Genomic DNA, 227311 nt, shown 5'->3' with positions numbered 1-227311 from the left:
GCGGCCAGCTCCTGGCCGTTGATCCCAGCGTCCCGCTGTATCTCGCGGAGCTGAGCGGCGAGGGCCTGCCGGGCGTACTGGACGCTTGACGATGATGTGGCAGCCACGGTGAGAGCAGATCAGCGCGGTCGGTAGTCCTCGTGCGGTACGGCCCGGTCCCACACCGCCTCGAACGCGGAGCCGCACAGGTCGGCCAGCGCCGGATCGGTCAGGTACTCGCGGCCGTCCTGGTCCAACTGGCCCTCTCCGGTGAAGTGGTGGAGCAACACCGTCTCACCGTCGAACACCCAGAAGTCCGTACCCGGCAGGGCCAGGCCCACCGTGTTCCGCCTCGGCAGCCACCGGACCTGCTCGCCAGCCGCCACATTGGCGAACGTGCCGTCGTACTCGTACCGGACGTAATCGCTGATCGGCTCGGACACGATCCGGGCCCGTCGGACCACGACACCCCGGCCGACCGCTTCGGCCACTACGTCGTGCCACGAGTTCCACCAGGTGGCACGGTCGGCCTGGTCCAGCCGCTTGCCCCCCTTCCAGGCGATGAACTCCGGGTCATCCAGCATGTATGCGTCGCGCATCTCAAGGTGGACGGCGGTCCGCTGGGCCTGCGCAAGTGCGTTACGCGCCGGGGGTTGCACTTTCTGACACTCCGTGAGGTTGGTTGAGGTACTGGGCGACGATCGGGGCAAGGAACTGGATCATGACTTCTGGTAGCCGAATCATGGTCTCGTGGTCCGGGATGTCCGTCGAGTGCCCGGGAATCGACCCGACGATCTGGGCTGCGCGGATCGTCTCCGCGTCGGCCTTGTAGGACTGAATGATCAGGTCGCCGGTCGCCGCGTCGCGCCAGATCGTCGGCGACTCGTCGGTAGGGGTGTTGGGGATGATGCCCACAAACTCTAGATCCACGTCGGCCTCCACTGCCTAGCTGATTCCACGTGGTTCCAAGGATGCTGGGCGAGCGTGTCCCTGTCAGGCGCATCAAGTTCTGATGAGCTGTCAGCAAGTGGCGCCAATGAATTCGACGGCCCGTCAGGGTCACGCAGGGTCTACGGCCGGCGGAGCGGAGAGTGACGGGGCTGGAACGAGAGAAAGGCCCAGCTCTGCCTCCGGGGCGGGGCAGGGCGGGGCCTTGGGGCGCTCGTGGGTTCGGGGCTGCGGCAGTCGGGTCAGCGCCGTCCCCAGTGGCGGGCCAGAGCGGCGTCGCGGGCGCTGTGGCCGCGCAGTGCGGCGTCGGGCGGAGGGGGCGCAGGATGCGGTCGGCGGCGGTGCGATGGCGTTCGGCTTGGGCGATGGCGGGGTGGATGACCTTGACTCCGGCGCGCATGCCGCCGTCGATCATTCGGCCGTCGCGGCGCACCTGGTCTTCGAGTGCTTCGACTTCGGCGAGCAGGGCGGCGGCGTTGTCGAGCAGGACGAAGTCGGCGGGGTCCAGGACTTGGCCCGGGACGGGCTCCCCGCCGTCGGGGTGCGGTAGGTCTTCCGTGAACTGGCTCACCAGCCGGGCCCGGATGCGCTCTTGCCGCATCCCTCGGGGTCGACCGGCCGGGGGCGTTGCGGCCGGGTGGTCGGCCATTGGCTGCTCCAGGGGTTTTCGGTACGGGCCGCGGATGTCCGCAGCCCAGTGTTTGCAAGGGTTTTGGGGTTGAAAGTGGTCCGGTTCCCTGGTCGCATCGGACCTGAGCTGCCATGACACCCCGGAGGGGAGAACGGCGCGAGGGGAGTCACCCCCCGGGGTCCAGTGACCAGCACCACAGGTCGAAGCGCACCGAATCTGGCATTCAACCTCACTGAGATCATTGCGACTTGGAATTCTTGTCGGCCAACTCCATTTGCCGAAGCTGACGTTGGGTAGATCTAAGGAGTTCGTCCGTGATCATCATGTCCGGCGCTTGCGAGTGTGGGTCTGCTCTGCGGCGCGGGCGAGCTGGGTGATCTCCCAGACGTAGTGTTGGCCTCGGTTGACGTCCAGGGAGTCCTTCAGGCCGTGGTGGGTGGCGTTGCGGCGGTTCTCGGCCGGTAGGACGACGTCCAAGTGCCAGGGGTTCACGCAGGTCCGTACGCCGCAGCGGTGGTCGACCTCCATGCCGGGCGGGATGGGGTCGCGCCAGACATGGACGGCCACCCGATGGGCGAACCACTTGCGACTGTGGCGCGGGCCCTTGTAGGTCATCCGGCCGTAACCGTCGCGGTCCTTCATCCCCTGCCACAACCAGCAGCCCGGCCCGTCGGCCTCCAGGTCGGTGTTCAGGTCGGCGCTGTCCAGGACGCGACGGGCGGCGTGGGCACCGAGGTCCGCGCCTACGGTACGGCGGCGGTCGTCTCCCCGCTCGGCCGAGTTCCCCGGACCGTTCCCGCGCACTGTTCCCGCGCACGGCTGCCGCGCACGGGAACAGTCCGGCACCCCGGAGATGTTTCACCGGTGTGACTGTTCAAGGTGCAACCAGTGTGGCGGGGCCCGTCCGCGAGGTGGACGTGCTGGTGATCGGCGCGGGGCAGGCCGGCCTGTCGGCGGCCTACCACCTGCGGCGGCGCGGCTTCGCGCCGTACACCGGCTTCGTGGTGCTGGACGCCGACGACGCCCCGGGCGGCGCCTGGGCGCACCGCTCGCCCTCGCTGACGATGGCGACCGTGCACGGCTTCCACGACCTGCCGGACTTCGAACTCCCGGCCACCGGCCCGGCCGAGCAGGCCCGGGTCGCGGTGCCGGGGTACTTCGCCGCGTACGAGGCGAAGCACGCGCTGCCGGTACTGCGGCCGGCGCGGGTGCGGGCGGTGCACGACCGGCCGGACGGGCGGCTACGGGTGGAGACGGACGCGGGCGACTGGATCGCCCGGGCGCTGCTGAACGCCACCGGCACCTGGACGCGGCCGTTCCTGCCGCGCTACCCGGGCAGTTTCACGGGGCGTCAGCTGCACTACGCGGACTACCGGGGCCCGGCGGAGTTCGCGGGGCAGCGGGTGGTGGTGGTCGGCGGCGGGGCGTCGGCGGTGCAGGTGCTGTCGGAGGTCGGGGCGGTGGCGGAGACGATCTGGGTGACGCGGACCCCGCCGGTGGTCCACCAGGGGCCGTTCACGCCGGAGTTCGGGCGCGAGGTGGTTGCCAGGGTGGAGGAGCGGGTCCGGGCGGGGCTGCCGGTGCGCAGCGTGGTCTCGGTGACGGGCCTGGGCCCGAGCGTGGCCTACCGGCGGGCCGAGGAGCTGGGGGTGCTGCACCGCCGGCCGATGTTCGACCGGCTGACCGAGCACGGGGTGGCCTGGGGCGACCAGGAGTCGGCGGTGGACGCGATCATCTGGGCGACCGGTTTCCGGGCCGAGTTGACGCACCTGGCGCCGCTGGGCCTGCGCACGGCGGGCGGCGGCATCCGGATGGACGGCACCCGGGTCGCCGACGATCCGCGCGTCCACCTGCTGGGCTACGGGCCGTCGGCGTCCACGGTGGGCGCGAACCGAGCGGGCCGCACGGCGGTCAACGAGGTGGTGGCGCTGCTGGGCGCGCCCGAGACGGCGGTCGGCGTCCACGGGGCGTGACGGTCCGCGAGGCGTGACGGTCCGCGAGGCGTGACGATTCACGCGACCCGACGGTCCGTCAGGAGCCGGGTTCCGGCTCCAGCGCGGCCGTGAAGCGGGATGCCAGCACGGCGACGGCGTCCCGCAGTTCGGGCCCGCCCTCGACCCGGAACGGGAACGGGACGGCGGCCAGCCACTCCCCCGCGTACATCGTGGGGTTGCGGGTGCTGCCGGTCAACGTGCAGCCCCCGCCCGCCGGTTCGAGGCGGCCCATCGCGGCGCCGACCCACGGGGCGACCTGCTCGTAGGGGGCGTCGAAGACCACCCGGGTCTCGAACGCCCAACCGGTGCCGAGGTGTTGTTCGAGCAGCGCGACGGGGTCGAGGTCCTCGGGCATCCGGAACGGGGTGGCGGTGGGCACGGCGGCGCGCACCCGGTCGATCCGGTAGGTGCGGACGGCGTCGGAGCGGTGGGAGTGGCAGAGCAGGTACCAGCGGGCCCGGCGGACCACCACCGCCCACGGGTCGACCTCGGCCCGCCACTCGCTGCCGCCACTGCCACCGCTGCGGTAGTCGATCAGCACCCGGCGGCGGGCGGCGATCGCCTCGACCAGGGCGGCGGCGACGGCGGGGTCGGGGTGGGTCGGGTACGGGTCGGGCGCGGCGGCGGCGTACTCGCGCAGCACGGCGGCCTGCCGGGCGATCGGCTCGGGCAGCGCCCGGACCACCTTGCCGAGGGCGGCGCCGACCTGGTCGTCGGGGTCGGTGGCGGCGGGGCGGCCGTCGAGCACGGCCATCACCAGGCCGAGCGCCTCGTCCTGGGTGAAGGAGACCGGCGGGAGCCGCGTCCCGCGCCCGAGCCGGTAGCCGCCGTAGGGGCCGCGCTCGGACTCCACCGGCACCCCGGCCTCGCGCAGGATCGCCACGTAGCGGCGGGCGGCCCGGTCGGTGACGCCGAGGCGTTCGGCGAGCTGCTCGGAGGTGGTGCCGGGCCGGTCGCGGAGGATCTCCAGGGCGCGCAGCGCGCGGGCGGTGGGGCTGGTTCCGGTGGACACGCCGACCAGCCTAGGAGCCCGCCGGTCCCGGGCTCCCGCGGCACCCGGTGCGGGCCTGTGCGGACCCGGGCGAGTCCGTGCGGAATTCAGGAAGCAGATCGTCCGGAACCGTTCCTAGCATGGGTGGCGACCTGCTGGAACGGGCCGCGGCGACGACGCCCGCGTGCCCCGTACGGAACGGAGCCCCTCATGGACGTGCTGCTGATCGGCGGCCTGTGGTTGGACGGTTCGGCCTGGGACGCGGTGCTGCCCGCGCTGGAGGAGCTGGGCCACCGCCCGGTCCCGCTGACGCTGCCGGGGCAGGGCGACGGCCGGTCCGCCGCCACGCTGGACGAGCAGGTGGCGGCGGTGGTCGCGGCCGTGGACGCGGCGGACGGCGCGCCGCTGGTGGTCGCGCACTCGGCGGCCTGCACGCTCGGCTGGCAGGCCGTGGACGCCCGTCCGGAGCGGGTGGCGGGCCTGGTCCTGGTGGACGGGTTCCCGGAGGCGGACGGGGAGTTGTACGCGGGCGCGTTCCCGGTCGTGGACGGCGTGGTGCCGTTCCCGGGCTGGGAGCCGTTCGAGGGTCCGAGCATCTCGGACCTGGACGCCGGGCTGCGGGACCGGATCGCGGCGGCGGCCGTGACCGTCCCCGAGCAGGTCGCCCGGGGCACGGTGCGGCTGTCCGACGAGCGCCGCCACCAGGTCCCGGTGACGATGCTCTGCGCCGAGGCCCCGCCCGAGCAGGTGCGGGAGTGGATCGCGCAGGGCGCGGCCCCGGAGGTGTCCCGGATGGAGCGGATCGCGCTCGTGCCGCTGGACTCCGGGCACTGGCCGATGTTCAGCCGCCCCGTCGAGCTGGCCGAGGCCGTCGACCGCGCGGACCGGCGGAGTTGACCCGCCCGGAGGCGGCGCCCGTGCCCGTCACCGTCCCGCTGGACGCCTCGACCTGGCCGCTGTTCGCCGAGCTGGCGGAGCGCGACAACGGTGTGTACGGCGGCTGTTGGTGCACCGCCTACCACGGGGACTGCCGGCCGCCGGGCCTGGACCGGCGGGCCTTCAAGGAGCAACTGGTGCGCACCGGCCGGGCGCACGCCGCGCTGGTGCTCGACGGGGACGGCGCCGCCCGGGGGTGGTGCCAGTTCGGCAGCGCCGAGGAGCTGCCGAACATCAAGCACGGCCGCGTCTACCGGCAGGAGCCGCCGCCGCGCCCGGACTGGCGGATCACCTGCGTGTACGTCGAGCCCCGGCAGCGCGGCCGCGGGTTCGCCCGGGCCGCGCTGGCGGGGGCGCTCGACCTGCTCGCCGGGGCGGGCGGCGGCCTGGTGGAGGCGCTCCCGGAGACCGTGGACGGGCGGACGGCGCAGGGCCGGTTCCTGTTCAGCGGGACGGTCGAGCTGTTCGAGGAGCACGGGTTCGCCCGGGTCCGGCAGGTCGGCAAGCACGCCTGGATCGTGCACCGGCGGCTGCCGCCGTCCCGCTGACCCCGTCCCGGCCCGCCCCGCCGCCCCTGTTCCGCTCCGCTCTGGCCCGGCCCGGCCCGCTACCGGTCGTAGTCGACGGTGACCCGGTCGGAGACCGGGCGGGCCTGGCAGGTGAGGACGTAGCCGGCCTCGATCTCGGACTCCTCCAGCGCGAAGTTGCGCCGCATCTCGACCTTGCCGTCGCAGACCAGCGCCCGGCAGGTGCCGCAGACCCCGCCCTTGCAGGCGAACGGCAGGTCGGGGCGGGCCCGCTGGGCGCCGTCCAGGATGGAGCGGTCGCGCGGCAGGGCGAGGGTGCTGGAGCGGCCGTCGAGCACCACGGTGACCTCGCTGGCGGCGGCGTCCGGCTCGGGTTCGGGGTGCCGTTCCTCGGGGCGCTCGTCCTCGGCGTGGAACAGCTCCTGGTGCACCCGCCCGGCGGGGACGCCGAGTTCGGCCAGCAGCTCGCGGGCCCCGGTGACCAGGCCGAACGGGCCGCACAGCCACCAGTGGTCGACGGCGGGGACGTCGACCAGGGCGGCCAGCAGGGCGCGCACCCGGTCGGGGTCGAGCCGGCCGCTGAGCAGTTCGGCGTCCCGGCTCTCCCGGGAGAGCACGTGCACCAGTTGGAAGCGGCCGAGGTGGCGGTCCTTCAGGTCGGCCAGCTCGTCGGCGAACATCACGGTGTCGCTGCGCCGGTTGCCGTACAGCAGGGTGACCCGGGAGTCCGGGTTCCCGGCCAGCACGGAGGCGGCGATCGACAGCATCGGGGTGATGCCGGAGCCGGCCGCGATCAGCACGTGCTCGGCGGGCTCGGCCGGATCGGCGGTGAACAGGCCGCCGGGGGGCAGCACTTCGACGCTCTCGCCGATCCCGGCCTCGTTCACCAGCCAGTGCGAGAACAGGCCGCCGGGCACCTCGCGGACGGCGATCCGCAGCGGGCCGCCGACCGGCGAGCAGAGCGAGTAGGAGCGGCGCTCGTCGGCGCCGTCGACGACCCGGCGCATGGTGAGGGTCTGGCCGGGGCGGAACGCGAACTCCCCGGCCAGTTCGGCGGGAACGTCGAAGGTCACCGCGACGGCGTCCTCGCAGAGCCGTTCCAGGGCGCCGATCGGCAGCGGGTGGAACCGCGGGCGGCGGACGGCCATCAGATCTCCTTGATCCGGTCGAAGGGTTCGCGGCAACTGCGGCACCGCCACAGCGACTTGCAGGCGGTGGAGCCGAACCGGGACAGCTCCTCGGTGTCGGTGGAGCCGCACTGCGGGCAGGTCACGGTCCGCCGGGTGGGGCCGAGGTGCAGCAGCCCGCCGGGGGCGGACCGGGCTCCGGGGGCCGGCGGGGCGATGCCCGCCTCGGCGAGCTTGCGGCGGCCCTCGGGGGTGATCCGGTCGCTGGACCACGGCGGGTCGATCCGCAGCCGCACCTCGACCCGGGCGAACCCGGCGGCGCGCAGCCGGCGGGCCACGTCGGAGGCCATCTCGGCGATCGCGGGGCAGCCCGAGTAGGTGGGCGTCAGCCAGGCCGTGACGGCGCCGTCCTCCTCCTCGACCCCGGCCAGCACGCCGAGGTCGGCCAGCGTCAGCATGGGCAGTTCGGGGTCGGGGACGGCGGCCGCGACCTCCCGGGCCCGCTCCAGGGTGCTCACCACGTCGCCCCCGGGTGCGCCCGGGCCAGCACCTGGAGTTCGGCCAGCAGCGGGCCGAGCGCCTCGGTGTGGACGCCGTGCCGGCCGGCCCGGCCGTTGACGTAGGCCCGCCCGGCGACCTCGGGGACGGGCAGCGTGGCCTCCGTCAACACCCTTTCCAGGCTGGCCAGGACGGGGGCGCGCAGCTCCGACGGGTCGACGCCGAGCCGGAGTTCGACCTCGTGCGGGGTGAACAGCTCCTCCAGCCAGGGCCAGAGGCCGTCCAGGGCGTCGCGCATCCGGCCGTGCGAGTGCGCGGTGCCGTCGCCGAGCCGGACCGTCCAGGACTCGGCGTACTCGCGGTGGTACGCCAACTCCTTGACGCCGAGGGCCGCGACGGCCGCCAGCACCGGGTCGGCGTGGCCGGCCAGTCGGCGGTACAGCTCCTCGCGGGCGGTGGCGAACAGCAGCAGCCGGACCACGCACTGCGCGAAGTCGCCGTTCTCCAGCTCGACCAGCCGGACGTTGCGGTACGCCGACTCCTCGCGCCAGTAGGCGAGTTCGTCCTCGTTGCGGCCGGTGCCGTCCAGCTGGCCGGAGCGGGTGAGCAGGCGGCGGGCCTGGCCGAGCAGGTCGAGGCCGAGGTTGGCGAGCGCCACCTCTTCCTCCAACTCCGGTGCCCGGGTGACCCATTGGATCAGCCGCTGGGCCAGCACCAGGGCGTCGTCGCCGAGCATCAGGCAGTACGCGGCGAGGTCGGCCGGGTCGATCCCGGCCGGCGGGGCGGCGTCCACGCCCAGCAGCGGGTCGGCGAAGCCCGTGCCGTACGCCCAGCGGGCCTCGCCGTCCGGCTCCGGGCCCGCCTCGGCCAGCGAGAGGTACACGTGGTCGTCGCTCATGTCGTCTTCCCTGCTCGGTGGTTGGCGGTCGGTCGGCTGCCCGGTCGGCCGGTCTGACGGTCCGTCAGATGTGCGGGACGTCCTCGGGGATCGGGTAGAAGGTGGGATGCCGGTACACCTTGTCGCCGCTCGGCTCGAAGAACGGGTCCTGCTCGTCCGGGCTGGAGGCGGTGATCGCGTCCGAGCGGACCACCCACAGGCTGACGCCCTCGTTGCGCCGGGTGTAGACGTCCCGGGCGGCGAGCAGCGCCATCCGGTCGTCGGCGGCGTGCAGCGACCCCACGTGCACGTGGTTCAGGCCGCGCCGGGGCCGGACGAACACCTCGTACAGCGGCCAGGCCGCGCGTTCCCCGCTCATGCCGAACTCCCTTCCCGCGCCGCCCGCTTGGCGGCGTACGCGGACGCCGCCTCGCGCACCCAGGCGCCGTTCTCGTGGGCCTCGCGGCGGCGCTCGACGCGCTGCGCGTTGCACGGCCCCTGGCCCTTGATCACCTGCTGCAGCTCCGACCAGTCCGGCTCGCCGAAGTCCCAGCCGCCGCGCTCCTCGTTCCACGCCAGCGCCGGGTCCGGCAGCGTCACGCCGAGGTGCTGGGCCTGCGGGACGGTCATGTCGACGAAGCGCTGCCGGAGTTCGTCGTTGCTGTGCCGCTTGATCCGCCAGGCCATCGAGCGCTCACTGTTCGGCGAGGCCCCGTCCGGCGGGCCGAACATCATCAGCGACGGCCACCACCAGCGGTCCACCGCGTCCTGCACCATGGCGCGCTGCGCGTCCGTGCCCGCCATCAGCGTCATCAGCAGCTCGTAGCCCTGCCGCTGGTGGAAGGACTCCTCCTTGCAGATCCGCACCATCGCCCGGGCGTACGGCCCGTAGCTGCACCGGCACAGCGGCACCTGGTTGCAGATCGCGGCGCCGTCCACCAGCCAGCCGATCACGCCGACGTCGGCGAAGGTCAGCGTCGGGTAGTTGAAGATCGAGGAGTACTTCTGCCGGCCGTCGATCAGCTTCTCGGTCAGCTCGGCGCGGTCCACCCCGAGGGTCTCCGCCGCCGCGTACAGGTACAGCCCGTGCCCGGCCTCGTCCTGCGCCTTCGCCAGCAGGATCGCCTTGCGGCGCAGCGAGGGGGCCCTGGTCAGCCAGTTGCCCTCCGGCTGCATGCCGATGATCTCCGAGTGGGCGTGCTGCGCGATCTGCCGCACCAGTGTGGCCCGGTAGGCCTCGGGCATCCAGTCCCGGGGCTCCACCCGCTGCTCCGCCGCGATCACCGCGTCGAACCGCTCCTGCGTCTCCATCGCCCACCTCCCGACTGACCGTTCGGTCGGGTCCATTCTGTACACAGCGGCCCGGCAGTGGCAAGGAGCCCGGCAGCGACGGAACCGAACGGGCGGACCCGCCGGACAGGCCGCACCGACCGGCGGAACCGCAGGAGAAGGAGAAGAAGCGACGGAAGGGCCCGCCCGACCGGCGGAACCGGGGACGGGCGGCCGCAGGCAGCGCACCGGAAGGCATGCCCCTGCGGCAGCGCGGCGGAGGGCCCGGCCCGCCCGGCGGGGACGGGGAGGGGTCCGTCGGGGCCGCCGGGCGGGGTGGTGGGTGGAGCGGGGTCGGGTGGGGGCGTGGGTGGAGCGGGGTCGGGTGGGGGCGTGGGTGGAGCGGGGTCGGGTGGGGGCGTGGGTGGAGCGGGATCGGGTGGGGTCAGCGGTCGCGGAGCCTGGGGAGGGGGACGGCCAGGAGGGCGGCCAGCAGGGCGATGCGGGGGCCGAGTTGGTCGACCCGGAGGTGTTCGTGGCGGGCGTGCGGGCCGGCGCCGACCGCGCCGAGGCCGTCCAGGGTGGGCAGGCCCCTGGCACCGGCCAGGTTGGTGTCGCCCGCCCCACCGGCCGGCGCCCCGTCCAGGTGCTGGCCGAGCGCGGCGGCCAGCGAACGGACGTGCCGGAGCAGCGGGTTGCCGGTGCGCTCGGGCCAGGCGGGGCGGCTGGAGAGCACTTCGGTGCGGACGTCCGCTCCCGGCCGGTTCGCGGTCAGGTGGGCGAGCGTGTCGAGGGTGCGGCGCTGCGCCTCGGTGGTGGCGAAGCGCAGCCCGAGTTCGGCCTCGGCCCGGCCGGCGATGACGTTGGCGCGGGTGCCGCCGTCGATCCGTCCGGTGTTGAGTTCGGTGCCCGGCTGGTGGGCCAGTCCGCGCACGGTGATCAGCTGGTCGACCAGTTCGTCGATCGCGGAGACGCCGTCGGCCGCGTCGTTGCCGGCGTGCGCCTCGCGGCCGGTGACGGTGAGCCGGACCCGGGTGGAGCCCCGACGGGCGGTCTTCAGCCGGCCGTCGGGGTGCCCGGGTTCGAGCCCGAGGACGGCGGCGGCGCCGCGCAGGTGCCGTTCGACCTGGCGGCGGCCGTCGGGGCTGCCGATCTCCTCGTCGGAGACCACGATCATCCGGACCGGCCGGTGCGGGCGCTGCCCGAGGTCGGCGAGCAGCGCGAACGCGCCCTCCAGCAGGGCGAGTCCGCCCTTCATGTCGAGGATGCCGGGGCCGCTGAGCCGGCCGTCGCGCTCCTCGACCGGCCAGTCGGCGAGGGTGCCGACCGGCCACACGGTGTCGTGGTGGCCGACCACCAGCAGGTGCGGCAGTTCCTCGTGCCGGCCGGGCCAGTCGAGCACCAGGTGGTCGCCGTGCTCGCAGCGCTCCCGGACGGCGGTGGCCCCGGTGGCGGCGTAGCCGGCGGCGAGTTCTTCGGCGAGGGCGTTCAGCCGGGGCGCGTCGCCGGACGGGGATTCGATCCCGGCGAGGTCCGCGCAGCGCTTGCGAACGGCCGCGGCGAGGGTCCTGGCCCGCGAGGTGAGGGTCCGCGGGAGGCCCGGCAGGGCGGCGGTGGGGGCCGGGTCGGGTGTTCCGGCGGTGACGGCGGTGACGGCGGTCGCCGTGGCGCTTGCCGTGGCGCTTGCCGTGGCGCTTGCCGTGCCGGTGGCTGCGGCGGCCACCGGTGGTGCGGTGGCGGGCAGTTCGGCCGGGGGCGGAGCGGTGGTGACGCCCGGCACGGCGGTCGCGGTGCGGGTCTCGGCGCGGGGCGCGGTCCGGGTCTCGGTCCGGGTCTCGGTGCGCGCGACGGCTCCGGCGTGCTGTGCCTCGGGGGCTTCGACGGGGCGCGGCTCGGGGGCCACGGTATGGGGACTCACCGTTCACCTCCGGCGGGATGCGACGCACTGGGAGGTATCGGCGGGGCCACGCGCGGCGTCGGGCTCGGTCGCGGCGTACGGTGCGACCTGGGGCTGGGCAACACTGCGTCCTCCTCGCTCGGTCCGCGGCTCCGGCTCGGCCCGGGGCCCGGGGACGTCGGTCTCCGGTTCTCGGCGCGGACGGGCACCGTGAACAGGGGACCGATGAGCGAGCCTAGAAGATCGGTTCGTCTCCCTGCGAGGTGGCCTGCCGCTCCGCGCGTCGCACCCGGTCCGGAGGGTGTGCGCCCGGCGGACGTCGTTCCTCCGGGGGGCGCGCACGGGCCGGGCCCGGCGTGGCGAGCGGGACGCGGTCTTCCGAGCGCGTCCGTCTCCCACCTTGGACCCCCGCAGGCGGTTCGGCAGCGCGAACCGCCCACGATCGAGCGAACCCCATCCGATGGATGACACCGAATCAGCCTTTGGTACCAGTCGGGAAATCGGTTGGCACACCGTCCGACCGGGCTGGGATGATCGTCCGCACTGCTCGCGTCCGCCTCGATTACCACCGGGAGCCTCCGATGTCCGCCCGCCGTCCCGTCCCCCCGCCCGTGCTGCGCAGCCTGCGCGGCCTGGCCCTGGGCGACGCGTTCGGGGATCGCTGGTTCCACCCGCCGGTGGACGAGTCCTCGGCCGCGGTGGCGGCCCGGCTGGTCCGGCCCGGCCCCTGGCACTGGACGGACGACACCGCCATGGCGCTGGTCCTGACCGGGCACCTGGCGGCCCGGGGCGAGGTCGAACCGGCCGCGCTGGCCCGCGAGTTCGCCGCCGAGTACACCGCCGTCCCGCACCGCAAGTACGGGCCGTCGATGCACCGGGTGCTGCGCGCCGTGCAGGAGGGCGCCGACCACGTCGCCGTCACCTCGGCGCTGTTCGGCGGCCAGGGCTCGCACGGCAACGGCGCGGCGATGCGGGTCGCGCCGCTGGGCGTCTGGTTCGCGGACGACCTCGCGGCGGTCGCCGAGCAGGCCCGGCTCCAGGCCGGTGCGACGCACGCGCACCCGGAGGCGGCGGCGGGCGCGGTCGCCGTCGCGCTGGCCGCGGCGCTCGCGGCCCGGGGGCGCGGGTCGGCCGCGCCCGGGCGGGCCGAGTTCCTGCGGGAGGTCGCGGAACTGCTGCCGGACAGCGACGTCCGCTCCGGCCTGCGGGTCGCCGCCCGGCTCCCGGCGGGCACCTCGGTGCGGCACGCCGCGACGGTGCTCGGCTCCGGGTACCAGGTCTCCGCGCAGGACACCGTGCCGTTCGCGCTCTGGTCCGCGGCCGGCCACCCCGACGACCTGGTCGAGGCGCTCTGGCAGACCCTGCTCGGCTGGGGCGACATGGACACCACCTGCGCGATCGCCGCCGGGGTGGTCGCCGCCCGCACCGGCCTGGCCGGCGTCCCCACGGGCTGGCTCGACGCGCAGGAGCCGCTGCCCGACCTCGGGTGACCGCAGGTCCCGTGCGCGGACGTGCCGGAGGGCCGGGAACCCCGAGCGGGTTCCCGGCCCTCCGCCGTTCCGGCGGCCCCGGCGCGGGGCGCTCTCTGCCGCAGAGTGCTCCGCTGCGGGGCGCTCGGTTGCCGGGCGCCCGGTTGCCGGGTGCTCGGTTGCCGGGTGCTCGGTTGCGGGGTGCTCAGTTGCGCTTGCCGAAGACCAGCCGGTAGGCGACCAGCAGGACCAGCGCGCCCGCGATCGCCGAGATCCAGGTCGGGAGGTCGAAGAAGTGCACGCTGACGGACTTGTGCAGGATCTTCGAGGAGAGCCAGCCGCCGATGAAGGAGCCGGCGATGCCGATGAGAGTGGTGACGATGAAGCCGCCCGGGTCCTTGCCGGGCAGCAGAAGCTTCGCGATGGCTCCGGCGAGAAGCCCGAGGATGATCCAGCTGACGATTCCCATACCGTCCTCCTGCCCTGCGGCCCGTCGGGCAATCCCGGTGGCCCGTTGCCGGGAACGACGCGGCGCCGCGACCGTCCGGTTCCGGCCGCCGGCCGACCCGCCGCCCGGGCCGCGGGGGCGGGCCGCCGGCCGGGGTCACCTGGTACCGGGTGTGCCGGTCGGGGCGGGCGGGGCGGGGCAGTCGACCGAACCGGGCTTGACCGCGATGGTGAGGCCCGGAGTGCTGAGCAGACCGGGCAGTTGGAGGTCGTGGACGGTCGCGGTGACCTGGTCGAACTTGGCGTAACCCGCCTGGATGCCGAAGCGGTGCTGCGGGCTGTTCAGCGGGTTGGGCAGGTAGCCCCCGGCGCCGTCGCCGACGGTGGTGGTGTCGGGGCCGTTGATGTTGAGGTCGACCAGGCCGTCCATGTCGAGCACGCCCGTCGCGCTGCGCAGGTCGAGCACGGTGTTCTGGGTGGCGATCTCCCAGCTGCCGGGGTTGCTGTCGCCGAGGGTGATCATCAGGGTGTAGGTGGCGCCGAGGATCTGCTGCTTCTGGGAGAGGCAGAGCCCGTTGATGCTGCCCTGGGCGAAACCCATCCGCAGCGGGTGCGCGGTGCCGGTGGTGCCGTCCGGACGGGTGTACTGCTGGTCGACGACGGCCGCCGCGTAGTGGGTGCCGTACAGGCTGCTGGTGGTGAGCTGGACGGTGCCGCTCTGGATCTGCAGCCCGGCGGCGAGCGCGCCGCTGCCCATCGCCTGCCCGAGCGCACCGGCCGCGAGCAGCGCCGGGAACGCCACCGCCCCCGCACGTCGCCACCGGACGCCGCCGAACTCCGGCTCCCGGTCGGCGGGTTCGTGCGCGGGCCCGTCCATCGGCTCGTCCATCGGCTCGTTCACGGGCTCGTCCATCGGCTCGTCCATGGGCCGGTTCACGGGCCTGTTCACGGGCTGGTGACCGTGATGGTGCCGGGCAGGTGGACGGGGTTGTTGGTGGAGTCGAGCGCGGCGTGGTCGTCGATGGTCTGGATGCCGTAGATGTCACCGGCGAACTTCGTTGCCCCGGCGTCGAGTTTGATGAACGAGCCGAAGAAGTTCAGCAGGCCCTGGATGCCGCAGATCTCGAACAGCACGGTGACGCAGAGGTTGCTGATGTCGCCCCACATCATGGTGGTCTCGGGCTGGCCGGCCTGGTCGAGGCCGCCGAGCGAACCGGTGCCGGGCACGGAGATGGTGAGCGAGGTGCCGTCCGGGGCGGTGTGCGCGACCTGCATGTTGGAGCGGATCGCCAACTGGGTGAAGGTGTACTGGGTGGTGGTGCGGGTGGTCCCGTCGGAGAGCCGGACGGTGACGTTGTTCTTCACGCTGAGCCCGACCGCCTTCATGCTGGCGATGGTGACGTGCATCGGCGTCGGCGTCGGCAGGAACGGCATGCCCAGCGGCAGCGGCTCGCCGGGCAGCGACTGCACCGCCCCGGCGAGCGCGGCCCCCGCCGCCTCCGGCGTTGCGGCGGCGGCGTGTTCGCCGCTCCCCGGACCGGCGGCCACCGCGACCAGGACCGCCAGCGTCCCCAGCACCGCTGCCGCCGAACGGATCTGACGCTTCGTCATGTCGCTTCTCTCCCGGTGGACTTGCGGCGCGGACCCCACCCGGCGGTCATCGCGCCGCCGAGGATGCCGAGCAGCATCCCCGCCAGGAAGCCGCCCAGGTTGGAGACCACCAGGGAGACCACGGCGAGCACGGTGCCGATCAGGCCGAAGGTGACCCGCTGCCCGGGCGCGACCAGCGGGATCAGCCCGCAGAGCATCATGCCGCCGCCGACCAGGTACCCGGCCAGCGCGTTGAAGCCGGTGACGGTGACCAGTTGGATCGCGCCGAGCGAGAACTTCAGCACCGTCCAGCCGCCGACCACCAGCCACAGCCCGCCCCAGAACGGCCGGGTCCGGCGGAACGCCCGGAACCAGCGCCAGGCCGCGAGCACCGCCCCGGCGGCGCGGGCCGTGCGGGCCGGGCGGTCGGCACCCGCCGCGCGGGCCGCACCGTCGGCTCCGTCGGCACCGGCCGTGCGGGCCGTGCGGGCCGTCAGCACGAGGTGGCCGATCCGGGCACGACCCGGATGTTGAGCGCGGGCAGGGTCAGCGAACCGGCGATCTCGGCGGTGTACGCGGAGGCGTTCAGCCCGGCCAGGTTGACGGTGCTGCCGCCCGGCCCGGAACCCGCCGACCCCAGGCCGAAGCCGCCCGCCTGCGCGCCGTTGAGCGCCTGCCCCGCGACCATCACCTGGTCCGCGGACATCCCCAGCACCGCGTTCTGCAGCGTGGTGCTGCCCGCCGCGGTGAGCGTCGGGGCCTCGATGTACAGGTTGGACGCGTTGATGTCGGTGGTGACGGTGGCGGGCGGGGCGACGGTGACGGTCTGGCCGGCCGTCAGCAGCAGCGAGTACGGCACCCCCGCGAAGGACTGGTGGACGATCCCGCACAGCCCCGCGAGCCCGGCGCTGGCGAAGCCGACCCGGGCCATCGCGGTGGTGGTCGAGGTGCTGCCGTTCGCGGCCTCCACCGAAGGGGTGTTCAGGATCGCGCCGAACCCGGTGCCCGACACCCCGTTGGAGGTCAGCGTGAACGGCGAGTTGGTGACGTTGAAGCTCGCGGCGAGCGCACCGTTCGCAATCGCCCCGCCGAGCGCACCGGCGGTGAGCGCGGCGGGCAGCAGCACCGCCACGGAACGCCCCCACCGGGTGCCGTGCCGGGGGCCGTCGACGGCCAGCGCCAGCATCCGGCCGTTCCAGTCGGCCGCTCCGACGGCGGCGGGCCGGGCCAGTGCCCGCAACCGGGTGGTCCAACGCAGCTGGTTCATGTGTCATCTTTCCGATGCGAGGGAGGAGTTGGCGACTCGGACGACAGGCGGCGACGGGCGTCCGGCGGCCGTGGCGGGCACGGCGCGCGGTTCAGGCGGTGGCCGTGGCGGCGGTCCCGAGGTCGGTGGTGCCGTCCCCGCCGTCCGCGCCACCCCGGTGGCGGTCACGGCGCAACCGCCTGCGGCGGGCGGGCTTCTCCGGCATCCAGCCCATCGCCATCGAACCACCCAGGACGGCGAGGAACATGCCGACGAAGAACCCGCCGAGATTGCTGAGCGGGAAGGACGCGACACCGACGATGACCGCGATGATCCCGGCCGTGAAGCGCTGCCCCGGCAGCAGCAGGATCAGCCCCGCCAGGGCCATCAGGATGGCTCCGGCGGCCATCCCACTGATGCCGCCGATACCGACGTGCAGCAGCTTGCCGACCGGGGCCAACGGCAGGTAGAGGATCACGAAACCGCCGAGCGCCGTCCAGAACGCGGCCCAGAACGGCCTGGTACGGCGCCACCGGCGCAGGGCGAGCCGAGCGCGGTTCAGCGCGGGCAACGGGTTGCGGGCCATGGGGTCTCCCTGTCGTGGCAGCACGTCGAACGGTCTTGCAGTACGGAGAAGTCGAGGCCGACCGGAGCCGGCCCCGGGGACCGCCCCCGGGCCGACCGCCGCCCGAACGGAGCCGGGCCCGGTCCGGGCCGGTGCCCGAACGGAATCGGTGCCCGGGCGAGGCCGGAGGCCAAGCGAAGCCGGCCCTCGGGCGAAGCCAACGCCCGGACGGAACCGACACCCGGGCGGAACCGGAGTCCGGGTGAAGCCAGTGCCCGAGCAGAGCCAGTGCCCGAGCAGAGCCCGGGTTCGGCCGGAGCCGGAGTCCGAGCGATGCCGGGGTCCGGACGAAACCAGTGCCCGAGCGAAGCCAACATCCGGGCGGAACCGGTGCCCTGGCGGAACCGACGCCCGGGCGAGGCCGGAGTCCGTGCGGGGCTGGTGCCCGAGCGGGGTCCGAGCGGGGTCGGGTCCGGGCGGGGTCGGGTCCGGGCGGGGCGGACCTGGTGGGTGCGCGCCCCGCCCGGGGCCCGGTGGGGCGTCAGCAGTCGCTGCCGCCCACGCCCTTGCCCGCGGTGTCGCCGTTGGCGAGGTTGATGGCGAGGTTGGGCAGGGTGATGGCGCCGCCGATGGTGGCGCCGTTCGCGTTGGCCCGCAGGCCGGAGATGTCGGTCTCGCCACCGGTGGCGTCGAGGCCGAACTGGCCGGCGGTGCCGTCACTGATGCCGGTGCCCTTGATGTTGGCGCTGTCGGCCGCCGCACCGATCTGGTTGGGGGTGGCGGCGGTGGCGTTCAGCGTGGCGGTGGCACCCTTGACGGCCTGGGCGTCCAGGATCAGGTTGTTCGCCTGCAGGCCCTGGCCGGACGCGAGTTGGGCGGTGGTCAGGGGGGTGGTCGCGGCGGGCGAGGTGATGTTCAGCGACCACGTCCCGACGGTGCCGATGACCGGGAGGTTCACCGACTGGACGGCGTGGATGCAGATGCCGTCCAGTCCGGCCTTGGGCAGGCCGACCTCGGCCGCGGCGGTGGGGCTGCCCGCGGTGACGGTGGTGAGTACCGCGCCGATGCCCTTGGGGGCGGCGACCGTGGTCGAGGACAGCGTGAACGGGACGCTGGTCAGCGAGAGGTTCGCGGCCAGCACGCCCTGCGCCATCGCCACGGTCATCGCGGCGACCACGGCGGTGGCGGGCAGCCCGATCAGCGCGGACCGCCGCCACCGGGTGACGCCCCGCCGGTCGGTGGCCGCGGCTACCGCCTCGGGTTCGGCGGCGGTGCTTCTGGACTCGTCCTGCATGAGGGTCTCCAAGCGTCGTCCGGCGCGAACTCGCGTCCGGGTACGGGGAATTGCGGTGGGTGTGCGCATGCCGCCGCCGGGTCGCCGACCCCGGGAGCCCATCCCTAGTCCCCCCGGAGCGCTTTACAGGTTGCGGCAATGTGTCCAGAACGTAAGCACTACTAGATGGGGTGTCAATAGAACGTGCAGCGCCCGTGACACTGCCCGCCGTCGGCGCGTCGCTATGCTCGGCCGATGGCATGGATCAGGGAGACCGTCCGCTCGCTGCTGCGCGACCGACTGCTCGACACGGCGGGCGAACTCGTCGCCGCCGAGGGCTTCGACCGGCTCCGGATGACCCAGGTCGCGGCGGTGGCGGGAGTGAGCCGACAGACCGTCTACAACGAGTTCGGCTCCAAGGACGCGCTCGGCGAGGCCCTGTTCGGACGGGAGTTGGAGCGCTGCCTGCTCGGCATCCGGCAGCACCTGGACGCGCACCGCGCCGACCCCCGGGCCGCCGCCGAGGCCGCCGCCCTGTTCACGCTCCGCCTGGCCGGGAGCAACCCGCTGGCCCGCGCCATGCTGACCGCCGCCCGGGACGGCGAGGACGGCCTGCTCGCCCACCTCACCACCCGGGCCGAGCCGGTCTTCGAGACCGCCTCCGCGATGCTCGACGCCTACGCGGCCGAGGTCTGGCCCGCCATCGACCCCGCCTCCCGGGCCCTGGCCGCCGACACCGTGGTCCGCCTCACCGCCAGCCACGTCGTCCAGGGCGCGGCCACCCCCGAGGACTCCGCCCGACGGATCGCCGAAGTCTTCGTCCGGGTCGCCGACCTGACCGGCTAGCGCCCCGACACCGCCTCCCACCGAGCCGGAAAACGCTTTCCCCGACACCTCGGCAAACGCTTTCCCGTATCACCCGGAACTGCGCCGCCCCCGCCGGAAAGCCCTTTCCCCGCCCGTCCCGGCAAGCGCTTTCCCGCCCGGTGCCGAGCCTCACCGCACCACCGGAAAGCGCCTTCCCCGGGGCTCAGGCAAGCGCTTTCCCCCACGCCCCCGCACCCCACCACCTCGCCGGAAAGCGCATTCCACCTCACGCGGGACGGCGCCTTCCCGCGCCGGGCGCGGCCGGGGAGGGCCGGCGGCGGGTCCGGTCAGTGGGGCTCGGGGGCCTGGGTCGGGGTGAGGGTTGCGGTGCCGTCCAGTGGGCCGAGCGTGGCCGGTGGCCAGACTCGCCAGAGCACCCGACCGTCGACCGTGGACAGGTCGCCCCAGCCGTAGGTGCGGGAGTCGTCCGAGCCGTCGGGGTTGTCGCCGAGCACGAACACCTTTCCCGGCGGGACGAGTTGGGGTGCCCCGATCGGCTGCTTGCGGCCGTCGGCGGCGCAGCAGGGGGTGGCGTGCCGGTTCTGGCCGTGCCAGGCGGGGAGGTCGACCCGGTACCACTGGCCGGTCCCGCCGGGTTGGAGCAGGACGGCGGGGGCGGTGCCGTCGGGCGGGGCGAGGATCTCCACCCGGTCGCCGGGCAGGCCGATCACCCGCTTGACCATGGTGGTCTGCCGGCCGGGTGTGCGCAGCAGGACCACGTCGAAGCGTTCGGCGCGGCCGCCGCTGCCGGGGGCGGTGAGCAGTCGCTGCCCGTCGGCGAGCGTCGGCTGCATGCTGTGGCCGTCGACCCGGACGGCGAGTGCGGCGACCGCGACGCCCGCGACCAGTGCGGCCGTCAGCAGCACGGCGGCCCCGGCGCCCGCGATCCGCCACCCCGAGCGCGACCGCGACCGCGACCGCGACGGCTGCGGCTGCGGCTGCGGCTGCGCCCCGGCGGCGGCCGCGGGCCCGGCCGTTCCGGGCGGGTCCTCCCCCGGCGCGCCGTTCTGCTCCTGCTGTCGCTGCTCGTCGTCGGTTGCCAACGCCCAGCTCCCCCCTGCCGATGCCGATGCCGATGCACGGTGTTCGCGGTGCCGGATGTCCGGTGCGTGGCGGTGAGCGTGACGGCGCGGGTGATCGACTGTCAAGACTCCGGGCGCGGCGGGAGGTCGAGGGCGGCGCGGACGGCGGGCCAGTGGGCCGGGTCGGCGACGGCGCTCTCCAGCACCCGGTAGGCGGTGTCCTCGCAGAGTCGGACCAGGTCGTCGCGGGTGAGGGCGGCCCCGGCCAGCCAGCCGAGCACGGCCTCCTCCATGAAGGCCAGCCAGCCGGCGACGGCGAGTTCGACCCGGGGGGTGCGGTCGGCCCCGGCGGCGGCGACCGCGCCGGTGATCCAGTCGCCGAGGGTGGTGCGGGCGGTGCGGTGCAGGGTGGCCATCCGGCCCGGTCCGCCCCGGGCGCCGTGCCGGACCACGGCCTGGTAGAGCGCGGGGTGCCGGGCCACGAAGTCGGTGAACCGCTCGATGCCCGAGCGCAGCTGGGCGGAGGGGCTGAGCCGGGGGTCGGGGGCGACGTACTCCAGCAGTTCCCGGCCGACCAGTTCGACCACGGCGTCGCGGAAGCCGCGCTGGGAGCCGAAGTAGTGGAACAGCAGGCCCGGCGAGACCCCGGCCTGTTCGGCGGCGGATTCCACCGAGACCTCGTCCAGGCCCCGTTCGCACATCAACTCCCGTGCGGTGTCGAGTATTTGCGCGCGCCGCTGGTCGGCGGTGAGCCGTCGCGCCGGGACCGGGGAGGAAGGCATTCGCGCATCGTATTGACTTCCCGGGCCGCGTCGCTACTTTTGAGTACTGCTCAACAGCTCTTGAGTTCCGCTCAACAGCGGCCACTGTCCGCGCCGCTGCCCCGTGCCGCCCGCTCACGCACCCCGAGGCCAGGACCCATGCCGATCAGCCCGGTTCGGCACACTGCCGCGCTCCCGCTGGAGGAGGCCGAACTCGATCGCTACCGCGATCTCCAGCAGCTGGCCTACCGCTGCCTGCGCCTGGCGGCCGGCCGGCTGCGCGCCGGCATGACCGAGCGGCAGGCCGCGGACCTGCTGCGGCTGACCTTCGCGTCGGCGGGGGTGCACGACTTCGCGCACCGTCCGCAGGTCCGGATCGGCCCGGCCCGCCGTTCCGCCCTGCTGCCCGGCGCGGGTCCGCGGCTGCGCGCGGGGGTCGTCGTCCTGCTGCGCTGCACGCCCCGGCTGGGGCGCTACGCGGCGCCCGCCGTCCTGACCCGCCCGTTCGGGCCCTCGCCCGAGGCCGAGCGCCTGCACGCCGAACTCCCCTCCTACCGGGACCTGTTGCTGGACGAGGTGCGCGGCGGGGCGTCCCCGGACCGGCTGCGGGCCGTGACGGCGGCGTTCGCCGCCCGCCGGGGGCACGTGCTGGCCGCGCCCGTCCTGCCGAGTCCCGTCGCCCCGGCCCGACCGGTTCCGCCGCCTGCTGCCGACGTGCCCGTCCCGCCCGGCCTGTGGGCGCTCACGCTCCGGCTGACGGCCGGGTCGGCGCAGGCCGCGTTCACCGAACTGCTGGCCGTCACCTCCCATTCGGCCTGCTGGCTGGACGACGACCTCCCGCACGCGGGACCGTCCGACCACTGACGGGGCCGCCTGGAGCAGCTGGAGCAGGTGGTCACCGGCGGCCGGGGGCGTCCGCCGTCCAGTGCGCCTGGGCGTAGGTGAACCGCAGCAGGGCGCGGACGTGGCCGCGGGCCCGGGGCGGCCAGTGGGAGCCTCGGGCGACGCCCTCGGCGAGGAAGGCGAAGGTGGTGAGTTCGGCCGCGCAGAGGGCGGCGAGCTTCCCGGCGGCGGCGGAACCGGACAGCCCTTCGTGCACCTCGACGGCCCGCAGCAGGCTGCTGCCGCCGGGGGCGGCGGCCGGGCCCCGGGCGGCCAGGTCGCGCATCCAGTACTGCAGGTGGGCGAACCGGACCAGCAGGTCGGTGAGTTGGGGATGGCGATGGAGCTGTTCGGGCAGTGCGGCGCCGTGGGCGAGTTCGGTCCAGTCGGCGGCGCAGCGGGCGGCGCCGTCCCGGTCGTGGTGGGAGAGGTACTGCGGCACGCTGGGGACGGCGGACGTCGCGGCCAGGCGGTCGAGCGAACTCTCCAGGTGGGCCCGGAAGTCGGCGTCGTGGCGGGCCGTCCAGTCGGGTCCGGCGAGGGCCGCGCTGTCGGCGCGGAGGCCCCGGGCGGCCCGGACGAACGGCCCGGCCCCGGGCTCGGCCCCGCACCCGGTCTCCGCCCCGGCGAGGTCGGGGTCGGGGCCCGGTCCGAAGGCGGTGGCGAGTCCGCGCAGGATGCGGCGGGCCTCGTCGGCCCGGCCGGCGTGCCGGAGCTGTTCCACGTGCTCGTCCAGGGCCCGGCCGAGCAGCAGCCACTTGGCGGCGGCCCGCAGGCCCGGTCCGGCGGGGGCGTCGCCCCAGCCGTGCACGGCGAGGTCGAGGTGCCGGTCGGACCGGAACTCCCCGGCGCAGCGCGGGAGTCCGACCTCGGTGGGCCAGGACGCGAGTTCGGCGTGGAGCGCGTCGGCGTGCGGGTGGGCGGGCGGCGCCGGGACCTGCGGGGCGAGCGACGGCCCGCCCCCGGCTCCGCTTCCGGTTCCGCGTTCATGTTCGTGCTTGTTGTCGTGCCTGTTGTCGCGCTTGTTGTCGTACTTGTACTCGTACGGGTCGGTCGTCGCGGTGCGGAGTGCGGTGGCCTGTGTCATGGGGAGTCCTCCGCCGCTCGGGTGCGTTCGCTCGGGTGCGTCCGGTGGCACGAGTCTGCTCGACGGGCCGGGCGGGGCCGCGCAGAACCGTCGGCCGTTCCCCCGCCCGGCCGATCCCCCCGCTGATCGGATCATCTGCCCGACGCGTCGGCCCCGCCCTGGGCCACCCCGCCCCGCGGCACCGGTCCGGCCCCGACCACCCCCTCCCGCACGAGCGGGGCCGGACCGGTCAACTCCCCGACCGCACCTCCGACTTGCGGAGGCTGACCGAGCACACCCCGTCCTCCCGGCAGGCGCGCTGCACCCGGCCCCGGGAGATGGTCTGCGCCAGCCCGATCAGCCAGCACATCGGGCAGCCGCGCAGCGCCCACAGCCCGGCGGGCACCAGCAGCAGCGAGGCGATCCCGACCACCGGCAGCAGGACGAGCCCGCCCGCGACGGCCCCGAACCCGACGAGGCCGCGCAGCAGGTGCCGCGGAAGGCTCGCGCTCGCAAAGTCCGGTCCGCCGCCACCGTCCGCCGCACCGCTCCCACGCGCGGCCGAACCCTCGTGCACGGCCGGGCCGTTGCGCCCCTCCCGGGTCTCGGTCCTCCCGGTCATCGCGGACCTCCGAGCTCGGCCCGCATCGTCGCCCGGGCCCGGTGCAGCCGGGACTTCATCGCGGCCGTGCTCAGCCCGAGCGCGTCCGCGACCGTCCGGCCGCTCAGACCCTGGAGGTCGCGCATCACCAGCACCCGCCGCTGGTCGGCGGGCAGCGCGGCGATCGCGGCGGCCACCCGTTCGGTGTCGAGCCGCCGCAGCGCCTCCTCCTCCGCCGAGTCCGCGCTCTCCAGCGGTTCGGCGGGGACGGGCCACCCGGCCGCCGACCGGTCCGAACGCGCCCTGCGCAGGCACTCGTTGCGGACGATCCGGAACAGCCAGGAGGCGAGCGCCCCCGTGGCGCGCAGCATCCCGACCTTGCGGTACAGGATGATCAGCGCCTCCTGCGCGGCGTCCTCGGCGTCCTCGGGGCTGGCGCACAGCGAGTGCGCGAACCGCCGGACGTTGGGGTGCGCCCCCTCGACCAGCACCGCCAGCGAGGCGTGGTCGCCAGCGCGGGCCGCGACCACCACTTCCTCGCCCGGCCAGGCCGTCTCAACCACGGCTCCCCCGCTTCCGCTTGAGCACCAGGACGCAGGTGCACAGCAGTACCGCGCCCACGGCTACCGCGACGGCGACCATCATGTTCTCTCCTCCGGGCTGTCCCGCCGGCGGCCGATCCGCCGGTGTGCCCATAAGAGAGCGGTGCCGCCGAAAAGGATTCACCCCGCCGCGCGGGCGGCCGCCCGGGACCTCACTGCGCCCGCTCGGTCCGCCCGGCCTCCGGGCGTCACTCGGCCCGTTCGGCCCCGGGGTGTCACCCGGCCCGTTCGGCCCGGCTGCGCTCGACGCAGAACTCGTTGCCCTCGACGTCCGCCAGGACGGCCCAGCCCGTGCCGTCCGCGTTGCGCCGGTCGTCCACCAGCACCGCGCCCAGCGCGAGCAGCCGTTCGACCTCCTCGTCCCGCGTCCGGTCCTGCGGCTGCAGGTCGAAGTGCAGGCGGTTCCGCCCTTCCTTGCCCTCCGGGACGGTCACGAACAGCAGTCCGGCCTGCTCGATCAGGGCCTCCGGGTCGCCCGGGTGGTCGTCGTCGTGCAGGGGCTGCCCCAGCACCTCAGACCAGAACGAGGCCAGCCGGTACGGATCGAGGCTGCTGATGGTCACGTGGCGAATCACAGAAGTCATGCGAGGGATTGTCAGGCCCGCACCCGACCCTGTGCAAAGGAGTTGCGGCCCGGCAAGCCAACCCTGCCGATCAGCCCTGCGGGGCAGTGGGCGGGACGGGGGTCGGCAGGCCGGTGGAGACCGGGCCGTCGATCCGCAGCGCCGCGACCGAGCCGGGGCCGGTCGCGCGGATCGAGACGTTCCCGCCGATCGCGATGCCGCGGTCGGTCGCCGAGACGCCCGCCGCCCGTTCGGCGGCGCGCACCGCCTCGACGGCGGCGAGCAGCGCGGCCGCGAACTCCGCGTCCCGCTTGGCGACGGCGTTCAGACTGAGCGTCAGCCACTGCCGGGTGTCCGCCGACAGCTCGGCGACGGCGGCCCGCGCCTCCGCGACCAGCTCCGCCAGCGCCGGGTCCTCCCCCAGCCGCCGGCTCACCACCTGGTGCACCCGCTCCACCTCGGCCCCCACCGGCCGCACCCCGCGCGCCTCCCAGTCGAACACGTACCCGACCGCGTGCTCCACACCCGGAACCATGAGCCCCCCCCCTCAGCAGACCTCGCCCCCGCCCCGCCGAGCCTACCCGGCACGTGAACGGCGTGGACCGGTTCGGCGGGCAGACGCGCAGGCGCCGGCGGCGGCAGGGTTCGCACCGCGACCACCGGTCGGGCTCGGGTCGGCCGACGGCCCCGGGTGGGATCTGCCGGTCTGATTTCCGCTCCGGCCCTCCCGTCCGCAGGGTGTGCAATGTTACTGTGCGGATCATGATCGACGACGCCACCGCCACCCCGGAAACCGCCGCCACCAAGGCCGAACTCGACCGCCTGACCGCCGAGTTCTTCGACGCCTTCGACAACCGCGACGGCCGCACCGCCGACGTCGCCCGCCTGCGCCGGCTGATGCTGCCCGAGAGCGTCATCGTGGTCACCGGCGCCGCGTACGCGGTGTACGGCCTGGAGGACTTCATCGGCCCGCGCGAAGTCCTGCTCTCCGACGGCCGGCTGACCGACTTCTACGAGTGGGAGATCTCCGAGCACACCGACATCGCCCCCGGCGTCGCCTGCCGCATCGGCACCTACCGCAAGTCCGGCATCCTCAACGGCGCCCCGTACGACGTCACCGGCACCAAGACCTTCCAGTTCGTCCACACCCCGACCGGCTGGCGCATCGCCGCCTTCTCCTGGCAGGACGAGCAGTAACCCCGCGACCCGCCCCCTCCACAAGCCGCACGCAGCCCCCGGGCACACCGTTTACCGTCCGGCCGTGCGACAAGTCCGTCCCATCTCCCAAGCACCCTGGCACGCCGTTCGCCGTCCGGTCGTGCGACAGCCCCGCCCCTCTTGCTTCTCTCTCACAAGCCGCGCAGCGCCGTCCCCTCTCCCGGGCACCCTGGCGCGCCGTTCACTGTCCGGCCCCGCCCCCTCTTCCTTCTCCCTCACAAGCCGCGCAGCGCCGCCCCCCACCCCCGGAACCCCCGGCGCGTCGTTTGCCGTCCGGTTGTGCGACAGTCCGTGGTGGACGGAGGTGTGGGCGGATGAGCGGGTCGGCGGGGTCCGTGCTGGTGGTGGACGACGATGCGGCGATTCGGCGCAGCCTGGAGCGGGGGTTGCGGTTGAGCGGGTTCCGGGTCGCGGTGGCGGAGGACGGTGCGGTGGCGCTGGCCCGGATCGCCGAGTCCCCGCCGGACGTGCTGGTGCTGGATGTCGGGATGCCGGGCCTCTCGGGGACGGAGGTGTGCCGGACGCTGCGCGGCCGGGGGGACGACACGCCGGTGCTGATGCTGTCCGCGCTGGACGAGCTCGCGGACCGGGTGGCCGGCCTGCAGGCGGGCGCGGACGACTACCTGGTGAAGCCGTTCGCGCTGGAGGAGCTGGTGCTGCGTCTGCACGCGCTGCTGCGCCGCCGCCCGCCGCAGCCTTCGGAGCTGCTCCGGGTGGGGCCGCTGCGGGTGCATCCGGAGACCCGGGAGGCGTTCTGGGACGAGGACGAACTCCGGTTGACGCGGCGGGAGTTCGAGTTGCTGGCGCAGTTCGTCCGGAACGCGGGCATCGTGCTGTCCCGGGAGGTGCTGCTGGACCGGGTGTGGGGCTACGACTTCGAGGTGCGCAGCGACGCCGTCGACACCTTCGTCTCGTACCTGCGCCGGAAGCTGGAGGCGGACGGCCGGCCCCGGGTGCTGCACACCGTCCGCGGGGTGGGGTTCGTGCTGCGGGCGCCCGGCGAGGGCGGTCAGGGGGCGGGGCGGTGAGGCTGTCGACCCGGATCGCGCTGGGCGCGGCGCTGCTGGTGCCGCTGCTGGTGGTGGCGGCGGGGTTGCTGCTGCTGCCGCTGGTGAACGCGGACCTGCACCGGCGGCAGGACTCGCGGTTGAACGACCGGGCGGCTGCGGTGCTGCCGAGTGCGCGGGCGCTGCTGGCGGCGGACAGCAAGGGGCGGCCGAAGGCGGAGCAGAACCAGCAGCGCAAGGTGATGGACGCGGCGCTGGACGCGGGGGTCCGGGTCGCGGCCTCGGACGGGACGCTGCTGCTGGTGGCGGGTGCCCAGCCGGACGATCCGCAGCTGTTGCCGACCACGCCGGGCCAGGCGGTGACGCTCCGTCAGAACGCTGAGGATCTGCGGGTGTTGGCGGTGAACGTCAACAGCGGGGCGGCGACCGGGACGTTGTGGGTGCTGGCTCCGGCGGACGAGCCGTCGGAGGAGTTGCGGGCGGTGCGGCGGCGGGTGCTGCTGGTCGCGCTGGTCGCGGCGCCGCTCTCGGGGCTGGTGGCGTTCGGGTTGGCGGAGCGGGCGACGCTGCCGCTGCGTCGGCTGGGGCGGCGGGCGGCGGCGCTCGATCCGCGGACGGGGCACGCGGTGTTCGCGCACGCCCGGACGGGGACCGCGGAGGTGGACGAGTTGTCGGGCGCGATCGCGTTGCTGCTGTCGCGCTACGAGGAGCAGGCGGGGCGGACGGCGCAGGCGCTGGACACTGCGCGGGCGTTCTCCTCCTCGGCGTCGCACGAGTTGCGGACGCCGCTGATGAGCCTGCGCACCAACCTGGACGTGCTGGCCGCGCACCCGGACCTGCCGGCGGACGAACGCGCCGAGGTGGTGGGCGAGTTGCAGCAGGACCATGCCCGGATGCTGGATCTGCTGAGCGCACTGTCGACGCTGGCGCGCGGGGATCTGGTGGAGGTCTCGGCGTTCGGGCCGGTGGATCTCGCGGAGCTGGTGGCCGCGGCGGTCGCGGAGGCCCGGCGCCGCCACCCGGAGGCCGTGTTCCAGGTCGAACTCCCCTCCGAGACAAGGGTGTTCGGCTGGGAGGCGGGGCTGCGCATCCTGCTCGCCAACCTGCTCGGCAACGCCGCCGTGCACGGAACCGGAAGCCCTGCCGGAAGCCCTGCCGGAAGCCCTGCCGACAGCAGCACCGGAAGCGCCCCCGCCGCAGTGGACGTGCGGCTGCGTGTCGAGGGCGGGACGGCCCGGCTGACGGTGGACGACCGGGGGCCGGGCATCCCGCCGGAGGAGCGCGCGGCCGTGTTCCACCGCTTCCACCGCCGCCGGGACAGCCCGGGTTCGGGCCTGGGCCTGACCCTGGTGGCGCAGCAGGCGGCCCTGCACCGCGGTTCGGTCGTCGCCGCCGACCGCCCGGACGGCCGGGGCTGCCGCCTGGAGGTCCGGCTGCCGCTGCTGCGCCCGGACACCCCGACCGTGCAGCTCCCGGCCGTCCGGGACTGGTTGAACGGGGACGAGCGGCACTGACCGGCCATCCGGTTCCCGGCCGTAGCACGCCGCCGGCCGCCGCCGGCCGCCGGTGCTCAGCCCGGCAGGCCGAGGACGGCGGCGGCGAGGTGTTCGCGGAACCAGCGGTGCGCGGGGTCGCCGTCGTTGCGGGGGTGCCAGGCCATGCCGAGTTCCATCGGGGGGAGCCGGAGCGGGATCGGGAAGGCCCGCAGGCCGAGGTCGCGGACGGTGGCGGGCAGCCAGTCGGCGAGGCCGAGGGCGATCAGGTCGGTGTCGCGGGCGAGCAGCATCGCGGCGGTGTGGCTGGGCACCACGACGGACACCCGGCGCCGCAGGCCGAGTTCGGCGAGGGCCCGGTCGATCGGGCCGTGCCGGCGGCCCTGCCGGGAGACCCCGATGTGGTCGGCGGCGGCGAAGCTCCCGGCGTCGACGGGGCCGGGGCCGGTGAGCAGCGGGTGGTCGTGCCGGGCGAGGGCGACCAGCGGGCGGGTGGCCAGGGCGCGGGTGCGGATCTCGGGGTCGAGCCGGCCGAGGACGCCGAGTTCGACGTCGACCAGGCCCTGGCGGAGCGCGGGGCCGTCCTCGTAGGACTCGGGGAGGAAGACGGTGTCGACGCCGGGGGCTTCGCGGCGCAGCCGCTCGGCGAGGTCGGCGGCCACCGCGGCGAGCAGCAGTTCGGCGGCCTGCACGGTGAAGGTGCGGTGCAGGTGGACGGCCTCGAAGCCGGCGCCGGGGCGCAGCACCCGTTCGCAGGAGCGGATCAACCCGGCGACCTCGCCGCGCAGTTCGACGGCGCGCGGGGTGGGGACGAGGCCCTGTCCGGCCCGGACCAGCAGGGGGTCGCCGACGGCGCGGCGGAGCCGGGCGAGGCTGCGGCTGACGGCGGCCGGGGAGGTGCCGAGCCGTTCGGCGGCCCGGGTGACGCTGTGTTCCTGGAGCAGGACGTCGAGCACGCGCAGCAGGTTGAGGTCCACGGCCGGGAGTTTACGCCCGGCGCAATGACTGCTTGCCGATTCCTGCATTGTTCGGCAATCCGCGGGGCCGGAGAGTGGTGGTGCGGCGGGCGTTCGGAGGCCCGCCGCGGTGCCGACCCGACGGACCGACGGAGGAGCAGGATCATGTCGAACGAGGCGAGGGAAGCCCGGGCGGGCGACGTGCTGGCGGTGGTCAGCCAGGGCGGCGGGACGGTGTCGTTCTTCGACGCCGTCTCGGACGGCCTGCTGGGGGTGGTCGAAGTCCCTGCGGAGCCGCACGAGTTGTGCTTCGACGCGGAGCGCAGGCTGCTGTGGTGCAGCACCGCGTACCGCTCGGGGTACTACCACGCGAACAGCGGCCGGGCGACCGAGCTGACGGCGATCGACCCGGACACCCGGCGGGTGGTCGCGGTGGTCGACCTGGCGCCCGAACACGGCCCGCACGGGCTGGCGTTGGACGCGGCGCGCGGGCTGCTGTACGTCAGTGTGGAGGGCGGCCCGGACCGGACCGGCGGGGTGGTGGTGGTCGACGCGGCGAGCCGGAAGGCGGTCGGCCGGATCGACACCGGGGCGCCGGGCCCGCACTGGTTCGCCGTCGACCCGGCGGGGCGGACGGGGTACGCGACCAACAAGGAGGCGCCGTTCGTCTCGGTGGTCGACCTGGAGCGCGGGGTGATGACCGGGCGGGTCGAGGTGCCGGGCAGCGAGGGCCTGGCGGTGTCGGCGGACGGGGCGACGGTGTACGCGGCCGGGCCGTACCTGGGGTTCGCGGCGGGTCCGGAGCCGCGGCCGGCCAACGGCGTCCGGGTGATCGACACGGCGACCGGGACGGTGGTCCGGGTGCTGGCGACCGAGTCGCCGGTGCTGCCGGTGCACCTGACGGCGCGCGGCGCGCTGCTGGTCGGCGAGGTCCGCACGGAGGGGGCGCTCGGCTCCGGCCTGGGCCGTCAACTCCCGGGCCGCCTCACGGTGTTCGACCCGCTGACGGGCGAGCGCCGGGCCTCGTTGGAGACCGGCCGGTTCCCGCTGACGCTGGCCTCCTCCCCGGACGGGCGGCTCGGGTACCTGGCCGCCGTGGAGTCCTCCACCGTGGACGTGGTCGACCTGGAGACCTTCGAACTGCTGGCCCGGCTGGACGTCCCCAGGCGCGGCGAGCCCGGCGCGCACGGCCTGGCGTACGTCCCGCGCCCGGCCTGAGCGACCGCCCGGGGCGTTCCACAGGGTTTCCACAAGAAGCCTCCGTACGGTCCGTGGTGGCCGGGGAGTCCGGCCGCGAGCGGAGTGGAAGGGGAGGACCATGCGGATCAACCGGACGGCTGCGGCCGCGGCGGTGCTGGCGATGGCGGGGGCGCTGATCGCGGCGGGGCCCGCGCAGGCGGCGAACGCGCCGAAGGGCGACGGGGCGAAGGCCGTCTGCAAGCGCCTGCCGAAGACCCAGGAGCGGGTCGACAAGGCGCTGAACCGCCTGAACGGGGACGCCACCGTGGACGGGTCGGTGGCCCGGCTCCAGCAGCGGGTCGACAACGCCCACAAGGCGGGCCACGCCGAGATCGAGAAGTACCTGAACGACCGGCTGACCTTCCGGCGCAGCCTGCTGCCGACCCTGCAGACCCGCAAGGCCGACCTGGCCCAGGTCGCGGACTGGTGCGCCAAGAACGCCCCGGCGGCCGGCAAGTGAGCAGCCGTCGGGCCCGGGCGGCGCTGGCCGTCCTCGCCCTGGCCTCGGCCGCGCTGCTGACGGCCTGCGGCCCGAACGCGGGCTCGGGTTCGGGCGCGGCGGACAGCGGCCCGGACAGCTCGCAGGTGCAGCAGATGCAGCAGAAGGTGGACGCGGCGGACAGCGCGGCCGCGCAGGCCGACGACAACGCCACCCAGGACAACAACTGACCGACCGCCGCGACCGCGTCGCGGCCCGGGGAACCCGACGGCCCGTGCCCACCCCGGAGCACGGGCCGTCGGCCCGTCCGGACGCCGGTGCCGGCCCGGCGCCCGGCCCGGCACCGGGCCCTCCACCGGGACCCGAGCAGAGTGTCCACCTGCCAAGACGCCGACGTCCGCCATTCGATCATCGGCGCGGCGGAACTTGACGCGTCGCCCCCGCGTCGTGAACCATCGGCGACATGAACCCCGGCACCTTCCTGGTCTGCCGCCTGCACGTCGATCTGCGACGCCAGGCGAGCGACATGTGTGCCTGTTGACCTTCACCGCGTGATCGCGGCGCCCACCCCGTGAGTCGAGCCGGGGCCGGGGCACCACCCGAGCAGCACCCCGCGCTCCGCCGTTCCCGGCGGCGCGCCCGCGTCTTCCCCCCGCCCCGCCCGACCCCGCCGCCCGCGTGCCGACGCCGGGACGGCGGGCGTCCCGGCACACCCCGGAGGTCCCGATGAGCACCGACCTGGCCACTCCCCTCCCGTCCGCCGACCGCACCGCCGACCGCTCCGCCGACCGCACCGCCGGGTCCGCGCCCGGGGCCGCCCGTCCGCCGCTGTCGCCGAACGCGCTGCGCCGGATCGTCCGCGACCTGGCCGAGCGCCCGGAGCGCTGGCTGCACCGGGTGCGGCTGTCCGGCGAGGACCGCTGGTACGAGCGGCTGGAGCTGGCCCAGGACTACGAGGTGTGGCTGATCAGCTGGCTGCCGGGGCAGTCCACCGGGTTCCACGACCACGGCGGTTCGCGCGGGGCGTTCACGGTGGCGCTGGGCGAGCTGGAGGAGCTGGCGCTGGCCGGGCCGGAGCACGGGCTGACGGTGCGCCGGCTGCCGTCGGGCAGCGAGCGGGCGTTCGGCCCGGAGTACCTGCACGACGTCCGCAACACCTCGCAGGGGCCGGCGGTGACCCTGCACGCGTACTCGCCGCCGCTGGACGAGATGGCCAGGTACGAACTCCGGGCCGGTGGCCTGGTGCAGACCGCGACGGAAGGACCGGAGCAGTGGTGACGACGGTGGATCAGCTGGTGGCGAAGGCGCGCGCGGGGCTGGCCCGGCCCGGCCCGGCGGAGGCGCACGCGGCGGTGGCGGCGGGGGCGCTGCTGGTGGACATCCGCCCGGCGGCGCAGCGGGCCCGCGAGGGGGAGATCCCGGGGGCGCTGGTCATCGAGCGGAACGTGCTGGAGTGGCGGCTGGACCCGACCGGGAGCCACCGGATTCCGGAGGCGGTCGACCACGACGTGGCGTGGATCGTGGTGTGCTCGGAGGGGTACGCGTCCTCGTTGGCGGCGGCCTCGCTGCAGGAGCTGGGGCTGCGCCGGGCGACCGACCTGGACGGCGGTTTCGTGGCGTGGGCGGCGGCCGGGCTGCCGACCCGTTCGGTGGATCAAGGTTTGCGGTGAGAAGGGCGGGGGAAGCCGGACAGGCGACATATTCCGATCATTGTTCGATATTTTCGTCGGCCGCGGCTCTCGCCGCGGCCGTTGTTCCGAGCGTTCCGAGGACCCTTCCGTGATCAGATTCGAGGGCGCCGCCAAGCGCCATCCCGACGGCACGGTGGCCGTCCGCGGCCTGGACCTGGAGGTCCCGGACGGCCGGACCACCGTGCTGGTCGGGCCCTCCGGCTGCGGCAAGACCACCATCCTGCGGATGGTCAACCGGATGGTGGTGCCGACCGCCGGGCGGGTGCTGCTGGACGGGGCCGACGTGGCGGGGCTGCCGGCCGCGCAGCTGCGGCGCGGCATCGGCTACGTGATCCAGCAGGCGGGCCTGTTCCCGCACCGCCGGGTGATCGACAACGTGGCGACGGTGCCCCGCCTGCTCGGCTGGGACCGCAAGCGGGCCCGGGCCCGGGCCGCCGAACTGCTGGAGCTGGTCGGCCTGCCGCCGGAGACGGCCCGCCGCTACCCGGCCCAGCTCTCCGGCGGCCAGCAGCAACGCGTGGGCGTGGCCAGGGCGTTGGCGGCCGACCCGCCGGTACTGCTGATGGACGAGCCGTTCAGCGCGGTCGACCCGCTGGTGCGGGCCGGGCTGCAGGAGGAACTGCTGCGCCTCCAGGCCGAGTTGGGCAAGACCGTGCTGTTCGTGACGCACGACATCGAGGAGGCGGTCCGGCTGGGAGACCGGGTCGTGGTGCTCCGCGAGCACGGCGAGATCGCCCAACTCGCCGACCCGCACACCCTGTTGACCGCTCCGGCGGACTCGGGGGTGGCGGCCTTCCTGGGCCGCGACCGGGGTCTGCGCGGCCTGGGCCTGCGCCCGGCCGCGGGCGTCCCGCTGGCGAAGCTCGAACCCGCGTACGGCGAGTGGACGTTGCTGCTCGACCCGGCGGGCCGCCCGGAGCACTGGGCGCACGGCGCCGAGCGCCACCCCGTCCCGGTGTTCGCCCCGGAGCGGGACACCCTGCGCGGCGCGCTGGACGCGGCGGTGCTCGCCCCGTCCGGCCACGCGGTGGCGGTGGACGCGGAGGGCCGCGCGGTCGGCACCGCGAGCCGCGCCGCCGTGGTCGACGCCCTGGCGCACGCGGAGCGGCCCGGGCCGACGGGCACGACCGGGCAGCCCGAGCAGGTGCCGCATGCTGGACGGTGAGCCGCTGGTCCGCTGGCACTGGCTGGGCGACCACCTCGGCTACCTGTTCGACCTGACCTCGGACCACGCGGTGATCGCGCTGGTCCCGGTGCTGATCGGCCTGCTGCTGGCGGTGCCGCTGGGCCTGGTCTGCGCGCGCTTCCCGCGGCTGTACCAGCCGCTGTCGGCGGTGTTCAACGTGGTGTACGCGCTGCCCTCGCTGGCGGTGTTCGTGGTGCTGATCCCGTACACGGGCCTGGCGACCCGGGAGACCGTGATGGTGCCGCTGACGTTCTACGCGCTGGCGGTGCTGCTGCCGACCACGGTGGACGGGCTGCGGGCGGTGCCGGAGCCGGTGCGGCAGGCCGCGACGGCGATGGGCTACGGGCCCTGGCGGCGGCTGGCGGCGGTCGAACTACCGTCCGCGATACCGTATTTGATCGCCGGGCTGCGGGTCGCGGCGGTATCCTCGATCTCGTTGGCGGCGGTGGGGGCACTGGTCGGCCGGGGCGGTCTCGGCTACCTGTTCGTGGACGGCTTCCAGCGGACGTTCCCGACGCCGATCCTGGCCGGGATCGTGCTGGTGGCCCTGCTCGCGCTGGTCACCGATCTGCTGCTGGTGGCGGCCCGCCTGGTGCTGGCTCCGTGGGCGAAGGGGGCGGCGCGGTGAACTGGCTGGGCTGGCTGCAGACGTTCTTCGCCGACCCGGCGCACCGCTCGGGTCCGGACTCGGTGCTGAACCGGGTGCTGGAGCACCTGGTGTTCTCCGCCGAGGCGCTCGGTCTGGCGGCGCTGATCGCGCTGCCGCTGGGGCTGCTGATCGGCTACGCGGGGCGCGGGCTGTTCCTGGTGACGGCGCTGACCGGCGTCGCCCGGGCGCTGCCGACCCTGGGCCTGGTGACGCTGGCGGTGCTGCTGGTCGGCGTCGGCGACGCCGCGGTGCTGCTGCCGCTGACGGCGCTGGCCGCGCCGCCGCTGCTGGTGGCGGCCGCCGAGGGCGTCCGGGGCACCGACCCGGAGGTCCGGGACGCGGCCCGCGGCATCGGCCTGACGCACCCGCAGACGCTGTTCCGGGTCTGCGTGCCGGCCGCCGCGCCGACCCTGCTGGCGGGTGCCCGGACGGCGGCGGTGCAGGTCATCGCCACCGCCACGGTGGCCGCGTACGTGGGCCTGGGCGGCCTGGGCCGGTACGTGATCGACGGCCTGGCGACCCGGAACTTCCCGACCACGGTCGGCGGCGCGCTGCTGGTGGTGCTGCTGGCCGTCGCCGTCCAACTGCTCTTCGCCGTACTGATCCGGTTCGCGTCGCCGCGCGGCGCGCGGGCCGTTCCCGCCGTACCTGTTGACGAACCCGCGGGCTCCCCCGCGCACCTTAAGGAATCGATATGACGACCCGTCCGGTCCGAACCGCCGTTGCCGTCACCGTGCTGCTGCTCGGCGCGGCGGCCTGCTCCTCCTCCGGCGGCAGCGACCCGCTGGCCGCCAAGACCACCGCCCCCGCCGCGTCCGGGACGGCCGGCGGCGCCGGGGCGTCCGGGAAGACCGTGGTGGTCGGCTCGGCGAACTTCCCGGAGAACGTGCTGCTCGCCTCGATCTACTCGCAGGCCCTGCAGGGCAAGGGCGTGAAGGTCGAGGAGAAGTTCAACATCGGCAGCCGCGAGGTGCTGTACGGGCAGCTGCAGTCGGGCGCGCTGACGGTGCTGCCCGAGTACAACGGCGCGCTGCTGGGCTACCTGGACCCGAAGACCACGGCCGCCGACAAGACCGCGGTGAACGCCGCGCTGAAGGAGAAGCTGCCGGCCGGGCTGGCGGTGCTGGACTCGGCGGCCGCCGAGGACAACGACTCGCTGACGGTGACCCAGGAGACCGCCGACAAGCTGGGCGTGAAGTCGATCGCCGACCTCGCGGGCAAGGCGCAGGACCTGGTGATCGGCGGCCCGCCGGAGTTCAAGTCCCGCCGCGAGCAGCAGTTCAAGGACGTCTACGGGCTGACCTTCAAGGAGTGGAAGCCGACCGGCGACACCACCGCGAACGCGCTGAAGGACGGCACGATCCAGGTCGGCAACGTGTTCACCACCGACCCGAAGATCGTCCAGCTGAAGCTGGTCCCGCTGGCCGACCCGAAGAGCGTCTTCAGCGTGCAGAACATCACTCCGCTGGTGAACAAGGCCGGTCTGGACGACGCCGGGACGGCGGCGCTGAACGCGGTCTCCGCGAAGCTGGACACCGCCACCCTGGCCGGGCTGATGAAGCGGGTCTCGGTGGACAAGGAGGACCCGTCGGCGGTCGCCAAGAGCTGGCTGAAGAGCGCCAACATCGGCTGATCCGCACCGCCCCGTCGGCCCCGCACCGGAACGTCCGGTGCGGGGCCGACGGCATGTCAGGAACCGTTCGGCAGACGCTTTCCCAAGGGTTCGTAAAGGACGGCGGGGTACCCGCCCGGGGAACTGTTAGGAGTCTTGACAGACCAGTGGTCCAGACCAAATATGGGAGCGTTCGTCTTCCCGACCGGAACGCATCGTGGGGGTGTGACCACCGGCCGGGGCGTTCTCCATGCCCCGCACCACCCCGGCACCTCCCTGTACCAGGCCGACCTCCGCCCCTGCCGACAGACCGGCAAGGGGCCATCCTTCCATGCCTGTTGGAGCCTCGATGCGTCTGTACCGACCACTCCAAGCGCTGATCGCCACCGGTGCGATGGCCGCCGCCTCGCTGGGGTTGATCTCCACCCCCGCGCAGGCCGCCACCCCGCTGCCGCAGCACGTCTTCGCCCCGTACTTCGAGGCCTGGACGGGCGACAGCCCGGCCGCGCTGGCCTCCCAGTCCGGCGCCAAGCACCTCACCATGGCCTTCCTGCAGGCCGCCACCAAGGGCTCCTGCACCGCGCTGTGGAACGGCGACACCTCGATGCCGGTGTCCAACGCGGTGTTCGGCGCCGACATCGCCACCATCCGCGCCAACGGCGGCGACGTGATCCCGTCCTTCGGCGGCTACACCGCCGACAACACCGGCACCGAGATCGCCGACTCCTGCACGGACGTCAACCAGATCGCGGGCCAGTTCGAGAACCTGATCACCACCTACGACGTGTCCCGGATCGACCTGGACATCGAGGACAACTCGCTGACCAACACGGCCGGCATCGACCGCCGCAACAAGGCGATCAAGCTGACGGAGGACTGGGCGGCGGCCAACGGCCGCTCCATCCAGTTCAGCTACACCCTGCCGACCACCACCAGCGGCCTGGCCTCCTCCGGCCTGGCGGTGCTGAAGAACGCGGTCAGCAACAACGCGCGGATCGACGTCGTCAACATGATGACCTTCGACTACTACGACAACCAGCCGCACGACATGGCCGCGGACACCCAGACCTCCGCGCAGGGCCTGTACAACCAGCTGGCCAAGCTCTACCCGACCAAGACCTCCGCGCAGCTGTGGGGCATGATCGGGATCACCGAGATGATCGGCATCGACGACTTCGGCGCCGCCGAGACCTTCACCGTCGCCAACGCCACCACGGTCTACAACTGGGCCGTCTCCAAGGGCATCAACACGCTGTCCTTCTGGGCGCTGCAGCGCGACAACGGCGGCTGCGTGGGCACCGCGGGCTCCGACAGCTGCTCGGGCATCCAGCAGAACAAGTGGGACTTCAGCCACATCTTCTCGCAGTTCACCAGCTCCTCGGTGCCGACCAACGACTTCTCGGTGTCGCTGAACCCGGGCTCCGGCTCGGTCGCGGCGGGCGCCGCCACCTCGGCGACCGTCAACACCGCCGTCACCTCGGGCTCCGCGCAGACCGTCAACCTCTCGGTGTCCGGCGCCCCGGCGGGCGTCACCGCCTCGCTGTCGGCGTCCACCGTCACCGCGGGCGGCTCCGCCACCCTGAACGTCTCCACCACCTCGGCCGCCGCCAACGGCAGCTACCCGCTGACGGTGACCGGCACCGGCGCGGGCGGCACCCACTCGGCGACGTACACCCTGACCGTCACCGGCGGCAGCACCGCCTCCGACTTCTCGGTGGCGCTCTCCCCCGCCGCGGGCACCGTGCAGGCCGGCGCCTCCGGCAGCAGCACCGTGAACACCGCGGTCACCTCCGGCACCGCCGCGACCGTCGGCCTGACCGTCACCGGCGCCCCGGCGGGCGTCACCGCCTCGCTGTCGGCGTCCACCGTCACCGCGGGCGGCTCCGCCACCCTGAACGTCGCCACCACCGCCTCGGCGGCCCCCGGCACCTACACCCTGACCGTCACCGGCACCGGCGCGGGCAGGACCCACTCCGCGACCTACACGCTGACCGTCACCGGCACCACCCCGCCGACCGGCCTCGGCAACGGCGACCTGGAGAGCGGCAACCTCGCCCCGTGGACCTGCCAGTCCGGCGGCGCGGTCGTCTCCAGCCCGGTGCACGGCGGCTCCAAGGCCCTGCAGGTCGCGCCCACCGCGGGCAGCACCGGCCAGTGCCAGCAGACCGTCACGCTGGCCCCGAACCACGCGTACACCCTGACCGCCTGGGTCCAGGGCCCGTACTCCTACCTCGGCGTCAGCGGCGGCGCGACCGCCTCCACCTGGGCCAACGGCTCCGCCTGGACCAAGCTGACCGTCCCGTTCACCACCGGCGCCAACGGCACCGTCACGGTCTACCTGCACGGCTGGTACGGCCAGGGCAACGTCTACGGCGACGACTTCTCGATCGCCTGACGCTCCGTCAGCACACGGCCGGGCCCGGACGGTGGCTGCCCGCCACCGTCCGGGCCCGGCCCGTTCCGCCCCTCACCGGGACGGTCGGTCCCCCGCCGGGGCGGTCAGTCCGCGGTCCGGCACAGTCCGAGGAAGGAGAGCAGCGCCAGCAGCGCGCAGGCCAGCACCACCGCGCCGAGCACCGTCGCGGACGGGCGCGCGCCCAGGCTGCTGAGCGGGGCGACGATCGCGCCGCACAGGAAGGTGCCGGTGCCGAGCAGCGCGGACGCCGAGCCCGCCGCGTGCGGGGCCATGGTCAGCGCCTGGCCGTTGGAGTTCGGCAGCACCACGCCCATCGAGCCCATCAGCACCGCCAGCGCGGGCCACACCCCGGCCAGGCCGGTGTCCCACACCGTGGTGCACAGCACCACCGCGGCGCCCGCGGCGGCGGCCACCGCCAGCGCGGAGACCAGCAGCACCGGGGCGGGGAAGCGCTGCACCAGCACCCGCCCGTTGAGCTGGGTGACGCCCAGCAGCACCAGCGAGTTGACGGCGAACACCAGGCTGTACATCTGCGGGGAGATCCGGTACACGTCCTGCAGCACCACCGAGGAGCCGCCGACGTACGCGAACAGCGCGCCGAACGCGAAGGTGCCGGTCAACAGGTAGCCGAGGAAGAGCCGGTCGCGCAGCAGCCCGCCGATCGCCCGGACGGTGGTGCCGACGCCGTCGGCGTGCCGCCGCTCGGGCGGCAGGGTCTCGCCGATGCCGAACACCGAGCCCGCGGTGAGCAGCACGCCGAGCCCCGCCAGCACGAAGAAGGTGCCGCGCCAGTCGGTGAAGTGCAGCAGCTGGGCGCCGACCACCGGGGCCAGGATCGGCGCCAGGCCGGAGACCAGGCCCATGGTGGCCAGGAAGCGGATCATCGGGACGCCTTCGAGGCGGTCCCGGACGATCGCCCTGGCGACCACCAGGCCGGCCGAGCCCGCGAGGCCCTGGAGGGCGCGGCCGACGATCAGCAGCGGCATGGAGTCGGCGAGCGCGCACAGCACGCTGGCGGCGATGTAGAGGACCATGCCGATCAGCAGCGGGCGGCGGCGGCCGGTGCGGTCGCTGAGCGGGCCGAAGAACAGCTGGCCGAAGGCCATGCCGAGCAGCGAGGCGGTGAGGGTGAGCTGGGCGGTGGGCCCGTCGGAGTGCAGGTCGGCGGTGAGCGCGGGAATGGCCGGCAGGTACAGGTCGGTGGTGAGCGGGCCCATCCCGGCGAGGCCGGCGAGCACCACGACGGTGACGGCCGCGAACGGGACGGCGGCGGCCGGGACGGCGCCGGACGAGGTCTTCGCCGTGGCGGCCCGGTCGGTGCGGCGGTCGGCCGCGGCGACGGGGTCGGGCACAGGGGCGAGGGTGGGGTCGGCGGCGGGTATCGCCCCGGCTGCGGTCTGGTCGCCGTCGGAGTCGACGGTCGGGCCTGGCATGGTGCTCCTCGGGGTGGCGGGTATGCGCACCGTCCTACCGCATCGGGGCCGCCCGCGGAAAGCCGGGGCCCGGACGACCCGCGGCCCCGCCCGGCCGCCGCCCCGCCCGACGGCCGCCCCGCCTGCCGCCCCGCGCGCCCGCCGGGCCTCAGCGGGTGGGGGCGGTGCCCGACGGGGCCGGGGCGGCGCTCGCCGGGGCCGCGCCGTCCTGCCAGCCGTAGAGCCGGTCGCCGACCAGGGCGACGCTGTACCGGCCGCAGTGCGCGGTGGCCCGCTGCGGGGTGTCGCGCGGGAACCAGTGGGCGCGCAGGTGCAGTTCGCCGTCGGCGCGGCCCTCCGTGCAGCCGGCCGGCAGGGCCCGGTCGGGCAGGGTCGCGCGGATCAGCCGGTCGCCGTCGTGCCCGCCGCTGAGGAAGGCGATGCCGGTGGCGGTGTCGGGGAGCCAGCGCGGGACCTCGGTGCGCTCGGCCTTGGCGGCGGCGCCGCTGGGCCAGCGCCGGGTCTGGTCCATCCGGTCCTGGAACTGCTCGACGGCGGCGGGTGCCACCATCAGGCCGATCATGACCGCGGCCGCTCCGCCGAGTGCCACCGCCGCCGTCCGCCTGCCGCCCATCGCCCGCCACCCCTTCCGCCACTGCCTGTCACGTTCCATCCTGGGCGGGCGGCGGCCCGGTGACCATGCGCACCAGGTACCGGGACGGGTAGTCCCGTGGTCGGACGGAACGGCCCCGACCCCCTCCTTCCGGTGGAGGCCGGGGCCTTCGAGCGGCTGACCCGGCGGCGCGGCGACGACGCTCAGCGGTACGCGCGGACCACCTCGACCGGGCCCACGATGTGCCGGTTGAACTCCTCCAACTCCTCGGCGGGAACCCAGAGTTCGAGGATCGTCTCGCCGCCGGCCCGCCGCACCGGGTAGCGCTCCAGGAACGCGGTCTCCACCTCGAAGCGGGTGACGTAGCCGACGCCGGAGGCCGGGACGTTCCAGTCCCGGGCGATCCGGATCGCGTAGTCCTCGTTCAGCACCGGGTAGAAGATCGGCTGCTCGGGCAGCCGGGGCGGCCAGGCCCGCCACCCGGACGCCTCGACCAGCGCCAGCTCCTCGGGCCCGGTGGGGCGCCAGAGGGTGGTGGTCGGGGGCGGCGGCCGGTTCGTCATGCCCGGCAGGCTACGGGCCCGCCACCACCCCCGACCACCCGTTTTCCCCGACCCCACCCCTGCGGCCCCGGCCGCCGGTCGACTCAGCGGTAGGCGGACTCGCCGGTGATCGCCTCGCCGAGCACCAGGGTGTGGATCTCCGAGGTGCCCTCGTAGGTGAGCACCGACTCCAGGTTGTTGGCGTGCCGCAGCACCGGGTAGGCGGTGGTGATGCCGTTGGCGCCGAGGATCGTGCGGGCGGTGCGGGCGATCTCCAGCGCGGTGCGGACGTTGTTGAGCTTGCCGAAGGAGATGTGCGCGGGCTGCGCGCGGCCCTCGTCCTTGAGCCGGCCGATCCGCACCGCGACCAGGTACGCCTTCTCCAACTCCAGTGCCATGTCGACGAGTTTCTGCTGGGTGAGCTGGAACCCGCCGAGCGGGCGGCCGAACTGGCTGCGGTCGCGGGCGTACTCGACGGCGGCCCGGTAGCAGTCGCGGGCGGCGCCGACGGTGCCCCACAGGATGCCGTAGCGGGCCTCGCCCAGCGAGCCGAGCGGGGCGCGCAGGCCGCGGGCCCCCGGCAGGATCGCGTCGGCGGGCAACCGGACGCCGTCGAAGGCGAGTTCACTGGTGACGGAGGCCCGCAGGGACAGCTTGCCGGGGATGTCGCGGGCGGTGAACCCGGGCGTGCCCGCCGGGACCAGGAAGCCCCGGACACCCTCCTCGGTGCCGGCCCAGACCACGGCGACGTCGGAGACCGAGCCGTTGGTGATCCACATCTTGGCGCCGTCGAGGACCCAGTCCGCGCCGTCGCGGCGGGCCCGGGTCCGCATCGAGGCGGGGTCGGAACCGGCCTCGGGCTCGGTGAGGCCGAAACAGCCCACCGCCCGGCCCGCGGCCAACTCCGGCAGCCAGCGCAGCTTCTGCTCCTCGGAGCCGTACGCGTGGATCGAACGCATCGCGAGCGAGCCCTGCACCGAGACGAAACTCCGCAGACCGGAGTCGGCGGCCTCAAGCTCCATGCAGGCGACGCCGTACTCGGTGGCGGTCGAGCCGGTACAGCCGTAGCCCTCCAGGTGCATGCCGAGGACGCCCAGCTTGCCGAGCTCCGGGGCGAGTTCGCGGACCGGGAAGGTACCCCGCTCGTACCAGTCGGCGAGCCGGGGCCGGATCTGCCGGTCCGCGAAGGCACGGACGGTGTCGCGGATCAGCCGCTCGTCCTCGGTGAGCAGTTCGTCCACGCCGAGCAGGTCGAGCGGGTCCGGTCGATCGGTGGGCACGGTGGCCATGGCGGGCTCCTCGGAGGGTTCGGGGCGGGCCTCGGATGGTGCGGGTCCCGACGAGTATCCCGCCCTCCCCGCCACCCTTCCCTCCCCGCCCCTCCGCCCTCCCGCTCCCCCTCGCCCTGCTTTCCGCTCCGCCTCCCCTTGCTCCCCGCTCCTCCGTCATCCCGCTCCGCCTCCTGCTCCGCCCCCCTTCTCGTTCTCCCCTCCCGATCCCCACTCCGCCCCTCCTCCATCCCACTCCCGCCCCCTTCTCGTTCTCCCCTCCCGATCCCCCTCCCCCGCTCCGCTCCTCCCCTCCTGCTCCGCGCCCCTCCGCCATCCCGCTTCCTCTCTCCTTCCCTCCCCCTCACCCCTCCTTCTCGGCGCGGAGTATTGACGCGGACAGGGCGGACTGATTCCCTGTCATGTTAGGAAGCTTTCCTATCAGTTGCGCAGCCCACCCCCTTCCCGGCCGCGCGACCTGACCCCCCGGAACGGTGACCCATGGCCAAGCACGCCCTCGCCCGCCCGCTCGTCGCTCTCGCCGCCACCGCCGCCCTGTCGGCCGGCGCCCTCGCCCTGGCCCCGGCCGGGCAGGCCGCCTCGCCCGACCCGGTCGGCCTCAACTCCCCGTACGAGTACCTCGGTTGGGGCAGCCCGCAGAACCCGGTGCAGGTGATGCAGGCCACCGGCACCACCCAGTTCACGCTGGCCTTCATGCTCTCCGACGGCGGCTGCAACCCGAAGTGGGACGGCTCCCGGGCGCTGACCGGCGGCAGCGACCAGAGCACCATCAACGCGATCAGGGCGGCCGGCGGCGACGTGCTGGTCTCCTTCGGCGGCTGGAGCGGCAACAAGCTCGGCGAGAAGTGCACCTCGGCCTCCGCCCTGGCCGGGGCGTACCAGAAGGTGATCGACGCCTACAAGCTCAAGGCGATCGACATCGACATCGAGGACACCGAGGTCTCCAACGCGACGGTCCGCCAGCGGGTGGTCGGCGCGCTCAAGACGGTCAAGGCGAACAACCCGGGCCTGAAGGTGTACGTCACCTTCGGCACCACCACCACCGGCCCGGACTCCGACGGCACCGACCTGATCAAGAAGGGCGCGGCGGCGGGCCTGGCGGTCGACGGCTGGACCATCATGCCCTTCGACTTCGGCGGCCACAGCGGCAGCATGGGCAGCGTCACCACCAAGGCCGCCGACGGGCTGAAGAACGCGGTGGCGAGCGCCTACGGCTACGACTCCGCCACCGCCTACAAGCACATCGGCATCTCCTCGATGAACGGGAAGACCGACGAGTCCGACGAGACCGTCACCACCGCCGACTTCACCACCATGCTCAACTACGCCAAGTCCCACCACCTGGCCCGCTTCACCTTCTGGGCCGTCAACCGCGACCGCCCCTGCCCCTCCGGCACCTCGGCGGGCGACACCTGCAGCGGCATCAGCCAGTCCGCGTACGCCTTCACCAAGATCGTCGCCTCGTACCACGGCTGACCGACCGTCACGGGAACCGGAAGCGGGGGGCTCCCCCGCCGACGAGCAGGTCGGCGGTCGGCGGGGGAGGCGGAGGACGCCTAGCGCACGGCGCCCTTGACGAGGGGCTGCGTCTTCTGGTTGTAGATCTCCTTGCCGTGCGCGTCGTAGGCGTGCACGTAGGGCGCCGGGGGGCCGGAGCGCTCGTCGTGGGCGGCGGGCAGGGCGGCCGTCCAGACGTACGCGCCGCCCGCCATGACGGTCGGGTACTGCGTCGGGTCGTCGCCGTAGCTGACGGTCACCTTGGCGACGTCGGACGTGTAGTGCCCGGCGCCCAGCGTGAGGTAGCGGCCCGGGCCGGCGGGCGCGCCGAAGCTGTCGAAGAACTCGACGAGGTGGCCGGGGCTCCACAGCCGGTCGTTGATGAACGTCGCGGGGACGGACGCGCTGGTGCCGGTGCGGCCCTTCGTCTCGCACTGCACGTACCGGTGCGCGGAGTCGACGGCGACGACCACCCCGTCGGTGTCCGCGGAGGCGACGGGGGTGCGGACCGCGATCACCGGGTGGTACTTCGACGCCTCGGCGCCCAGGCAGGAGGCCAGGATCCGGGCGGTGGTCCCCGCGTCGATCGGCGTGGTCGCGGTGTCGATGGCGGCGGACGGGGCCGGGACGGGGGCTGCCGGGGCGGCGGCCGCGGGGGCGGCGGCGGACTCGGCATGGACCGCGGGGGCGGGTGCGGGGGTGCCGGGGGCGGCAACGGCCATTCCCCCGGCGGTGGCGAGGGCCGCGACGGTGGCGGTGGCGAGCACGATCGGGCGGATGCGCATGGAGCGTGTCCTTTCCTGCGGGCGTCCGGTTGACGCCGGCACCCCTGTACGCCCCTCGGCGTCCGGCCGGTCGCACCTCCGGCGCGTGATCCGGATCACAGGCCGCCGGTGCGACCGGCGGACGGTTCCCGTGCGTACAGGAGAGGAGGTTCGGCCCGGGACGCACGGCTCCACCGCCGGGGCCGGGGTGCGCCTCCCTCGCGCGTCGCCTGCGCCGCGAGCCGGCGGAAAGCCCCGGAGGAGAGGCCCTTGATGACGCCACAGGAGTTCGACGCGTTCTACAGCGCGTCCTTCTCCCGCTTGACCGGGCAGCTCTACGCGCTGACCGGCGACTGGTCCGAAGCGCAGGACGTGGTCCAGGAGGCCTTCATCCGCGCGTGGGACCGGAGGCGCGGACTGGACCCGGGCGAGGCCCCGGAGGCGTGGGTCCGGACCACGGCCCGGCGGCTGGCCCGCTCCCGCTGGCGGCGCCTCGCCCGGGGCCTGCACCTGGCCGGGCGCGACCACGGCCGGGAGCCGCCCGCCGTCGAGCCGCCCGGCGAGGAGCACCTGGTGCTGGTCGCCGCGCTCCGCGACCTGCCCGAGGCGCAGCGGTGCGCCCTGGTGCTGCACCACATGTGCGACCTCTCCGTCGAGCAGGTCGCGGCCGAGACCGGCGCCGGCGTCAGCGCCGTCAAGAGCCGGCTGGCCCGCGGGCGGAACGCGCTCGCGGCCGTGCTCACCGACCAGACCCCGACCGGCGAAGAAGGAAAGCTCCGTGTCTGACCCCCTCCAGGACACCCTCGCCGACCGGCTGCGGCGGCTCGGCGCGCAGCCGCCCGCGCCCGCGCTGCCCGCGCCGGAGATCCGCCGACGGGCCGAGCGGCGCCGCCGGCGCCGGCACGGCCTGGCCGGCGCCGCGGCCTGCGCCGCGACCGCGCTGTGCCTGGCCCTCCCGGCCGTGCTGCACCCGTCGGCTCCGCCGCAGGCGCCGGGGCCGCGGCGGGGAGCGGCCACCGCGGACGCCCCCTCCGGGTCGGCCTCCCCCCGTCCCTCGGCCGCCTTCACCGTCACCGGGACGGCGACCGCCCCGATCGACGCGGGGACCACCGCGGAGATCCTGGCCTCCTGCCTGGGCGCCGAGGCGTCGAAGTACCACCCGGTGATCGCGGTCCGCACCCCGGTGGCCTCCTCGAACGCGGACGGCCCCGACGGGGTGGTCGTCGCCGTCGACTCCGCGCACCGGTACGTGCAGTGCGGGACGAGGGGGCGCACGGGCCGTAGCGTGTCCGTACCCCCGACGTTCATCAACGACCGGCTGTGGAGCCCGGGCCGCCTCGTCGAGTTCTTCGACAGCTTCAGCGCGCCCGCCGGTCCGGGGCGGTACCTCGGCGTGGAGACCGGGCACTACGCGCCCGAGGTCGCCAAGGTGACCGTCAGCTACGGCGACGACCCGACGGAGTACCCGGCCGTCATGGCGGGCGGCGCGTACGTCGCCGCGGCGGCGGTCTCCTCCGGCCCCCTCCCCCCGCCCTGCTACGTGCACGCCTACGACGCGCACGGCACGGAGCTCTACGACCAGCGGACGCAGCCCACCACCAAGGAGGGGAGCGGCGGAGCGGGCGGCCGTTAGGCGCCGGGTGGGCGAGAAGGGGCGACACGCGGGTGGGGCGGGGCGGGAATGCGCGGGGGGCGTGGAAGGCTGAGCCGTCCAGGAGGTGTACCGACCATGGCGCACGAGCAGGACGACGAGCGGGGCCGGCAGGGCGGCGGGGGCTGGCGGATCGAGCACGACTCGATGGGCGAGGTCCGGGTGCCGGCCGGGGCGAAGTGGCAGGCGCAGACCCAGCGGGCGGTGGAGAACTTCCCGGTCTCGGGGCAGCGGCTGGAGCGGGCGCACATCGCGGCGCTGGCCCGGATCAAGGCGGCGGCGGCCGTGGTCAACGCCGAACTGGGCGTGCTGGAGCCGGAGGTGGCGGCGGCGATCCGCTCGGCCGCCGAGGAGGTCGCGGACGGCCGCTGGGACGACCAGTTCCCGGTGGACGTGTTCCAGACCGGCTCGGGCACCTCCTCCAACATGAACGCCAACGAGGTGATCGCCACCCTGGCGGGCGAGCGGCTGGGCCGCCCGGTGCACCCGAACGACCAGGTCAACGCCTCGCAGTCGTCGAACGACGTGTTCCCGTCCTCGATCCACGTCGCGGCCACCGCCGCCGTGACGCAGGACCTGGTCCCGGCCCTGGAGCACCTGGCCGGGGTGCTGGAGCGCCGGGCCGCGGACTTCGCCGCGGTGGTGAAGTCCGGCCGCACCCACCTGATGGACGCCACGCCGGTGACGCTCGGCCAGGAGTTCGGCGGCTACGCGGCGCAGGTCCGGTACGGCGTCGAGCGGCTCCGGGCGACGCTCCCCCGGGTGTCCGAACTCCCGCTCGGCGGAACGGCGGTGGGCACCGGCATCAACACCCCGCCCGGGTTCTCGGCGGCCGTGATCGCCGAGGTCGGCCGGGCCACCGGCCTGCCGCTGACCGAGGCCCGCGACCACTTCGAGGCGCAGGGCGCCCGGGACGGCCTGGTCGAGCTGAGCGGCCAACTCCGCACCGTGGCGGTCGGGTTCACCAAGATTGCGAACGACCTGCGCTGGATGGGTTCCGGCCCGCGCACCGGCCTCGGCGAGATCAACCTGCCGGACCTGCAGCCGGGTTCGTCGATCATGCCGGGCAAGGTCAACCCGGTGCTGCCCGAGGTGGTGCTGATGGTCGCCGCCCAGGTGATCGGCAACGACACCACCGTGACGGTGGCGGGCGCGAGCGGCAACTTCGAGCTGAACGTGATGCTCCCGGTGATCGCCCGCAACGTGCTGGAGTCGATCCGGCTGCTCGCCAACTCGGCGCGCCTGCTGGCCGACCGGGCCGTCGCGGGCCTGACCGCGAACGTCGAGCGGGCCCGCGAGTACGCCGAGTCCTCGCCGTCCGTGGTCACCCCGCTCAACCGGTACATCGGCTACGAGGAGGCCGCGAAGGTCGCCAAGCAGGCGCTGGCCGAGCGCCGGACGATCCGCGAGGTGGTGCTGGACCGCGGCTACGTGGACCGCGGCCTGCTCACCGAGGCCCAACTCGACGAGGCGCTCGACGTGTTGGGCATGACCAGGCCGCGTCCCGCCCGCTGAACCCGCGGTTCAGGCCAGCAGCAGCGGCATGTCCCAGTCGTGCGGGGTGCCGCCCTCGGCGTACGCGTCGAGGGCGAGCGCCGCGCCCGCCGCGCCGTCCAGGTAGCCGGAGACGTCGCTGGCGAACGGCGTCTCGGTCATGGTGAACCGCAGGCCGAACGGCGCCTGCGGGTCGAACGCGCCGACCAGCCGGGCCGCCACCTCGTCGCGCCGCCGCTCGATCGCCGGGTCGGCGAAGTGCTCGTTCAGGCGGCCGAGTTGGTGCAGCGCCCCGGCCCAGCCGTGGCACAGCGCGTGGTCGGTGATCCCCCAGTCGTCCAGCGGCACGGCGAGCAGCCGCGCCACCGAGTCGCGGGCCGTCGCCGTCCAGTCCGGCCGGTCGAACACCGCGCCGGCCATCTGGAGCGCCCGGGAGACGCCGGGCGCGCCGTAGCACCAGGACGGCCAGCCCGCCGCGCCCCGGTAGGCGTCCGGCCCGGCCCGGTACTCGTCCAGGCCCAGGTAGCCCGGCCAGTACGCGCCGTGCTCGTCGCGCACCGCCCAGCGGGTCAGCAGCGCGGCGGTGCGCTCCACCGCCTCCCGGTGGCCGGGCAGCCGGACGCCGTCCCGCCAGGCCAGCGCGAGCAGCATCAGCGGCCCCGCGACGCCGTGCGACAGCCCGAGGTTCAGGTGGCCGTCCGGGAGCAGGTGCTCCGATCCGACCCGGGGCGCGTCCAGTGCCCACCAGCGCGGGAGGCGCACTCCCCGGTGCTCGGTCTCCCCCCTGGCCAGCTCGATCAAGTACCGCAGCACCATGGCGAGTTCCTCCTCACAGGACTCCGCCCGGGCCAGCAGGTAGCGGCCGACGCCGGTCATCCCGCGCACCACCTCGTAGTGCCCGATCGTGGGCAGCGGGCCGTCCGGCACGGCGGGCAGCGCGGTCCGCACCACCTGCCGCTGGTACCCGTCGAGCCGCTGCAGCGCACTCGCGTACCCTCCGGTGACCCGGTTCGCCACCAGGACCGCGAACGCGAGCGCCCCCGGCCCCTTGAAGATCCCGCTCGGCACCGTCTCCCCCTCGGCCGCCGCCCGCGTCCCCGTCGCCAGGTAGCCGTGCGCCCGCCCCACCCGGTCCGTCCCCGCCCGGGCCCCGCCGCTGAACGCCAGCGCAAGCCCGGGACTCCCGCTCCCCAGCGTCAGCTCCGCCCACACCCCCTCCCCCGGAATCCGGGTCGCCGCCATGGTCGCCGCCGGGTCCGCCAGCTTCTCCAGCACCAGGTCCGAAACCCGCCCGGCCTCCTCCCGCAACGCGACACGCTCGGGGGACATCGCGGACACGCTCATCGGTCAACTCCGCTCGAAACATTGGCAGTCGGGTCGAGAACAACAAGCACCCCCGGTCGGCCCCTCAACTCCGGCCGCCCGCATGGGCCTTGCGCCCCAGCACCGCCCGCGCCGCGCCCCGCAGGACGGCGTAGCCGCGGGCCTCCGCGGCGGGGTCGATGCCGAAGTGGCGGTTGTGGTGCATGTGGAGGAGGGACATCAGGGCTTCGTCGCGGTCGGCCTCGGGGGCGGCGAGGAGGCGGCGGCCGAAGTCGCGGGGGGCCGGGTCGTCGGTCCAGAGCGGGGCGAGGGCGGGGAGACCGAGCCGGTCGGCGGCGTGGCGGGCGGTGTCGCCGGGGCGGATCAGACGGTCGGTGAGGGCGCGGTGGCGCTGGTGGGCGCGGTGGTCGGCGCTCTTGTCGAAGAGGTGGTCGACCCAGGCGCACCAGTCCCAGTCGCCGAGGGAGTCGAGCAGGACGGCGTGGCCGACGGCCGCCAGCACCTCGTCGGGGACGCCTGCGGCGCCGTCCCGCCCGGCCCGGGCCAGCAGCAGCGCGGCGCGGCTGTCGGTGCGGAACAGCCGTTCGGCGTCGGCCAGCGCCTCGGGCCCGAGGTAGCGGTCGGTCTCGGGGCGGTAGGTGTCGAGGGCGAAGGCGCGCAGCGCGCCGGTGCCGATCAGTCGGCGCACCTGCCGGGTGAGCGCGGGCAGGACCCGGCCGTTGAGGGTGTCGGGGTCGCCGTGCAGGCGCAGTCGCAGGTGCGGGTCGGGGTCGCGGTAGCGGACGAAGTACCAGCGGTCGAGGTCGGGTTCGAGTGCGGCGAGCAGCGCGGGCAGGTGGTCGGCGAGCAGCGCCCGGTGGGTGCCGGGTTCGGCGTACAGCTTGGCGTACAGCCAGTCCTCGCCGGGGAGGTGGACGGCGCTCGGCGCGACCCGGACGGCGGACCTGGCGAGCGGCCGCCGCGCCTCGGCGACCGGGGCCGAAGCCGGAGCAGGTGCCCCGGCCCGGAGCAGCGGGACGACGATCTCGGTGCTGCGGCCGTGGTTCCAGCCGAGTCCGGCGCCGTCCGCGGTGAGGTCCTGGAAGAGCTGGAACCTCGGTTCGGGGGAGGTGAGTTCGGCGCGCAGCAGGTCGGTGTCCCAGTGCTCGCGGAGGTCGATCGGGAACATCCGGTCGTTGCTGGCGATCTGGAGCCGGTCGGGCACCCGGTAGCGGGTGCGCCAGTCGGCGAGGGCCGCGGTCCAGGTGTCGGCTCCGGTGGTGCGGGCGGCGTCGCGCAGGCGGCGGCCGGGGAGCCAGCGGCGCGGGGTGGTGAGGACCCGGCCGTAGCGGACGGCGGGCAGGTAGGGGAGGGTGTCGAGGCCGGCCCAGTCCCAGCCGGACCAGATCCGGGGGCGGGCGGCGGCCAGGTCGGAGAGGAGGCGGGCGACGGGCGGGGCCTGGGCGTCGAGGGCGAGCATGTGCGGGAACACGGGGGCGATCTGACGGCCCGTCAGGGGGTGGAGCAGGCGCAGGCCGTCCTCGCCGGCGGCGACCAGCAGGGTGCGCCAGTCGTGGCAGTGCGGGTCGTCGCGGTCGGCGGGGACGCCGATCGGGAGGCGGTCGGGGAGCAGGGGCGGGACCTGGACGATGTTGAGCGAGCGCGGGTCGCGCGGGGCGAGTTCGACCTGGACGGGCAGCGCGTCCGACCCGGCGGGTCCGGCCGCGAGTACGGCCAACTCGTCGGTGATTCCGGCGAGTTCGGCGAAGCGTCCGGCGGTGGCCCCGGCCGTCCAGGAGCCGATGTGCGGGCTGCCGAGCAGCAGGTACTCGCCGCGGTCGAGGGCGGCGGTGGAGTCGGCGAGGAGTTGGAAGCAGAGTTCCAGGGTGCGGGGCGGGCGGCTGCTGCCGGGGGTGTGTCCGGCGGCGTCGGCGAGCCGGGCGATGTCGGTGTCGTCGAGGACGAGGTCCTGTCCGGACAGCACGGCCTGCTGGACGAGTTCGGCGACGGCGTTGCGGCGCGGCCGGTCGGCGTCGGTGCCGGGTCCGGTGCGGGCGTGCGCGGGCGCGGCGCCGTACTCGGGGGGCAGGCCGAGGCCGCGCTGCGGGTCGACGAGTTCGCCGAGCGGGACGGCGGAGGCGGTGCCGTAGCGTTCGACGAAGCGCTCGCGGTAGTCGCGCAGGTGCTCCAGGGTGGTCCACTCGGGGGTGATCGCCCAGATCGCGGCGGCGTAGCGGCGGACTTCGGCGGCGACGGACCCGGGCAGCACGAGGTCGGCGGGCATCCGCAGGTCGACCTGGACGGGCGGGCGGTCGCCGACGGGTTCGCCGGGGGCGAGGGCGCGGACCTGTTCCAGCAGGTGCCGCCAGGACGCCAACCCCTCGCCGGGGCGGTCGCGTTCGTGCGCGGCGGCGGCGTCCCGGACGGCGCGCAGGCCCTCGGCCGCGCCGGGGACGGCGCCGTCGACGGCGGCGCCGATCCGGTCGAGCAGGGCGTCGTCGATCCGGTGCGGAGTGAGCGAGGTGAGCAGGAAACCGTGCTGGACGAGTCCGGCGAGCAGGGTGTCGATCCGTTCCGCGGCGACCTGCGGGAAGCGGGCGGCGAGGTCGTCGAGCAGGGCGGTGTAGCCGACGGGGCGGGCGGCGGCCTCGCGGACCCGGGCGACCAGGGCGTTGTCGCGGACCGAGGTCTCGCGTTCGCCGGTGTGCCGCAGCAGGCGGCCGTCGCGCAGCACGCACAGGTCGTCGAGGACGACGTCGACCCGGCGGCGGACCTCGGGGACGGCGAGCCAGGCCAGGACCCGGCGGTGCAGCCAGCCGCCGTCGAGCCGGACCCGGACCTCGCCGGGGCCGGCGGGCGCGGCCTCGGCGGCGGCCCCGAACCGGGCCCGGCCGACGCCGGCGAACAGGCCGAACGGGGTGGGGCGGCCGCCCGAGCGGCGGGCGTAGCGGGTCAGGGTGCGGGCGGCGCTGACGGTCCGTTTGCGGCCGAGCGCGGCCGCGCCGTCGGGTTCGGCGAGTCGTCGCAGGGAGAGCGCGAGGCTGCCGGAGGCGACCTCGACGGCCTGGCGCAGCAGCGGGTCGGCGGCGAGGCGGCGGGCGCCGGGGGCGGGGTCGGCCGGGTCGATCCGGGCGTCGGGGCCGGTGCGCGGGGTGCTGGCCATCCGCACCAGCACGGGTTCCCCGGTCTCGAACAGGTCCAGCTCTGCGCGCACGGTCGTGGGGCCTCTCGGGGGGGTCGGACGGGGCGGGACGCGGAACGGCGGGCGGGAACGGCAAGCAGGCGAGCAGGCGGGCGGGAACGGGAGCGCGGGGCGGGCCGCAGCCCGCCCCGCGCGTGGTTCACCGACGGATCGTCAGCAGCAGACCGGGCAGCGGGTGCCGATGGCGTAGCTGCTCGGCGAGGTGTAGGTGCCCTGGCCGAACTCCTGGGTCTGCTCGGTGACCTCCGCGATGCGGAGGTCCAGGTCGAGGTCGGCGGTGTCGGACTGCACGATGATCTCGGTGCGCATATCCCCTCCTGAGGGCTCGTCGGTCGGTCCGGGACGGTGTCCCGGGCCACGCCGTTCCGGACGGTGGTCCGGTCCGGCGCCGGGCACCACTTTTTCCCGGCCTCCCACGATGTGGTGAGTGCCGTCCTGGCCAACCTCCCGGTCCCCGCCGTTCCGCTCCCGGCGGTCCGGCCGCCCACCGGCCGCCACCTGGGAAAACATCGCCCGCGAACCACTCCGGGCCCGGCCCGGGCGGCGGCGCGGGGGTGTCCGTCCGGGAGCGGCGGCCCGAACCAATGTTTCAGCACCGAGAACCATGAACACTCCTGGTCCCGGGCGTACGCCGGAGAGGGGTGGGACGTGTGCGACGGGAGTCCACGAACGGTTCTGCGCACCGGCCGCGTTTTGACGTGAACTTTGCCATTCGCTGACGTTTTCCGGCCCGGCGGTCCGTCAGCGGGCCGGGCCGCCGGCGGCGCGCTCGGCCAGCGCGGCGGCCTCCGGCTCCCCGTGCCGGCGCAGGTACCAGGCGAGCCAGGTGAAGGACTGCGCGAGCTGCCGCCGCTGCCCGCCGGGCGGGAACCGGACCGGGCGGTCGAGCAGTTCCACGGCCTCCCGGACCAGGGCGGGGACGGGCGCGGTGCGGCGCAGCCGGGCCTCGCGCAGCGCGAGGTTGGTCAGCGCGTGCACCAGTCCGGACCGGTGGTCGTCCGTCTCCGGGGGCGCGGCCCGGTAGCTCGCCACGGCCAGCCGGGACGCCTCCAGGGCCCGGCGGTGCCGGCCCGCGTCGGCCCACCGGATGCTCAGGTTGTTGGCGGTCCGGGCCAGGTCGCGGAGCCGGTCCGGCGTCCCGGAGGGGCCCGTGGCGGCCCGCAGGATCTCCACCGCCTCCCGGGTCGCGGCCAGCGCCTCCCGGTGTCGGCCGAGCGCGGCCAGCCGGGTGCCGAGGGTGTCCAGGCACTCGGCGAGCAGCGGCGCGGTCCGGCCGCCGTCCCGCGCCGCCAGCGCCCGGTGGATCGCCGCCGACTCCTCCAGCGCCCCGACCGCCTCGCCGGGCCGCTCCGCCCACCCGAGCACCAGCCCGAGGTCGTGCAGCACCGCCGCCAGCACCGCCCGCTCCCGGGCCCCGCCGCCGTCCGGCAGCCCCCGCGCCGCCGCCACCGCCGCCCGGAACTCCGCCACGGCCGCCCCGTACGCCCCGCCCCGCGCCAGCGCGTGCCCCCGCGCCGCCGCCTCGGCGATCCCCCGCAACGCCTCCTCCGCCGCCGCGTCCATCGGCGCCCCGTCCTGCGGGGACGGTGCCGGGCGGTCCGCCGGGGCGACCAGGCCGTCCGGGCCGATCCGGTGGCCGGCCCGGTGGAGGGCGGCGTTCAGGTGGGCGGAGAGTTCGGGGTTGTGCCGGGTGGCGTGGCGGTGGGTGTCGGCGATCTCGGCGAGCAGCCCGTCCCGCTCCCGGTGCTGCCCGGTGTGCGCCAACTCCTGGGCCAGGCTCAGCAGTGCGGCCCAGTACGCGACCAGGTGCGGGCCCCGGCCGCCGCCCAGCGCGCGGTATCCGGCGACGGCCTCGCGGGCCGCGTCGACGGCCTCCGGGTGCCGGCCGTCCTCGCCCAGCACGATGCCCAGGTCGGCCAGCGCGGACGCCAGCGCGGCGGCGGATTCGGTGCCGGGCCGCCGGTGGACGGCCGCGCGCCGCAGCGCCACCGCCTCCCGGACGGCCGCCACCGCGGCGGCCCGGTCGCCCGTCCCGGCCAGCTGGTTGGCGAGGTTCTCCAGTGCGGCGGCCAGCGGCGGGCCGAACAGCGGGCCGTCCTCGTCCGCCAACTGCCGGTACAGGCCGACGGATTCGCGGGCCGACGGCAGCGCCCGGGCCCGTTGCCCGCGCACCCCGGTGGACAGCGACTGCCGGTACAGCGCGGCGGCCAGGCCCGGCCGGTACTCGGGGCGCTCGCCCGCCAACCGCCTTGCGGCGTCGACGCATTCGGCCAGCGCGGCAGCCTCCTCGACGGCCCGCGCCGGGTCGCCGAGCAGCGCCCCGGCCCACCGGTGCAACGCCTCCACCAACTCCGGCGCCCCCGCCGCCCCGCCCGCCCGGGCCGCCGCCACCCGCGCCCGCAGCCCCGCCAACTCCCGTTCCCGGTCGGTCATCCGCCCCTCCCCCGTCGCACCCGTCCGGGGCCGCCTCCCCCGCCCGGGACGGCCCCATGCCGCACCGGGGCCCGCCGTGACGGACCTGTCGCAGTCCGTTCACCTCCTGGACCCCTGGCCGGCGGAACGGAGTCGGCCGTTCAACAACTCGCTCGCCGCGGGCCCGTTCCCGGTGGACGTGGCGGTGCGGGCGGACGGCAACACCTGGAGCTGCGCAGGCGGGACGCTGCCGGTCGAGGTCGCGGTCGGCCCGGACGGGCGGCTGTCCTTCGCCGAGTGGGACTGAGCGCGGCCCTGCCCGCCCCGGTCGCGGGATCGGGACGGGCAGGGCGGTTCGGGACGGAGCGGTTCGGGACGGGGCGGGCGGCCGGTCAGCGGCGGCGGCCCGAGCCGCCGGTCATTCCCGCGAAGACCATGCCGACCGCGGCCAGGGCCAGGCAGGTCATGATGCCGCCGGTGATCACGTTGGTCAGGATCGTCCGCCGGACGTGCGCGCCGCCGTTGACGGCCCAGGGCGCGATGACCGTCCACGCGCCGATGGCCACGCAGGCCCAGGCCCGGGCGTGGGTGCGCCCGAAGGCCGAGCCGTAGCCGGCCATCAGCACGGCGTAGGCGAGGCCGAGGACCAGGTTGCTGATGGTCAGGGCGCTGAAGACGGTGTAGCCGACCACCCAGGGCGAGATCGCCAGGAACAGGCCGGCGCAGATCGCCATCGCCTCCGTGCCCTGCCCCGCGGTCGTCGACGTGACGCGTTCCGCGTGCTCGCGCAGGGCCAGGATGTCCGGATGGTGTTCCATACCCGACGGCAGTTGGGTCGACACCGGGACCACCTCCTCGTACAGATCTGGACTTGTGAACCCAAGAGGTCGCTACCCGCCCTGGGCGGGTTGTAACGCTACCCACCGGTTTGTCCTTATTTTTTACTTACCTACCGGTCGGAACGGCGCGCGTACCGTGGAAGGCGGAGAGGTTTCCGCCATGGAATGCGCCGAGCAGTTCGCCGACCGCCGGGACGCGGGACGCCGCCTCGCGGCCGCCCTCGGCGAAGCCGAAACCGGAACCGGCACCGACGTCGTCGTGGTCGCCCTGCCGCGCGGCGGCGTGCCGGTCGGCGCGGAGGTCGCGGCGGCCCTGCGCGCGCCCCTGGACGTGTGCGCGGTGCGGAAGATCGGGGTGCCGGGGCAGCCCGAGGTGGCGATGGGGGCGGTGGGCGAGGACGGCGCCCGGGTGGTGGGGCAGCGGGTGGTGGACGCGGCGGGCGTGGGGCCGGCGGCGTTCGCGGCGGCCGAGGCCCGGGCCCGGACGGAGCTGGCCGGGGCCGTGGCGGCGTACCGCGGGGGGCGGGGGCCGCTCCCGTTGGCGGGGCGGACGGTCGTGGTGGTGGACGACGGGGTGGCGACGGGGGCGACGGCGCTGGCGGCCTGCCTGGCCGTCCGGGCCCGGGGCGCGGCCCGGGTGGTGCTGGCGGTGCCGGTCGCCCCGCCCGGCTGGACGGCGGAGCTGGGGGCGGCCGCGGACGCGTACGTCGCGGTGTGCGTCCCGGCCGGTTTCCGGGCGGTCGGCGCGTACTACCGGGACTTCCGGCAGGTCACGGACGCCGAGGTGCTGGCCGCCCTCACCGCCGCCGGCCCCTCGCCGGCGGCCGCACCCGCACCCGCCGGTGCCCCGTCCTCCGATTCCTTCGAGCTGCCGCTGGCGGCGGGCCCGGCGGTCGTCACGGTGCCCGGGGACCCGCTCGGCGTCGTGCTGTTCGCGCACGGCGGCGGTTCGGGCCGGGACAGTCCGCGCACCCGGCGGGTGGCCGACGGGCTGCACGCCCGCGGCCTGGCGACCGTCCGGTTCGACCTGCTGACAGCACGGGAGGCGGAGGAGGGCTGGAAGCTGTTCGACCCGGGCCTGCTGGGCGGCCGGCTGGTGGCGGCGACCCGGGCCGCCACCGCCCACCGGGCGCTGCGCGGGCTGCCGTTCGGGTACTTCGGCGCGAGCACGGGCGCGGCGGCGGCATTGTGGGCGGCGGCCGAGCCGGACGTGCGGCCGGGGGCGGTGGTGGCGCGGGGCGGGCGGCCCGACCTGGCGGAGGCCCGGCTGCCGCTGGTGCGGGCGCCGGTGCTGCTGGTGGTCGGCGGGGCGGACGAGGAGGTGCTGGAGCTGAACCGGCGGGCCCGGGCGGCGCTGCGCTGCCCGTCCTCGCTCCAGGTGGTCCCGGGCGCCGGGCACCTGTTCGAGGAGCCGGGGGCGCTGGAGGCGGTCGCGGAACTGGCCGCGGACTGGTTCGCCCGGCACCTGGGCGCGGACGGCCCGCCGGGGCGAAGATCGCCGGGCGAGCCGCCGGACAGGTGAACCACTGGGCAATCCGCCCAGTCCCACCGCCGCACCGCTGCTCATCTTGTACACATTGAGCAGCCGGAATCGGACCTGTTGCCCACCCCACCGCGCAGGAGCAAGCTCTCCGCAACCGACCTCGACGTGGAGGAATGCCCCATGACCGCCGACGCCGCTGTTGAACTGACTCCCGAGGAGCTGGAGGCCGGACTGACGGCCGAACAGCTGCGCACCCTGGTGGGCCTGGTCGAGTACGACGCCTCGACCGACCCGTTCCCGGTGACCGCCCAGGACGCCGTGGTGTTCGTGGTGGGCAACGCGACCCAGACGGCGCAGTTCTACCAGGCCGTGTTCGGCATGGAGCTGGTCGCGTACTCGGGCCCGGAGACCGGCCGCCGCGACCGCAAGGCGTTCGTGCTGCGCTCGGGCTCCTGCCGCTTCGTGATCAAGGGCGGCGTGTCGCCGGACAGCCCGCTGCTGGACCACCACCGCCGGCACGGCGACGGCGTGGTCGACCTGGCGATGGAGGTCCCGGACGTGGACAAGTGCATCGCGCACGCCCGCGCCCAGGGCGCCACGATCCTGGAGGAGCCGAACGACGTCTCGGACGAGCACGGCACCGTGCGCCGGGCCGCGATCGCCGCGTACGGCGAGACCCGGCACACCCTGGTCGACCGCTCCCGCTACACCGGCCCGTACCTGCCGGGCTACGTGGCCCGCGAGTCGACGGTGGTCCGCCCGGAGGGCGCGCCGAAGCGGCTGTTCCAGGCGCTGGACCACGCGGTCGGCAACGTCGAGCTCGGCAAGATGGACGAGTGGGTGTCGTTCTACAACCGCGTCATGGGCTTCGTGAACATGGCGGAGTTCGTCGGCGACGACATCGCCACCGACTACTCGGCGCTGATGTCGAAGGTGGTGGCGAGCGGCAACCACCGGGTGAAGTTCCCGCTGAACGAGCCGGCCATCGCGAAGAAGAAGTCGCAGATCGACGAGTACCTCGAGTTCTACACCGGCCCGGGCTGCCAGCACATGGCGCTGGCCACCAACGACATCCTCACCACCGTCGACGTGCTGCGCTCGCGCGGCGTCGAGTTCCTGAACACCCCGGACTCCTACTACGACGACCCGGAGCTGCGCGAGCGGATCGGCCACGTCCGCGTGCCGATCGAGGAGTTGAAGTCGCGCGGCATCCTGGTGGACCGTGACGAGGACGGCTACCTGCTGCAGATCTTCACCAAGCCGATCGGCGACCGGCCCACCGTGTTCTACGAGTTCATCGAGCGGCACGGTTCGCTGGGCTTCGGCAAGGGCAACTTCAAGGCCCTGTTCGAGGCGATCGAGCGCGAGCAGGACCGGCGCGGCAACCTCTGACGGCGAGTCACGGACGACAGGGAGAAGCGGGACGATGGCGTACTACCGGCAGCTGGGCTCGGTGCCGCCCAAGCGGCACACGCAGCACCGCACCCCCGAAGGGGGCCTGTACTACGAGGAGTTGATGGGCGAGGAGGGGTTCTCCTCGGACTCCTCGCTGCTGTACCACCGGCACATCCCGTCGGCGCTGACGGCCGCCTCGGTGTGGGAGCTGCCGGACCAGTCCACCACCGCCAACCTCCCGCTGCTCCCCCGCCACCTGAAGCTGCACGAGCTGTTCCCGGGCGAGGAGTGGAAGTCCGCGGACGCGGTCACCGGCCGCCGGCTGGTGCTCGGCAACGCGGACGTCCGGATCTCCTACGTCGCGGCGGGCGCGCCCAGCGAGCTGTACCGCAATGGGCTGGGCGACGAGTGCGTGTACGTGGAGTCCGGAACGGCCGTGCTGGAGACGGTGTTCGGGACGCTCACCGTCGGGCGGGGCGACTACGTGCTGATCCCCCGGGCGACCACCCACCGCTGGGTGCCGACCGGGGAGGAGCCGCTGCGCGCGTACTGCATCGAGGCGAACAGCCACATCACCCCGGCCCGCCGCTACCTGTCGAAGTTCGGCCAGCTCCTGGAGCACGCGCCGTTCTGCGAGCGCGACCTGCGCGGGCCCGAGGGCCCGCTGCTGGTCGAGGGCGGCGAGGTGGACGTGCTGGTCAAGCACCGCGGCCCGGGCGGCGTGGTCGGGACGCGCTACACCGTGCCGAACCACCCGTTCGACGTGGTGGGTTGGGACGGCTGCCTGTACCCGTACGCGTTCAACATCGCGGACTACGAGCCGATCACCGGGCGGGTGCACCAGCCGCCGCCGGCCCACCAGGTGTTCGAGGGCACCAACTTCGTGATCTGCAACTTCGTGCCGCGCAAGGTGGACTACCACCCGCTGTCGATCCCGGTGCCGTACTACCACGCGAACGTGGACAGCGACGAGGTGATGTTCTACTGCGGCGGCGACTACGAGGCCCGCAAGGGCTCCGGGATCGCCCAGGGGTCGATCTCGCTGCACCCGGGCGGCCACACCCACGGCCCGCAGCCGGGGGCGTACGAGCGCTCGATCGGCGCGGAGTTCTTCGACGAGCTGGCGGTGATGGTGGACACCTTCCGCCCGCTGGAGCTCGGCGAGGCCGCGACCGCGAGCGAGGACCCGAACTACGCGTGGACCTGGGCGAGGCGATGACCGTTCCCGAGCTGTACCGCGGCCTGTTCGACGACGCCGCGGTGTTCCCGCCCGGCGACCTGCCGCTGGCCGAGGCCGTTCCGGCGCACCGGGCGCACCGCGCCGCCTGGCACGCCGCCTCGGTCGGCCCGCTGCTGGCGCCGGTCGACCGGCTGGCCGAACTCCGGGAGCTGGAGCCGGGGTTCGCCATCGGCCTGGTGGTCGGCCCGGGCCGGCTGGCGGAGGCGCTGAAGGCGGCCGAGGGCCTGGACGTCGCCACCGTGGAGTACGCGGCGGGCGAGGACGTCCGGGCGACGGTGGCGGAGCTGGACGCGCTGCTGCCCGCGGGCGTCGGCGCGGCGGTCGAACTGCCGCGCTCGCCCCGGGTCGAGGACGGCCTGGACGCCCTCGCCGGGACCGGCTACCGGGCCAAGTACCGTACCGGCGGCCTGGGTTGGTCGGCGTTCCCGTCGGTGACCGAGCTGGCCGGCTTCCTGGCCGGCTGCGCCGAGCGCGAGCTGCCGTACAAGTGCACGGCGGGCCTGCACAACGCCGTCCGGCACACCGACCTGGGCACCGGCTACGAGCACCACGGCTTCCTCAACCTGCTGCTGGCCGCCGGGACTTCGGACCGCGCGCAGGCCGCCGAGCTGCTCGCCGAGCGGGACGGGGCCCGGCTGGCCACCGCCGTGGAGTCGCTGACGGCCGCTCAGGTGGCCGGCATCCGCCGCTCCTTCACCTCGTTCGGCACCTGTAGCATCGCCGAACCGCTGGAAGACCTCGCCCGACTCGGCCTCCTGGAGACCCCGTGAGCACCACCTGGCTGCCCCTGCCCGACGATTCGCCGTTCGGCGCGCACAACCTGCCGTACGGCGTGTTCACCGCCGCCGACCGGCCGGGTCGGCGGCGGGTCGGCGTCCGGATCGGCGACCTGGTGCTGGACGCCGGGGCGGCCGCCCGGGCGGTCGGCGAGCCGTCCGACCTGCTGGCCGCGGAGAACCTCAACCCGCTGATGGCATCCGGCCGTTCGAGCTGGACGGCGGTGCGCACGGCGCTCACCTCCTGGCTGACCGACCAGGCGCACCGGGCGGCCGTCGAGCCCTGCCTGCTCGACCTGGCGGAGGTGGAGCTGCACCTGCCGTTCGAGGTCGCCGACTACGTCGACTTCTACGCCTCCGAGCACCACGCCACCAACCTCGGGAAGATCCTCCGCCCGGGGCAGGAGCCGCTCACCCCGAACTGGAAGCACCTGCCGATCGGCTACCACGGCCGCTCCGGCACCGTCGTGGTCTCCGGCACCCCGGTGACCCGCCCGCACGGCCAGCGCAAGGCCCCCGCGGACGCCGCGCCGAGCTTCGGCCCGTCCCGCCGCCTGGACATCGAGGCCGAGGTCGCGTTCGTGGTCGGCACGCCCAGCCCCATGGGCACGCCGGTCGCGCTGGCCGACTTCGCCGAGCACGTGTTCGGCGTCTGCCTGCTCAACGACTGGTCGGCGCGCGACATCCAGGGCTGGGAGTACGTGCCGCTCGGCCCGTTCCTCGGCAAGTCCTTCGCCACCTCGCTCTCCCCCTGGGTGGTGCCGCTGGACGCGCTGCGGCACGCCCGGATCGAGCCGCCGGTCCGCGAGGTGGAGCCGCTGCCGTACCTGGACGACCGCAAGTCCGAGCCCTGGGGCCTGGACCTGGCGATGGAGGTCGTGCTGAACGGGCACACCGTCTCCCGCCCGCCGTTCGCCACCATGTACTGGACGGCCGCCCAGCAGCTCGCCCACCTCACGGCGAACGGCGCCTCCCTGCGCACCGGCGACCTGTACGCCTCCGGCACGGTCTCCGGCCCCGAGCCGGACACCCGCGGCGCGCTGATCGAGCTGACCTGGAACGGCGAGCAGCCGATCACCCTCCCCGACGGCACCTCGCGGACCTTCCTGGAGGACGGCGACGAGGTGGCGATCACCGCCACCGCCCCCGGGCCGGGGGGCCTGCGGGTCGGTTTCGGCGAGGTCACCGGTCGGATCACCGGCTGATCCGCCGATCGTCCGACCCGATGGCGGGCTGATCGGACCCGTGCTGCGGGCGCGTCAATCGCGCGCCCGCAGCACGCCGCCGTACGGGTGAGATTCCGGGGCCGCACACCCCTCCGCCGCTAGAAGTTGACGCACACCCAGCGATTCCTCCCCGAGCCCGGCCGCCCACGCCGGGCGGCGACGGGAGGAGCCGCGACCCACTGCGGACAACTCTCTCCCCGGAGGACCCCGATGATGAAGCTGCGCACCCTGGTCTGCGGAGCCGCGCTCGCCGCCGCCAACCTGCTGATGCCCGTGCCGCAGGCCCAGGCCCTGCCGATCTCCCCCCACCCCGTCGAGCTGTGCGGCTTCGCCCCGCGCCCGCTCGCCCCCACCGGCCCGGTCCTGGTCACGATGCCGCTGCGCCCCTGCTGACCGGGGGCGGCCGCCCCGCACCCCACCGGGCCCGCCGCCGTTCCCCGCGGGCCCGGTACGGTGCGGGGAGGATCTTCGTACTTTCCGGACGGAAGCGGTGAGCACCGTGCCCCATGACCCGCAGCAGGACGTACTGGTCGAACGGACCGGCCGCACCGGCCGGATCACCCTGAACCGGCCGCACGCCCTCAACTCGCTGACCCACGCGATGCTGGAGACCGTCCGGGCCGCCCTGGACGCCTGGGCCGACGACGACGCGGTCGACAACGTGCTGCTCACCGGCGCGGGCCCGCGCGGCCTGTGCGCGGGCGCCGACATCCGCGCCCTGCACGACGACGCCAGGCTCGGCGGCGCGGGCGGGCGGGCGTTCTTCCGGGTCGAGTACCCGCTGAACGAGCTGATCTCGCGCTACCCGAAGCCGTACGTCGCGCTGATGGACGGCCTCACCATGGGCGGCGGCGTCGGCCTGTCCGCGCACGCGGCCGTCCGGGTGGTCACCGAGCGCTCCGCCGTCGCCATGCCGGAGACCCGGATCGGCCTGGTCCCCGACGTCGGCGGCAGCCGCCTGCTGGCCCGCGCCCCGGGCGAACTCGGCACCCACCTGGCGCTCACCGCCGCCACCATGACCGCCGGCGACGCCCTGCACTGCGGCTTCGCCGACCACTACGTGCCCTCCTCGGCCCTGCCCGGCCTGGTCGCGGCGCTGGCCGACGGCGGGGGCGGCGGCGTCGTCGAACCCTTCGCCGCCCCCGCCCCGGAGTCCGAACTCGCCGCCCAGCGCGACTGGATCGACCACTGCTACGGCGCCGACACCGTCGAGGAGATCCTGGAGCGGCTGGCCGCCACCGGCCTGCCCGCCGCCAAGGAGGCCGCCGAACAGCTGCTCGGCAAGTCCCCGACCATGCTCAAGGTGACGCTGGCGGCGCTGCGCCGGGCCCGCGAACTGCCCACGCTGGCCGCGACCCTGGACCAGGAGTACCGGATCTCCTGCGCCGCGCTGGACCACCCCGACCTGGTCGAGGGCATCCGCGCCCAGGTGGTCGACAAGGACCGGAACCCGCGCTGGCGCCCCGCCGCCCTGGCCGGGGTCTCCCCCGCCGACGTGGAGCGCTTCTTCGCCGCCCCGCCCGGCGGCGACCTGGGGCTGGCCGGAACCCGGGCGGGGTGAGCCCGGAGCGACGCGGGGTGACCATCGTCTCGCCTGTCGAGACTGGCATCCGGGGCCCGGTTCGGAGATCGTATCCACCGGCAGAGTTCCCTCAGCGTGGAGAGGAAGAAGCGGCGATGACCGAGTACGAGACGATCCTGGTGGACCGCAAGGGCCGGGTCGGCATCATCACCCTCAACCGGCCGGAGGCGCTGAACGCGCTCAACACCCGGCTGATGAACGAGGTGGTGGCGGCGGCCAAGGACTTCGACCGCGACCCGGGGATCGGCGCGCTGATGATCACCGGCTCGGCGAAGGCCTTCGCGGCCGGCGCCGACATCAAGGAGATGCAGGACAACCGCTTCCCGGACGTCTACCTGGACGACTGGCTCGGCCCCTGGGACGAGCTGGGCCGGCTGCGCAAGCCGGTGGTCGCCGCGGTCGCGGGCTACGCGCTGGGCGGCGGCTGCGAGTTGGCGATGCTGTGCGACATCCTGATCGCCGCCGACACCGCGAAGTTCGGCCAGCCCGAGATCAAGCTCGGCGTGATCCCCGGCATCGGCGGCTCCCAGCGCCTGACCCGCGCCGTCGGCAAGGCCAAGGCCATGGACCTCTGCCTCACCGGCCGGATGATGCCCGCCGAGGAGGCCGAGCGCGCCGGCCTGGTCTCCCGGATCGTCCCCGCCGACGACCTCCTCACCGAGGCCCTGGCCGTCGCCGAGACCGTCGCCGCGATGTCCCTCCCGGCCGCCGTCATGATGAAGGAGTCCGTCAACCGCGCCTTCGAGACCACCCTCGCCGAGGGCGTCCGCTTCGAACGCCGCCTCTTCCACGCCGCCTTCGCCACCGCCGACCAGAAGGAGGGCATGGCCGCCTTCGCCGCCAAGCGCCCCGCCGAGTTCACCAACCGCTAGGCCGCGCGCCCGGACACTCGCCCCGACGGACGGGCCGTCAGCGGGACTGGAACAGGACGACCCGGCCGTCGGCCGTGATGTCGGCGCTGCCGACCGTGCTGCCGACGGTCCAGGTGAAGCGGTGGCTGCCGTACTGGCCGGCGCCCTCGGCCAGTTCGGGGGCGGGGGCGCCGGGGAGCCAGCGGGCGGCGAAGCGGTCGGCGGCGGCCCGGGCCTGCTGGAGGCTTCCGAGGGCCGCGGGGCCGGGCGGCGGGCCGACGAGGCCGACCAGGCGGCCGGTGGGCCAGTCGAGGTCGAAGGAGGAGTCCTCGGTGGTGACGATCAGCCGGTCGTTGCCGTAACCGTCCCGGGAGTACTGGGTCCTGAGCACCTTGGCGCCCGGACCGAACAGCGACTCGGCGTCCTTCGCCGCGAGTTCCCGCTGCTCGGCGGTGGCGTCGGCGGTCCCGGAGACCGGGGCCGGGCCGATCGCGAACAGGTGGAGCAGCACGACCGGGACGGCGAGGGCCGCCAGCAGTACCGGTGCGGCAGTCAACTCCCGTCGGCCGGGCCGGAGTCGGCGGCGCAGCAGCAGCCGGCCCAGGCAGCCGAGGGCGATGCCGAGCAGCGCGCCGAGGCTGTTGGCCTGCAGGTCGCCGAGGTCGCAGGCCCGGCCGACGTCGGGGAGGAGGGCCTGGGCGGTCTCGGTGGCGGCGGTCAGGCCGATCAGCGCGGCGCCGACCAGGACGGGGCGGCCGAGGGCAAGGACGGCGAACAGGCCGAGCGGGACGTACATCAGCACGTTCAGCCGGCCCTCCTCGCGGGCGAGGGTGAAGTCGAGGTCGGAGCCGAGCGCGCAGATCGCGTGCGGCCCGCCGCCGCCCCGGCCGGTGGGGAAGAGCGTCGCGGTGAGCTCACCGGCCAGCGCGAGCGCGAGCAACAGCAGGGACCGGCGCGGGAGTTCGCGGCTCCGGGCGAGCAGCAGGGCGGCCGGGCCGAGCAGCAGGGCGAGGACCAGGAAGGTCGGTACCAGCCCGGCGCTGCGGTGCAGGACGGCGCTGATCATCGGTTCTCCGTCCGGGACGCGGCGGGCGGCGGGCGGACGGCCCCGCCGAAAATGTCTGATGCTTCGTCAATTACCTTGCGGGAGAGGCGATCCTGTCGCCGAGGCTACTGGATGACCCGGGCCAGGCCGGCCCGGGTGGCGGCGACCACGATGCGGTCGCCGGGGAGGAGGACGCGGGAGCGGTCGGCGAAGTTCCACTGGTAGATCTCGGCGCGCCGCTGGAGGCGGACGGCGAGGACCCGGACGCCGCCCTCGCGTTCGAGGTCGCCGATGTTCTGGTCGGCCAGGGCGGTGCCCTCCTCGACGGTGAGTTCGGCGATCAGCAGGACGTGCCGGAACACCGAGAGGGTGCCGAGGACCTCCCGGCCCATCAGGGCGGCGGCGAAGGCGGGCGCGGCCAGGTAGGAGACCGAGCGGGAGGCCACGTTGCCGAGGGTGGCGTAGACGTGGTGGGCGAAGTCGTCGTCGAACAGCCGGACCACGATCCGGACTTCGGGCCGGACGGCGCGGGCCTCCAGGGCGGCTTCGAGGTTGGCGGCGTCGTCGGAGGTGACGGCGACCACGGCCCGGGCGTGCTTGACCCGGGCCTGCTTGAGCTGGGCCTCCAGCGGGCCCTCGCCGATCAGGACGGGGATGCCGAGGGCCCGGGCGGCGGCGATGCCGCGGGCGTTCGGGTCGCGTTCCAGGCAGACCACGGGCAGGCCGCTGCCGTGGATCAGGGTGGCGACCCGGGTGCCGACGTTGCCGAGGCCGACCACGATGACGTGGTCGCGGGTGCGGGCCCCGGGCGGGCGGGGCGCGCCGCGGCGGCCGCTGGCCAGTGCCTCGACCACGATGGCGGTGGCGACCGGGACGAAGGTGATGCCGCAGAAGGTGATCAGCACCTGGGCGGCCCGGGCCCAGGAGTCGCCGAGCACCTGCTGCCCGGGGACGTCGGGCTGCACGGCGCCGGCCGCGTCGAGCAGGGTGAAGTACAGCGTCCAGCCGAAGCCGCCGGGGTGGGTGCTGTGCCGGGCCAGTACGACGGCGCCGACGGTGATCGCCGCGAAGGCGGTGATCAGGATCATCCGGAGCCGGGTGTTGGTGAAGTACTTGAGGCTGTCGAGCAGCCACCACTTGAGGCGCTTGCCGAGCGGCGGGCGCAGCGGCGGCGGGGTCTCCAGGGGTTGGAGGGCGGCGAGGCCGCCGAGGTCGGCGGGGGCGGGGTCGGCGGGGCGGCCGAGTTCGATCGGGCCCTCGCCGCTGCCGAAGCGTTCGGCGACCCGGATGAAGTCGGCGGCCCGGCCGCCGGTCTCGGGCAGCAGGCGCAGCCGGGTGAGGTCCTGGCGGTCGATCCGGTCGGCGACCAGGCAGATCTGGTTGCTGCGGATGTCCTCGTCGTAGGCGACGTAGAGGTGGCGCCCGCCGACCTCGACGGTGTGCGGGCGGGCCAGGGCGCCGTTGGTGAAGGCGGGGGCGGCGGTGGCGGAGCCGGACAGCGCGGCGCAGTTGGGGAGCAGTTTCTCCAGGTGTTCGCCGAGGCGCTGGTTGTAGATCCGCAGCACGATCCGGATGCCGGGGTTGCGGTTCTCGGCGGCGAGCGCGGCGTGGATGTTCTCCTGGTCGGTGCCGTCCATCAGGGCGACGCCGCGGGCGCGTTCGACGCCGGCGGCGGCGAGGGCCTCGCCGGTGACGGTGGAGTGCTCCAGGACGGCGGCGACGCCCGGGATCCGACGGATCGCCGGGCCGTGCTCGCGGGAGCTGTCGGGGACGACGACGACCACGGGGACTTCGTACTGCTCGGTGAGTTCGCGGATCAGCCGGTGGGCGAGCGAGTTGCCGCCGCAGACGATGTAGTGCCCGCCGATCCCCTCGGCCCCGCCGTCGCCGTCCGGGTCCGCGTGCTGCTCCCGAACGGCCGGTGGGCTCCCCCGCCCCTGATCCGTCATAGCGTCAGATAGTAGACGGAGGGCGGGTGCGAACGGGTGAACGGACGGTAGCGGAACCGGGTGCGCCGGGCGGGGTCGGTTCGTCCGTCCGGCGGACTCCGTGGTGCCCGGGGGTGGGCGGGCGCGGAGGCTGGAGGTGTCCTGCCCGTCCCGCCGCGGCCTCCCGGAGGAACCATGAGCGCCCCGTACCGGATCGATTCCCGTGACGACCTGCCAGGTCCGTTCCAGCAGCTGGCCCGCCTGGCCTGGCAGGCGGTGCTGGCGGGCGGTCTGGTCTCGCTGGCGCTGGGGATCGTCGTGCTGGTGTGGCCGAAGCAGACGCTGTGGGTGGTCGGCGTGCTGTTCGGCCTGTACCTGCTGGTGATCGGCGTGGTGCAGCTGGTCGCGGCGTTCGGCACGCACGCGGCGACGGCGCTGCGGGTGCTGGCGTTCATCAGCGGCGCGCTCTGCGTGCTGCTGGGGCTGCTGTGCTTCCGGTCGGCGGCGCAGTCGGTGCTGCTGCTGGCGCTGTGGATCGGCATCGGCTGGCTGTTCCGCGGCATCACGCAGCTGGCGGCGGTGGCCTCCGACCCGCTGATGCCGGCCCGCGGCTGGCAGGGCTTCGTCGGCGGGCTGAGCGTGCTGGCGGGCATCGTGCTGATGGTGTGGCCGGCCCACTCGATCACCGCGCTGGCGGTGCTGGCGGCCTGCGGGCTGATCGTGATCGGCGTGACCGAGGTGGTGGCGGCGCTGCGCATCCGCGGCGGCGCGAAGCGGTACCCGCGCGAGCTCTGACCGCGCGTCACCGCGCGCCGCGGGGCCCGTCCGGAACCTTCCCGGGCGGGCCCCGCGGCGTGCGGTGACGGTGACTCAGCCGGCCAGGGCGGGGCGTTCCGGGGCGAGGGAGTTGCCGGCCGGGATCCAGCCGCAGTCGCTGGGCGCGGACTTCCCGGCGAACCGGTCGTTCAGGTAGAACACGGCGGTGGGCGCCCACGGGACGGCCGCGCCGAGGTGGCTGAGCAGGTCGTACTGCTGGTACTTGATCCTGCTGTTGCCGGTGGCGCAGTACTGCCGGGCCAGGCTGCGGACGTCGCCGGCCACCATCACGCCGTCGCCGGTGCCGATGCCGGACAGGTTGCTGAAGGTGCCCTCCAGCACGCCGCCGTTGCCCTGGGCGATGTAGCCGGGGACGGTCGGGGTGGGCGCGGAGCCGAGGTTGACCTTGTTGACGGCCTCCAGGAACGCGGGCGCCGAGTTCGGGTCCGCGTACTGCGGCTTGGCGAGCTTCTGCCAGCTCAGGCCGGGGTACTGGCCGAGCGCGTTGACGATGGACGCGTTCTGCATCTTCGCGTACACCTGCTTGCCGTAGTCGTTCAGGTAGGGCGTCAGGTCGAGGTCGTAGGCGCGGGCCACGCCGATGATCGCCATCGGGATGACGCCGGGCCAGACCAGGCCGCCCGCCACGTACTTGAGGTTGTGCGCGGGGTCGACCAGCAGGCCGCCCTCGGCGAAGCCGACCAGGCGGCGGTTGACGTCGGGGGCGTAGGACGGGGCGAGCGCGGCGGCCCAGTTGGTGGCGATCGCGCCGCCGGAGTAGCCGAGCATGCCGACCCGGGTGTCGGCGCTCATGCCGGTGGCCGGGGAGGCGGAGGCGGCCCGGATCGAGTCCAGGGTGGTGGTGCCGTACTCGGGCCCGGCGGCGAAGTCGGCGCGCTGGCCCTCGGTGTCGGGGATCAGCACGTCGTAGCCCTGGGCCACGAACGGGACCACGAACAGCGACTCGGCGTTGGCGATCGCGCCGCCCAGCGAGACGTCCCCGGCGACCGCCCGGGACGGGCCGTCGGCCGGGTTCAGCGAGTCGTAGAAGGACTGGTACGACACGGCCTTGGAGCCGTCGCTGCCCAGCCCGCGCACCACGGTGGTGACGCCGGCCGAGGGGCGGCCCTGCGCGTCGGTGGTGCGGAACAGCAGTTGGACGGCCCGGACCGGGGTGGGCAGTCCGAGCAGGTGGTACGAGAGGGTGCGGGTCTTGAGCACGGTGCCGGGCGCGTACGAGGACAGCGGGGCGGCGCCGTCGTACGCGTAGAACGGGTCGGTCCCGGCGGTGGCGGAGGTGGCCGCAGAGGCGGTCACGGCCGGGGCGGCGGTGGCGACCGCGACGGCGGCGAGGGCGGTGGCGATCAACCGGGCGGCGGCTCGGGGCATGGCGGCTCTCCCGTTTCTGACTGGCGGGTGGGGGATCTGCGACCTGGACAACGGTGGGGGATCGCAAGAGTTACCTACGGGTAGGTAACCTCCGGGGACCATCATGGACGCGTCGAACAGTCGCGTCGCCGGGCCGCCGCACAGACATTCGCGAGGTGGATTGTGACCGCACCCAACGCCGCACCCGCCGCCGCCGCGCCGCACTTCGGCGGCAACCCCGTCCACCTGCGGCTGCTCGCCCTCGCCCCCGAACTGGCCGCCGAGGTGATGGCCCGTCTGCTGGACCGGCTCCCGGCCTACCACGCCCTGCCGCCCGAACAGCTGCGCGGCGAGATCGTCCGCCAGGTCGAACGCGGCATCCGGGCGTTCGTCGAGGTGATGCGCACCGGCCGGCTCCCCGGCGAGGACGAGCTCGACCGGATCCGCGAGTCCTCCGCCCGGCGCGCCGACGAGGGCGTCCCGCTGGAGTCCGTGGTCGGTGCCTACCACCTCGGCGCCCAGCTCTGCGCCGCCCGGATGCTCGCCGAGGCCGAACCCGCCGACCTCCCGGACGTCGCCACCGCCCAGGACCGGCTGCTCGGCTACCTCCGGGTGGTCAGCTGCGCCGTCGCCGCCGGGTACGTCCGGGAGCGGCAGACCGCGCTCGGCGAGGAACAGGTCTCCCGGCAGGCCCTGCTCTCCCGCCTGCTGGAGGGCGGCGACCCGCGCGCCGCCGCCGACCGGGCCGGCATCCGGCTGCCCGCCCGCTACCTGGTGCTCTCGCTCGCCATCGGCCCGCACCCCGACGAGGACCGGCCCGGCGTCAACCGCTCCGTCGTCGCCCGACGCAAACTCCGGCGGCTGCGCGCCGAGTTGGAGCGGCGCACGGAGGGCGTGCCGCTGGCCGCGCTGGCCGCCGACGGCGGGCCCGTGCTGCTCCCCGACGACTCCCCCGGGCCCGGGCCCGACCGGGACGCGCTCGCCGCGCTGGTCGACCGGCTGGCCCGGGCCTGCGGCGCGGAGCTGGTGGCCGGGGCCGCGAGCGCCGCCCCCGCGGAGGTCGCCGCCGCCGTCCGGCTCGCCACCGAGGTCCGCCGGGTCGCCGAGGCCACCGGGCGCGGGCCCGGGGCGCACCTGCTCGACGACGTCCTGCTGGAGTACCAGCTCAGCCGGCCCGGGCCCGCCCGGGACGCGCTCGCCGCCCTGCTGACCCCGCTGACCGGCCGCCCCGAACTCCTCGACACCCTCCGCGCCTTCCTCGCCTGCGGCCTCGACCGCCGCCGCACGGCCGCCCGCCTCCAGGTCCACCCCAACACCGTCGACTACCGCCTGCGCCGCGCCGCCGACCTCACCGCCCTCGACGCCGTCCGCGGCCCCGACCTGCTCACCCTCCGCGCCGCCCTCGCCGCCCACGACACCGCCGCCCTCTGACCGCCGACGGGGCGTCGGACGGCCGCGGGCCCTCCGGGCGGAGGACACCACCGCACGGCGGAGCCCGGCGGGCCGAGCGGCGGCAGGCCGCCCACCGGCCGGGGAACGCCTCGCAGGGGCTCCCCCTCTCCGGCCCCGGCCGCCACAGGGAGTCTCAGGCCGCGGCGGTGACGCCCGCGACGGCGAGGAGCAGGACCGCGGAGACGGCGGAGAGGCGGCGGGCGGCGGCGGGGGTGCCGTTCAGGCGGCCGGCCAGGCGGGCGGTGGTGAGGGCGACCGCCGAGTAGACGGCGGCGCAGCACAGCACGTTGACCGCGCCGAGGGCGGCGACCTGGCCGCCGACCGGGAGGGCCGCGCCCGGGGTGACGAACTGCGGGACGAGCGAGAGGTAGAGCAGCAGTCCCTTCGGGTTGAGCAGGGCGGTCAGCAGCGACTGGCGCAGCACCGTCCGGGCGGGTTGCGGCCGGGCTGCGGCGAGCGCGGCGTCCGGGCCGCCGCCCCGGCGCAGCGCGAGCAGCAGGGTGACGGCGAGGAAGGCCAGGTAGCCCGCGCCGGCCAGGCGCAGGGCGGGCAGGAGGGCGGGCAGCGCCCGCAGCGCGGCGGCGAGTCCGGCCGCGGAGAGCAGGGTGTGCACGGTGTACCCGGCGCAGACCCCGGCGACGGCGGTGAGCGCGGCGCGCCGCCCCTGGCCGAGGCCGCGGGCGGCGATGTACAGCCAGTCGGGGCCGGGGGTGCAGACCAGCAGGAGGTCGACTCCGAGGAAGAGCAGCAGGGCGTGCGGGTCCATGACACCTTCGGGCAGCGGAAGCGGGAGCGGGGCGACGCCTGGACGCTACCGGCCGGACCCTGGCAGCCGATGACCTGTTTCGGCTGGTCAGCCCGCCCGTTTGGCAGAATGTTGCGCCATGGACCGCCTCGATCGCAGAATCCTCCACGAGCTCCAGCAGGACGGCCGGCTGACCAACGCCGAACTCGCCGACCGGGTGGGCCTGACACCGTCCCCGTGCCTGCGCCGGGTCCGGCACCTGGAGCAGCAGGGCGTGATCCGCGGCTACCGGGCCCAGCTCGACCCGGTCGCGGTCGGGCGGGCGTTCCAGCCGTTCGTGACGGTGGTGATGCGGCACGAGGACCGGGCCACCGTCGCCGAGTTCGAGCGCCGGGTGGCCGAGCTGCCCGAGGTGGTGGAGGCGCACCGCCTGTTCGGCGACCCCGACTACCTGCTGCGGGTCGCCGTCGCCGACCTGGCCGCGTACGAGCGCTTCGTCACCGACGTGCTCTCGGGCCTGCCCGGCATCGCGCAGGTGCACTCGCACCTGACGATGAAGCAGGTGAAGGCGGACGGCGGCATCCCCGTCACGGGCTGACCGCCACGCCCTTCCCGTGGACCCCGGCCCGTTCGGACCGCCGCCGATTGCCGCCCGCCCGGTGCGGGCGAAGACTCGGCGGTGGACCCGTACGGCGAGAGGAGCCCCGAGATGGCGGTCTGCGTGGTGTGCCAGAACGACTACTGGCTGTCCTTCGAGATCAGGACGATCACCGGCGACACCTACACCTTCGACAGTTTCGAGTGCGCGATGGAGAAGCTGGCACCGCGCTGCGAACAGTGCACGGTACGGATCGTCGGCCACGGCGTCGAAGTCGCGGGCCGCTTCTTCTGCGGCGCCCACTGCGCCCGGGCCAACAGCGTCCTGGGCGCGGAAGTCCGCGACACGGTGGGCACCCGCCCGTCCTGACCCCCGACCCGCACGGAGCGGGGCGGCCACCCACCCCGGGTGGCCGCCCCGCTCCGTGCGGTCGGTCAGAAGGTGAAGCGCAGGGTGCGGACGCGGTGGTCGAAGGAGGACGGGACGAGGTCGGGCGCGGCCGTGGAGCGGATCTCCGGGAGGCGGGTGAGGAGTTCGCGGAGGAGGGTGCGCATCTCCTGGCGGGCCAGGTGGGCGCCGAGGCAGAAGTGCGGGCCGCCGCCGCCGAAGCCGAGGTGGGGGTTGGGCGAGCGGGTGATGTCGAAGGTGTCGGGGTCGCGGAAGACCGCCTCGTCGCGGTTGGCGGAGCCGTAGAACAGCACCACCTTGTCGCCGGCGGCCAGTCTGGTTCCGGCCAACCGGTGGTCGACGGCCACGGTGCGGCGGAACTGCACGATCGGCGTCGAGTGGCGGACGATCTCCTCGACCGCGCCGCCGAGGTGCGCGTCCAGGTCGGAGAGCAGCAGGGCCCGCTGCTCGGGGTGGACGGTCAGCAGGTGCAGGCCGTGGGCGAGCGCGTTGCGGGTGGTCTCCACGCCCGCGACCAGCAGCAGCGAGAAGAACGCGCCCAGTTCGCGGGCGCCCAGCCGGCGGCCGTCCACGTCGGCGGTGACCAGGGCGGAGATCAGGTCGTCGGTCGGTTCGCGGCGGCGCTCGCGGCCGATCGCGGCGACCGTCAGCTGCATCGCGGCCAGGGCCCGCAGCCCGCGTCCCGGCACCCGCGGGCCGCGCCGGGCGACTCCCGCCGGGGCGGCGGCGCGGTCTGTCCGGACCAGGATGCGGCGGCGCTGCGCCTCCGGGATGCCCATCATCGAGCAGATCACCCGGTACGGGAGTTCGGCGGCCACGGCCGTGACGAAGTCGGTGGGCCGCTCGTGCTCCAGCCGGTCGACCAGGTGGGCGGAGATGTCGGCGATGTCCTGCCCGACCTTGGCGAGCAGCCGCGGCGTGAACGCCCGGCCGACCACCCGGCGCAGGTCGGCGTGGCGCGGGTCGTCCAGGTTGACCATCGAGTCGCCGAACACCGCCCGCACCCAGCGGGCCGGTTCCGGCGAGGTGACGCCCGGGCCCGAGAGGTACACCTGCGGGGCCCGGCTGGCCGCCGTCACGTCCGCGTGCCGGACCAGCGCCCAGCAGCGCCGCCCCGTGGCCCGGTCGGTGAACCCGACCGGGCCGGAGCGTTCGCGCAGGCGGGCGAACGCCGCGTACCGGGACTCCTCCGGGAGTCGCCAGAACGCGGGGTCGCCGAGATCGATGCCGCGCTGGGCGGCGTCCACGGGTGCGGCCATGGGGACGTTATCGCGCAGCCGGTGACACTACGTCAAGCCGCGACCGCAGCCGGTCATCGGTTCGATTGTCAGATCTGCGGATCGGCGTACGGGTTGCGGCCCTTGTCGAGCCGGGTGCCGTACGGGTTCGGGTCGTAGTGCGGGGGCTCCTGGCCGGCCGCTCCCGCAGGAGCGCCCTCGCCGCCGTCGGCGCCGCCCTCCGGCCCGTCCGCCTCCTCGTCCGCCTCCCCGTCGGCCGGGGGTTCGTACGGGGAGATCTCCCGGGCCAGCAGGGTCGCCCCCGCGACCGCGCCCGGCATCGCCAGCACCGTCGCCACCGGGACCAGGAAGGTCAGCACCAGGCCCGCGCCGAAGCCGACCGCCATCGGCAGCCGCGAGCGCAGCAGCCGCAGCCGCTCCTTCTGCGACAGGCCGCGCTTCTGCAGCGGCGTGGCCGTCAGTTCGGCGGTCAGGAAGAACCCGGAGACGCACACCCCCAGCACCGGCACCACCGTCTGCCCCACCACCGGGATGAAGCCGCACAGGAACAGCACGATCCCGAACGCCGCCGCGCGCAGCAGCACCGCGACGCTGTCCTTCGCCGCGACCCACAGCTCCCGCCACAGCGGCACGTCCGGGCTCTGCGGGCCGCCGCCCTCGGTCTCCTCGACCTTCGCCGACAGCGACTCGTAGAACGGCTCGCCGATCAGCAGCGTCACCGCCGTGAACGTCAGCACCGCGAGCAGACCGCCCATGCCGACCGCGGCGACCCCGACCAGCACCCGGAGGGTGTCCCGCCAGCCCTCCGCCCAGTCGTCGGCGAACGGCGTCGCCCAGGCCGCGAGGTCCCCCGCGTACGTGATCAGCACCGCCAGCACCGCGACGTACCCCACCAGGGTGATCAGCGCCGGGATCATCCCGAAGCCCCACCAGCGGCCGTGCCGCGCCACCCACCGCTGCCCGTTGAAGAGGAAGCGCAATCCCGCCCCGAAATCTCGCATCCCCGCACCTTAAAGGAAACCCCAAGAACCCTCGCCGCCAGGGCCGCCGCCCGACGGGTCGTCAGGTGCCGGTCGGTGCTGTGCGGGCGGCGCGGTCGGTGCGGTGGACGAGGGCCGCGGCGGCGAGGGTGCCGGTGGCGAGGGCGGGCCAGAGGGCGAGCGGGGGCAGGGCGGTGAGGACGGCCGGGGAGACGGCGAGGCCGAGGCCGGTGGAGAGTTGGAGGCGGGCCAGGGCGCGGCCGAGCGCGGCGGGCGGCGCCAGCGCGGTGACCAGGGCGGTGGCGCTGCCCGCGTAGAGGATCTCGCCGAGGGTGCAGGGCACCGACACCAGGGCGACCGCGAGCGGCCCGAGCAGCGCGGCCGGCAGGAACGCCAGGTAGCTCGCGGCGAGCACCACCCCCGCCAGCGCCAGCACCCGGGCCCGCGACAGGCGGGCCGCCGCCCGGGCCGTGACCGGCACCTGGAGCGCCACCACCAGCACCGTGTTCGCCACGAACACCGCCGCGGACCAGGCCGGCGAGGCGTGCAGGACCGTCACCAGCAGCAGCGGCAGCGCCACCTCGGGCACGTTCAGGCAGAACACGTACACCACGTTCGCCAGCAGCACCGCCCCCAGCCCGGATGCACCCGCCCGTCCCCGCTCCTGCTCCTGCTCCTGTGCGTCTTCCTGTGCCCGGGGGCGGTGCGGGGCCCGGACCCGGACCGAGCGGGCCAGCGCCGCCGCCGCCAGGTAGCCGAGTCCGGAGGCCAGCGCCAGCGCCCGCAGGGCCGTCGGGCCGCCCGCCAGGCAGGCGGTGGCGAGCAGCGCGCCGACCCCGAGCCCGGCGTTGCGGACGGCGCGGGCCGCCGCGAGGACGGTGTCCCGCAGGTGCTCCTCGGCGACGGTGGCGACCAGGGCCGCGTGCGCGGCGGGCCACGCCTGGTTGCCGACGCCGAGGAACAGCGCGGCCAGGACGAACGGCGCGACCCCGCCGACGGGCGCCGCGAGCAGCGCCGCCACGCCCGCCACCCGCACCAGCATCGACGCGGCCACCGCCGTGCTGCGCGCGCCCCGGTCGAGCCAGCGGCCGAGCGGCGGCAGGCAGACCAGCCCGGCGACGATCCCGCCCGTCATGGCGAGGCCGGTGGTGGCCGCGCCCAGGTCGAGGACGGTGATCCCGTACAGCAGCAGGAACGGCCGCAGCAGCCCCGTCCCGAGGGCGTCGACGAGCAGCGCGGCGGCGTAGCGCGGCCCGCCGCCGGCCCGGACGAGCCCGCGGAGTCCGGGGCGTGCTCCGGCGGCCGTGGAAGCGGCGGTGGCCGTAGTGGCGGTGGCGGTGGTCGTGGCGGTCATGGCGTCACGGTGCGGGTGGGGGCGGCGGCCGGTCACGTCGGTTGACGCTTTCCGTCAACCGGCGCCGCCGGGGTGGCCGTGAGCGGCGAGAATGCCGGGGTGACCCTGCGCATCGATCTCGCCGGGACGCCGCCGGAGCGGATCCGGTTCGGGGTCTCGCCGCTCGCCGAACTGACCGCGATGCTGCACGTGCTGGCCTCGCCCGAGCACCATCCGCGGCTGGCCGGCTGGGCGGCCGGGGTGTGGGCGGGCCTGCGGCCGGAGCTGGCGGAGCGGCTGCGCGAGGCGGAGTTCCTGTGGCGCTCCTCGCGGGCCGACTTCCTGGTGCCGGCCCGGCCCCGGGCCACGCTGGACGCGGAGCTGGACGAGGTCGACCTGATCGGGGACGAGCGGTACGCGCACGCGGCCCTGGTCACCACCTGCGGCTCGAACCGGCGCACCTTCGCCGGGCGCTCCCCGCTGCACGACCCGGCCGCCCGGGCCGACGCGCTGGACCGGGCGCAGGCCCGCGGCCCCGTCCAGGAAGCCTTCGCGGAGCGCCTGCTGGCCGATCCGCCGGCGGTCCGGGCCCGGGTCCGGGAGACCCTGGAGCAGTGCGCCGACGCCTTCTTCGACGCCGAGTGGCCCGCGCTCGCGGCCCGGCTGGGCCGGGACGTCCGCGACAAGACCGAGCTGAGCCGCCGTCAGGGCACGGCCGCCGCGCTCGCGGAGGTCTCGGCGGCCGTCGCGCTGACCCCCGACGGCGGCTCGCTGGTCCTCGACAAGCTGCAGGACTCCACCGCCCAGGCCGGTCCGGCCGGGGTCACCTTCCTGCCCAGCGTCTTCGGTGACCCGCACCTGGTCGCCGTGTACGCCCCGGGCTGGCAGCCCGTGGTCCAGTACCCGGCGGCGGGCGGCGGGCACCCCGTGCCCGTCCCGCTGGACACCGTCGCCCAGCGCCTGGACGCCCTCGCCCACCCCGTCCGGCTGCGCCTGGTCCGCACGCTGGCCCGCGGCCCGCACACCACCGGCGAACTCGCCCGCGCCTGGGAGCTGACCCCGCCCGAGGTCTCCCGCCACCTCGCCGTCCTGCGCCGCGCGGGCCTGCTCACGGCGACCCGCCGGGGCCGCCACGTCCACCACGCCCTCGACCTGGCCGCCACCACCGCCCTCGGCACCGACCTCCTGGCGGCCGTCCTTCGCTGAAGCCGGGCGCAGCGGGGCGCAACCGGTGCCCGGCGTCCGGCGCGGCGCGCCCTGCGGCGGGGAATGCTCCCCGGGTGAGGAGGTGGCCGATGGACGGTCGGGTGACGGTGGAGCGGGCCCGGGAGTGGCTGCGGGTCGCGGTGGCGGAGGCGGAGGCCGGTCTCGCGGAGGGCGGCATCCCGATCGGCGCGGCGCTCTTCCGGCTGGACGGCGAACTCCTCGGCCGCGGCCACAACCGCCGCGTCCAGGACGGCGACCCCTCGACGCACGCCGAGACCTCGGCGTTCCGCGCCGCCGGCCGGCTGCGCGGCTACCGCGACACCGTGATGGTCACCACGCTCTCGCCGTGCTGGTACTGCTCGGGCCTGGTCCGCCAGTTCGGCATCGGCCACGTCGTGATCGGCGAGTCCGCCACCTTCACCGGCGGCCACGACTGGCTCGCCGCCCACGGCACCGGCATCACCCTGCTCGACGACCCGCACTGCACAGCCCTGATGACCGACTTCGTCGCGGCCCGCCCCGACCTCTGGCACGAGGACATCGGCGCCTGAGGCGCGCCCTGCCGCCGACGGCTCAGGCCGGGCGCAGGTAGAGCTCGTCGGGGTAGCACCAGGCCCAGTCCTCGCCGGGGCGGAGCGAGCGGGCGAGGGGGTGACCGTCGGCGGCGTGCGCGTGCCGGTGGGCGTGCCGGCCGGGCGAACTGTCGCAGCAGCCGACGTGCCCGCAGCTCAGGCAGGCCAGCAGGTGGACCCAGGCGGTGCCGCTCCGCAGGCACTCCTCGCAGCCCGGCACCGCGTGCGCGGCGACCTCCCGCAGCCCGTCCAGGTGGGTGCAGGCCCGCTGCACGACCAGGCCCGGGTCCGCCGCCACCCGCCACTCACGCCGTCCGTCCACCCTGCCCACGATACGCGGGCGGGCCGGTCAGCCGGCGAGCGGCGCCGCGACGTGCCGGAGGTCGGCGTCCGACGCCTGCTCCCACTCGGCCGTCGCCGCCGGCTCCAGGAAGGGCGACCGGCTGGCGGGCAGCGGCGCCCGCGCCCGGGCGAGGGGCTCGTGGGTGGCAGTGTCGGAGAAGAGCTGCCAGGACGCGTGTTCGGAATGCATGGCCCACAGTCTGACCTGCCCGCACCGTTCCACGCCTGCGAATTTCCGAGGACGCCCCCGACCGGCCGAGCGGCTCGCCCGGGACGGGTGACGAACCGGGGGTTCGTCCTGCTCCCCGACGCCCCGCCCTCCGCCGGAGAACTTTTCCCCTCCGGGACCGATGAGTTCCTGCGACGGCGGTCGTCCAACGGGTGAAAGCAACCACGACCCACCGGGGAGACCTGAACAATGTCCAGCACCACCACCGCAGTTGACTCCACCGCCGTTTCCACCGCCAAGCCCGGCAAGGCCGCCGTCCGGACGGTGTGGGCGCTGCGCGTCCTGCTCGCCCTCTTCTTCGCCCTGGCCAGCGCGCTGCCCAAGCTCCTCGCCCTGCCCGCCGCCACCACCGTCTTCGACGCCATCGGGGTCGGCCACTGGTTCATGTACCTCACGGGCCTGGTCGAACTCGCCGGTGCGGTCGGCCTGTTGGTCCGCCGACTGGCCGGTCCGGCCGCGACCGGCCTGATCGTGTTCCTGCTGTTCGCGTTCGTCACCCAGCTCACCGCGATGCACGGCGAGAACGCCGGAACCCCGTTCCTCTTCATGGTGCCGCTGGCCGTCGTCGCCTGGCACCGGCGTGCCGAGACCGCCGCCCTCCTCCGCCGCACCCGCTGAGCCGGACGGGCCACCCCCCGCGGACGGTGCGTCCCCGACCGGTGCGAGACTCCGGGCATGTCCGAGCAGGATGCGCCCACCCGACCGGCCCGATCACCACGACACTGGTTCAACGCCCCCTGGAAGGCGGGCGCCTGGCTCTACCTGCCCGGCTTCGCCCTCGTCCTCAGCCATCTCGCCCCGGGACAGGGCCACGCCGTCCCCCTCTGGGCCGTCGGCCTGCCCACCGCCGTGACCGGAGCTGTCCTCACCACCCGCGGCCTGCGCGGACTCCCCGCCCCCCTGATCCTGCACCGCCGCGGGGTGACCGTCCCCGCCGCCCTCACCGGCCACGTCCGACGGGTCGAAGACCTCGGCGACGGCGAAGTCCGGTCCCGCTCCTACGCCGAATACGCCTTCGTCGACGAGACCGGAACCGCCCGGACCTACACCGCCTGGACCGAGGAGGGCGAGGCCACCGGCGAGCACCACCGACTCCGCTACGACCCGAAGAACCCCCAACTGGTCCGCCGCGCCAGAAACTTCAGAACCGACCTCTACGCCCGCCTCACCCTCACCCTGCTCATCCCCGTCCCCCTCCTCCTGGCCGGCCTGGCCATGTCCGCGGCAGCCCTGGCCACCGCCCTGCACCCCGCCCCGTGAAACGAGGGCGCCCGCCGCCGCGAGAATTCCGCAACGACGGGCGCCCTTTCACTTCCTGACGGCGCGTCAGGCCCGCACGGACGAGACGGCGGCGCCCAGCGCCTCCTTGATCCGCGGCCCGAGCCGGGCGAACCCGAGCTCCTTCATGGCCGCCCGCAGCAGCTCGTCGTCACTGCGCGAGGTGCCGTCGGCGTCCAACCAGGCCACCAGCGCGACCAGTTCCTCCGCCGCATAGCCCGTGATCGGCTTCCCGGGCACCACCTCGGGCCGAACCGCCTGCCCGACCTCGGCGACGGCCTCGACAACAGGCTCGGCGACGACGGGCTCGGCCTCGACCGCTTCGACGACCGGCTCGACCTCGGCAGGCGCTTCGACGACCGGCTCCACCTCGACGGCTTCGACCTCCGGCTCGACGACGGGCTCGGCCTCCGGGACAACGGCCTCGACCGCTTCGACGACCGGCTCGACCTCGGCAGGCGCTTCGACGACCGGCTCCGCCTCGACGGCTTCGGCCTCCGGCTCGACGACAGCTTCCGGCTCCGCCTCGGCGACGGCCTCGACCACAGGCTCCTCGATGACAGGCTCGGCGACCGGCTCCGCCTCAACGGCTTCCGCCTCCGGCTCGGCCTCGACGACCGGCTCGGCGGCTTCGACGGTGGGCTCCGCCTCGGCAACCACCTCAACAGCCTCGGGCTCAGCAGCAACCTCCGGATCGACGGCCGACTCGACCGCTTCGGTCTCCGGTTCGACGGCCTCGGGCTCAGCCTCCGCAGCCTCGACAGCTTCGGTTTCGACCTCGACCTCGACGTCCGGCTCGACGGCCTCGGGCTCGACGACTGCCTCCGGCTCGACCTCAGCCGCGGTGGCCTCGACCTCAGCAGTCGGCTCGACCGCTTCGGTCTCCGGCTCCGCAGCCTCGACAACGGCCTCGGGCTCGGCCGCAACCTCCGGCTCGACCTCGGACTCGGCAACCTCGGCGGCCGGCTCGACCGCTTCGGTCTCCGGCTCCGCGACCTCGACAACGGCCTCGGGCTCGGGCTCGGCCGCAACCTCGGCCTCGGTCGCGTCGTCCGTCGCCTGGCGCGGACCCGCTGCCAGGGCGGTGCGGGCGGCGTGGTGGCGGTCGTAGGCGGCGAGGGCGGCGTCCTTGTCGGCCTGTCGCTCGGTGAGTTCTTCGAGCAGGTCGCCGAGGCCCTGTTCGGCGAGTTCGAGGCGGAGCTGGCGGAGGGCGGAGAGGCGGTAGAGGGTGCCTTCGTCGGCGGCCAGGCGGTCGACGAGGTCGGCGAGTTCGGCCAGCGGGAGGGAGTCGAGGGCGCGCTCGGGGAGGAGGCGGGCGAGCGAGCGGACGGCGTCGGCGAGGGATTCGACGACGTTGGCGGTCTCGGTGAGGAGGGCGCCGTCGACGGGGACCGCGGGGCGCGAGCCCTCCTCGGCGAGCGCGGTCCAGTCGCGGTGGGCGGCCTCGGCCGCGACGAGCGCGGTGTGCAGGTCGGCCCGGCGGGTGCCGGAGGCGGAGAGGGCGCGGGCCTGGGTGCGCAGGCCGCGGCGCTGGTTCCAGCCGAGCTTGGCGCCGACGGCCTTGCGGTAGGCGCCGGTGCCGGTGGCGGCGGCGAGCTGCCCGAGGTCGCGGGCGTAGACCTCGGGGCGCAGCGTGGCCGTGGTGGCGTGGACGCGCTGGAGGAGGTCGAGCAGGGTGGTGAGGCCGCCGAGGGTGTCGGGGATGCGCAGGCCGGCCTTGTCGGCGATGGCGTTGGCGGCGCGGCCGACGGCGCGGGTGTCGCGGCTGCGGAGTTCGGCGAGGACGGTGGAGGCGGCGCGGGCCTCCTCGGGACCGGTGAGGGTCTCGGCGGCCTCCAGCCAGGGGTTGGTGTCGGCGGTGAGGGTGAAGCCGCCCTGGTCGGCGAAGCGGCCGAGTTCCTCGCGGGTGCTCTGGCGGGTCTCGCCGTCCGTCGCGGACACGGCTGCGGACACGGCCGCGGACGCGGCGTCGGACGCGGTGTCGTCGGCGTCGTTCAGGGTGCGCACTGTCATGTGATGAAGTCCGGTTCGTGGCGTGTGGCGGGCAGGGGGGCGGGTGGGGTGGGTGCGGCGGCGGTGGCGTCGCGGGAGGCCAGAATACGGGTGCGCGTTCGAGGCGTGCACGCAGCGGGTCCTTGCGAATTGCCGGGCCGGGGCGGACCGGTGGCGGCGGGCGCGGGGCCCGGCCGTGCGGTTCGTACGGTAGGGACGGTAGGGAGCGGCACCGACAGTACGCCCGGCCCGGGCGGGGGGCGGGCGTCGGGCGGGGTCACCGGGCGGCTCCGGGGAGCGCGGGGAGGAGGTGGCGGAGTTCGGCGAGGCCGACGGGCGGTTGGTAGTCGCGGACGGGGTCGCGGTGCCACCAGGCCCCGGTGGCGGCGAGTTCGCGGCCGTCGGTGAAGCGGTAGCGGTGCAGCCGGGCCCGGACCAGGGCGGGCGGGGTGTCGGGGAAGGGGTTGCGGCGCAGCAGGCGGAGGGTGTCGGGGTCGTTGACGAGCAGGCGGGCGAGCAGCGGGCGGAACCAGGGGCGGGCGTAGGACGGGGAGATCGCGGCGAACCACATCAGCCAGTCGAGGCGCAGGTGGTAGGGCGCGAACTGCCTGGGCAGGCGGCGGAGTTCGCCGGGCTTGCCGGGGAATTCGTACTCCTGCCAGCCGTCCTGCCCGTGAACGTCGCGGGTGCCTTCGAGGACGATCTCGTACCGGACGCGGTTGACGGTGCCGAACGCGCCGTAGCTGTTGACCAGGTGGAGCGGGTCGTAGGAGCGGTTCATCCGCTGCCGGGGGGAGAGCAGGTTGCGTACGGGGCCCGGGGAGCGGACCAGGACGAGGAGGGTGTAGGCGGCCACCGGGACGGCGTACCAGGCGGGCGGGGGCGGGTAGGGCGGGTCGGGGGCGAGCGGGAGGACGCGGCGCAGGGTGCCGGTGTCGAGGACGCCGAGGGCGAGGGCGACGGTGAGCCAGTTCAGCCAGGCGAAGTTGCCGGAGGCGATCAGCCAGAGCTGGGTGGCGATCATCAGCAGGGCGGCCCAGGAGGCGATCGGCTGCGGGAGGAACAGGCCGAAGGGGACGGCCAGTTGGACGAGGTGGTTGGCGGCGGCCTCGATCCGGTGCAGCGGGCGGGGCAGGTGGTGGAAGAACCAGCTGAGCGGTCCGGGCATCGGCTGGGTCTCGTGGTGGTGGTAGAGGCAGGTGAGGCGGCGCCAGCAGGCGTCGCCGCGCCATTTGATCAGTCCGGCGCCGAACTCGACCCGGAACAGCAGCCAGCGCAGCAGCCACATGCCGAGCAGCGGCGGGGCGACCCGGGTGTTGCCGAGGAACACGGCGAGCGCGCCGGCCTCCAGCAGCAGGGACTCCCATCCGAAGGCGTACCAGGTCTGCCCGGTGTTGACGACGGAGAGGTAGAGGACCCAGAGCACGGCCCAGGCGGCCATGGCGGCGGGGGTGGGCACCAGGTTCGCGGCGCCGGCCAGCAGGGCGGCGGCGAGGGCGAGTCCGGTCCGGGCGAGGGCGGCGTAGAGGCGGTCGCTGTAGTGCCAGTGGTAGAGGCTGGGGGCACGGCGGAACGGGACGCGGGCCAGGTGGCGCGGGATGGGGAGCAGGCCGCGGCTGCCGAGCAGGGCGCGGAACTGGCGGGCGGCGGCGAGGAATCCGCAGCAGTAGACGAGGGCGAGCAGGCGCAGGAACGCTTCCCGGGCGATCCGGTACTCGGGGGCGGCGAACCATGCCACGCGGCCGCTCCTCCCGTCGGCGGCGCGCTCCCGGGTCGGCCGCGCCGGGCCGCCCCCATGCCTACCATCCGGCGCGGCCGGGGCGGGGCGGGTGGCGGCGCGGTGGTGCGCCGGTTCATCCGGTCGGCCCTGTCCGGCGTGCGGCGGCGGGGCTCCGCGCATATCGCCTGCCGAAACCCCCTGCCGGGCGGGGCCGGAGTGTGGTCTCATTCCGCCGAACACCCTGTCAGGACCAAGACAAGGAGACGCACATGTCCGCGACCTCTCCGCAGCCCGCCGCCGAACCCGCCTGTCCCGCCCCGCAGAACCGTGCGGAACCTCCCGCCGACGCCCGCCCGGCCGGGCTGGGCGCGGCGGTCTGGGCGGCGCTCGGCATCGTGTACGTGGTGTGGGGTTCGACCTACCTGGCGATCCGGGTGGTGGTGGAGACCATGCCGCCACTGCTCTCCGGCGCGCTGCGGTTCGCCGTCGCGGCGGCGCTGCTGCTGGCGGGCATCGCGGTGCGCAAGGGCGTCCGGGCGCTGCGGGTGACGTGGCGCCAGTTCGGTTCCGCCGCGCTGGTGGGCCTGCTGCTGCTGGCCGGCGGCAACGGCGGGGTGGTGCTGGCGGAGCGGACCGTCCCGTCGGGGCTGGCGGCGCTGCTGGTGGCGAGCGTGCCGCTGTGGGTGGTGGTGCTGCGCCGGGTGTTCGGCGGGCGGACCGGCGGGGCGACGCTGGCGGGCGTGCTGGTCGGGCTGGTGGGCCTGGCGGTGCTGACGGGGCCGGGCCTGACGGGGGACGTCGAACTGTCGGGCCTGCTGCTGGTGGTGGGCGCGGCGGTGGTGTGGGCGCTGGGCTCGGTGCTGGCGGGGCGGCTGCCGATGCCGGCCGATCCGTTCGTGGCGAGCGCGTACGAGATGCTGGCGGGCGCGGCGGGCGCGCTGGCGCTGTCCTTCGTCCGGGGCGAGCCGGGGCGGTTCGAGCCGGGGGCGGTGTCGGGCGCGTCCTGGGCGGGGCTGGGGTACCTGGTGGTGTTCGGCTCCATTGTCGCGTTCACGTCTTATGCATGGCTGCTGCAGCGCGCACCGCTGCCGCTGGTCGCCACCTACGCCTACGTCAACCCGGTGGTGGCGGTGCTGCTCGGCTGGCTGTTCCTGTCCGAGTCGCTGACCTGGCCGATCTTGGTCGGCGGCGGGATCGTGGTCGGCGGGGTGTTCCTGGTGGCGCGCAACCAGCGCTGAACGATCTCCGCCCGATTCTCCCGATATGCCTTCAAGAAGGTAACGACTTGGTCGCTTCATCTCGACCAATGATTTACTTCTTGACGACACATGATGGGTGGGCTTGACTCCCCTTCACCTCGCCGCAGGGACGCGGCGCCGTCAGGGAGGCACCACCCACCATGAACTCGATGACGCGTCGACTCGTCATCGGCACGGCCGCCGTGTCGATGGCGCTGTCGCTCGCCGCCTGCGGGAACGACAAGCCCTCGTCGTCCTCGGGCAGCCAGGCGATCGGCCTGCTGCTGCCCGAGCGCACCTCCTCCACCCGCTACGAGGCGTTCGACAAGCCGCTGATCGAGGCCTCCGTCACCGGGCTGTGCACCCGGTGCACCCTCGACTACGCCAACGCCGACGGCGACGAGAAGGTCCAGAAGGAGCAGTTCGACGCGCTGCTCGCGCGCGGCGTCAAGGTGATCCTGCTGGACCCGGTGAACGCCTCGGCCACCGCGCCGTGGGTGGAGGCCGCCGCCAAGCAGGGCACCAAGGTCATCGCCTACGACCGGCTGGCGGCCGGCAAGGTCGCCGCGTACATCTCCTTCGACAACCAGCGCACCGGCGAACTGCAGGGCCAGGCCCTGCTGGACGCGCTCGGCCAGCGCGGCAAGAAGGCCGCGGACGCCGAGATCGTGATGATCAACGGCGCGGAGACCGACCCCAACGCGGGCGACTTCAAGGCCGGCGCGCACCGGGCGCTGGACGGCAAGGTCAAGCGGATCGCCTACGAGCAGTCCGGCGAGTGGAAGCCCGAGGTGGCCTCCGCCAAGGTCGACGAGGCGATCGCCAAGCTCGGCAAGAACGGCTTCCAGGCCGTGTACTCGGCCAACGACGGCATGGCCGGCGCGATCATCGACGCGCTGCACAAGGCCGGCCGCACCGACGTGCCGGTCGGCGGGCAGGACGCCTCGCTGGACGCGGTCCGCCGCATCCTCACCGGCGACCAGGCGTACACCATCTACAAGCCGTACCAGCCGGAGGCCGAGGCCGCCGCCAACATGGCGGTCTACCTGGTGAAGGGCATCGACGTGACCTCGGTGGCGTCCACCGTCACCAAGTCCGGCGACGAGCAGATCCCCTCGATGCTGCTCACCCCGATCGTCGTCACCAAGGCGAAGGTGGTGGAGACCGTCGTCGACGGCGGCCTCTACAAGGCCGAGGAGATCTGCACCCCGCAGTACGCCAAGGCCTGCAAGGACGCCGGCGTCCCGGGCTTCTGAGCCCCCGCGGTCCGGGGCGGGCGCGGCACCCTGTGCGGAGGTGCCGCGCCCGCCCCGTCTCAGTCCGGCGGCCCGCCGGCCGGGACGGCGCGCCAGACCGGGACGGCCAGCACCACCATGGCGGCCCCGAACAGCAGGAAGGTGCCGGGCGTGCCCAGCAGGCGCTGGAGCAGCGCGCCGACGGCCGCGCCGGTCGGCATCGCGCTCATGATGACGGCCCGGTAGGCGCCGCCGACCGCGCCACGGACCCCCGGCGGGGTCAGCCGCTGGCGGATCGTCGTGGTCAGCACGCCCCACATGCCGCCGAGCGCGGAGCCCGCCGTCATCGCCGCGAACAGCGGCACGCCGTCCAGGACGGCGGGCGCGGCGAACATCAGCCCCCAGCCGAGCCGGGTCGCGCACAGCACCGCCCGGGTGCCGAAGCGGCGCTCGGCCCGGTGCGCGGTGAGCGAGCCGACGGCGGTGCCGACGCCGACGGAGCTGAGCAGCAGGCCGTAGCCCGCGTCGCCGAGGTGCGGCGGGCCGGTGGTCGCGTACACCACGAACAGGGCCAGGAAGGACGTGTTGGCGAGGGTGGTGAGCGCCCCGGCCAGGGTGATGACCCGCAGCCCGCGGTTCCGGGCCAGGAACAGCAGGCCGGTCCGGGCCCCGGTCCGGCCGGGCCGGGCGCGCTCCTCCGGCGGGACGCGGCCGGCGTCCTTCGGCAGGGCGGTCAGCCGCAGCATCGAGCCCAGGTAGCCGGCGCCCGCGACCAGGAAGGCCACGGGGGCGGCCAGCGCGGTCAGCCAGCCGGCCAGCGCGGGGGCGACGAACTGGCCGGTGACCCGCACGGTGGTGGCCAACTGCCCGTTGGCGCGGGCCAGTTCGGCGGGCGGGACGACGGTGGGCAGCACCGTCTCGCTGCTGGTGTTGAAGACCGTCTCGGCGACGCCGACCAGGAACGCCAGGGCCAGCAGCAGGGCGAGCGGGAGCGCGTCCAGGGCGGCGGCCGCGCCGATGGCCAGGATCAGCAGCGCGCGGGCCCCGTCCGCGGCCAGCATCAGGGTCTTCCGGCCGGCCCGGTCGGCGAGCAGCCCGGCCGGGATGCCGAACAGCAGCCAGGGCAGCGTGGTCACCGCCATCACCAACGAGGAGGCGTCCGCCGAGCGGGTCAGCCGGGCCACCACCAGCAGCAGGCCCGTCCGCAGCACGCCGTCCCCGGTGTTGGCCAGCACGGACGCGCCCAGCAGCACCCGCAGCGGGCGGTTGCCGGGCCGCCGGGCGGCGGGCGGGGCGGGGGCCGGGGGCGGCGACAGGGCGGGCGCGGGCGGTGGCACAGGCAGAAGATAGTGCCCGAACTTCGTTGGCGGAACGCCTTCCTGACGACTGGGAGCCGGATCACAGGACGGTGACCCGGTACCCAGGACGACGCCCGGCGTGGTCCACTGGGCACCTTGCCGAGCGAGGGGAGCGTGCGACATGGACCTGCGGACCGACTACTTCCGGGCAGCTGACGAGGCCGCGGTGCAGCAAGTGATGGCGAAGGCGGAGCAGCCGCCCGCCGAGGCGTTCGACACGGTGCGGGCCCTGCGGATCGACCCGACCACCGTCCTGCCGCACCTGGTGGCCGCCGCGCGCGGCGAGCAGTCCGCCGAGAAGGCCGGCCCCGACGCGTCGGTCTGGCCGACCGGGCCGCAGCCCTGGGACGCGGAGGGGCCGGGCACCGCGATCGACTTCGAGGACCCGTGGATGACCGGCCCGTGGGTGGTCCGGCTCACCGAGGAGACCCGGGACGCGCTGGCCGGCATCGAGCGCCGCCACCTCCCCGAACTGGCCGCCGCGTGGGGGCGCTCGGACGAGCTGAAGGCCGCCGAGCCGGTGGCCCTGATGACGCTGATCCACCACCTGTCGATCCTGGCGCGCCGGGCCCGGAAGGCCGGGCAGCCGATGTTCTGCGCCCTGACGGCGGCGGCCTGACGGGACGGGACGCCCGGTGGACGACCTGATCGACGTCTTCCGTGCCCGGGACGCGCCCGCCGTCCGGGCCGTCCTCCCGGCGGGCGCCCCGCGCGAGGTGTTCGACACCGTGCCGGACGTCTCCGCCGCCGTCCTCGACCTGCTGGAGGAGTTGCTCCCCGCGGCCGCGGAAACGGAGGGGCTGACCTGCACGGTGTGGCCCACCGTCCCGTGGCCGGGCTGCCTGGTGCCCGCCGGGCACCCGTGGCGCACCGGCCCGTGGGCGTACGAGCTGCACCCGGCCGTCCTCGCGGGGCTGGCCGGCACCCCGCCGACCGGGCTGCTGGCCCTGCGCCCGTACGGCCGGCCGCTGCCGGTCGGGACGCTCGCCGCCCTGGCCCCGCTGACCGGGCTGGCCCGGCGGGCGGCGGCGGGCGGGGAGCGGCTGTTCTACGGGGTGGCGCCCCGCGGCCCGGAGGAAGCCTGAGCCGTCGCGGGGGCCTGGGCCGTCGCGGGGGTCCGAACCGTCGCGGGGGTCTTCGGGCGGGCGGCGCGCTGGGTGGCGGCGATGCAGGCGACCACGGCGAGCGCGGCGGGCACGGCGGTGGCGGGCAGCGTCTCGGCGAGCAGCAGGACGGCCCAGCAGAGCGTCAGCAGCGGCTGGGCGAGCTGGAGCTGGCTGGCCCGGGGGACGCCGATCGCGGCCATGCCCCGGTACCAGACGACGAAGCCGCCGAACTGGGAGACGGCCGCCAGGTAGCCGAGGCCGGTGACGCCGTGCCAGGTCCAGTGGACGGGCTCGACGGCGAGGGCGAGCGCGCCGGTGAGCGCGGTGACGGGCAGCGCGGCGACCACGCCCCAGGCGATCACCTGCCAGCCGGGCAGGCTGTGGGCCAGCCGCCCGCCCTCGGCGTAGCCGACCGCGCAGACCACCAGCGCGCCGAACAGGTAGAGGTCGGCGGTGGTGAACCCGGCGCCGCCGCTCTGCTGGACGGTGAAGGCCAGCACCACGGCGGCCCCGGCGAGCGCGGCGAGCCAGAACGCGCGCGGCGGGCGGGAGCCGGAGCGCAGCGCGGCGACGGCGGCGGTGGCCAGCGGCAGCAGGCCGATCACCACGGCGGAGTGCGCGGTGGAGGAGATCCGCAGCGCCAGCGTGGACAGCAGCGGGAAGCCGACCGCGCAGCCCGCGGCGACGGCCGCCAGCCCCGGCCAGGCGGAGCGCGGCGGGACGCGGGCGCCGGTGGCGAGCAGGCAGGCCCCGGCGATCAGCGCGGCCAGCACGCCGCGCAGGCCGGTGACCGTCCAGGGGCCGAAGCCCTCCAGGGCCCAGGCGGTGGCGGGGAAGCTGAACGAGAAGGAGAGCACCCCGAGGGCGGCCTGCGCGGAGCCGGTGACCGCTATCGGGCGAAGGACAGTAGCGCTATTCTGTGCTGACATAAAGGACGGTAGCAGTTCCGCCGCACGCGGGGCCAGCGGTCCGGAACTCCGAGGCGAAGGGCTGCTGGTGACGGTTCAGGAGCTGACGGTCGCGCTGCGCGCCGAAGTGATGCGCTACTCGCCCGGCGAGCGGATTCCGAGTAGCAGGGAGCTGGTGGAGCGCCACCGGGTCAGCCCGGTCTCGGTGTCCCGGGCGATCCGCGAGCTGGCCGCGGAGGGCGTGGTGGTGACCAGGCCGGGCGCGGGTGTGTTCCGGGCCGAGCCGCGCCCGGCGGCCGCCCCGCGCGGCGACTTCTCCTGGCAGGAGGTGGCGCTCAGCGCCGAGGCGGGCGCGCCGCCCGCCCGGGTGGTGGACGCCTCCGGGGTGCTGGCGGCGCTCACCCTGCCACAGGCCGAGGTGATCGACCTCAACAGCGGCTACCCGCACGCCTCGCTGCTCCCCGAACGGGCGCTGGCGGGGGCGCTGGCCCGGGCCGCCCGCCGCCCCGGCGCCTGGGGCCGCCCGCCGCTGGAGGGCCTGCCGGAGCTGCGCGACTGGTTCGCCCGCACGCTGGGCGGCGGCGTCACGGCCGCCGAGGTGCTGGTCACCGCGGGTGGGCAGAGCGCGCTCACCACCGCGCTGCGCTCGCTCGCCCCGCCCGGCGCGCCGGTGCTGGTCGAGTCCCCCACCTACCCGGGCCTGCTGGCGATCGCCCGGGCCGCGGGCCTGCGCCCCGTCCCGGTGCCGGTCGACGAGGACGGGGTGCGCCCCGAACGGCTGGCGGAGGCGTTCGCGGTGTCCGGGGCCCGGCTGTTCGTCTGCCAGCCGCTGTTCCAGAACCCGACCGGCGTCGTCCTGGCCGCCGGTCGGCGGCGGGCGGTGCTGGCCGCCGCGAAGCGGGCCGGGGCGTTCGTGGTCGAGGACGACTTCGCCCGGCTGCTCGCCCACGCGGACGCCCCCGAACTCCCGCCGCCGCTGGCCGCCGACGACCCGGACGGCACGGTGGTGCACGTCCGCTCGCTCACCAAGGCCGCCTCGCCGAGCCTGCGGGTGGGCGCACTGGTGGCCCGCGGCCCGGCGCTGGCCCGGCTGCGCGCCGTCCAGGCGGTGGACTCCTTCTTCGTCCCCCGCCCGCTCCAGGAGGCCGCCCTGGAACTGGTCACCTCCCCCGACTGGACGCGCCACCTCCGCACACTGGCCCGGGAGTTGACGGACCGCCGGCAGGTGATGGCCGCCGCCCTGACCGAACACGCCCCGACCCTGCTGCCGCCCCGCCTGCCGCGCGGCGGCTTCCACCTGTGGCTGACCCTGCCCGCCCCGGTCGACCCGGCCGCCTTCACCGCCGCCGCCCTCCGCCAGGGCGTCGCCGTCTCCCCCGGCCCGGGCTACTTCACCGCCGAACCCGCACCCCGCACCCGCATCAGCCTCGCCGCCGCCGAGAACCACACCCAACTCGCCACCGCAGCGACAGAACTGGCCCGGGCCCTGGCCACCCTGACCTGACCGCCCCACCCGCCGCACACGTCGGCGCCCGAACCCCGGCAGGGCCCATGCCGACCACCCCTCCCCGACCCTCCGACCCGACCCGGCAGTCGACCGACACCGGGCCGGGCGCGCGCCGCGGGCGTCAGTGCGCGAACTCCAGCAGGGCGATGCCGGTCAGCACGGTGGCGCTGGCGGCCAGGCGCATCGTGCCGAGGCGTTCGCGCAGGACCAGGGTGCCGATCAGGGCGGCGATCACGATCGAGGCCTCGCGCAGGGCGGCGACGGTGGGCAGGTCGCCGACGGTCTGGGCCCAGACCACCAGGCCGTAGGCGGCGAGCGACATCAGGCCGCCGGCCAGGCCGATCGCGCGGCCCTCGCGCAGGGCGGGCAGCAGGGTGCGGCCGCGCAGGGCGGTGACGGCGGCGAGCACGGCGAGGCCCTGGAGCAGGAACATCCAGGCGATGTAGCCGCCCGGCGAGGAGGCGGCCCGGACGCCGCCCGCGTCCACCACGGTGTATCCGGCGATCAGCACGCCGTTGCCCACCGCGGCGGCCAGTGCCGGGAGTTGGGCCCGTCCGGGCCGTCCGCCGACCAGGGTGAGCCCGGCCAGGCCGAGCGAGATGACGGCGATCGCGGCGAGTTGCCCGGCCGGCACGGGGTGGTGCAGGACGGTCGCGGCGAGCAGCACCACCACCGCGGGCGAGGTGCCGCGGGCGATCGGGTACATCTGGCCGAAGTCGCCGAGCCGGTAGGCCCGGGCCAGCAGCAGCTGGTAGCCGGTCTGGAGCGCGGTGGAGGCCAGCAGGTACGGGAGCGCGGCCAGGCCGGGCGGGGCGAAGAACAGCGCGAGGACGGCGCCGCACGCCACGAAGACCGTGTTCATCAGCGCCACTCCGGCCAGCCGGTCGCGCACGCCGTGCACCAGCGCGTTCCACACCGCGTGCAGCAGCGCGGCGGCCAGCACCACGATCGGGACGGCGCCCTCGGTCACTCGACTCCCCCTCCGGCGGGCGCTCCGCCGGGCGGGCGCACCAAAAGATGTACAGCCAACTTAGCCTCCGGCCGTGCGCCGCCCGCCACCGCCCCCGAACGTTCCGCCGACCGACATCGGCCGTTCCGTCGGCCGATCCACCCGAATCACATCTCGCTCTTGCTCGAAGCTGCGCGAATCTCGATATGATCGAGCAGCTTCGATCAACCATTCCCGTTCGACTCGCTGCCCGGGGGGCCGTCCGCCGTGATCCTGACCGTCACACCCAATCCGGCGCTGGACGTCACCTACACCGTGCCGGGCTTCCGGCCGCACAGCAGCAACCGGGTCGCCGGGGTGGCCGCCCAGGCGGGCGGCAAGGGCGTCAACGTGGCCCGGGTACTCACCGCGCTGGGCCACCCCGCCCGCTGCGTGCTGCCGCTCGGCGGGCCGACCGGCGAGGCCGTCCGGGCCGAACTGGCCGCCGCCGGGCTGGACCACGCCGTGGTGCCGATCGCCGCCGACACCCGGCGCACCGTCACCGTGGTCGACGCCGAGGACGCCACCGCGCTCAACGAACCCGGCCCGGAACTGGCCGCCGCCGAGTGGGACGCGCTGCTCGCCGAGACCGCCCGGCAGCTGCCGGGGGCCCGCGTACTGGTCCTCTCCGGCAGCCTCCCGCCCGGCGCGCCCGCCGACGGCTACGCCGAACTGGTCGCGCTCGGACGGGAGTTCGGCCTCCCGGTGGTGCTCGACGCGGACGGCCCGGCGCTGCTCGCCGCGCTGCCGGCCCACCCCACCGCGATCAAGCCGAACGCGGCCGAGCTGACCGCCGCCACCGGCCTGCCCGACCCGCTGGACGCCGCCCGCCTGCTGCTGCGGCGCGGCGCCCGGTCGGTGCTCGCCTCGCTCGGCCCGGGCGGCCTGCTCGCCGTCGACCGCCACGGCGCGTGGCGCTGCGCCCCGCCCGCCGCCGTCACCGGCAACCCGACCGGCGCGGGCGACTCCGCCGTCGCCGCGCTGGCCGCCGGGCTGGGCGGCAACGCGGGCTGGCAGGCGATCCTGCCCGACGCGGTGGCGCTCTCCGCCGCCACCGTGCTGCACCCCCGGGCCGGGCGCTTCGACCCGGCCGCGTACCGCCGGCTGCGGGCCTCGCTGACCGCCGCCCGGATCGACCCGGTAGCCTCCACCGCACCGTGACACCCGCCCAGGAGGCCCGCCCGTGACCGAGGTCCGCACCACTGTCCTGCCGTACGGGCCGGACGCCCGGCCGGCCGACCTGCACCGGCCCGGCGCCGGGGCGGCCGACGGCCTGCCCGTGGTGCTGCTCTGGCACGGGCGCGGGCCCGACGAGCGGGACGTGCTCGCCCCGCTGGCCCGGGCCGCGGCCGCGCGCGGCCTGCGGGTGCTCGTCCCGGACTGGCGGCCGGACGCGCCGGACGTCGGGCGGGCCCAGCTGCTCGCCTCGGCCGCGCTGGCCCGCGAACTCGCCGCCGGGGCGCGGCTGGTGCTGGCGGGCTGGTCGCTGGGGGCGAAGGCGGCGGTGGGCGCCGCGCTGAACCCGGCCGCCTTCGCCGGGTGGCGCCCGGACGCGGTGGTGGCCTTCGCGGGCTCGTACGCGACGCCCGCGCCGAGCACCGGCACCACCCCGCTGGACGACCTCCCCGCCGCCGCCCCCGGCGTCCCGTTCCACCTGCTGCACGGCACCGCCGACACCGTGGTCGACCCGGCCCGCACCCGCGAACTGCACGCCGCCCTGCTCGCCCACGGCCACCCCGCCACCCTGGCCGAACCCCCCACCGACCACGCGGGCGTCATCGGCACCGCCTACTCCCCCACCGCCGCCCGCTGCCTCCCCACCCCCGCCCCACCGGCCCGCGCGGCCCTCCACCTCACCGCCGAAACCCTGACCACCGCCGCCCTCACCCCCTGACGCCCCGTCAGAGCAGCGCGGCGGCCTGGGCGAGTTCCGCGGCGAACGGCCCGCGCCCGCCCGCGGCGACCACCTCCGCCAGCAGGTCCTCCCCGTCCACCAGGACCCGCAGCGTCGGCCCCCAGCGGGCCCCGGACGATTGCGGTGCGGGGGGCGGCGGTCCGTCAGTCCAGCACCGAGACCGTGACCAGCAGGGCGCAGACGGCGAGGTTGACCCACTTGTGGGCGACCAGGACGGCGACGAACTCGCGGATGGTGGCGCTGGGCCAGAAGTAGGCGGCGGTCGGGGAGCCCGCCACCTGGCCGTTGACGCCCTCCTGGCGGGCCAGCAGCGCGGCGCGGAAGGCGTGGAAGTTGTTGGTGACGACGACGCAGTGGTAGCCGGGGTGGGCGGCGGACATGATCGCGCCGCTGAACCGGAGGTTCTCCTCGGTGGTGCGGGAGCGGTCCTCCCGGATGATCCGGTCGGCGGGGAAGCCGCGCTCCTCCAGGTAGGCGGCCATCGCGTGCGACTCGGGGAGCTGCTCGTCGGGGCCCTGCCCGCCGGAGGCGATCAGCATCGGGGGGCGCCCGAGCGCGGCCTGCGCCTCGTACAGCCGGCGCCCGCGTTCCAGGCGGCTGGCCAGCAGCGGCGGGACGCGGGTGCCGCCGATCAGGCCGGAGCCGAGCACCACCACGTAGTCGACCTCCTGGCGGGGCGTCAGGTGGCCGTACAGGTAGGCGTAGCCGATGAAGCAGCAGTACAGGAAGGACAGGTAGCTGGCGACCAGGAAGACGGTGCGGGCGACCACCCCCAGGGCGGCCGAGTCGGCCTGGGTGGCGGCCAGCAGCAGGCCGACGACGAGCAGGATGCCGAGGCCGCACAGCAGCGAGAGCAGGTTGGCGGGGCGGCGGCCCTCCTTGCGGATCATCTTGAAGCCGTTGGCGATCAGCAGTCCGGCCAGCACCAGGGTGCCGAGCGCGGGGACGAGCACGACCACGACCAGGACGACCTCGGCGGCGACGGAGTCGCTCCGGCCGAGGGTGACGAGCAGCGCGAAGGCGAGGAAGGTGACGCCGAGCCCGAGGTACACGGCGTTGCTGAAGCGGCGGCGGTCGCGGAGCACGCCGACGCCGAACAGCAGCAGGAAGAGGAGCGCGGGCGCGTACAGCAGCATGGGGCCAGCCTAGAGAACGCGGCGGCCCCGGCCGGGCGGGGGGGCGCTCCGGTCGGGGCCGCCGGCGGTGGGACGGGGCGGCGGGGGTGACGGGCCGTCAGCGGCGGCCGGAGAGCAGGCCGCCGCGCTCGGGGAGGCCCTCGGCGAGGTCCTCGGCGATCATGCGCTTGGCGATGGCGTCGGCGGCGGCGCGCAGTTCGGCGCTGCGCGGGCGGCCGCGGTCCTCCTCCAGGCGGTGGTTGAGCCAGGCCGACCAGGCCCGGGTGATGGTGGCGGCCTCGTGCTCGCCGGCCGCGGTGTGCGCGTAGAAGCCGTCGCGGACCTCCAGGAAGCCCTCGGCGGTCATCCGGTCGAAGACCGGCTGGAGGACCTCCGGGGGGACCCGGCGGCGGGCGGCGATCAGGTTGAGGGTGGCGTGGCCGACGGTGCGGGTGAACAGTTCGACCTGCATGACGGCCCAGGCGCCGGCCACGTCCAGCCGGGTGCCGGAGGAGTGCACGACCTGGCGGGCGGTGTCCAGCCCGGCGGTGCCGAGCAGCTTGGCGACGGCGAGTTCGAGCACCTTCGAGGAGTCGCCGGAGGTCGGCTGGGCGAAGCCCTCGCCCATGTCGGTGGAGGTGGCGCGGGCGGTGTCGCGGAGCGTGACCTGCTTGAGGAAGAGCGCGACCACGAAGCCGAGCAGCGCGACCGGCACCGTCCACAGGAAGACGGTGTGCAGCGAGTCCGCGTACGCCTGGATGACCGGCCGGGCCTGTTCGAGGGGCAGTTCGTGGACGCCGCGCGGGCTCTGCGCGGCGGCGGCGATCCGCCCGGGGTCGCCGCCGCCGGCCCGGGCCGCCGCGGCGACGCCGTCGGTCAGGTTGGTCTTCAGGGTGTTGGTGTAGATGGTGCCGAAGACGGCGGTGCCGAACGAGGAGCCGAGGGTGCGGAAGAAGGTGACGCCGGAGGTGGCGGTGCCGAGGTCGGCGTAGTCGACGGTGTTCTGGACGGCGATGGTGAGCACCTGCATGCACAGGCCGATGCCGACGCCGAGCACGAACATGTAGAGGCTGGCGAGCCAGGTGCTGGTGCCGACGTCCAGCCGGGACAGCAGGTAGAGGCCGAGGGCCATCACCAGTGAGCCGACGATCGGGAAGATCCGGTACTGGCCGGTCTTGGAGACCACGTTGCCGCTGAAGATCGAGGCGATCAGCAGGCCGAGCACCATCGGCAGGGTGCGGACGCCGGAGACGGTCGCCGAGTCGCCGTCGACGTACTGCAGGAAGGTCGGCAGGAAGGTCATCGCGCCGAGCATGGCGAAGCCGACGATGAAGGACAGGATCGAGCAGACCGTGAAGACCTGGTTGCGGAACAGCCGCATCGGCAGCATCGGTTCGGCGGCCCGGGTCTCCACCCAGCAGAACAGGCCGAGGGCCAGCAGGCCGCCGGCGAACAGCCCGATGATCGTCGGGGAGCCCCAGGCGTACTCGTTGCCGCCCCAGCTGGTGGCCAGGATCAGGGCGCTGGCGCCGATCGCGACCAGCGCGATGCCCAGGTAGTCGACGACGGGGCGGGCGGCGGTGCGGACCACCGGGATGTTCCGGGCGGCGGCGATCACCACCAGGATCGCGATCGGCACGTTCACGTAGAACGCCCAGCGCCAGGACAGGTGGTCGGTGAACAGGCCGCCGAGCAGCGGGCCGATCACGGTGGAGACGCCGAAGACCGCGCCGATCGCGCCCTGGTACTTGCCGCGTTCGCGCAGCGGGATGACGTCGGCGATCAGCGCCATCGAGGTGACCATCAGGCCGCCCGCGCCGACGCCCTGGACCGCCCGCCAGGCGATCAGCAGCAGCATGTCGGTGGACAGGCCGCACAGGAAGGAGCCGGTGATGAAGACGATCGCGGAGACCTGGAAGACGATCTTGCGGCCGAACAGGTCGCCGAACTTGCCGACCAGCGCCGTGGTGACGGTCTCCGCGAGCAGGTAGGACGTCACCACCCAGGACATGTGGGACGCGCCGCCGAGGTCGGCCACGATCGTCGGCAGCGCGGTGCCGACGATCGTCTGGTCGAGGGCGGCCAGCAGCATGCCCAGCATGATGGTGCCGAACACGACGTTGCGCTGCCGCCGGTCGAGGACGGGCGGCGCGGCCTGGCTGACTTCGCTGGTGGTGGTCACTGTCGCATCGTCACATTTCATGACGGTATGTCCGACCTAGCGGCCCGACACGCCGAAGAACACTGCGCCGATCGTGCGACGGGGGCCGGCGCCGCGCCCCGGTCAGCGACTGCGGGCCATCTCGCCGGTGAAGGCGCCCTGGACGAAGTGGAGCGAGCCGTCCGCGTTCAGGGTGATCGTGCCGTCGCCGGGCAGGGGGGTGCAGCCGGGGCTGCTGGTCTCGGGGAGGGGCCGGAGGACCAGGCGGGTCGCGGCGCTGGAGATCAGGGCGGCCTTGTTGGCGCAGACCGCCCGGCCGGTCCCGGTGCCACCGTCGCTCTGCACGTCGGCCAACGGCTCGCCGATCCCGCCCTGGTGGACGGTGAACCGGACCGAGATCCGCAGGCTGCCGGCGGCCGCGGCGATCGGGCCCTCGAAGGTGCCGAGGAAGGCCGTCGGCACCGCGCCGCTCTCCGGGCTCGGGGGCGCTTCGGTGCCGTTCTTCCCGGCGCCGTCCTTCCCGGTGACGGCGACCGCCGGGGTGCCGGCGGCCGGGTCGGCGGTGCCGCCGTTGCCGCCGGAGAGCCCGCCGGTGGCGGCCCAGACACCGAACCCGGCCAGCAGCGCGGCGGCGACACCGGTGGCGGCGATCGGCAGCCACCGGTGCCCGGTCGGGCGGACCGGCGCCGTGGGCCCGGTCGCCGCCAGCGGTCCGTGCGGCTGCGGGTACGGGTACTGGCCGGGCGGGGTCGCCGGGTACTGGCCGGGCGGGGTGGCGGGGTACTGGCCGGGCGGCGTGGCGGGGTACCCGGGGGCGGGCCGGTCCATCGGCGGGGGCGGGCCGAAGCCGGGGGCGGCTGCCGCGGGGCGGTCCTCGGACAGCGGGCGGGACTCCAGGTCGAGCAGGGCCACCGCCATCCGGGCGACCTCCTCGGAGACCGCGGCGGGCAGCCAGCCGCGCTCGCCCAGCAGGGTCTGGCCGGGGCCGCGGCCCGCCAGGCGGTCGCGGACGGCCGCGGGGGTGGGGCGGCGGTCCGGGTCCTTGGCCAGGCAGTCACCCACCAGCGCCAGCAACTCGGGCTCCATCGGGCCGAGTTCGGGCTCCTCGTGGACGATCCGGTAGAGCAGTCCGGCGGCGCTGTCCTGCTCGCCGAACGGGGCCCGGCCGGTCGCGGCGACGGCGAGCAGCGCGCCGAGCGCGAACACGTCGCCGGGCGGCCCGGCGGGGCGGCCCCTGGCCTGCTCGGGGGACATGAAGCCGGGCGAGCCGACCACGTGGCCGGACCTGGTCAGCGCCGAAGTGGCGTCCAGCGCGCGGGAGATGCCGAAGTCGATCAGGCGCGGCCCGTCCAGCGCCAGCAGCACGTTGGAGGGCTTGACGTCCCGGTGCACCAGCCCGAGGGCGTGCACCGCCGCCAGGGCGTCGGCCAGCCCGGCACCCAGGGCCCGCACCGTGGCGAGCGGCAGCGGACCGTACCGCCGGACGGCCTGGCCGAGCGAGGGCCCCGCGACGTAGCCGGTGGCGACCCAGGGCTGCGGGCCCTCGGTGTCGGCGTCCAGCACGGGCGCGGTCCAACGCCCGCCGACCCGGCGGGCCGCGGCCACCTCCTGCCGGAAGCGCTGCCGGAACTCGGCGTCGGCGGCGAACTCCTGACGGACCGTCTTGACGGCGACCGTCCGCCCGCCCGCGGTCCGGCCGAGGAACACCTCGCCCATGCCGCCCGCCCCGAGCCGCCCGATCAGCCGGTACGGCCCCACCGCCTGCGGATCGTCCGCGCCGAGAGTCTCCAAGGTCCTGTGGCTCCTCTGCTCCGGGCCCCCGGCCCGCCGTCCTCACGGGCACCCTAGAGGGCGGCGGGGCCCGGACGGCGGTGATCGGTCGATTCCGGACCGGATCGGAACCCGACGGTGACGCAGCGGGGTCAGGGGCGGTCGGCGGCGCCGCGGACCCCGGTGCGGAAGGCGATCGGGGTGGTGCCGGTGCGCTGGTGGAAGAACTTGGCGAAGTTGGCGGCGTCGGCGAAGCCGAGGTGGCCGGCGATCCGGGCGGCGGAGCTGTCGCTGTGCGCGAGCAGCCGCTTGGCCTCCAGCACCACCCGGCGGTCGATGAACTCCTTGGCGCCGACGCCCGCGGCGGCGAGGGTGGCCCGGGACAGCGTCCGGGGCGCGTAGCCGAGCAGCCGGGCGTAGTCCTCGACCCGGCGGGTGCGGGTGTAGCGGTGCTCGACGGCCTGCCGGAAGCGCCGGTAGGTCTCGCCGGGATCGGCGGCGGCGCCGCCGCACGGGACGGCCGGGTTGGCGAGGCGCAGCAGCAGCGCGGCCAGCAGGTGGCGCAGCAGGGCGTGGTGGATGTCGGCGGGCAGGTCGGCGCCGGCCGCGTACTCGTGGCGCAGGTGGCGGACGGCGTGCCGGAGGGCGTCGCGGTCGGCCCCGGCGGTGGGCACCACGGCGGCGGCGAAGACGTCGTCGAGGCGGGCGGCGGCGACCGTCGCGGGGTCGGGGAAGCCGGGTTCGAACAGCACCAGGGTGCCGTCGGCGTCGCCGAGTCCGCCCCACTGCTGGACCTGGCCGGGGCGGACCCAGAGCCAGTCGCCGGGGCGGATGTCGTGCGCGGCGAAGTCGACGGTGTGCCGCAGGGTGCCGCGGTCGAGGGTGAGCAGGTGGTGGAAGGCGGGGCGCTGCGGGCGGTGGAAGGCCCGGTCGGTGGCGGTGGCGCGGCGGGCGCGCAGTTCGGCGAGGGTCAGCACCTCGACGCCGGGGGGCGCGCCGGGCGGCGCGGTGAACGGGACCTCGGGGATCGCCGTCCCGGACGCCTGGGTCTCGTTCGCTCGCATGGTCACCACATCCGGGTTCAGGCTACCTCCGGTGGATCTTCCACCGGGAGCCCGGCGGTACGGTCGGGGCTCCGGCGGAGGGAGCGGGGATGGAGCGGCGGCCGACCTTGCACGACGTGGCGGGCGAGGCGCGGGTGAGCGCCAAGACGGTGTCGCGGGTGCTGAACGGGGACGGGCCGGTGGCGGCGGCGACCCGGGAGCGGGTGCTGGCGGCGGTGCGGCGGCTGGGGTTCCGGCCGAACCCGCTGGCCCGCAGCATCCGCACCGGCGGGCCGGACGCCACGGTCGGGCTGGTGCTGCCGGACCTGGCGAACCCGTTCTTCGGGGCGCTGGCGGGCGGGGTGGAGGAGGCGGTGCGCGGGCGCGGGCTGACGGTGCTGCTGGGGTGCTCGGGCGGGGACGGGGCGCGCGAGGCCGAGGTGGTGGGGGCGTTCCTGGCCCGGCGGACGAGCGCGCTGCTGGTGGTCCCGGCGGGCGGCGGCGGGGGGCTGCCGGCGGCGGCCCGGGCGGCGGGGGTGCCGCTGGTGTACCTGGACCGGCCGGGGCCGGGCGCGGACTGCGTGCTGTCCTCGAACCGGGCGGGGGCCCGGGAGGGGGTGGCGCACCTGCTGGCGGCGGGGCACCGGCGGGTCGGGTTCCTGGGCGACCTGCCGGCCTCGATGCACACCCGGCGGGAGCGGCTGGCGGGCTGGCGGGAGGCGCTGGCGGCGGCGGGCCTCCCGGCGCCGGACGAGCTGGTGGCGGGGGCCCGGACGGTCGCGGCGGCCGGGCGGGCCGCGCTGGCCCTGCTGGCGCTGCCCGAGCCGCCGACGGCGCTGTTCGCGTCGAACGTGACCGCGGCGACGGGCGCCCTGCTGGCGCTGGGCCGGGCGGGGCGGCGGCGGGACGTGGCGCTGCTGTCCTTCGACGACCTGCCGCTGGCCGAGGTCCTCGACCCGCCGCTGTCGGCGGTCGCCCAGGACCCGGCGCTGCTGGGCGCGACCGCGGCCCGGCTGGCGCTGGCCCGGCTGGACGGGGACACCGCGCCGCCGCGCACCGAGACCGTCCCGACCCGCCTGGTGCTGCGCCCTTGACCAGCTGTCGGTGATCGCTGGAGGGTGGGGCTTCCCCCACCCCGAGGAGCGCGGATGGCCACCCGGTTCGGCGACTACCAGAACGAGGTCTACTTCGAGGCGCTGTTCGGCACCGCCCCGAAGTACCCGATGACGTACGCGGGTCTGGCCGAGCGGGCCCGGCACGCGCTGGCGCCGGAGCTGTGGTCGTACGTGGCGGGCGGGGCGGGCGACGAGCACACCCAGCGGGCCAACGCGGCGGCGTTCGAGCGGTGGGGGCTGGTGCCGCGGATGCTGGTCGGCGCGAAGGAGCGGGACCTGCGGGTGGAGCTGTTCGGCCTGGAGCTGGCCTCACCCCTGTTCCTGGCCCCGGTGGGGGTGCTGGGGCTGTGCGCGCCGGACGGGCACGGGGATCTCGCGGCGGCCCGGGCGGCGGCCCGGACGGGGGTGCCGATGGTGGCGTCCACGCTGTCGGTGGACCCGCTGGAGGCGGTGGCGGCGGAGCTGGGCGGCACGCCCGGGTTCTTCCAGCTGTACACGCCGACCGACCGGGCGCTGGCGGAGTCGCTGGCGCACCGGGCGGAGGCGGCCGGGTTCAAGGCGCTGGTGGTCACCCTGGACACCTGGGTGACCGGCTGGCGGCCGCGCGACCTGGGCAGCGGGAGCTTCCCGCAGCTGCGCGGGCACTGCCTGGCGAACTACACCTCGGACCCGGTGTTCCGGGCCCGGCTGCAGGACCCGGACGGGGACCCGCGGGGCGCGGTGATGGACTGGGTGCAGGTCTTCGGCAACCCGCTGACCTGGGACGACCTGCCGTGGCTGCGGTCGCTGACCGACCTGCCGCTGGTGCTGAAGGGCCTGTGCCACCCGGAGGACGTGCGGCGGGCGAAGGACGCCGGGATCGACGGGGTCTACTGCTCGAACCACGGCGGGCGGCAGGCGAACGGCGGGCTGCCCGCGCTGGAGTCGCTGGCCGAGGTGGTCGCGGCCGCGGACGGCCTGCCGGTGCTGTTCGACTCGGGGGTGCGCAGCGGCACGGACGCGGTGAAGGCGCTGGCGCTGGGGGCGACGGCGGTCGGCGTGGGGCGGCCGTACGTGTACGGGGCGGCGCTGGGCGGCGAGGAGGGGGTGGTGCACGTGCTGCGCTCGCTGCTGGCGGAGGCGGACCTGCTGATGGCGGTGGACGGCTACCCGTCGTTGGCGGACCTGCGGGTGCCGGGGGCGCTGCGCCGCTGCTGAGCGGCCGCACCGGGGGCGACACCTTATTGCGCATTGCTTGCAATAACGGATGGCATGCAGCAGAGTGGAGCCGCGGGGTCGTCCGACGATCGTCTTCCCAACCGGCGTCCGCCGGGACACGGCGCCGGCCCCGCGCCAGCTTCCGCCGCGCTGTGTCGTGCTGCGTCGGGCCGGGCATCGCGCCGCGCGCGGTGCTCAGCCGAGGTCGGCGGGCCCGTCGAGCGGCAGGCGCACCACCATGGTCTTGCCGCCGCCGTCCTCGTCGGCCAGCGTCTCGGTGCCGCCGCCGGCCAGCGCGGCCAGCTCGTGCACCAGGCCCAGGCCCCAGCCGCCGCTGCCGTCCTGGTGCGGCACCTCGGGGCGGCGCGGGCAGTGCGGGTGGCGGTCGTGCACCCGGACCGTCAGTTCGTCGACGCCGAAGTCGAGTTGGAGCGTGGTGCGGGGCGAGCGGGGGGCCGCGTGGCGGACGGTGTTGGTGACCAGTTCGCTGACCACCAGCAGCACGGTGTCGGTCAGTGGATGGTCCGCGTCCAGCCCGCGGGCGGCGAGTTCGGCCCGCACGCTGCGGCGCGCCTCGGGTACGGACGCGGGTACGGTCGCCAGGCTCAGACAGAAGCGCAGGGCCTGGGGCGGGTCCGCGACAGCCATGGTCGGTCCCTTCACAACGGGGGCGACCGGGTGGGGAGCGGGGAACGCCGTTGTCCGGCCGCGTCGGGGCTCGGCGGCACTGCCCCGTCCGAACGACGTCCGAACGACGCCCGAACCACCGGACAGATCACCGATGCTCACCACCGTAAGGCCGAACGGTCCGATCTGCGGCGGCGGATGCTGGACAGTGGCCACAACTCGCCACCACCCGCCGTACCCTGGGGATCATGTCCGACGACCTGCTGGAGCCCCTCGGCCTCGGCACCCTGGAGAGCATCCTGTACCAGCGGGTGCTGGCCTCGCCCCGGTCCACCTCCGCCCGACTGGCGGAGTCGGTGGACGCCGCCCCCGGCGCGCTGCGCGCCGCCCTGCACCGGCTGATCGCGGCCGGCCTGGTCACCCGGCTCACCGGCAGCCCGACCCGGTACACCGCGGCCCCGCCGGAGATCGCGGTCGACGCGCTGGCCACCCAGCGCCGGAACGACCTGGACCGGCTCCGGGTCCGGGTCCGCGAGCTGGCCCTCGCGCACGCCGACCTCGGCCCCTCCGTCTCCAGCGAACTCGTCGAGCTGGTCGAGGGCCAGGACGCCCTGCGGCACCGCGCCGAACAGCTCCAACTCGGCGCCCAGCACGAGGTGCTGGCGATCGACTGCCCGCCGTACTTCGACAGCCCCACCGACAACCCGATCGAGTTCCAGCTGCTCGCCCGGGGCGTCGAGTGCCGGGTGCTGTACGACGCGCCGGGCCTGGTCGACTCCGCCCGGACCGAGTTCGTGATGCGCTGCGTGGAGGCCGGCGAGCAGGCCCGCAGCCTGCCCTCGGTGCGGATGAAGATGCTGGTCGCCGACCGGCGGTGCGCGATGATCCCGCTCAGTTTCGAGGCCACCGAGTCCACCGCCGCGCTCTGGGTCCGCCCCTCGCCGCTGCTGACCGCCCTGGTCACCTGCTTCGACCTGCTCTGGGACCGCGCCACCCCGCTGGCCGCCACCCGGCCCACCGGCGAACTCGACGACCGCGACCGCGAGTTGCTGGCCCTGCTGGCCGCCGGGGCGAAGGACTCGGCGATCGCCCGCAGCCTCGGCCTGACCCCGCGCACGATGACCCGCCGGATCGCCCAGCTGATGACCGAGCTGAACGCCCAGACCCGCTTCCAGGCCGGGCTCCAGGCCGCCAAGCGCGGCTGGCTGTAACGTCCCCGACGGAACGTCAGATCACCGGGCTGGAACCCGCGATCCGCTCGAACACCAGGTTGGTGCGGGTCTGCGCGACCGCCGGATGCGTCGTCAGGTGGTCGACCACGAAGCAGCGCAGCGCCTCCGGGTCGGCCACCGCCACGTGCAGCAGGTAGTCGTCGCTGCCCGCCATGTGGAACACCGCCAGCACCCCCGGCAGGTTCGGCGCCGCGGCCCGGAACGAGCCGTTCTGCTCCCGGGTGTGCGCCCGCAGCCGCACCGAGATCATCGCCTGCAGCGGCAGCCCCACCGACGGCAGGTCCACCTCCGCGTGGTACCCGGAGATCACCCCGCGCCCGCGCAGCGCCCGCACCCGGGCCAGGCAGGTCGACGGCGCCACCCCCACCAGCTCCGCCAGCGCGTTGTTCGGCGTCCGGGCGTCGGCCCGCAGCGCCCGGACGATCGCCCGGTCCACCTCGTCCAGCTCGGCCGCACGGGGCCGTGGAATGTTCGGCACGCCCCCAGCCTGACGGCCCGCGCCGAACATTCGCAAGACCCCGGACGCCGATCCCGAACGATCGACCGGAGCCCTGGCCGATCCGGGCCGACAAGTTCACCATCGAGCCCCATGAGCCGACTCGACACCCGAGCCGTGCACGCCGGCCGCGAGGACCTCGCCGGACTCGGCACGCACGTCCCCCCGCTCGACCTGTCCACCACCTACCCGGTCCCGGACCTCACCGCCGGCGGCGACGCCTACCAGGCCCTGGCCACCGGCGGCCGCCCGCCCGCCGAGGGCGGCCTGGTCTACCAGCGCCTGTGGAACCCCACCGTCGCCCGCTTCGAACAGGCCCTGGCCGAACTCGAGGGCTGCGCCCAGGCGGTGGCCTTCTCCTCCGGCATGGCCGCGCTCACCGCCTGCCTGCTGGCCGCCGCCGCCGAGGGCCGCCGGCACGTGGTCGCGCTGCGCCCGCTGTACGGCGGCTCCGACCACCTGCTCGACTCCGGCCTGCTCGGCACCGAGGTCACCTGGGCCACCCCCGACACCCTCGCCGCCGCGCTGCGCCCCGACACCGGCCTGGTGCTGGTCGAGACCCCCGGCAACCCCACCCTCGACCTGCTCGACCTCGCCGCGCTCGCCGGGCGCTGCGGCGACGTCCCGCTCCTGGTCGACAACACCTTCGCCACCCCCGTGCTGCAGAACCCGGCCGCGTTCGGCGCCACCCTGGTGCTGCACTCCGCCACCAAGGCGATCGGCGGCCACGGCGACGTGCTCGCCGGGGCGGTCGCCTGCAGCACCGAGTGGGCCGAGCGGCTGCGCCGGGTCCGCGCCGTGACCGGCGCGATCCTGCACCCGCTGGCCGGCTACCTGCTGCACCGCGGCCTGCAGACCCTGCCGCTGCGGGTGCGCGCCGCGTCCGCGTCCGCCGCCCGGATCGCCGACTGGCTGGCCGAGCAGCCCGAGGTCACCGCCGTGCACTACCCCGGCCGCTCCGGCTCCCCGCTGCTCGGCACCCAACTGCGCGGCGGCGGCAGCACGCTGGCCTTCGAGGCGGCCGGCGGCTTCGCGCACGCCGCGGCGATCGCCGAGCGCTGCGAGCTGATCACCCACGCGGTCTCGCTCGGCGGCGTCGACACCCTGATCCAGCACCCCGCCTCGCTCACCCACCGCCCGGTGGCCGCCGCCCACAAGCCCGCCCCCGGCGTGCTGCGGCTCTCGGTCGGCCTGGAGGACCCGGAGGACCTGATCGCCGACCTCGCCAAGGCGCTCATCGCCTGAGCGGCGGACCGACGGCCCGGCGGCCGCCCCGATGCCCCGGGACACCGCCGGGCCGTCAGCCCCGCGCCGACGCCCGCAGGTGGGCCAGCACCAGCGGGTCGATCCGGCCCTCCACCAGACGGCCCTCCAGGTTCTCCACCCCGGCCCAGCGGTCCAGCGCGTCGTACCCCACCCGGGCGAGCAACTCCCGTACCTCTTCGGCCAGTTCACCCTCCAGCGGGAGCAGCTCGGCCGGGTCCGGAGTGCCGTGCAGCACCTCGTGGACGGCCAGCAGCCGGCGCAACTCCCCCACCGGGTCCGGGTGGTCGTCCACCCGCAGGTCGTACGCGAGGTCGCCCCAGCCCGCGATCCCCCGGCCCGGCGCGACCACGTACAGTGCGGCGCTCTGCCGTCCGCGGGCGTCGCCGCCCGCCGCGTCACCCGCCGCGAGGGCGGCCACCAGCCGGTCCGCGAACGGGAGTCCGGCGGACGCCAGCCAGACCGCCTCGACGTCCCGGACCACCTCGGGCCCGGTCAGGATGTTCCCCTGGACGGCGTACCCGTCCCCCGCGACCCCGCCCGCCCACGGCAGGCACTCCTCCCCCGTGAACGTCGCGCCGCCCCCCGACGGCCCGACGACCCCGAGCTGCCGGTGCACCCGGCCGTCGTCCGCCGCGAGCAGCGCGGCCACCACGCCCTCCGGCCCGACCCCGCTGCGCAGCATCGCCACGCCCTGCGGCCGGTACGCGACGTTGGCCCACGCCTGCGTCGCCAACGCCCCGGCACCGGCCTCGGCGGCCGGCACCAGGGCACCCACGGCAAGGAACTTGCTGGCCACGGCGATCCCGAAGGCATCCCCGTCCCGGGCCACGATGGAGAAGGTCACGACGGCCGACCCTAACCCCCGCTCGAACATCCGTCCACGCCCCCAAGATCACCGGCACATTCCGGCAAACGGGAGCCTTCGGGGAGGCCCGTGGTTTCTCCCGTCCCGCCCGCCGAAGAGTTCCCCGGCACCGGGCGGGACCCCGTGTCTCAGAGGTCGAACCTGCTCCGCTTCTCCGCCGGAACGAGGTCGGTGTACTCCGGGTGCTTGGCGATCCAGCCCCGGATGAAGGGGCAGTGGGGCAGCACGGCGGCACCGCGTTCGCGGACGGTGTCGAGGGCGGCGCGGGCCAGCTTCCCGCCCAGGCCCTGGCCCTCGAAGGCGGGGTCGATGACGGTGTGGACGAAGGCGACGGTGCTGCCGCCGTCGCGGAGCTGGTACTCGGCGAAGCCCGCGAGGCCGGCCTCGGTGCGGATCTCGAAGCGGGACTCTTCGGCGTTGTCGACGACCTGCGGTTCCATCGGTTCTGCTCCTCGGGGTCAGCGGACGCGGAGCGCCGCGAGCTGCTGTTCGAACGGGACGACCTGTTCGGCGGCCCGGGTCGGGGGGACGGCCCCGGCCGGGCGGCCGGAGAGCCGGGTGGCGAGTTCGCCGGCGGCGCGGTCGATCCGGCCGGCGAGGGAGCCGTCGGCGCCGTTGGCGCCCCAGTCCTCGGAGGCGGCGAAGACCGCGGTGGGGACGACCGCGGCCCGCAGGTACGCGAACAGCGGGCGCATCGCGTGCTCCAGCGCCAGGGAGTGCCGGGCGGTGCCGCCGGTCGCGGCGATCAGCACGGGCTTCCCGGTGAGCGCGTCCCGGTCGAGGACGTCGGCGAAGGACTTGAACAGGCCGCTGTAGGAGGCGGAGAAGATCGGCGTGACGGCGATCAGGGCGTCCGCCTCCTCGACGGCCCGGAGGGCGTCGCGCAGCGCGGGCGGCGGGAAGCCGGTGACCAGGTTGTCGGCGATGTCCCGGGCGAGTGCGCGGAGTTCGACCACCCGGAGGTCCACCTCCCGCCCGGCGGCGCGCAGGTCGCGGGCGGTGGCCTCGGCGAGCCGGTCGGCGAGCAGCCGGGTGGAGGACGGGACGGACAGCCCGGCCGTCACCACCACCAGTCGCAGCCCGGTCACTTGACGGCCCCCTGTTCCTGACGTGCCGTCACCAGCGCGGCGTGGGTGGGTCCTTCGGGGACGTCGGCGGGCCGTCCGGCGGCGAACTCCTTGCGCAGCACCGGCAGGACCTCCTCGCCGAGCAGGTCGAGCTGTTCGAGGACGGTCTTCAGCGGGAGTCCGGCGTGGTCCATCAGGAACAGCTGGCGCTGGTAGTCGCCGAAGCTCTCCCGGAAGGTCAGGGTCTTCTCGACGACCTCCTGCGGGCTGCCGACGGTGAGCGGGGTCTGCTCGGTGAACTCCTCCAGCGAGGGACCGTGCCCGTAGACCGGGGCGTTGTCGAAGTAGGGGCGGAACTCGCGCACCGCGTCCTGGGAGTTCTTCCGCATGAAGAGCTGGCCGCCGAGGCCGACGATCGCCTGCTCGGGGGTGCCGTGGCCGTAGTGGGCGTAGCGCTCGCGGTAGAGCTCGACCAGGCGCTGGAAGTGCTCCTTGGGCCAGAAGATGTTGTTGGCGAAGAAGCCGTCGCCGTAGTAGGCGGCCTGTTCGGCGATCTCGGGGCTGCGGATGGAGCCGTGCCAGACGAACGGCGGGGTGCCGTCGAGCGGGCGCGGGGTGGAGGTGAAGGACTGCAGGGGGGTGCGGAAGCGGCCCTGCCAGTCGACGTCCTCCTCGCGCCAGAGCTGGTGCAGCAGCGCGTAGTTCTCGATCGCCAGCGGGATGCCCTGGCGGATGTCCTTGCCGAACCAGGGGTAGACGGGGCCGGTGTTGCCGCGGCCCATCATCAGGTCGACCCGGCCGTCGGCGAGGTGCTGGAGCATCGCGAAGTCCTCGGCGATCTTCACCGGGTCGTTGGTGGTGATCAGCGTGGTGGACGTGGAGAGGATCAGCTTCTCGGTCCGGGCCGCGATGTAGCCGAGCATGGTGGTCGGCGAGGACGGCACGAACGGCGGGTTGTGGTGCTCGCCGGTGGCGAAGACGTCCAGGCCGACCTCCTCGGCCTTGAGCGCGATGGCCACCATGGCCTTGATCCGCTCGTGCTCGGTCGGGGTCCGCCCGCTGGTGGGGTCGGTGGTCACGTCGCCGACGCTGAAGATGCCGAACTGCACCGCTCTCAACTCCTTCGAGGTTGATTCAACATTCAACCACCCTCGACAACGAAGCCGCCACCCGGCACTATTCCCGCTCCGCCCCGCCCTCCGCAGACGCTCTCCCCGAGGCTTCCCCCGACGCTTCCCCCAGCGCCTCGTCCAGCCAGGCCAGCCAGAACGACTCCAGTTGGATGCCGCCGCGCAGCACCAGGTGCTGGAGGCGGTTCTCGGCCGCGGCCGCCTCCGGCGGGAAGTCCCGGTGCTCGATCTCCAGGTACTCGGCCAACTGCGCGCGGTGCAGCGCCCGGTGCCGGGCCAGCTCCTCCCCCAGGCCGTCCTCGCCGAGCACGGCGGCGGCCCGCAGCCGCAGCAGCAGCGGGTCGCGGACCGGCTTGGGGTCCTGCCGCTGCCCGACCCAGGAGCGCAGCTCGGCCCGCCCGGCGGGCAGCACCTCGTACTCCTTGCGCTGCCCGCGCCCCTCGCCGGGGGCCAGCGCCCGGACCAGGCCGTCGCGTTCCAGCCGGGCCAGTTCGCGGTAGATCTGCTGGTGCGTCGCCGACCAGAAGAACCCGATCGACCGGTCGAACCGCCGGGTCAGCTCCAGCCCCGAGGACGGCTTCTCCAGCAGGGCGGTGAGGATCGCGTGCGGCAGTGACATGCGGCGATCGTACGGGGCGGGCCCGCACCGCCCCGGCGCCCGCCCGCCGGGGGTTCCGGCGGGCGGCGGGTCGGCCGGGTCAGAGTGCGGCGGCCAGGCGGGTGCCCTGGTCGATGGCGCGCTTGGCGTCGAGTTCGGCGGCCACGTCGGCGCCGCCGATCAGGTGCGGTTCGACGCCGCGGGCGCGCAGTGCCTCGACCAGGTCGCGGCGGGGCTCCTGGCCGGCGCAGAGCACCACGGTGTCGACGGGCAGCACCTGCTCCTCGCCGCCGACGGTGACGTGCAGCCCGGCGTCGTCGATCCGGCGGTACTCGACGCCGGGGACCATCACCACGCCGCGGTGGCGCAGTTCGGTGCGGTGGATCCAGCCGGTGGTCTTCCCGAGGCCCGCGCCGACCTTGCCGGCCTTGCGCTGGAGCAGGAAGACGCTGCGCGGGGCGGTGGCCCGGACCGGCGCGGTCAGGCCGCCGGGGCCGGTGTGCGCGGCGTCCACACCCCACTGGGCCAGGAAGTCGGCGTCCGGGCCCGGGTCGGTGAGGTACTCGGCGACGTCGAAGCCGATGCCGCCCGCGCCGATCACCGCGACCCGGTCGCCGACCTTGGCGCCGTCGCGCAGCACGTCCAGGTAGCCGAGCACGCTGGGGTGGTCGACGCCCTCGATCTCCGGGGTGCGCGGGGTGACGCCGGTGGCCAGCACCACCTCGTCCCAGCCGGTCAGGGCGTCCGCGTCGGCGACCGTGCCGAGGCGCAACTCGACGCCGGTGCGGGCGAGTTCGTGCCGGTAGTAGCGCAGGGTCTCGTCGAACTCCTGCTTGCCGGGCACCTTGCGGGCGACGTTGAGCTGTCCGCCGATCTCCTCGGCGGCGTCGAACAGGGTGACCCGGTGGCCGCGGCCGGCGGCCGAGACGGCGAAGGCGAGCCCGGCCGGGCCGGCGCCGACCACGGCGATCCGCCGGGCGGTCCGGGTGGGGGCGAGGACGAGTTCGGTCTCGTGGCAGGCCCGCGGGTTGACCAGGCAGGAGGTGACCTTCCCGCTGAAGGTGTGGTCCAGGCACGCCTGGTTGCAGCCGATGCAGGTGTTGATGGACTCGGGGGCGCCGGCCGCGGCCTTGTTGACGAAGGCGGGGTCGGCGAGCATCGGGCGGGCCAGCGAGACCAGGTCGGCGTGGCCGGTGGCGAGCAGCTGCTCGGCGACCTCGGGGGTGTTGATCCGGTTGGTGGTGACCAGCGGGATGCCGACCTCGCCCATCAGCTTCTTCGTCACCCAGGCGAAGGCGCCGCGCGGCACCGAGGTGGCGATGGTGGGGATGCGGGCCTCGTGCCAGCCGATGCCGGTGTTGATGATCGTCGCGCCGGCCCGCTCGACCTGCCGGGCGAGTTCGACCACCTCGTCGAAGGTGGAGCCGCCGGGGACCAGGTCGAGCATCGAGAGGCGGTAGATCAGGATGAAGTCCGGCCCGACCCGCTCGCGGACCCGGCGGACGATCTCCAGCGGGAAGCGGGTGCGGTTGGCGTAGGAGCCGCCCCACTCGTCGGTGCGGTGGTTGGTCTGCGCGGCGATGAACTCGTTGATCAGGTAGCCCTCGGAGCCCATGACCTCCACGCCGTCGTACCCGGCGGAGCGGGCCAGCTCGGCGCACCGGGCGAAGGACTCGACGGTCGCCTCGATCTGCTCCGCCGTCAGCTCGTGCGGGACGAAGGGGCTGATCGGGGCCTGCAGCGCGGACGGGGCGACCAGGTCCTCGTGGTAGGCGTAGCGCCCGAAGTGCAGGATCTGCAGGGCGATCTTCCCGCCCTCGGCGTGCACCGCGTCGGTGATCACCCGGTGCTCGGCGGCCTCCTGCTCGGTGGTGAGCTTGGCGCCGCCGGACCACGGGCGCCCGGCCTCGTCGGGGGCGATGCCGCCGGTGACGATCAGGCCGACGCCGCCGCGGGCGCGCTCCGCGTAGAACGCCGCCATCCGTTCGAAGCCGTGCTCGGCCTCCTCCAGGCCGACGTGCATGGACCCCATCACCACGCGGTTGGGCAGCGTGGTGAAGCCCAGGTCGAGCGGGGCCAGCAGGTGCGGGTACGCAGCAGTCATCGACGCCTCCGGTCGGGATTTGTTACCCAACGGTAGGGCGCATCGAACGGGGGATGCAACTAGTTGCAAAAACCGGGGCGCGGCGGCGACCCACTACAGTCGGGCCCATGGCGACGGACGAGGCGAGCGCGCGGATCGACAGCTGGATCTGGGCGGTCCGGCTGATCAAGACCCGGTCGGCGGCGGGCGCGGCCTGCCGGGCCGGGCACGTGAAGCTGAACGGGGCCGCCGCGAAGCCCGCGCAGCACGTGAAGCCGGGCGACGACGTGCGGGTGCGGATCGAGGGGCGGGAGCGGATCGTCAAGGTGCTGCGGCCGATCGCCAAGCGGGTCGGCGCGCCGGTCGCCGAGACCTGCTACGAGGACCACAGCCCGCCGCCCCCGCCGCGCGCGGAGCGGCCCGCCGGCGTCGCGGTGCGCGAGCGCGGCGCGGGCCGCCCGACCAAGCGCGACCGGCGCGACCTGGAGAAGCTCAAGGACGGCTACCGGCCGTACTTCTGACGCCCGTTCGGTCCCGTGCGGACCGCTCGGTCCTGCTCGGCCTTTCAGTCCTGCTCGGCCTTCTCCTCGGCGGCCCGGACCTGCGCGGCGAACTCCTCGGCGGGCAGCCGCTCCACGGTGGCGCCGTACTCGGCGGCGAGCGCGTCGGCCGGCCCCTGCTGGTGCTCGACCAGGTCGACCACCAGCAGGGCCCGCCCGTCCTCGACCCGGGAGGAGAGCAGGATCAGGCCCGCGCCGCCCTCGGTCATCCCGGTCTGCTCGGCGGCGTTGCCGAGCGCCGCGCCCGCCGCGAAGCCCAGCAGCACCCCGATCGGGCCGCCGAGCAGCCCGACCAGGCCGCCGACCAGGCCGGAGCCGACGGTCGGCACGCCCGCGCCGCGCACGTGGCTCTCCGGGAAGTCGAGGGCGCCCTCGGCGTCGCGCTCGACCACCGCGACCTGCCGCAGGCCGGGCAGGTGCTTGGCCTCCTCGTAGGCCCGGCGGCAGTCCGCCGGGTCGGCGAAGCCCAGCAGCAGCACGTGGTGGTGGTGGTGGTCGCTCATCGTGCGGTCCCCTTCGTCGGCCGGCCTCGGTCTCCGGCGCGGCGCCCGCCCCATCCTGCCCCGACCGCCCCGGGCCATGCCCGGACGCCGCGCCGGGCACCCCCCGGCGGCGGCGATAATGGGGGGATGGCCCGCCGACGCACCCCCGCCCCGCCCGCCGTCCAGGACTGCCCCTGCGGACTGCCCACCGCCTACGCCGACTGCTGCGGCCGGCTGCACCGCGGCGAGGCCGCCGCGGGCAGCGCCGAGCAGCTGATGCGCTCCCGGTTCAGCGCCTTCGCCGTCCGCGACGAGCCGTACCTGCTGCGCTCCTGGCATCCCGACACCCGGCCCGCCGCGGTGGACTTCGACCCGTCGCTGCGCTGGGAGCGGCTGGAGATCCTCGGCTCCGACGAGGGCGGCCCGTTCCACACCGAGGGCTCGGTGGAGTTCCGCGCGCACTACCGCCAGGGCGGCCGGGCCGGCGCGATGCACGAGGACAGCCGGTTCGTCCGGCACGAGGGCGAGTGGGTGTACCTGGACGGCCGGGTCGACCCCTGACCGGCCGTCAGGCCGCCTTCCGGAGCCGGTGCTTGAGGCCGAGCAGCGCCCCGCCGGGGCCGTGCGGCCGCAGCCAGCCGGTGTCGGTGCGGTCGACCGCCCCGAACCGGTACTTGTAGGGCTCGTCACCGCGCAGGAAGTCGAAGGTCCGGACGCCCTCGGCCGCGCAGGCCCGCAGCGCGGCGTCGATCAGCGCGGTGCCGAGCGAGTCGGCGGCCCAGCGCTGGTCCCAGCCGATCTGGTAGTAGGCGAACCGGTCGGCCCAGCGGAAGCCGTACAGCACGCCGACCGCCTCCTCGCCGCGCCGGGCGACCTGGAAGGCCGGGCCGCGGCCGGGCGCGGCCGTCTCCAGCAGGCGGCGGTGCAGCGGCAGCCGGTCGGCGCCGAAGCTGCTGACGCCGCCCGCGGCGGCCTCCCGGCGCAGCCGGTGCAGGCGCAGCAGTTCGTCCAGCAGCGCGGGCCCGGCGGTGCCGGGCGGCAGCCAGTGGAAGGTGATCCCGGCGGCGGCGAGGCGGCGGTGGGCGCGCCGGTTGGCGGCCCGGAAGTCGCGCGAGCCGAGCCGGTCGGGGCCGTCGGCGAGGTCGGCGCGCGGGCAGGCGGAGCGGGTGACGGGGCGGGCGCCGGGGGGCAGCAGCCAGCCGTGGCCGGGGTCGAGCCCGGGCAGCCACAGGGTGCTGCGGTCGGCCCGGCGGGCCAGCCAGGCGGCGACCTCGGCGCGCCGGTGCGGCCGGACGGCGGGCCCGCAGTGGTCGGCGGCGCCCGGGCCGGTGCCGAGCAGGGTGAGCACCGGCACCTCGACGGGCAGCCGGTGGTGCGCCCGCAGCCGGGCGGCGGCCAGCGGCAGCACCGCCTCGGCCCGGCCGTCGGGGCCGCGCCAGACCGCGATCTCGCCGTCCAGCCCGGCGCCGAGGGTGCGCCACCAGGCGAGCGCCCAGTCCGGCCCGGCGAACCAGGAGCCGTCCGGGTCGGCGGCGATCAACTCCCGCCAGTCGTGGACGAGTTCGCCGTCCAGCTCGGGTGTGCGGTGGATCTCCGGTGCGCCGTCCACGGGCCCGGCCCCCTTCTGGTCGCTAGTGGCCGCCGCGCAGCCGGTGCACGGCCGGGTGCAGCCCGGACAGGATGGTGTCGAAGCGGTCCCGGCCGGTGTGCGAGTTGACCCGCAGCCGGCTGATCCGCAGCCGGTGGGCCGGGGCCAGCTCGGTGTGCCGGTGGTCGAACAGGAAGCCCGTCCGGTACCCGAGGCTGCGCAGCACCCGTTCGGCGCGCGGGTCGAAGTTGCCGTTCGGGTAGGCGAAGGAGGTCGGCGGGCGGCCCAGCCACTGCGTCAACCGGTCGTGGGCGCGGACGAGTTGGTCGTCGAGTTCGAGGTCGGAGCAGCGGTCCAGGCAGGGGTGCGAGGCGGTGTGGTTGCCGATCGAGATGCCGCCGTCGAGCAGCCGGTGCAGTTCGCCGCGGCTCAACTGCCTTTGCCGGGGGGCGCGGTGTCGCGCGGTGTCGCGCAACTCGGCGAGGGTGCGCTGCCGTTCGCCGTCGGGCAGGGCCTTCATCCGGCGGACGGCCGCGGTCGGGCCGAGGCCGCGCAGGGCGGCCGCCCGGCCGCCGTGCCCGACCAGGTGGGCGGCCTCGGCCCACCAGTAGGGCTCGTCGCCGTCGATCAGGTCGGTGATCACGTAGGCGGCGGCGGGGACGCCGAGCCGGGCGAGCACCGGCAGGGCCTCGGTGAGCACGCTGCGGTCGCCGTCGTCGAAGGTGACCAGGACGCTGCGCGGCGGCAGCGGGCGGCGGTGCTCGGCGGCCCGGGCCACCTCGTCCAGGCCGACCGGGCGGGCGGTCCGCACCAGCCGCTCCATCTGGCAGCGGAACGCGGCCGGGTCGTCGATGCCGTGGTAGGCGAGCACCGCGAGCCGGCGGGCCGCGCGGGCCCGGAAGACCGGCTGGAGCGGGGAGCGCCGCAGCAGGGCGTCGATCCCGCGTCGCCGGGCGGCACGTTCCGTGGTCGGCATGGCCTCGCTCCCCCTCCGGTGGCGCGCACGGGTACCCCGGGCCGACCGGCCCGGGGTACCCGTGGGATTCCAGGTCACAACAGTCCCATGCCCAGGTAATGCCTGTCCCAAGTTCCTGGAAGCCCGCTGGGAGAAATGCGTCGATCGGCCCGGTCCGATCCGCCGCCACCTGTCCGGATCACCCGCTTTGCTGACGGTATGTCGGATTGCCATAGTGCTGGGGACTGCTGCCCAGTCCGCCCCATGGGAGTGCCACCACGATGACCATGCCCGGCTTCGGCCCGCTCGGCTCCGACGACGCCTTCTCCGAACTCCTGAACCGCTTCTTCGGGCTCAACCCCGCCGCCTCCCCGCCCGCCGTCCAGCGCGTCCCGATCGGCCGGCTGCTCACCGAGTCCGCCCGCGACCTGATCGCCCGGGCCGAGCTGCGCGCCCAGGAGGACGGCAGCACCGACCTGGACACTCCGCACCTGCTGTGGGCCGCCACCCGGGTCGACCCGGCCCGCTCGCTGCTCTCCCAGGCCGGCGCCGACCCCGACAAGCTGGCCGCCGCGATCGAGCGGGCGCTGCCCGCCGGCGAGGCCGACCCGTCCGTCGACCCCGGCCTGACCCCCGCCGCCAAGCGCGTGCTGATCGGCGCGCACGCCCGCTCGCAGGCCGCCGGCGTCTCCTACATCGGCCCCGAGCACATCCTGGCCGCCCTGCTCGGCGACCCCGACTCGGCGGCCGGCCGCCTGCTCGGCGCCCAGGGCGCCGACGCCTCCCGCCTGCAGCGCGGCGCCGAGGCCGCCGCCCGCGGCGAGCGCGCCCCCGCCAAGGCGGAGAGCACCACGCCGACCCTGGACGAGTACGGGCGCGACCTCACCGAGGACGCCAAGCTCGGCAGGCTCGACCCGGTGGTCGGCCGGGCCGAGGAGATCGAGCAGACCGTCGAGATCCTCTCCCGCCGCTCCAAGAACAACCCGGTGCTGATCGGCGAACCCGGCGTCGGCAAGACCGCGATCGTCGAGGGCCTGGCCCAGCGGATCGTCTCCGGCGACGTCCCCGGCACCCTCAAGGACCGCCGGGTGGTCTCGCTCGACCTGTCCGGCCTGGTCGCCGGCTCCAAGTACCGCGGCGAGTTCGAGGAGCGGCTGAAGAACGTCATCGACGAGGTCCGCGAGGCCGCCGACTCCACCATCCTGTTCATCGACGAGCTGCACACCGTGGTCGGCGCGGGCGCCGGCGGCGAGGGCGCGATGGACGCCGGCAACATGCTCAAGCCCGCGCTGGCCCGCGGCGAGCTGCACGTCATCGGCGCCACCACGATCGACGAGTACCGCAAGCACATCGAGAAGGACCCGGCGCTGGAGCGCCGCTTCCAGCCGGTGCTGATCCCCGAGCCCTCGGTCGAGGAGACCGTGCAGATCCTGGAGGGCCTGCGCGACTCCTACGAGGCGCACCACCAGGTCCGCTTCACCGACGAGGCGCTGCGCGCCGCCGCCGACCTCTCCGACCGCTACGTCTCCGACCGCTTCCTGCCCGACAAGGCCATCGACCTGATGGACCAGGCCGGCGCCCGGGTCCGGCTGCGCGGCCTGGGCCGCTCCACCGAGGTGATCGGCCGCGAGGACGAACTCGCCAAGCTGCGCCGGGAGAAGGACGAGGCGGTCGCCGCCGAGGACTTCTCCCGCGCCTCCGAACTGAAGACCCGGATCGCCGATCTGGAGGCGCAGACCGCCGAGATCGAGGAGCGCCGCGAGGGCGTCGTCTCGGTCACCGTCGACGACATCGCCGAGGTGCTGTCCCGGCGCACCGGCATCCCGGTCGCCCAGCTCACCGAGGACGAGAAGGCCCGGCTGCTCAAGCTGGAGGACGAGCTGCACGCCCGGGTGATCGGTCAGGACAAGGCGGTGGTCGCGGTCTCCGAGGCGGTCCGCCGCAGCCGGGCCGGGATGGCCGACCCGAACCGCCCGGTCGGCTCCTTCCTCTTCCTCGGCCCCACCGGCGTCGGCAAGACCGAACTCGCCAAGGCCCTGGCCGAGTTGATCTTCGGGGACGAGGACCGGCTGGTCCGCTTCGACATGAGCGAGTTCCAGGAGAAGCACACCGTCTCCCGCCTGGTCGGCGCCCCGCCCGGGTACGTCGGCTACGAGGAGGCCGGGCAGCTCACCGAGGCGGTCCGCCGCCGCCCCTACTCGGTGCTGCTCTTCGACGAGGTCGAGAAGGCCCACCCCGACGTCTTCAACGCCCTGCTCCAGGTCCTCGACGACGGCCGCCTCACCGACGGCCAGGGCCGCACCGTCGACTTCCGCAACACCGTGGTCATCATGACCTCCAACATCGGCTCGCAGCTGATCCTGTCGCACAAGGGCGAGACCGACGAGATCCGCGACCGGCTGATGGACGAGCTGCGCGGGCGCTTCCTGCCCGAGTTCCTCAACCGGATCGACGACATCATCGTCTTCGACGCGCTCGGCGAGGACGACCTGCTGCGGATCGTCGACCTGATGCTCGGCAACTCCGAACGCCGGGTCAAGGCCCAGGGGTTGGAGCTCGACGTCACCGAGGCCGCCCGGAAGTGGCTGGTCGAGCACGGCCACCAGCCCGAGTTCGGCGCCCGCCCGCTGCGCCGCACCATCCAGACGAAGCTGGACAACCGGCTCGCCACCATGCTGCTCTCCGGCGAGCTCCAGCCCGGCGACACCATCGTGGTCGACGCGCAGGACGGCGAACTCGCCACCTCGATCGGACGGCCCGCCCCCTCCGCGTGACCCCCGGGCGCCACCGCCCTCCCCTCAGGGGGCGGTGACGCCCGCCGCGTAGTCCTCCAGGGCCGCCCGGTTCGGGCGGCCCGCCTTCTCCAGCAGGCTCGCCACGTGCTTCTCCACCGTCCGCGGCGAGATGCTCAACCGGGCGGCGATCTCCTGGTTGCCGAGCCGCTGGGCGACCAGCAGCAGCACCTCGTACTCCCGCACCGTCACCCGCCGCTCGCGCAGCGCCGCCGGCACCCGCTCGGTGCCGCCGCGGCGCTGCGGCACGCTCGCCCCCGCTCCGCGCAGCAGCCGGCGGCAGGCCCCCGCCACGGCGGGCACCCCGGCCCGGTGGAAGTACTCCTCGGCGGAGCGCAGCCACGGCACCGGCTCGCCCCAGCCGTCGGCGAGCGCCGCCTCCGCGACCAGCCGCAGCCCGAGCTGCCGGGCCATCGCGAACGGCCGGGCCGCCCGGGCCGCCTCGGCCACCGCCGCGCCCGCCTCCGCCGCCCGCCCGGCCCGGCCCAGGTGGACGGCGTGCGCGAGCCGCTCGAACTGCCGGTTCCAGGCCAGCCCGGCGGCGTGCTCGGCGGCCGTCTCCGCGTGCCGCTCCGGGGAGTCCGCCCCGGTCAGCGCCCGCAGCAGCGGGTGCAGGCCGTAGGCCCCGTTCAGGTAGAACACCGTGGGGTGCCGGGCCTCCCAGCGGCGGGCCCGGTCGAACTCGGCCAGCGCCAGCTCCCGGTCCTCCTCCAGCAGGGCGCACACCGCCCGGCAGTTGCCGTGCGCCAGCGGCAGCTGCAGCGAGCCCGCGCCGTCCCAGCGGTCGAACTCGGCCAGCACCTCGGCCATCTCGACCCGCCGCCCCTGGTGCGCGGCCACCGCCGCCCGGGTGAGCAGCAGGAACTGGTGGTGGTCGACGTTGCGCAGCCGGGCGCTCTCGGCCAGCCCCCGGTCGGCCAGTTCCCGGGCCCGGGCGTAGTCGCCGCGCAGCACCGCGTGCATGGCGAGCGTCGCCTCGGCGGTCCGCACCAGGTCCAGCGCCCCCAGGTCGAGCGCGGCCCGGTGCGCCCGCTCCAACTGGACGGACTCCCCCGCGCGCATGAACTCGTTGACGCCGAGCCGCAGTCGGGCGTCGACCTGCCAGCCGGGCAGGCCGTGCCGGACCGCCAGGTCGAGCAGCCGCCGCAGGCACGCGTCGGCCCGGTCGAAACCGTGCCGGCGCTCCAGCAGTGAGAGCAACTGCCATGCCTGGCAAGCGACTTCGGGCAGTCCGGCGGCCTCGGCCCGGGCGGCGGCGTGCCGGGCCAGCCGCTCGGCCGCCGCCGTCCGGGCGGCGCTGTCACCGCCGGGAGCGTCCGGGGCCGGGTCGTTCGGGCCGTCCGGGGCCGGGTCGTCCGGGTCGTCCGGGTCGGCGACGCCCGCCAGGACGAGGTTGGCCTCCACCACGGCGAGCGCGCAGGCGTGGCCCGGGCTGTCCAGCCGGGTCAGCAGGGTGCGCACCAGAGCGGCCTGTTCGGCCGCGTCGGCCGGGCGGCCCGCGGCGACGGCGGCCCGGGCCAGCCGCAGGTGCAGGGCGGCCGAGCGGTCCTCGCCCAGCGCGGCCGGACCGCCCAGCGGGAGCGTCGCCGCCAGCGCACGGGCCTGGTCGAAGCGCCCGCTGTCGGCCAGCGCGTGCACCAGCCGCTCCCGGACCTCCCCGGACGCCGCCCCCTCCTCGCCGACCAGTTCCAGCGCCCGCTCCAGCAGCGCCACCGCCGAGTCCGTCGCCCCGCCCTGCCAGGCCTCCTCCGCGGCGTCCGCGAACAGCCGGGCCGCGGCCTCCGGCTCGCCCGCGGACTGTCGCAGCACCGCCACCAACTGCCGCCACTCGCCCGGGAGTCCGGGGCAGGCCCGCTCCACCTCGCCCGCCGCCCGGCGGGCGATCGCGGCCCGCTCGGCCGGCAGCAGGTCGGCCAGCAGCGCGTCCGCGACCAGGGCGTGCCGGAACTCGTACCGGTCCGCGACCGGTCCGCTCGGCGACAGCAGCCGGGCGTCGATCCCGGCCCGCAGGTGGATCAGCAGGCTGCGGTCGTCCAGCCCCGTGACCAGTTGCAGCACCGGCAGCGCGAAGCGGCGGCCCAGCACCGCGGCGACGTTCAGCATGTCCCGGCCGACCGGGTCCAGCCGGGCGGCCCGCTGCACCACGCTGCGCACCACCGTGGTGGGCACCTCGATGCCGAGGTCCCCGAACACCTGCCAGCCGTGCTCGGGGTCGCGGCGCAGCGCCCCCGCGGTGACCATGCCGCTGAGCAACTCCTCGACCACGAACGGGTTCCCGGCCGCGTCCCGGACCACCCGGTCGACCGCCCGGACCGGCAGCGCCTCCGGGGCGGCCGACAGGCAGGCGGCCGCCAGTTCGGCCGTCCGCGCCGCGTCCAGCGGCTGCAGGTCCAGCCGCAGGGCCCGCCGGCCGGCCGCCGCGTCGAGGGCCAACTCCTGTGCCGGGCAGGGGTGCTGACGGAGCGTCGCGACCAGCAGCACCGGCAGCGCGGCCAGGTTGTCGACCACGTAGTCGAGCACCGCCAGGGTCTCCGCGTCGGCCTCGTGCAGGTCCTCCACGATCAGCAGGCAGCCGCGCGGCGGCCGGTCCGGCTCCCCCCGTCCGACCACCGCCAGCAGGCGCAGCAGCGCCTCCGCGATGTCCGTCAGCGAGGGCGCGGGCCCCGGCCGCCGCTCGCCCCGCCACTCCGGCACCAGCGCGGCCAGCGCGCCCCGGTACGGGGCCAGCGAGTCGTCCTGCGGCGGCCCGCTCACCCGGAACAGCGACAGCAGCGCCTCCGCGACCGGCCGGAACGGCACCGGCGCACCCGTGCTGCTCCCCCGTCCGCGCAGCACCGCCATCCCGTCCGCGACCGCCCGGTACGCGCAGTCCGCGGCCAGCCGGGTCTTGCCGATCCCGGCCTCGCCGCCGACGAAGACCGCGCTCCCCCGGCCGTTCCGGGCGGCGATCAGCCCGTCGAGCAGCACGCGCTGCTCGGCGGTTCGGCCCACGAGGTACGGCGAGGTGGTGAACATTGACGCAGGCTAGCCGCCGGGACCGTCACCGGACCACCACCGGACCACCACCGGACGTGACCGCCGCGTCGCCCGGTGACCGGCGGGAGGGGTGGTGCCACCGCGCTCCCGACCCGCTCGCGCCGGGGCTACTGACGGTCCGTCAGGTCCTCGACGTAGGAGAGCGAGGTGCTGGTCTGGAAGGTCGTGGTGGTGTCGACGGTCTCCAGCACGGTGCCCGCCAGGTCCGGCGCGGTCCAGCCGGCCAGGAGCAGCGCCCGGCGGGCCCGCGGCGGCTCGGCGGCCCGGGGCGCCGGGGCGAACTCCCCTGCGGGGTGCGGAATCCGGGCGGCGGCGCGGGCCGCGGGGTCCTTCCACAGCGTGGCGAGGGTCGGGGCGGTCATGGCGGTCCTCCTGGGGTGCGGGGAGCGGGTCGGGCGGCGGCGGTCCCGGTCGGGGTGCCGAGTGGTGGTCGGCCGAGTGGTGGTCGGCCTCGGGGCGGAGCGCGACCGACGGTGCGTCAGGTCGGCGGCGGTGGACGGTCGGGGAGCGCCTCGAGCAGCAGCACGCACGGGACCTCGGCCGGGTGCGCGAGGCGCAGCAGGGTGTGGCCGATCCCGGCGAGGCCGGTCAGCAGCCCCGGGGTCGGCACTCCGGCGGGGGTCGCGCAGCGCGGTCCCGCCAGGTCGAGGTCGCCCAGCAGCGCGCCCGCGCGGGTCGCGGCCGCCCCGGTCAGCGCGGGGCGGCCGGAGCCGGTGGCGAGCAGCAGCTCCAGCACCGCCGACTCCCCGTGCAGCAGGCTGTGGTCGGCGACCTCCCCCGCCGCGGGCGCCGCCGGCGCCGGTCCACCGGGGGTGCGGGCGGCGGCCAGCGCGGCGGCGGGGCCGAGCGGGCCGGGGGCCGGGACGGCGGCGGGGCCGAGCGGGCCGGGAGTGCGCTCCGCCGTCCAGCGGTGCAGCGCCCAGTCGCGCAGGGCCGCGCCGTCCGGCGCCGGGTCGGGGGTGGCGGCGAGCCGTTCGGCGCAGCGGTCCGCGACGGCGGCGGCCTCCGGGTTCCCGGTGAGGCGGTGGACGGCCAGCATCGCGGCCAGGCAGCCGGCGTCGCCGGAGAGCAGTTGGCGACCGGGGTCGTCGTCCTCGGCGGGCGCGGTGCGGGCGGCCCGGGCGGTGAGCGCCACCGCGCGGGCCGCGGCCCCGTGCAGCGGCCCGGCGGGCTCCTCGTCGAGCAGGGCGGCCAGCCGGGCGGCGGCGTAGGCGATGCCGCCGAGCCCGGTGAACCCTCCGGCGCCGACGGCGGCCGTGTGGGCGGGGTCGGCGGCGAGGGCGGACAGCAGCGCGGGCAGCGGGCGGACGGCGCGGCGGGCGGTCTCCGCGTAGCGGGCGGTGCCGGTGAGGGCGGCGAGCTGGGCGAGGAACAGCGCGGTGCCGGGGTAGCCGCCGTCGAGGCCGGCGCCCTGCGGCATCAGGGCCCAGTCCCGGTCCGTGATCCGTTCCAGGGTGAGCCAGTTGACGCGCCGCCGGTCGCCGTGCGCCCGGGCCAGGACGCGGTCGGCGAGGTCGCAGGCGGCGGCGAGCAGCCGGTCCGGGTCCGGGGCGACCGGCGGTTGCGGCCCGCCGGTCGGCCGCGCCGCCCGGGAGGCCGCGCCGCCCCGGGTCGCCAGCGCCGCCCGGACGATCCACTCCTGGTCGTACAGGTCCGTCCGGTCCAGCGCGAGCAGCCGCCTCCGGGCCCGTGCCAGTCCGCCGGACCCGTGCGGAGGGCCGTCGGGGTCGGCGGGGTCGGCGGCGGGGGTGGTGGTGAACAGGGGGACGTCGCCGCGCCGGAGGGCGTCGAGTTCGTCCCGGACCAGGGGGCGGCGGGCCGGGTCGTCGGCGGACTCGCGCCAGAGGGCGGTGAACAGGAGGTCCCGGTCGAGGGCGTCGCGGAGGGCGTCGGGGTGGGTGGCCTCCTCCAGCAGGGCGCCGTAGCGGCGGGTGGGGCGGGCCACCACCCGGACGGTGTCGGCGGCGAAGCGGTCCAGCGGCCCGCCGGGCGCGGCGATCCGGGGGGCCGCGGCGGCCAGCGCCCGGTAGCCGGCCCGGAACCCGGCGACCAGCGGCTCGGCGTGCCGGGCCGGGTCGGCGTCCGCGCCGCCGAGCCGGGGGCGGTTGGCGGCGCCGCGCAGCCGTCCCCGCTCGGGGACCAGGCGCATCCGGTCGGTGCCCGCGCCGTCCCAGCCCGGCACCGCGACGGGCAGCGGGGCGCCGTCGTCGCCGCCCAGGCCGGAGAGGTCGGCCACCCCGTGCTCGCCGAGCATCGGGAAGGGCAGCAGCGCGATCCGGTGCACGGACCCGGCGAGCACCCGCTGCGCCGGGTCGCCGCCGAGCGGCGCGGGCTGCCCCTGGTCGGGGTGGAACAGCGTCTCGACGTCCACCAGCACCGGCTGGTCGCCGCGGGCGACCAGGTTCTCGTAGTGGACGTCGGTGCCGCCGAGCACGTGCAGCAGGGCCAGTTGGAGGCCGAGCCGCCGGTAGAACCGGTCGACGCCGCGCCGGTCGGCGCAGGGTGCGGCCTCGGCAAACTCCACCCAGCCGTGGCCGCCCCGGTCCAGCACCGCGAGCGTCGCCAGCTCGGCGTTCGGGACCAGCCCGGTCAGCAGGCGGAGCAGGTCGTTGTAGTGGCGGTGGACGGCGAGCGGACGCGGCTTGTAGACCGCGCGCCGCCCGTCGGCGAAGTGCAGCACGGCCACCGTCCGGCCCCGGCCGTGCCGGTCGCCCGCCCCGACCGCGACCCGGGCCAGCGGGCCCGGGTCGGTGCCGCCGAGCACCTCGCGCACCAGCGCGTCCCGGTCGGCGGTGAACCGCTCGGCGAGTTCGGCCCAGGCCGCGACGGTGTCCCGGGCGGTGTCCGCCAGCAGCCTGGCCAGCACCGGGTACTCGGCGCACAGCGCGGTCAGCCGTCCGCGCGTGCCGGCCTGCCGCAGGAAGTCCGCGAAGCGCGCCTCGCCGTCGGCGCCGCGCAGGCCGCCGCCGACCCGCAGCACGTTCAGCTCCAGCACCAGCGTCCGGCGCGCCACGTGCACCAGCAGCGAGGCCAGGCCGACTTGGAAGTCCCTCTCCAGGGAGTCGAGTTCGGCCGTCCGCCGGAGGGCCCGCCAGGCCGGGGCGGCCCGCAGTTCGGCCAGGGCGGCGGCGGTGAACGGCGTCAGCACCCCCGCGAACCCGACCGCCCACGGGGCCGGCCCGGCCGGGGGCGCGGGGGCGGTGGCCGCGGCGAGCACGGCGGCCGCGGCCCAGGCGGGCGGCGCGCTGGGTTCGACGGTCCGGCGGGCGCTCCCGGCGGCGGCGTGCACCGGCGGGGCGACGGGGCCTCCCCCGTCCCGGGCCGGCGGGGCGGCGGCGGTGTCCGGGGCGGCGGCGAGCGCCCGGCGGACGAAGGGCACCCAGTCGGGCTCGGGGAACCGGGCGGCCAACTGCGCGGCGGGTTCGGCCAGCAGGGCGGCGAGGAGGTCCCGGTCGGCGCCGAGGTCGGCGAGGAACTCGTCGAGCCGGCCCTCGAACTCCTTGTGCCACCGGTCGAGTCGGCGGCCGCCGGGCGCGGGCGGCGGCGGGGGTCCGGCCAGGCGTTCGGCCAGGCTCAGGGCCGGGGCCCACCAGCCGTCCTCGCCCGCCCGCCCGGGGGCGGCCTCCGCTTCCGTCATGGGCCCGAGCATGCCAGGCGGGCGCGGACGGGACATGGGGGACGGCCCCCATATTCCGCCCGGCGGCCGGGGACGGGGGCGGGCGGCGGCCCGAATTCGGGGGCCCGCCCCGATGGGCCGGGAGCCGTCGCGGCCTCAGGCTCGGGCCATGGAGACGAGCATGACAACGACGGCGGTGCAGGTCCTCGGCCCGGTGGCGGCCACGGTCGGCGGTAGCGGGGTCCGGCTCGGCGGGCCCCGCCCGCGGGCCGTCCTGGCGGCACTCGCGGCGGGCGGCGGAACGGTGCTGCCGGAACAGGAGTTGATCGACGCGGTGTGGCAGGACCGGCTGCCCGCCCGCCCCCGGCACGCCCTGCACACCTGCGTGGCCGATCTGCGCCGCGTCCTGGAGCCGGAACGGCCCGCCGGGCGGGAGGCCGCGGTGCTGCGCCGCGAGCCCGGCGGCTACCGCCTGGTCCTGCCCGCGGCGGCGATCGACGCCCGCCGGTTCGCCGCCCTGGTCGAGTCCGCGGGTCACGAGCACCGGGCCGGGCGCCCGGAGGGGGCCGTCGCCGCCGTCGACCTGGCGCTGGCGCTGTGGCGGGGACCGGCCTTCGCCGACCTCGCCCACCTGCAGTTCCTGGCGGCCGAACGCTGGCGGCTCGACGAACTCCGATGTACCGCGCGCGAGTTGCGCGCCACCGCGCTGCTCGCCCTGGACGCCCACCACCTCGCCGTCGCGGAGTGCGCCCGGCTGACGGCGGAGGCCCCGCTGCGCGAGTCCGGCTGGGCGCTGCGGGCCAGGGCCCTGTACCGCGGCGGCCGGCAGGCGGAGGCGGCGGCCGTGCTGCACACCGCCCGCCGGATCCTGCGCGAGGAGCTGGGCGTCCGCCCCGGGCCGGAGCTGGCCCGCCTGACCGAACGCGTCCTGCTGCACGACCCGGCCCTGGCCCACCCCGCCGCGGGCCGGCCCCGGCACTGACGGCCCGTCACTCCGCCGTCGGCACCCGGACGTCCAGCCCCCTGCGGCCGACCAGCACGGCGGCCAGCGCGAGCCCGAAGAGCGCGGCGACCACGGCCAGCGCCGGGCCGGGGCCGGCGGTCTGGAGCAGGGTGCCGGCGGCGAGGGGGGCCAGCGGCTGGAGGGCGCCGCCGACGAAGGAGCTGGTGCCGCTGACCCGGCCGTAGACCTCGTAGTCGACGACCAGCAGGGTGGTGGTGCCGAGGGCCGCGCCGACCACCGGGGCGAGCAGCAGGACGGTGGCCAGGGCGAGGCCCGGCCCGAGCTGGCCGCCGAGCTGGCCGGCGGCGAGCGCGGCGAGCAGGCGCAGGGCCGCGGTGCCCGCCATCAGGCGCCACAGGCCGAAGCGGCGGTGCGCGCCCGCGGCGAACAGCGAGCCGAGCAGGCCGCAGGCGGCGGCGGCGCTGAAGGCGATGCCGGTGCCGCCGCCCGCCGCGCCGGGGCGCAGCAGCAGGACGTACATCAGCATCGAGACCGCGAGGTTGCCGGGCACCGAGTAGCCCAGGGAGGCCCGCAGGAACGGGGTCCGGCGGATCACCGCGAGCCCTTCGCGCAGCCGCGGCCAGCCCCGGGCCGCGGGCCCGTCGTCGCGTCCGGCGGGCAGGCCCCGGACGCAGGCGAGGGAGACCAGGTAGCTGGCGGCGTCGGCGAGGAAGGGCACCGCCCGGGCCGCGCCGAACAGCGCGCCGCCCGCGGCGGGGCCGACGATGGAGGCGCTGTAGCCGCGGACCTGGTTGACGGCGACGGCCTCGGGGAGCTGTTCGGCGGGGACGAGGGTGCGCAGCATCTTGCCGGCGGCGGGGCCGAACGAGGTCGCCGCGAGGCCGGAGAGCACGGTGGTGACGGCCAGCAGCCACAGCGGCGGGCCGCCGGCCAGGGTGGTGGCGGCGACGGCGGTGACGGCCGCGAGGCGGACGGTGTCGGCGGCGAGCATCAGGCGGCGCGGGGCGATCCGGTCGGCGAGCTGGCCGCCGGGGACGGCGCCGAGCCAGGTGGTGAGGAAGCCGAGGGTGGCGAGCAGGCTGGCCTCGCCGGGCGAGCCGCTGACGGCGACGGCGAGCATCGGCACCGCCAGCACGCTCATCGAGCTGCCGAGTTCGGAGGTGAACTGGCCGATCCAGAGCCGCCGGAACATCGGGTTCGCGCCGACCAGCCGGAACCGCCGCAGCCGCCGCGCGCCCGGTGTCCCCCGCGTCCCGTCGCCCGCCGCACCCGCCGCCCCGGCCCCCGCCCCGTCCGGCGTCCCGCCCCCGTCGCCGTTCGCGGCCGGGGCGGCGAGCGCTTCGTCGGCCCGCCCGTTCACGGCAGCAGCCCGTCCACGGTGAAGTGGAAGTCGGTGCGGGTGCCGGGCCGGGCGCGGCGGAGCCGGTCGAGGAAGAGCGCGATGCCGATGGAGCCGGTGGCGAGGTCGCAGCTCTCCCGCAGGGCCTGCTCGCCGGGGAAGCCGATGCCGCCGCCGGGGTGCTCGATCCGGCTCAGCAGGATGCCGTCGGCGACCCGCCGGGCCTCGGCCAGCCAGCGTTCCTCGCCGAGCAGTTCGCCCGCGTCGAGCAGCACGTTGCCGAGTCCGGCCAGGCCGTGCGCGAGGTGCGGGAAGACGGCGTAGCGGCGGGCCGAGTCGAGCAGCAGGTCCTCGGCGAGGGCGGCGAGTTCGGGGTCGGGGCGGGCGGCGAGGTAGCGGACGACGGCGACCGAGACGCCCGCGGTGCCCTCGTCCCAGTAGTTGCGCAGGACGGTGCGGCCCTCGGCGGGGCCGGTGCGGGAGGGGAAGGCGAGGGTGCCGCCGGGCAGCCGGGAGGCGTGCGCGAGGTCGTGGCCGAGGGCGGCGCGGCCGAGCGCGTACCAGCGCTCCTCGCCGGTGGCGAGGTGCAGGTAGAGCAGGAACAGGGCGATGCCGCTGGCGCCGTGGCCGTGGCCGATCCGGGTCCGGGGGCGGTCCTCGCCGGGGGTGGTGTGCGGCCAGTGCGGGCCCTCGGGGCCGTGCGCGGCGGTGGCGGCGAGGTGTTCGCCGTCGGCGACGGCGTCGGCGAGCAGGGCCGGGTCGCCGTGGCGCTGCCACAGGTGCAGCGCGGCCAGGCCGTGGCCGGCGGTGCCGTGCAGGACGCCGGGCATGGCGTGCCGCAGCGGGTGGCGGCGGGCGGCGGCCATCAGGGCGGTGGCGACGCCGGGGTGGCCGAGCGCGTCGAACGCCCAGGCCAGGCCGGACTGTCCGAGGTGGAGGCCGGGCGGGTACTGGGCGGGGTCGACGTCCCGGGCGAGCGCCCAGCCGACCAGCGGGGCGGGCGCCGTGCCGCGCAGCCGGTGCAGGCCGTAGAGCACGCCGGTGGCGCCGTAGGCGAGGCCGAGCGGGTTGGTCTGGTGGACCAGCGGGTTGCTGGGGAACAGCCGGTCGGTGCGGTGCGGGTCGGCGGCGGCCTCGGTCTCGGCGGCGATGCCCTCGACCAGGGCGGCGAGTTCGGCGTCCCGGAGCCCGGGGACCGCCTCGGGGTCGCCGTAGCGGCGGGCGGCGGGTTCGGCGAGCGGGACGGGGCCGCTCCAGTGCGCGGGGTCGTCGAACGGCAGTGCCGCGATCCGGGCGATCACCGCCTCCGGGTCGAAGTCCGCGTCCACCGCTTCCGGGTCCGTCAGTTCGCGGATCAGGGCCGGGAGTTCGGCGGGGAGCGCGAGGTCCTCGGTGAGCGCGTCCAGGAAGCGGTCCTGGGTGGGGCGGTGGAAGCCGGTGGTGTTGTTGACCACCATGACGGAGGAGAGCATCAGCGCGCCCAGCGCGTGCCAGTCGCCGGCCCGGTCGTAGTGGTTGGTGGCGCGCAGCCGGGGGCTGGCGATGCCGACGGTGTGCACGCCGAGGTGCGGGTCGACGCCCTCCCGGACGGCGGCCTCCAGGTCGATCAGCACCACCTCGGTGCCGTCCCCGACCACGTGCACGTTGGTGTGCGACATGTCGCCGAGCAGGATGCCGCGGGCGTGCGCGGCGGCCACGGCCTCGGCGATCTGCCGCCACAGGGTGCGCTGCTCGCGGTAGTAGGCGCGCAGCGACTCGCCGTCCAGCCGCCCGGTGATCACCGGGTTGGTGAGGATGCCGTGCCGGCTGAAGTGCGGTCCCTCGACCTGTTCCTCGACCAGGAAGGCGTGGCCGTGCTCCTCGAAGAAGTCCAGCGGCCTGACGTACCGTCCGGTGTCGGCGAGGGCCGACAGCACCCGGTACTCCTTCTCCAGCACCTCGGTCGCGGCCCGCGGCGGCCGGCCGACCAGGACGCCGGGGCGGGCCTCCTTGAGGACCACCTCGCGGCCGGTGCGGCGGTCGGTGGCGAGGTAGACGCCGCCGCGGTTGCCGAACGCCAGCGCCGCCTTGGGCACGTAGCGGCCGTTCAGCGCGCCGTCCTCCTCGGCGGGCTCGGGCGGGAACGGGTCGGCGGCCCACGGCGGCACCTCGAACCACGGGTTGCGCACGTCCGGCACCGGGGTGCCGTCGGGGGCCAGCACCATCAGGTCGGTGATGCCGTCCGGGCGCAGCCGCTTGATCGCGGCGAAGCCGCCGTAGCGGTAGTAGACGGCGGTGGAGCCGGGCCAGCGCCGGTCGGAGAGGATGTACGGCCCGCCGCGGCCGGCCAGCGCGGCGGCCAGGTCGGCGCCGACGGCGCGGAACGCGGCCTCGTCGGGCGGGTAGACGGTGACGAACTTGCCGCTGGCGGTCCGGTTGAAGGTCTTGCCGCTGGTCAGTTCGACCGAGCGCGGGTCGATCAGGAACTTGAACGCCACCCGGTGCGCGAACAGCACCGGCAGCGCGAGCCGCAGCACCTCGGTGCTCTCCCCGAGGTCCGCGGTGACGTGCAGCTTCCAGCCCTGCGCGGGGGTGTCCCGGCCGGTCGGGTCGGCGATGAACCACAGGCCGCGCCGCCGGGTCGTCCAGCCCTCCGGGGCGAGCGCGCGGAACACCGCGAGGTGCGCGGGGTCGGGGCGGTGGCGCTCGGCGGTCTCGTACCAGCGCCGGTCGAAGTGCAGGTAGTACTGGAGCGATTGCCAGGAGAGCATGGGCGTTCCCGTCCGGACGTGGTGGACAGCAGCGGAGGGCCCCGGCGGCGAGCGCCGCCGGGGCCCCGGGAGACAGCTCCGGGTCAGCAGCTGCTCGAGTCGCAGGAGGTGAGGCTGATCGCCTCCTGGTCGACCGGGCCGTGACCCTCGGCGGTCTCCATCTTCTGCAGCTCCAGGACCTTCGACATGAGGTGCTCCTCTCGGTGCGTCCGCCGCCCGACCGGTCGGCCGGTGCGGTGCGGACAGCTCACCAGGGGGCGCTCCGAGAGCGGTCCGAGACCGCTCCGGGCGGCGGGACCGGGAGCACCGGCCGACAGTGCGCCGTGGCAGGCTCGGGGCCATGAACCTCACTGCCACGTCCCACAGTTGGGACGAGTCCGTGGCGCTGTTCGAGCGCCGCGGCCTGCCGGAGTCCAGTTACGAGAACCTGTACGACGAGACCTACGACGTGCACCCGGGCAGCCTGGCCGTCGACGGCGAACTCGACCTGGACGCGCTGGACCTGCACGGCACCGGCCTGGTCGTCGACGGCGACCTGACGGTGACCGGCCCGGTCCTCAACCTCGACGACGGCTGCCCGGCGCTGGTCGTGCTCGGCGACCTCACGGCGGGCGCCGTCTACCTCGGCGGGGACGCCAAGCTGCTGGTCCGCGGCAGCGTGAAGGCCGGGGCGTTCGTCGGCCACATGACGGACAAGCTGGTGATGATCGGCGGCGACCTGGCGGCCGGCGTCACCGTCCTCTCGAACGGCTTCTTCCCCGACCTGGTCGGCGGCGCCCTCACCGGCCCGGTGCTCGCCCCGGCCTACGCCCTGGCCGAGTTGGAGAACGAGGTCACCGAGGGCGTCGCCGCCGAGGTTCTGCTCCCCGAGCTGCTGCGCGCCGACGGCGAGGAGGACGAACGCTTCTTCGACGCCCCGGGCGTCCACGGCGACCGCCTCTTCGCCCGGCTGGAGGCGGGCCGCCCGGTGCTGCGCCTCCCGGCCTGACGGGGCGTCAGCCGAGGGCGGCGGCCTTGGCGAGGAGGACGGCGCGTTCGCGGGTGTTGCGGCACAGGCGGGCGGCGAGTTCGAGTTCGGCGCGCGCCTCGGCCCGGCGGCCGAGGCGGACGAGGAGTTCGCCGCGGACGGTGGGGACGAGGTGCGAGCCGGGGAGGCGGTCGGTGGCGACCAGTTCGTCGACCAGGGCCAGCGCCTCGGCCGGTTCGCCCGCCATCGCCACCGCGACGGCCCGGTTGAGCTCGACCACCGGGGACGGGGCGACCCGGCCGAGCGCCTCGTAGAGCAGCACCACCCGTTCCCAGTCGGTCTCCCCGACCGAGGGCGCCGTCGCGTGGCAGGCCGCGATCGCGGCCTGCAGGCCGTAGGGCCCGAGGCCGCGCCCGGCCGCCGCGGCGCGGCCGAGCGCGGCCAGGCCGCGGCGGATCGCGGAGCGGTCCCAGCGGCGGCGGTCCTGGTCCTCCAGCAGGACCGCCTCGCCGTCCGGCCCGGTCCGGGCCGGGAAGCGGGCGGCGGTCAGCTCCATCAGCGCCAGCAGGCCCTGCGGTTCGGGCTCGGTGGGCAGCAGCGCGGTCAGCGTGCGGGCCAGCCGGACCGCCTCGCGGGCCAGGTCGGGCCGGAGCAGGTCCGGCCCGGAGGTCGCGGTGGCGCCCTCGGTGAAGATCACGTACAGCACGCCGAGCACCGCCGCGAGGCGCTCGCGGCGCTCCTCGGCGGGCGGCACCTCGAACGGGACCCGGGCGGCCGCGACGGTCTTCTTCGCCCGGGTGATCCGGGCCTGCACGGTGGGCACCGGCACCAGGAAGGCCCGGGCGATCTCCTCGCTGGTCAGGCCGCCGACCACCCGCAGGGTGAGCGCGACCCGGGCCTCCGGGGCGAGCACCGGGTGGCAGGCGGTGAAGATCAGCGCCAGCACGTCGTCGTCGATCCGGTCCGGGTCCCAGGGCAGTTCGTCCGCCCGGCCGGCCCCGGGCGGGGCGCCGGTCAGCGCCCCGCCCTCCTCCAGGCCGTGCGCCAGCAGCGCGTAGCGCTCGTCCCGGGCGGAGCGGCGGCGGAAGGCGTCGACGGCCCGCCGCCGGGCGGTGGCCAGCAGCCAGCCGACCGGGTTGGCGGGCTCGCCGTCCCGGCTCCAGGAGACCAGCGCCTCGGCGAGGGCCTCCTGGGCGACGTCCTCGGCGAGCGCCAGGTCGCCGGTCCAGCGGGCCAGCGCGCCGACGATCCGGGCGGACTCGATCCGCCAGACCGCGGCGACGGCCCGGCGTGCCGCGTCCGCGACCGGGGTCTCCTCGGGGGCGGGCATCAGAGCTGGCCGGTCCGCTCGCGCCAGGCCCGCTCGCGGGCGACCCACTCGTTGTCCTGCGGGAACTCGTCGATCGCCGGGACGCGGCGCACCTCGCACTTCGAACCGGGCATCGCCGGGAGCCGCTTGGCCCACTCGACGGCCTCCTCCTTAGAGGCGACGTCGATCAGGTAGAAGCCGCCGAACAGCTCCTTGGTCTCGCCGTAGGGGCCGTCGGTGACCACCGGCGTCCCGCCCGCGAAGTCGACCACGACGCCCTGCCCGGGGTCGTCCAGCCCCTCGGCGGCGATCAGCACGCCCGCCTTGATCAGCTCGTCGTTGAACCGGCCGACGGTCTCCAGCATCTCCTCGAACGGGGTCTCCATCATCGTCGCCAGCGTCTCGTCCGACGCCCGCATGATCAGCATGTACTTCGCCATCACCGTCTCCTGTGCTTCCGGGGGCCGCTTCCCGGCCCGCTTCCGTCCCTAGGTCGAACCGCGTCGACGCGGATCGACAGGAGACTCGCAGAACTTCGGAGAATTTTCCCGTACCCCGCGGGAACGGCGCGGGGCCGCCCCGTGACCGGCCGTCAGGCCGTTTCGGCCTGGACCTCGCCGGCCGCGATCGCGGCGGTCAGCCGGGCGTGGTCCGCGCCGTTGAGGGTGGCGTAGTGGTGGGCGAAGGCGGCGACGGCCCGGTCGAAGGTGTCGTTGCGGCCGAGGTAGGCGGCGATGGCGATCCGGTCGCCGGAGCGGGCGTGGGCGCGGGCCAGGGCGGTGCCGCAGAGCCGGGCGTAGGCGCGCAGGGCGGCGCTGGTCATGGTGCCGACCTCGGCGGAGCCCTTCATGTCGCGGAGCTGGCGCCAGTAGAAGTGGCGGCCGGCGGGGCCGGTCATCCAGCCGAGGAAGATGTCGCTGGCGGCCTGGGTGAGGAGCTGGCCGGCCACCACCCGCTGCCCGTGGTGGGCGTACCGGCTGGGCTCCAGGTAGGGCTCCAGGACGGAGGCGCCGGCCTCCTTGGCCTGGAGGATCAGCGGGTCGTCGGCGTCCCGGCCGCGCAGCAGGACGACGAAGCAGCGGGTGCCGACGCTGCCGACGCCGACCACCTTGCGGGCGGCGTCGACGTAGCTGTAGCGGTCGAGCAGGCGGCCGCGCTCCTCGGGGAGGGTGGCCCGGTAGTCGGCGAGCAGGCCGCGGACCTCGTCGGCGTCGAAGCCGACGTGCTCGATCAGCGGGGGCTGGTCCTTGAAGCGGCGGCGGCCGGTGGCAGTGGTCTCGGTGAGCTTGCCGGCGGCCTGCAGGCTGTCGCGGCGGCGGGCGGCGGCCAGGTTGGCGCCGACCCGGCGGCGGGGCTTGCCCTTGAGCCGGTCGAGCAGGTCGTCGGCGTCGATCCGCCGGTACCAGACGGCGAGTTCGCCGAGGCCGGCGAGTTCGCGGACGTGCTCGCGGTAGGCGCGGACGGCGGCCAGCACCACCTGGTGGGCCTCCTGCGGGGCCTCGCCGTTCTCCTGCGCGGCGACGGCGAGGCTGGCGGCGAGCCGCTGGACGTCCCACTCGAACGGGCCGGGCAGCGTCTCGTCGAAGTCGTTGAGGTCGAACAGCAGGCTGCGCTCGGGCGAGCCGAACAGGCCGAAGTTGACCAGGTGGGCGTCGCCGCAGAGCTGGACGGTGAGGCCGCTGGTGGGGGAGGTCGCCAGGTCGCCGGCCATCACGGCGGCGGCGCCGCGCAGGAAGGCGAACGGGGAGGCGGCCATCCGGCCGGTGCGGATCGGCACCAGTTCGGGCACCCGGTCGGCGGCCTGGGCGCGCAGCACGTCCAGCGGGTCGGGCCGGTCGGCGGCGGGCCGCCAGTGCCCGGTGGTGGAGCGGGGGGCGTGCTTGCGGGCGGCGCGGCCGATCTCGGCGCGCTCGTCGACGGTCAGGTAGGGGGTGTCCACGGGCAGGGCTCCTGCGTCCTCGGGGACGGGAGACATACCGCGAGCGGCGCACTCCCCCACCGGGAGGGTGCGCCGCTCACCCGGACAGCCGTGCCGCCCGCCGGACCGCCGGCGCGGCTACATGTTGATCATGTGGCCGGCCAGGCCGTGGACCGCCTCCTTGACGGCCTCGCCCAGCGTCGGGTGGGCGTGCACGTTGCGGCCGACCTCGTGCACCGTGAGGTCCCACTGCTGGGCCAGCGTCAGCTCCGGCAGCAGTTCGGTGACCTCGGGGCCGATCAGGTGGGCGCCGAGGAGTTCGCCGTGGGTCTCGTCGCAGATCACCTTGACGAAGCCGACGGGGTGGCCGATGCCGTGCGCCTTGCCGTTCGCGGTGAACGGGAACTTGGCGACCTTGACGGCGTACCCCTGCTCGCGGGCCTGCGCCTCGGTGTACCCGAAGGAGGCGATCTGCGGCTGGCAGTAGGTGGCGCGCGGGACCATCACGAAGTCGATCTCCATGGTCTCGGCCCCGGCGATGGTCTCGGCGGCGATCACCGCCATCGCCTCGGCGGCGTGCGCCAGCATCAGCTTGGCGGTGACGTCGCCGATCGCGAAGATGTGCCCGGCGCTGGTGCGGCCGCGCCCGTCCACGGCGATCGCGCCGCGCTCGGTGAGCTGCACGCCGGTGGTCTCCAGGCCGTAGCCCTGCACCCGCGGCACGAAGCCGATCGCCTGCAGCACCTTGTCGGCCTCCAGCACCTCCTGCTTGCCGTCCCGGGTGACGGTGACCTTCACCGGCTTGTTCGGGTCGGAGTCGTCGATGGTGTCGACCCGGGTGCCGAGCAGCACCTTGATGCCCAGCTTGCGGTACTGCTTGGCGAGTTCGGCGGACACCTCGGCGTCCTCCAGCGGCACCATCCGGTCCAGGAACTCGACGATGGTGACGTCGACGCCGTAGTTGTGCAGCACGTACGCGAACTCGACGCCGATCGCGCCGGCGCCCGCGATCACGATCGAGCCGGGCAGCTCCTCGGTGAGGATCTGCTCCTCGTAGGTGACGACCCGCTCGCTCAGCGAGGTGCCGGGCAGCAGCCGGGTGGTGGCGCCCGCGGCGATCACGCAGTGGTCGAAGGTGACCATCTCGTAGCCGCCCGCGGTGAGCGCGACCTGCAGGGTGTGGTCGTCGACGAAGGTGCCCCAGCCGTCGTACTCGGTGATGCCGTTCTTCTTCATCAGGTAGTGGACGCCCTTGACCCGGCCGTCGGCGACCTGCCGGGAGCGGCTGAACGCCTTGCCGTAGTCGAAGGACACCTTGCCGTCGACCTCGATGCCGTACAGCTCGGCCTCGTTCAGCACGGTGTGCGCCAGTTCGGCGTTGCGCAGCAGCGCCTTGGACGGGATGCAGCCGACGTTCAGGCAGACGCCGCCCCAGTACTTGGCCTCGATCACGGCGGTGCGCAGGCCGAGCTGGGCGGAGCGGACGGCGGCGGTGTAGCCGCCGGGGCCGGCGCCCAGGACGACGACGTCGTAGTGCGTGCTCATGTTCCTCGTTCCTCCGAAGACTTCGACGACCGGCGGACGACCGGCGGCGGACCGGGTTGCGGCCCCGGCACCGGTGCACCCTGCGGCCAGTACATCAGGTCCGGGTCGGTCAGTGGCCGGGGAGGGCGGGCAGCGCGCCGTGCTGGAGCCAGGTGTCGAGCAGCGGGCCGAGCGGGCGGTCGGTGTAGCGGGCGGCGTGCGCGGCGAAGTCGTCGGTGGTGACGACGCCGTGCAGGTAGGCGGTGGGCCAGTCCCGGAGCAACCGGAAGAACGCCGGGTCGCCGAGCGCGCAGCGCAGCGCGTGCACGGTCAGGCCGCCGCGCTCGTAGACCCGGTCGTCGAACATGTGGCGCTTGCCGGGGTCGCCGACGGTGAGGTCCTGCGGCAGGCCGCGCAGCTGCAGGTGGGCGTCGGCGGCCTTGCGCTGGGCGGTGGGGCCGCCGGTGCGCTCGGACCACAGCCACTCGCTGTACTTGGCCAGGCCCTCGTTGAGCCAGATGTGCCGCCAGTCGCGGATCGTGACGCTGTTGCCGAACCACTGGTGGGCCAGTTCGTGGGCGACCAGCCGTTCCCAGCCGCGCCTTCCGTCGACGTGGTTGCGGCCGAAGGTGGCCATGCCCTGCGCCTCGACGGGCACGTCCAGGTCCTCGTCGACCACGGCGACGGTGTACTCGGCGAACGGGTACGGGCCGAACAGCTCCTCGAACATCCGCATCATCTGCGGCTGCCGGCCGAAGTCGAACTCGAAGGCGGCCTGCAGCGGCTGCGGCACCCAGGCGGTCTGCGGGACGTTGCCGGGCGCGAGCTCGGCGAGCTGGACCCGGCGCAGCGGGGCGATCGCCAGGCCGACCAGGTAGGAGGCGGTCGGCGCGGGCTGCTCGTACACCCAGGTGGTCGAGGAGGACCGGGTGGTGCGGCTGAGCAGCCGGCCGCCGGTGACCACCGCGTACGGCGTGGCGGTGGTCACCGTCAGCTGGTAGGCGGCCTTGTCGGCGGGGCGGTCGTTGCAGGGGAACCAGGACGGGGCGCCGATCGGCTGGGAGGCGACCAGCGCGCCGTCGGTGATCTCCTCGAAGCCGAGGCCCCCCCAGGGGCTGCGGACCGGCCGCGGGTTGCCGGACCAGTGCACCTCGCAGGTGAACACCGCCCCGGCGGCGGGGGCCTTGGCGGGCCTGATCCGCAGCTTGCCCTCGCGGTGCGCGTAGTGCGCGGGCTTCCCGTCGACCAGCACCTTGCCGATCCGGAAGTCCGCCAGGTCGAGGGTGAACTCGCGCAGCGGCTCGGCCCCCGCGATGGCGGCGATCCGGGCCGAGGCCGCCAGCCGGTTCGGGCCGGGCCGGTAGTCCAGCGCGATCTCGTACCGGTGCGCCCGGTAGCGCGGGTCGCCGTGCCGGGGGAAGTACGGGTCGTCGGCGGCGGGGGCCTGCTTGGGGCTCACCGGTGGTGCTCCTCCTGGCGCGGGGGCGGTCACGTGCTTACTGCCAGGCTTCGATCGGGTTGCCGAGCCAGCGGGTGTCGGCGGGGACCGTCTCGGCGCGCATCACGAGGGAGGCGGGGCCGAGGGTGGAGCGTTCGCCGACGGTGCTGCCGGGCAGCACGATGCCGCCCGGGCCGAGGGTGGCGCCCGCGCGGAGCTCCACAGTATCCAGCCTCATGATCCGGTCGTGGAAGAGGTGGGTCTGCAGGACGCAGCCGCGGTTGACGCTGACGCCGTCGCCGAGGGTGACCAGGTCGGCCTCGGGCAGCCAGTAGCTCTCGCACCAGACGCCGCGGCCGATCCGGGCGCCGATCGAGCGCAGCCACAGGTTCATCAGCGGGGTGCCGCCGGTGCGGCCGACCAGCCACGGCACGGCGAGCACCTCGGTGAAGGTGTCGGCCAGCTCGTTGCGCCAGACGAAGCCGGACCACAGCGGGTGCTCGACGGCCCGGAACCGGCCGACCAGCAGCCACTTGGCGGCGGCCGAGACCAGGCAGGCGACCAGCCCGGCGGCCAGCAGGACGAGGCCGGCGAGCAGCGGCTGCCCGAGCGCGCAGAGCGCGGCGACGGTGAACAGGGCGAGCGCGGCGGAGGCGAGGACCGGGACGATCCGGGCCAGCTCGGTGAGGCCGCGGGCCCAGCGCAGCCGGGCGGGGGGCTCGTAGGTGAGGGCGAGGTCGGCGGTGTCGGCGGCCCGGGGCAGCTTGACCGGCGGCATGCCCAGGTAGGAGCTGCCGCGCTTGGCCTTCTTGGGGGTGGCGGAGAGCACGCCGACCAGGCCGCGGTCGGGGACGGCCCGGCCGGGCGCGGTCATGCCGGAGTTGCCGAGGAAGGCCCGCTCGCCGATCTCGGCCCGGCCGATCCGCAGCCAGCCGCCGCCGAGCTCGTAGGGGGCGATCAGGGTGTCGTCGGCGAGGAACGCGCCGTCGCCGACCTTGGTGAGGCTGGGCAGCGCGAGCACGGTGGACACCTCGGCGCCCTTGCCGATCCGCATGCCGAGCAGCCGCAGCCAGACCGGGGTGATCAGTCCGGCGTACAGCGGGAACAGCGTCTCCCGGGCCAGGTCCATCAGCTGGCTGACCGTCCAGGCCTGCCAGCCGGTGCGGCTGTGCAGCGGGTGGTGGCCGGTGTCCAGGCCGAGCGAGAGCAGTCGGACGGCGACCAGCACCGTCCCGGCGTAGGCCAGGCCGAAGGAGAGGGTGGCGGGGACGAGGGCGAGCAGCGCGCCGCGCAGGGCGGCGGCCAGGTCGTCGCCGGGGTGGACGAACTGCCCGGCGATCAGCAGGCCGGGCAGGGCGGCGAACAGCGGCAGCAGGGAGATCGCGAGGCCGGTGGCGCCGTAGACGGCGGACCAGCCGGTGGTGCGCGGCGGGCGCTGCTTGGGCCAGGCCCGGTCGGCCTTGCCGGTCTTGACGGCGGGGGCGCCGGCCCAGCGCTGGCCGGTGGGGACGGAGCCGGTGACGCCGGAGCCGGGGGCGACCTCGGCCCGCTTGCCGATCTTGGCGCCGGGCAGCAGGGTCGAGCGGGTGCCGACGACGGCGCCGGCGCCGATCCGCAGCGCGCCGATCTCCAGCCGGTCGCCGTCCAGCCAGTAGCCGGACAGGTCGACCTCGTTCTCGACGGCGCAGCCCTTGCCGAGCCGGAGCAGGCCGGTGACGGGCGGCAGCGCGTGCAGGTCGACGTCGGGGGCGACCCGGCAGCCGAGGGCGCGGGCGTAGCGGATCAGCCAGGAGCCGGAGAGGTCGGTGGCGCCGGTGGCCTCGGCGAGGCGTTCGGCGGCCCACAGCCGCAGGTGGACGGAGCCGCCGCGCGGGTAGCTCCCGGGGCCGACGCCGCGCAGCAGCAGGCGGGCGCCGCCGGCGGCGAGGGCGAGCCGGCCGGGCGCGGACCACAGCGCGGCGGCGCCGAGCGCGAGCAGCCACCAGGGCGCGGTGGGCGCCCACGGGTAGTCGCCGACCAGCTGCAGGACGGTGCCGAGCGCGGCGAGCGCCAGCGACCAGCGCAGGCCGGTGAGGGTGGCCAGCGGCAGCATCAGCAGCAGTTGCAGCGCCTGGGCCCGGCGCGGGGTCGGGGCGACGGTCCGCTCCGTGCTCCCGGCCTGCGCGGACTTCTCCAGCAGCCGGGCGAGCTTGCGCAGGGTGGGCTGCTGGTAGATGTCGAGGACGGAGGCGGCGGGGTAGCGGCCGCGCAGCAGGGTGGTGAGCTGGGCGGCGGCGAGCGAGCCGCCGCCGATCGCGAAGAAGTCGTCGCCCGCGGAGCGGACCTGGGTGCCGAGGATCTGCGCCCACTGCTCGGCGAGCCACGCCTCGGTGCCGTAGAGCTGCTCGCCGGGCCCGGAGGTCTCCAGGTCGGGCAGCGGCCAGGGCAGCGCGTCCCGGTCGACCTTGCCGGAGGTGCGGGTGGGCAGGTGGTCGACGGTGGCGAGCAGCGGGACGAGGGCGGCGGGCAGTTCGGCGCGCAGCCGGGCGACGGCGGCGTCCCGGTCGAAGCCGTCCTGGGCGACCAGGTAGCCGACCAGCAGCTGGTTGCCGCTGCGGGCGGTGCGGACGGCGGCGGCCGCGCCGGAGACGGCGGGCAGCGCCTGGAGCGCGGCGTCGACCTCGCCGAGTTCGATCCGGCGGCCGCCGAGCTTGATCTGCTCGTCGGCGCGACCGAGGAAGACCAGGCCCTCGGCCTCGGCGCGGACCAGGTCGCCGGAGCGGTAGGCGCGCTCCCAGCCGAGGGACTCCAGCGGGGCGTACTTCTCGGCGTCCTTCTCCGGGTCGAGGTAGCGGGCCAGGCCGACGCCGCCGATCACCAGTTGGCCGCTGCCGCCCATCGGGACGGGTTCGCCGGCCTCGTCGACGACGGCGAGTTCCCAGCCGTCCAGCGGCAGGCCGATCCGGATCGGGGCCCGCCCGGTCAGCAGGGCGCCGCAGGCGACCACGGTGGCCTCGGTGGGGCCGTAGGTGTTCCAGACCTCGCGGCCCTCGGTGACCAGGCGTTCGGCGAGTTCGGGCGGGCACGCCTCGCCGCCGAAGATCAGCAGCCGGACCTCGTCGAGCGCCTCGGCGGGCCAGAGCGCGGCCAGCGTGGGGACGGTGGAGATGACGGTGATCTCCTGCTCGGCCAGCCAGGGGCCGAGGTCGGCGCCGGAGCGGACCTGGGCGCGCGGGACGGGGACCAGGCAGGCGCCGTGCCGCCAGGCCAGCCACATCTCCTCGCAGGAGGCGTCGAAGGCGACCGACAGGCCGGCCATCACCCGGTCGCCGGGGCCGATCGGCTCGTCCTGGAGGAACATCGCGGCCTCGGCGTCGACGAACGCGGCGGCGCTGCGGTGGGTGACGGCGACGCCCTTGGGCTTGCCGGTGGAGCCGGAGGTGAAGATGATCCAGGCGTCGTGCCCGGGCTCGGGGGCCTGCGCGTCGTGGCCGGAGGGCTTGACCCGGTCGAGGACGTGGTCGGCGCCGATGACGGCGTTGACGTCGGCCTCGCCGAAGACCAGTTCGGCGCGCTCGTCGGGGTCCTCGAAGTCGACGGGGACGTAGGCGGCGCCGGCCGCGAGGGTGGCCAGGATCGCCACGTACAGGTCGTTGCCGCCGGAGGGCACCCGGATGCCGACCCGGTCGCCGCGCCCGACCCCGGCCTTCGCCAGGTGGCGGCGGACCTTCTCGACCTCGCCGAGCAGGGCCGCGTAGCTGAGCACGGTGCGCCCGTCGTCGAGCGCGGGCTCCTGCGGGTGGGCGGCGGCGGTGGCTGCCAGGACGTCGACGAGCGTGCGCGGCTCGGGCGCCGTACGGGCGCGGAACAGCGCGGTTTCGGGAGCGGTCATCACGGCCAACACGGTCCTCGTCCTGGGTTCCCCGGCGGTCAACCGAAGGCGTCGATAGCAAGACAACCTGGGCAAGTTTACCGGTCGGGGCTGGTGGACGGCCGGAACCCGACCCGTGCCGGGACGGCCCGGAGGGCCGTTCGGGGGGTCGGGTTCCGGGCCGCCGGGGCGGACGGGGCGTCAGCCGGGGCGCGGGCGGGGCGGGTTCCGGCGGGCCGGGCGGCGGCGGGTCCGACGGGCCGTCAGCGCGGCGGTGTCCAGTTCCCGAGCTGGAGTTCACCCACTGTTCACCTGCCGCCGCGGGCGGCCGCTCAGCGGCCCCGGACGGGCTCGCCGCGGCGGACCGAGCCGGGGGCCCGGCGGGTCGGGCGGTCGGCGCGGCCGGCCGAACTCAGCTGCCAGGGAACTGAGATGACCATCACACCCGAGGTGAACAGCAGGCGGCTCTTCAGCCACAGCGCGGACTGGTTGTGCAACAGGTTCTCCCACCAGCGGCCCACCACGTACTCGGGGATGAACACCGCCACCGCGTCGCCGGGCTGAGCGGACGTCAGCTCCCGCACCCGCGCCACCACCGGCTTGGTGATCTCCCGGAACGGCGAGGCCAGCACCCGCAGCGGCACCGCGGGCCCGTCCGCCTCCCACTGGGCGCGCAGCTCGGCGGTCGCCTCCGGCTCGACGTCGACCGTGACGGCCTCCAGCGTGTCGGGGCGGAACGCCTGCGCGTAGCCGATCGCCCGCAGGGTCGGCTTGTGCAGCTTGGAGACCAGCACCACCGCGTGCACCCGGCGCGGCCGGGCGCCCTCGGCGGCGGCGTCCTCGACGGCCAGCTCGGCGGCGACCGCGTCGTAGTGCCGGCGGATGCCGCGCATCGCCAGCCAGAGCAGCAGCGCCGCGACCACGGCCAGCCAGGCGCCCTGGGTGAACTTGGTGATCAGCACGATCACCAGGACCAGCGCGGTGGTGACGGCGCCCAGCCCGTTGATCACCCGGGAGCGCTGCGCGGCGGCCCGCGCCGCCGGGTCGGCCTCCTCGGCCAGGGCCCGGTTCCAGTGCCGGACCATGCCGATCTGGGACAGCGTGAAGGAGGTGAAGACGCCCAGGATGTAGAGGTGGATCAGGCTGGTGACGTCCGCCCCGTAGAACCAGAGCAGGCCGCCGGCCACCAGCGCGAGCGCCAGGATGCCGTTGGAGAACGCCAGCCGGTCGCCGCGGGTGTGCATCTGCCGGGGCAGGTAGCGGTGCTGGGCGAGGATCGAGGCCAGCAGCGGGAAGCCGTTGAAGGCGGTGTTCGCGGCCAGGATCAGCACCAGCGCGGTGACCGCCTGGATGAAGTAGAACAGCACGCTGTCGGAGCCGCCGAACACGGTCGCGGCGAGCTGCGCGATCACGGTCTGCTGGGTGTACGCGTGGCAGTCCCCGGCCAGCCCGGTCAGCCGGCAGGCGTCCTCGACGTAGTGCACGTGCGAGGTCAGCGCGAGCAGCGTGACGCCGGCGAACATCACCACGGCGGTGATGCCCATCACCGCCATGGTGGCGGCCGCGTTGCGGGACTTCGGGGCCCGGAAGGCCGGGACGCCGTTGGAGATCGCCTCGACGCCGGTCAGCGCGGTGCAGCCGGAGGCGAAGGCGCGCAGGCCGAGCATCAGCAGGCCGAGGCCCTGCAGGGCGTCCTTGCCGTGCTCGGCGGTGACGCCGAGGCCCGCGGTGGGGGCCTGCGGGCTGTCGCCGAAGGCCAGCCGGACCAGGCCGGTGACCACCATCAGCAGGATGCCGCCGATGAACAGGTAGGTCGGCGCGGCGAACATCCGGCCGGACTCCCGGACGCCGCGCAGGTTCATCGCGGTCAGCAGCACCACGAAGCCCAGCGCCAGCGCCACCCGGTGCTCGGCCAGCGACCCGAAGGCCGAGATGATGTTGTCGACGCCGGAGGCCACCGACACGGCGACCGTCATCACGTAGTCGACCAGCAGCGAGGCGGCCACCACCAGCCCGGAGTTCGCCCCCAGGTTGCGCGACACCACCTCGTAGGAGCCGCCGCCGCTCGGGTAGGCGTGCACCACCTGCCGGTAGGACATCACCACCACGGCCATCAGGCCGACCACGCCGAGCGCGATCCACGGCGTCAGGTAGAGGAAGGCGGTGCCGCCGACGGTGAGGACGAGCAGGATCTCGCCGGTCGCGTAGGCCACCGAGGAGAGCGGGTCGGAGGCGAAGATCGGCAGCGCCAGCCGCTTGGGCAGCAGCGTCTCGCCGAGCTCCTCGCTGCGCATGGCCCGGCCGATCACGAGGCGCTTGAGCGCCTGGGGGAGGTTGAACACAGAACGGGAGCGTATTGACCTGGGGCGTTAAGACAACCAGGCCGCACGACCCTCACCCTGTCCGCATTTCCGCAGGCCAGCGGGCCTTTCGATGATCGAATCGAAGGGATTTCGGCCGTCAGGACCGCCGTTAAGGATTCGTCAATTTCGGTCCCGACTGCCATTGAATCGGTCGAAAACGGTCACCCGGCGGTCGGCAGTCGGGCCTCGATCGCGGCCAGCGCGGCCCGGATCGCCGCCACGTCGTCCTTGTCCGCGACCTGGTCGCCCTCGTTCAGCCGCACCAGCAGCGTCCCGCCCGGCTCCAGCACGATCAGCGAGGTCTCCTCGATCGCGTCGCCGCCCTGGTGCCGGACCGCCACGTCCAGGTCCGCCACCCGGATGCCCTGCCGGGCGATCGTCCGCCGGTCGTAGGCGCCGTCCCGGGCCAGCACCGTCGGCGTCCCGTCCAGCAGCCGGTTGAACCAGTCCCAGCGGGCCGCCTGCCGGACCAGCACCCAGTCGGTCAGCAGCAGCACCACCGCCCCGTACAGGCCGCCCGCCACCGAGTTGTCGTTCCCGATCACCGCGTTCTGCACCACGTTCGACAGCAGCAGCATCACCACCAGGTCGAAGGTGTTCAGCTGGGCCAGCCCGCGCTTGCCGATCAGCCGCAGCAGCACCAGCAGCGCCAGGTAGACCAGCACCGTGCGGACGGTCTTCTCGCCGTACGAGATCCCCGCGTCGAACATGTCCTGCCACATGCCCGCCACCGTAGGCACCGGCGCGCCCGGCGCCCGGGTGCCCACGCCCCCGCTCCCCCGGACGGCGCAGCGGCGGACCGGGCCTCCGGGGGTGCCGGGTCGGGCGGGGCGGGGTGCCGGGTCGGGCGGGGCGGCGGGGCGGGGTGTCGGGTCAGGCGGGGCGGCGGGTGGCCAGCAGCAGGCCGGTCGAGCAGTCCAGCTCCACCGTGTGCAGCCGCGGGTCGGCGTGCAGGCGCTCGCGCAGCTCCGCCACCGCGCCCGCGTGGTCGGCCGGCCAGGTCGGCTGCGGGAACAGGTCGTCGACCAGGTACAGGCCGCCCGGGGCCAGCAGGTCCAGGGCCTGGTCCAGGTGGTGGAACTTGCCCGGCCAGGTGTCCGCGAACACCAGGTCGAAGCGCTGCCCCGCCAGCCGGTCGATCAGCTCCGCGCCGTCCCCCACCACCAGCTCCAGCCGCGGGTCCGCGCCCAGCACCCGGGCCGCGACGGCCGCCGGGGCCGGGTCCAGCTCGACGCTCAGCAGGGTGGCCGCCGGGTCCATCCCGCTCAGCAGCCAGCCCGTCGACGCGCCCGCGCCCGTCCCCAGCTCCAGCAGCCGCCCGCCGGGCCGGGCCGTCGCCAGGACGCGCAGCAGCCGCCCGGTGGCGGCGTCGCAGGACATCGCGAAGCCGAGCGCCGCGCACTCGGCCTCGATGGCCGCGAGCACGGCGGGATGGGTGTCGGCAGTGAGCGCCACGGGGCACCTCCGGGGTGACGGTCCGTCAGGATGCCGGGCATCCTGCCCCGGCCCCGCCCGGGCCCGCGGGGAATTCCACCCCTCGGACGGCCGGGCCGTCCTCGGTGCTCCGGTGGCGGAACGGCGACCGCACCGGGAGGGTGACTGGCGGGGGAAGCACCCGGATGTCCCGACCGGAAAGAGCGTGAGATGCCCGAAGTCACCACCCCGTACCTGACCGGCACGCCGTGCTGGGTCGACCTGATGGCGAAGGACCAGCAGCTGGCGCTGGACTTCTACCGCGACCTGCTGGGCTGGCAGGGGCAGCCCGGCCCGGCCGAGTTCGGCGGCTACGCGGTCTGCGAGCTGAACGGCCGGGCCGTGGCCGGCATCGGCCCGGCGATGGCGCCCGAGGGCATGCCGGAGCCGCCCACCGTCTGGACCGGCTACCTGGCCAGCACCGACGCGCAGGCCACCCAGGACGCGATCGTCGCGGCCGGCGGCACCCTGCTCGTCCCGGCGACGGACGTCGGGAACCTCGGCCGGATGCTGGTCGCCGCCGACCCGCAGGGCGCGGTGTTCGGCGTCTGGCAGCCCGGCGAGTTCTTCGGCGCCCAGGTGGTCAACGAGCCCGGCGCGCTGACCTGGAACGAGCTGCACACCAGCGACGTCCTGGCCGCCACCGCCTTCTACGGCGAGGCGTTCGGCATCGAGATCGAGCCGCTGGACGGCGCCGACTCGTACTGGGAGCTGCGGGTCGGCGGCCGCGCGGTCGGCGGCGCCACGCTGCTGGCCAACGACCCGCCCGGCACCCCCGCGCACTGGATGACGTACTTCGCGGTCGACGACGTCGACTCCACCGTGGACGCGCTGGTCCGGCGCGGCGGCACCGTGCTGGCCCCGCCGTTCGACATGATGGCGGGCCGGATGACGGTGGTCGCGGACCCGCAGGGCGCGCCGTTCGCGATGATCAAGCCGCAGCCGCTGTCGTAGCTCCTCGCGGCCGTGCCCGCACCGCCCGTCCCGCGCCGCCCGTCCCGGTCCGTCCGGGGCGGGCGGTCGCGCGTGCCCCGGGGCCGCTCAGAGCAGGAGCGGGCCGCAGGTCACCAGCAGCGGCAGGACGGGCGCGCCGGCGCTGGTGAGCGCGGCGGCCGCGCACAGCGCGGGGTGCGGGGCGGCGGCCGGGTGCAGCAGCCGGCGCACCCGCAGCAGCGCGGCGGTGCCGCCGGCGCCGAACGCGGGGTGCGGGGCGCGGCCGCCGGCCACCCGGAACACGGCGGCGGCCAGCGCGGCGCGCGGGTGGCGGCGCACCGCCCGGTCGTCGGCGGCCATCTCCAGCAGCAGCGGGACCTCGCGGGCGGCGTGCCGGGCCAGCGGCAGGTACGGGAAGGCCGCGGCGAAGGCGTCGGCGGCGGCCCGGGCCAGGTGGTGGCGGCCGGAGACGTGGGCCCGCTCGTGCGCGAGCACGGCGGCCAGTTGCGGGGCGGTCAGCAGGTCGAGGGCGCCCCGGGTGAGCACGATCCGGGGCCGCCACCCGGGCAGGCAGTACGCGGCGGGCACCGGGTGGTCGAGGACGTGCGCGCCGAGCGCGGGGTCGCGGACGGCGACCAGGTCGAGCAGGGCCCGGTGGCGGCGGCGGTGCCGGGCGGTGCGCAGCAGCGCGCCGGCCAGCCGGGCCGCCGGGAGCAGCGCGGCGGCGGCCGGTATCAGCAGCCGCCAGGCCGTCCCGGCGGGCAGGCCGGCGCCGTGGGCGGTGCCGCAGAGGTGGACCCGGCCGGTCAGCAGCAGGTGCAGGTGGACGCCGGGCGCCGCGAGGTGGTGCACCGCCAGCACCAGCGCGGTGACGAAGGACAGCGCGAGGCCCTGCCAGAGCGCGACGGCGAGCCGGGGCGCGCGGTGCGGCCAGCGGGCCCGGGCCAGGGCGCGGGGGGCGAGCAGGCCGACCAGGGCCGCGTAGCCGAACAGGGCGGGCGCGACGGTCACCAGAAGCTGCCCGGTTGCTCGGGGTCGTGGCCGTGGGCGGTGCCGTTCGGGTGGCCGGTCGGGTGGCCGGTCGCGTCGCCGGTCATGTCGCCGTGCGCGTCGCCGTGCGCGTCGCCGACGGAGTCGATGGCGGCGCGCAGGGCGGCGAGTTCCTCGGGGGTGAGCTGCCCGACCAGGTGGGCGAGGGCGCCGGTCGGGTTGGGGCTCTCGCCGAGCACGTCGCGCATCAGCGCGGCGCTGTACGCCTCGCGGGTGCAGGCCGGGCGGTAGCTCCAGGCCCGGCCGGACTTCTCGCGGCGCAGCATGCCCTTGCGGTACAGGATGTCGGCGACCGTCATCACGGTGGTGTAGGCCAGCGGCCGGGACCGGTTGAGGTCGTCGACGATCTCGCGGACGGTGGCGGGGCGGTTCCAGGTCCACAGGCGGTCCATGATCTCCGCCTCCAGGTCGCCGAGTCTTCGCACGTTCCCGCTCCGTCCTGCGTCCCCCGTGGTCGGGCCCATCGTAGTGGCGGGGAGCGGGTTGCCCGGTGATCTACGGGACTACTAAGTTGTGTCGTAGTGATCGCCCGGACGGCGGGTGGCCGACCTGAGGAGTGTCCGCAGCCGATGGGAACGCACCGAAGGCCCAGCCCGACCGCCGCCCGCGCCAGGACCGCCGTGCTCGGCACCGTCGCCGGGGCCGCCGTCCTGCTGCCGGTCACCTCCGCCTCCGCCGAGCCGGTCGGCAACCTCGACCAGATCAAGGCCAAGGTGGACCGCCTCTACGAGGAGGCCGAGTCCGCGACCGAGCAGTACAACAAGGTCGACGAGCGCTCCAAGCAACTCCAGGGCGAGGCCGGGAAGTTGCAGGACCGGCTGGCCGGGCAGCAGGGAAAGATCGTCGAACTGCGGGAGACCCTGGGCGCGTTGGCCGCCGAGCAGTACCGCAGCGGCGGCATCGACCCGACCGTCCAGCTGATGTTCAGCTCCTCCCCCGACGAGTACCTGAAGCAGGCCAACCTGCAGGGCCTGGCCACCGGGCAGCAGAGCGACGCGCTGCGCGCGGCGCTGCGGCTGCAGCAGTCGATCGACCAGGACCGGGCCGAAACCGCCGCCAAGCTCGCCGAGTTGGAGGAGGCCCACAGCACGCTGGCGGGCCGGAAGGCCGAGATTCAGGGCAAGCTGGGCGAGGCCGCCCGCATCCTGTCCGGCCTGAAGGCCGCCGACCGGGCCAAGGTCAACGGCGACAACGGGCAGGCGGCGTCCCGCGGTTCGGCCCGCGAGAGCTACAGCGGACCGGCCACCGGCCGGGCCAAGGCCGTCCTCGACTTCGCCTACGCCCAGGTCGGCAAGCCCTACCACTGGGGCTCCCAGGGCCCGGACATGTTCGACTGCTCCGGTCTGACCCGCTCCGCCTACCGGGCCGGCGACGTCAGCCTCCCCCGGATGTCGCAGGACCAGTGGAACTCCGGCAAGCGGATCGCCCGCTCCGACCTCCAGCCCGGCGACCTGCTCTTCTACTACGGCGACCTGCACCACGTCGGCCTGTACGTCGGCAACGGCAAGGTCCTGCACGCCCCGCGCAGCGGCAAGAACGTCGAGGTCGTCGGCATCGACACCATGCCGTACATGGGCGCCGTCCGCCCCTGAGGCCCGGCGCCCCGCCCGGCGCGGGGGGCTGTGGCAGGATCTGCGCAGGTGGCCGGGTGCGCCGGCCGGGAGCGGAGGGACCTGTCGTGGGGAGTGCTGTCGCGCCGGAGCCGCTGCTGCTGCGGGACGGGCGGCCCGCCGTCGCGGGGTGGTCGCTGGACCCGGCGATGCGGCACCTCAACCACGGGTCGTTCGGGGCGGTGCCGCTGGCCGCGCAGCGCGAGCAGCAGCGGCTGCGGGAGGAGATGGAGCGCTCCCCCGTGGTGTGGTTCCCCGCACTGCCCGGGCGGGTCGCCGCCGCGCGCTCCCGGATCGCCGAATTCCTGCGCGTCCCGGCCGAGTTCACCGCCCTGGTGCCGAACGCCAGCGCCGGGGCGAGCGCCGTGTACGGCAGCCTGCCGCCGCGCGACGGCGGCGAGGTGCTGGTCACCGACCACGGCTACGGGGCGGTCAGCATGGGCGCCGCCCGGCTGGCCCGGCGCTGGAACGGGCGGCTGCGCACCGCGCACGTCCCGCTGGGGGCCGGGCCCGAGGAGGCCGCGGCGGCCGTGCTGGACCGGGTCGGGGAGCGGACCTCGCTGATCGTCCTGGACCGGATCACCTCCGCCACCGCCCGCTACCTGCCGGTCGACCTGATCGGCCGGGCGGCCCGGGAGCGCGGCATCCCGCTGCTGGTCGACGCCGCGCACGTGCCCGGCCTGGACGAGGACCCGCTGGCCGGGGCGGACTGCGACGCCTGGGTCGGCAACCTGCACAAGTTCGGCTGCGCGCCGCGCGGCACCGCCGCGCTGGTCGCCCGGGGCGAACTCCGGCACGCCCTCTACCCGTTGATCGACTCCTGGGGCGGCGAGGACCCGTTCCCGGAGCGCTTCGACAGCCAGGGCACGCTGGACGCCACCGGCCCGCTGGCCGCCCCCGCCGCGCTCGACTTCGTCGCGGAGCAGTGGGGTTGGGCCGAGGCCCGCCGGTACATGGCCGAACTCGCCGACTACGCGGAGGAGTTGATCGGCGGGGCGATGACCGCAGCGACCGGCGAGCCGGCCCGGGCGGACGTCGGCATGCCGGTGAACGCGCTGCGGCTGGTCGCGCTGCCCGCCGGGCTGGGCCGCACCCGGCTGGAGGCCGACGCCCTGCGCGACCGTCTGGCCGCCGAGTTCGGCGTGGAGGCCGCGTTCACCAGCTTCGACGGCACCGGCTACTTCCGGCTCTCCACCCACGTCTACAACACCCCGGCCGACTACGAGTACTTCGCCGAGCGCTGCGTGCCGCTGCTGGCCGACTGGGCCCGGGGGCGGCGGGACTGACGCCGGGTCAGGGCAGCTGGTAGTCGAGGTGCACCCGGTGGGTGCCGTCCTCGTCGATCACGATGGAGCCGGTGCCGGTGATGCCGGCCAGGCCCGCGGTGCCGCTGCCCGGGACGACGGCGAAGTACTCGCCGTCCCGGCCGCCGCCGAGGGTGGTGGCCGAGTGCGCGAAGTTGAAGGCGCCCTCGGCCTCGTGCAGGCACCCGGCGAAGGACTCCATGGCGAGGTAGGTGCCGACACCACTGGCCTGGTCGAACGCGGCGGTGAACAGGGTGCGGGAGCGCCCCTCGACCTCGCCGCGGAACTCCTTGCGCATGGTGGCCACGCCCACCCCGGAGGCGGTTTCGATGTCGCCGGCCGGGAGGTCGACGGGGGTGAACTCGCTGACGGTGAAGGTTCCCGATGCTCGCATGGGCGCGATGCTAGGGGCCGCCACCGACAGTTCCGGGCCCGGGGCGGGTCGTCAGGGGGTCCTGACCGGAACCCAGTCCGGGTAGGTGATCTGCTCGGGCGGCGCGTTGCGGCGGCGGCGCCAGGCGATCAGGCCGAGGACCAGCCCGAGGAGCAGCACCACCGGCGTCGCCAGGGCGAGCAGGCCGATGGTCGTCACGGCCCCGCGCGCCTCCTTCATGTCGCGGTGGGTGGCGGCGGCGAGCGGGACGGACCGCCACTGCCGGGAGTCCAGCGAGTTGGCCCGGTTGTCGCCGAGCAGGAACATCTGCCCCTCGGGCACCGTCACGTCGAAGCAGGCCCGGCCGTTGGACGTGCCGCCCCGCAGGTAGGGCTCGTCGAGCGGGGCGCCGTTCAACTGCATCCGGGAGCCCGCGCAGTCGCCGATCCGGTCGCCGCCGAGGGCGACCACCCGCTTGAGCATCTGGATCGGCTCCTGGCCGTCGACGGCCGGGTAGTCGATCAGGACGACGTCGCCGCGCCGGATCTCGTCCGGGTGGACGCCGACCAGGGTGACCCGCTGGCCGGGCACGTAGGTGGGCGCCATGCTGGTGCTGCCGACCGTCATCGCGCGCGGCTTCAGCGCCAGCACGTACCCGACGGTGCCGACCCCCAGCAGGAGGCCCAGCACCAGGGCCGCCAGCGCGACCTTCCCGAGCACACCCCAGCGTCGCACGATGCCCCCACTTCCCGATGTTCCGTTCCCGTACTTCCGCCGGGAGTGTAGTGGCCCGGCCCGAACACCCGTGCCCCCGGGGGACGGTTCACCAGCGCGGTTCCGGCACGGCCGCGGGCTCGGCGACCCAGCCGGCCGCCAGCACCAGCCGCGAGGCGCGGTGCACGGCCAGGAAGGCGAACGGCCGGTCGAAGACGGCACTGATCCGGCGCACCCGGTACGGGGGCCGCTCGGCCGCGCACCCGACGGCGATCCCGAGGGCGGTGACGGCGGCGGCCCGGAAGCCGCGCGGCCCGAACGCGGCGGTGACGGACTGGGCGGCGGCCCCGACCGCCAGCGGGTGGGTGCTGATGCCGGGGAAGTGGCCCCGGGTGAGGTCGGTCGCGGCCCGCAGCCCGAACACCTCGGCGCGGTCCAGCAGGTCGTGCCGCTCCGTCAGGTCGAACGCCACGGTGGTGACGGCGAGTTCGGGCTCCCGCCAGTAGCTGGGCGTCCAGTGGGCGTGCAGCCCGGGCCCGGGTTCGCCGTCCGGCAGCGCCGAGCCCGGGCGCAGCAGGGCGGGCCGTTCGGCGGTGCGGACGGCGGCGGCCAGCACCTCGCCGGGCGCGGCGTCCGCCGGGCCGAGGCAGAGGTGGACGTCCACGCCCTGCAGGCCGAGCACCTGGAGGACGGTGAGCGGCCCCGCCGCGGTCTCGGCGACGCCGACCCGGTCGAGCAGCGCGGTGCGGCGGTCGAGGACGCCGACGTGGCGGTCCTGCCACGGCCCGGAGCCGAACTTCCTTACGTCGCCGGTGAATCGGCGTATCCAGTCGGTGCGGACGGTGAGCGCGCCGGCCAGCAGCAGTTCGGTGTTCTCGTCGACGGCGATCGGCATCCGGGGGATCTCGCCGCCGGTCCGCCCGGCGGCCCAGGCGTCGACGGCGGCGCGGTCCACGTCCTCGTCGCCGGTGATCCGGCCGCGGGTGTGCGGGGGCAGCGCGGCCTGCCAGCGCAGGTCGAGCGGCAGGCGGTCCCTGGTCCACACGCCGACCGCGGTGCGGACGCCGCGGATGCGGTCGAGGGCGTCCAGCAGTTCGCGCCCGGCCTCGGCGGCGGCGTCCGGGCGGACGGCGAGGGCCTCGGCGAGTTCGGCGGCGGCGGTGCCGCCGGCCCCGGCGGCGAGCAGCGCGAGCGGGGCCCAGGCGCCGGGGGCGCTGAACACCGTGTTCTGCCCGGGTTCCGCGACGGCGCGGCCCCAACGGGTCGTCAGGTCGTTGACGGCGCGGACGGTGTGGTGCATCGGCACGGTGCGGCTCTCCCCGGGGCGGCGGCTCTCGGGCGGAGCGTAGGGGGCGCGGCGGCCCGGCCGCGAACGGTTATCCGGCGGGGGCCGCGGCCGGGCCTGTCCGGTCGGCCGGGCGGTGCTGTCGGCCGGGGCGGCGGTGGCCTCGGGGGGGGGTCGTGGACCTCGCCGCCCCACCGGTGCACCGAGCGGGTGGGGTGGACCTGGGGACGGGCGGCGAGGTGTTCACGGACCGGGGTGGCGGCGAGGGCGGAGTCCTCGTCCTCGTGGGTGGTGGTCACCCTCGGGTGCCGGTGCCGGTGCCGGTGCCGGTGCCCGGCCGTGGGCCGGGCGTACAGGGGTCGGGAGTGCCGTCGGTGGGGCGACGGCGGTCCTGGGTGCTTCGGGTGGTGCTGGTGGCGCGCCATGGCGGCTCGGGCACCCCGCGCTCGAGCCGCCATGGCGCTGGCGGATGCGGCCCCGGTCTCCCGGTTTTCCCCTCCCACGGAGTGGGGGCCTCACCGCCGCTTCGGGTGGCTGTCGCCGCTGACCGCCCCGCGGGGGGGTGAGTTGCGGTCAGCGGCGGGACCAGGGGGTCCGGGGGGGGGACGGACCCTGGGGTGGTGCGGTCAGCGGCGCGACCAGAGGGCCGGGACGTTCGGCGGCTCCCAGCCCGCGTAGGCGATGTGGCCCTGGATGCAGACGTAGGTGACACCGTTGTAGGTGACCTGGTCGCCGGCCTTGTAGCTGGTGCCGACCTTCCAGGTGGTGGTGCCTCCGCCGCCGGTGTTGCTCGGGCTGGGGCTGGGCGAGCCCTGGGTGGGGCTGCTGGTCGGGCCGGTGGTGGGGCTGCTGGTCGGGCGCGGCGTGCCGTTGACGTTGAGCACGAAGTCGAAGCTGGCCTGGCGCCCGTTGCCGACCTGGCGGACCGTCATCACCAGGTCCGGGTCGAAGATGGTGTCGGTGGCGTTCCGCGGCTCGTTCGGGAAGTACAGCTGGGTGGTGAGGATCGGCTGCCCGGGGGCCTGCACCTTGACGTGGATGTGCCGGGTGCGGCCCGGGTAGAGACCGGGGACGATCGTGGTCAGCGTGTAGCCGCCGTTGGCGTCGCTGAACTGGTGGCCGCGGAAGGTGTAGCCGCTGTTGTCGTAGTTGCCGTTGGTGTCGGCCTGCCAGAAGTCCAGCAGCGCACCGGGGATCGGGGCGCAGTTGCGGCCGAAGACGTACCCGCTGACGGTCAGCGGGACACCCTGGGTGCCGGAGGTGACCAGGCTGGTGCGCAGCGGGGAGCCGGGCTTGAAGTACGGGCCCTCGATCTGCTCCTCGGTGAGGTGGTCGCCGTCCTGGCAGTCGGGGGTGAGCGGGAGCGTGGTCGACCCGGCCGCGGCGTTGTCGCGGGCGAGTGCCGTCCCGCCGCCGATCAGCACGGGGGCGGCGCCGGCCAGTGCGGCGGCCTTGAGCAGGCTCTTGCGGCTGATCTTGCGATCGCCCAGGTCGTCCATGGGGTTGTGGGGGGTGGACATGGCTCTCCGTTCGGGTGCTTCGTCGGTCGCTCGGTCGCCGCACGCCCGGATTCCCTTTGGATGGGACATGACACCTGGAGAGGTCGGGTCTCCCGGCACGGCGGCGCTGTGTGGGGTTGCTCAGACGCTAGGCCCTGCCCGGCCGGGCCGTCGATGGACGGGGGCGGCCGGACGTGGTGGATTCCTCAGGCGTGGTGAATTCCTCGGCCCGAGCTGCTGTTCGGCCCCGCTCGACCCGCCCCGCTCGACCCCACCACGCGCGGTCTCATCCGGCGCGTTCGCGGAACTCGCCCGGGGTGCAGCCGACTTCGCGCCGGAAGAAGCGGCAGAAGTAGGCCGGGTCGGAGAAGCCGGCCGCCGCCGAAACCTGACGGATCGTCAGGTCGGTGGTGGCGAGCAGCCGTTTGGCCTCCAGGGTCTGCTGCTCGCGCACCAGCCGGGCCGGGGTGCGGCCGGTGGCCTCCTTCACCACCTCGTGCAAGTAGCCTGCCGAAACGCCGAGTTCGCGGGCCAGCGCGAGCACCGAGCGGTCCGCGCGGCCGCCCTCGGCGATCATCCGGCCGAACCGCTCGGCGAGCGGGTGCACCGCCGAGCGGGGGCCGCCGCCGATCCCGGCCCGGGCGGCCCGCGAGGCCCGGACCAGCAGGACGTGCAGCAGGGCCTGCAGCACGCCGACCCCGCCCTCCAGTCCGGCCTCGTGCTCGGCGGTCAACTCCTTCATCAGGTAGGACAGTTCGCGGTGCGCGGCGCGCTCCGGCCGGACCGGCGGACCGGCCCCCAGGGTGCGCAGCAGCGCCAGGTCCTCCGGGTGGCGGAGCAGGAAGTCCTCGTTCAGCAGCAGTACCCAGCCGTCCAACTCCCGCACGCCGCGCCAGTGGTGGACCTGGCCGGGGAGCACGGTGAACAGCACCGGCGGCTCGATCCGGTGCTCCGCCAGGTCCACCAGGTGCGTCCCGCTGCCGGTGGTGACGTAGGCCAGCTCGTAGAAGGCGTGCCGGTGCGGGAAGTCCGCCCGGGACAGTGGCCCGAGCGCGTCGAACCGGCCGACCGCGAACGGCACCAACCCCGGTTCCGGCACATCGAGTTCGTGCAGTTCCAGTCCGGTGACCATCGTTCGGAGCGCCATCGCGCCAGTCTGCGCGCCGCCCCGGGGCCCGTCCAGTGGTCCATACCAAATGGCACGGACTGGCAAGGCCGGGCCGCTGCCCGCGCCCCGGGCGGCCGCCGGTGCTCCGGGCCGCCGCCGGTGTTTCAGGTCAGCGGGCGGGGCTGGTCGCCGTGCGGGCCGAACAGGTGGAGGACCTCGACGGCGGTGGAGTCGGCCGGGCCGAACCAGTGCGGTTCGGTGGTGTCGAACTCGGCGACCTCGCCCGGGCCGAGGCGGACGTCGCGGTCGCCGATGATCAGGCGCAGGCGGCCGGAGAGGACGTACAGCCACTCGTAGCCGCCGTGGGTGGTCAGCTTCGGTTCGCGCGGCGCCAGGACCTGCTTGAACACCTGGACCCGGCCCGGGTACTCGGTCAGCGGGACGATCACGCTGCCGCCCCGGTGGCGGCGCGGGGCCAGGTGCACCCGGGGGTCGCCGGTGGCGGGGGCGGCGATCAGCCGGTCGAGGGCGATCCGGTGCGCGCGGGCCAGCGGGATCAGCAGGTCCAGGGTGGGGCGGCGCTTGCCGGACTCCAGCCGGGACAGCGTGCTCACCGAGAGGCCGGTGGCCGCCGCGACGGCCTCCAGGGTCAGGCCGCGCTCGCGGCGCACCGCGCGCAGGCGGGGGCCGATGCCGGCCAGCACGGCCGGGAGGTCGAGGTCGTCCTCGGGGGCCGCGAGGAGGTGGTTCGGGTCGGGCGGCTCTTCCATGGCCGCCATTGTGCGCCACTTCTTTGCGGTTCCCGCAAGAACGGTGGGCGGCCGGGGGCGGCGCAGGGGACGCTCCGGGCGTCAACTCCCCCTGCTCCGCCGCGAGGTGCCGCCATGGCCACGACCGTCCCCCGCTCCGCCGCCCCTGCCCCGCCCGTCCCCGACACCGCCCGGCGGCGGTGGGCCGTGGTGGCGGTCTGCGCCCTGAGCCTGTTCCTGGTGGGGCTGGACACCACCGTCGTCAACGTCGGCCTGCCCGCGATCGGGACCGGACTGCGGGCCGACACCCGGGCCCTGGAGTGGGTGGTCGACGCCTACACCGTGGTGCTGGCCGGACTGCTGACCACCTCCGGGGCGCTGGCCGACCGGTTCGGGCGGCGCCGGGTGTTCCGGATCGGCCTGCTGGTCTTCGGCGCGGCCTCGCTGGCGTGCGCGGCCGCGCCCTCGGTCGGGGCGCTGGTCGCGGCCCGGGCCGTGCAGGGCGTCGGGGCGTCGATGCTCAGCCCCGTGGCGCTGGCGATCGTGGTCGCCGCGATGCCGGACGCCCGGGAGCGGGCCCGGGCGATCGGGGTCTGGGCCGCGGTGTTCGGCCTCAGCATGGCGGCGGGCCCGCTGACCGGCGGGGCGCTGCTGGCCGGGCTCGACTGGCGGGCACTGTTCTGGATCAACGCCCCGGTGGTCGTCCTGGCGCTGCTGCTCGTCCACCGCCTGGTCCCGGAGTCCCGGGCCGCCCGGCCGCGCCCGCTGGACCTGCCCGGGCAGGTGCTGCTGTCGCTGCTGGTCGGCCTGGCCGTGGCGGTCCTGATCGAGGGCCCGCACCTGGGCTGGACCTCTCCGGCCGTGCTGGGCGGCTGCGCGCTGGCCGGGGCGACGGCCGTCGCGTTCGGCGCCGTCGAACGGCGCAGGCCCGCGCCGCTGATCGACCTCGCGCTGTTCCGCCGCCCGTCCTTCGGCGCGGCCGTGCTCGGGGCGGTGGCCGTCTTCGTCGCGCTGAACCTGACGCTGCTGCTGAACACCTACTACCTGCAGCACGTCCGCGGCCTGTCCGCGCTGGCCGCCGGGGCCACCACCCTGCCGATGGCGGTCGCGGCCACCGTCTGCGCGCCGCTGGCGGGCACCCTGACGGGGCGTCACGGGGCGCGCCGCCCGCTGCTGGCCGGGGCCGTCGCGCTGATCGCGGGCGCGCTGCTGCTGACCGGGCTGGACGACCGGACGCCGCTGGCGCTGCTGCTCGGCGCCTACCTGCTGATCGGCACCGGGATCGGCTTCGCCAACGCCCCGCTCACCCACACCGCGGTCGGCACCCTCCCCCGCGACCGGGCCGGCCTGGCGGGCGCCGTCACCTCCACCGCCCGCCAACTCGGCGCCGCCGTCGGCATCGCCCTGGCCGGCGCCCTCGTCACCGGCCGCACCCCCGACCGCCTCGCCGACGCCACCCACCCCGGCTGGCTCCTCACCGCCGCCTGCGGGGCCACCCTCCTCCTCGCCGCCGCCACGGCCCGCCCCGCCGAAGGGAACTGACGCCCCACCGGCCGCCCGCGCAGAACCCCGGGGCCCGGACCGAACCGCCTCCGGCGGGAGCCTCAGGGGGCGTCCGGCGGGGGTTCGAGGCGGAAGCCGACGCCGCGGACGGTGTGGAGGTAGCGGGGGGCGGTGGGGGTTTCGCCGAGTTTGCGGCGGAGCCAGGAGAGGTGGACGTCGATGGTCTGGACACTGCCGTAGCTGTCCTGCCAGACCTCGGCGAGGATCTGTTTGCGGGTGACGACGGTGCCGGGGCGGGCGGCCAGGTGGGCGAGGAGGTCGAACTCGCGGCGGGTGAGGTCGAGCGGGGCCTCGTCGAGGGTGGCTTCGCGGCGGCGGGTGTCGACCAGCAGGCCGCCGACCCGCAGCAGGTGGGTGACCGGGGGCGCGGCGGCGGTGGCGCGGCGCAGCACGGCGGCGATCCGGGCGCTGAGGTGGCTGCCGGAGAAGGGTTTGACCAGGTAGTCGTCGGCGCCGTCGTTGAGCAGGCGGACGATCTCGTTCTCGTCGTCGCGGGCGGTGGAGATGATCACGGGCACGTCGGTGACGCTGCGGATCATCTTGAGCGCGTCGCTGCCGTCCAGGTCGGGCAGGCCGAGGTCGAGGACCACCAGGTCGCAGCCGGCCCCGGCGACCTCGCGCAGGGCGCCGAGCGCGGTGCCGACGCTGCGGACGGGGTGGCCGGCCGCGGTGAGGTGGCGGATCAGGACGGTGCGGACGAACGGGTCGTCCTCGACGACCAGGACGGTGGGCGCGGCGGGTCGCGGTGTTCCGGGGGCGGGGGCCGCCAGGAGCCGCGCGGAGGGGTCGGGCATGCTCGGGCTTTCCGGTAGGCGGGGTGGGGCGGCGAACTGCCGGGCGATCGTACGGCGTTGACCGGTCGGTGGCACCCGGACGGCGGCTTTTGACCACCCCTCCCCCGGCATCCGGTCCGGGACGCCGCTCGACCTGTTCGACCCGAACGCATTCGGTCGTTTCCGGCCGCCCGACCGCCCCCGACCGAGGGTGGTGACTCTCCGTGAAACATGAGGGCGGCTCAACGGAGGGAGCATACTATTGATCATTTGATCAATAGCTCCAAAGGGGCGGATTACCACCGGTATCACCGGCCGGATCGGCGCTGGACGGTCCATGCCAGGAGCCGCGGACCGGTCACTGCTCGTAGGTCTCCACCAGCGGCGGGTGCCCGTTCCAGGTGGCGAAGACCGAGGAGGTGCGCCCGTCCTTGGTGAAGTCGACCCGCAGCCAGGTGTCGGTGCGCCACACCTGGACGGCCCAACCCGGGCCGGGCGAGGCGGAGATGAGGGTCGCCGAGTCGCGGCCGAGCGCCAGTGCCACCTGGCCGCCCCGGACGCTGTAGCCCCGGCTGTCGTCCGCGGCCGCGGTCGTACGGACGGCGGTGGAGGGCGAGGGCGCGGCGCTCCTGGGCGCGCCGGTGGCCGTCGCGGTGGGCGGCCCCGTCGACGGGGCGGGGCCCGGCGTCCTGCTCGCGGAGGGGACGGGGCCGGGCAGCGGCGGCAGCGCGCCGGGGTGGGCGCTCGTCCGGTCCGGCACGAACACCGCGTCGGGCGGCCCGAAGACCGCCTCGCGGAGCACCAGGTTGACGCCCGCCCAGGAGATGCCGGCCGCCGCCGCGGTGGCGACGAGCCACGCCGTCGCCATGGTCCTGATTCGCATGGCCGACATCCTGCACCACGGTAGCGGAATTCCGATCACCGCGGCCCGGCTTTCCGTCCGAATTGGCCCCGGGGACGCCCGGTGGTGTATTCATCCACGGGTAACCGGAGCTCTCGGACCGCAGGTGGGAATATGTCTAGGACGTGGTGGCGAATACCTCGGGCGCGGCTGCGGTGAGGGGCGGAATGGCCCGGTTCGCGGTCGCGGTGGCCGCGATGGTCGCGCTGGCGTTCCTGATCCCGCTGGCGCTGACCGTCCGCGAGTTCGCCCGGGAGCGGGCGTTCGCCCAGGCCGAGCAGCAGGCCGCCGCGATCGAGCCGGTGCTGGTGGTGACGGTCGAGCAGGAGCAGCTGCGGCGGGCGCTGGCCAGCATCCCGGCGGGCCGGGCGGACCGGATCGCCGTCCACCTGCCGGCCGGGGCGGCGTGCGGCGCGCCGCACGCCGCACCGGCGCGGGTGGCGGCGGCGGCCGGGCAGGGGCGGGCGTACACCACCCGCGTGCCGGGCGGGTACGCGGTGCTGCGGCCAGTGGTGGTGGAGTCCGGGGAGACCGCCGTGGTGGAGGTGTACCTGCTGGACGCCGACCTGACCCGGGGCCTGTGGAGCACCTGGCTGGTGCTCGGCGGGGTCGCCGTCTGCCTGGTGCTGATCTCCAGCCTGGTCGCCGACCGGCTGGCGGCCCGGCTGGTCGGCGCCACCCGGGACCTGGCGGCGGTGGCCCGGACGCTGGGCTCGGGCGACCTGGACGCGGTCGCCGACACCCGGGGGCCGTACGAGCTGCGCGAGGTCGGGCTGGCATTCAACGCGATGGCCCGACGGATGCGACAGATGATCACCGCGGAGCGGGAGTTCGCCGCCGACCTGTCGCACCGGCTGCGCACCCCGTTGACGGCGCTGCGGTTCACCGCGTCCGCGCTCGACGACGGGCCGACGGCCGAGCAGACCCGGGAGGCCGTGGACTGGCTGGAGCGCGAGGTGGACTCGGTGATCACCAGCGCCCGGGCCGGTGGCGGCGGGCGGCGGGAGCCGGACCGGTGCGACGCGGCGGCGGTGCTCGGCGAGCGGATGGCGTTCTGGTCGGCGCTGGCCGAGGACCAGGGCCGCCGCTGGGACTGGACGGCCGGCCCCGGCCCGGCCGAGGTGCCGGTCGGGCGGGCCGACCTGGCCGCCGCGCTGGACGCCGCGCTCGGCAACGTCTTCCGGCACACCCCGGCGGGCACCGGCTTCGCGGTGGCACTGCGGGCCGACGAGCGGGTGGTGATCACCGTCGGGGACGCCGGGCCGGGCATCGCCGACCCGGCGGCCGCGCTGCGGCGCGGCCACGGGACCGCCCGGGACGGCTCCACCGGGCTGGGCCTGGACATCGTCCGGCGGCTGGCCGAGGACGCGGGCGGCGCGCTGCGGCTGGGCCGGTCCGCGCTGGGCGGCGCCGAGGTCGAACTGACCCTGCCGGGCGGACCGGCGCCGGAACTGTTCCCCGCCCCGCCGGGGCCGCGGCGGCGCGGGGGCGGGCGGCGGCGCGACCGGGCTCGGGCTCGGGCGGGCTCGGGCGGGCCGGTGAAGAGCTGCTGACGGGCGGATTGGAGTTTCTTCAAGAACGGCGGGAAGTGCGTTAAAGCGTCCGTTGCGGGAACGTTATCGAGGCGCTTTTCCGCAGCTCTCCCGCTGTTAGAGTCCGGTGCCGTGAAGACCGGAACCATAAACCTCGCCCGCATTTCCCGACCGCTTTCCACGGCCCTCGCCACGACGGCCTGCGCGGGAATTCTCCTCGGTGGTTCGGCGCAGGCGGCCGACCCCGCCCCCGGCAGGTCGGCCGCCTGCCCGGGCCCCGGCCAGTTCCCGCCGATCGGCCACGACCCGAAGTTCACCGACGGCAACGTGGCGCTGTTCGCCGGCGGCGGCTACACCGTCGACGGCGGGGCCGCCGAGGCGGAGGGCCTGCTGGTGGTCGGCGGGGACGCCGTCTTCGCGAAGAACCCGGGCGGGGTGTTCAACGTCGGCCGGGTGGGCGCCGGTTCGGGCATCCTGCCCGCCTCCGGCCAGGTGATGCTGGCGGTCGGCGGCAACCTGAAGGTCGCCAAGGGCACCACCGTCGACATCGGCTCCGGCCTGATCAGCGGCCCGGGCTACGGCGGCGGCGTCCGGGTCGGCGGCAGCATCGACGAGCAGGGCAGTCTGCAGACCAACGGCGGCGAGCGCGGCTCCGGCCGGGGCGCGGCGGCGGCGCTCGACCCGTACGCGGGCTTCGGCGCCACCGTGCAGGCGCAGTCCGCCGCGCTGGGCGCGCTCAAGCCCACCGGCACCGCCAAGGCCGCGGGCGGGACGGTCACCTTCCGCAGCACCGGCCCGTCCACCGGCGGCCTCCAGGTGTTCGAGCTCGCCTCCGCCGACCTGGACGGCGCCTCGACCTTCGTCTTCGAGTCGATCCCGGCGGACGCCTCGGTGCTGGTCAACGTCACCGGCGCGCACCCGGTCTCGATCTCCCCGATGGCGGTCGGCTACAACGGCGAGCGGGTCGACGTGTACAGCTCGGCGCACTTCGGCGAAGCCTCCGCCAAGGTGCTCTACAACCTGCGGGAGACCCCGAGGCTGACCCTCGGCGGCGGCGGCAACTTCATCGGCTCGCTGCTCGCCCCGAAGGCGTCCGCCGACCTGACCGCCAGCACCAACGGCCGGGTGTACGTCGGCGGCGACGTCCGGATGCACGGCTCCGGCAACGAGAGCCACAACTACCCGTGGACGGGCACCCCCGTCTTCTCCTGCACGCCCGCGCCCGGCCCGCAGCCCAGCGCCCCCGCGAGCCCCGGCCCGACCCCGTCCACCCCCGGCACCGCCCCGTCGCCCTCGCCCAGCACCCCCGCCGGACACAAGCCCGCGCCGACGCCCACCGCCCCGCGCTCCACCGCGCCGGGCGCGCCCGCCCCGTCGGCCTCCCCCGACACGCCCGGCGGCCGGCCCCCCGGCTCCTCGCTCGCCCTCACCGGCGCGGGCGGCACCGCGGCCCTGGCCGGGATCGGCGTCGCGGCGGTGGCCGGCGGCGGCGCGCTGCTGGTGGCCTCCCGCCGCCGTCGCCGCCGCAACGGCTGAGCGGCCCCTCGACCGCGGGCGCGGCAACTCCCCGGACGCCGCGCCCGCACCCCCTTCTCCCGCCCGTACCTCTTCCCCGCCCGCCCCTGGACCGTCCTCCCGGAGGGACCGCGCCATGTCGTACCCGAGCTGCCCCGACTGCGGCTCATCGCGGAGCGGTGGCGCGTGCCGCTGTCCGTCCGCGCCCGCGTCCGGCGACCCGATCCCGCTGGTGCGCCCGTACGCCCCGCCCGTCCTACAGGTCCATGACCGGCGACTTCCTTCCGCTTCAACGCTGTTCACCGTCACCGAGGCCCCCGCGCCGCCCCCGGCGGCGGAGTTGGGCCGGTACGCCATCGCCCCGGCCGGGGCCGTCCGGCGCGGCGGCGCGCACCGGCTGCGGGCCTGGACCACGCGTCGCGCCGGGGCGCTGGTGGTCTCCTCCTGCGTCCTCGCGGTGTGCGGCGGCGGACTCGGCACCACGCTGTCGGCCCCGCCGGACGCCGACCGGGCACCCCGGGTCGTGGCGCTGCTGCCGGACCCGACCGGCACCGCCCCCGCACCCGCGCCCTCGGCCGACGTCCCGTCCGCGGCCCCGTCGCCGAGCGGCGGCGGCCGTCCGAGCACCGCCCCGACCGGTGCCCGGCCCCGGCCGACCGCCACCCGTCCCCCGGCCGCCGCCGGACGTCCCGTAGCCCCCGGCGCGCCGTCCACCGGGCCGAGCGCCCCTGCCGCCCCGACCACCGACCGGCCGCCGAGCGGCAGCCCCGTGCCCGTGCTCCGGTACGGCGACTCCGGCCCGCAGGTGCGCCGCCTGCAGAACCTGCTGCTGGACCTGGCCTGCGCGCCGCCCCGCTACCGCACCGTCACCGGGACCTTCGACGACTGGACCCGGGCCGTCCTGACCTCCTTCCAGCGCTCCGCCGGCGTCCGGGGCGAGGACGGCGCCTACGGCCCGGCCTCCCGGGTCGCGCTGGAGGCCGCCGTGCCCCGCTGCTGAACCCTCCTGCTTCCCAGGCGTATTGCCGCCGCGCCGATCCACCAACGAGGCACCCGCAACCCCCTCCGACGACCCCGACCTCCGACGGGACGGACCCCGTGAACGCTCCCCTGCCCGGCGACGTGCTCGCCGCCGTCCTCGACGCCCTGCCCGACCCGGTGCTGCTGATCGACAGCAACGGCACCGTACTGGCCGCCAACTCCCCCGCCCACCAAGCCTTTCGGGCCCCGGGCACGGTGCTGGTCGGCCTCGGCGTCCTCGACCTGCTGCCCGGCCTCGGCCTGCACCGCATCCCCGGGTCGACGATCGGCGCGGGCGGCCCCGGCCCGGCCGAGACCGTCCGGATCACGGCCCGCCGCACCGACGGCACCGCCTTCCCCGCCGAGGTCCGCAGCAGCGGGATCGGCAGCGACCTGGCCGCGCTGCTGCTGCCCGTCGGCCGCGCCCGCCCCACCGGCCTCCTGCTGCTCACCGCCCGGGACCTGACGGAGAGCCGACGCCTCCGGCGCGAACTGCTCCGGCTGCGCGCCGAGACCGAGACGCTGCTGCGCACCTGCGCCGAGGGCGTCCTCGGGGTGGACGCCGACGGGCGGTGCGTCCTCGCCAACCCGGCCGCGCTGCGCCTGCTGCGCTACCGCTCCGAGGAGATCGCCGACCGGCCGGTGCAAGCGCTGCTGCACCCCGGCCCGACCACCGTCCCGCCCGCCGTGCTGACCGCGCTCGCCACCGGTCGCCGCTGCGGCGGTCCCGCACTGCTGCGGCGCAGCGACGGGCTGCCCGTCCCCGTCGACCTGCGGGCGGTGCCGGTGCAGGTGGACGGCCGGGTGGTGGGCGCGATGATGGCGTTCACCGACCGGGGCCGCGAGTTGGCCGCCGCCGCCGAACGCGCCCACCTGACCGCGCTGCTGCGCGAACACCTCGGGCCGTCCACGGCCGTGCTCGCCGACCGGCTGGCCCGGCTCGCGCACGATCCCGCGTCCCGGCTGTGGCCCGAGGCGGTCGACGAACTCCGGCACCTCGCGGGCGAGTTCGCCCGTTCGCGGGAACTGTTCGAGCAGGTCCTCGCCGAGTGCGCGCCGCACGGGGCGGTGCCCGTCGATCCGGCAGAGTCGGGCCGGCCGGCAGCGGACCCGGGCGGGGTCGGTTCCCCCGCCGTGTCCGGGCCGTCGACGGTGCCGCCGACCGGCGGGCGGAACCGGGACCGCGTCCGGGTCGAGATCACCGGTGCGGGTGGACGGAACGAACTCCTTTCGCTCACCGATGAGTCGATCGCGGGACACGGTGGGGTGCTGCGACCGCGCCACCCGGCCGACCGCCCCGGCAGCACCTACGCGGTCGACCCGCCGCTCCCGTCCGTGGACCGCTCCCCGTCGGGTGCGCGGCGCCGACACGCCCGGCCCACCGATCTCCCCGAACCGCCTCCCGGGGCAACGGGCGCGGCCCTGCCCGGCCGCCCCTCCCCGCCGGCCCTCGGACCCGCGCCGACCGCTTCGTCCGTACCGGTGGTGCGGCGCACCGCCTGACGCCGCGTCAGAGGTGTGCTCCGCACCGTCCGCAGTCACCGCACCACGCCTTCGAAGGGAACCCCCATGCGCCCGTACCGCCGACTGCTCGTCCCCGCCCTGCTGACCACCGTCCTCACAGTGGCCGCCGGCGCCGGGACCGCCCAGGCGCACGGCTCGATGCAGAAGCCGCTCAGCCGCCTGGAGGGCTGCTACCTGGAGGGCGCCGAGAGCCCCAAGTCCGCCGCCTGCCGGGCCGCCGTCGCCGCCGGGGGCACCGCCGCGCTGTACGACTGGATGAGCCTGCGGATCGGCGACGCCGCCGGGCGGCACCGCCAGTTGATCCCGGACGGGCACCTGTGCAGCGCGGGCAACGACATGGACAAGGGGCTGGACCTGCCGCGCGCCGACTGGCCCGCCACCAACCTGAGGTCAGGGGCCGCCTACACCTTCGAGTTCCGGGCCACCGCGCCCCACAAGGGCACCTTCCAGCTCTTCCTGACCAACGCGTCCTACTCCCCCACCAAGCCGCTGACCTGGGCGAACCTCGACCCGCAGCCCTTCCTGACGGCCACCGACCCGCAACTCTCCAACGGCTCCTACCTCCTCCCGGGCACGATCCCGTCCGGCCGGACCGGCCGCCAGCTCCTCTACGTCATCTGGCAGCGCTCCGACAGCCCGGAAGCCTTCTACTCCTGCTCCGACGTGGTCTTCGACGGCACCGGCACCGCGGCCGCCCCGCCCACTCCACCCGCCGCCCCGACGACCGGCCACACCCACAGCCCGACCCCCTCCCCGTCACCGTCCCCGTCCCGCGTGTCCTCCCCGAGCGCCACCGCCCCGACCACTCCCCCGCCCCCGACGTCCCTCGCCCTGCCCGCCCCGACCGCCCCGCCCATCCCGCTCGACAGCCCCCGCCAACTCGCCGCCACCGGCTCGAACCGCTCCCCCGGCCTGATCATGGCCATCTGCGCCGTCTTCCTCCTCGCCGGCGTCACCGTCCTCCTCCACCGCCGCCTCCGCCCGGGCCGGGGCACCCACCGCTGAGCCCGGACGCGGTCGACCTCGGCGCCCTGGTAGCAGTGGGCGTCGGTGACGACGAACGGGTCGATCAGCAGCGCGGCCCCGGCGCGCGGGATGGTGTCCGGTGCGGTCCAGGTCTCGGCGCAGTGGCGCAACGTGCCGGTGAGGTCGGCGAAGAGGGCGGGGTCGAAGCGCTCTCGGGCCGTGCGCAGACGTTCCGGGGCGGAGTCGGTGGCGGACGCAGACCGGATCGTCCGCGGAGGTGGGGCGTGCGGGCGGTGGAGGAACGTCTTACTCGACGTGTCCCCAGGTCATCTCCGGCCCCGGCGGCCACTCCTGCCCGAAGAAGTCGAACAGCGTGTCGTCCTCCAGCTCCCGCACGGCTTCCCGCCAGGACGGGCGGCCGCCGACGACGAATCCCTGGAAATCCCCGCTCGACACCAGGTAGAGCGACCTCACCTCGTCGAGGCCGAACTTCCTTCCGCATTCGACCGCCTCGTCCGCCGAGGGGCGACGGATCGTCAGCCCCTTCATCCTCGGCTTGACGCAGAGCGTCTCCACGTTCCCGACGTAGATCTCCACTCTGGTGTCGATCCCGTCCACCGGGCGTGGATTGCTCCGCAGCAGCATCGTGCAGTGGGAGGGACTGAAGCTCCAGAGCTCGAACATTCGGTCGGATCGGTACTCGGCCATGGGTCAGACCAGGATGAGGTCGCCGCAGGATTCGGCGAGGGCGGTGCGGGCGGGTTCGGGGAGGCCCTGGTCGGTGATGAAGCAGTCGATGTCGGTGAGGGCGGCGAAGCTGCTGAGGCCGACGATGCCCCACTTGGTGTGGTCGGCGACGGCGACGGTGCGGTGGGCGGAGGCGATCAGGGCGCGGTTGGTCTCGGCCTCGGCCAGGTTGGGGGTGGTGAGGCCGGCCCGTTCGCTGACGCCGTGGGCGCCGATGATCAGGAGGTCGACGTGGAGCGAGCGGATGGACTGGTCGGCGAGCGGGCCGACCAGGGCGGCGGAGCGGGTCGGGGCGCCGCCGGTGAGCAGCAGCGCGGGGCCCTTCTCGCCGCCCCGGGTCCGGACGAGTTCGGCGACCGGGAGGGAGTTGGTGACCACGGTGAGGCCGGGGACGTCGAGCAGGCGGGCGGCGACGGCGTAGGCGGTGGTGCCGGCCGAGACGGCGACCACGCTGCCGGGCTGGACCTGGGCGGCGGCGGCCTCGGCGAGCGCGGCCTTGGCGTCGGTCTCCAGGCCGGACTTGGCCTCGAAGGCGGGTTCCTCGGCGGTGGCGGTGCGGGCGACGGCGCCGCCGTAGACCTTGCGGACGCTGCCGGCCCGGGAGAGCGCGTCGAGGTCGCGGCGGACGGTCATGTCGGACACGCCGAGCTGGTCGACGAGTTCGGCGACCTTGACGGCCCCGTCGCGGCGTACCAGGTCGAGGATCAGGGCCCGCCGCTGGTCGGCGAGCAGTCCGCTGTCGGTCACTGTGGCCTCGTCCTCCGCTGGGCGTGTCGGAATGGTCAGCATAGTGGGAGGGGGCCGCTACCCGAAGGCTCACCCCTGTTGGGCTGTGGTGTTGTGTGTTTGAATGTGTTTGATAGAGGACTGCTGCTCACCCCGCTCACCCTGCCCGCCCCGCCCGTGAACGCCCCCCGCTGGAGTGCCCGATGACCACCGCTGCCGCCACCGCCTTCACCGCCCGCTACGGCGGCTCCCCCGACGGCGTGTGGGCCGCGCCGGGCCGGATCAACCTGATCGGCGAGCACACCGACTACAACGAGGGCTTCGTCATGCCGGCCGCCCTCCCGCACACCACCCAGGTCGCCGCCCGGCGCCGCGAGGACGGCGTGGTCCGCCTGTTCAGCGCCCAGGGCGACGCCGAGGTCGCCGAGCTGGCGCTGGACGCCCTGGCGCCCGGCTCGGTGCCGGGCTGGGCCGCGTACCCGGCCGGCGTGTTCTGGGCGCTGATCGAGGCCGGGCACGTCCTGGGCGGGGCCGACCTGGCGTTCTCCTCGGACGTCCCGACCGGCGCCGGCCTGTCCTCCTCGGCCGCCCTGGAGTGCGCCACCGCGATCGCCCTGGACGACCTGTTCGGCCTCGGCCTGGACGCCCCCGCCCGGGCGCTGGTCGCCCAGCGCGCCGAGAACGCCTTCGTCGGGGTGCCGTGCGGCGCCCTCGACCAGATGGCGTCCAGCTGCTGCGTCGCCGGGCACGCCCACTTCCTGGACACCCGCACGCTGACCGGCCGTCAGGTCCCGCTCGACCTGCCCGCCGTCGGCCTGACCCTGCTGGTGATCGACACCAAGGTCAAGCACGACCTCGGCGACGGCGCGTACGCCGGGCTGCGGGCGGGCTGCGAGCGGGCCGCCGCGCTGCTCGGCGTGCAGGCGCTGCGCGACATCCCGATCGCCGAACTGGGCACTGCCGAGGCCCAGTTGCCCGCCGAGCTGCGGCCGCTGCTGCGCCACGTGGTGACCGAGGACCAGCGGGTGCTGGACACCGTCGCGGCGCTGGACGCGGGCGAGCCGCGCGCGCTGGGCCCGATCCTCACCGCCGGGCACGCCTCGCTCCGCGACGACTACCGGGTCTCCTGCCCGGAGACCGACCTGGCGGTCTCGGCCGCCAACGCGGCGGGCGCGCTGGGCGCCCGGATGATGGGCGGCGGCTTCGGCGGCTCCGTCCTCGCCCTGGTCGACACCGGCCTGCTGGAGACCGTCGAGCGCGCCGTCCACGCCGCCTTCGCCGAGGCCGGTTTCGGCGCCCCGCAGACCTTCACCGCCACCCCCTCGCAGGGCGCGCACCGGGTGGCCTGACGCCCCGTCGGGAGGAATGTGCGAAGGCCCGCCCCGGGGGGGCGGGCCTTCGCACATTCCTCCGCCGAACGGTGGATACGACCGGACCCGCCCGCGGGGTGCGCGGGCGGGTCCTGGGGAGCGGGGCGGCGGGGCGGCGGGGCGGCGTCAGAGCTCGCGGAGGGCGCGGGCGGCGGCCTCGGGGCGGATGTCGTTCATGAAGGCGCCCATGCCGGACTCGGTGCCGGCCAGGTACTTGAGCTTGCCGGCGGTCCGGCGGATGGTGAACAGCTCCAGGTGCAGGGCGAGTTCGGCCTCGGCGGGGCGCGGGGCCTGGTGCCAGGCGGCGATGTACGGGGCCGGTTCGGGGAACAGCCGGTCGAAGCGGCGCAGCAGGTCGAGGTAGATCCGCGGGAACTCGGCGCGGGCGTCCTCGTCCAGGGCGGTCAGGTCGGCGACCCGGCGGTTGGGGTAGAGGTGCACCTCGTAGGGCCAGCGGGCGGCGAACGGCACGAACGCCGTCCAGTGCTCGCCGGCCAGCACCACCCGGGAGTCCTCGGCGCCGGCGGTGGCGCGCTCGGCGGCCAGCACGTCGTCGTACAGGTTGCGTCCGGTGGCGCGGTGGTGGGCGGCGACCCGGTCGAGGGCCTGCGCGGTGCGCGGGGTGGTGACCGGGAAGGCGTAGATCTGGCCGTGCGGGTGGCCGAGGGTGACGCCGATCTCGGCGCCGCGGTTCTCGAAGCAGTACACCTGCCGGACGTCCGGGCGGGCGTACAGCTCGGCGGTGCGGTCGGTCCAGGCGTCCAGGACCAGGCGGGCGCGCTCCTCGGTGAGGTCGACGAAGGAGGCGCCGTGGTCGGAGGTGAAGCAGACCACCTCGCAGCGGCCGGTGCCGGGCGTGAGCGCGTACGGGCCGTCGGACCAGGCGGCGACGTGCTCGACGGAGGAGGCGGCGAGCGACGGGAAGCGGTTCTCGAACACCGCCACCTGGTAGTCCTCGGCCGGGATCTCGCTCAGCCGGTCGCCCCGCGAGGGGCAGAGCGGGCACTCGTCGGCCGGCGGGTGGTACGTCCGCCCCTGGCGGTGCGCGGCGATCGTGACGGCGTCGCCGGTGAACGGGTCGACCCGGATCTCCGACGCGCCGGCGGTCGGGTCCAGCGGGCGCCGGTCGACGGCGGCGCGGTCCGCGGGCTCGATGTCGTAGTAGACCAGTTCCCGACCGTCGGCCAGCTTGGTCACCGTCTTGTGCACGGCGGCACTCCTCAGGGGCTCGAATCGCGGCTCGGGCGCAGAACGAGCCGACACATCAAACATCTTCGAACATTCGGCACCACAATGCAACACCCATCGGCGGTCGGCACCGCTCCGGGGACGGGACGGCGTCCCCGGAGCGGTGCGGCGGAGCGGGGCGGCGGAGCGGGGCGGCTACGCCTCGGCGAGGGCGTCGGTGACCAGGGCGCGGGCCTCGGACTGGACCCGGGCGAGGTGGTCGGCGCCGAGGAAGCTCTCGGCGTAGATCTTGTAGACGTCCTCGGTGCCGGAGGGCCGGGCCGCGAACCAGGCGTTGGCGGTGGTGACCTTGAGGCCGCCGATCGCGGCGCCGTTGCCCGGCGCGTGGGTGAGGACGGCGGTGATCGGCTCGCCCGCCAGGGTGTCGGCGGTGACCCGGGTGGCGTCGAGGGCGGCCAGGGCCGCCTTCTGGGCGCGGTCGGCGGGGGCGTCGACCCGGGCGTAGACGGGGTCGCCGTGCGCGGCCGTGAGCTCGCGGTAGAGCGCGGACGGGGTGCTGCCGGTGACGGCGGTGATCTCGGAGGCGAGCAGCGCCAGCAGGATGCCGTCCTTGTCGGTGCTCCACGGGGAGCCGTCCCGGCGCAGGAAGGACGCCCCGGCGGACTCCTCGCCGCCGAAGGCGACCGTCCCGGTCAGCAGCCCGTCGACGAACCACTTGAAGCCGACCGGGACTTCGAGCAGTTCGCGGCCGAGCGAGGCGGCCACCCGGTCGATCATCGAGGAGGACACCAGGGTCTTGCCGACCGCGGCCCCCGCGGGCCAGTCGGCGCGGTGCCGGTACAGGTAGTCGATGGCGACGGCCAGGTAGTGGTTGGGGTTCATCAGCCCGCCGTCGGGGGTGACGATGCCGTGCCGGTCGGCGTCCGCGTCGTTGCCGGTGGCCAGGGTGTAGGCGTCGCGCTTGCCGATCAGCGAGGCCATCGCGTACGGGGAGGAGCAGTCCATCCGGATCTTCCCGTCCCAGTCCAGGGTCATGAACCGCCAGGTCGGGTCGGTGAGCGGGTTGACCACGGTGAGGTCGAGGCGGTGGGTCTCGGCGATCCGGCCCCAGTAGGCGACGGACGCGCCGCCGAGCGGGTCGGCGCCGATCCGCACGCCCGCGGCCCGGACGGCGTCCAGGTCCAGGACGGCCGGCAGGTCGTCGACGTAGGCGCCGAGGAAGTCGTAGCGGCCGGTGGTGTCGGCGGCCAGCGCCCGGGTGTACGGGATCCGCCGGACCTCCTTCAGGTCGGCGGCGAGCAGCTCGTTGGCGCGGCGCTCGATCCAGCCGGTGGCGGTGGAGTCGGCCGGGCCGCCGTGCGGCGGGTTGTACTTGAAGCCGCCGTCGGCGGGCGGGTTGTGCGACGGGGTGACCACGATGCCGTCGGCGAGCGCGGCCGGGCGGGTCCGGTTGTGGGCGAGGATCGCGTGCGAGACCGCCGGGGTCGGCGTGTACCCGTCGGCGGTGTCGAGCAGCACGGTGACACCGTTCGCGGCCAGCACCTCCAGGGTGGTGGCCCGGGCCGGCTCGGACAGCGCGTGGGTGTCGATGCCGAGGAACAGCGGCCCGGTGGTGCCCTGTTCGGCCCGGTAGTCGCAGATCGCCTGCGCGGTCGCCGCGATGTGGTCCTCGTTGAACGCCGTCCGCAGCGCCGAGCCCCGGTGCCCGGAGGTGCCGAACGCCACCCGCTGGGCCACGTCCGCCGGGTCGGGGTGCCGCGTGTAGTACGCCGTCACCAACTGCGCGACGTCGATCAGGTCCTGCGGCTGGGCGGGCTGTCCGGCACGTTCGTGCACCATGGTGGCCACTCTCCTCGGTCGGTGGTCGGGTCGGTCCGTCGACCATCATGGTCGCCGGACCCCGCCGGCCGCGGTAACACCGGGGGGCGCTGCGCCGACGGTGCGCCGACCGGGACGTGACGGGAGGTCGGCGGACGGCCCGTCAAGTCCCGGGGCGGGGAGAGTGCTTGCCGCTAGCGCTTGCCGCGCCGCTTGGCCTGGGCGGCGCGGCCGGTGGCACCGCCGCCGGTGCCGCCGCCGCGCCGGGCGGGCTTCGGCTTCTGGCCCTGGCCCTGGCCCTGCGGGGTCCTCGGCTTGCGGGCGGCGGGCTGCTTCGGGGCGCGCTGCTGCTCGGCGGCGGCCGTCCGGCCGCGCGAGCTGTTGGCGGTGCGGCCCCGGACGATGCCGATGAACTCCTCCACCAGGTCGGTGGTGGCCTCCTCCGGCCAGGCCAGCGCGACCTGGGACTGCGGGACCTCGGCGAGGGTGCGGTAGGTCAGGTCGCGGCGGTGGTGCAGCCGGGCCAGCGACTGCGGCACCACCAGCACGCCGACGTTCGCCGCGACCAGTTCGACCGCGTCGGCGGTGGTCGCCGGGCGCTCGAACGCGGGGCGGCCGGGCAGCCCGTCCGGCCAGTCCAGCACGTCGTCCTGCGGGTGGAAGACGATCTCCTCGGCGAGGTCGGCGGCCGTGACCTCCTCGGCGGCGGCCAGCCAGTGGTCCTTCGGGAAGACGACCACGGTGGTCTCGGTGTACAGCGGGATCGCGCTCAGCACCGTCCGGTCCACCGGCAGCCGGACCAGCCCGGCCTCGGCCCCGCCCGCGAGCAGCAGGGCGTGCCCCGGGGCCTGCTCGGACTGCAGCAGCTCCAGCCGGACGTCCGGCAGGCGCTCCTCCCACACCCGCAGCCACTTGGTGGGCGTCACCCCCGGCACGTACACCAGGCGGAACGGGGCGGCGGCGGGCTGCTCGATCTCGGTCACACCCCCAGGCTACCCACCGTGACCAGGACCGGTGCGCGAGGCCCGCGCGCCGGGGCCTATACCCTTGGAGCATGACTACGCCCAAGCCCAAGACCTCCCAGACCATGAAGCCCGCCACGGCGGCGAAGAAGCTGGGGATCTACCTGGCGGCGACTCCCGCCGAGTTCCAGGCGGGCGTCGTCACCCGCGACGAGCTCAACGCCCTGCAGGCCGAGCCCCCGCAGTGGCTCGCCGACCTGCGCCGCAACGGCCCGCACCCGCGCCAGGTGGTCGCCAACCGCCTCGGCGTCTCGGTGACCGGCCTGAACCGCGCGGGCCTGACCGAGGCGCTCACCTCCGAGCAGATCGACGCCCTCCGCGAGGAGAACCCGGAGTGGCTGCAGCGCGAGCGGACCCTCCAGGCCGAGGTCCGCAAGGAGGCCCAGCGGGTCAAGGACGCGGCGGCCAAGGCCGAGGCGATCAAGGCCGCCCGCGCCCGCGCCAACTCCGGCCGCCGGTAACACGATCCGACCGTTCGAAAGGGTGTCTCCGGAAGGAGACACCCTTTCGGATGATGTGCGCACGACACCGGGGTGTTCGCCGGACAGGAATCCGACGGGCCGTCAGCATGGGGCCCATGACGTCCCTCCGCCGCACCTCCTCGGCCGCCCTCGTCGCCTGCGCGGCCCTGCTGCTGCCGCTCGCCCCCGCCGCCCAGGCCGCCGCTCCGGCCGCCGCCGGGCCCCGTCCGACCGAGGCGGCCGTCAACGGCCTGCTGGACGGCATCCGGCAGGACCCGGCCCGGCTGGACGCCCTCCTGCGGGCCATGCCCAAGGGCGGCGACCTGCACAACCACCTGTCCGGCGCGGTCAGCACCGAACTGCTGATCCGGCTCGCCGCGCAGGACGACCTGTGCATCGACGCGGTGACCTTCACCTCGGCCGGCGGCCCCTGCACCGGCACCGCCCGCCCGGCCCGGGACGCGCTGCCCGAGGGCGAGTTCCGCACCCAGGTGATCCGGGCCTGGTCGATGCAGGACTTCACCCCGGGCGCGGAGTCCGGCCACGACCACTTCTTCGCCACCTTCGGCAAGTTCGGCGAGGCCAGCTGGCGCCACCCCGGCACGATGATCGCCGAGGTCACCGACACCATGGCGGCCCAGCACCAGAGCTACCTGGAGACCATGCTCACCCCGGCCTCCGGCGGGGTGGCGGCGCTGGCCGCCAAGGTCGGCTTCGACCCGGACCTGGCGGCGCTGCGGCAGAAGCTGCTCGCCGACGGGCAGATGCAGGCCCTGGTGGACAGCGCCCGCGCCGACCTCGACCGGGCGATGGACGAGTACCGGGACACCGAGCGGTGCGGCACCGCGCAGGCCCGGCCGGGCTGCGCGGTGACGGTGCGCATCCAGTCCCAGGCGTCCCGGGCGTCCACCCCGGCCCGGGTGTTCGCCCAGCTGCTGATCGGCATGGAACTCGCCAGCCAGGACGAGCGGTTCGTCTCGGTCAACCTGGTGCAGCCGGAGGACTACCAGTCCTCGCTGGACAACTACCAGCTGGAAATGCAGATGCTGGACTACCTGCACCCGCTCTACCCGAAGGCCCACATCAGCCTGCACGCGGGCGAGTTGGTGCCCGGCCTGGTGAAGCCGGAGGACCTGACCTTCCACATCCGGCAGGCCGTGCTGACCGGGCGGGCCGAGCGGATCGGCCACGGCGTGGACGTCACCCACGAGGACGACGCGGCCGGGCTGCTGCGCACCCTGGCCGAGCGCAAGGTGCTGGTCGAGGTGCCGCTGACCTCCAACGCGCAGATCCTCCAGGTCGAGGGGCGGCAGCACCCGTTCCCGCTGTACCGGAAGTACGGGGTGCCGACCGCGCTGGCCACCGACGACCCGGGCGTGGAGCGGATCGACATCACCCACGAGTACGTGCGGGCGGCGCGGACCTACAACCTGAGCTACACCGACCTGAAGGACCTGGCGCGCAACTCGCTGGAGTACGGCTTCGTCTCCGGCCGCAGCCTGTGGCGGGACCGCGACGGCTTCCGGCCGGTGCCGGAGTGCCAGGGCCGGCCGATCGGGTCGGCGAACCCGACGCCGAAGTGCGCGGCGCTGCTGGCGGCCAGCCCGAAGGCGGCGCTGGAGTGGAAGCAGGAGGGCGACTTCCGCGCCTTCGAGGCCGCGGTGCTGAACAAGTAGCCTGTGGAGAAAGCAGGTTGACGGCCCGTCGGGAACCTCCCGGCGGGCCGTCGGGGCTTGCGGGCGGTCGGGTCAGCGGCGGGCCAGGCGGTCGCGGAGTTCGGTGAGCGGCTCGGCGGCCTCGGGGGCCTCGGCGGCGCGGAACATCGCGATGGCGGTGTCGAGCCGGGCCAGCGCGGCGGGGGTGCGGTCGAGCCGGTCGGCCTCCAGGACGGCGGCGACCCGGATCGACTCGGCCCGGCCGCCGAAGGCGTCGGCCCCGAGGGCGGCGAACGCGGTGACGGCGAGCTCCATCTCGGCCAGCGCCTCCTCGTCGCGGCCCAGGCTGCTCAGGGTGCGGGCCCGGGTGTCGTGCAGGGTGCCGTCGGGGCAGCCGTAGTCGTCGAAGTCCTGGCCCTCGGCCGCGGCGGTGCGGGCCACCTCGGCGGCCTCGTCCAGCCGGGCCAGGGCCCGTTCGCCCGCGTCGGGGCGCTCGGGGCCGCTGCGGTCGGCGATGTGCCGGGCCTGGCGCAGCAGCATGTCGAAGACGCCGCCGGGGAACGGGGCGGTGCGGTGGCTGTCGAGGGCGCGTTCCCGGGCGAGGTCGGCGGCCGGCCACTGGTCGGCGACGGCGAGGGTGGCCGCGGCCTCGGCGGCGACCATGGTGTGGATGTGCCGGTCCTCGAAGTCGGCGACCTGGTCGGCGAGCAGCAGGTACTCCTCGGCGGCGGCCCGGGGTTCGCCGATCCGGCGCAGGCCGCGGGCCAGCACGAGCCGGGCCTGGGCCCGCTCGCGGACGTCGAGTTCGGCGAACGCCGGTTCCAGCAGCACGGCTTCGAGGACGGCGACGCCGTCCTCGGGCCGGTCGGCGCCGCACAGCGCCTGCCCGAGCATGATCCGGGCGGAGGCCGCGTCGTCGGCCTCGCCGAGGCGGTCGTAGCGGGCCGCGGACTCGGTGAACGCCTTGACGGCCTCGGCGAGCAGTCCGAGGCCGAGGCAGGTGCGGCCGAGGCCGTCGTGCACCCGGGCGGCGCCGCCGGAGCGGTCGCCGTACCGGGCGGCGAGCCCGGCGGCCCGCTGGAACTGCTCGTGGGCGGCGGCCAGGTCGTCCCGGTACATGGCGAGTTCGGCGCGCTGGCCGTGGACCTGGGCGAGCCGCCAAGGGGCGCCCGCCTGTTCGATCAGCTGCTCGGCCTCGGTGATCAGCCGGTCGGCCTCGGCGAAGGCGGCGCCGTCCTCCTGGTGGCGGCCGACCAGGAAACGGGCCCGGGCGCCCAGCAGGCGGGCGTTGGCCCGGCGGTGCGGGAAGCCGTGCCGGGCGGCCTCGGCGTCCAGCAGGGCGAGGGTGGCCTCGGCGGCGGCGAGCGCCTCCGGGTCGGGCCCGGGGCCGTCGGGGCCGGCCGCCGAGGCGGCCTCGAAGACGGCGCGCAGCTGGGTGTTGGCCTGGAGCTGCAGCACGGCGACCAGCTCGCGCCCGCCGAACGGGGCGTCGGAGGCCGCCAACTCCTCGATCCGGGCGCGCAGTTCGAGGATGGTGTCGAGGTCGCCCGGCCGGTCCCCGGTGGGGCCGGCCAGCCGGGCCCGGCAGCCGAGGGCGCGCGCGGTCAGCCCGGCCTGCTCGAACAGGTCGGCGGCCTCGGTGTAGCGGGCGGCGGACTCGTCCTCGGGGAGCCGCTCGTCGAAGGCGCGCTCCAGGGCGAGTTCGGCCCGGACCCGGGCCAGCGGGCCGAGGCCGGACTGTTCGGCGTCCTCGGGGTGCCGGTAGCCGGGGGCGTCGAGCAGGGCGGCGATCCGGTTCCACTGCTGGAGGGCCCCGGGGTGGCTGGTGATGCTCGACTCGCGGGCCAGGGCGACGAGTTCGGCCAGGTCGGCGGGCTCCTCCGGGGCCGCCGGGGCCGCCGGGGCGGGCTCGGCGGCGGCGGGGGCCGGTCCGGCGGCCCGCAGGCCGAGCGGGAGCGGTTCGGCGGTCAGCGGGGTGCGGGCCAGCCGGGCGCGGCGGGCGTCGCCGACCGCGGGGGTGCCGTTGCGGGCATCGAAGCGGGCCGACAACTCCGTTCCCTCGCGGTCGAGTTCGGCCAGCAGTCCGGCGGCGGTCCAGGTCGCTCCGGGCGGGCCGGCCACCGGCAGGTCGGCGTGGCCGTCCGCGACCAGCCGGGCCAGCAGCAGCTGGACGCCGGTCAGGAAGTGCAGCCGGGCCAGCGGGTCGCCGTGCCGGGCGAACAGGTCCCGGTTCTCGGCCAGGATCTCCAGGCCGCGCGGCTCGTTGCCGGTCAGCGCGCAGAACTCCACGTGCAGGCCGACGGATTCGGCCGCCGCCGAGCGGCCGCGGGCCCAGCGGTACCCGGCCAGGTGGGCCGAGCGGGCCTCGTCGGTCCGGCCGGTGCGCAGCAGCGGCAGCAGGGCGAGGGCGCGGCTGGTGTGCGGCTCCTCGGCGCAGGAGTGCTCGCCGGAGAACACCGGGGCCCAGATCGACAGGGCCCGCTCGTCGTCGCCGCGGGCGGCGAAGTACTGGGCCTGGTGGCGCAGTTCGCAGGCGTGGCAGTCGCTGTAACGGGAGCGCCAGCGGGTCGCCCAGAGTTCGAAGGCGTCCTGGACGCCGGTGCCGGTGTGCGCGGCGAGCTGGTACTGCCGGGCGTAGTAGGGCTGCAGGTCGTGGCCGCGGGCGAGGTAGTGCTCGCGCAGTTCGCCGTGCCAGCGGCGGACCGCGTCGAGCGGCACCTCGGGGACGGCGAGCAGGGCGGCGGCGACCCACTTGTAGCGCCAGTCGGTGGCGTGGTCGCCCCAGCCCTCGAAGGCGTCGGGGTGTTCCTTGCGGAGCCGGGCGATCCGGGCGAACACGACCGGGAGCTTGCGCCGTTCGGCGTCGTACTCGTACGCCTCGGTGAGTTCGAGCAGCGCGACGGCCATCAGCTCGGGGTCGTCGAACTGCTCGGCGGCGTCGACGAGTTCCTCGGCGGTGACGGTGCGCGGCCGGCCGTGCGGCTGTTCGTCGTTGGCGCGCAGCGCGGCCCGGACGGCGTCGGGGGTGTCGAGCATCACGGCTCCTGGTGCGGCGTGGTCGGCGGGTTCTGCGCGGCGGGCGGGTTCGGCCCGGCGGGTTCGTGGCCGAGCACGGCGTGGTCGAGCAGGGCCAGGAAGGAGCGGTTCAGCAGGGCGGACTCGCTGGCCTTCAGCGGGCGCCGGGTGAGCAGCAGGGCCTGCCCGTAGAGGGCTTCGATCGTGGTGGTGGCGAGGTCGTGGTCGCGGATCGCGGCGGCCCGGCGCACCAGCGGGTTGAGGTGGTTGAGGACGAGCTGGGCGCGGGGCGCGGAGCTGCCCAGCGAGCCGAGGATGTCGGCCCACAACCCGTCGGCCTGGTCGGCGAGTTGAGTGCGGGTGCGTTCGTGCCGGGCTTCCCGGTCGTCGAGCAGCAGCGCGGGGGCGCTGCTGGGGTGGAAGGTGCGCAGCGCCACGTCGCAGTCGAACCGGCCGAGGGTCTGCCGGGCGACGGCGAGGAAGGCGGCGGCGGAGAGTTCGGTGGCCGGGTCGACGTTGTCGAGGTGGGCGGTGACGGTGGCCGGGTCGAGGTCGGCGACGGTGGTGCCGGGGCGGATCTCGGGCAGCCGGTGGACCAGGTCGCGGTCGTAGGTGTAGCCGCCGTTGACGACGCCGAGTCCGGCGGCGCCGGCGATCGGGGCGACCTGGCGGAACTCCTCGACGGTGCGGGTGACCAGCACCACGGGGTGGGCGCGGACGAACTCGTCGAGGGTGACGTCGCCGTCGGTGGTCTCGAACGGCAGCCAGGGCAGCAGCATCCGGAGCAGCTGGTCGTCGTGCCGGGCCAGCGACTTGACGGCGAGGTGGTGGACCGACAGGAAGCGGTGCAGCAGGGCCGGGTCGCTGGCGGACAGGCCGGTGAGCCAGTCGCGGATGCGCAGGCCGAGGGCGTCCCGGACGGCGGCGAGGGTCTCGTCGGCGTACAGCGCCTCGCGGGAGGCGGTGGGGCGCAGGCGTTCGGCGTCGACCACGCAGCGGACGAAGAAGGCCCATTCGGGGAGCAGTTCGTCGGCCTGGTCGGAGAGCAGCATGCCCTTGAGGTGGACCCGGTGCCCGGCCCGGCGGGACGGCGGGACGGCGTCGGGCAGCACGTGGGCGACGCCGCTGAGGCCGACCAGCGGCAGGTCGAGGTCGATGGTGTCGAGCGGGGTGAAGTCGAAGGTGTCGCGGCAGTGCGCGGTGAGCGCCTCGCGGCGGGCCGCGGGGGTGGCGTACCGCTCGGCCCAGGGGGCGGGGGTGCGGTTGATCCGGGTCTCGCGGCCGGCCGGGTCGACCACGGTGACGGGGTGGCGCAGCAGGCTGCCGTAGTGGCGGGCGAGTTCGAGGACGCGGCGCGGGGCGGTCCACTCGGCGGCGTCGGGGCGCGGGGTGAGGGTGACGGTGGTGCCGGGCTCGGGGCGGGCGTCGGCGGGGAGGGTGGTGATGGTGTAGCGGCCGTCGGAGCGGCCGCGCCACTCGACGACCGGGGCGTCGGGGGTGCGGGCGGAGCGGGTGGTGACGGTGATCTCGTCGGCGACCACGAAGCAGGCGAGCAGGCCGATGCCGAACTGGCCGATGAACTCGCTGCGGGCGTCGGCGAGCTGTCCGGCGTCCAGGGCGCCGTCGGCGGTCCGCTTGGAGCTGCGGCCGATGGTGGCGAGGAAGGTGTGCACGTCGGCCTCGGTGAGGCCGACGCCGGTGTCGGCGACCGTGAGGACCTCGCCGGTGGTGACGGTGATCGCGGCGGGCGCGTCCGGGTCGAGCTGCCGGCGGGCGGTGAGCGCGTCGACCGCGTTCTGCAGCAGTTCGCGCAGGTAGACCCGGGGGCTGGAGTACAGGTGGTGGGAGAGCAGGTCGACCAGGCCGCGCAGGTCGACCTGGAAGGTGTGCGCGCTGGGGTCGTTCGGGGTCACCGGGCGGGTCCTTCGGCTGGTTCGGTCGGGTGCGGTGGCGGCGGGCGGGGCCGGGCGCGCCGCCGGGCGTCGGTCAGTGGCGGGCGGGGCCGGTCAGTGGCGGGCGCTCTGCTTGCGGGTGCGCAGGAACGTCTCCACCGGGTCGCCCCAGTACGCCCAGGGCAGTTCGGTGACCCGGTCGCCGATCTCGGCGAACAGCAGGTGGGCGGCGGCGGGCTGGCCGGCCAGCGCGAACGCCATCGCGAACTCGTTGTGGGCGACCGGCCAGTCCCGGCCGCGCACGTGGTCGGGGTGCCGGATCGAGCGGTCGGCGGCCTCGTGCAGTTCCTCGCGGACCTGCGGGCGGTCGATGTAGGCGGCGTCCTCGCCGGAGGGCAGCGACAGCCAGTGTTCGAGGTGGGCGCGGGCGACCAACTGGCCGAGCGGGCTGCCCTCGGGGGCGGCGAGCATGCTGCGGCGGGCGAAGGAGTGCATCTGCTCGTGCGAGCCGGACCACTTCTCGCAGAGCTGCTGCAGGCGCTGGCGGTGCGAGGCGACGTGGTCGGGGCAGCGGCGCAGCGCGGCCTCGAAGCGGTGCCGGGCGGCGACCTGGTCGAGGGAGGCGCCGCGACCGCTGATCTGCAGGAAGTACCAGGGGCCGAGCAGCGCCGGGTCGAGTTCGGCGGCCCGGTAGAGGTGCTCCTCGGCGCTCTCCAGGCGCTCGTGGAACAGCTTCCACTGGTCCTCGCCGACGTACTGGGCCCGGGCGCCGGTACGGGCCTCCCAGGCCCAGCTGACGTGCCGGGCGCCCTGGACGAGGCGCAGCAGCGGGTCGTCGGGGGCGTCGTCGAGGGCCCGGCCGACCGCGACCTCGGCGCCGGTGACGTCGGCCAGCACGGAGACCATCAGGGTCAGGTCGTCCTGGTCGGCGGCGCCGTCGAGGACGGCGCGGGCGGCGGGCCAGGCGCCGACCCCGGCGAAGGAGCGCAGCCGGGCCAGGTCGGCGTCGCCGAACGACGGGTCGACGGCGAGGGCGCCCCGGCCCTCGGTGCCCCCGGCGTCGGCGGCCGTCCCGCGGTCGTCGCCGGCCTCGCGGCGGCCGAGCAGCCGTGCGAACAGTCCCATCCCGGGGTCCCCTCCGAAGTGCTGTGGTGGTGCGGCGGGGGCGCGTGCGCGGCGGCCCCCGGACGGAGATTCCTATCACGTCCGTGCGACAGGTGTGCGAAGGGTTTCCCCGACCGCCGACCGGGGGCCTGCCGCGGGCCGGTCGCGGGGCCCCGTCGGACCGGGGCGGTGGGCGGAGGCAGGCGGCGGCCTCCGGGGCCGGAGGCGGTGCCCGGGAGCCGGAGGCCGTGGCAGTGATGGTGGCTGGGCCGGTCGGCCGCGGCCGGGGGTCCGGTCCGTCGAAGGCAGGCCGCGACAGCCTCCGGACCGTGCCGGCGGCCGAAGGGCCGTGGCTGCGGCGGGGATCGGCGGCAGGGGCCGTGGTGGCGGTGGCAGGGGGTCAGCCGCGGCCGGAGATCCGGTCGGCGAGGGTGGCGAGCGGGGAGGTGGTGGCGTGTTCGCGGCGGTCGGCGTGGCGGTAGACGGCGTAGAGGGTGTGGACGCCGAGCCAGCGGGCCGGTTCGGGTTCCCAGCGGCGGACGCGGTGGCCGACCCAGGGCAGGTCGGTGAGTTCGGTGCCGGCGCCGCGCCCGAGGTGGCGGAGGGTCAGGTCGCGCAGGGTGCGGCCGGCCAGGTTGGTGGTGGCGACGCCGCTGCCGACGTAGCCGCCGGCCAGGCCGAGGCCGGTGGCGGGGTCGAGGGCGACGGTGGCGCACCAGTCGCGCGGGACGCCGAGCACGCCGGACCAGGCGTGGTCGATCCGGGCGTCGGCGGCGGCGGGGAACATCCGGGCCAGGATCTCCCGGAGTTGGGCGACCGTGCCGTCGGGGGTGGCGCCGTCCCGGTCGATCCGGGAGCCGTAGCGGTAGGGGCGGCCGCGGCCGCCGAGCGCGATCCGGTCGTCGGCGGTGCGCTGGGCGTACATGTAGGCGTGCGCCTCGTCGCCGAGCACCTCGCGGTTCTGCCAGCCGATCGCCTCCCAGACCTCGGCGGGCAGCGGCTCGGTGGCGATCATCGAGGAGTTCATCGGCAGCCAGTCCCGCCGGTGCCCGGCGAGTTCGGCGGTGAAGCCCTCGGTGCAGCGGAGCACCGTGCGGGCGGTCACGGTGCCGTGCGGGGTGACGGCGCGACCGGGGGCGATCGCGGTGACGGGGGTCGACTCGTACACCCGGACGCCGAGTCGGCGGACGGCGGCGGCCAGGCCGAGCACCAGCTTGGCGGGGTGCACCCGGGCGCCGTTCGGTGTCCAGGTGGCGCCCAGGGTGCCGGGCACGTAGAGCCGTTCGGCGGCCGCGGCGGTGTCCAGCAGCTGCACCTCGTCCGCGCCGAACGCCTGCTCGTGGGCGAACCTGGCTTTCAGGCGGGCGAGTTGGGCGGGGGTGGTGGCGAGCTCCAGGACGCCGCCGCGGTGCGCGTCGCAGTCGACGCCCTCGGCCGCGGCGGCCCGCAGGGTCTCCGACACCGTGTCGTTCATGGCGAGTTGGAGCCGGCGGGCGGCGTCCTCGCCGTGCAGGCGGGCGTAGCGGCCGCGGCCGGCGATGCCGTTGTAGAGCCAGCCGCCGTTCCGGCCGGAGGCCCCGTAGCCGCAGAACTCGGCCTCCAGCAGGGCGATGTCGAGGTCGGGGGCGGCCTGCTTCAGGTAGTAGGCGGTCCACAGTCCGGTGTAGCCGCCGCCGACCACGCAGACGTCGGCGGCGGTGTCGCCGTCGAGCGGGGCGCCGGGTTCGGGTCGGCCGGTGGCCGCGTACCAGAAGGAGACGCCGCCGTTGACGGTGGTCATGTGTCCTGCTTCCGAGGGGCTTCGAGGGGGTGCCACTGCGTGCGGGAGGACGCTAACCGGGGCGCGGCGGACCGGGCAACGGACACCCTGCCAGGCCGCCCCCTCCCGGCCTGACAGGGTGTCCGGGCTCACTCGGCCGTGTGCACGGCCCGTCCGCCGACGTAGGTGCGCAGCACCCGGGTCTCGGCGATCTCCTCGGCGGGGGCGGCGAACGGGTCGCGGTCGAGCACGACCAGGTCGGCGAGGTTACCGGGGCGCAGCACGCCGGTGTCGTCGAGGCCGTTGAGGTGCGCGGTGCCGGAGGTGTAGGCGGCCAGCGCGGTGGCCAGGTCGAGGCGCTGCTCGGGCAGGAACACCGGGACGCCGTCGGCGGCGCCGGGCTCGCGGCGGTTGACGGCGACGTGGATGCCGTCGATCGGGACGGGGCTGGAGACCGGCCAGTCCGAGCCCGCGGCGAGGGTGGCGCCGGTGCGCAGCAGGCTGCCGAACGGGTACTGCCAGGTGGCGCGCTCGGGGCCGAGGAAGGGGATGGTGAGCTCGTCCATCTGCGGTTCGTGGGCGGCCCAGAGCGGCTGGATGTTGGCGATCGCGCCGAGGGCGGCGAACCGGGCGAGGTCGTCGGGGTGGACGACCTGGAGGTGGGCGAGGTGGTGCCGGTTGCCGCGGCGGCCGTTGGCGGCGACCGCGGCCTCGATCGCGTCCAGCGCCTCGCGGACGGCGCGGTCGCCGAGGGCGTGGAAGTGCACCTGGAAGTCGAGCGCGTCGAGGGCGGTGACGTGCTCCTTCAGCGCGGTCGGGTCGACGAAGCTGAGGCCGCTGTTGCCGGTGGCGCAGCCGCAGCCGTCCAGGTAGGGGGCGGTGAGCGCGGCGGTGAAGTTCTCCGCGATGCCGTCCTGCATGATCTTGATCGAGCCGGCCCGGAACCGGCCGTGGGTGAACTTCTCGCGGCGGGCGACGAGTTCGGGGATCTGCTCGGCGCCGCGCTCGCGGTCCCACCAGAGGGCGCCGACCACCCGGGCGGTGAGGGTGCCGTCCTGGGCGGCGGCCAGGTAGGTGTCGGACGGGTCGGGGTTGCCGGCGAACTCGCCGAGCAGGGCGTCCTGCCAGGCGGTGATGCCGAGCGAGTGCAGCATCGCCTGGGCGCTGAGCAGGCCGGCCTTCCGGTCGGCGGCGGTGGGGGCGGGGGCGTGCCGGCCGACCAGGCCGATGGCGCCCTCCTGGAGCACGCCGCTGGGGGTGCCGTCCGGCTCGCGCTCGATCCGGCCGTCGGCCGGGTCGGGGGTGTCGCGGGTGAGCCCGGCGGCCTCCAGGGCGCGGGTGTTGGCCCAGGCGCCGTGGTGGTCGCGGTTGGAGAGCAGCACCGGACGGTCGGGGACGACGGAGTCGAGCAGCTGCCGGGTGGGCAGGCCGCCCTCGAAGCTCTCCATCGACCAGCCGCCGCCGGTGATCCACTCCTTCTCGGGGTGGGCGGCGGCGTACTCGGCGATCCGGGCCAGGTAGTCGTCGACGGTGACGGTGCCGGTGAGGTCGCAGGAGGCCATCTCGACGCCGCCGTACACCGCGTGCACGTGCGCGTCCTGGAAGCCGGCGACCAGCAGCCTGCCGTGCAGGTCGACGACTTCGGTGCTCGGTCCGATCAACTCCCGCACCTCGTCGTGGCCGACCGCGGTGATCCGCTCGCCGGTGACGGCCAGCGCGGTCGCCCGGGTGCGGGCGGCGTCGCCGGTGTGGATCGGTCCGCCGGTGAGGACCAGGTCGGCACGGTTCATGGGAGGTGCTCCGTTTTCTGGGTGTGGCACGGGAGTTGACGGTGCGTCAGGACGCGGCGGATCCGGTCGCCCCGGCGGCGGGGTCGGCGGCCGGGGCGCGGTCGGTGGCGCCGGTGAAGTAGGCCGAGCGGCGGCCCCAGCGCGACCAGGCGCCGGCGGCCAGGCCGGAGCCGATCATCAGGACCGGCACCGAGAGCTCGAACCAGCCGTTGGCGGCGCTGAGTTCGAAGTGGTCGGCGGAGTCGTAGAAGGTCCAGGCCAGGTAGCCGCCGACCAGCAGCAGCACCACTCCGCCGAGCAGCGGCGCGACCACCGCCTTCAGTCCCTCGGCGAGGTTCTCCCGGAGCAGGTGGCGGAAGCGCACCGCGGAGGCGATCGCGACCAGCGCGTAGTAGAGCGCGACGACGATGCCGATGGCGTTGACGGTCGCCGAGATCAGCTCGGTGACGGTCGGGATGACCAGCGACAGCGCGGCCAGCGCGAGCGCGATGCCGGTGATCAGCCAGGTGCCGGTGGACGGGGTGCGGTGGCGCGGGTGCAGCCGGGTCCAGACCTTGCCGAGGGTGCCGTCGCGGCCCATCGCGTAGGCGCCGCGGGCGGTCGGGATGACCGAGGCCTGCAGCGAGGCCGCCGCCGAGAAGGTCAGCGCGACCAGCGGCAGCGCGGCCAGCGGCTGGCTGGCCAGCTTCTCCGCGAAGTAGGCGAGGCCGGTGGCCCCGTTGTCGGCCAGTTCCTCGATCGGCAGCACCCGCTGGAAGGCGGTGCCGGCGAACAGGAACAGGCCGAGCATCAGCAGCAGCGACAGGAAGCCGCCCCGGGTGGCGTCCTTCGGGTCGTGCACCTCCTCGCCGACGCTGAACACCGACTCGAAGCCCCAGTAGCAGAACACCGCCAGCACCATGCCCTGGGCGAGCGAGCTCAACGAGGGGATCTCGAACGGGTTGTACCAGGACAGGCTGAACGGCTGGTCGCCGGCGAACAGGCCGTAGCCGCAGAACGCGAGCAGCACCGCGTACTCGAAGACCAGCAGGTACTTCTGCAGCCGGGCGGCCAGGTCGAGGCCGCGGACGGCGACCACGGTGGCGGCGAGCAGCACCGTCATGCCGATCAGCGTGCACTGCAGGCTGGAGTCCGGGTCCAGTGCGACGCCGGGCAGCGCGTGCAGCCCGGCCTGGCCGGCCAGCTGGATCAGCGCCGAGCCGGTGACGGTGGTGGTGTACGCCATGAACACCACGGTGGTGACGATGTTGACCCAGCCGGTCAGGAAGCCCAGCCACGGGTTGAGGGCCTTGCCGACCCAGCGGTACGAGCTGCCCGCGTCGGGTTCGACCCGGTTGAGCCGGCCGTAGCCGCAGGCGATGCCGAGGACCGGCAGGAAGGCCAGCAGCATGATGGCGGGCAGGTGCAGGCCGACCACGCCGGCCATCAGGCCCAGGCCGATGCCGATCGAGGTGGTGGCCGCCGTGCTGGACGCGGCGATCACCACCACCGCGCCGACGCCGACCGACTTGCGCATCGCGTCCGGGGCCGCCGGGCCCGAGCTGGAAGGGGTGGTGCCGCCGTCGGGGACGGGGCCCCGCTCCTTGTGCGTCGCTGCCAAAGGATCACCGCCGAGGGGGTCGTGGGGGTGCGGCGCCCCGCGGGCGGGGCGTCGGGTGGGGGGTCGCGCCGCCGGAGGGCGCGGGGATTCCGGGGGGACCGGCGGGCCTCGCGGGCGGGGCGCGCCGGGTGGGGGTCCGGCCGGCGCGAGCGCGGGCCAGGCACGCCATGAAACCCGCCGCCCCTTCACACGTCAATGCTGTTGTCGTAAGCTCACGGGCCATGACCGACCGTGTCGTCCCCGAGACCGCGCGCCGCCGCCGGCGCCCCACCAAGCAGGGCACCGTGCTGTCCGAGCAGGTGATCGTCGACACCGCGCTCCGCCTGGTCGAGCAGCACGGCGCGCAGGCGTTCAGCGTCCGGCGCCTCGGGCTCGCCCTCGGGGCCGACCCGAGCGCCCTCTACCGCTACTTCCGCAGCACCGACGACCTGCTGATCGCCGTCGCCGACGAACTGATCGGCCTGGGACTGCGGGGCTGGGAGCCCACCGGCGACTGGCGGGCCGACCTGCGCGAGGTCGGCCTGCGCATCCACACCCGCTCCTGCGCCCACCCGCAGGCCGCCGTCCTCGCCGCGTACCGCACCACCGGCCGGGCGCACGAGATCCGGGCCATCGAGACCATGCTCGGCATCCTGCGCGAGGCCGGCTTCACCGACCCGGACGCCGTCGCGCTCTACCACGCCTTCATCGACCAGGCCCTGGGCTTCGCCGTCCTCGACGCCGCCGCCCTCGCCATGCCCGCCCCCTCCCAGAGCGCCGACCAGGGCGTCTGGGACACCGCCTACCGCGACCTGTCCGCCGACACCCACCCCCACATCACCGCCACCGCCGACCTGCTCGCCGCGCACATGCGGCGCAGCGCCTACCCGCTGGCCCTCGACCTCCTCCTCGACGCCTTCGCGGCCCGCCTGCCCGCCGCGCCCGCCGCCTGACACCGGCGTTTCGATGTGTCGCCGCGTCGCCGCATCGCTGCGTCGCCGTATCGCTGTATCGCCGTGCCTCTGCGTCGCCGTGCCTCTGCGTCGCCGCGCCGCCGGCCCGGTCGCCACCGCCGTGTCCGACGACACCCGCGGCAATCCGATCCGGCCCGCCCACCTGCCGCAGCCCCCTCACGGCCTGCGGATATTCGGGTGGCGGGCGGTGGATCGTCCGCTACCCTCTGCGCGTGATGTTCGATGAGGTGGCCGCGCCGAAGGCCACGTGGTGGGGAATCGTCAAGGAGCGGGCCGCGGCCTGCTGGTGGCAGCTGATCGTGCTGGTGCTGGTGGAGCTGCTCCTCGGCGCCGTGGCCACGGTCCTGGTGTACGCGGTGGCCCCGCACGACTACCGGGTCGTCGGGGTGGCGGACCTGCTGCTGTCGCTGGTGGTGACCGCCGCGCTCGCGGGCGCGAAGGCGCGGGTGCTGGGGCTCGGGGTCGGACCGCTGACCGCCCTGCGGCTGCCTCCGCTCCGGATCGCGCTGATGGCGGTCCTGTCCCTGCTGCTGAGCGCGATGCTGCTCCACCGGCTGGGCACGCTGCTCGCCGACGGGCCGTTCCTCGCCGACCTGCCCGTCGCGGGGCGCTGGGGGATGGGGGCGCTCGTGGTGGTCCTGGCCGTACTGGCGCTGCCGCTGCCCATGGCGGTGTTCCTGGAGGGCCGGGGCCTGGGCCGCGCCTGCCGGATCGCGTTCGGAGACTGGCGGACGGCCCTGCGCCTGCTCGGCCTCGCGCTGCTCCAGTTCGCGCTGGGCGCGTTCGTCCCGATGCTGGCCTTCAACACGCTGTACCGGTACGGCGCGGGCGTGCCCTCGATCGCGAGCAGCCTGGTGCCGCCCGTCCTGGGCTACTTCCTGCTGTTCCCGGTGTTCGCCAGCTACCTCCGCTCCCCCGCCGCCCGGCCGCCCGCGCCCCCGGTGGAGCCGGACCCGTACCCGCAGGTGGGCCCGGCCTTCACCGGCTGAGGCCGAGCACACCGCCGTTCAGGGCGTGGCCGCCGAACTCGCGGACAGGATGCGGGCGGTGACGAGCCCGGGCCGGTCCATCGGGAGGGAGTGGCCGGCGTCCGGGACGATCTCGACCCGGGCGGCGGGCAGCAGCCGGGCGATCCGGGCGGCGACCGCCGGGGAGTCGTGCAGGGCGCTGCGGGCGCCGAGCAGGAACTGGGCGGGGACGCCGGTCCGGGCGATCCGGTCCAGTTCCTCGTCGGTGAGCACCGGGGGGACGGGCAGGGCCCGCCGGAAGCCCGCCGCGGCGCGCGACATCTTCATCAACTCCCCTTCCAGGACCGCGCTGTTGCCGACCAGGCGGGCCAGCCGGGGCCGCAGTGTGCGAGGCGCGCAGGCGGCCAGCCCGCCGGCGATCAGCCAGGCGTAGAAGCGGAGGCCGAAGCCGTTGAACCCGGCCGGGTCGAGCAGGGTGAGCGCCCCGACCCGCCCGGGCCGGTGCAGCTGGTGCTGGAGGGCGACCCAGCCACCGTACGAGCAGCCCACCACGTGGGCGTCGTGGAGGCCGAGTTCGGCGAGGACCTGGTCCAGCCAGGCCGCGGCGTCCGCCCCGTCGGCGATCGGGGCGGACTGCTCGCTCGCGCCGGGCTCGCCGACCGGGTCGATCGCGAACACCGGGTGATGGGACGCGAGTTCGGCCAGTTGGTGGTGCCACATCAGGGCGTTGCCTCCGGAGGCGGCGAGCAGCACGACCGGCCGCCCGGCCCCGACCCCGCCGCTCGATCCGGGGCCGGTGCGGTACACCCGGGTCCGGCCGTAGGCGGTGGGCAGGTCGTGGGCGGTGCGCGGGCCGGGCCAGAGGGCGGCCAGGGCGTGGTCGTACGCGGCGCGGAAACGGTCGGCGGCCCGGGTGTTCCTGAACTCGCTCATTCGCATGGTACATGTGTATCACGGCATGATACGGGCGTACCAGGGAAGTTCGCGGGAAGGCCGGACGCATGAACAGCAAGGCGGAGCACGAGGAGCGGCGGCGGCAGATCGCCGAGGCACTGCTGCGGATCGCCGACACCCAGGGGCTGCAGTCCGCCAGCATGCGCGCCGTCGCCGCCGAGGCCGGCGTCTCGCTGCGCCTGGTCCAGTACTACTTCGAGACCAAGGAGGGCCTGCTGCTGGACGCGCTGGCCCGGCTCGGCGAACAGCTCCGGGCCCGGATGGCCGCGTGGATCACCGCGGCCGGCTCCCCGCCGACCCCGCGCGGCCTGGTCACCGCCGTCCTCTCCTGCATCCTGCCCACCGACGCGGAGAGCCGCCGGATCACCCGCACCTACGCCGCCTACTACGCGCTGGTGCTGAACGACCCCGCGGTCCTCGCCAAGCACGGCACCGGCCAGGCCGAACTGCTGGAGGGCTTCCTCGCCGAACAGGTGCGCGCCGCGCAGCGGGACGGCCTGGTCACCCCCTCCCGCGACCCGGCGACCACCGCCGCCGGCCTCACCGCCATGGTCAACGGCCTCGGCCAGAGCGTCCTGGGCGGCCAGCGCGACGGCGCCGCCGCCCTGGCCGTCCTCACCGCCCACCTGGACGAACTCTTCGGCGGTCCCCCTGCCGGGGAAGGGAACTGACGAGCCGCCGGAACGCGCGCGGACCGCTCGTGGCGCACCGGATTTCCCCTCCCCCGGGCCCGGACCGGCCCGTACAGTCGGAGGATGACGCCCGAGAAGAGGTCGACCGCCCGCATCCTGCTGCTCGACGACCGGGACCGCCTGCTGCTGCTCTGCGCCCGCGACCCCCGCACGGGCGTCGGGGGCTCCTGGTGGTTCACCGTGGGCGGCGGTCTCGACGAGGGCGAGGACGCCCTGACCGCCGCCGTCCGGGAGTTGCGCGAGGAGACCGGCCTCGACCTGCCCGCCCCGCGCCTCGGCCCGGTGGTGTGGACCCGGCGGGTGGTGTTCACCTTCGACGGCCGCCCGTTCGACCAGAGCGAGGAGTACTGGCTGCTCCGGCTGACCGCCGCCGAGGCGGCCGCCGTCCGGGTCGACACCGAAGAAGCCTCCCACGGCCACCACTGGTGGAGCGTCGACGAGTTGGCCACCACCACCGAGACCGTCCACCCCGAACGCCTCGCCGAACTCCTCCCCGCCCTCCTCACCCACGGCCCGGGCCCGACCCCCCTCCACCTCGGCGACCACGACCTCGGCTGACCCGGCGGCCGATCCGCGCCCCAGGCAGCGCCCGAGCACCCCCGCTTCGGGTCTTCGCGTCAGACCCGGCCGAGATGAAAGACGGTAATGGTGACCGTCCGGTCCTGGATCTCGTACTGGAGACGGTAGAAGCCCACCTGAATCCGGTAGATCCCGCTGGTGCCGATGGTGAAGGCACCTGCTGGCCGGGGATTCTCGGCCAGCAGGTCCACCGCTCGAAAGACCTGCTGGACACCGGCCCGGTCATCGACGGCGTACTTCTGCGCCACGGCCAGCGCGTCGGGCTCCCAAACGATGCCGTAGGTCACGGAGCCTCTCCGAGGACCTGCCGACGGGCCTCGTCGTGCGGCACACCCGGTCCGGTCTCGCCCCGGGCCTGGCGCGCCAGGTATTCGGCGGCGGCCCGGTGGTACTCCAGCTCCTCCAGCTCGGCCGGACTTATCAGGACGGCCATGGTCTGCCCCCGGTCCGAGAGGGCGATGCGCTTCTGCTCGGCGCCGACCTGCCGCGCCAGGGCTCCCAGCTTGTTGCGGGCCTCGGTGATCGGATAGATGTCCATGCGCTCAATATACCTGTAGTGCGCACTTGAGCGCAGATCATTCCAGTGGCACTCCTTACCCCTGCACCGGGACGGACTCGGACGGTCCGAGCACTCTCCGCCTCGGGCCGGAGCCACCCCCGGATCACGGGCCGATCAGGAGGACCGGCGGGTGGCGAAGCGGGTGCGGAGGGCGTCGGCGAGGGCGCAGAGGAGGGTGGCGGTGGCGGTGAGGGCGACCAGGGCGCGGAGGAGGCCGGTCTCCGGGTGGGGGTCGGGGATGAGGTGGAGGGCGAGGCGGGCGGCGAGCAGGCCGGTGGCGCAGGCGAGGGCCAACTGTGGGGCGGCGGCGCGGATTCGGGGGTCGGCGAGGGCGGTGGCGGCGACCAGGAGGGCGCCGGCCGCCGCGACCTGCGGGTGGGCGAAGCCGAGGCCGTAGCGGACGGCCAGGGCCGGGACCAGGAACAGCACCAGGGCGCGCCGCAGCAGGACCGCGAGGGCGGTGGTGGCGGGGCCCGGGGCGGGCCGTCCGGTGGGGCCGGGGACGGCGGGGCGGGGGGGCGGTGGCGGCGAGCAGGAGCAGGGCGAGTGCCGCCTCGGGCCAACGGGACGGCAGGTGGGCCGGGTTGTAGAGCAGTGCGGTGTCGTAGACCACCATCACCAGGGTGCCCACGGCCCACAGTTCGACGGCGAACCGGAGCAGTCCGGGCGTTCCGGGTCGCGGGGCGCGGTCGGCGGCGGGGGTGCGACGGGCGGCGGCCAGCAGCAGCGGGGTGGTGCAGGCGGCGGAGAGGGCGCGGATCGTCAGGTCCTGGACGGTCCAGGGGTTGTGGAAGCGCCATTCGACGGTGCCGAAGACCAGCGTGTACGAGACGGCGGCGCTCCACAGCAGCGGGGCGGAGCCGATCGCGGCCCGGTACCGGCCCGGGTCGAGGCGGCGCAGCACCGTCGCGTAGGCGAGCAGGACGAACGGGAGCTCCAGGAACGCCTGGACGCGCAGCACGGTGGGGGCGAACAGGCGCGGCGCGGGCAGGCGGTCGGCGAGGGCGCGGAGCGTCGGGCTGCCGGTGGGCTGGTCGAACCAGCCGGGCGGGAGGTAGCGGGTGACGAATCCGGTGTCCCCGCCGTGCACGCGCAGCAGGTAGGCGGAGCAGAGCAGTTGGTTGAGGTACAGCAGCGCGGTCACGGCGAGGAGCAGGACCTCCGGCGACCGGAGGAGAACCGAGGGGTTCCGCCCGACGACAGGATCGGCGGGGGCGCGCAGCAGGCGGGGCGCGATCAGCAGGGCGGTGGCGACCGAGCCGAGGACGGCGGCGTCGATCACGAGCGCGGTGGTCGTCATTCGACGAATGCTAGAGACCCCGGGGCGGCCATTAGCACACCCGTACGGTGACACTCAGCGACCGATGGGCGTCCGGTCGGCCGGTCGGAGCGGGTCGCCGCGCCCGGGTCCGGGGGTCGTGGAAGGGCCGAAGCGGGCGGGGTAACGGGAAATCGCTTTCCGTTCCCGGAAATCGCGGTCCGGCCGGTGCTCGCGTTCGGACCGTTCGGTCACCTACCGCACTTGCTCGACTTGGCGGTTATCCGGTCCGGGAATCCCTTCGGTCAACGAATCCCCTTCCCGGGGGCGGGCGTTGATTCGCTGACTGACCGTCACTTGCCGGGTGCCGCAAACCTTAAGGGCTGCACCCCAGCGCGACCGGAGGCACCGGCCCGCGCCCCGGGACCTTGATCACGGAACGTGATCAAGGTGGGGTGCTTCCCCGTTCACAGTTCAGTTACAGATCCTCTGGAAAGTCGCCCCAACAACCATTGTGGGCCCGCATCCCGACAGGTAGAGTCCCGGTTCGCCGAAGCACGGACGGGCACCTCTGGGCATTTTCTTGGAGCGGGCATGTCAAAGAACGGCGGCGTCAACGGATCGGCTGTCGATCTGTTGGACGCGTTCGCGGAAACCGTTCTCCGGTGGCCCGAACGAACCGCGTTGGAGTCACCCGAGCACACTCTCAGCTACCAGCAACTCGCAAGTCACGTAAGACGGTTGGCCCACACACTGGGCGACCGACCGGGTCCGGTGGCGGTCCCGGCGACACACTCGCCGGACACCGTCGTCGCCCTCCTGGGCATCCTCGCGGCGGGCGGCGCGCACGTGCCGCTCGACCCGGGGTTCCCGCTCGACCGGCGACGGCGGATGGCCGACACGGCCGGCTGCCGGGTCCTGGTCGGCCGCAGGTCGGCCGGCCACGCCGAGCAGGCCGACGAGCTCGGCCTGCGGTTCGTCGAACTGCCGGACGCAGCAGGTGCGTCGGGCGGTTCGGGCGGACCGGAACGGCCGGACGGCGCGCTGTCGGCCGGATCGGACGGCGGGCCACGGGCCGTGGTCGGGCCGGACGATCCCGCCTACGTGCTGTTCACGTCGGGGTCCACGGGGCAGCCCAAGCCGGTGCTGACGCCGCGGCGGGCGATCTCCGCCTCGGTGGCCTCGCTGCGCGGGCTGTTCGGGGTGGGGCCGGCCGACCGGGTGCTGCAGTTCGCCTCGCTGAACTGGGACACCTGCTTCGAGGAGATCCTGCCGACCCTGACGGCGGGGGCCCGGCTGGTGTTCGACCCGGAGGCGCACTCGGCCTCGTTCCCCCGGCTGCTGCGGATGGTGGAGCGGCGCGGCGTCACCGTGCTGGACCTGCCGACCGCGTTCTGGCACGAACTGGTGCTGCACCTGGCCGAGGAGGCCGCCGAGGGCGGGAGCGCCGCCCTGCCGCCGGGCCTGCGACTGGTGGTGATCGGCGGCGAGGCCGCCGCACCGGCGCGGCTGGCGGACTGGAGCGCGCTGCCGGACGCCGCCCGCGTCCGGTTGCTGAACACCTACGGCTGCACCGAGACCACCCTGATCACCCACGCGGTGGACCTGCTCGGCCCCGACACCCCGGAGCCGGGCCGCCGCTGGGACCCGGCGGAGCGCGCGCCGATCGGCCGCGCCCTGCCGCACGTCGAGGAACTGCTCTCCCCCGAGGGCGAGTTGCTGATCGGCGGGCCCGCCCTGGCGGCCGGCTACCCGGGCCTGCCGGAGGCCACCGCCGAGCGGTTCGCGGTCCGCGACGGGCGGCGCTGGTTCCGGACCGGCGACCGGGCCGCCCGGGCCGCCGACGGGGTGCTGACCCATCAGGGGCGGCTGGACCACGAGGTGAAGATCCGGGGCATCCGGGTCGATCCGGCCGAGGTGGAGGCCGCGCTCAACGCCCATCCCCGGGTGGGCGCGGCGGCGGTGGCCGCCACCACGCTGGCCGGGCGGGCCGCCCTGGTCGCCTACGTGGTCCCGCGCACCGGCGGGCCGGACCGGGCGCTCGCCGCCGAGGTGCTGGAGCACCTGCGCGGCACCCTGCCCGGCCACCTGGTGCCGAGCCGGCTCACCGTCGTCCCCGACCTGGTCCGCACCGTCAGCGGCAAGGTCGACCGGGCCGCCTCGCACCGCCTGCACAGCGGCACCGCCGTCCCGCTCTGACCCCGGCCGTCACCGGTGGACGTCCCACGGACGTGACCTGACGGACCGTCGGCTGTCACAGCGGCCGGGCACGATCTGTACCACGCGCACCAGGTACCGCACGGCCCCGCGCCCTTCCCCTCCCGCGGCGCCCGCCGTCGCGCACCACGTACGAAGCACCGCGCACCACGCACCGCGTTCACGTTCAGCACGCGCACCACGCACCGCTGGCACCGCCAGACCACGCGCACCCCGCACCGGTCGAAGGAGACCCTGATGAGCCTCGACACTCCCACCGCCATGCCCTCGTCCGCCGCCGCCGCGGAGCCGCTCGACTCGCTGACGGCGGTGTTCCGTCGCGTCCTGGAGCTGGACGAGGTGGCCGCGGACGCCAACTTCTTCCTGCTGGGCGGGGATTCGCTGATCGCCACCCGGGTGCTCAGCGCGGTGGCCCGCGCCCACGGCGTCGAGCTGACCTTCGAGGACTTCCTGACCGACCCGACCCCGGCCGGCCTCGCCGCCCGGATCGCCGCCGCGACCGACGCGACCGCCACGACCGGCGCCACTGCCGGCACCGGCACCGCCACCACCACCGTCCCGGCCGCCCGGTGAGCGCCGCCGCCCTCGCCCCGACCCCGCGGGAACCGCAGGAGCCGTACGGCGGCGCCCGCCGGCCGCCGCGCACCGCGGTGGTGGTCGGCGCGGGCCTGGCCGGGCTGACCGCGGCCGTCGAACTCGCCGACCGGGGCGTGCGGGTGACGGTGCTGGAGGCCCGTGAGCGGGTCGGCGGCCGGACCCTGGGCATCGAGGTCGCGCCGGGCCGCTGGATCGACGCCGGCGCGGCGTACCTGGGCGACCGGCACACCGAGCTGCACGCGCTGCTGGCGGCCTGCGACCTGAAGACGGCGCCTACCACGATGCTCGGCGCCAGCCGGTTCGCGCTGGCGGCGGACGGCGCGCGGGCCACCGCCGACGGCCGGTTCCCGCCGCTGAACGCGGTGGCCCTGGGCGACCTGTTCGAGCTGCTGGACGAACTGGCCTCCTCGGTCCGGCTCGACGCGCCGTGGCTGACCCCGAACGCCGAGGAGCTGGACGCCACCACCGCCGCGGAGTGGGCGGAGCGGAACCTGCCGCACCCGGACGCCCGGCTGTTCTTCCCGCTGTTCCTGGGCGAGATGATGGCGGCCGACCCGGCGAAGGTGTCGGTCCTGCACATGGCCTTCTACCTGCGCTCCGGCGGCGGCCTGCGGTTCCTGAACGCCTTCGAGGGCGGCGCGCAGCAGGACCGGGTCGCGGGCGGCGCGCACCGGCTGTGCGAGCGGCTGGCCCGCCGGCTGCTGGACGGCGGCGGGGTGCTGCGCACCGGGGAGCCGGTGCTGGCGGTGGAGCAGTCCGGCTCGGAGGCCACCGTCCGCACGTCGGAGGGGAGTTACCGGGCGGACGCGGTGGTGGTGGCGGTGCCGCCGCTGCTGGCGGACGCCATCGGGTTCCGGCCGGGGCTGCCGGTGCCGCGGGCCGCGTCGCGGACCGAGCGGGGCTGCGCGGTGAAGCTGAACCTGGTGTTCCCGGAGCCGGTGTGGCGCGAACACGGCCTGTCGGGCTGGTCGGTGAACGCGGCGGGCCCGCTGCTGTCGACGGTGGACGACACCCCGCCGGAGGGGTCGCCGGGGGTGCTGACCGGGTTCGTGACGGGCGCGGAGGCGCACCGTTTCGCCGCCCTGCCGCCCGCCGAGCAGCGCGCGGCGGCGGTCGCGCAGGCCCGGCGGCTGTTCCCGATGCTGCCGGAGCCGGTCGGCTTCCACGTCACCGACTGGGTCAACGAGCCGTGGAGCAGGGGGTGTTACGCGGCGCTGTTCGGTCCGGGCGACTGGTCGGCACTGGGTCCGACGCTGACCGCCCCGCACGGCCTGGTGCACTTCGCGGGCACCGAGACCAGTACCGAGTTCTTCGGTCTGCTGGAGGGCGCGATCCGTTCGGGCCGCCGGGCCGCGGCCGCGCTGCTCGCCCCCTGATTCACCGGAATACCCGGCAGCACAAGGCATTTCACGGCCATTCCTGACGCCGCGTCATATTCGATTCCCCGGCCGCCCGTTGGGCGCCCATTCCCCTTCCGTCGGACGCCCCACGAGGGTTCCTCCGGCGACGAGTCCTGCTTGGGAGACCCGCCATGAGCGACCAGACATCCATCGCCCCGCTGTCCGTCAGGGAGCGGTTCATGACCGATCCGACGCTCGGCGCGGGCAACTTCCTCGACCGGGCGGCCGAGGCGAACCCGAACCGGGCGGTGCCGTTCGCGTTCACCCACCGCACCGACCACCGCGGGCAGGTGGTGCTGCACGGGCACAGCCTGCTCGACCTGGTCGCGCTGCGCGACCGCTACGCGGCCTGGTACCACGCGACGGGGGTGCGGCCGGGCGAGCCGGTGGGCGTGGTGGTCGCCGAGGGCCTGGAGCCGCTGCTGCACTTCTTCGCACTGACGGCGCTGGGCGCGGTCCCGGCGCTGGTCAACGACGCGATGCGGCACGACGTGATGGTGCGCTACCTGAACCACGTGGGCGCGGTCGGGGTGGTCGCGGACGACACCACCCGGCTGGCCTCGGCGTACCGGCAGGACCCGCAGCGCCGGCCGCGGTTCCTGGCGCTGACCGCCGAGGTGCAGGCGTTCGACGCGGACCTGTCGGCGCTGCCGGAGGGCTACCCGTACCGGCACGGGCCGGACGACGTGGTGGCGCTGATCCACTCCTCGGGGACGACCGGGACGCCGAAGTCGACGACGCTGGCGCACCGGCAGTTCTGGGAGGGCAAGCAGCCGCGGATGCTGCGCTTCCCCGCCGAGTCGTACGACCGGCTGATGTCGCTGATGCCGCACACCCACGCGGGCGGGCTGAGCTACTTCCTGACGGCGACGCTGCTGGGCCTGCCGACCGTGGTGATGGCGGACTGGCGGCGGGTCACCGTGGAGCCGGTGATGGAGGCGTTCCGGCCGACCATGGTGGCCTCGTTCCCGCGCACCTTCGTGGAGTTGGCGACCGGCGAGCTGCCGGTCGCGGGCGCGGCGAAGGTGCACTCCTGGTTCAACACCGGCGACAGCGCGCACTACGGGCACATCCGCCGGCTGGTCCAGCTGGGCGAGCGCCCGGCCGGGCTGATCAAGCCGTGGCTGCTGCCGCAGGAGAAGGAGGGCGAGGCGGCGCTGCCCGGTTCGCAGTTCGTCGACGGCCTGGGCTCCTCCGAGATGGGCATGGCGCTGTTCGGCCAGGTCACCTCGCCGGAGACGGAGCGCAACGACCGCTGCGTGGGCAGGCCGTCCGAGGTGGTGGAGAAGGCCACCGTGCTGGACGAGGACGGGGTGGAGGTGCCGGACGGCACGGTCGGCATGCTGGCGGTGGCCGCGCCGTCGATCACCCACGGGTACTGGAACAACGAGCGGTTGACCGAGTCGTTCCGGCTGGCCGGGTACTGGCTGACCGGCGACATCGCCCGCCGGGACGCCGAGGGCCGGTTCTACCACCTGGACCGGACCGTCGACGTGATCGACACCCTGGACGGGCCGGTGTACAGCCTGCCGCTGGAGGAGGTGCTGCTCGCCGACTGCGGCGACGCGGTGCAGGACTGCTCGGTGGTCGGCGTGCCGCACCCGGACGGCGGGCAGCGGCCGGTCGCGGTGGTGCGGCTGCAGGAGGGCGCGGACGCGGAGGGGCTGCTGGCGGCGGCCAACGCCGAGCTGGCGAAGGCCGGGCTGGCGCCGCTGGCGGCGCTGACGGTGGCCCGTGAGCCCGGCGAGTTCCCGCTCGGCCCGACCGGCAAGGTGCTCAAGCGCGAGCTGCGCACCCGGCACGCCGGCCTGCTCACCGCGGCGGGCTCCTGATGGACGGCGGAGCGCAGCCGTACCAGTACGTGCGGCGGCCGCTGGTCGAACCGGACTGGCGGCGCCTGCCGGGCTGGCGGGAGGTGACGGCCGCGCAGTGGCGCGACGCCCAGTGGCAGCGGGCGCACTGTGTGCAGGGCGAGCGGCAGCTGCGGCGGGTGTTCGGCGAGCTGCTGACCGACCGGTTCTACCGTGAACTGGCGGCCGACCAGGCCGAGTTCGCCACCATGTCGGTGCTGGTGCCGCCGCACATGCTGAACACCATGGCGGCGGACGCGCCGCTGGAGCCGGGCGCGTTCACCGAGGCGTTCCTGGCGGACCCGGTGCGCCGGTACATGCTGCCGGTGCGCACCGACCGGCATCCCGAGTGGCCGAGCCATCCGCTGGCGTCCCGGGACTCGCTGCACGAGGCCGACATGTGGGCGGTGGAGGGGCTGACGCACCGCTACCCGACCAAGGTGCTGGCCGAGCTGCTCGCCACCTGCCCGCAGTACTGCGGGCACTGCACCCGGATGGACCTGGTGGGCCGCTCGACCCCGCAGGTCGCCAAGGCGCGGCTGGTGCTGCGTCCGGCGGACCGCGAGGAGCAGATGCTCGACTACCTGAAGCGCACCCCGTCGGTGCGGGACGTGGTGGTGTCGGGCGGCGACCTGGCGAACGTGCCGTGGCCGCGGCTGGAGGCGTTCCTGCTGCGGCTGCTGGAGCTGGGTTCGGTGCGCGACATCCGGCTGGCCAGCAAGTCGGTGGTGGGCCTGCCGCAGCACTGGCTGCAGCCGAAGGTGCTGGCCGGGGTGGAGCGGGTGGCCCGGCTGGCGGCCCGCCGCTCGGTCAACCTGGCGGTGCACACCCACGCCAACCACGCGGCCTCGGTGACGCCGCTGGTCGCCGAGGCGGCCCGGGCGCTGCTGGACGCGGGCGTCCGGGACGTCCGCAACCAGGGCGTGCTGATGCGCGGGGTGAACGCCACCCCGCAGGCGCTGCTCGACCTGTGCTTCGCCCTGCAGGGCGAAGCGAACATCCTGCCGTACTACTTCTACCTGTGCGACGTGATCCCGAACGCCGAGCACTGGCGGCTGCCGCTGGCGGACGCCCAGCGGCTGCAGGAGGCGATCCTCGGCTACCTGCCGGGCTACGCCACGCCCCGGCTGGTCGCGGACGTGCCGCACGTCGGCAAGCGGTGGGTGCACCAGGCGGTCGGCTACGACCGGGTGCGCGGCATCTCGTACTGGACCAAGAACTACCGCACCGGGCTGGAGCTGCGCTCCACCGAACCGGGCGACGGGTCATGGCAGTTGACGCACCGTCACCCGTACGTGGACCCGGTGGACACGCTGTCGGCCGAGGGCCGCCGGTGGTGGGCCGAACAGGCCGCCCGGGGCGGGGAGTTCGACCTGACCGATCTGTGGGAGAAGGAGGGGAGCGCATGAGCGGGGCCGTTCCGTCCGGGCCGTTGCGCCGGATGTGCTGGATCTTCCCGGACCGGGAGTCCACCCGGTCCGGGGCGATGTGGCGGCACTACTTCTGGGACATGTACGCGGAGATCGCCGCCGAACTGGGCCTGGAGTGGACCCGGCACGCGCCGGAGGCGGTCACCGTGGACGCGGTCGACCCGGCCCGGCCGCGGGTGTACGTGGACGACGAGCCGGTGACGCCCGAGGACACCCTGTTCATCACGGCGCTGTACTCGCTGCCGTACCAGTCGATGGACGTGTTCAACCAGCTGGCGCTGACCACGGTGCTGGAGCAGGCCGGTTTCTACCTGCCGTTCCCGGCGCAGGTCTCGCTGCTCGGCAACGACAAGCTCGCCACCGTGCTGTTCCTGGCGGACTCCCCGGTCCCGCCGATCCCCTCGGTGCGGATCGGCTCCGGCCGGGACGTCTCCAAGCACCAGTACGAGGTGGCGCTCGGCGAGTTGGGCTTCCCGGCGATCGTGAAGCCGTCCGGCTGGTGCGGCGGCGGCGGGATCAACCTGGCCCGCTCGCTGGAGGACGTCCGCGGCCTGGCCAGCCTGGCGCAGGGCGGCGACACCACGCTGATCGCCCAGCCCTACCTGGGCGACGGCACCGTCGACTACCGGGTCTACGTGATCGACGGCGCGCCGTACGCGGTGCTGCGCCGCACCCCGGAGGCCGGGTCGCCGGTCGCCAACGCGAGCCGCGGCGGCTCGATGGACTTCTGCGAGATCCCCGCCGAACTCGCCGAGGCCACCGCCTACTTCGCGAAGAAGCTGCCGATCCCGTTCTTCTGCGTGGACTTCCTGCACGACGGCGAGCGGTTCTGGTTCTCCGAGCTGGAGCCGGACGGCGTGATCGCCCCCGACTTCGACGACCCGGAGCGGTCCGTCCAGCGGGACGTCACCCGGGCCCGGTTCGCCGCCTACCGCGCGGCCCACACCGCCTTCTTGGAGAACGGAGGTGCGGCGCGATGACCTTCTCGCTGACCGACACCGAGGCCGCGGGCGGCCTGGCCGTGCCCCGACGGACCCTCGAACTGCTGCGCACCGTCCCCGGGTTGGGCGAGCGCTACGCGGACGCGGCGGCGCCCGGCACGCTGGCGGAGCTGGCCGCGCTGCCGCCGCTGGCCAAGGACGACCTGAACACGGCGCTGGCCCACCTGGAGCCGGCCGCCGAGCAGGGCGCCACCTGGCTGTTCCAGAGCGGCGGTTCGACCGGCGCTCCCAAGGTCGGCTACGCGCCGACCGGCTTCTACATGGCGAAGGTGTTCGAGCACTGGCAGCCGCTGGACCGGGACGACGTGTTCGTCAACGCCTGGGGCGCGGGCCGGATGTGGGGCGCGCACTTCCTCGCCGCGGGCCTGGCCGACCTGTCCGGCTGCCGGGTGATCGCGCTCGGCTCGGTGACCGCCGAGGAGTACCCGGAGTGGCTGGGCTTCCTGGCCGCCCGCAAGGTCACCGCGATCGGCGGCACCCCGAGCGTGCTGCGGCTGTGGTTCGCGCACGCCCGCGCCGCCGGCATCGAACTCCCGTCGCTGCGCAAGGTGCTGTGGCTGGGCGAGGCCTGGCAGCCGCAGCTGGAGGACGATCTGGCGGCGGTCGCGCCGAAGGCCCGCCGGCACGGCATGTTCGGCTCCACCGAGACCTGGGTGGTGGGCTCCAACACCCCGGACTGCCCGGCCGACACCTTCCACCCGTTCCCGCACCAGCTGGTGCACGTCGGCGCGGACGGCCTGCTCGACTTCACCTCGCTCGACCCGGCGATGCTCAACCCGGTGCTGCGCTACCGCACCGGCGACGCGGGCGAGTTGGGCCCGTGCCCGTGCGGCCGACCCGGCCCCGCGATGCGGGTGCTGGGCCGCCGCGACAACGTGGTGCAGGTCCGCGGCCTGGGCCTGCACGTGGACGAGCTGCTGGAACGGGTCGAGCGCGAGCCCGGCGTCACCCGCGCCCAGGTGCTGATCACCGAACGGGGCGGCCGGGCCGGGCGGGTGGAGGTGCTGGTGCTCGGCGCCCTGCCCGACCCGGAGGCGCTGCGCCGCGAACTGCTCTCCTCGACCTTCACCCTGAGCACCGGTTTCGTGCACGACCCGGAGAACGTCGTGGTGCGGGTGGTGGACGCGCTGGTCAGCAACGAGCGCACCGGGAAGACCGCGGGCTTCGTGGTCCGGGAGGAAGCATGAAGGCCCGCCTGCCGCGGTCGCTCGGCCGCGGCTTCAACGTGTTCTGGTTCGGCCAGTCGGTCTCCACGGTCGGCGACCGGGTCACCGTGTTCGTCGTCCCCACCCTGATGATCTTCGTGCTGCACGCCTCGGCGCTGCAGGTCGGCATCGTCTCGATGGCCCAGTACCTGGGCATCCCGCTGCTCGGGCCGGTCGCCGGCGTGCTGGTCGACCGCTGGGACAAGCGGCGCACCATGCTGGTGTGCGACCTGGTGCGGCTGGTGGCGGTCGCGGCGATCCCGCTCGCCTACTGGCTGGACGCGCTCTCCACACCGCTGCTGTTCTGCTGCGTGGCCGCGGTCTCCGGCGCGACGATCTTCTTCAACGTGGGCTACCTGGTCGCCGTCCCCGCCGTGGTCGAGGAGGAGCACCTGGTGCGCGCCTACTCGCGGCTGGAGGGCAGCGGCTCGGTCTCCGAGGTCGCCGGGCCGTCGATCGCCGCCGCGCTGTACAGCGCGCTCGGGGTGGCCGCGCTGGTGGTCGACGCCGCCAGCTACCTGGTCTCGGCGGTCTGCTTCGGCTGGATGCGCCCGTGGGGCGAGCGGACCGTCAGTACGGGCTCGGTGTGGCAGCGCCTCACCCTGGGCTTCCGGCTCAACTGGCAGGACCCGGTGCTGCGCCGGATCGTGCTGGCCGCCGTCACGCTGAACTCCGGCGGCCCGGTCTTCGTCACCGTGCTGCCGGTGCTCGCCTACCGGGGCCTGGGCGTCACCGTCGGCGTGTTCGGCGCCGCGATGTCGGCGGGCGCCGTCGGCGCGCTGCTCGGCGCGCTGGTCGCCCCGCGGATCTCCGAGCGCCTCGGCATCGGCCGCACCCTGGCCTGGGCGCTGCTGCTGCACTGCCTGGTCGGCCTGGGCGTGCTGGCCGCGCCCGCGCTGCCCGCCGGGCCGGTCATCGCCGCCACGATGGGCGCGTACGGCTTCTTCATGTCCTGCATCAACGTGTGCTCGGCGCCCGCCCGGCAGTCCCGGATGTCCGCGAAGCACCAGGGCGTGATGCACGCCGCGTTCCGGACCGTCACCTGGGGCGTCATCCCGCTGGCCGCGCTGGTCGGCGGCCTGTCGGTGTCGCTGCTGACCGGCCCGCTCGGCGTCCTGGACGCGGCCCGCTGGACGATGGCGGGCGGCACCCTGCTCGCCGCCTGCTCGTTCTTCCCCGCGCTCGCCGTGCAGTCCCGGATGGACGCCGACCCGCCGAAGGCCGCCGACACCGCCGCCGCGGACGCCCCCGGCACCGCCGCCGAGCCCGCGGAGGCCGCCCCGTGACGGACCGTCGACCCGTGCTGCTGATCACCGGCTGCTCCTCCGGCATCGGGCTGGCCACCGCGGCGGCCGCCGACGCGGCGGGCTGGTCGGTGGTCGCCACCGTCCGCGCCCCGGAGCGCGCCGACGCGCTGCGGGCCGCCGCGCCCGGCGCGCTGGTGCGGCGCCTGGACGTCACCGACGAGGCGTCGATCGCCGCGTGCTTCGCCGACCTGGACCGGCTGGACGCGGTGGTCAACAACGCCGGGGTGTCGAACTGCGACCCGACGCTGGAGATGTCCGACTCGGCCGCGCTGCGCGCCAACCTGGACGTCAACTTCTTCGGCACGGTCGCCGTCAGCCGGGCCGCGATGCCGCTGCTGCGCGCCGCCCGGGGTCGGCTGCTGACCGTCGGCAGCGTGCACGGCGTCGTCGGCCAGCCCTTCAACGAGGCGTACAGCGCGGCCAAGTTCGCCGTCGAGGGCTTCATGGAGGCGCTCGCCCCGGTCGCCGCCGCGCACGGCGTCCGGGTCTCGGTGCTGGTGCCCGGCTACGTGCCGGACACCCGGTTCGGCGAGTTCCCGGACGTGAACCGCCACACCCTGCAGGCCGCCTCGGGCCCGTACGCGGACACCTTCGCCGCGTACGTGGCCCGGCTCGGCCGGGGCTGGGAGAGCGCCGGGCAGCCCGCCGCCGAGGTCGCCGCCGCCGTGCTGCGGGCGCTCGCGCTGGCGGAGCCGCCGTTCCGCATCCCCGCCAACGCGTGGGCGGCCGCCTACCTCGACGCCAAACTCGCCGACCGCGACGGCAGCGCGATCCAGCGCCTCGCCCGCGACTGGATCGGCGCCACCCCCGCCCGCTGACCCTCCCCAGGAGCGACTCCCGTGCCCGCCAAACCCCTTCAGGCCCTGGTCGACCTCGCCCGGACCAACTCGCCGTTCTACGCCGAGCTGTACCGCGACGTCCCCGCCACCGTCACCTCGCTCACCCAACTGCCGGTCATCGAGCAGGCCGCGTTCTGGGCCGCCAACACCTGGCCCGACAACCGGCTGATGACCGGTCCGCTCACCGACGCCGCCGTCTACAAGACCGGCGGCACCACCGGCGCGCCCAAGTTCTCGCCCTGGACCCGCACCGAGCACTTCGACTCGGTCAGCGCGTTCGGCGCCGGGCTGGTCGACGCCGGGCTGAAGCCCGGCCACAAGGTGGCCAACCTGTTCTGCGCGGGCGAGCTGTACAGCGGCTTCCTGTTCATCGAGAACGCCCTGCACCACGCCCCGGTGGAGAACGTCCGGCTGCCCGTCGCGTCCGCGCCCGACGAGTACGTCGCCGACCTGATCCACTCGTTCGGGGTGGACGTGCTGGCGGGCGAGCCGATGAAGCTGTCCTCCGTCGCCGAGACGCTGCTCAAGCAGGACCGGCCCGCCCCGCAGGTCGAACTGGTCCTGTTCGGCGGCGACATCCTCTTCAACGACCTGCGCCCGCTGCTCCGGTCGGCCTTCCCGAACGCCGTGCTCTCCTCGATCGGCTACGCCTCGGTGGACGCCGGACTGGTCGCCGGACCGGTCCGGGCCGGGGACGACCTGCGGGTGCACCGGGCGTTCCCGAACCGCACCGTGGTGGAGATCCTGGACGAGGCCACCGGCGAGCCGATCACCGAACCCGGCGTCCCCGGGCGGGTGTTCGTCACCAACCTGTTCCGCACCCTGGTCCCGATCCTGCGCTACCCCGCCGGCGACCGCGCCGAGTGGACCGACACCGCCTGCACCACCTTCCGCCTGCTCGGCCGCTCCACCGAGGGCGCCCGGGTCGGCACCGTCGCCATGCCCACCGAGGACGTCCGCGCCGTCCTGCTCGCCCACGACCCCGAGCAGCACATCGCCGGCATGCAACTCGTCCAGCGCCGCTGGGACGGCCGCGACGGCCTGATCATCCGCCTCGGCCACACCGCCCCGCCGCCCGCCGACCTCGCCGAGACCCTCCGCCGGGCCGTCCTCGACGCCCGCCCCCTCTACGTCTCCGAGCAGGCCGCCGGGGCCATCCACCCGCTCCGGGTCGAATGGGTTCCGCGCGCCGACCTCGTCACCAACCCCCGCACCGGCAAGCTCCAGCAGGTCGTCGACGAACGCCCGAAGGACTGACCCCGGCGCCCGGGCGGGCGCAAATCGGAAGTTCACGTGAAAAGGAATGATTTTCTCCTGGAATAGGGACAGCCCGTTTCTCCCCGCTTTCCGCCCATGTGGACACCAGGGTGATCCATCTCACTCGAATAACCGGACGAAACGCGATTGACCTGCACAGCAAGGAAGTTGGTAAGCTCCCCCGCTTTTCATAACAGTCCGTCAGGTCTCCGACCTGGACATTGGGGGTACTTCCCGTGCGAATTGGCAAATGGCCCATAGGCCGCCGAAGCAGTCATTCCCCACCCGCCGGCAGAAGGCTGGCCGCCGTCACGGCGGCCGCCCTGCTGGCCTCACTGATCGCCCCGGTCTCGGCGGCGGCCGCGGCCGGGCCGGACTGGTCGCGGAAGTGGTCGCCGCCGAACACCGCGCTGACCACGACCACGTCGGTGGCCGGCAAGGACGTCGCGGCGGTGCCCGTCACGACGCCCGCCCATCCCGTCCCGCCGACCTGGCAGCCGCCCAAGTCCGCGCCGACGCTGCCGCACGGCAAGGCCGACGTCCGTCTCGGCGCCGCGCCCGCCAACCGGCGCAAGGGCGCCGACCAGCAGCCCGCGGCCGGCGAGGAGGCCGCTGCGAGCGGCCTGCCGGTCGGCCTCGCCCCGCTGGAGGACTCGGCCCTGGCCGGGCAGAGCGTCCAGGTCGACCTGGTCGACCCGGCCGCCGCGACCGCCGCCGGCCTGCCCGGCCCGGTGCTGAAGCTGACCGGCCCCGGCGCGGGCGGCGGCCTGCGGGTCGGCCTGGACGCCGCCGCCCTCGGCAAGGTCTACGGCTCCGACCGGGTCTCCCGGATGCGCCTGGTGTCCCTCCCCGCCTGCGCCCTGACGACGCCTCAGGTCCCGGGCTGCCTGGCGCAGACCCCGCTCGACTCCCGCCTCGACGCCGCCACCGGCAGGCTCACCGCCGACGTGGTGCTGCCCGGCGGCGACGGCACGGCCCGGACCCAACTCCAGGGCGTGGGCGCGGCGCAGGCCCAGCAGAGCGCCGTGGTCGCCGCCGTCTCCGGCGCGTCCAGCGGCGCGGGCTCCTACGCGGCCACCCCGCTGAACTCCTCGCAGGCGTGGTCGGCCGGCTCCTCCTCCGGGGCGTTCGACTACTCCTACCCCATCCAGGGCCCGCCCTCGCTGGCCGGTGCCGCGCCCTCGGTGGCGCTCGGCTACGACTCGGCCTCGGTGGACGGGAAGACCTCGTCGACCAACGCGCAGGCGTCCTGGGTCGGCGACGGCTGGGACTACAACGCGGGCTTCGTCGAGCGGTCCTACCAGTCCTGCACCAAGCACGGCATCGCCAACTCCGGTGACGAGTGCTGGGCGGGCGCGAACCTGGTGATGTCGCTGGCCGGCCACTCCGGCGAGCTGGTCCGCGACGACGCGTCCTGCCAGGGCGGCGCGGCCGCGACCATGGAGCAGTCGGCCTGCACCTGGCGGCTGAGGAACGACGACGGCAGCCGCGTCCAGTTCCTCACCGGTGCCACCAACGGCACCTGGAACGGCTCGTACATCAAGGTCACCGACACCTCGGGCACGGTCTACTACTTCGGCCTGAACCACCTGCCCGACGCGTCCGGCAACCCGTCGACCAAGGGCCCGGACTCGGGTTCGGCGTGGACGGTGCCGGTGTACTCGCCCAACGCGGGCGACCCGTGCTACGACTCCGCCAAGGGCAAGGCGTCGTGGTGCCAGACGGGTTGGCGCTGGAACCTCGACTACGTCGTGGACGCGCACGGCAACCTGGTCACCTACACCTACACCCCCGAGACCAACAACTACTCCCGCGGCGGGGCGCAGAACAACGGCTCCGGCACGCTGACCCCGTACAACCGCTCCGGCGTGCTGCACGTGATCGGCTACGGGCAGCTGCTCTCCGACCAGATCGCCGCGAACGGCGCGTACAAGCCCGCCGCGCAGATCGTCTTCGACTCCGGCGAGCGCTGCGTCACCTCCCCCACGGCCTGCGACCCGGCGAACCGGACCTCCGCGCACGCGGGCGACTGGCCGGACGTGCCGATCGACCAGCAGTGCGCCTCGACGGGCGCCTGCACCGTCTACGGGCCGACGTTCTGGTCCACCAAGTGGCTCAACTCGATCACCACGCAGGTCCGTTACAACGGCGCCTACCAGGACGTGGACTCCTACGCGCTGTCGCACCGCTTCGTGAACGTGCAGAACGCGACCGAGAACACCCAGGTGCCGTGGCTGGCGAGCGTGCAGCGCACCGGCAAGGACACCCAGGCGTCGTCCACCCCGGTGACGCTGCCGCCGGTGTCGTTCACCGAGATGCTGCTGCCCAACCGGGTCGACGGGACGAACCTGGTGCCGTCGCGTCCGGCGTACAACCGGCCGCGCATCCAGCTGATCACCACCGAGACCGGCTCCACGGTCGGCGTCGACTACTACCCGGCCGACTGCTCGCGGGTCAACAACTCGATGCCGGGCTCGGCCGACACCGACACCCGGTCCTGCTACAACGTCAAGTGGCACGTCCCGAACGAGGTTCAGGGCGCGGACCCGGTCGACGACTGGTTCCAGCGCTACCCCGTCAAGAGCGTGACGGTGACGCCGGGCACGCCCAACGCCGCGCCGATGACGACCGCGTACAGCTACGGCAACGCGGCGTGGCACCGCAACGACTCCGAACTGACCGACGCCAAGGACCGCACCTGGGACAACTTCCGCGGCTACGCGAGCGTCACCACCGTCTCCGGCAACGGCAACGACGGCCCGAAGGGCCAGACGTCGGCGACCTACCACCAGGGCATGAACGGCGACCGCAAGGCCGACGGGTCGACCCGCGCCGTCAGCGTGACCGGCCCGATGGGCGGGTCCGCCACGGACGACGACTGGCTGTCCGGGATGCCGTTCGAGCAGGACACCCACACCCAGGCCGGCGGTCCGATCGTCTCCTGGTCCGGCAACACCGGCGGCGGCAGCACCGTCACCGCCACCCACCACCGCACCGGCCTGCCCGACCTGACGGCCCGCTACGGCGGCACGGTCAACACCTCGACCGCCAAGTCCCTGAAGGCGGACGGCTCCTGGGCCACCGGCACCAAGACCACCACGACCGACGCCGCGCACGACAACCGGGTCCTCACCGTCCTGGACAGCGCCGACGGCAGCCCCGACGTGTGCCGCCGGACCGTGTACGCGACCTCGCCGAACCCCGCGGTCACCGGCCTGGTCTCCGAACTCCTCACCGTCACCGGCCCGAACGCGTGCACGGCCACCCCGACCGCGCAGAACACCTCCTCGTGGAGCCGGGTCAAGTACGACGGCCAGCCGCAGGGCCAGGCCGGCGCCAAGGCCGAGGCGACCACCAAGGAGAGCCTCGACCGGTTCGACGGCACCACGCCGGTCTTCAGTGTGGACAGCGTCCTCACGTACGACGTCTACGGGCGCGGGACCAGCACTACCGCGCCGCTGCTGGTGGACGCCGCGCACCCGAACGGCTCGACCGTCACCACCGCCTACACGGCCCAGCAGCCGGGTGAGCTGGCCGGCACGATCACGGTCACCAGCCCCGCCCCGGCCGGCGCCCCCGACCAGGCGACCGGGCGGACCAGCGTCACCACGCTGGACACCGCGCGCTCGCTGACCCGCACCAGCACCGACGCCAACGGCCGGGTCACCACGGTCGGTTACGACGCCCTGGGACGGACCGTCGCGGCCTGGATGCCGGGCCGCAGCACCTCGCTGACGCCCAACGTCGCGCACGCGTACAGCGTCCCGGGCATCGTCAACGGCAAGGTCGTCCCGCCGACCACCACCACGACCAACCTGATCGGCACCGGGCCCACCGGCACCTACAGCACCTCCAAGCTGGTGCAGATCATGGACGGCACCGGCCGGACCGTCCAGACCCAGACCACGCCCGCGCTGTCCGCCTACTCCGGGCGGATCGTCACCGAGGCCGTGTTCGACTCGCAGGGCCGCAGCATCCGCACCAACGGCCCCTGGTACAACGGCGCTTCCGGACCGGGCACCATCCTGTACGAGGCGAACACCACCCAGGAGGTCCCGAACCAGACCCACACCGTCTACGACGGCATGGGCCGCCCGGTCACCGGCGAGTCGGTGGCCTACGGCGTCGTCCAGAACACCACGACCACGGCCCACCCCGGCGTGGACCGCACCGACACCACCCCGCCCGCGGGCGGGACGCCGACCACCACGGTCACCGACGCGCGCGGCCGCACCGTCCAGCTGTGGCAGTACCGCACGCCCACGGCGACCGGGAACCCGGCCGACGCGGACGTCACCACGTACGCCTTCGACCAGTTGGGCCACCCGTCGACCCGCAAGGACGCCGCCGGGAACACCTGGTCGTACGGCTACGACGTGCGGGGCCGGCAGACCTCGGTGACCGACCCGGACACCGGCACCAGCACCACCGCGTACGACGCGGCGGGCCGGGTCGCGTCCACCACGGACGCCCGCGGGCGCTCCGTCCTCAACGCCTACGACCTGCTGGGCCGCCCCACCGCGACCTTCGACGGCCTGTCGGCGGACCCGGCCAAGCAGTTGACCGCGCACACCTACGACACGCTGCTGAAGGGGCAGCCGACCTCGTCGACCCGGTACGTGGGCGGCACGTCCGGCAAGACCTACGCCTCCACCGTCGGCAGCTACGACACGGCGTACCACCCGACCAAGGTCACCACCACGATCCCCGGTGCGGAGGTCGGTGCCGCCACGCCGTTCAGCTACACCTACCAGGCGGTCTACGACCAGGTCACCGGCCTGCTGCTGCGCGACAACCGGCCGGCGATCGGCGGGCTGTCCTCGGAGCGGATCGACTACAGCTACGACGCGTACGGGCTGCTGATCGGCTTCGGCGCGTTCGGCGGGTCGACCTACGACCTGTCCAACGACTACGACGCCTACGGCCGTCCGATCCGCACCACGGTCAACCCGTGGGGCACCCAGATCGTCGTCACCAACACCTACGACGAGTCGACGGGGCGTCAGCTCTCCCAGTTCGTCGACAAGCAGACCGCCGCCACCGGCGCGGTCCAGCAGACCACCTACGCCTACGACGCGGTCGGGCGGATCACCGGCATCCGCAGCATCCCGGACAACACCCCGTCGGCGACCGACCTGCAGTGCTTCTCCTACGACTACCTGAACCGCCTCACCACCGCCTGGACGGACAAGGGCGCGCTCAACCTCGCCCCCAACCCGGCCGTCGGCGGACGCGGTTCCTGCGCCAACTCCAGCCCCACCAGCGGCGCGGTCGCCCCGGCGAAGAACACCGTCGGCGGCAGCGCCCCCTACTGGCAGGACTACACCTACGACCTGACCGGCAACCGCAAGAGCCTCACCCAGCACGACCCGTCCGGCGACACCGCCAAGGACACCGTCACCACCCAGGTCTTCCCGGCGGCCGGCACCGTCAACAACGGCAACGGCCAGGGCGGCCCGCACGCACTGACCTCGGCGACGGCCGTCACGGGCGCGAGCAGCGTGCAGACCGCCACCGGCTACGACGCCGTGGGCAACACCACCTCGCAGTCGACCTACAGCAGCGGCACCACCACCTTCGAGTGGAACACCGAGGGCCGGCTCGACCGCGACGCGCCCGCCGTGCAGATCCAGGGCATCGGCGGCAACTGCCTCTACCTGCAGGGGAGTTCCGGCAACGACGGCACCCCGGCGGAGATCTCCGCGTGCAGCCCCAGCGGTGCGCAGAAGTTCTCCACCACCGGCAACCTGCTGAAGGCGCTGGACAAGTGCCTCACCGCTACCGGCAGCACTCCCGGCTCGGCGGTCAAGCTCCAGTCCTGCGACGGCAGTTCGGCGCAGAAGTGGACCGCGCAGCCGAACGGCACGATCACCAACGGCGCGAGCGGCCTGTGCCTCGCCGTCCCCGGTGACGTCACCACCTCCGGCACCGACACCGTGGTCGCCACCTGCGGCACCACCACGATCCCGGCCGGCCAGAAGTGGACCGTCCCCGACAACGCCACCGGCTACGTCTACGACGGCGAGGGCGCCCAGCTCGTCCGGCACAACCCCGGGAAGACCAGCGTCTTCCTCGGGCCCGACGAACTCACCTACGACACGGTCACCAAGGCCACCACCGCCACCCGCACCTACCGGATGCCGGGCGGCCTGAGCCTGGTCCGCCAGGGCAGCACCAACACCTGGCAGGTCAGCGACCAGCACGGCACCGCGGGCCTCTCGTTCGACGGCACCACGCTCGCCGAGACCCGCCGCCCCACCGACCCGTTCGGCAACCCGCGCGGCGTCCAACCCGCCACCTGGGCCGGCTCGCACGGCTTCGTGGACGGCACCAAGGACGAGGCCACCGGCCTCACCAACCTCGGCGCCCGCCAGTACGACCCGCGCACCGGACGCTTCGTCAACCCCGACCCGCTGCTCAACCTGATCGACCCGCAGCAGTGGAACGGCTACGCGTACAGCGGCAACGACCCGGTCAACTCCAGCGACCCCAGCGGGTTGATGAACGACACGATGGAGAAGCCCTGCGACTCCGCGTGCGTCGAGCAGAACAACGCGACCATCAAGAAGGCCAACGACGAGACGGCCGAGTACTTCGCCCCGAAGAACTACCTGAAGCGCTCGGCCCTGGGCCACAAGCTGCCGGACGCCACCTACAAGATCATCACGGGTCCGAGCTACCGCTACCAGGGCTCGCAGGACTTCACCATCGGTGAGGCCCTGAAGTGGGCGGCCACCGACTCGACCGGTTGGTACACCGTCTGCATGCTGATGGGGCACTCCCCGGACGAGTGCAACACCGACCCGTTCAACGGCGAGACCGACATCGGCAAGGTCGACGTGGGCCCGGTCATCGGCGTCACCCTGATGGTGGCGGGCGCCGCGGTCATGGCCATCCCCTGCCAGGAGGGCTGGCTCGCCTGCTTCGAGGCGGTCGCCGGCGCCGAACTGGCCTTCGTCTCGGGCGGCAGCGCGATCGTCGCCACCGCCAGCGCGGCGGAGCTGCAGGGCATCCGGATGCTCGTCGGCGACTCCTTCGAGGTGAACGCCGCCAAGGCGGCCGAGGAGGAGGGCGCCGCCGCCGCGGCCAAGGCCCTGGGCCTGCCGTCCTGCCCGACGGGGCACAGCTTCGCCCCCGACACCCCGGTGGTGATGGCGGACGGCACGACCAGGCCGATCAAGGACGTCCAGGTCGGCGACCGGGTCCTGACCGGTGACCCGGACAGCGGCGCGCGCAGCACCTCCGAAACGGTCACCGCGACCCACGTCAATCACGACAAGGACCTGGTCGACGTCACCGTCGCGGACACCGCCGGCGCGCCGAGCACCGTCCGCACCACCGCGGGCCACCCCTTCTGGGACGGCACCGACAAGCAGTGGATCCCGGCCGGCCAGCTCGTGCCGGGCCACGTGCTCGCCACCGACGACAACCGGCAGTCCCGGATCGTCGCGGTGGTGCCCCGGGCCGGTACGGCCGACATGGACAACCTCACGGTCGCCCGCACCCACACCTTCTACGTGCGGGTCGGCGGCACCACGGTGCTGGTCCACAACGCGCTGCCCTGCCCGCCGAGGATGGCCCTGGGACTCTCCTCCTACGACGAGCCCGGTGGCTGGGTGGGCAACAACAACGGCACCCTGATGGGGTTCGCCGAATCCAACAACGCCCAGTTCTTCGAGCACTGGGGCTCCGACTGGGAAGCGGTGATCCGAGCGGCGATGAAGCCCGACAGCACCACGGAGATCTACTTCAACCTGGAGGGGATCGACAACCCCCGTGCCTGGGCCGCCACCGTCACGGACGTCTCCAAGAGCCCCGGCTCCGACGTCACCGCCTGGGAGTTGGCGCTGATCCGGGACGCTCCCGCCTCCGTCCAGGCGCGGGTCCGCTGGCTCGGTGGTGACGGCAAGAACCCGTTCGAGTAGAAAGGGGCACCATGAACCAGCAAGGGGAGACCCCCGACCCGGAGGACCGGCTGCCGCTGCACTTCGACCACCCGTTCCAGGTCTGGTCGTACAGCAAGTCGCACCAGAAGCTCGTCCTCCGGGGCAAGCCCGGTCCGGCCTACGACCGGTTCGTCGACGTGACGTTCCTGTACGTGCTCGGGATGAAGCTGGCCTCCAGCTATCCGGAGCTCTCCGTGCGGATCGCCGACGACCCGGCGGAGATGGCGGAGCTCCTGCAGCCGCCGCCCCGTCCTGATCTCGGGTTCCTGAACCTGGAGGTCTCGGGCGGCGGCCGGAACGGCTTCGTGGTGTGCTCCCGGGTCCTGGTCCGGCACGGGACGGGGTGGCAGACCCCGGCCTGAACGACCGCGTGAGCGAGGGCCCCGTCGGAGATTCCTCCGGCGGGGCCCTTCGCGTGCGTGGTGCGGGGGGTCAGTAGACGTCGCGGACGTAGCGCTTGTCGGCGGCGAGCTGCTTGACGTAGGCGGTGGCGTCGGCGGGGGTGAGGCCGCCGTGGGTGGTGGCGAGGTCGCGGAGGGCCTGGTCGACGTCCTTGGCCATGCGGGAGGCGTCGCCGCAGACGTAGAAGTGGGCGCCGTCCTGGAGCCAGGACCAGAGGTGGTGGCCGTGTTCGCGCATCCGGTCCTGGACGTAGACCTTGGCGCGCTGGTCGCGGGAGAAGGCGGTGTCGAGGCGGGCCAGGGTGCCGTCGGCGAGGTGGGCGGTGAGCTCCTCGCGGTAGTAGAAGTCGGTGGCGGCGTGCTGCTCGCCGAAGAACAGCCAGTTGGGGGCGCGGTGGCCGCGGGCCCGGCGGTCCTCCAGGAAGCCGAGGAACGGGGCGACGCCGGTGCCGGGACCGACCATGATCATGGGGGTGGCGGGGTCGGCGGGGGGCCGGAAGTGCGGGGAGCGCTGGAGGTGGACCGGGATCTCGGCGCCGGTCCCGGCGTCCGCGAGGTGGGTGGAGCAGACGCCGCCGCGCGGCCGGCCCTTGAGGTTGTCCCAGCGGACCACCGAGACGGTGAGCGAGACCAGGTGCGGGTCGGTGAGCGGGCTGGAGCAGATCGAGTACTGGCGGGGCTGGAGTCGGCCGAACACCTCGGCCCACTCCTGGGGTTCGGCCCAGACTCCGTACTCGGCGGCGACGTCGACGGCGCCGCGGCCCCAGGTCCAGCGGGCCAGCGTGTCGGTGTTGTCGGCGCGCAGCAGGGCGCGCAGTTCGCGGTCGTCGCGGGTGCGTTCGGCGGTGAAGCGGAGCAGTGCGGGGCCGACCCGGGTGATGTCGAGGTGCCGGGCGAGGGCTTCGCCGAACGGGACCTCGCCGTGGCCGGGGAGGGTGACGGGGGTGTCGGCGGGGGCGCCGGTCAGGGCGAGCCATTCGTCCACCAGCGCCGGGGAGTTGACGGGGTGGACGGCGAGGGCGTCGCCGGTGGCGTAGTCGAGCGGGAGGTCCATCTCCCGGGTGTCGAAGGTGAAGCGGCGGACCTCCTTGGCGGAGCCGGGCGCGGAGAGCAGGCGGTTGCCGACCAGGCGGGCGGGGGCGGCGGTGCGGCGGGCGGCCGCGGCCGCCGGGGCGGCCGCAGGGGCGGGCGGGGGCGCGGCGGGCCCGGGGGCCTGCCGGAGGGCGTCGAGGACGCGGTCGAGCCAGCCGTTGGCGGTGGACTCGTAGTCGGGTTCGCAGTCGGCGCGGTCGGCGAGGCGGTGGGCGCCGAGTTCGGCGAGCCGGGTGTCGAGGCGGCGGCCGTGGCCGCAGAAGTCCTGGTAGTGGGAGTCGCCGAAGGCGAGGACGGCGTAGCGGCGGCCGTCGAGGCGGGCGGGGTGTTCGGCGCTGAGGGCGTCCCAGAAGCCGGCGCCGTTGTCGGGGGCGTCGCCGTCGCCGTAGGTGGAGGTGATGAGCAGCAGGTCGGCGTCGCCGGGGAGGGTGGCGGGGTCGGTGTCGGCCATCGCGTGCAGGGCGGCGGGGTGGCCGCCCGCGGTGAGGCGGGCGACGGCGGTGGCGGCGAACTCCTCGGCGGTGCCGGTCTGCGAGGCCCACAGCACGATGAGCTGACGAGTCGTCACCAGCTGTGCGGTGGCGGCGGGTTGGCTACTGCGGGAGTAGAGGCCGGCCAGGGCGCCGTTGACCCACTGGGCGTGTCCCGGGTCGAACGGGGCGTCGGCGGGGAGCACCGGCACGCCGGGCAGGCCGGTCGGGAGGGCGGCCAGGAAGCCTGCCAGGTACCGGCGTTCGGCCTCGACCAGGACGGGGGGCGGGGCGGTGTCGAGGCCGAAGAAGGCGGCCCGCGAGGCAGTGGCGCCCTCCGGGGCGGTGCTCTCCGGAGCGGCCGCGGCGGGGGTCGGGACCTTGGTCAACGCGACGGCGCAGTACTTGAGTTCGGGTTGGAAGGAGAGCGGGTCGACGGCGTCGGAGGTGACGGCGTTGACGGACAGGTACTCGCCGAACAGGTCGTTCCAGTGGAACGGGGCGAAGCAACTGCCGGACCGGACCCGGTCGGTGACCTTGGCGGGCAGGACGGCCCGGCCGCGCCGGGAGGACACCTCGACGGCGTCGCCCTCGGCGAGGCCGAGCGCGGCGGCGTCCTCGGGGTGGATCTCGACGAACGGCGACGGGTTCAGCTTGGCGAGCTTGGCGACCTTGGCGGTCTTGGTGAGGGTGTGCCACTGGTGCGGCAGGCGGCCGGTGTTGAGGACGAACGGGTAGTCGTCGTCGGGGAGTTCGGCGGGGTCGAGGTGCGGGCGGGGGTGGAACACGGCCCGGCCGCCGGGGGTGGGGAAGTGCAGGGTGCCGTCCGGCCGGAGGTAGCGGATCGGGTTGCGGTCGGGGCCGTCCGGGTCGGCGGCGGGCCACTGGACGGGGGTGTCGCGCAGCCGGGGGTAGGAGGCGCCGCGCAGGTCCCAGCCGGTGACGGGGTTGTACGCCTGCTTGAGCTCCTCGAAGACCTGCTCGGCGTCGGTGTACGCGAAGCCCTCCGAGTAGCCCATGGCGCGGGCGACCTCGGCGATGATCCGCCAGTCGGGCAGGGCCTCGCCGGGGGCGTCGGCGGCGGGCCGGGCCAGGGTGAGGTTGCGCTCGCTGTTGATCAGGACGCCCTCGGTCTCGGTCCACAGCGCGGCGGGGAGCACGACGTCGGCGTAGGCGTTGGTCTCGGTGTCGGCGAACACGTCCTGGGTGATGACGAGTTCGGCGCGTTCCAGGCCCTCGATGACGGTGCGCCGGTTGCCGACCGAGGCGACCGGGTTGGTGCAGATGATCCAGCAGGCCCGGATCTCGCCGTCGGCCATCTTCCGGAACATCTCGACGGTGCCCCGGCCGACGCCGTCGGCGCGCAGCGTGCCGGGCGGGAGCTTCCACAGGCGTTCGGTGAACTCCCGGTCGGCGTCGACGAGGACGGAGCGCTGACCGGGCAGGCCGGGGCCCATGTAGCCCATCTCGCGGCCGCCCATCGCGTTGGGCTGGCCGGTGAGCGAGAACGGGCCGCTGCCGGGGCGGCAGATGGTGCCGGTGGCGAGGTGCAAGTTGACCAGGGCGTTGGTGTTCCAGGTGCCGTGCGTGGACTGGTTCAGGCCCATTGTCCAGAGGCTGGTGAACTCCCCCGCCCCGCCGATGAGTTCGGCGGCCCGCCGGATGTCGTCCGCGGGCAGGCCGGTGATCTCGGCGACCTTGTCCGGCGGGTAGTCGGCGAGGAGGTCGGGCATCGCCTCCCAGCCCTCGGTGTGCCGGGCGATGAACTCCGGGTCGGTGTGCCCGTTCGCGTGCAGCAGGTGCAGCAGGCCGTTCAGCAGCGCCAGGTCGGTGCCGGGCTTCAGCTGGAGGAACAGGTCGGCCTTGGCGGCGGTGGCGGTGCGGCGCGGGTCGACCACGATCAGCTTGGCCCCGGCCTTGACCCGGTCCATCATCCGCAGGAACAGGATCGGGTGGCAGTCGGCGGCGTTGGAGCCGATCACCAGGAACACGTCGGCGAGGTCGAGGTCCCGGTAGGAGCCGGGCGGGCCGTCGGCGCCGAGCGACAGCTTGTAGCCGGTGCCCGCGCTGGCCATGCACAGGCGGGAGTTGGACTCGATCTGGTTGGTCCGCAGGTAGCCCTTGGTGAGCTTGTTGGCCAGGTACTGGGCCTCCAGGCTCATCTGCCCGGAGACGTACAGCGCGACGGCGTCCGGCCCGTGCTCGTCGACGATCGCGCGCAGTCGGCGGCCGGTGGCGGCGATCGCCTCGGCGACCGGCGTCGGCACCGGGTCCTCGCCGCGCGCGGTGCGCACCAGGGCGGTGTCCAGCCGCCCGGGGGCGGCCAGCATGTCGGCGGTGGTGGCGCCCTTGGTGCAGAGCCGGCCGCCGTTGGCGGGGTGCGCGGGGTCGCCGGAGACCCGCCGCACGGTGCGGCGGCCGTCCGGGCCGGTCCCGATGTCCAGGAGCAGGCCGCAGCCCACCCCGCAGTACGAGCAGACCGACCTGACCTGTTCGGCCCCCGGCCGCTGCGGCGTCGCCGCGTCCTGCGCCAGCTGTCCGGCCACGGGAACCCTTCCGTTCGACCTGCGCCTTGCCTGCTGGTGACTGTAGGAAGGGGGCGTTTCGCGGCTGTCTCGCGGCGGGGCCGTCGGCGGTTACGCCGACCGCACAGCGCGGCGGGGCCGCCCGTGAGGCGTCGGCGCCCCGCCCCGGCGGGCTCAGCCGGAGTGCGGCACGCCCGCGACCTGCACGCTCTGCCCGCGGAACTCGGCGACCACCGCGCCCGCGGCCGTCCGGACGGTGACGTCGTAGACGCCCTGCCGACCCGCCCGGGTGCGCTCGGCGGCCTCGGCGACCAGCTCGTCGCCGATCTGCGCGGGCGCGAGGAAGGTGATCTGCGCGCCCTGGGCCAGCGCCACCGGCCCGTAGCTGTTGCAGGCGTAGGAGAACGCGGCGTCGGCGAGCAGGAACACGTACCCGCCGTGGCCGATGCCGTGCGCGTTGGCCATCTCCTCGGTGACCTTCATCCGGGCGACGGCGCGCCCGGACACCACCTCGTCGAGCGTGATCCCGGCCTGCCGACAGGCCCGGTCGCGTTCGAACAGTGCGTCGATCCTGCTGTTTCCCATGGCTGTTCCCCCCTGAGCTGCCCCTTTCCGAGGCGTCAGCATTAGATCGACGCCGCGCGCCCGCTGTCAATGACGTGGCGGACGTGGACCGCCGTTGTTCACCGGCCTTCCAGTTCCTCGGCCCGGCGGCGGTGCGCGGCGGCCTCCGCGGACCGGCCGGCGGCGTCCTCGGCCCGGGCCAGTGCGCGCAGCACCTCGGCGGTGGCCTCGTCGTGGCCGACCTGCTCGGCCTCGGCGAGCGCGGCGCCCAGCCGGTCGCGGGCCTCGCCGTGCCGCTCCAGGGCGGACAGCGCCTCGCCGCAGGCGGTGTGCAGCAGCACCCGGCGGGCGTTCGGCGCCTCCGCGGTGCTCAGCTCCAGGCCGTGCAGGGCGTGGTCGACGGCCTGCCGGGGGCGGCCGGTGTCCAGGTGGTGCCGGGCCAGGTGGTACAGCGCCAGCCCCACGGTGTGCGGGTGGCCGGCCGCCGAGGCGATCTCCAGCGCCTGGGCCAGGCCCGCGCCCGCCGCCGGGTGGTCGCCCAGCTCGCTCTGGACGGCCGCCAGGTTGATCAGCGCGATCGCCCGGCCCACCTGGTTGCCGGCCCGGGCGGCCAGCTCGGCGGCCGGGCCGAGGCAGGCCAGCGCCTCCGGCAGCCGCCGGTTGGAGACCAGCACCCAGCCGAGCAGCGCCCGGACCTGGCTCTCGCCGTCCTGCTCGCCGCTCTCCAGGGTGGCGTCCAGGGCGAGCTGCAGCTGCGGCACCCAGCCGTCCCGGACCCGGCGCAGAATCAGCGGCCACTGGGTCAGCACCAGCCGCCAGGCCCGTTCCGGGGTGGCCGTCAGGATCACCTCGGCGAGCGTCTCGCGGTGCGCGGACAGCCACTCCAGCGCCTGCTCGACGGTGTCGAACTCCGGGACGGCGCGCGGCGGGTGGCTGCCCGGCGGGGGCTCGCAGCAGGGCCGGCTGCCCGGTTCGGCGCTCCGCGTGGCGGCCAGGCCCGCGTACAGGTACTGGTCGGCCAGCCGGTCGCGGGCGGCGCGCCGGGTGGCGCGGTCGTTCTCGGCGGCGAGCCGGCGGGCGTACAGCCAGACCAGGTCGTGCATGCCGTAGTGCTCGGCGTCCGTGCCGGTGAGCAGGTGGGTGGCCGCCAGGTGCTCCAACGCCTCGGCGGCGTCCGGCAGTTCGAGGTCGGCGAGGGCCGCGGCGGCGTACCCGTCGAGCAGCGGGCCCGGGTGCTGGCCGAGCGCGGTGAACAGCCGGGCGGCGACCGGCGGCAGCTGTTCGCGGGAGATCCGCAGCGCGCTGGCCACGCTGATCTCCTCGGCCGCGAGGTACGCCAGCCGGCGCTGCTCGTGGCGCAGCCGTTCGGCGGTCGCGGCCAGGCCGCGGGCCGGGTCGGCGGCGGCCTTGGCGGCGGCGATCCGCAGCGCCAGCGGCAGGCCGTCGCAGAGTTCGGCGAGTTCGCGGGCGGCGTCCGGCTCGGCGGCGACCCGGGCCGGGCCGAGCACCCGGGCCAGCAGCGCCGTCGACTGCCCCGGGTCCAGCACGGACAGCGCGACGGGGCGGGCGAGTTCGGCGGCGACCAGGCCGAGCATCCGGCTCCGGCTGGTCACCAGGGCGGCGGCCTCGGCACCGGCCGGCAGCAGTGGCCTGACCTGCTCCGACTCGCGGGCGTTGTCGATCAGCACCAGCAGCCGCCGCCCGGTGGTGACCCGGCGGTACAGGGCGCTGCGGGCGGGCACGGTGGCGGGCAGCTCGTCCCGGTCGACGCCCAGTGCGGACAGGAACTCGCCCAGTACGTCGCCGACTTCGCGGTCCGGCCGGTCGCTGAACCCGCCCAGGTCGGCGAAGAGCACGCCGTCGGGCCAGCGGGCGGCGTGCCGGTGCGCCCAGTCCAGGGCCAGCGCGGTCTTGCCGACCCCGGCCGGGCCGGTCACCAGGGCGATCGCGCCGTCCGGGCCGGGGCGCAGGGCGTCGCCGAGCGCGGCCAGCTCGGCCGCCCGCCCGTAGAACCCGCGCGGGGCGCGCGGCAGCAGGTCGACGACGGGCGGGGCGGACGGCGACACGGCGGGCTGCCGCTCGGCGGACGGTCGCTCGGCGGACGGTCGCTCGGCGGACGGTCGCTCGGCGGACGTCGCCGGGGCCGCCGCGGGTGCCGCGTCGGGGACCTCCTCGGGGGCCGCGGCAGGCACGGGCGCGGGCACCGGCGCGGGCAGGGGCTCCGGGGGCGGGGTCGGGGTGCTCTCGCCGCGCAGGATGCGCTCGTAGGCGGCGTTCAGCGCCCGGCCGGGATCGACGCCGAGGCGGTCCGCCAGCGACTCCCGGGTGCGGTGGTACCAGTCCAGCGCCTCGGACTGCCGGCCGGCCCGGAACAGCGCCAGCATCAGCGCGGACACCAGCGACTCCCGGAGCGGGTGCGCGACGGTCTCGGCCCGCAGCAGCTCGGCCGCCCGGGCGGGCTCGCCGAGCCGCGAACGGTGCTCGGCGAGCATCTCCACGGCGGCCAGCCGGTTCTCCTCCAGGGTCTGCCGCCACGCCTCCAGCGGCACGCTGGAGACCGTCCCGGTCAGCGCGGGCCCGCGCCACAGCGCCAGCGCCCGCTCCAGCGCGTCCGCCACCTCGGCGGACCGCTCCGCCGCCCGGGCCGCCGCCACCAGCCGGTCGAACTGCTCGACGTCGAGCACCCCCTCCGGCAGGTGCAGGGTGTACGCGTCCCCGGCCGTGGCGAGCTGCACACCGCACCGGTCGGCGCCCTGCTCGGCGAAGAGCGCGCGCAGGCGCGAGACGTGGCTCTGCACCACGGTACGGGCGTTGGCGGGCGGCTCGGCGACCCAGAGCGCCTCGGTCAGCTGCGCCACGGGCACGGCCCGGTTGCGGCGCAGCAGCAGCAGCGCGAGCAGGCTGCGCCGCTTCTCCGGGCCGAGCGGCAGCTCACCGTCGACCCCGTCGACCGCGACCGCACCGAGCAGACGGAACCTCACCGTGTCTCCCCCACCGTTTTGCCCTGTTCGTTGACGGAGGCTACCTGATCGTTATCCGGTGCATGCCACCAGCCCCGCACGGCGGGACGACAGGACGGCGAGCACCGGGCGCCGGACGCCGAACGGGCCGGGGGCGGAGCAGCCGGGGAGGCGGCGGGCCGGGCGGCGGGCACGGGCCCCCCGGTGGCGCGGGCGGGGTACCCGTTCCGCGCCACCGGGGCGGTGCTCCGCCGGGGCGTCAGGCGGCTCCTTCCGGAGCGCCGCCGGACAGGCCGGCGACGAAGGCGGCCAGGGCGCCCGCCCGGACGGCCGAGGGGTCGGGCTTCGGGGCCGGGGCGGTCTCCACCTCCGGGGCCGCCGTCTCCTCGGTCGCCGGGGCGGTCGGGGATTCCGGCGCCGGGGACGGGGCCTGACGGAGCGTCAGTTCGCGTTCGCCGCCCGGGCGGGCGGTGACGCGGTAGTCCCAGTCGTCGGGGCCGGTCAGCCGGACGGTGACCTCGCCGGGGCGGTTGCCGCCGCCGAGGTAGACCTCGCCCTCGATCCGGCGGATCTGCTCGGCCGGGTCGGTGCCGTCGAGGTCGAAGGACCGGATGACCGGCAGCCCGGGGCCCTCGCCCGCCACGGTGAGGTGGAGCTGTCCGGAGGCCGGGAGGTGCAGCGGTCCGACGGCGTCCGCGGCGGTGGCCATCGCGGCGGTGACCAGTTCGCTGGCGGGCCCCCGGTCGGTCCAGGCGGCCCGGTGCACCTGCCGGGTCTCGTGCGCGGGCCAGTCCGCCTTCGCCCCGGCGGCCAGGTCGTCGAGGGTGACGGGGCCCTGCCCGGCGCGCTGCCCGAGGAAGTCGAGCACCTTGCGGGCGTCCGCGGCGGGCACCGGGGTGCCCTCGGGGGTGCCGAGCAGCTTGCCGAGCAGGGCGTTGGCCCTGTCGGAGCCGCCGCCGGAGAGTTCGACCAGCCGGTGGGCGGCCTCGATCCGGGCCCGTCCGCTTTCCGTGACGGCGGTGAACTCCCGTCCGTAGACGGCCTGTCCGAGCCGGACGGTGCCGCTCAGCTGCTCGCGTTCGGCGGGCGTCCGGGCGGTGTGGTCGTACGGGGTGCCGTCGCCGTCCAGGACCCGGTGGACGTCGTCGAGCAGCCGGGCGTCCTCGCCGAAGCGCAGTTCGCCGGTGCGCCGTTCGCCGCTGAAGGCGAGGTAGTGGTCGCCGGGGACGTTCGAGCCGGTGGTCTCGGCGAGCGGGATGTCGACGGTGAAGGGGACGATGCCCTTCTCCTTGACGGGGGTGCGGTCGTTGTCGAACAGCGTCACCTCGACCTCGGCGGCGCCGTGGTAGCGGGCCATCGGGACGGCGAACTTGCCGTTCGAGACGATCTGCCCGGCGTCGGTGTGGCTGCCGCCCTCGCGCCAGATCCGCTGCGCGCCGCCGGTGAGCGCCGGGTTGTTGCTGACGTCGCCGGTGATCCGGGCGCCGACCTGGCCCTGCGCGCCCGCGTTCCGGGAGGACAGGTCGGCGTGCGCGGTGCCGGAACTGCTGGCGTTGGCGGGGCTGAACTCGACGGCCTTGTCGTCGGTCCGGTGCTCCAGCTCGACCACCTTGACCCCGACCTCGACGCCCTTGCCGCCGCCGAGCCCGATCCGCTTGGTGGGGACGGTCGCCGCCACCTCGGCGCCCTGGGTGGCGGTGCCGAACAGCGCGGAGAGGTGGCTGTGCGTGGTGACGGTCCCGACGACCGGCGCCATCTCCTTCCAGTCGGACTTGCCGAAGTACTGCTCGCCGCGCAGCCGGACCAGGTCCTGCACGCCGCCGACGTCGCCGAGGAAGCGCAGCACGTCGGTGTCGCGCAGGCCGCTCTCCCAGACCCGCTCGGGCGGGACGGGGACGCTGACCGGCTCCGGGGACTTCGCCGGGACGGTCCGGGGCGGGGCCGCGTCACCGGCTCCGGTCCGGACGGGCACCGTCTCGCCGGTCTCCACGATGGTCTCGAAGCCGACGGCCGCGGTGCGGCGCTGCGCCACCGACGCGCCGACCCAGGGCCGCCGCTCGATGGTGAACTGCAGCTCCGCCTCGCCCCGGTAGGCGCTGCCGGGCAGCTTGGCCTTGGTCGCGGCGCCCGCCGAGGTGCTGGTGCTGCGGACGTCGGCGTGGTCGTGCCCGCCGCCGCCGGTGCCGGTCAGCCCGGCCGTCACCGACACGGGCGTGCCCGCGATCGGCGCGGCGCCGGTGACGCCCAGCAGGCCCTGGTGCGAGGTGCCGGTGCCGTCGGCCTGCTGGAAGGTCCGCTGGACGTCGTTGCCGGTGTTGAACTCGGTGGTGCCGGAGTCGCCGAGGTGCTCCATCCGGTCGCGCAGCACCGCGCCGACCCGGACGGTGGTCCGGCCGTGCCGGACCACGATCTCGTCGCCCGCCGTCATGCCCTTCAGCCGGGACTGCAGCCGGTCCGGGGTCAGTTCGGCGTCCAGCTTCTCCCGGATGCCGGACCAGTCGGAGCCGAACGGGTTGCGCTCCAACTTCGTTCCACTGGAGGGCTGTTCGGACTTCCTCCCGCCCGACGTGGGCTTCCAGCCGGACTCGACCTGGGCGAGCAGCGACTCGCCGAGGGTCGGCCGGGGCCCGTCCGCCGCCCCGCCCCTGCCGGGCAGCGCGTGCACGTCGGTGACGATCGCCGAGGAGTCCAGCCGGCGGCCGTCGACGAAGCCCTTGGGCTGCTTCCCGGTGGTCCGCTCGACCGGCCCGGCGGCCGGTTCGGCGTCCCGCGTCGGCACCGCGACCCGGGCCACCGCCTCGACCGGCTGCGCGAACGAACCGTCCGACACGTTCAGCCGCTTGAACTTCACCGACACGTCGTAGACCGCGTCCACGTCGAAGAACGCGGCGGGCTCGACGTGCTTGCCGCGGTTCGAGGTGGAGCCGATCGTCTCCACGTTCTGCCCGTAGCTGCGGTCCATCCGGTGGGTGTAGCCGCCGGAGACCGCGAGCACGGGCGTGCGCGCGTTGAACCGGCCGCCGCCGTCCAGCCGGTCCCGGCGGTCGCGGACGCCGCCCTGGCCGCTGGAGGTGCGGGTGCCGGACTCGAACTCGTACTTGTCGGCCTTCGAGTGGTAGGTCGCCTCGCCCACCCGGGCGGTGACGGTCACCTCGGCCTTCCAGGTCGCGCCCGAGATCGTCTCGGTGACCTTCCCGCCGCGGGTGAGCTGCGACAGTTGGGTCTTCATCGCGATCCGGTCGAAGGTCCCGTCGATCTTCTGCCGCATCTCGTCCGACGGCTTGCCGTACTTCTTCTCGATCGCCTCCGACACCACCGTGCGGACCCGGTCGCCGCCGCTCAGGCTGTGCACCACGTACGAGGCGTTCAGCTCGTGCTGCTCGCGCATCCGGCGCGGCGCCAGGTGCGGGGCCGCCGGGCGTTCGGCCTCGGTGCCCTTGCGGCCCTCGGCCGGCGGCTCCTGCCGGGTCAGCTCGATCCCGTCCCGGCCCTCGCCGGAGGGGCGGGAGGAGGTCTCCCCGGACGGACGCGGCGACTCGGCCGGCGGCTTGAACGCGACCGTGCCGTCCTCGCCGCGCGGCGCCTGCGCCTTGACGGTGTCCCGGGCGTCCAGGCCCACCTCGATCCGGACCGGCGCGGTCGCGTCCGGACGCGCCCCGGCCGCCTCGCCGGGGCGCCCGAAGTGCAGGTCCACGGCCAGCTCCGCGCCGTAGATCACCTGCGGCGCACTGTACTTGCCGTTGGCGTACACCCGGTCGGCCCGGCGGCCCTGGCCGCCCGCCCGCTCGCGCCGCTGCCCGGACCCGGTGGCCAGCAGGTCACCGCCGGGCGCGCCCTTGACGACCGCGCCGCCCAACTGGCCGTTGCCCGCGACCGTGCGGGACAGCAGCGAGCGGTCGACCGTGAACGCGCCGGTCTCGTTCAGGGTGTTCAGCTCGGCCTTGCCGTCCTCCCGGCGGTACGTCATCTCCCGCACCCGGGCGGTGGCCCGCACCACCAGGTCCTCGTGCCCCGGCACCTTGATCTCCAGGGCCTCGCCCCGGGTCATCCCGGTCAGCCGCGCCGCCAGGTTCGGCTGGCTGAACCCGCGCAGCACCTGCTCGCGCACCGCGTCCCAGTCGTCGCCGAACTTCGCCCGCCCCTGCCGGTCCACGGCCTCGCGCAGCGCCTTCGTCGACTCCAGGTCGCGCACGACGACGGTCTCGCCCAGGCCGCCCCGGTCGTTGCCGCCGTGCCACACCGACTCCGGCGGAGCGGTGACCTCGTGGGTCTGCGGCTCCTGCGGCGTCTTCCCGACCTCGGACTTGGCGCCCTCCGCCTCGGACTTGACGGTCTCGGGCTGCGGCGTGGCGGTCTCGGGCTCGGCCTTGGCGGCCGGGGCGGTGGTGTCGGCGCGGTCGACCAGCAGGCGGACGTCCGCCTCGCCCGCCGGGTGGCTGTCGGCCTTGCCGTTGAAGGACATCTCGAAGTGCACCGGGCCGTCGTACCGCACGCCGGGCACCTTGGACTTGCTGGTCAACTGGGCGACCCGGCTGTCGCCGGTGATCTCGATCCGGTCCCGGCCGAGCCGTCCCGCGCCGCCCGTGGTGATCAGCGCGCTGCCCGGCTTGAGCACGTTCGCCAGGCCGAACTGGCCCGCGTTGCCCCGGCTCTGCGCCGAACTGCGGACCTGCTGCACGGTGGTGCCGATGTTGAACTCGGTCTCCTTGGTGGTGCCGCTCTGCTTCAACTCCCCGACCCGGGCCTTGATTTCGAGCGTGCCGAGGCTCTTGCCGCGCCGGTCGGTGAGCGTGACCGAGACCGGCTCGCCGGCCGTCATCGACTTCAGGTCACGCTGCAGGCGGCCGAAGTCGACCTCCGCGAGGACCTTCTCGCGCATCGCCGGCCAGTTCGACCCGAACTCCTGCTTCGCCGCCGCCTCGACGTGGTCGAGCAGCGCCTCCACCGGCCGGTGGTCGTCCGCCGTGCCGCGCGGGGCCAGGTCCAGCACGATCTCCTGACCGCCGACCCGGCCGTCCAACAGCCGCTGCGGAGGCGTCCGCTGCTCGCCCGGCCCGGTCTCCGCTCCCTTCGGGACGGCCACGGTCAGGCCGAGGTCCACCTCCTCGGTCCGGGCGCTGCCGGTCCGCACCGGCTCGCCGTCGTGCCGGAGGTCGCCGAAGTCCAGCTCCAGCCGCATCGTCGACTCGAACACGTCGGCGGGCTCGGAGGTCTTCGACCGGGCCACCATGCCGCCCAGGTCGAGACTGACCTCGCCCTGCCCCCGGTCGTGGAAGTACGCCACCAGCTCGGCCGGTTCGGTCACCCCCGCCGACTGCCGGGCCTGCACGCCGATGTTGTACTGCCACTGCGAGTCCCGGGTGTTGCCGACCGCCACCGTCCGGTCCGCGCCGTTCTCGAACTCGATCTTGTCGGTCCGCAGGTGCTTCGTCCCGATCACCTCGCCGCGCAGCGTGACGCTGCCGCTCCAGTCCCCGTGCTCGAACGTGGCCTTCCAGGTCTCCCCGCGCGAGAGCGCCCCCAGCATCGGACGCAGCGTGGCGGGCCCGAAGTGTGCGTCCGCGAAGGCCCGCGCCGCGGCCCGGTCCCCCGGAACGGCGTTCGCCAGCACGTCGACGACCCGCTGCCGGACCGCCACCTCGTTCGCCGTCAGACCGACCAGCAGGTCCGTCCCCGCGATCGGCCGCGGACCGGACGGCGGCACCGCCTTCGCCTCCGGCGCGGGCTTCTGCTCCGGTGCGGGCTTCTGCTCCGGCTCCTGCTTGGCGCCCTCCGCCTCGGACTTGACGCCCTCGGACTCCGGCGGGGCGGCGGGCTTCTGCTCGGACTTGGTCTCGGACTTGGTCTCGGACTTGGTCTCGGGCGCCTTCGTCTCGTCCTTGGTCTCCGGCGCGGGCTTCTGTTCGGACTTCACCTCCGGCTGCTGGTGCGCCGGCGCCGGGGCGGTGCCCTCGTGGGTCACGGGCGGCGGCGGGACGGAGCCGTCGTAGTGGTCGCCCTGGTGGTAGACGGTGACCTGGCGGCCGTCCTCGGGCCCGAAGACCGCGCGCGGGATGCCGTCGTGGCCGAGCACCCGCAGGCGCAGGCCGAGCGCGTGGGCGGCGGCCGCCGGGAGCATCTCGCCCTCCGTGGTCCGCCAACGGCCTTCCCAGTTGCGGACGGTGTCCATCAGGGCGGCCCGCTCACGCGCCGAGGGCGGCGGGGCGTTGTCGGTCAGGTGCTCGGTGACGATGTTGCGGAGCTGCGCGGGCGGGAGCTGCGCGAACGCGCCGCGCGCGTCCGGGGGCAGGTAGCCGAGCAGTTCCTCACTACCGAGGTTCCCCCGCAGGATGCGGTTGTTGCGGTAGTTGGCGACTACCTCGGACGGCCACGCCTCCGGCGGCAACTCACGGAAGTACGACTCGACGGCGGACTGCAACCGCCGCGCCGGAGCACCCGCACCGTGCGCCCCGGCCAGACCGGGCACACTGACGTCCAGCGAGTGGAGCAGGCACAGGCCGTCACCGGTCACCTTGACCAACGGCCCGGGCGGCGGGAACTCCCGTACGGCGTCCGAGAGATCGGGCTTCGGAGCAGCCACCTCCGAGTGCGCCTCGACATGCGAGGACGACGACTCCGGCTCCTTGTGGGAAGGCTGCGGCTCGGCGTGGGACGGCTGAGCTTCCACATGCGCAGGCTGCGGCTCGACGTGGGAAGACTGCCCCTCGACATGCGACGGCTGCGGCTCCACATGCGACGGCTGCGCCTCGACGTGCGAGGACTGCCCCTCGACATGCGACGGCTGCGGCTCCACATGCGACGGCTGCGCCTCGGCGTGGGAAGACTGGCCCTCGACATGCGAAGGCTGCGGCTCGGCGTGGGAAGACTGGCCCTCGACATGCGAAGGCTGCGGCTCGACGCGGGGAGACTGCCCCTCGACGTGCGAGGACTGGCCCTCGACGTGCGAGGGCTGCGGCTCGACGTGTGCCGGGGACTGGGTGTGGGTGCCCAGTTCGGGTGGGGCGGAGGAGGCGCGGGGGCGGTTGCCGAAGCCGTCGATGTCCATCGGCTCGGCGGTGTCGTCCTTGGGGGTGTGCCCGGGGCCGGTGGTGAAGGTGGAGTAGTGCTCCATGAAGGCCGGGTCGTGGGCGCCGGAGATGTTGTTCTCGTGGGGGTCGGCGACGGAGGCCCAGACGGTCCAGTCGTTGCCGAAGTGTTCGGGCATGGTGCTGCCGTTGGCGGGGCTGACCTTGCGGTCCGTCAGGTCGGCCCAGCGGAGGGTGCCGTCGCGGTCGTGGACCAGGGCGACGGCGTGGCCGTCGCCGTGGGCGCCGGTGCCGAGGACGGTGGCGAAGGTGCCGGGGCCGCCCTCCTTCACCTTGTCCATCAACTTCTGTACGGCGGCGGGGCCTTCGCCGAACCGGGCCGGGCCGTCGTGGCGCTT

At 75.2% G+C, this 227311-nt stretch carries 194 protein-coding genes and 1 pseudogene (2 of these 195 only partly in view); 85 read left to right on the top strand and 110 right to left on the bottom strand.

The features are described 5' to 3' along the window. The 3 genes in view from ACIQBJ_RS06750 to ACIQBJ_RS06740 are tightly spaced (at most 12 nt apart) and all read right to left on the bottom strand, a layout consistent with a single transcriptional unit that may run on beyond the window. Positions 1-107: the 5' portion of a helix-turn-helix domain-containing protein gene (locus ACIQBJ_RS06750; RefSeq protein ID WP_400704671.1), read on the bottom strand. Its footprint begins 742 nt before the window's first position; only the first 107 of its 849 coding nucleotides appear in the window; it begins with the start codon at positions 105-107; its stop codon lies off the left edge, out of view. Positions 108-119: 12 nt separating this feature from the next. After that, positions 120-638: a DUF6879 family protein gene (locus ACIQBJ_RS06745; protein WP_400704668.1), complete on the bottom strand. Its 519-nt coding sequence runs from the start codon at positions 636-638 to the stop codon at positions 120-122. Beyond that, positions 619-909, bottom strand: a complete 291-nt coding sequence (locus ACIQBJ_RS06740; RefSeq protein WP_400705815.1) for a hypothetical protein — start codon at positions 907-909, stop codon at positions 619-621. The genes ACIQBJ_RS06745 and ACIQBJ_RS06740 overlap by 20 nt, the downstream gene beginning before the upstream one ends. A 391-nt stretch (positions 910-1300) precedes the next feature. Between ACIQBJ_RS06740 and ACIQBJ_RS06735 the strand changes: the two genes are divergently transcribed. Further along, entirely contained in the window at positions 1301-1477 is a 177-nt protein-coding gene (locus ACIQBJ_RS06735) for a hypothetical protein (RefSeq protein WP_400704665.1), read from the top strand. A gap of 402 nt (positions 1478-1879) precedes the next feature. Here ACIQBJ_RS06735 and ACIQBJ_RS06730 read toward each other — a convergent pair whose 3' ends face one another. Next, positions 1880-2362 (bottom strand): HNH endonuclease, encoded by a 483-nt coding sequence (locus ACIQBJ_RS06730; protein WP_400704662.1) that lies wholly within the window; start codon positions 2360-2362, stop codon positions 1880-1882. An 86-nt stretch (positions 2363-2448) separates the two neighbouring features. Here ACIQBJ_RS06730 and ACIQBJ_RS06725 point away from each other — a divergent pair, with 86 nt between their 5' ends. Beyond that, the gene (locus ACIQBJ_RS06725; protein ID WP_400704659.1) at positions 2449-3531 is read left to right on the top strand and encodes an FAD-dependent oxidoreductase; all 1083 of its coding nucleotides are present in this window, start codon (positions 2449-2451) and stop codon (positions 3529-3531) included. Positions 3532-3589: 58 nt separating this feature from the next. On the opposite strand, the gene ACIQBJ_RS06720 is transcribed toward ACIQBJ_RS06725, so the two are convergent. Further along, on the bottom strand, positions 3590-4564 hold the full coding sequence (locus tag ACIQBJ_RS06720; RefSeq protein WP_400704656.1) for a helix-turn-helix transcriptional regulator: 975 nt from the start codon (positions 4562-4564) through the stop codon (positions 3590-3592). 189 nt (positions 4565-4753) lie between these two features. On the opposite strand from ACIQBJ_RS06720, the gene ACIQBJ_RS06715 reads away from it, so the two are divergent. Together ACIQBJ_RS06715 and ACIQBJ_RS06710 are read left to right on the top strand one after the other, a co-directional pair. Further along, positions 4754-5440 (top strand): alpha/beta fold hydrolase, encoded by a 687-nt coding sequence (locus ACIQBJ_RS06715; protein ID WP_400704653.1) that lies wholly within the window; start codon positions 4754-4756, stop codon positions 5438-5440. Between the two features lie 20 nt (positions 5441-5460). Further along, entirely contained in the window at positions 5461-6027 is a 567-nt protein-coding gene (locus ACIQBJ_RS06710) for a GNAT family N-acetyltransferase (protein ID WP_400704650.1), read from the top strand. Positions 6028-6086: 59 nt separating this feature from the next. Here ACIQBJ_RS06710 and paaE read toward each other — a convergent pair whose 3' ends face one another. From paaE to ACIQBJ_RS06680, 6 genes are all read right to left on the bottom strand, one after another. Further along, positions 6087-7154 (bottom strand): 1,2-phenylacetyl-CoA epoxidase subunit PaaE, encoded by a 1068-nt coding sequence (gene paaE, locus ACIQBJ_RS06705; protein WP_400704647.1) that lies wholly within the window; start codon positions 7152-7154, stop codon positions 6087-6089. Beyond that, a complete protein-coding gene (gene paaD, locus ACIQBJ_RS06700; protein ID WP_400704644.1) occupies positions 7154-7654 on the bottom strand; it encodes a 1,2-phenylacetyl-CoA epoxidase subunit PaaD in 501 nt (166 codons plus the stop codon). The genes paaE and paaD overlap by 1 nt, the downstream gene beginning before the upstream one ends. After that, entirely contained in the window at positions 7648-8529 is an 882-nt protein-coding gene (gene paaC, locus ACIQBJ_RS06695; protein WP_400704641.1) for a 1,2-phenylacetyl-CoA epoxidase subunit PaaC, read from the bottom strand. Before paaC ends, paaD begins: the two co-directional genes overlap by 7 nt. Positions 8530-8593: 64 nt before the next feature. Further along, positions 8594-8887, bottom strand: a complete 294-nt coding sequence (gene paaB / locus ACIQBJ_RS06690; protein ID WP_400704637.1) for a 1,2-phenylacetyl-CoA epoxidase subunit PaaB — start codon at positions 8885-8887, stop codon at positions 8594-8596. Continuing rightward, positions 8884-9855: a 1,2-phenylacetyl-CoA epoxidase subunit PaaA gene (gene paaA / locus ACIQBJ_RS06685; protein WP_400704634.1), complete on the bottom strand. Its 972-nt coding sequence runs from the start codon at positions 9853-9855 to the stop codon at positions 8884-8886. The genes paaB and paaA overlap by 4 nt, the downstream gene beginning before the upstream one ends. Positions 9856-10222: 367 nt before the next feature. Then, positions 10223-11695: a M20 family metallopeptidase gene (locus ACIQBJ_RS06680; protein WP_400704631.1), complete on the bottom strand. Its 1473-nt coding sequence runs from the start codon at positions 11693-11695 to the stop codon at positions 10223-10225. Positions 11696-12255: 560 nt separating this feature from the next. On the opposite strand from ACIQBJ_RS06680, the gene ACIQBJ_RS06675 reads away from it, so the two are divergent. After that, positions 12256-13164 (top strand): ADP-ribosylglycohydrolase family protein, encoded by a 909-nt coding sequence (locus ACIQBJ_RS06675; protein ID WP_400704628.1) that lies wholly within the window; start codon positions 12256-12258, stop codon positions 13162-13164. Positions 13165-13348: 184 nt separating this feature from the next. On the opposite strand, the gene ACIQBJ_RS06670 is transcribed toward ACIQBJ_RS06675, so the two are convergent. The 7 genes from ACIQBJ_RS06670 to ACIQBJ_RS06640 form a co-directional block, all read right to left on the bottom strand. Then, the gene (locus tag ACIQBJ_RS06670) at positions 13349-13612 is read right to left on the bottom strand and encodes a GlsB/YeaQ/YmgE family stress response membrane protein (RefSeq protein WP_400704625.1); all 264 of its coding nucleotides are present in this window, start codon (positions 13610-13612) and stop codon (positions 13349-13351) included. 135 nt (positions 13613-13747) lie between these two features. After that, entirely contained in the window at positions 13748-14503 is a 756-nt protein-coding gene (locus tag ACIQBJ_RS06665; protein WP_400704622.1) for a DUF6230 family protein, read from the bottom strand. Positions 14504-14535: 32 nt separating this feature from the next. Further along, positions 14536-15201: a hypothetical protein gene (locus ACIQBJ_RS06660; protein ID WP_400704619.1), complete on the bottom strand. Its 666-nt coding sequence runs from the start codon at positions 15199-15201 to the stop codon at positions 14536-14538. Next, positions 15198-15680, bottom strand: a complete 483-nt coding sequence (locus ACIQBJ_RS06655; RefSeq protein ID WP_400704616.1) for a DUF6114 domain-containing protein — start codon at positions 15678-15680, stop codon at positions 15198-15200. The genes ACIQBJ_RS06660 and ACIQBJ_RS06655 overlap by 4 nt, the downstream gene beginning before the upstream one ends. Then, a complete protein-coding gene (locus ACIQBJ_RS06650; RefSeq protein ID WP_400704613.1) occupies positions 15674-16447 on the bottom strand; it encodes a DUF6230 family protein in 774 nt (257 codons plus the stop codon). The genes ACIQBJ_RS06655 and ACIQBJ_RS06650 overlap by 7 nt, the downstream gene beginning before the upstream one ends. Positions 16448-16538: 91 nt before the next feature. Next, a complete protein-coding gene (locus tag ACIQBJ_RS06645) occupies positions 16539-17012 on the bottom strand; it encodes a DUF6114 domain-containing protein (RefSeq protein ID WP_400704610.1) in 474 nt (157 codons plus the stop codon). 520 nt (positions 17013-17532) lie between these two features. Next, a complete protein-coding gene (locus tag ACIQBJ_RS06640) occupies positions 17533-18285 on the bottom strand; it encodes a cholesterol esterase (RefSeq protein ID WP_400704607.1) in 753 nt (250 codons plus the stop codon). A gap of 234 nt (positions 18286-18519) precedes the next feature. Here ACIQBJ_RS06640 and ACIQBJ_RS06635 point away from each other — a divergent pair, with 234 nt between their 5' ends. Then, positions 18520-19110, top strand: coding sequence for a TetR family transcriptional regulator (locus ACIQBJ_RS06635; RefSeq protein WP_400704604.1), 591 nt, complete (start codon positions 18520-18522; stop codon positions 19108-19110). Between the two features lie 308 nt (positions 19111-19418). Here ACIQBJ_RS06635 and lepB (ACIQBJ_RS06630) read toward each other — a convergent pair whose 3' ends face one another. Together lepB (ACIQBJ_RS06630) and ACIQBJ_RS06625 are read right to left on the bottom strand one after the other, a co-directional pair. Further along, positions 19419-20174, bottom strand: a complete 756-nt coding sequence (gene lepB, locus ACIQBJ_RS06630) for a signal peptidase I (RefSeq protein ID WP_400704601.1) — start codon at positions 20172-20174, stop codon at positions 19419-19421. A gap of 101 nt (positions 20175-20275) precedes the next feature. Beyond that, on the bottom strand, positions 20276-20935 hold the full coding sequence (locus ACIQBJ_RS06625) for a TetR/AcrR family transcriptional regulator (protein WP_400704598.1): 660 nt from the start codon (positions 20933-20935) through the stop codon (positions 20276-20278). Between the two features lie 138 nt (positions 20936-21073). On the opposite strand from ACIQBJ_RS06625, the gene ACIQBJ_RS06620 reads away from it, so the two are divergent. Beyond that, positions 21074-21778: a M24 family metallopeptidase gene (locus ACIQBJ_RS06620; protein WP_400704595.1), complete on the top strand. Its 705-nt coding sequence runs from the start codon at positions 21074-21076 to the stop codon at positions 21776-21778. Between the two features lie 31 nt (positions 21779-21809). Here ACIQBJ_RS06620 and ACIQBJ_RS06615 read toward each other — a convergent pair whose 3' ends face one another. The 5 genes from ACIQBJ_RS06615 to ACIQBJ_RS06595 form a co-directional block, all read right to left on the bottom strand. Then, positions 21810-22883, bottom strand: a complete 1074-nt coding sequence (locus ACIQBJ_RS06615) for a hypothetical protein (RefSeq protein ID WP_400704592.1) — start codon at positions 22881-22883, stop codon at positions 21810-21812. 229 nt (positions 22884-23112) lie between these two features. Next, positions 23113-23484, bottom strand: a complete 372-nt coding sequence (locus ACIQBJ_RS06610) for a hypothetical protein (protein WP_400704589.1) — start codon at positions 23482-23484, stop codon at positions 23113-23115. Beyond that, the gene (locus ACIQBJ_RS06605; RefSeq protein ID WP_400704586.1) at positions 23481-24026 is read right to left on the bottom strand and encodes an RNA polymerase sigma factor; all 546 of its coding nucleotides are present in this window, start codon (positions 24024-24026) and stop codon (positions 23481-23483) included. The genes ACIQBJ_RS06610 and ACIQBJ_RS06605 overlap by 4 nt, the downstream gene beginning before the upstream one ends. A gap of 254 nt (positions 24027-24280) precedes the next feature. After that, the gene (locus tag ACIQBJ_RS06600) at positions 24281-24649 is read right to left on the bottom strand and encodes a VOC family protein (protein ID WP_400704583.1); all 369 of its coding nucleotides are present in this window, start codon (positions 24647-24649) and stop codon (positions 24281-24283) included. 70 nt (positions 24650-24719) lie between these two features. After that, positions 24720-25151 (bottom strand): hypothetical protein, encoded by a 432-nt coding sequence (locus ACIQBJ_RS06595; protein WP_400704580.1) that lies wholly within the window; start codon positions 25149-25151, stop codon positions 24720-24722. A 239-nt stretch (positions 25152-25390) separates the two neighbouring features. Between ACIQBJ_RS06595 and ACIQBJ_RS06590 the strand changes: the two genes are divergently transcribed. The 3 genes from ACIQBJ_RS06590 to ACIQBJ_RS06580 all read left to right on the top strand — a co-directional run bounded on the left by ACIQBJ_RS06590 (position 25391) and on the right by ACIQBJ_RS06580 (position 28367). Then, on the top strand, positions 25391-25825 hold the full coding sequence (locus ACIQBJ_RS06590) for a DUF4440 domain-containing protein (RefSeq protein WP_400704577.1): 435 nt from the start codon (positions 25391-25393) through the stop codon (positions 25823-25825). Between the two features lie 335 nt (positions 25826-26160). Further along, the gene (locus ACIQBJ_RS06585) at positions 26161-26874 is read left to right on the top strand and encodes a response regulator transcription factor (RefSeq protein WP_400704574.1); all 714 of its coding nucleotides are present in this window, start codon (positions 26161-26163) and stop codon (positions 26872-26874) included. Continuing rightward, entirely contained in the window at positions 26871-28367 is a 1497-nt protein-coding gene (locus ACIQBJ_RS06580) for a sensor histidine kinase (RefSeq protein WP_400704571.1), read from the top strand. Before ACIQBJ_RS06585 ends, ACIQBJ_RS06580 begins: the two co-directional genes overlap by 4 nt. 56 nt (positions 28368-28423) lie before the next feature. Here the strand turns inward: ACIQBJ_RS06580 and ACIQBJ_RS06575 are convergent, their stop codons facing one another. After that, positions 28424-29323 (bottom strand): LysR family transcriptional regulator, encoded by a 900-nt coding sequence (locus ACIQBJ_RS06575; protein ID WP_400704566.1) that lies wholly within the window; start codon positions 29321-29323, stop codon positions 28424-28426. A 144-nt stretch (positions 29324-29467) separates the two neighbouring features. On the opposite strand from ACIQBJ_RS06575, the gene ACIQBJ_RS06570 reads away from it, so the two are divergent. From ACIQBJ_RS06570 to ACIQBJ_RS06525, 10 genes are all read left to right on the top strand, one after another. Then, positions 29468-30520, top strand: coding sequence for a YncE family protein (locus ACIQBJ_RS06570; RefSeq protein WP_400704563.1), 1053 nt, complete (start codon positions 29468-29470; stop codon positions 30518-30520). 100 nt (positions 30521-30620) lie between these two features. After that, complete coding sequence (locus ACIQBJ_RS06565; RefSeq protein WP_400704560.1) at positions 30621-31001, top strand: hypothetical protein; 381 nt, start codon at positions 30621-30623, stop codon at positions 30999-31001. Next, the gene (locus tag ACIQBJ_RS06560) at positions 30998-31210 is read left to right on the top strand and encodes a hypothetical protein (RefSeq protein WP_400704557.1); all 213 of its coding nucleotides are present in this window, start codon (positions 30998-31000) and stop codon (positions 31208-31210) included. Before ACIQBJ_RS06565 ends, ACIQBJ_RS06560 begins: the two co-directional genes overlap by 4 nt. A gap of 496 nt (positions 31211-31706) precedes the next feature. After that, on the top strand, positions 31707-32258 hold the full coding sequence (locus ACIQBJ_RS06555) for a cysteine dioxygenase (RefSeq protein WP_400704554.1): 552 nt from the start codon (positions 31707-31709) through the stop codon (positions 32256-32258). Then, positions 32252-32650, top strand: a complete 399-nt coding sequence (locus tag ACIQBJ_RS06550) for a rhodanese-like domain-containing protein (protein ID WP_400704551.1) — start codon at positions 32252-32254, stop codon at positions 32648-32650. The genes ACIQBJ_RS06555 and ACIQBJ_RS06550 overlap by 7 nt, the downstream gene beginning before the upstream one ends. Positions 32651-32759: 109 nt before the next feature. Next, a complete protein-coding gene (locus ACIQBJ_RS06545; protein WP_400704548.1) occupies positions 32760-33836 on the top strand; it encodes an ABC transporter ATP-binding protein in 1077 nt (358 codons plus the stop codon). After that, the gene (locus tag ACIQBJ_RS06540) at positions 33823-34485 is read left to right on the top strand and encodes an ABC transporter permease (protein WP_400704545.1); all 663 of its coding nucleotides are present in this window, start codon (positions 33823-33825) and stop codon (positions 34483-34485) included. Before ACIQBJ_RS06545 ends, ACIQBJ_RS06540 begins: the two co-directional genes overlap by 14 nt. Beyond that, entirely contained in the window at positions 34461-35204 is a 744-nt protein-coding gene (locus ACIQBJ_RS06535; protein ID WP_400704542.1) for an ABC transporter permease, read from the top strand. The genes ACIQBJ_RS06540 and ACIQBJ_RS06535 overlap by 25 nt, the downstream gene beginning before the upstream one ends. Beyond that, a complete protein-coding gene (locus ACIQBJ_RS06530) occupies positions 35201-36139 on the top strand; it encodes an ABC transporter substrate-binding protein (protein WP_400704539.1) in 939 nt (312 codons plus the stop codon). Before ACIQBJ_RS06535 ends, ACIQBJ_RS06530 begins: the two co-directional genes overlap by 4 nt. 328 nt (positions 36140-36467) lie before the next feature. Next, on the top strand, positions 36468-38513 hold the full coding sequence (locus ACIQBJ_RS06525) for a glycosyl hydrolase family 18 protein (RefSeq protein ID WP_400704536.1): 2046 nt from the start codon (positions 36468-36470) through the stop codon (positions 38511-38513). 104 nt (positions 38514-38617) lie between these two features. Here ACIQBJ_RS06525 and ACIQBJ_RS06520 read toward each other — a convergent pair whose 3' ends face one another. The 4 genes from ACIQBJ_RS06520 to ACIQBJ_RS06505 form a co-directional block, all read right to left on the bottom strand. Further along, positions 38618-39967 carry a multidrug effflux MFS transporter gene (locus tag ACIQBJ_RS06520; RefSeq protein ID WP_400704533.1) on the bottom strand — a complete coding sequence of 450 codons (1350 nt, stop codon included), beginning with the start codon at positions 39965-39967 and terminating at the stop codon, positions 38618-38620. 148 nt (positions 39968-40115) lie between these two features. Beyond that, positions 40116-40580, bottom strand: coding sequence for a hypothetical protein (locus ACIQBJ_RS06515; RefSeq protein ID WP_400704530.1), 465 nt, complete (start codon positions 40578-40580; stop codon positions 40116-40118). A gap of 182 nt (positions 40581-40762) precedes the next feature. Further along, entirely contained in the window at positions 40763-41122 is a 360-nt protein-coding gene (locus ACIQBJ_RS06510; protein ID WP_400704527.1) for a hypothetical protein, read from the bottom strand. Between the two features lie 83 nt (positions 41123-41205). Next, positions 41206-42390 (bottom strand): acyl-CoA dehydrogenase family protein, encoded by a 1185-nt coding sequence (locus ACIQBJ_RS06505; protein ID WP_400704524.1) that lies wholly within the window; start codon positions 42388-42390, stop codon positions 41206-41208. 480 nt (positions 42391-42870) lie between these two features. On the opposite strand from ACIQBJ_RS06505, the gene ACIQBJ_RS06500 reads away from it, so the two are divergent. Then, positions 42871-43866: a chitinase gene (locus ACIQBJ_RS06500; protein WP_400704521.1), complete on the top strand. Its 996-nt coding sequence runs from the start codon at positions 42871-42873 to the stop codon at positions 43864-43866. Between the two features lie 80 nt (positions 43867-43946). Here the strand turns inward: ACIQBJ_RS06500 and ACIQBJ_RS06495 are convergent, their stop codons facing one another. Then, on the bottom strand, positions 43947-44672 hold the full coding sequence (locus ACIQBJ_RS06495) for a hypothetical protein (RefSeq protein WP_400704518.1): 726 nt from the start codon (positions 44670-44672) through the stop codon (positions 43947-43949). Positions 44673-44924: 252 nt separating this feature from the next. Between ACIQBJ_RS06495 and ACIQBJ_RS06490 the strand changes: the two genes are divergently transcribed. From ACIQBJ_RS06490 to ACIQBJ_RS06480, 3 genes are all read left to right on the top strand, one after another. Next, positions 44925-45437: a SigE family RNA polymerase sigma factor gene (locus ACIQBJ_RS06490; RefSeq protein WP_400704515.1), complete on the top strand. Its 513-nt coding sequence runs from the start codon at positions 44925-44927 to the stop codon at positions 45435-45437. Continuing rightward, positions 45430-46284 (top strand): hypothetical protein, encoded by an 855-nt coding sequence (locus ACIQBJ_RS06485; protein ID WP_400704512.1) that lies wholly within the window; start codon positions 45430-45432, stop codon positions 46282-46284. Before ACIQBJ_RS06490 ends, ACIQBJ_RS06485 begins: the two co-directional genes overlap by 8 nt. Positions 46285-46380: 96 nt before the next feature. After that, positions 46381-47817 (top strand): class II fumarate hydratase, encoded by a 1437-nt coding sequence (locus ACIQBJ_RS06480; RefSeq protein ID WP_400704509.1) that lies wholly within the window; start codon positions 46381-46383, stop codon positions 47815-47817. Positions 47818-47826: 9 nt separating this feature from the next. On the opposite strand, the gene ACIQBJ_RS06475 is transcribed toward ACIQBJ_RS06480, so the two are convergent. The 4 genes from ACIQBJ_RS06475 to ACIQBJ_RS06460 form a co-directional block, all read right to left on the bottom strand. Then, positions 47827-49140, bottom strand: coding sequence for a lanthionine synthetase C family protein (locus tag ACIQBJ_RS06475; RefSeq protein ID WP_400704506.1), 1314 nt, complete (start codon positions 49138-49140; stop codon positions 47827-47829). A 64-nt stretch (positions 49141-49204) separates the two neighbouring features. Continuing rightward, a complete protein-coding gene (locus ACIQBJ_RS06470) occupies positions 49205-52261 on the bottom strand; it encodes a lantibiotic dehydratase (RefSeq protein WP_400705813.1) in 3057 nt (1018 codons plus the stop codon). 192 nt (positions 52262-52453) lie between these two features. Further along, positions 52454-52609, bottom strand: coding sequence for an SCO0268 family class II lanthipeptide (gene lanA, locus ACIQBJ_RS06465; RefSeq protein ID WP_400704503.1), 156 nt, complete (start codon positions 52607-52609; stop codon positions 52454-52456). A 432-nt stretch (positions 52610-53041) separates the two neighbouring features. Then, the gene (locus ACIQBJ_RS06460; protein WP_400704500.1) at positions 53042-54733 is read right to left on the bottom strand and encodes a tetratricopeptide repeat protein; all 1692 of its coding nucleotides are present in this window, start codon (positions 54731-54733) and stop codon (positions 53042-53044) included. A 76-nt stretch (positions 54734-54809) separates the two neighbouring features. Between ACIQBJ_RS06460 and ACIQBJ_RS06455 the strand changes: the two genes are divergently transcribed. Beyond that, positions 54810-55019 carry a hypothetical protein gene (locus ACIQBJ_RS06455; protein WP_400704497.1) on the top strand — a complete coding sequence of 70 codons (210 nt, stop codon included), beginning with the start codon at positions 54810-54812 and terminating at the stop codon, positions 55017-55019. Between the two features lie 85 nt (positions 55020-55104). Here ACIQBJ_RS06455 and ACIQBJ_RS06450 read toward each other — a convergent pair whose 3' ends face one another. Further along, positions 55105-55554: an SPW repeat protein gene (locus ACIQBJ_RS06450; RefSeq protein ID WP_400704494.1), complete on the bottom strand. Its 450-nt coding sequence runs from the start codon at positions 55552-55554 to the stop codon at positions 55105-55107. A 157-nt stretch (positions 55555-55711) separates the two neighbouring features. Between ACIQBJ_RS06450 and ACIQBJ_RS06445 the strand changes: the two genes are divergently transcribed. The 8 genes from ACIQBJ_RS06445 (at position 55712) to ACIQBJ_RS06410 (ending at position 64125) form a co-directional block, all read left to right on the top strand. After that, positions 55712-57073: a phosphoribosyltransferase family protein gene (locus ACIQBJ_RS06445; RefSeq protein ID WP_400704491.1), complete on the top strand. Its 1362-nt coding sequence runs from the start codon at positions 55712-55714 to the stop codon at positions 57071-57073. Between the two features lie 141 nt (positions 57074-57214). Further along, entirely contained in the window at positions 57215-58426 is a 1212-nt protein-coding gene (gene hppD, locus ACIQBJ_RS06440) for a 4-hydroxyphenylpyruvate dioxygenase (RefSeq protein WP_400704488.1), read from the top strand. Between the two features lie 34 nt (positions 58427-58460). After that, positions 58461-59648, top strand: a complete 1188-nt coding sequence (locus ACIQBJ_RS06435; protein ID WP_400704485.1) for a homogentisate 1,2-dioxygenase — start codon at positions 58461-58463, stop codon at positions 59646-59648. After that, complete coding sequence (locus ACIQBJ_RS06430; RefSeq protein ID WP_400704483.1) at positions 59627-60439, top strand: hypothetical protein; 813 nt, start codon at positions 59627-59629, stop codon at positions 60437-60439. Before ACIQBJ_RS06435 ends, ACIQBJ_RS06430 begins: the two co-directional genes overlap by 22 nt. Beyond that, positions 60436-61650: a fumarylacetoacetase gene (gene fahA, locus ACIQBJ_RS06425; RefSeq protein ID WP_400704480.1), complete on the top strand. Its 1215-nt coding sequence runs from the start codon at positions 60436-60438 to the stop codon at positions 61648-61650. The genes ACIQBJ_RS06430 and fahA overlap by 4 nt, the downstream gene beginning before the upstream one ends. Before the next feature lie 231 nt (positions 61651-61881). After that, positions 61882-62064: a hypothetical protein gene (locus tag ACIQBJ_RS06420; RefSeq protein WP_400704477.1), complete on the top strand. Its 183-nt coding sequence runs from the start codon at positions 61882-61884 to the stop codon at positions 62062-62064. 97 nt (positions 62065-62161) lie between these two features. Continuing rightward, positions 62162-63232: an enoyl-CoA hydratase/isomerase family protein gene (locus tag ACIQBJ_RS06415; RefSeq protein ID WP_400704474.1), complete on the top strand. Its 1071-nt coding sequence runs from the start codon at positions 62162-62164 to the stop codon at positions 63230-63232. Positions 63233-63348: 116 nt separating this feature from the next. After that, entirely contained in the window at positions 63349-64125 is a 777-nt protein-coding gene (locus ACIQBJ_RS06410; RefSeq protein WP_400704471.1) for an enoyl-CoA hydratase, read from the top strand. A 37-nt stretch (positions 64126-64162) separates the two neighbouring features. On the opposite strand, the gene ACIQBJ_RS06405 is transcribed toward ACIQBJ_RS06410, so the two are convergent. Together ACIQBJ_RS06405 and ACIQBJ_RS06400 are read right to left on the bottom strand one after the other, a co-directional pair. Further along, the gene (locus ACIQBJ_RS06405) at positions 64163-65170 is read right to left on the bottom strand and encodes a VanZ family protein (protein WP_400704468.1); all 1008 of its coding nucleotides are present in this window, start codon (positions 65168-65170) and stop codon (positions 64163-64165) included. A 104-nt stretch (positions 65171-65274) separates the two neighbouring features. Next, the gene (locus ACIQBJ_RS06400) at positions 65275-67098 is read right to left on the bottom strand and encodes an NAD-binding protein (protein ID WP_400704465.1); all 1824 of its coding nucleotides are present in this window, start codon (positions 67096-67098) and stop codon (positions 65275-65277) included. A gap of 174 nt (positions 67099-67272) precedes the next feature. Between ACIQBJ_RS06400 and ACIQBJ_RS06395 the strand changes: the two genes are divergently transcribed. Then, positions 67273-67872, top strand: coding sequence for an HdeD family acid-resistance protein (locus ACIQBJ_RS06395; protein WP_400704462.1), 600 nt, complete (start codon positions 67273-67275; stop codon positions 67870-67872). Positions 67873-67947: 75 nt separating this feature from the next. Here the strand turns inward: ACIQBJ_RS06395 and ACIQBJ_RS06390 are convergent, their stop codons facing one another. Then, positions 67948-69282 (bottom strand): lipase family protein, encoded by a 1335-nt coding sequence (locus tag ACIQBJ_RS06390; RefSeq protein ID WP_400704459.1) that lies wholly within the window; start codon positions 69280-69282, stop codon positions 67948-67950. Between the two features lie 162 nt (positions 69283-69444). Between ACIQBJ_RS06390 and ACIQBJ_RS06385 the strand changes: the two genes are divergently transcribed. Next, positions 69445-70692 carry a PucR family transcriptional regulator gene (locus ACIQBJ_RS06385; protein WP_400704456.1) on the top strand — a complete coding sequence of 416 codons (1248 nt, stop codon included), beginning with the start codon at positions 69445-69447 and terminating at the stop codon, positions 70690-70692. A 154-nt stretch (positions 70693-70846) separates the two neighbouring features. Here ACIQBJ_RS06385 and ACIQBJ_RS06380 read toward each other — a convergent pair whose 3' ends face one another. Further along, on the bottom strand, positions 70847-71479 hold the full coding sequence (locus ACIQBJ_RS06380; protein WP_400704453.1) for a LysE family translocator: 633 nt from the start codon (positions 71477-71479) through the stop codon (positions 70847-70849). Between the two features lie 118 nt (positions 71480-71597). Here ACIQBJ_RS06380 and ACIQBJ_RS06375 point away from each other — a divergent pair, with 118 nt between their 5' ends. Together ACIQBJ_RS06375 and ACIQBJ_RS06370 are read left to right on the top strand one after the other, a co-directional pair. Continuing rightward, complete coding sequence (locus ACIQBJ_RS06375; RefSeq protein ID WP_400704450.1) at positions 71598-72056, top strand: Lrp/AsnC family transcriptional regulator; 459 nt, start codon at positions 71598-71600, stop codon at positions 72054-72056. Between the two features lie 111 nt (positions 72057-72167). Further along, a complete protein-coding gene (locus ACIQBJ_RS06370; RefSeq protein ID WP_400704447.1) occupies positions 72168-72425 on the top strand; it encodes a Prokaryotic metallothionein in 258 nt (85 codons plus the stop codon). Between the two features lie 65 nt (positions 72426-72490). On the opposite strand, the gene ACIQBJ_RS06365 is transcribed toward ACIQBJ_RS06370, so the two are convergent. The 3 genes from ACIQBJ_RS06365 to ACIQBJ_RS06355 all read right to left on the bottom strand — a co-directional run bounded on the left by ACIQBJ_RS06365 (position 72491) and on the right by ACIQBJ_RS06355 (position 76036). After that, a complete protein-coding gene (locus ACIQBJ_RS06365; RefSeq protein ID WP_400704444.1) occupies positions 72491-73723 on the bottom strand; it encodes a cytochrome P450 in 1233 nt (410 codons plus the stop codon). A gap of 68 nt (positions 73724-73791) precedes the next feature. Further along, positions 73792-74703 carry an EI24 domain-containing protein gene (locus ACIQBJ_RS06360; protein WP_400704441.1) on the bottom strand — a complete coding sequence of 304 codons (912 nt, stop codon included), beginning with the start codon at positions 74701-74703 and terminating at the stop codon, positions 73792-73794. Positions 74704-74764: 61 nt separating this feature from the next. Further along, on the bottom strand, positions 74765-76036 hold the full coding sequence (locus tag ACIQBJ_RS06355) for an MFS transporter (protein ID WP_400704438.1): 1272 nt from the start codon (positions 76034-76036) through the stop codon (positions 74765-74767). Positions 76037-76135: 99 nt separating this feature from the next. Here ACIQBJ_RS06355 and ACIQBJ_RS06350 point away from each other — a divergent pair, with 99 nt between their 5' ends. Continuing rightward, a complete protein-coding gene (locus tag ACIQBJ_RS06350) occupies positions 76136-77221 on the top strand; it encodes a DUF5937 family protein (protein ID WP_400704435.1) in 1086 nt (361 codons plus the stop codon). A gap of 89 nt (positions 77222-77310) precedes the next feature. Further along, positions 77311-77772 carry a nucleoside deaminase gene (locus ACIQBJ_RS06345; protein WP_400704432.1) on the top strand — a complete coding sequence of 154 codons (462 nt, stop codon included), beginning with the start codon at positions 77311-77313 and terminating at the stop codon, positions 77770-77772. Between the two features lie 22 nt (positions 77773-77794). On the opposite strand, the gene ACIQBJ_RS06340 is transcribed toward ACIQBJ_RS06345, so the two are convergent. Together ACIQBJ_RS06340 and ACIQBJ_RS06335 are read right to left on the bottom strand one after the other, a co-directional pair. Next, positions 77795-78115, bottom strand: a complete 321-nt coding sequence (locus tag ACIQBJ_RS06340) for a UBP-type zinc finger domain-containing protein (protein ID WP_400704429.1) — start codon at positions 78113-78115, stop codon at positions 77795-77797. 27 nt (positions 78116-78142) lie between these two features. Further along, the gene (locus tag ACIQBJ_RS06335) at positions 78143-78325 is read right to left on the bottom strand and encodes a hypothetical protein (protein ID WP_400704426.1); all 183 of its coding nucleotides are present in this window, start codon (positions 78323-78325) and stop codon (positions 78143-78145) included. Between the two features lie 228 nt (positions 78326-78553). On the opposite strand from ACIQBJ_RS06335, the gene ACIQBJ_RS06330 reads away from it, so the two are divergent. Further along, positions 78554-78982: a DoxX family protein gene (locus ACIQBJ_RS06330; RefSeq protein WP_400704423.1), complete on the top strand. Its 429-nt coding sequence runs from the start codon at positions 78554-78556 to the stop codon at positions 78980-78982. Between the two features lie 57 nt (positions 78983-79039). After that, a complete protein-coding gene (locus ACIQBJ_RS06325; RefSeq protein ID WP_400704420.1) occupies positions 79040-79624 on the top strand; it encodes a DUF3592 domain-containing protein in 585 nt (194 codons plus the stop codon). A 66-nt stretch (positions 79625-79690) separates the two neighbouring features. Here the strand turns inward: ACIQBJ_RS06325 and ACIQBJ_RS06320 are convergent, their stop codons facing one another. After that, a complete protein-coding gene (locus ACIQBJ_RS06320) occupies positions 79691-81655 on the bottom strand; it encodes a hypothetical protein (protein WP_400704417.1) in 1965 nt (654 codons plus the stop codon). A gap of 256 nt (positions 81656-81911) precedes the next feature. Continuing rightward, positions 81912-83372: a lipase maturation factor family protein gene (locus tag ACIQBJ_RS06315; protein ID WP_400704414.1), complete on the bottom strand. Its 1461-nt coding sequence runs from the start codon at positions 83370-83372 to the stop codon at positions 81912-81914. Between the two features lie 251 nt (positions 83373-83623). Here ACIQBJ_RS06315 and ACIQBJ_RS06310 point away from each other — a divergent pair, with 251 nt between their 5' ends. Further along, positions 83624-84592, top strand: coding sequence for an EamA family transporter (locus tag ACIQBJ_RS06310; RefSeq protein ID WP_400704411.1), 969 nt, complete (start codon positions 83624-83626; stop codon positions 84590-84592). A 161-nt stretch (positions 84593-84753) separates the two neighbouring features. Beyond that, positions 84754-85848, top strand: a complete 1095-nt coding sequence (locus tag ACIQBJ_RS06305; RefSeq protein ID WP_400704408.1) for a sugar ABC transporter substrate-binding protein — start codon at positions 84754-84756, stop codon at positions 85846-85848. A 59-nt stretch (positions 85849-85907) separates the two neighbouring features. Here ACIQBJ_RS06305 and ACIQBJ_RS06300 read toward each other — a convergent pair whose 3' ends face one another. Next, a complete protein-coding gene (locus ACIQBJ_RS06300) occupies positions 85908-87164 on the bottom strand; it encodes an MFS transporter (RefSeq protein WP_400704405.1) in 1257 nt (418 codons plus the stop codon). 142 nt (positions 87165-87306) lie between these two features. Here ACIQBJ_RS06300 and ACIQBJ_RS06295 point away from each other — a divergent pair, with 142 nt between their 5' ends. Both ACIQBJ_RS06295 and ACIQBJ_RS06290 read left to right on the top strand, forming a co-directional pair. Beyond that, positions 87307-87804 carry a hypothetical protein gene (locus ACIQBJ_RS06295; RefSeq protein WP_400704402.1) on the top strand — a complete coding sequence of 166 codons (498 nt, stop codon included), beginning with the start codon at positions 87307-87309 and terminating at the stop codon, positions 87802-87804. A gap of 16 nt (positions 87805-87820) precedes the next feature. Then, positions 87821-88270 carry a hypothetical protein gene (locus ACIQBJ_RS06290; protein WP_400704399.1) on the top strand — a complete coding sequence of 150 codons (450 nt, stop codon included), beginning with the start codon at positions 87821-87823 and terminating at the stop codon, positions 88268-88270. On the opposite strand, the gene ACIQBJ_RS06285 is transcribed toward ACIQBJ_RS06290, so the two are convergent. After that, the gene (locus tag ACIQBJ_RS06285) at positions 88234-89220 is read right to left on the bottom strand and encodes a DMT family transporter (RefSeq protein WP_400704396.1); all 987 of its coding nucleotides are present in this window, start codon (positions 89218-89220) and stop codon (positions 88234-88236) included. The genes ACIQBJ_RS06290 and ACIQBJ_RS06285 overlap by 37 nt on opposite strands. Positions 89221-89329: 109 nt before the next feature. Between ACIQBJ_RS06285 and ACIQBJ_RS06280 the strand changes: the two genes are divergently transcribed. Then, a complete protein-coding gene (locus ACIQBJ_RS06280; protein WP_400705811.1) occupies positions 89330-90703 on the top strand; it encodes a PLP-dependent aminotransferase family protein in 1374 nt (457 codons plus the stop codon). Positions 90704-90827: 124 nt separating this feature from the next. Here the strand turns inward: ACIQBJ_RS06280 and ACIQBJ_RS06275 are convergent, their stop codons facing one another. After that, the gene (locus ACIQBJ_RS06275) at positions 90828-91676 is read right to left on the bottom strand and encodes an EamA family transporter (protein ID WP_400704393.1); all 849 of its coding nucleotides are present in this window, start codon (positions 91674-91676) and stop codon (positions 90828-90830) included. Between the two features lie 246 nt (positions 91677-91922). Between ACIQBJ_RS06275 and ACIQBJ_RS06270 the strand changes: the two genes are divergently transcribed. Together ACIQBJ_RS06270 and ACIQBJ_RS06265 are read left to right on the top strand one after the other, a co-directional pair. Next, positions 91923-92855: a 1-phosphofructokinase family hexose kinase gene (locus tag ACIQBJ_RS06270; RefSeq protein ID WP_400704390.1), complete on the top strand. Its 933-nt coding sequence runs from the start codon at positions 91923-91925 to the stop codon at positions 92853-92855. Between the two features lie 22 nt (positions 92856-92877). After that, the gene (locus ACIQBJ_RS06265; protein WP_400704387.1) at positions 92878-93588 is read left to right on the top strand and encodes an alpha/beta hydrolase; all 711 of its coding nucleotides are present in this window, start codon (positions 92878-92880) and stop codon (positions 93586-93588) included. Between the two features lie 164 nt (positions 93589-93752). Here the strand turns inward: ACIQBJ_RS06265 and ACIQBJ_RS06260 are convergent, their stop codons facing one another. From ACIQBJ_RS06260 to ACIQBJ_RS06245, 4 genes are all read right to left on the bottom strand, one after another. Next, on the bottom strand, positions 93753-94745 hold the full coding sequence (locus ACIQBJ_RS06260) for a YdcF family protein (RefSeq protein WP_400704384.1): 993 nt from the start codon (positions 94743-94745) through the stop codon (positions 93753-93755). Positions 94746-94842: 97 nt separating this feature from the next. Then, the gene (locus ACIQBJ_RS06255; RefSeq protein ID WP_400704381.1) at positions 94843-96906 is read right to left on the bottom strand and encodes an MDR family MFS transporter; all 2064 of its coding nucleotides are present in this window, start codon (positions 96904-96906) and stop codon (positions 94843-94845) included. A 102-nt stretch (positions 96907-97008) separates the two neighbouring features. Continuing rightward, positions 97009-98676 (bottom strand): serine/threonine-protein kinase, encoded by a 1668-nt coding sequence (locus tag ACIQBJ_RS06250; protein WP_400704378.1) that lies wholly within the window; start codon positions 98674-98676, stop codon positions 97009-97011. A gap of 131 nt (positions 98677-98807) precedes the next feature. Then, entirely contained in the window at positions 98808-99719 is a 912-nt protein-coding gene (locus ACIQBJ_RS06245; protein WP_400704375.1) for a helix-turn-helix domain-containing protein, read from the bottom strand. 89 nt (positions 99720-99808) lie between these two features. Between ACIQBJ_RS06245 and ACIQBJ_RS06240 the strand changes: the two genes are divergently transcribed. Next, positions 99809-100792: a LacI family DNA-binding transcriptional regulator gene (locus ACIQBJ_RS06240; RefSeq protein WP_400704372.1), complete on the top strand. Its 984-nt coding sequence runs from the start codon at positions 99809-99811 to the stop codon at positions 100790-100792. 54 nt (positions 100793-100846) lie between these two features. Then, on the top strand, positions 100847-102010 hold the full coding sequence (locus ACIQBJ_RS06235; RefSeq protein WP_400704369.1) for an alpha-hydroxy-acid oxidizing protein: 1164 nt from the start codon (positions 100847-100849) through the stop codon (positions 102008-102010). 195 nt (positions 102011-102205) lie between these two features. Here the strand turns inward: ACIQBJ_RS06235 and ACIQBJ_RS06230 are convergent, their stop codons facing one another. Next, positions 102206-102658, bottom strand: coding sequence for an ATP-binding protein (locus ACIQBJ_RS06230; RefSeq protein ID WP_400704366.1), 453 nt, complete (start codon positions 102656-102658; stop codon positions 102206-102208). Positions 102659-102885: 227 nt separating this feature from the next. Here ACIQBJ_RS06230 and ACIQBJ_RS06225 point away from each other — a divergent pair, with 227 nt between their 5' ends. Further along, entirely contained in the window at positions 102886-103848 is a 963-nt protein-coding gene (locus ACIQBJ_RS06225; RefSeq protein ID WP_400704363.1) for a helix-turn-helix domain-containing protein, read from the top strand. 16 nt (positions 103849-103864) lie between these two features. Here ACIQBJ_RS06225 and ACIQBJ_RS06220 read toward each other — a convergent pair whose 3' ends face one another. Then, positions 103865-104347, bottom strand: coding sequence for an Lrp/AsnC family transcriptional regulator (locus ACIQBJ_RS06220; protein ID WP_400704360.1), 483 nt, complete (start codon positions 104345-104347; stop codon positions 103865-103867). A gap of 111 nt (positions 104348-104458) precedes the next feature. Here ACIQBJ_RS06220 and ACIQBJ_RS06215 point away from each other — a divergent pair, with 111 nt between their 5' ends. Continuing rightward, on the top strand, positions 104459-105610 hold the full coding sequence (locus tag ACIQBJ_RS06215) for a trans-sulfuration enzyme family protein (protein ID WP_400704357.1): 1152 nt from the start codon (positions 104459-104461) through the stop codon (positions 105608-105610). A 55-nt stretch (positions 105611-105665) separates the two neighbouring features. On the opposite strand, the gene ACIQBJ_RS06210 is transcribed toward ACIQBJ_RS06215, so the two are convergent. From ACIQBJ_RS06210 to ACIQBJ_RS06185, 6 genes are all read right to left on the bottom strand, one after another. Continuing rightward, on the bottom strand, positions 105666-106475 hold the full coding sequence (locus ACIQBJ_RS06210; protein WP_400704354.1) for a DUF1028 domain-containing protein: 810 nt from the start codon (positions 106473-106475) through the stop codon (positions 105666-105668). Between the two features lie 149 nt (positions 106476-106624). Continuing rightward, the gene (locus tag ACIQBJ_RS06205) at positions 106625-106936 is read right to left on the bottom strand and encodes a GNAT family N-acetyltransferase (RefSeq protein WP_400704350.1); all 312 of its coding nucleotides are present in this window, start codon (positions 106934-106936) and stop codon (positions 106625-106627) included. A gap of 18 nt (positions 106937-106954) precedes the next feature. Then, the gene (locus ACIQBJ_RS06200) at positions 106955-107584 is read right to left on the bottom strand and encodes an FMN reductase (RefSeq protein ID WP_400704347.1); all 630 of its coding nucleotides are present in this window, start codon (positions 107582-107584) and stop codon (positions 106955-106957) included. Then, the gene (locus ACIQBJ_RS06195; RefSeq protein WP_400704344.1) at positions 107581-108672 is read right to left on the bottom strand and encodes an LLM class flavin-dependent oxidoreductase; all 1092 of its coding nucleotides are present in this window, start codon (positions 108670-108672) and stop codon (positions 107581-107583) included. The genes ACIQBJ_RS06200 and ACIQBJ_RS06195 overlap by 4 nt, the downstream gene beginning before the upstream one ends. Positions 108673-108739: 67 nt before the next feature. Continuing rightward, positions 108740-109312, bottom strand: coding sequence for a PadR family transcriptional regulator (locus ACIQBJ_RS06190; protein ID WP_400704341.1), 573 nt, complete (start codon positions 109310-109312; stop codon positions 108740-108742). A 79-nt stretch (positions 109313-109391) separates the two neighbouring features. After that, on the bottom strand, positions 109392-111395 hold the full coding sequence (locus ACIQBJ_RS06185) for an FAD-dependent oxidoreductase (protein WP_400704338.1): 2004 nt from the start codon (positions 111393-111395) through the stop codon (positions 109392-109394). Between the two features lie 107 nt (positions 111396-111502). On the opposite strand from ACIQBJ_RS06185, the gene ACIQBJ_RS06180 reads away from it, so the two are divergent. Then, positions 111503-111895, top strand: a complete 393-nt coding sequence (locus ACIQBJ_RS06180) for an RNA-binding S4 domain-containing protein (RefSeq protein WP_400704335.1) — start codon at positions 111503-111505, stop codon at positions 111893-111895. A 44-nt stretch (positions 111896-111939) separates the two neighbouring features. On the opposite strand, the gene ACIQBJ_RS06175 is transcribed toward ACIQBJ_RS06180, so the two are convergent. Continuing rightward, positions 111940-112437, bottom strand: coding sequence for a histidine kinase (locus ACIQBJ_RS06175; protein ID WP_400704332.1), 498 nt, complete (start codon positions 112435-112437; stop codon positions 111940-111942). 126 nt (positions 112438-112563) lie between these two features. Here ACIQBJ_RS06175 and ACIQBJ_RS06170 point away from each other — a divergent pair, with 126 nt between their 5' ends. Beyond that, the gene (locus tag ACIQBJ_RS06170) at positions 112564-112977 is read left to right on the top strand and encodes a YchJ family protein (RefSeq protein ID WP_400704329.1); all 414 of its coding nucleotides are present in this window, start codon (positions 112564-112566) and stop codon (positions 112975-112977) included. A gap of 7 nt (positions 112978-112984) precedes the next feature. On the opposite strand, the gene ACIQBJ_RS06165 is transcribed toward ACIQBJ_RS06170, so the two are convergent. Beyond that, positions 112985-114025 carry a GNAT family N-acetyltransferase gene (locus ACIQBJ_RS06165; protein ID WP_400704326.1) on the bottom strand — a complete coding sequence of 347 codons (1041 nt, stop codon included), beginning with the start codon at positions 114023-114025 and terminating at the stop codon, positions 112985-112987. Positions 114026-114047: 22 nt separating this feature from the next. After that, positions 114048-114980, bottom strand: coding sequence for a polysaccharide deacetylase family protein (locus tag ACIQBJ_RS06160; RefSeq protein WP_400704323.1), 933 nt, complete (start codon positions 114978-114980; stop codon positions 114048-114050). A 260-nt stretch (positions 114981-115240) separates the two neighbouring features. Between ACIQBJ_RS06160 and ACIQBJ_RS06155 the strand changes: the two genes are divergently transcribed. Next, complete coding sequence (locus ACIQBJ_RS06155; RefSeq protein WP_400704320.1) at positions 115241-117733, top strand: ATP-dependent Clp protease ATP-binding subunit; 2493 nt, start codon at positions 115241-115243, stop codon at positions 117731-117733. Positions 117734-117757: 24 nt separating this feature from the next. On the opposite strand, the gene ACIQBJ_RS06150 is transcribed toward ACIQBJ_RS06155, so the two are convergent. The 3 genes from ACIQBJ_RS06150 to ACIQBJ_RS06140 form a co-directional block, all read right to left on the bottom strand. Next, positions 117758-120766 carry a helix-turn-helix transcriptional regulator gene (locus ACIQBJ_RS06150; protein ID WP_400704317.1) on the bottom strand — a complete coding sequence of 1003 codons (3009 nt, stop codon included), beginning with the start codon at positions 120764-120766 and terminating at the stop codon, positions 117758-117760. Between the two features lie 128 nt (positions 120767-120894). After that, on the bottom strand, positions 120895-121149 hold the full coding sequence (locus ACIQBJ_RS06145) for a hypothetical protein (RefSeq protein WP_400704314.1): 255 nt from the start codon (positions 121147-121149) through the stop codon (positions 120895-120897). Between the two features lie 116 nt (positions 121150-121265). Then, the gene (locus tag ACIQBJ_RS06140) at positions 121266-124424 is read right to left on the bottom strand and encodes a type 2 lanthipeptide synthetase LanM family protein (RefSeq protein WP_400704311.1); all 3159 of its coding nucleotides are present in this window, start codon (positions 124422-124424) and stop codon (positions 121266-121268) included. Between the two features lie 148 nt (positions 124425-124572). On the opposite strand from ACIQBJ_RS06140, the gene ACIQBJ_RS06135 reads away from it, so the two are divergent. Continuing rightward, complete coding sequence (locus tag ACIQBJ_RS06135; protein WP_400704308.1) at positions 124573-125385, top strand: BTAD domain-containing putative transcriptional regulator; 813 nt, start codon at positions 124573-124575, stop codon at positions 125383-125385. A gap of 7 nt (positions 125386-125392) precedes the next feature. Here ACIQBJ_RS06135 and ACIQBJ_RS06130 read toward each other — a convergent pair whose 3' ends face one another. From ACIQBJ_RS06130 to ACIQBJ_RS06120, 3 genes are all read right to left on the bottom strand, one after another. Continuing rightward, positions 125393-126727, bottom strand: coding sequence for an MFS transporter (locus tag ACIQBJ_RS06130; RefSeq protein ID WP_400704305.1), 1335 nt, complete (start codon positions 126725-126727; stop codon positions 125393-125395). Continuing rightward, complete coding sequence (gene lanKC / locus ACIQBJ_RS06125; RefSeq protein WP_400704302.1) at positions 126724-129456, bottom strand: class III lanthionine synthetase LanKC; 2733 nt, start codon at positions 129454-129456, stop codon at positions 126724-126726. Before lanKC ends, ACIQBJ_RS06130 begins: the two co-directional genes overlap by 4 nt. 83 nt (positions 129457-129539) lie before the next feature. Then, the gene (locus tag ACIQBJ_RS06120) at positions 129540-129644 is read right to left on the bottom strand and encodes a SapB/AmfS family lanthipeptide (RefSeq protein WP_400704299.1); all 105 of its coding nucleotides are present in this window, start codon (positions 129642-129644) and stop codon (positions 129540-129542) included. Between the two features lie 152 nt (positions 129645-129796). On the opposite strand from ACIQBJ_RS06120, the gene ACIQBJ_RS06115 reads away from it, so the two are divergent. Then, positions 129797-130444 carry a hypothetical protein gene (locus tag ACIQBJ_RS06115; protein ID WP_400704296.1) on the top strand — a complete coding sequence of 216 codons (648 nt, stop codon included), beginning with the start codon at positions 129797-129799 and terminating at the stop codon, positions 130442-130444. A 7-nt stretch (positions 130445-130451) separates the two neighbouring features. Here the strand turns inward: ACIQBJ_RS06115 and ACIQBJ_RS06110 are convergent, their stop codons facing one another. The 9 genes from ACIQBJ_RS06110 to ACIQBJ_RS06070 form a co-directional block, all read right to left on the bottom strand. Then, positions 130452-131753: an RNA polymerase sigma factor gene (locus ACIQBJ_RS06110; protein ID WP_400704293.1), complete on the bottom strand. Its 1302-nt coding sequence runs from the start codon at positions 131751-131753 to the stop codon at positions 130452-130454. After that, positions 131753-132172, bottom strand: a complete 420-nt coding sequence (locus tag ACIQBJ_RS06105; protein ID WP_400704291.1) for a YciI family protein — start codon at positions 132170-132172, stop codon at positions 131753-131755. Before ACIQBJ_RS06105 ends, ACIQBJ_RS06110 begins: the two co-directional genes overlap by 1 nt. Positions 132173-132324: 152 nt before the next feature. After that, the gene (locus tag ACIQBJ_RS06100; protein WP_400704288.1) at positions 132325-133707 is read right to left on the bottom strand and encodes a DUF2252 domain-containing protein; all 1383 of its coding nucleotides are present in this window, start codon (positions 133705-133707) and stop codon (positions 132325-132327) included. Between the two features lie 81 nt (positions 133708-133788). Continuing rightward, the gene (lpdA, locus tag ACIQBJ_RS06095; RefSeq protein WP_400704285.1) at positions 133789-135195 is read right to left on the bottom strand and encodes a dihydrolipoyl dehydrogenase; all 1407 of its coding nucleotides are present in this window, start codon (positions 135193-135195) and stop codon (positions 133789-133791) included. 109 nt (positions 135196-135304) lie between these two features. Continuing rightward, positions 135305-136633 carry a M1 family metallopeptidase gene (locus tag ACIQBJ_RS06090; RefSeq protein WP_400704282.1) on the bottom strand — a complete coding sequence of 443 codons (1329 nt, stop codon included), beginning with the start codon at positions 136631-136633 and terminating at the stop codon, positions 135305-135307. A gap of 37 nt (positions 136634-136670) precedes the next feature. After that, positions 136671-140483, bottom strand: a complete 3813-nt coding sequence (locus tag ACIQBJ_RS06085) for a Pls/PosA family non-ribosomal peptide synthetase (RefSeq protein ID WP_400704279.1) — start codon at positions 140481-140483, stop codon at positions 136671-136673. Between the two features lie 311 nt (positions 140484-140794). Next, on the bottom strand, positions 140795-142756 hold the full coding sequence (locus tag ACIQBJ_RS06080; protein WP_400705808.1) for an APC family permease: 1962 nt from the start codon (positions 142754-142756) through the stop codon (positions 140795-140797). Positions 142757-142986: 230 nt separating this feature from the next. Further along, complete coding sequence (locus ACIQBJ_RS06075) at positions 142987-143547, bottom strand: DUF421 domain-containing protein (RefSeq protein WP_400704276.1); 561 nt, start codon at positions 143545-143547, stop codon at positions 142987-142989. 151 nt (positions 143548-143698) lie between these two features. After that, positions 143699-144280 carry an O-methyltransferase gene (locus ACIQBJ_RS06070; RefSeq protein WP_400704273.1) on the bottom strand — a complete coding sequence of 194 codons (582 nt, stop codon included), beginning with the start codon at positions 144278-144280 and terminating at the stop codon, positions 143699-143701. Positions 144281-144469: 189 nt separating this feature from the next. Between ACIQBJ_RS06070 and ACIQBJ_RS06065 the strand changes: the two genes are divergently transcribed. Further along, positions 144470-145252, top strand: coding sequence for a VOC family protein (locus ACIQBJ_RS06065; RefSeq protein ID WP_400704270.1), 783 nt, complete (start codon positions 144470-144472; stop codon positions 145250-145252). Between the two features lie 87 nt (positions 145253-145339). On the opposite strand, the gene ACIQBJ_RS06060 is transcribed toward ACIQBJ_RS06065, so the two are convergent. Next, positions 145340-146242 (bottom strand): M56 family metallopeptidase, encoded by a 903-nt coding sequence (locus ACIQBJ_RS06060; protein WP_400704267.1) that lies wholly within the window; start codon positions 146240-146242, stop codon positions 145340-145342. A gap of 113 nt (positions 146243-146355) precedes the next feature. Continuing rightward, positions 146356-146706, bottom strand: a pseudogene (locus ACIQBJ_RS06055) (BlaI/MecI/CopY family transcriptional regulator); the annotation flags it as partial. A 144-nt stretch (positions 146707-146850) separates the two neighbouring features. Between ACIQBJ_RS06055 and ACIQBJ_RS06050 the strand changes: the two are divergent. Both ACIQBJ_RS06050 and ACIQBJ_RS06045 read left to right on the top strand, forming a co-directional pair. Continuing rightward, complete coding sequence (locus ACIQBJ_RS06050) at positions 146851-147873, top strand: NlpC/P60 family protein (RefSeq protein WP_400704264.1); 1023 nt, start codon at positions 146851-146853, stop codon at positions 147871-147873. A gap of 86 nt (positions 147874-147959) precedes the next feature. Beyond that, the gene (locus ACIQBJ_RS06045; RefSeq protein WP_400704261.1) at positions 147960-149177 is read left to right on the top strand and encodes an aminotransferase class V-fold PLP-dependent enzyme; all 1218 of its coding nucleotides are present in this window, start codon (positions 147960-147962) and stop codon (positions 149175-149177) included. A 7-nt stretch (positions 149178-149184) separates the two neighbouring features. On the opposite strand, the gene ACIQBJ_RS06040 is transcribed toward ACIQBJ_RS06045, so the two are convergent. From ACIQBJ_RS06040 to ACIQBJ_RS06015, 6 genes are all read right to left on the bottom strand, one after another. Continuing rightward, on the bottom strand, positions 149185-149589 hold the full coding sequence (locus tag ACIQBJ_RS06040; protein ID WP_400704258.1) for a DUF3224 domain-containing protein: 405 nt from the start codon (positions 149587-149589) through the stop codon (positions 149185-149187). 51 nt (positions 149590-149640) lie between these two features. Next, positions 149641-150303: a signal peptidase I gene (gene lepB, locus ACIQBJ_RS06035; protein WP_400704255.1), complete on the bottom strand. Its 663-nt coding sequence runs from the start codon at positions 150301-150303 to the stop codon at positions 149641-149643. 88 nt (positions 150304-150391) lie between these two features. After that, positions 150392-151582, bottom strand: coding sequence for a serpin family protein (locus ACIQBJ_RS06030; RefSeq protein WP_400705805.1), 1191 nt, complete (start codon positions 151580-151582; stop codon positions 150392-150394). A 611-nt stretch (positions 151583-152193) separates the two neighbouring features. Then, positions 152194-153087 carry a carbohydrate-binding protein gene (locus tag ACIQBJ_RS06025; protein WP_400704252.1) on the bottom strand — a complete coding sequence of 298 codons (894 nt, stop codon included), beginning with the start codon at positions 153085-153087 and terminating at the stop codon, positions 152194-152196. A gap of 265 nt (positions 153088-153352) precedes the next feature. After that, a complete protein-coding gene (locus tag ACIQBJ_RS06020; RefSeq protein ID WP_400704249.1) occupies positions 153353-154213 on the bottom strand; it encodes a helix-turn-helix domain-containing protein in 861 nt (286 codons plus the stop codon). Positions 154214-154338: 125 nt separating this feature from the next. Continuing rightward, a complete protein-coding gene (locus ACIQBJ_RS06015; RefSeq protein WP_400704246.1) occupies positions 154339-154944 on the bottom strand; it encodes a helix-turn-helix domain-containing protein in 606 nt (201 codons plus the stop codon). A gap of 114 nt (positions 154945-155058) precedes the next feature. On the opposite strand from ACIQBJ_RS06015, the gene ACIQBJ_RS06010 reads away from it, so the two are divergent. Continuing rightward, entirely contained in the window at positions 155059-156465 is a 1407-nt protein-coding gene (locus tag ACIQBJ_RS06010) for an MFS transporter (protein ID WP_400704243.1), read from the top strand. Between the two features lie 62 nt (positions 156466-156527). Here ACIQBJ_RS06010 and ACIQBJ_RS06005 read toward each other — a convergent pair whose 3' ends face one another. Together ACIQBJ_RS06005 and ACIQBJ_RS06000 are read right to left on the bottom strand one after the other, a co-directional pair. Beyond that, positions 156528-157280, bottom strand: coding sequence for a response regulator transcription factor (locus ACIQBJ_RS06005; protein WP_400704240.1), 753 nt, complete (start codon positions 157278-157280; stop codon positions 156528-156530). Between the two features lie 337 nt (positions 157281-157617). After that, complete coding sequence (locus tag ACIQBJ_RS06000) at positions 157618-158142, bottom strand: hypothetical protein (RefSeq protein ID WP_400704237.1); 525 nt, start codon at positions 158140-158142, stop codon at positions 157618-157620. A gap of 185 nt (positions 158143-158327) precedes the next feature. Between ACIQBJ_RS06000 and ACIQBJ_RS05995 the strand changes: the two genes are divergently transcribed. From ACIQBJ_RS05995 to ACIQBJ_RS05975, 5 genes are all read left to right on the top strand, one after another. After that, a complete protein-coding gene (locus ACIQBJ_RS05995) occupies positions 158328-159713 on the top strand; it encodes a sensor histidine kinase (RefSeq protein ID WP_400704234.1) in 1386 nt (461 codons plus the stop codon). Between the two features lie 111 nt (positions 159714-159824). Beyond that, positions 159825-161228, top strand: a complete 1404-nt coding sequence (locus tag ACIQBJ_RS05990; protein ID WP_400704231.1) for a choice-of-anchor A family protein — start codon at positions 159825-159827, stop codon at positions 161226-161228. Positions 161229-161439: 211 nt separating this feature from the next. Further along, a complete protein-coding gene (locus tag ACIQBJ_RS05985) occupies positions 161440-162207 on the top strand; it encodes a peptidoglycan-binding protein (RefSeq protein ID WP_400704228.1) in 768 nt (255 codons plus the stop codon). Positions 162208-162305: 98 nt separating this feature from the next. Further along, positions 162306-163730: a PAS domain-containing protein gene (locus ACIQBJ_RS05980; RefSeq protein WP_400704225.1), complete on the top strand. Its 1425-nt coding sequence runs from the start codon at positions 162306-162308 to the stop codon at positions 163728-163730. Positions 163731-163796: 66 nt separating this feature from the next. Continuing rightward, a complete protein-coding gene (locus ACIQBJ_RS05975) occupies positions 163797-164756 on the top strand; it encodes a lytic polysaccharide monooxygenase (RefSeq protein WP_400704222.1) in 960 nt (319 codons plus the stop codon). A gap of 267 nt (positions 164757-165023) precedes the next feature. Here the strand turns inward: ACIQBJ_RS05975 and ACIQBJ_RS05970 are convergent, their stop codons facing one another. Both ACIQBJ_RS05970 and ACIQBJ_RS05965 read right to left on the bottom strand, forming a co-directional pair. Then, positions 165024-165335 (bottom strand): hypothetical protein, encoded by a 312-nt coding sequence (locus ACIQBJ_RS05970; protein WP_400704219.1) that lies wholly within the window; start codon positions 165333-165335, stop codon positions 165024-165026. Between the two features lie 93 nt (positions 165336-165428). Continuing rightward, positions 165429-166211 (bottom strand): DeoR/GlpR family DNA-binding transcription regulator, encoded by a 783-nt coding sequence (locus ACIQBJ_RS05965; protein WP_400704216.1) that lies wholly within the window; start codon positions 166209-166211, stop codon positions 165429-165431. Between the two features lie 182 nt (positions 166212-166393). Between ACIQBJ_RS05965 and galK the strand changes: the two genes are divergently transcribed. After that, complete coding sequence (gene galK / locus ACIQBJ_RS05960; RefSeq protein ID WP_400704213.1) at positions 166394-167539, top strand: galactokinase; 1146 nt, start codon at positions 166394-166396, stop codon at positions 167537-167539. A 147-nt stretch (positions 167540-167686) separates the two neighbouring features. Here the strand turns inward: galK and galT are convergent, their stop codons facing one another. The 3 genes from galT to ACIQBJ_RS05945 form a co-directional block, all read right to left on the bottom strand. Next, entirely contained in the window at positions 167687-168769 is a 1083-nt protein-coding gene (gene galT, locus ACIQBJ_RS05955; RefSeq protein WP_400704210.1) for a galactose-1-phosphate uridylyltransferase, read from the bottom strand. 174 nt (positions 168770-168943) lie between these two features. Next, positions 168944-170587, bottom strand: a complete 1644-nt coding sequence (gene pgm / locus ACIQBJ_RS05950; RefSeq protein ID WP_400704207.1) for a phosphoglucomutase (alpha-D-glucose-1,6-bisphosphate-dependent) — start codon at positions 170585-170587, stop codon at positions 168944-168946. A 173-nt stretch (positions 170588-170760) separates the two neighbouring features. After that, positions 170761-171549 carry a LysR family substrate-binding domain-containing protein gene (locus ACIQBJ_RS05945; RefSeq protein WP_400704204.1) on the bottom strand — a complete coding sequence of 263 codons (789 nt, stop codon included), beginning with the start codon at positions 171547-171549 and terminating at the stop codon, positions 170761-170763. Positions 171550-171620: 71 nt separating this feature from the next. Between ACIQBJ_RS05945 and ACIQBJ_RS05940 the strand changes: the two genes are divergently transcribed. Further along, entirely contained in the window at positions 171621-172049 is a 429-nt protein-coding gene (locus tag ACIQBJ_RS05940; RefSeq protein WP_400704201.1) for a DUF5997 family protein, read from the top strand. 107 nt (positions 172050-172156) lie between these two features. Further along, complete coding sequence (locus ACIQBJ_RS05935) at positions 172157-173725, top strand: adenosine deaminase (RefSeq protein ID WP_400704198.1); 1569 nt, start codon at positions 172157-172159, stop codon at positions 173723-173725. A 72-nt stretch (positions 173726-173797) separates the two neighbouring features. Here the strand turns inward: ACIQBJ_RS05935 and ACIQBJ_RS05930 are convergent, their stop codons facing one another. The 6 genes from ACIQBJ_RS05930 to ACIQBJ_RS05905 all read right to left on the bottom strand — a co-directional run bounded on the left by ACIQBJ_RS05930 (position 173798) and on the right by ACIQBJ_RS05905 (position 184780). Next, positions 173798-176740, bottom strand: a complete 2943-nt coding sequence (locus ACIQBJ_RS05930; protein WP_400704195.1) for a hypothetical protein — start codon at positions 176738-176740, stop codon at positions 173798-173800. Beyond that, positions 176740-178632, bottom strand: coding sequence for an HSP90 family protein (locus ACIQBJ_RS05925; protein WP_400704192.1), 1893 nt, complete (start codon positions 178630-178632; stop codon positions 176740-176742). Before ACIQBJ_RS05925 ends, ACIQBJ_RS05930 begins: the two co-directional genes overlap by 1 nt. Before the next feature lie 93 nt (positions 178633-178725). After that, positions 178726-179736 (bottom strand): hypothetical protein, encoded by a 1011-nt coding sequence (locus ACIQBJ_RS05920; protein WP_400704189.1) that lies wholly within the window; start codon positions 179734-179736, stop codon positions 178726-178728. Positions 179737-180115: 379 nt separating this feature from the next. After that, entirely contained in the window at positions 180116-181495 is a 1380-nt protein-coding gene (locus ACIQBJ_RS05915; RefSeq protein ID WP_400704186.1) for an NAD(P)/FAD-dependent oxidoreductase, read from the bottom strand. Between the two features lie 128 nt (positions 181496-181623). After that, on the bottom strand, positions 181624-183264 hold the full coding sequence (locus ACIQBJ_RS05910; protein WP_400704183.1) for an amidohydrolase: 1641 nt from the start codon (positions 183262-183264) through the stop codon (positions 181624-181626). Positions 183265-183310: 46 nt separating this feature from the next. After that, complete coding sequence (locus ACIQBJ_RS05905) at positions 183311-184780, bottom strand: APC family permease (RefSeq protein WP_400705802.1); 1470 nt, start codon at positions 184778-184780, stop codon at positions 183311-183313. A 305-nt stretch (positions 184781-185085) separates the two neighbouring features. Here ACIQBJ_RS05905 and ACIQBJ_RS05900 point away from each other — a divergent pair, with 305 nt between their 5' ends. Both ACIQBJ_RS05900 and ACIQBJ_RS05895 read left to right on the top strand, forming a co-directional pair. After that, the gene (locus ACIQBJ_RS05900; RefSeq protein WP_400704180.1) at positions 185086-185796 is read left to right on the top strand and encodes a helix-turn-helix domain-containing protein; all 711 of its coding nucleotides are present in this window, start codon (positions 185086-185088) and stop codon (positions 185794-185796) included. A 233-nt stretch (positions 185797-186029) separates the two neighbouring features. Continuing rightward, a complete protein-coding gene (locus tag ACIQBJ_RS05895) occupies positions 186030-186806 on the top strand; it encodes a hypothetical protein (RefSeq protein WP_400704177.1) in 777 nt (258 codons plus the stop codon). Between the two features lie 18 nt (positions 186807-186824). Here ACIQBJ_RS05895 and ACIQBJ_RS05890 read toward each other — a convergent pair whose 3' ends face one another. Next, positions 186825-187718 (bottom strand): alpha/beta fold hydrolase, encoded by an 894-nt coding sequence (locus ACIQBJ_RS05890; protein ID WP_400704174.1) that lies wholly within the window; start codon positions 187716-187718, stop codon positions 186825-186827. 68 nt (positions 187719-187786) lie between these two features. On the opposite strand from ACIQBJ_RS05890, the gene ACIQBJ_RS05885 reads away from it, so the two are divergent. Both ACIQBJ_RS05885 and ACIQBJ_RS05880 read left to right on the top strand, forming a co-directional pair. After that, on the top strand, positions 187787-188410 hold the full coding sequence (locus ACIQBJ_RS05885) for a TetR/AcrR family transcriptional regulator (protein WP_400704171.1): 624 nt from the start codon (positions 187787-187789) through the stop codon (positions 188408-188410). Between the two features lie 84 nt (positions 188411-188494). After that, positions 188495-188989 carry an NUDIX hydrolase gene (locus ACIQBJ_RS05880; protein WP_400704168.1) on the top strand — a complete coding sequence of 165 codons (495 nt, stop codon included), beginning with the start codon at positions 188495-188497 and terminating at the stop codon, positions 188987-188989. Between the two features lie 59 nt (positions 188990-189048). Here ACIQBJ_RS05880 and ACIQBJ_RS05875 read toward each other — a convergent pair whose 3' ends face one another. The 3 genes from ACIQBJ_RS05875 to ACIQBJ_RS05865 form a co-directional block, all read right to left on the bottom strand. After that, a complete protein-coding gene (locus ACIQBJ_RS05875; protein WP_400704165.1) occupies positions 189049-189297 on the bottom strand; it encodes a type II toxin-antitoxin system RelE/ParE family toxin in 249 nt (82 codons plus the stop codon). Then, positions 189294-189548: a type II toxin-antitoxin system Phd/YefM family antitoxin gene (locus ACIQBJ_RS05870; protein WP_400704163.1), complete on the bottom strand. Its 255-nt coding sequence runs from the start codon at positions 189546-189548 to the stop codon at positions 189294-189296. Before ACIQBJ_RS05870 ends, ACIQBJ_RS05875 begins: the two co-directional genes overlap by 4 nt. A 135-nt stretch (positions 189549-189683) precedes the next feature. Continuing rightward, entirely contained in the window at positions 189684-189998 is a 315-nt protein-coding gene (locus tag ACIQBJ_RS05865) for a hypothetical protein (protein WP_400704160.1), read from the bottom strand. Positions 189999-191421: 1423 nt separating this feature from the next. Between ACIQBJ_RS05865 and ACIQBJ_RS05860 the strand changes: the two genes are divergently transcribed. From ACIQBJ_RS05860 to ACIQBJ_RS05815, 10 genes are all read left to right on the top strand, one after another. Continuing rightward, positions 191422-193026 (top strand): amino acid adenylation domain-containing protein, encoded by a 1605-nt coding sequence (locus tag ACIQBJ_RS05860; protein WP_400704157.1) that lies wholly within the window; start codon positions 191422-191424, stop codon positions 193024-193026. Between the two features lie 255 nt (positions 193027-193281). Further along, positions 193282-193617: an acyl carrier protein gene (locus ACIQBJ_RS05855; RefSeq protein WP_400704154.1), complete on the top strand. Its 336-nt coding sequence runs from the start codon at positions 193282-193284 to the stop codon at positions 193615-193617. Beyond that, on the top strand, positions 193614-195017 hold the full coding sequence (locus tag ACIQBJ_RS05850; protein ID WP_400704151.1) for a flavin monoamine oxidase family protein: 1404 nt from the start codon (positions 193614-193616) through the stop codon (positions 195015-195017). Before ACIQBJ_RS05855 ends, ACIQBJ_RS05850 begins: the two co-directional genes overlap by 4 nt. Positions 195018-195172: 155 nt before the next feature. Beyond that, positions 195173-196873: a class I adenylate-forming enzyme family protein gene (locus ACIQBJ_RS05845; protein ID WP_400704148.1), complete on the top strand. Its 1701-nt coding sequence runs from the start codon at positions 195173-195175 to the stop codon at positions 196871-196873. Further along, complete coding sequence (locus ACIQBJ_RS05840) at positions 196873-198300, top strand: KamA family radical SAM protein (protein WP_400704145.1); 1428 nt, start codon at positions 196873-196875, stop codon at positions 198298-198300. Before ACIQBJ_RS05845 ends, ACIQBJ_RS05840 begins: the two co-directional genes overlap by 1 nt. Continuing rightward, entirely contained in the window at positions 198297-199301 is a 1005-nt protein-coding gene (locus tag ACIQBJ_RS05835) for a RimK family alpha-L-glutamate ligase (protein ID WP_400704142.1), read from the top strand. Before ACIQBJ_RS05840 ends, ACIQBJ_RS05835 begins: the two co-directional genes overlap by 4 nt. After that, positions 199298-200509: a phenylacetate--CoA ligase family protein gene (locus ACIQBJ_RS05830; protein WP_400704139.1), complete on the top strand. Its 1212-nt coding sequence runs from the start codon at positions 199298-199300 to the stop codon at positions 200507-200509. The genes ACIQBJ_RS05835 and ACIQBJ_RS05830 overlap by 4 nt, the downstream gene beginning before the upstream one ends. Then, a complete protein-coding gene (locus ACIQBJ_RS05825) occupies positions 200506-201813 on the top strand; it encodes an MFS transporter (RefSeq protein ID WP_400704136.1) in 1308 nt (435 codons plus the stop codon). The genes ACIQBJ_RS05830 and ACIQBJ_RS05825 overlap by 4 nt, the downstream gene beginning before the upstream one ends. Continuing rightward, the gene (locus ACIQBJ_RS05820; RefSeq protein WP_400704133.1) at positions 201810-202652 is read left to right on the top strand and encodes an SDR family NAD(P)-dependent oxidoreductase; all 843 of its coding nucleotides are present in this window, start codon (positions 201810-201812) and stop codon (positions 202650-202652) included. The genes ACIQBJ_RS05825 and ACIQBJ_RS05820 overlap by 4 nt, the downstream gene beginning before the upstream one ends. A gap of 21 nt (positions 202653-202673) precedes the next feature. Then, positions 202674-203930, top strand: coding sequence for a phenylacetate--CoA ligase family protein (locus ACIQBJ_RS05815; RefSeq protein WP_400704130.1), 1257 nt, complete (start codon positions 202674-202676; stop codon positions 203928-203930). 274 nt (positions 203931-204204) lie between these two features. Here the strand turns inward: ACIQBJ_RS05815 and ACIQBJ_RS05810 are convergent, their stop codons facing one another. Next, on the bottom strand, positions 204205-204393 hold the full coding sequence (locus ACIQBJ_RS05810; protein ID WP_400704127.1) for a hypothetical protein: 189 nt from the start codon (positions 204391-204393) through the stop codon (positions 204205-204207). Here ACIQBJ_RS05810 and ACIQBJ_RS05805 point away from each other — a divergent pair. Both ACIQBJ_RS05805 and ACIQBJ_RS05800 read left to right on the top strand, forming a co-directional pair. Then, positions 204383-211855, top strand: a complete 7473-nt coding sequence (locus ACIQBJ_RS05805) for a ricin-type beta-trefoil lectin domain protein (protein WP_400704124.1) — start codon at positions 204383-204385, stop codon at positions 211853-211855. The two genes, ACIQBJ_RS05810 and ACIQBJ_RS05805, sit on opposite strands and share 11 nt — an antisense overlap. Positions 211856-211866: 11 nt before the next feature. Beyond that, a complete protein-coding gene (locus ACIQBJ_RS05800) occupies positions 211867-212238 on the top strand; it encodes a hypothetical protein (RefSeq protein WP_400704121.1) in 372 nt (123 codons plus the stop codon). Between the two features lie 70 nt (positions 212239-212308). Here ACIQBJ_RS05800 and ACIQBJ_RS05795 read toward each other — a convergent pair whose 3' ends face one another. From ACIQBJ_RS05795 to ACIQBJ_RS05780, 4 genes are all read right to left on the bottom strand, one after another. Beyond that, the gene (locus tag ACIQBJ_RS05795; protein ID WP_400704118.1) at positions 212309-216385 is read right to left on the bottom strand and encodes a molybdopterin-dependent oxidoreductase; all 4077 of its coding nucleotides are present in this window, start codon (positions 216383-216385) and stop codon (positions 212309-212311) included. A gap of 153 nt (positions 216386-216538) precedes the next feature. Further along, positions 216539-216949, bottom strand: coding sequence for a hydroxyphenylacetyl-CoA thioesterase PaaI (gene paaI / locus ACIQBJ_RS05790; RefSeq protein WP_400704115.1), 411 nt, complete (start codon positions 216947-216949; stop codon positions 216539-216541). Between the two features lie 98 nt (positions 216950-217047). Next, on the bottom strand, positions 217048-219909 hold the full coding sequence (locus ACIQBJ_RS05785; protein WP_400704112.1) for a BTAD domain-containing putative transcriptional regulator: 2862 nt from the start codon (positions 219907-219909) through the stop codon (positions 217048-217050). 238 nt (positions 219910-220147) lie between these two features. Beyond that, positions 220148-227311 carry the 3' portion of a toxin glutamine deamidase domain-containing protein gene (locus tag ACIQBJ_RS05780; protein ID WP_400704109.1) on the bottom strand. The gene runs 6492 nt beyond the window's last position, so 7164 of the gene's 13656 nt are visible here — the last part of the coding sequence; its start codon lies off the right edge, out of view; its stop codon occupies positions 220148-220150.

It is taken from the genome of Kitasatospora sp. NPDC088391 (assembly GCF_044753345.1).
Lineage (GTDB): Bacteria > Actinomycetota > Actinomycetes > Streptomycetales > Streptomycetaceae > Kitasatospora.
This window is presented reverse-complemented; position numbering and strand designations above follow the sequence as displayed.

Bases quoted from the DNA above. Each gene is read 5' to 3' on its own strand.
- ACIQBJ_RS06715 (WP_400704653.1), top strand. From the start codon at position 4,754: ATGGACGTGCTGCTGATCGGCGGCCTGTGGTTGGACGGTTCGGCCTGG.
- paaE (WP_400704647.1), bottom strand. From the start codon at position 7,154: ATGGCCGTCCGCCGCCCGCGGTTCCACCCGCTGCCGATCGGCGCCCTG.
- paaC (WP_400704641.1), bottom strand. From the start codon at position 8,529: ATGAGCGACGACCACGTGTACCTCTCGCTGGCCGAGGCGGGCCCGGAG.
- paaB (WP_400704637.1), bottom strand. From the start codon at position 8,887: ATGAGCGGGGAACGCGCGGCCTGGCCGCTGTACGAGGTGTTCGTCCGG.
- paaA (WP_400704634.1), bottom strand. From the start codon at position 9,855: ATGGACCCGACCGAACGGTCAGTCGGGAGGTGGGCGATGGAGACGCAG.
- ACIQBJ_RS06675 (WP_400704628.1), top strand. From the start codon at position 12,256: ATGTCCGCCCGCCGTCCCGTCCCCCCGCCCGTGCTGCGCAGCCTGCGC.
- ACIQBJ_RS06670 (WP_400704625.1), bottom strand. From the start codon at position 13,612: ATGGGAATCGTCAGCTGGATCATCCTCGGGCTTCTCGCCGGAGCCATC.
- ACIQBJ_RS06665 (WP_400704622.1), bottom strand. From the start codon at position 14,503: ATGGACGAGCCCGTGAACGAGCCGATGGACGAGCCGATGGACGGGCCC.
- ACIQBJ_RS06660 (WP_400704619.1), bottom strand. From the start codon at position 15,201: ATGACGAAGCGTCAGATCCGTTCGGCGGCAGCGGTGCTGGGGACGCTG.
- ACIQBJ_RS06650 (WP_400704613.1), bottom strand. From the start codon at position 16,447: ATGAACCAGCTGCGTTGGACCACCCGGTTGCGGGCACTGGCCCGGCCC.
- ACIQBJ_RS06645 (WP_400704610.1), bottom strand. From the start codon at position 17,012: ATGGCCCGCAACCCGTTGCCCGCGCTGAACCGCGCTCGGCTCGCCCTG.
- ACIQBJ_RS06640 (WP_400704607.1), bottom strand. From the start codon at position 18,285: ATGCAGGACGAGTCCAGAAGCACCGCCGCCGAACCCGAGGCGGTAGCC.
- ACIQBJ_RS06635 (WP_400704604.1), top strand. From the start codon at position 18,520: ATGGCATGGATCAGGGAGACCGTCCGCTCGCTGCTGCGCGACCGACTG.
- ACIQBJ_RS06625 (WP_400704598.1), bottom strand. From the start codon at position 20,935: ATGCCTTCCTCCCCGGTCCCGGCGCGACGGCTCACCGCCGACCAGCGG.
- ACIQBJ_RS06620 (WP_400704595.1), top strand. From the start codon at position 21,074: ATGCCGATCAGCCCGGTTCGGCACACTGCCGCGCTCCCGCTGGAGGAG.
- ACIQBJ_RS06615 (WP_400704592.1), bottom strand. From the start codon at position 22,883: ATGACACAGGCCACCGCACTCCGCACCGCGACGACCGACCCGTACGAG.
- ACIQBJ_RS06610 (WP_400704589.1), bottom strand. From the start codon at position 23,484: ATGACCGGGAGGACCGAGACCCGGGAGGGGCGCAACGGCCCGGCCGTG.
- ACIQBJ_RS06600 (WP_400704583.1), bottom strand. From the start codon at position 24,649: ATGACTTCTGTGATTCGCCACGTGACCATCAGCAGCCTCGATCCGTAC.
- ACIQBJ_RS06590 (WP_400704577.1), top strand. From the start codon at position 25,391: ATGATCGACGACGCCACCGCCACCCCGGAAACCGCCGCCACCAAGGCC.
- ACIQBJ_RS06585 (WP_400704574.1), top strand. From the start codon at position 26,161: ATGAGCGGGTCGGCGGGGTCCGTGCTGGTGGTGGACGACGATGCGGCG.
- ACIQBJ_RS06570 (WP_400704563.1), top strand. From the start codon at position 29,468: ATGTCGAACGAGGCGAGGGAAGCCCGGGCGGGCGACGTGCTGGCGGTG.
- ACIQBJ_RS06565 (WP_400704560.1), top strand. From the start codon at position 30,621: ATGCGGATCAACCGGACGGCTGCGGCCGCGGCGGTGCTGGCGATGGCG.
- ACIQBJ_RS06555 (WP_400704554.1), top strand. From the start codon at position 31,707: ATGAGCACCGACCTGGCCACTCCCCTCCCGTCCGCCGACCGCACCGCC.
- ACIQBJ_RS06540 (WP_400704545.1), top strand. From the start codon at position 33,823: ATGCTGGACGGTGAGCCGCTGGTCCGCTGGCACTGGCTGGGCGACCAC.
- ACIQBJ_RS06530 (WP_400704539.1), top strand. From the start codon at position 35,201: ATGACGACCCGTCCGGTCCGAACCGCCGTTGCCGTCACCGTGCTGCTG.
- ACIQBJ_RS06525 (WP_400704536.1), top strand. From the start codon at position 36,468: ATGCGTCTGTACCGACCACTCCAAGCGCTGATCGCCACCGGTGCGATG.
- ACIQBJ_RS06520 (WP_400704533.1), bottom strand. From the start codon at position 39,967: ATGCCAGGCCCGACCGTCGACTCCGACGGCGACCAGACCGCAGCCGGG.
- ACIQBJ_RS06515 (WP_400704530.1), bottom strand. From the start codon at position 40,580: ATGGGCGGCAGGCGGACGGCGGCGGTGGCACTCGGCGGAGCGGCCGCG.
- ACIQBJ_RS06510 (WP_400704527.1), bottom strand. From the start codon at position 41,122: ATGACGAACCGGCCGCCGCCCCCGACCACCACCCTCTGGCGCCCCACC.
- ACIQBJ_RS06505 (WP_400704524.1), bottom strand. From the start codon at position 42,390: ATGGCCACCGTGCCCACCGATCGACCGGACCCGCTCGACCTGCTCGGC.
- ACIQBJ_RS06500 (WP_400704521.1), top strand. From the start codon at position 42,871: ATGGCCAAGCACGCCCTCGCCCGCCCGCTCGTCGCTCTCGCCGCCACC.
- ACIQBJ_RS06495 (WP_400704518.1), bottom strand. From the start codon at position 44,672: ATGCGCATCCGCCCGATCGTGCTCGCCACCGCCACCGTCGCGGCCCTC.
- ACIQBJ_RS06490 (WP_400704515.1), top strand. From the start codon at position 44,925: ATGACGCCACAGGAGTTCGACGCGTTCTACAGCGCGTCCTTCTCCCGC.
- ACIQBJ_RS06480 (WP_400704509.1), top strand. From the start codon at position 46,381: ATGGCGCACGAGCAGGACGACGAGCGGGGCCGGCAGGGCGGCGGGGGC.
- ACIQBJ_RS06475 (WP_400704506.1), bottom strand. From the start codon at position 49,140: ATGAGCGTGTCCGCGATGTCCCCCGAGCGTGTCGCGTTGCGGGAGGAG.
- ACIQBJ_RS06470 (WP_400705813.1), bottom strand. From the start codon at position 52,261: ATGGCCAGCACCCCGCGCACCGGCCCCGACGCCCGGATCGACCCGGCC.
- lanA (WP_400704503.1), bottom strand. From the start codon at position 52,609: ATGCGCACCGAGATCATCGTGCAGTCCGACACCGCCGACCTCGACCTG.
- ACIQBJ_RS06460 (WP_400704500.1), bottom strand. From the start codon at position 54,733: ATGACCGACCGGGAACGGGAGTTGGCGGGGCTGCGGGCGCGGGTGGCG.
- ACIQBJ_RS06445 (WP_400704491.1), top strand. From the start codon at position 55,712: ATGGAATGCGCCGAGCAGTTCGCCGACCGCCGGGACGCGGGACGCCGC.
- hppD (WP_400704488.1), top strand. From the start codon at position 57,215: ATGACCGCCGACGCCGCTGTTGAACTGACTCCCGAGGAGCTGGAGGCC.
- ACIQBJ_RS06435 (WP_400704485.1), top strand. From the start codon at position 58,461: ATGGCGTACTACCGGCAGCTGGGCTCGGTGCCGCCCAAGCGGCACACG.
- ACIQBJ_RS06420 (WP_400704477.1), top strand. From the start codon at position 61,882: ATGATGAAGCTGCGCACCCTGGTCTGCGGAGCCGCGCTCGCCGCCGCC.
- ACIQBJ_RS06410 (WP_400704471.1), top strand. From the start codon at position 63,349: ATGACCGAGTACGAGACGATCCTGGTGGACCGCAAGGGCCGGGTCGGC.
- ACIQBJ_RS06405 (WP_400704468.1), bottom strand. From the start codon at position 65,170: ATGATCAGCGCCGTCCTGCACCGCAGCGCCGGGCTGGTACCGACCTTC.
- ACIQBJ_RS06400 (WP_400704465.1), bottom strand. From the start codon at position 67,098: ATGACGGATCAGGGGCGGGGGAGCCCACCGGCCGTTCGGGAGCAGCAC.
- ACIQBJ_RS06395 (WP_400704462.1), top strand. From the start codon at position 67,273: ATGAGCGCCCCGTACCGGATCGATTCCCGTGACGACCTGCCAGGTCCG.
- ACIQBJ_RS06390 (WP_400704459.1), bottom strand. From the start codon at position 69,282: ATGCCCCGAGCCGCCGCCCGGTTGATCGCCACCGCCCTCGCCGCCGTC.
- ACIQBJ_RS06380 (WP_400704453.1), bottom strand. From the start codon at position 71,479: ATGGACCCGCACGCCCTGCTGCTCTTCCTCGGAGTCGACCTCCTGCTG.
- ACIQBJ_RS06375 (WP_400704450.1), top strand. From the start codon at position 71,598: ATGGACCGCCTCGATCGCAGAATCCTCCACGAGCTCCAGCAGGACGGC.
- ACIQBJ_RS06370 (WP_400704447.1), top strand. From the start codon at position 72,168: ATGGCGGTCTGCGTGGTGTGCCAGAACGACTACTGGCTGTCCTTCGAG.
- ACIQBJ_RS06365 (WP_400704444.1), bottom strand. From the start codon at position 73,723: ATGGCCGCACCCGTGGACGCCGCCCAGCGCGGCATCGATCTCGGCGAC.
- ACIQBJ_RS06360 (WP_400704441.1), bottom strand. From the start codon at position 74,703: ATGCGAGATTTCGGGGCGGGATTGCGCTTCCTCTTCAACGGGCAGCGG.
- ACIQBJ_RS06355 (WP_400704438.1), bottom strand. From the start codon at position 76,036: ATGACCGCCACGACCACCGCCACCGCCACTACGGCCACCGCCGCTTCC.
- ACIQBJ_RS06345 (WP_400704432.1), top strand. From the start codon at position 77,311: ATGGACGGTCGGGTGACGGTGGAGCGGGCCCGGGAGTGGCTGCGGGTC.
- ACIQBJ_RS06335 (WP_400704426.1), bottom strand. From the start codon at position 78,325: ATGCATTCCGAACACGCGTCCTGGCAGCTCTTCTCCGACACTGCCACC.
- ACIQBJ_RS06330 (WP_400704423.1), top strand. From the start codon at position 78,554: ATGTCCAGCACCACCACCGCAGTTGACTCCACCGCCGTTTCCACCGCC.
- ACIQBJ_RS06325 (WP_400704420.1), top strand. From the start codon at position 79,040: ATGTCCGAGCAGGATGCGCCCACCCGACCGGCCCGATCACCACGACAC.
- ACIQBJ_RS06320 (WP_400704417.1), bottom strand. From the start codon at position 81,655: ATGACAGTGCGCACCCTGAACGACGCCGACGACACCGCGTCCGACGCC.
- ACIQBJ_RS06310 (WP_400704411.1), top strand. From the start codon at position 83,624: ATGTCCGCGACCTCTCCGCAGCCCGCCGCCGAACCCGCCTGTCCCGCC.
- ACIQBJ_RS06305 (WP_400704408.1), top strand. From the start codon at position 84,754: ATGAACTCGATGACGCGTCGACTCGTCATCGGCACGGCCGCCGTGTCG.
- ACIQBJ_RS06295 (WP_400704402.1), top strand. From the start codon at position 87,307: ATGGACCTGCGGACCGACTACTTCCGGGCAGCTGACGAGGCCGCGGTG.
- ACIQBJ_RS06285 (WP_400704396.1), bottom strand. From the start codon at position 89,220: ATGTCAGCACAGAATAGCGCTACTGTCCTTCGCCCGATAGCGGTCACC.
- ACIQBJ_RS06280 (WP_400705811.1), top strand. From the start codon at position 89,330: ATGCGCTACTCGCCCGGCGAGCGGATTCCGAGTAGCAGGGAGCTGGTG.
- ACIQBJ_RS06260 (WP_400704384.1), bottom strand. From the start codon at position 94,745: ATGCTGCTGTACGCGCCCGCGCTCCTCTTCCTGCTGCTGTTCGGCGTC.
- ACIQBJ_RS06245 (WP_400704375.1), bottom strand. From the start codon at position 99,719: ATGCGAGCGAACGAGACCCAGGCGTCCGGGACGGCGATCCCCGAGGTC.
- ACIQBJ_RS06240 (WP_400704372.1), top strand. From the start codon at position 99,809: ATGGAGCGGCGGCCGACCTTGCACGACGTGGCGGGCGAGGCGCGGGTG.
- ACIQBJ_RS06235 (WP_400704369.1), top strand. From the start codon at position 100,847: ATGGCCACCCGGTTCGGCGACTACCAGAACGAGGTCTACTTCGAGGCG.
- ACIQBJ_RS06230 (WP_400704366.1), bottom strand. From the start codon at position 102,658: ATGGCTGTCGCGGACCCGCCCCAGGCCCTGCGCTTCTGTCTGAGCCTG.
- ACIQBJ_RS06225 (WP_400704363.1), top strand. From the start codon at position 102,886: ATGTCCGACGACCTGCTGGAGCCCCTCGGCCTCGGCACCCTGGAGAGC.
- ACIQBJ_RS06215 (WP_400704357.1), top strand. From the start codon at position 104,459: ATGAGCCGACTCGACACCCGAGCCGTGCACGCCGGCCGCGAGGACCTC.
- ACIQBJ_RS06205 (WP_400704350.1), bottom strand. From the start codon at position 106,936: ATGGAACCGCAGGTCGTCGACAACGCCGAAGAGTCCCGCTTCGAGATC.
- ACIQBJ_RS06190 (WP_400704341.1), bottom strand. From the start codon at position 109,312: ATGTCACTGCCGCACGCGATCCTCACCGCCCTGCTGGAGAAGCCGTCC.
- ACIQBJ_RS06185 (WP_400704338.1), bottom strand. From the start codon at position 111,395: ATGACTGCTGCGTACCCGCACCTGCTGGCCCCGCTCGACCTGGGCTTC.
- ACIQBJ_RS06180 (WP_400704335.1), top strand. From the start codon at position 111,503: ATGGCGACGGACGAGGCGAGCGCGCGGATCGACAGCTGGATCTGGGCG.
- ACIQBJ_RS06175 (WP_400704332.1), bottom strand. From the start codon at position 112,437: ATGAGCGACCACCACCACCACCACGTGCTGCTGCTGGGCTTCGCCGAC.
- ACIQBJ_RS06170 (WP_400704329.1), top strand. From the start codon at position 112,564: ATGGCCCGCCGACGCACCCCCGCCCCGCCCGCCGTCCAGGACTGCCCC.
- ACIQBJ_RS06160 (WP_400704323.1), bottom strand. From the start codon at position 114,980: ATGCCGACCACGGAACGTGCCGCCCGGCGACGCGGGATCGACGCCCTG.
- ACIQBJ_RS06155 (WP_400704320.1), top strand. From the start codon at position 115,241: ATGACCATGCCCGGCTTCGGCCCGCTCGGCTCCGACGACGCCTTCTCC.
- ACIQBJ_RS06150 (WP_400704317.1), bottom strand. From the start codon at position 120,766: ATGTTCACCACCTCGCCGTACCTCGTGGGCCGAACCGCCGAGCAGCGC.
- ACIQBJ_RS06145 (WP_400704314.1), bottom strand. From the start codon at position 121,149: ATGACCGCCCCGACCCTCGCCACGCTGTGGAAGGACCCCGCGGCCCGC.
- ACIQBJ_RS06140 (WP_400704311.1), bottom strand. From the start codon at position 124,424: ATGACGGAAGCGGAGGCCGCCCCCGGGCGGGCGGGCGAGGACGGCTGG.
- ACIQBJ_RS06135 (WP_400704308.1), top strand. From the start codon at position 124,573: ATGGAGACGAGCATGACAACGACGGCGGTGCAGGTCCTCGGCCCGGTG.
- lanKC (WP_400704302.1), bottom strand. From the start codon at position 129,456: ATGCTCTCCTGGCAATCGCTCCAGTACTACCTGCACTTCGACCGGCGC.
- ACIQBJ_RS06120 (WP_400704299.1), bottom strand. From the start codon at position 129,644: ATGTCGAAGGTCCTGGAGCTGCAGAAGATGGAGACCGCCGAGGGTCAC.
- ACIQBJ_RS06115 (WP_400704296.1), top strand. From the start codon at position 129,797: ATGAACCTCACTGCCACGTCCCACAGTTGGGACGAGTCCGTGGCGCTG.
- ACIQBJ_RS06110 (WP_400704293.1), bottom strand. From the start codon at position 131,753: ATGCCCGCCCCCGAGGAGACCCCGGTCGCGGACGCGGCACGCCGGGCC.
- ACIQBJ_RS06105 (WP_400704291.1), bottom strand. From the start codon at position 132,172: ATGGCGAAGTACATGCTGATCATGCGGGCGTCGGACGAGACGCTGGCG.
- ACIQBJ_RS06100 (WP_400704288.1), bottom strand. From the start codon at position 133,707: ATGTCTCCCGTCCCCGAGGACGCAGGAGCCCTGCCCGTGGACACCCCC.
- lpdA (WP_400704285.1), bottom strand. From the start codon at position 135,195: ATGAGCACGCACTACGACGTCGTCGTCCTGGGCGCCGGCCCCGGCGGC.
- ACIQBJ_RS06085 (WP_400704279.1), bottom strand. From the start codon at position 140,483: ATGACCGCTCCCGAAACCGCGCTGTTCCGCGCCCGTACGGCGCCCGAG.
- ACIQBJ_RS06080 (WP_400705808.1), bottom strand. From the start codon at position 142,756: ATGCGCAGCGAGGAGCTCGGCGAGACGCTGCTGCCCAAGCGGCTGGCG.
- ACIQBJ_RS06075 (WP_400704276.1), bottom strand. From the start codon at position 143,547: ATGTGGCAGGACATGTTCGACGCGGGGATCTCGTACGGCGAGAAGACC.
- ACIQBJ_RS06065 (WP_400704270.1), top strand. From the start codon at position 144,470: ATGCCCGAAGTCACCACCCCGTACCTGACCGGCACGCCGTGCTGGGTC.
- ACIQBJ_RS06050 (WP_400704264.1), top strand. From the start codon at position 146,851: ATGGGAACGCACCGAAGGCCCAGCCCGACCGCCGCCCGCGCCAGGACC.
- ACIQBJ_RS06040 (WP_400704258.1), bottom strand. From the start codon at position 149,589: ATGCGAGCATCGGGAACCTTCACCGTCAGCGAGTTCACCCCCGTCGAC.
- ACIQBJ_RS06030 (WP_400705805.1), bottom strand. From the start codon at position 151,582: ATGCACCACACCGTCCGCGCCGTCAACGACCTGACGACCCGTTGGGGC.
- ACIQBJ_RS06025 (WP_400704252.1), bottom strand. From the start codon at position 153,087: ATGTCCACCCCCCACAACCCCATGGACGACCTGGGCGATCGCAAGATC.
- ACIQBJ_RS06020 (WP_400704249.1), bottom strand. From the start codon at position 154,213: ATGGCGCTCCGAACGATGGTCACCGGACTGGAACTGCACGAACTCGAT.
- ACIQBJ_RS06015 (WP_400704246.1), bottom strand. From the start codon at position 154,944: ATGGAAGAGCCGCCCGACCCGAACCACCTCCTCGCGGCCCCCGAGGAC.
- ACIQBJ_RS06010 (WP_400704243.1), top strand. From the start codon at position 155,059: ATGGCCACGACCGTCCCCCGCTCCGCCGCCCCTGCCCCGCCCGTCCCC.
- ACIQBJ_RS06005 (WP_400704240.1), bottom strand. From the start codon at position 157,280: ATGCCCGACCCCTCCGCGCGGCTCCTGGCGGCCCCCGCCCCCGGAACA.
- ACIQBJ_RS06000 (WP_400704237.1), bottom strand. From the start codon at position 158,142: ATGCGAATCAGGACCATGGCGACGGCGTGGCTCGTCGCCACCGCGGCG.
- ACIQBJ_RS05995 (WP_400704234.1), top strand. From the start codon at position 158,328: ATGGCCCGGTTCGCGGTCGCGGTGGCCGCGATGGTCGCGCTGGCGTTC.
- ACIQBJ_RS05975 (WP_400704222.1), top strand. From the start codon at position 163,797: ATGCGCCCGTACCGCCGACTGCTCGTCCCCGCCCTGCTGACCACCGTC.
- galK (WP_400704213.1), top strand. From the start codon at position 166,394: ATGACCACCGCTGCCGCCACCGCCTTCACCGCCCGCTACGGCGGCTCC.
- pgm (WP_400704207.1), bottom strand. From the start codon at position 170,587: ATGGTGCACGAACGTGCCGGACAGCCCGCCCAGCCGCAGGACCTGATC.
- ACIQBJ_RS05940 (WP_400704201.1), top strand. From the start codon at position 171,621: ATGACTACGCCCAAGCCCAAGACCTCCCAGACCATGAAGCCCGCCACG.
- ACIQBJ_RS05935 (WP_400704198.1), top strand. From the start codon at position 172,157: ATGGGGCCCATGACGTCCCTCCGCCGCACCTCCTCGGCCGCCCTCGTC.
- ACIQBJ_RS05930 (WP_400704195.1), bottom strand. From the start codon at position 176,740: ATGCTCGACACCCCCGACGCCGTCCGGGCCGCGCTGCGCGCCAACGAC.
- ACIQBJ_RS05920 (WP_400704189.1), bottom strand. From the start codon at position 179,736: ATGGGACTGTTCGCACGGCTGCTCGGCCGCCGCGAGGCCGGCGACGAC.
- ACIQBJ_RS05915 (WP_400704186.1), bottom strand. From the start codon at position 181,495: ATGACCACCGTCAACGGCGGCGTCTCCTTCTGGTACGCGGCCACCGGC.
- ACIQBJ_RS05910 (WP_400704183.1), bottom strand. From the start codon at position 183,264: ATGAACCGTGCCGACCTGGTCCTCACCGGCGGACCGATCCACACCGGC.
- ACIQBJ_RS05905 (WP_400705802.1), bottom strand. From the start codon at position 184,780: ATGCGCAAGTCGGTCGGCGTCGGCGCGGTGGTGGTGATCGCCGCGTCC.
- ACIQBJ_RS05900 (WP_400704180.1), top strand. From the start codon at position 185,086: ATGACCGACCGTGTCGTCCCCGAGACCGCGCGCCGCCGCCGGCGCCCC.
- ACIQBJ_RS05890 (WP_400704174.1), bottom strand. From the start codon at position 187,718: ATGAGCGAGTTCAGGAACACCCGGGCCGCCGACCGTTTCCGCGCCGCG.
- ACIQBJ_RS05885 (WP_400704171.1), top strand. From the start codon at position 187,787: ATGAACAGCAAGGCGGAGCACGAGGAGCGGCGGCGGCAGATCGCCGAG.
- ACIQBJ_RS05880 (WP_400704168.1), top strand. From the start codon at position 188,495: ATGACGCCCGAGAAGAGGTCGACCGCCCGCATCCTGCTGCTCGACGAC.
- ACIQBJ_RS05870 (WP_400704163.1), bottom strand. From the start codon at position 189,548: ATGGACATCTATCCGATCACCGAGGCCCGCAACAAGCTGGGAGCCCTG.
- ACIQBJ_RS05860 (WP_400704157.1), top strand. From the start codon at position 191,422: ATGTCAAAGAACGGCGGCGTCAACGGATCGGCTGTCGATCTGTTGGAC.
- ACIQBJ_RS05855 (WP_400704154.1), top strand. From the start codon at position 193,282: ATGAGCCTCGACACTCCCACCGCCATGCCCTCGTCCGCCGCCGCCGCG.
- ACIQBJ_RS05845 (WP_400704148.1), top strand. From the start codon at position 195,173: ATGAGCGACCAGACATCCATCGCCCCGCTGTCCGTCAGGGAGCGGTTC.
- ACIQBJ_RS05840 (WP_400704145.1), top strand. From the start codon at position 196,873: ATGGACGGCGGAGCGCAGCCGTACCAGTACGTGCGGCGGCCGCTGGTC.
- ACIQBJ_RS05835 (WP_400704142.1), top strand. From the start codon at position 198,297: ATGAGCGGGGCCGTTCCGTCCGGGCCGTTGCGCCGGATGTGCTGGATC.
- ACIQBJ_RS05830 (WP_400704139.1), top strand. From the start codon at position 199,298: ATGACCTTCTCGCTGACCGACACCGAGGCCGCGGGCGGCCTGGCCGTG.
- ACIQBJ_RS05825 (WP_400704136.1), top strand. From the start codon at position 200,506: ATGAAGGCCCGCCTGCCGCGGTCGCTCGGCCGCGGCTTCAACGTGTTC.
- ACIQBJ_RS05800 (WP_400704121.1), top strand. From the start codon at position 211,867: ATGAACCAGCAAGGGGAGACCCCCGACCCGGAGGACCGGCTGCCGCTG.
- paaI (WP_400704115.1), bottom strand. From the start codon at position 216,949: ATGGGAAACAGCAGGATCGACGCACTGTTCGAACGCGACCGGGCCTGT.